The organism is Bradyrhizobium sp. USDA 4504 (genome assembly GCF_054063995.1).
In genome coordinates this window covers 1,890,158-2,114,500 of the sequence record NZ_JBSSGV010000001.1, presented here as the reverse complement: position 1 = coordinate 2,114,500, position 224,343 = coordinate 1,890,158, and the positions used below count along the sequence as shown (strand labels likewise).

Below are 224,343 nucleotides of genomic sequence, written 5' to 3'. Positions count from 1 at the left end.
AACCATGACACCATGATCGCGGCGAGCAGGAACGGGATCATCGCGCTCGAGATCGCAGCGCCCTCGCCCAGCTGCCCCGCGATGATCGCGCGCTGATACGACAGCGTCGCCATCAAATGAGTGGCGTTGACCGGGCCGCCGCGCGTCATCGCCCAGATCAGCTGGAAGTCGGTGAAGGTGAACAGCACCGAGAACGTCATCACGACGGCGATGATCGGCGTCAGCAAGGGATAGGTGATGTAGCGGAACATCTGCCAGCGCGAGGCGCCATCCAACGTCGCCGCCTCATACAGCGACGGCTGCACGGTCTGCAGGCCCGCCAGCAGCGTGATCGCCACGAACGGTACGCCGCGCCAGATATTGGCGAAGATCACGCAGATCCGGGCCCAGGTGGTGTCGCCGAGGAAATTGATGTTCTGGGTGATCAGGCCGAGATGCTTGAGCGACCAGGAGATGATCGAGAACTGGGAATCGAAGATCCACCAGAACGCCAGCGCCGACAGCACGGTCGGCACGATGAAGGGGATCAGCACCGCGGCCCGCAACAGCGCCTTGAACGGCATGCGCTCGTTGAGCAGCAGCGCCAGATAGAGTCCGACCGCGAACTTCACGGCGCTCGCGATGAAGGTGTAGAGCAGCGTGTTGAAGACCGACAGCCAGAAGATGGCATCGTCCCACAACCATTCATAGTTCTCAGTGCCGATGAAATGACCGACGCGGCCGATGCGGGTGTCGGTGAAGGACAGCCAGATGCCGAGCCCGAGCGGATAGGCCAGGAAGAAGATCAGGAACGCCATCGCCGGCAACATGAACCAGAAGCCGAGCCAGTTCTTGTTGTGGCGGAGCTGATCCCAGGTGGTCGCTTCGCGGATTTCGGTTTTCGCACGTCGCGGCGCAAGGGCGATGTCAGCCATAGGCGATGTCCCGATTGCTCAACGGATTGAGCATGACTACGCAATATTCCAATGATGGCATTCCAATGATGACGCGGGCGGCGGCTCTCCGCCGCCCGCGGCCATCACATCAGCGATAGATGCGCTTCAGCTGCCGTTCGGCTTCCGCCATCGCGGCCTTGCCGTCCTTGGCACCGGTGCAGTAGTTCGCGAACATGTCGACCACAATGAAGTCGGCGATCGCGGTCGCGGCCTTCTCGCCGGGCGTGCCGATGCCGGAGGCCGGCAGCGCGCGCTTCGAGGCCTGGCCGAACACCGCGTTCTTCGGATCGGCGGTCCACACCGGAGCCGAGTCGTAGGCATTGAGCGTGTGGGTGAGATAACCCCGCGCGCCCGACAGCCACTTCTCGAAATTCTCCTTCTCCAGCATGAAGGCGATGAACGCCTTTGCCGCGTTCGGATATTTGCAGAAGTTGAAGGCGAGGATCGGAACCGCGAGTTGCAATTCGGTCGGCTTGCCGATCGAGCCGACCGGCCACAATGCGTGGTCGATGTCCTCGGCGAGCTCCTTCTTGCTCGGATCGTCCTTGGCCGCGACGTAGATCGAGATGCCGTTCGAGGTCAGGAACAGCTCGCCGGACAGGAAGGCCTTGTTGTTGGAGGAGTCGTTCCAGGACGCGACACCCGGAATGAAGGTCTCCGACAGCGCCTTGGCATATTCCAGCGCCTTCATCGTCTCCGGCGAGTTTATGATGACCTTGTCGTCCTTGTCGACAGTCCAGGCGTTGTGGCCCCAGAGGATGTTGTGCACCCAGGCATTGGCGTCGCCGGTGGCGTGGCCGAGCGCGAAGCCGGCCGGCGTGTTGTTCTTCTTCAGCGCCTTGCACAGTTCGAGATAGGCCGGGAAATCGGACGGCACCTGCTTGAAGCCGGCCTTCTCGACCGCCGACTTGCGATAGGTCAAATAGCCGCCGATGGTCGCGACGGGAATGCCGAGCCAGTCATTGCCCTGCTTGCAGGTTTTGGCCGCGGCTTCGGTCCAGCCGCCATACTTGTTGCCGAGATAATCGGCAACGTCGTTCATCTTGAGAACCTTGGTCGGGAACAGCTGCGGCAGCGTGTGCAGGCCCCAGGCGAGGTCGAGACCCGAGCCGGTGTTGGCGGCGACCGAGGCCTTCGGCTGCACGTCCTCGAAGGACTCGCTGAACACGTTCATCTCGGTGCCGGTTGCCGACTTGAAGGCCGCGACCATGGCGTTGAATGCATCGTCTTCCGCGGGCACGAAGCGCTTCCAGCGCATCACGGTGAGCTTGGCGCCGGGCTCCGCCTTCCAGGGCGCGCTCTGCGCCCAGGCCTTGGCGAAGTCAAACAGCGCCGGCCCGGTGAGCATGCCGGTTGCAGCCAGCGCCGTGCCGCCCTGAAGTAGCGAGCGGCGAGTAAAATCGTGCATCGTCCTTCTCCCTATGATTGTGTTTTTGTTGTTTTTGATCTGGCCTGTTGGTCGGCCATTAAGATCGATCGGTCCGTCAGCTGTTCAGTCGCTTCCCCGTCGAATCGTCGAACAGATGGACCAGCGACGGATCCGGCTTGAGCCGAACCTTGTCGCCCGGGTTGAACAGATGGCGCTCGCGGAACACGGCGACGACCTGCTCGCCGCCGAGCTTGGCGAACACCTGGGTCTCCGACCCGGTCGGCTCGACCACCACGATCTCGGCCTCGGCGCCGTCATCGGCAATGGTGAAATGCTCGGGCCGCACGCCGTAGACCGCGGGCTGGCCGTCGGAATTGGTCGGCGCCGATTTCAGCGGCAGCTTGACGCCGTTCGGTCCCTCGAAATAGGCGGCGCCGTTCACCTTCACATTGCCCTTGAGGAAATTCATCGCCGGCGAACCGATGAAACCGGCCACGAACTGGTTCGCCGGCGTGTCATAGAGTTCGAGCGGCGAGCCCATCTGCTCGACGATGCCGTCATGCATCACGACGATCTTGTCGGCCATCGTCATGGCCTCGATCTGGTCGTGGGTGACGTAGACGGTCGTGGTCTTCAGCCGCTGGTGCAGTTCCTTGATCTCGGTGCGCATTGCAACACGCAGCTTGGCGTCGAGGTTCGACAGCGGCTCGTCGAACAGGAACACCTGGGGATCGCGCACGATGGCGCGGCCCATCGCGACGCGCTGGCGCTGGCCGCCCGAAAGCTGGCGGGGATAGCGCTCGAGCAGCGGCGTAAGCGCAAGGATTTCCGCGGCGCGCTTGACGCCGGTCGAGATCTCCTCGGGCTTGGCGCCGCGCAGCTTGAGCGAGAAGCCCATGTTGTCGGCGACCGTCATGTGCGGGTAGAGCGCGTAGTTCTGGAACACCATCGCAATGTCGCGCTCTTTGGGCTGGACATTGTTGACGACGCGGTCGCCGATCGAGATCGTGCCGGAGGTGATGTTCTCGAGCCCCGCCAGCATGCGCAGCAGGGTCGACTTGCCGCAGCCGGAGGGGCCGACCAGAACGACGAACTCGCCGTCCTCGATCGGGATCGACACGCCGTGCAGGACCTCAAAATTGCCGAACGATTTCCGCACGTCGCGAATCTGGACCGACGACATCCACTTCCCTCCCTCAAGTTCCCGACGACGTACGACGAGTGCCGCCACCGCTCTGTTTTGTTCCGGCCGCGCTGGGTGCGCGGCGCTGTTGGACTGACGTTATTGTCCGCAGTTTATCCGGTTTTGGCAATCGTTCGATAGCAATCGCTTGGTAGCGCTGTCAATATCAGTTTGTCTGCGACGAACGTCGTGATATGAGCGGCAAATGGCCCGAAAGCGCATCACGCCAGGCAAGATCCGGCTCGCCGAAGTCGCGAAGCTCGCCGGTGTCAGTCCGATTACAGCCTCACGGTTCTTCAGGAATCCGGAAGCACTTTCGGCCGGCAAGCGCGCGCGGGTCGATAGTGCGGCAAAAGAACTCGGTTACGTGCCCAATCTCGCGGCACGCGCGCTTGCGTCGCAGCGCACCGAGGTGATCGGTGTCCTGATCCCGTCGCTGACCAACAACGTGTTCTCCGACGTGCTGCGCGGCATCTATGACGCGCTCGACGGCAGCCGCTACAGCATTCAGCTCGCCAACACCCGCTACAGCATCCTGCAGGAAGAGCGCCTGCTGCGTCTGTTTCTGGCACAGAAGCCGGCCGGGCTGATCATTACCGGCATCAACCAGACCGCCGATTCCCGCCGCATCATGGAGACGGTCGATTGTCCGATCGTCCAGATCATGGAGGTCGGTCCCTCCCCGATCGACATGATGATCGGATTCTCGCATTTTGACGCCGCAAAAGCCGCCATCGCCCACCTGCTGGCGCAGAGCTACCGGCGGATCGGATTCCTCGGCGCGCGGATGGATCCGCGGGTGCAGCGCCGGCTCGACGGCTATCGCTCCGCGATGACCGACGCTGGGCTGTTCGATCCACAGCTTATTGTGACAACGGCGATCCCGACCTCGGTCACGCTCGGCGGCACGCTGTTTGCCGACCTGCTCGCCAAGGCGCCCGACATCGACGCCGTGTTCTGCGTCAATGACGACCTTGCGCTCGGCGCGCTGTTCGAATGCAAGCGGCGGCACATGGCAGTGCCGGAGCAGATGGCGATCGTCGGCTTCAATGACCTCGAATTCATGGCGTCGAGCGAGCCGACCTTGAGCAGCGTGCGTACCAACCGCTACGAAATGGGCAGAAACGCTGCCGTGATGGTGATCGAGACGCTGGAAGGGCGCCGGCCGACCGAACCCGTCGTCGATCTCGGCTTCAGTGTCATGGAACGGCAAAGCTCGGCGCGACGCAATTGACGTCGCCCGGCAGCTGCCTGTCATAAGGGACGCGAAAATGATAAAATGATAGCGCAACCAAGACCCTTCAACTAAGGTCCAATCCATCACACGAAACACCTGTGCGTGATCGGTCGGGTTTGTAATGCATGACGATTTGCGCAAGGTAGAAACGACCTTGAACCAGAGCCCTTGAATGGGCCCACAAGTTTGCATTGCGGGAGAAACCAATGACAAAACCCCCCACCAACGGGCACGACGCCGCAGGCGCGACCAGCAAGGGCAAGGGCCGCAGGCTCCGCTCCCAGGAATGGTTCGACAACCCGCACAATCCGGGCATGACCGCGCTCTATCTCGAGCGCTATCTCAATTACGGCCTGACGCGAGAGGAATTGCAGTCGGGTAAGCCGATCATCGGCATCGCGCAGACCGGCAACGACCTCTCGCCCTGCAATCGGCATCACCTCGAGCTCGCACACCGCGTCCGCGAGGGCATCCGCGCCGCCGGCGGCATCGCGATGGAGTTTCCGACCCATCCGATCCAGGAGACCGGCAAGCGCCCGACTGCGGCGCTCGACCGCAACCTCGCCTATCTCGGCCTGGTCGAGGTGCTGTTCGGCTATCCGCTCGACGGCGTGGTGCTGACCACCGGCTGCGACAAGACCACGCCGGCCTGCATGATGGCGGCGGCGACCGTCAACCTGCCGGCGATCGTGCTGTCGGGCGGCCCGATGCTGAACGGCTGGCACGAGGGCCAGCGCACCGGCTCCGGCACCGTGGTGTGGAAGGCGCGCGAACGGCTCGCCGCCGGCGAGATCGACTATGAGCAATTCATCGAGATCGTGGCCTCTTCGGCCCCCTCGGTCGGCCACTGCAACACGATGGGCACCGCCTCCACCATGAACTCGCTCGCGGAAGCGCTCGGCTTCTCGCTGCCGGGCTGCGCGGCGATCCCGGCGCCGTATCGCGAGCGCGGCCAGATCGCCTACGAGACCGGCAAGCGCATCGTCGACATGGTCTGGGAGGATTTGAAGCCGTCGGACTTCCTGACGCGCGAGGCGTTCGAGAACTGCATCGTGGTCAACTCCGCGATCGGCGGCTCGACCAATGCGCCGATCCATATCAATGCGTTGGCGCGCCATGTCGGCGTCGAGCTGTCGATCGACGACTGGCAGAAATACGGCCATGACGTCCCGCTGCTGGTGAACATGCAGCCGGCCGGCTTCTATCTCGGCGAGGAATATCACCGCGCCGGCGGCGTGCCCTCGGTGGTGCGCGAGCTGATCAAGCACAAGCGCATCCACGAAGGCGCCCTCACCGTCAACGGCCGCACCATGGGCGAGAATTGCAAGGAAGCACCTGCGCCCGACGGCGACGTGATCTGGGGCTACGACAAGCCGCTGGTGAAGGACGCCGGCTTCATCGTGCTGCGCGGCAATCTCTTTGATTCCGCGATCATGAAGACCAGCGTGATCTCGAAGGAATTCCGCGACCGCTATCTGTCCAACCCGAAGGACCTCAATGCCTTCGAGGGCCGCGCCATCGTGTTCGAGGGGCCGGAGGATTATCACAACCGTATCGAGGATCCCGCGCTCGACATCGATGAGCACTGCGTCCTGTTCGTCCGCGGCACCGGCCCGATCGGCTATCCCGGCGGCGCCGAGGTGGTGAACATGCAGCCGCCCGCCGCGCTGATCAAACGCGGCATCCTGTCCCTGCCCTGCATCGGCGACGGAAGGCAGTCCGGCACCTCGGGCTCGCCCTCGATCCTCAACGCCTCGCCCGAGGCCGCCGCCGATGGCGGGCTCGCAATCCTGAGGACTGGCGACAAGGTGCGCATCGACCTCAACAAGGGCAGCGCCAACATCATGATCTCGGAGGATGAGCTGCGCACCCGCCGCGCCGAGCTGAAGGCCAAGGGCGGCTTCCCGCATCCGGCCAACCAGACGCCGTGGCAGGAGCTCTACCGCAAGACCGTCGGCCAGCACGCGACCGGCGCCTGTCTCGAGCTCGCGACGCGCTACCACGACATCGCCGGCAAGGTCGGCGTGGCGCGCGACAATCATTAGGACGCAAACCGTCATTGCCGGGCGCGGCCCGGCAATCCATCGTTCTTCGAAAGATGGATGCGCGGGTCAAGCCCGCGCATGACTGCCAATCGCCAAAGAAGGAAGAAACGCATGTCAGACCGCCTGAAGGGCAAACGCGCATTCGTAACCGCAGCGGCCGTCGGCATCGGCCGCGCCTGCGCGCTGGCCTTTGCCCGCGAGGGCGCGAGCGTGTTCGCGACCGATATCGACGAAGGCAAGCTTGCGCTGCTCAGGCAGGAAGGCGCCGCCGAGGTTGCGAAGCTCGACGTGCGCGACACCGCAGCGGTCGAGGCAATCGCAAAGCGCGCCGGCAAGACCGACATCCTGCTCAATGCCGCGGGCTTCGTGCATCACGGCACGGTGCTGGAGTGTTCGGACGACGACTGGGACTTCTCCTTCGACCTCAACGTCAAGTCGATGCACCGCACCACGCGCGCTTTCCTGCCGGGCATGCTGGCGCAGGGCGGCGGTGCCATCGTCAACATCGCCTCCGCCGCCGGCGCGGTGAAGGCGGCGCCGAACCGCTACGTCTATAGCGCCACCAAGGCCGCGGTCGCGGCACTGACGCGCTCGGTCGCGGCCGACTTCATCACCAAGGGCATCCGCTGCAACTGCATCTGCCCCGGCACCATCGAGACACCTTCGATGCTTGAGCGTGCGGCGGCTGCCGGCCCGCAGGGACGCGAGATGTTCGTTGCGCGCCAGCCGATGGGCCGGCTCGGCACCGCCGAGGAAATCGCCGCGCTCGCCGTCTATCTCGCCAGCGACGAAAGCTCGTTCACCACAGGCGTCGCCCATGTCATCGACGGCGGCTGGACGCTTTAATCGGGAGGCAGCATGAACAAGATCGATCTCAACGGCCGCTGTGCCGTCGTCACCGGCGGCGCGCAGGGATTTGGCCGCGCCATCACCGAGCGCTTTGTCGCGTCGGGCGCCAAGGTCGCGATCTGGGATTTCGACCAGCCGCTGGCCGAGAAGACCGCGCGGGCGATCGGCGAGAACGTGATCGCGATCAAGACCGACGTCACCAATCCCGACGCGGTCGACGCCGCGCGCGATCAAACGCTGCGGGCGTTCGGCAAGATCGACATTCTCGTCAACAACGCCGGCATCACCGGAGCCAACAAGCCGGTATGGGAAACCGATCTCGAGGATTGGCGCCGGGTGATGCGCATCAATCTCGAGGGGCCCTTCATCTGCTGCAAGGCGATCGTGCCGACCATGATCGGCCGGAAGTACGGCCGCATCGTCAACATCGCCTCGATCGCCGGCAAGGAGGGCAATCCGAACGCCGCGCATTATTCGTCGTCGAAGGCGGGCCTGATCGCGCTCACCAAATCGCTCGGCAAGGAGCTCGCGCAGCACGACATCCTGGTCAATGCGGTGACGCCGGCCGCGGCGAAGACCGCGATCTTCGACCAGATGACCCAGCAGCACATCGATTTCATGCTGTCGAAGATCCCGAAGGCCCGCTTCGTCCAGGTCGAGGAGCTCGCCTCGATGGTGGCATGGCTGGCGTCGGAGGATTGCGCCTTCTCCACCGGCGCGGTGTTCGACATCTCCGGCGGCCGCGCGACCTATTAAACCGCCGCTCGCCTCGCCGGCTGCCGAAGCGCCGCGACGAGATGATCGGCCAGGAGTGACGCCGCGTGCGGCAGGTTTTGCGCGCGATGCAGCCGTATCTCGGCCCGCGGCAGCAGGGGCATGCCGTCGCGCGCGGTCAGCCGACGCAGCGTCGGCGGAAACGTCCCCGACTTGACCACGGTCACGGCGAGGCCCTGCGCCGCGATCGCCTCGACCGCGGACAGGCTGTGGCTGACAAAGGCGAGCCGCCACGGCCGGTTCGCCTCGTCCAGCGCCTGCATCGCCCAGCTCCGGAACAGGCAGCCCTGCGGATAGAGCGCGACGGGCAGCGGATCGAGCTCCTCGACGCGATGCGCAGCGCTCGCGGCCCACACCGCCTGCTCGGTGCGCAGCAACTCGCCCTCGCCGCGTCCCTCGGGGTGCATCGCGATCACGAGGTCATAGGCTTCGCCGAGCCGATCGGTCATCGTCGACGTCAACCCGGTCTCCATCTCGAGATGGATCAGCGGATAGCTGGCGATGAAGTCCTTGAGCAGCGGCGGGACGATCATCGTCCCATAGTCGTCCATCACGCCAAGGCGAACCCGTCCATCCGTGCCATGCTCGCGCACCCGGCCGACCGCCTCCGCGTTGAGGCTCAGGATGCGGCGGGCATAACCGAGCAATCCCTCGCCGGCTGCACTCAGGTCGACACTGGACGTGCTGCGGTGAAACAGTTCGGCCTGCAGTCGCTCTTCCAGCCGCTTCACCTGCATGCTGACGGCGGATTGGGTCCGGTTCAGCGCTGAGGCCGCGCGGGTGAAGGAGCGATGCTCCGCCACCGCGACAAAGGCCTGCAGAAGATCCGGGTCCAGGATGGGCGCGCTCATAACGATCCGTGATTTAGTCGATCAAATCTATTCCATTTCCTGATTATGTCCCCGTCCCTAGATTGCGCAAGCAAAACCAAGGGACGGACGGAATGGGCGAGATCTGGGGGGTGTTGGCGGCGGTGGCATCGAGCGCGCTCGGCGGCACCTCGATCGGGGCGACGCGGTTTCTGGTCGGCGCCATCGACCCGCTGGCGATCGGCGCGTTCCGCTTCGGTATCGGCGTCCTGCTGCTGCTGCCGCTGGCACTGCTGCAACGCCGGAACTGGCCGACGCGGCACGATTGGCTCGGCGTTGCCGGCCTCGGCCTGCTGTTCTTTGCGGGGTTTCCGGTCCTGTTCAATGCCTCATTGATCTTCACCACCGCCGCGCGCGGCGCGCTCGCGCTGTCGACGCTGCCGCTTCTGACCATGCTGGTCGGCGCGGCGCTCGGCGCCGAAGCGCTCACCGCGCGCAAGACCGCAGGCGTCCTGGTCACCATCCTCGGCGTCTCGATGGCGCTGCTCTCCGGCCTCGCCACGGCGCCGCTTGGTGCCTGGCGCGGCGACCTCTTGATGATCGCAGCCGCGCTGTGCATGGCGCTCTACAGCATCTGGTCAAAACCCTATATCCGCCGCGCCGGCCCGATCCCCTTCACCACGCTCGCGATGGCCGCCGGGGCGGTGGTGCTCATTGTCGCCTCGCTGCTGCGCGGCAGTTTTGCGCCGGTTGCCGATTTCGGCGCGCCGCAATGGTCCGGCGCGATCTATCTCGGCGCCTTCGGCGCTGCGCTCACCTTCTATCTCTGGGCCTTCGCGCTGGAGCGGACGACGCCGACCCGGGTGGCGATCTCGGTCACCGTCAATCCGATCGCGGCATCGCTGGTTGGCGCAGCGCTGCTCGGCGAGCCGCTGAGCTGGAATCTTTTGGCCGGCATCGTCACCGTGTTCGCCGGCATCTGGATCGCGACCACCCAGCCGCCTCTGGCGCACGCGGTCGCCCCCGACATGCGCTGACCTGCGGCAACGCTCGCCAGCAAGGCCTTCAGCGAATCCGTGCTAGCCTGAGGTCCGGTCCCAGCGAACCCGAGGCGGCACGCCATTGAACATCTCCCTCTATGACATCTCCGTCTGGGTATTGCCGGTCGTCATTGCGATCACGTTTCACGAAGCCGCGCACGGCTTCGTCGCTCATCGGCTCGGCGACGACACCGCCTGGCAGCTCGGCCGCGTCAGCTTCAACCCGCTGAAGCACATCGATCCGTTCGGCACGCTGATCCTGCCTGCAGTGCTGCTGTTCGCGCATTCGCCGTTCCTGTTCGGCTACGCCAAGCCGGTGCCGGTGAACTTCCGCAAGCTCAATCATCCCAAGCTCGATATGGTGTGGGTGGCGCTGGCCGGCCCGGCCACCAACATCATCCTGGCGATCGCCGCGGCGCTGGCATTCCACGCGCTGCCATTGGTGCCGGCCGATGCCGCAAAATGGACCGCGGACAATCTGAAAAACGCCTTCCTGATCAATATCGTGCTCGCGATCTTCAACATGATGCCGATCCCGCCGCTGGACGGCGGCCGGGTCGCGGTCGGGCTGTTGCCAAGGCCGCTGGCGATCCCGCTCGCCCGGCTGGAGCCCTACGGCATGCTGATCCTGATCGGGCTGTTGATCCTGCTGCCGGTGATTGGCCAGCAAGTCGGCCTAAATCTTGATGTTATTTCAACGATACTGCGAACTCTGACCGGCTATGTAATCAACGCCCTTCTCCTCATTACCGGAAACACATAGCCTTGATCTGCGCACGACCCGACCGAAAACCGGTAGCCATTTTTCCGGGTCGCGCGTTGAGGACAGGAACGCTTCGAGGCCATGGTGATCAAAGCTGCCGATATGCTGATTGCACGACGCGCCGACACCCGAGCGCGGGCCGACTTTGCGACCTGGAAGATGATGGCCAAGCTGAACGGCGCCTCCGCCTTGCCGCCTGAGGCGCAGAATTTCCTGGCCATTTACAACAAGCTGCTGGGACAGATGAGCGAAGCCGACGCCGGCGAGGCGACCATCCAGGAGATGTACCGCACCTACTATGTCGAGATGGGCGGCGCCGGCAAAGCGCCGGAGGTTCCGGCGCGCGCGCGCGAGCCGGTCGCCGACAATGGCAACGTCACGACGTTCCGCCGCCTGCCCCCCAAGAAGACGAGCACCTCCGACCCGAACGCCAAGCGTTCGATGCCGGTGGCACTGATCTTCGCCTGCCTCGTCGTGGTCTACGTCGCGATCCGGTACTACTGGAAATAGCGCCGTCCGCGCTTCACCCTATCCGCGTCTGATGATCGAACTCCGCGCACCGCGGCATCCCGTCGCGCGTCACCGGCTGCGCAATCGCCGCGGCGCGGAATATAGCGCACGATCAAACGCGCCGGCGCTCTAGGCGATGCACCCGATGCCGGGCATAATCCGGAACTCAAAAGCAAAATCATACTGGAGGGAAGATGAAGCGTTCCATTGCAGCCTCGGTCACGACGGCCTTGGTCATGGCCACGAGTCTTGCGTTCTGCGGCGGTGCGTCGGCGCAGACGATGGACAAGGTCGCCAAGGTCGGCGCGCTCGGCGATCAGTCCGGCCTCTATCAGGATATCGGCGGTCCCGGCTCGACGGTGGCGGCGCAGATGGCGATCGAGGATTCCGGGCTGCTGGCGAAGGGCTGGAAGATTGATCTGATCTCGGCCGATCACCAGAACAAGCCCGATGTCGCAGTCAACATCGGCAAGCAATGGATCGATGTCGAGAAGGTCGACGTGTTCGTCGACCTCGCGGCCTCCAATGTCGGACTCGCGATCGCCAACCTCTCGAAGGAGAAGAACGTCGTCAACCTGAACTCGGGCTCCGCCTCGTCCGACCTCACGGGCGCTCAGTGTTCGCCGAACACGGTGCACTGGGTCTATGACACCTACATGCTCGCCAACGGCACCGGCAAGGCGCTGGTCAAATCCGGCGGCGACACCTGGTTCTTCCTCACCGCGGACTATGCGTTCGGCCAGGCGCTCGAGCGCGACACCTCGGCGGTGGTCACCGCGAATGGCGGCAAGGTGCTCGGCAGCGTCAAGCATCCGCTCAACAACGCGGACTTCTCCTCCTTCCTGCTGCAAGCACAAAGCTCGAAGGCCAAGATCGTCGGGCTCGCTAACGCCGGCGGCGACACCACCAACGCGATCAAGCAGGCCGCGGAATTCGGCATCGTCTCGGGCGGCCAGCGGCTTGCCGGCATGCTGCTGTTCATCACCGACATCAACGCGCTCGGCCTCAACGTCGCGCAGGGGTTGAACTTCACCGAGACGTTCTACTGGGACATGAACGACCAGACCCGCGCCTTCTCCAAGCGCTTCATGGAGCGCTTCAAGAAGAACCCACCGACCATGGTGCAGGCCGGCGTCTATTCCTCGCTGATCCACTATTTCAAGGCGCTGGAAGCGCTCGGCGGCAATCCGCATGACGGTCGCGCCGTGGTCGCCAAGATGAAGGAGATGCCGACCGACGATCCCCTGTTCGGCAAGGGCTCGATCCGCGTCGACGGCCGCAAGATCCACCCCGCCTATCTGTTCGAGGTGAAGAAGCCGTCGGACTCGAAATATCCGTGGGACTATTACAAGCTGGTCGCCACCATCCCCGCGGACGAGGCCTTCCTCCCGCTCGAGAAGAGCGTCTGCCCGCTGGTGAAGAAGAGCTGAGGCAACGTCGTTCCGGGCCGCGTGAAACGGCGAACCAGGAATCGACCAGCGGCACATTCAATGGAGAAATGGATTCCGGGTTCGCGACTTGTCGCGCCCCGCAATGACGCCGGGTCTGATCGCAGCCAGCCGCGGCGCGCTACTTCTTCGGCTTGTTGTAATTGACGTCGAGGCTGAACGAGAACTGATCGTCGGTCAGGTCGGCCGGCGGCGCCGGGACCGGATCGGACCGGTGGACCATCGAGATCGCCGCGTCGTCAAAGGCGGCATCTCCGGACGATTCCAGCACGGCAACCGACAGCACCTTGCCCAGACGATTCAGCACCAGGGCGACCTTCACCTTGGCCTCCTTGGCCTTGCCCTTCTCTGGGAATTTCTTGTGCAGGTCGAGATAGGCGCTGATCTTCTTGCCCCACTTGGCGGTCAGCAGCAGCTTGTCCTTGCCGATGCCTGGGTTGGGTGCCTTGGTGGTTTCCGACTGACGCGCGTCCTCCAATTTGGTCGGCGCGGCCGCCTCCGAGGCCTGCTGCGCTTCCTGCGCGTTGGCCTCGACCTTGGCGACCTTGGCCTCCTCCTCCTTCTGCTTCTTGGCAGTGTCTTCCGTCACGATGCGATCGGGGTCGTCGGACTCCACCGGCTTTTCCTGAGGCAGGTCGGTGTCCTTCACCTCGGCCTTCTGCTGCGCCATTTCCTGCACAGCCTGCTGCTCGTCAGCCAGCGGTCCAGGCGGTAGGGCCTCTTCAGTCGCATCCGCGGAAGCCAGCTCGACGGCGTACTCCGCGCCGGCAGCGCCGAGCCCCTCGTCGCCGTCGTCGCCGCGCAAATTGGTCAGTGCCAGCGCGGCACCGCCCAGATGCAGCCCGACTGCCGTCACGGCGGCGATCACCCAGAGCCGCTTCGAGGTCCGCAGATCGAGATCGGGGTTGGTGGACATCGCGTTCGCCGTCAGGGTTTGGCAGGATCGGCCTGCGCCGCCGCGGGCGCTCCCGGAACGCCCTCGAGCGCGACCAGCTTCACGTGCGTGTAGCCGCCGGCGCGCAGCAGCTCCATCACGCCCATCAGCTCGCCATAGGGTACCATCCGATCGGCCCGCAGGAACACGTATTTGTCCCGGGTCATGTCGGGCACAGCATCCAGCGAATTGACCAGGTCGACGCGCTTCACCGCGTTCTCCCCGATCGCCAGCGTCAGATCCGGCTTGATGCTGAGATAGGTCGGCTTGTCCGGCTTCTTCTGCGGCGTCGCGCTGGAGGTCGGCAGATCGATCGGCAAATCGACGGTCGAGAGCGGTGCCGCCACCATGAAGATGATCAGCAGCACCAGCATGACATCGATGAACGGCGTGACGTTGATCTCGTGGGATTCCGCGAAATCGTCGTCGCCATCGTTCTCGGAGATCGAGACTGCCATCGCCTACTCCGCCGCTGCGGCGCGCGCATGCGCGTTGCGCGGAACGTCGCCATGGGTGCGATCGAGATCGCGCGACAGCAGCCGTCCGGCGGCGCCCGAGGCTCGGTTGACGAGCTCGAGATAGACCTTCGTGACGCGCGAGAAGTGGTTGTAGATGATCACGGCCGGGATCGCCGCGACGAGGCCGATCGCGGTCGCGAGCAGCGCTTCCGCAATGCCCGGCGCCACCACGGCAAGGTTGGTCGTCTGCGACTTCGAAATGCCGATGAAGCTGTTCATGATGCCCCAGACGGTGCCGAACAGGCCGACGAAGGGCGACGTCGCGCCGATGGTCGCGAGCAGGCCCATGCCGATGCGGATCTTGCGGGCTTCGGCGCGCACGATCTCGGCGAAGCTCGACGCCGCGCGCTCCTTGATGCCGCTGTCGCTCGAGATGCCCGCCGACAGGCGCCCCTCCCGCATCGCAGCAGCGATGAACGACGACAGCACGCTACCCTTGGCACCGAGCGCGAACTGCGCTTCGGCCAGCGAGCGCGATTCAGCGATCTTGGCCAGCGCGCCACGCAGCTTGCGCTGCGCCACCGTCAGCTCGACCATCTTGGCGATGAACACCGTCCACGTGACGAGCGACGCGAATGCCAGACCGAGCATCACCGCCTTCACAATGATGTCGGCGTTCAAGAACATGTTCCACGGCGACAATTCGTGCAGGCCGGTCGAGGTCGACTTCAGCGACTTGCTGTCGCCGCTCGCGGGCGCAGCCAGGGACGCCTCGTTCGCCGTCGGTGCCGGAGCCGCCGCGGCAGGGGCCGGCGCGGCCTGAGCCTGCGGCGCCGCTTGTGCCGGCTGGGCGGCCACCGGCGCGGCCTGGGCAGCCGCCGCAGGCTGGGCCGCCGCCGGCTGGGCGGGTGCGGCCTGAGGCCGGGTCACGGGTGCGGGCTGCGCTACAGGCGCCGTTTGCTGCTGCGCCGAAGACGGCGCGGCCAGCATCAGCATCGCCAGCGAGGCGATCATGGCGGATGCAGCGGGGAACTTGAATGTCATCATCAGTTACACTTCAGCCCAGTGACGGATCAGGTTGTGATAAATCCCGGTCAATTTGACCGTTTCGGGGTCATCGCGCCCCAGCCGCTCCACCAGAGCCTGGATCGCGGTATCGAGATCAAAGATCAGGCTGCGCCCGTGTGCATCCCGTATCATGCTCTGCAGCCAGAAAAAAGACGCTACCCGGGTCCCCCGCGTGACCGGCGTGACCAGATGCAAGCTGGAAGCAGGATAAACTACGAGATCGCCCGCCGGCAGCTTGATTTCATGGGATCCGTAGAGGTCTTCGATGACGAGCTCGCCGCCATCGTAGTCCTCCGGCTCCGATAAAAACAGCGTGACCGAGAGGTCGGTGCGGATCCTCATGCCCGTCAGCCTGTCGCCGCGCACCGCATTGTCGACGTGCAGGCCGAAATGGTGCCCGTCACTGGCGGCATAGCGGTTGAACAAGGGTGGAAAGATTCTAAGCGGGATCGCCGCCGAGATGAAGCGCGGGCTCGCCGACAGCGCCGACAGGATGCGGTTGCCGAGCTGCCGCGCGACCTCGCTGTCGGGCGGCAGCTGCTCGTTGCGCTTGACCATCGCGGACGCGGCGCCGGCGGTCGAGCGGCCGTCCTCCCATTCGGCTTGCGCCATGATGCGGCGGAAGTCCGCCACATCAGCCTTGCTCAATACGTTGGGAACACAGACCAGCATCTCGTGCCGCGAAGCCTCCGTCAGTAACGCGCAGAAACAACCAGATACGCGGCGCGTCCCGGCGCTTCGAGCACGAACGGCGCCGCGCTCTGGTACAGCGCATCGTAGTAGCGCTTGTCGAAGATGTTGTTGACGAACAGCTTCATGGTCCAGTGCTTGTCGATCTTAGCTTCGGCAAAGGCGTCGAAGCGCCAATAGCTCGGGATCGAGGTGCCCTGGTTGGCCGCGAGCAGCGTGCCGCCATAGACCTTCGAGCGATACACCGCCTGCCCGCCTAGCTCCCACATGTCGGTGAGCTGGTACTTGGTCAGCATGCTGAACGACTGGTGCGCGACGTTGGCGAGCGGCAGTCCGACATTGCTGGAGTACAGGATGGTGTTGGCCGGCGGCGCCAGCGACCTCGTCACTGCCGACTGCATCAGCACGAGACCGCCGAACACGCTCCATTTGTCGGTGATCTTGCCGCCGACGCCGAGATCGATGCCGCGGATGCGGTAGGCCGCGCCCGCGGTGATGCAGGAGATATTGCCGGTCGTCCCGGTCGGATAGGAGCAACCGAGCGCTGCCGCCGCGGTGGCGTTGTTCACGTTCTGCGATTCGCGCGCATTTTCCTTCTCGGTCTGGAACAGCGCCGCCGTCACCAGCAGATGACGATCGAACAATTCCCACTTGGTGCCGACTTCGATCGCCTTGTTCTTTTCCGGCCCGAAGATCTGGGTATTGCCGCCGTTCAGCACCGGAGACAGGCCGCCATACGCCGTGCTGGTGCCGTCGAATTCGGCGCCGACCGGGTTGGATGAGGTCGCATAGGCCGCATAGACGCTGCCGTTCGGCAACGGCTTCAAGGTGAGGCCGAGGTTGAAGTTCGGCATCCCGAAGTCGGCCGACTGACTGCCGAATGTGGTCCTGCCGCCCGAAGTCAGATAGCCTGACGTGTTGATCTTGTAGTCGTCGTAGCGGATGCCGCCATTGAGGATCACGAAGTCATTGTAGTTCGCGGTATCCATGATGTAGCCGCTGGTGGTGTCGATCCCGATCTTGGTCGGCAGCCCGGACAGCCCCGACGGAATCGGGAACGGAATGTTGGTGTATTGCGGATTGAACACGCTGACGCCGGAGAGCGATCCGCTTCCCGTGAATGCCGATGTGCCGGTCGTTATTTCCGAGCTCAGGCCGAGATATCTGTCGATCGACGACCGCTCGTTGTCGTATTCGACGCCGGCCGTCGTCGTGTGCTTGAAGCCGAGGCCGTCGACCGACTTGTAGGTCGCCTCGGTCTGGTTGGCGAACACGTCGGTGACCTGGTAGCGGCTTTGCGGATTGGCGCTCAACGTATACGCCGTGAACGGAGCGCCGGCGGCAAGCGTCGGCGCTTCCGGCAGCGTGCCGATGTAGTTCTGGGTCGAACGCGATTCCCGGATCTTGTTGCTGACCACGAGGTCCGGCGTGATCTGCACCTCGGCATTGATCGTGCCGATGTCCTGCCCGGTCCTGAAGAAGTCGCGGTTGACGAAGCCGTAGAAATTGTTGCGGTTGACGCCGAAATCCGGGAACGGACCGCCGGCCGTGCTCGCGGTGCTCGGCCGATAGTACGGCACGCCGAAATCCGGGAGTCCGGTCAGTTCGGTGTGGATGTAGTTGCCGGTGATCTTCACCGCATCGACCGGCTTCCATGTTCCGGCGACGAACGCGCCGTTGCGGTCGTCGGTGACGTAGCTGCGGCCGGCGACGCCGGCATCCTGGAACAGGCCGCCGGCGCGGATCGCCAGTGTCGGGCTGATCACCTGGTTGACGTCGAGCGTCACGCGCTTGGTGCGATCGGTGCCGAACGTGGTGTCCATGTTGTAGAAGCTGTTCTGCGTCGTCGCCTGCTTGGTGACGATGTTGATCGCGCCGCCGGTGGTGCCGCGGCCGGCAAAGGACGAGCCCGGGCCGCGCAGGATCTCGACCTGCTCGGTGAAGAAGTTCTCGCGGACGCTGACGCCGGAGTCGCGCACGCCGTCGATGAAGATGTCGTTGCGCGCATCGAAACCGCGGATGAAGAAGCGGTCGCCGAAGGCATTGCCGCCCTCGCCCGTGCCGAGCGTGACGCCGGCGGTCGACAGGATCGCCGACTTCAGCGATGTGGCGTTCTTGTCTTCGAGCACGTCCTTGGTCAGCACCGTGACCGATTTCGGCGTGTTCAGGATCGGCTCGGGATATTTCCCGGACGACTGCAAACGGTCGCCCTTGTACGGCGCGGCCGGATCCGCGTACGGATCGCGGTCGGCGGGAAGACCGCCGGCGTTGGGAAACGGCACCGGCGCTTGCTGTGCCTGCTGGTTGTTACGGCGCGCGGCGCGGCGCAGCGCGTTGCGGGCGCGGACCTGGTCCGCAGTGGGCCTTGACGTCACGGGCCGCGGGCGAGCGACCGGGGCATCGACATTCACCGGCGGCAGGTTGGATTGCTGCGCTTCAGCCCCCGAAAACGACGCCACCGCGATCAGGCTCGCGACTGCGGAGACCTTCGTGACGGAATAACCGGTGTCATCAGCCGAACCGATCGCTGCATCAAAGCGCAGCGATCTCGGCGCCTTCACATTGCTCATGTCTTGCTCGCCCCAGAAAAATCAGCTCGTTCGCGAAATGAAGCTGCGACGAACTGTCTCCATCGGTTATCGAGCGTGACCTTTTTTATCAATGCGACGAGCGCAACAGTCGGCTTGAATCGCCCCAATTCAAAGCGATTCTAATCTACGGTTTGAAATCGTTCTAAACTGTAGTTTTTAAGTGTTCTAATAATCGTTCTAAATCGATGCCGCCCGTCATTGGCTGCCGCGTGCGGGCGCTGTCCATGCGACCACGCGATTACTCGGCGCTTGGCGGCTTCATCAGCGAAAACAGCTCGTCGATCGTCCGCTGCGCGACCTGCCGCACGCGGTCGCTGTTCTCGAGGCCGGCGATGTTGACGCCGTTGACGACCGCTTTGATCTCGTCGCGGAAGTCGGTGAGAAAGCGCAGCGGGTCGCGCTGCTCGTTGGCGACGCGCGCGATCAATCCGGTAACCAGGATCTGGCATGCCATCATGCGCCCGTTCAACTCATCCATCGCAGCCCTCGTCCTCTCGCATCGTCGCTGCGCGATATGGACGACATCCCGCGACGATTCAACCGGCTCGCGCACGCTGCAACGGGTGAATGGATGGAGCGAAGGAATCTGCGCACGATGAGATGCGCTATTTCGCAGCGATGCGCTCCGCCTCCTCGCCGAGCGCCTTGATGCGATCCTTGACCTCGCGCAGCGTGGCGAGGCCGCTTTCGACATGCTTGTCCGAGACGTCGCGCAGCACATCGCCGGCGATCGCGTCGCGCAGGCTGTCGAGATCGTCGACGAGGCGGCGCCCGCTCCTGGTCAGGAACAGGCGATTGGCACGGCGATCCCTGGGATCGGGACGGCGTTCGAGCAGGCCATGCTCGACGAGGCGGTCGAGCAGCCGCACCAGCGAGATCGGCTGCAATTCGAGGACGTCGGCGAGATCGACCTGGGACAGTCCCTCCTGCTCGCGCAGGCGGAACAGCACGATCCATTGCGCACGCGTGGTGCCTCGCGCCTTGGCGCGATGATCGATATAATTGCGCAGCAGCCGGGAACTCTCGACGAGCTGCGCGATAAACTGGCGTTTGAGATCGAGCGACATAGGGGTCCTCGGTGCGTTTCCCAGGCGAATTGTTTCTGCTCGTTTCTGACCTAAACCTTTCCAAATGTTTAGGATTCTCAAGCCTTGGTGTGTTTACACATTAAGTGCACGCATATTATATCCGCAAGCTCTGTGAACCGTTTCGATCAGCCTTTATTGTTACGTCGAACCCAAGAGTCCGCATGTCAAAGTCACGCACCATCGGTTGGGTTTTAGTGATCGCTGCGGTCGGCGCCGCCGGTTATTTCGGCTGGCAGAAACACACTAGCAACCAGCAGGCGATCGAAGCCGCGCAGAAGCGATCCGCCCAACGCCCGGCCGTTCCGGTCAAGATCTCGCCGGTCGAGAAAGCCGACTTCCCTGTCTATCTCACCGGCCTCGGCACCGTGCAGGCGTTCAACACGGTCCAGGTCCGCACCCGGGTCGACGGTCAGATCACCAGGATCGCTTTCAAGGAAGGCCAGTTCGTCAAGGCCGGTGACACGCTGGTCGAGATCGATCCGCGGCCCTATCAGGCGACGCTCGACCAGGCCAAGGCCAAGAAGGCCCAGGACGAAGCCAATCTCGCCAACGCCAATCTCGACCTGCAGCGCACCACCAGGCTCGGCGAGTTCGCGACACGCCAGCAGCTCGACACCCAGCGCTCCACGGTGGCGCAGCTGACCGCCCAGATCTCGGCTGACGAGGCCGCCATCTTCAACGCCCAGACCCAGGTGGACTACACGACCGTCAAATCCCCGATAGACGGGATTGTCGGCCTGCGACTGGTCGATATCGGCAACATCGTCAATGCCTCGGCCCAGACCGGCATTGTCACGATCACCCAGATCGAGCCGATCACGGTGATCTTCACCGCGCCGGAAGACCAGCTGCCGGACATCAAGGCGGCGCTGGCCGTGGCGCCGCCCAAGACCATTGCCCTGACCACCGACGGCAAGCGGGTGCTATCCACGGGAACCCTGGCGCTGATCAACAATCAGGTCGACACGTCAAGCGGGACTGTCCGGCTGAAGGCGGTGTTTGATAACAAGGACCACGCGCTGTGGCCGGGCCAGTCGGTCTCGACCCGCCTTCTGGTCAGGACCTTGAAGGATGCCACCGTCGTCCCGGATGACGCGGTGCAGCATGGCACCGATGGCCTCTACGCGTATTCAGTCAATCAGGAGAACAAGGCCGAGCTTCGCAAGATCAAGGTCAGCCAGTCGATCGACGGCAAGTCGGTGATCGACGAGGGCCTGTCGCCCGGACAGCAGGTGATCACCGCGGGGCAGTACAAGGTCTCGCCGGGAACCCCGGTGACAACGGCAGTGGCGAGCTCGGATCCGTCCCAGTCGAAGGTTGCGCAGGAATGAGCGTCGGCGCCGGAATTTCCGCACCATTCATTCGTTTCCCCATCGGCACCTCGCTGCTGATGGCGGGCATCCTGTTCGTCGGTCTCGTCGCCTATCCCCTGCTGCCGGTCGCGCCGCTGCCGCAGGTCGACTTCCCCACCATCCAGATCACTGCGACCCTGCCCGGCGCCAGCCCGGAAACGATGGCGACATCGGTCGCCCAGCCGCTGGAACGCCAGTTCGCGCAGATCCCCGGCATCGCGCAGATGACCTCGACCAGCTATCTCGGCACGGCGGCGGTCACCATCCAGTTCGACCTCAACCGCAGCATCGACGGCGCCGCCAACGACGTGCAGGCCGCCATCAACGCGGCCAGCGGCCAGTTGCCGAAAACCCTTCCCTCGCCGCCGACCTACCGCAAGGTCAACCCGGCGGACTCGCCGATCATGCTGCTGTCGGCGACATCGGACACGCTGCCGCTGACGACGGTCAGCGATGCCGTCGACGCCCAGCTGGCGCAGCAGATCAGCCAGATCTCGGGCGTTGCGCAGGTCATCATCGGCGGCCAGCAGAAGCCGTCGGTTCGCGTCCAGATCGACCCCGCCAAGCTCGTCGCCAAGGGCCTGTCGCTGGAGGACGTCCGCGCTGCGATCAACATCGCCACCGTCGACAGTCCGAAGGGCAACATCGACGGCGCCACCCGCGCCTATACCATCTACGCCAACGACCAGCTGCTCACGGCGAGCCCGTGGAACGACGTCATCATCGCCTACCGCAACGGCGGGCCGCTGCGGATCCGTGATATCGGCCAGGCCGTCACCGGGCCCGAGGACGCCAAGCAGGCCGCCTGGGCCAACGGCAAGCGCGGCGTATTCCTGGTCATCTTCAAGCAGCCCGGCGCCAACGTCATCGACACCGTCGACAAGATCAAGGCGGCGCTGCCCCGACTGGTCGCCGCGATCCCGCCGGCGATCAAGATCGACGTGATCAGCGACCGCACCACCACGATCCGCGCGGCGGTCGAGGACGTCCAGTTCACCCTGCTGCTGACCATCTTCCTGGTCGTGATGGTGATCTTCGTCTTCCTGCGCAGTTTCTGGGCGACCGTGATCCCGACGGTCACGGTGCCATTGGCGCTGCTCGGCGCCTGCGCGCTGATGTGGGTGTTCGGCTACACGCTCGACAATCTGTCGCTGATGGCGCTGACGATCGCGGTCGGCTTCGTGGTCGACGACGCCATCGTGATGCTGGAGAACATCAGCCGCTACATCGAAGAGGGCGAGAAGCCGATGGCTGCCGCCTTCAAGGGCTCGCAGGAAATCGGCTTCACCATCGTTTCGATCAGCATCTCACTGGTCGCGGTGCTGATCCCGCTGCTCCTGATGGGCGGCATCATCGGCCGCCTGTTCCGCGAATTCGCGGTCGTGCTCGCGATGACCATCTTCGTCTCGATGTTCGTGTCGCTGACGCTGACCCCGATGATGGCCTCGCGCTTCCTGCGCGCCCACAATGACGAGAAGCACGGTCGGTTCTACCAGCTCAGCGAGCGCGGCTTCGACGCCATGCTGCGCGGCTATCAGAGCGTGCTCGACCTCGCATTGCGCTGGAAGTTCACGACGCTGATGATCTTCTTCGGGACGCTGGCGCTGTCAGTCTACCTGTTCGTCGTCATCCCGAAGGGCTTCTTCCCGCAGCAGGACGTCGGCCTGATCACCGCGACCTCGGAAGCCAACCAGGACATCTCCTTCGCCGACATGAAGCGGAAGCAGGAGGAACTCGGCAAGATCGTGCAGCAGGATCCCGCGGTGGCGACGGTGGCGATGGCGATCGGCGGCAGCGGCCGCGCCGGCAACAACGGCGCGATGTACATCACGCTGAAGCCGCTGAAGGATCGCGACGCCAACGCGCAGCAGGTCATCGCCCGGCTGCGGCCGAAGCTGGAGAAGGTCGAGGGTGCCCGGCTGTTCATGCAGGCGGCGCAGGACGTCCGCCTCGGCGGCCGCCCGACCCGCACCCAGTTCGAATTCACGCTGCAGGATGCCAACCTCGCCGAATTGAACGAATGGGCGCCGAAGATTCTCGGCAAGATGCAAACGCTGCCGCAGCTGCGCGACGTCGCCACCGACCAGCAGACCAACGGCACCACGCTCGAATTGAAGATCAACCGCGACACCGCCTCGCGCTATGGCATCCAGCCGCAGCTGATCGACGACACGCTCTATGACGCGTTCGGCCAGCGCCAGGTGACGCAGTACTTCACCCAGCTCAACAGCTACCACGTCATCCTCGAGGTGTTGCCGGAGCTCCAGGGCGCGATCGACACGCTGAACAAGATCTACATCAAGTCGCCGCTGACCGGCGAACAGGTGCCGATCTCGACCTTCGCGACCTGGACCAGCGTGCCGGTACGGCCGCTCTCGATCAGCCATCAGGGCCAGTTCCCGGCGATCACCATCTCGTTCAACTTGGCGCAGGGTGTTGCGCTCGGCCAGGCGACGGAAGCGGTGCAGAAGGCGATGGTCGACCTCGGCGCGCCGCCGACACTGAGCTCGAGCTTCCAAGGCACCGCGCAGGCGTTCCAGCAATCGTTGTCGACCGTGCCGCTGTTGATCCTCGCGGCGCTCGTGGTCGTCTACCTGATCCTCGGCATTCTCTACGAGAGCTACATCCACCCGATCACGATTCTGTCGACGCTGCCGTCGGCCGGCGTCGGCGCGCTCGCGATCCTGATGGCGGCCGGCTTCGACTTCTCGCTGATCGCGCTGATCGGCATCATCCTTTTGATCGGCATCGTGAAGAAGAACGGCATCATGATGGTCGACTTCGCGATCGCGGCCGAGCGCGACCAGCACATGGAGCCTGTCGCGGCGATCCGCCAAGCCGCCCTGCTCCGCTTCCGCCCGATCATGATGACGACGATGGCCGCCTTGCTCGGCGGCGTGCCGCTGATGTTAGGGACCGGCACCGGTTCGGAAATCCGCCAGCCGCTCGGCTACGCCATGGTCGGCGGCCTGATCGTCAGCCAGGCGCTGACGCTGTTCACGACGCCGGTCGTCTACCTCTATCTCGACAGGCTCTCGAATGCGTTTGCGACCTGGGGCCGCTCGCCGCGCACCGACCACGATGCTGACGACGACGAGCATGGATCGGTCAAGGAGGCCGCCGAGTGACTTGACTTTGCTGGCATCCCGGCACATCCGAAAGATGTTCATTTCGGAGCCGGTACCGTGAAGATTGTCGCCAAGTCGCTCTTCGTCCTGCTGACCGCGTTCGGCATGGCCCACTCTGGCCACGCCCAGACGGCCAAGAGCAAGAACGCGCCCGCTCCGGCAGCTGCGCCCGCGGCTCCTCAGGGTGATACAGCAGCCCCCAACAATTCCGGCTGGATTGCGCGCTGCACCAGTGCGAGCCGCGACGCTTCGCTCGAATGCGCGATGGAACAGACCGCGGTGCTCACCAAGACCGGCCAGCTCATCGTGCTGGTCAATATCCGCGTTCCCGGCGACACCCGCACGCCGGTGGCGCTGATCCAGCTTCCACTCGGATTGAACCTGCCGGTCGGCGCCAAGCTGCAGGTCGACGACGGCAAGGCCGTCGACGTGCCGATCCAGACGTGCGAGGCACGCGGCTGCTACATCAATACGCCGATCGCCGCCGATGTCCTGACCCAGCTGAAATCGGGCAAGCAGCTCAAAGTGTCGTTCCAGAATCTCGGCAAGGAAACCATCTCTATCCCGATGCCGCTTGCCGACTTCGCGACGGTCTACGACAAGATCAAATAGCGCCGCGCAGCGTAGCCGTCCGCTATCGCTCCCGCTTGTAGAGGAACGCGTTGTCCGGCTGCGGCATGCCGATGGTCTTGTAGAACCCGATCGAGTCAGGCGCCGACAACAGCAGGCACATCGATTCAGGTCCGGCGAGGCGCCGCGTTTCCGCGATCAGACGCTTGCCGATGCCATGTCCCTGGTATCCGCGATCGACCGCAAGGTCCGACAAATAGCAGCAATAGGCGAAATCGGTCAGCGCGCGCGACACGCCGACCAGCTTGCCCGCCTTCCGCGCCGTCACGATCAGATTCGCATTGGCGATCATGCGCTCCATCCGGTCGGTATCCGCCAGCGGTCGCCGCTCGCCGAGGCCCGACTGCCGCAGCACCTCGATGAACTCATCGACGCCGATCGACGCTTCGCGGGCATAGAGAATTTCGTCCATCAGCCTAAACCTCTGTTGCAACGAGCCGGACCACACGCGCGAGACCATGGTGGATTACGCCGGACCAATCCACCCTGCCGTGATGGCACACATACGACTGGTCCTCCGTCGGCAGCTGCAGCCGGCTATCTCGTCGGGATTTGAGAGGATGATCACGCCACCGAGGCGGATTGGCTGGGGAACCTGGATTCGAACCAAGACAAACAGAGTCAGAGTCTGTTGTGCTACCGTTACACCATTCCCCAAGAATCGTCCGTGGTATCAATAGCTTAGCTGGATGACTGGACATCTCGGTGCAGCGGGTTCGCCTGCCAAATCAGCGCCCGCGCGAGAGCGACCTTCTACCCGCTTGGTCCCACGCTTGGCAAGCATTGTTGGCGGAGCGGGCGCGAAAATCGCAAGTCGGGACGCCACCGACCCGACCGGTGCGAGCCACACGAGTCACATTCCGGCGAGCAATTCCAGCAGCAGTTCGGGTCAGGCCGCCAACACGGCTCCAACACCAAATCCGGCGGTGCCGAACCCAATCGCGCCGATCCAGCCGTGGCACCCAAATCCCAGCACGCCGATCACGGTTGCCATTCCAACCACCGAAACCGTCCAGGTTACCTGAACCACGACAACGAGCGTCTTGATCATTGGTCTCACGCACAATCGCTTGTTGGAGTAACCGCCCTAACAACGGCACCCGCGGCGCCTTCGCGCGGACGTCGCGACCGTTCTCTCTGGTTGGTGCGGCTCACCGGCGGGCCGTTCACACACCTCCCTCGAAGTTGATCGCCCACAGACCGCCGAACATCAGCGCCAAGCGTGGGGACGCAGGCCTTAGCGCGGGACATCGGCGCAAGGCATGTCATCTGACGTGTCATGCTTACGCATGCACCGCCCGTTCGTGGAAAAGGTCGAGCCGCGTCTCGTGAACGCCTTGCCGGCCCGACCTCAGTACAGCCCGCCCGTCCCTGACCGCATCACGGCCCGATCGGCGTCCGGCGAAATGCCCTGCTGGGTGCCGTCGATCACGTCGGTGCCGGCGACCATCCCGGGATCATTGAACGGCGGCGCCTGGCCCGGCTTGAAGGCCTCGAGCACCACGCCCCGGTTCTGGCCGGGCACAGCGCGCTGGCCAGTCTTGGCATCGACCAGGACCAGCCGGATGCCGACCGGCTGCTTGAACGGGGTGGCGGGCTTGTCGGCCAGCGCGAGCTTCAGGAAGTCGCGCGCGATCGGCGCCGCGGTATGGCCGGCCTGCGCGTTGCGGCCGAGCGAGCGCGGCTTGTCGTAGCCGACATAGAGACCGACCACGAGGTCCGGCGAAAAGCCGACGAACCAGAGATCCTTGGCCTCGTTCGAGGTGCCGGTCTTGCCGGCGAGCGGCTTGCCGACGTCCTTCAGCGCGGTGCCGGTACCGGCCTGAATCACGCCCTCCATCAGCGAGGTGATCTGGTAGGCGGACATCGCGTCAAGCACCCGCTCGCGGCGGTCGACGAGCTGCGGCTCCGGCTGGTTCTTCCAGCCCTCCGGTGCGTCGCAGCCGCGGCATTCGCGCTGATCGTGCTTGAAGATGGTGTGGCCGTAGCGGTCCTGGATGCGGTCGATCAAGGTCGGCTTCACGCGGACGCCGCCATTGGCGATCATCGAATAGGCCGTGGCCATCCGCATCACCGTGGTTTCGCCGGCGCCGAGCGCGTAGGCGAGATAGTTCGGCAACTCGTCATAGACGCCGAAGCGCTTTGCATATTCGCCGATCAGCGGCATGCCGATTTCCTGCGCCAGCCGCACGGTCACCGTGTTGAGCGAGAGCCGCAGCGCGTTGCGCAGCGTCACCTGGCCCTGATACTTGCCGGTGGAGAAGTTTTCGGGCCGCCAGATGTTGCCCTGCCCCTGGTCGATCTCGATCGGCGCGTCGATCATCATGGTCGATCCGGTGTAGCCGTTGTCGAGCGCCGACGAATAGACGATCGGCTTGAAGGTCGAGCCGGGCTGCCGATAGGCCTGCGTCGCGCGGTTGAACTGGCTCTGGTCGAACGAGAAGCCGCCGACCATCGCCAGCACGCGGCCGGTGTGCGGATCCATCGCCACCATCGCACCCGACAGCTCAGGGATCTGTCGCAGCCGGTACTGGCCTTCGACGCGCTGGCCGTCCTTGCTGAAGAGCGGGTCGGCGTAGATCACGTCGCCTGGCTGCAGCACCTGCGCCACCGATGTCGGCGTCTTGCCCTTGCTCTTGGCCCAGCGCGCGCCGTCCATCGTGATGATGCCGGTCTCGCGCTGCTTGCTGATGGCGCCGCCGAGCTCGCGGCCCGGCTGGAAGCCGATCCGTGCCGACTGGTCGTTGCTCTCCAGCACCACCGCCATTCGCCACGGCGAGATGTCGGACAGCGATTTGATCTCGGCGAGCGGCACGCCCCAGTCACTGGTCAGGTCGAGCCTTTGGATCGCACCGCGATAGCCCTGCTGCTCGTCATAGTTCACGAGCCCAGCCACCATGGCCTTGCGCGCCATCACCTGGACCTTGGGGTCGAGCGTGGTGCGCACCGACAGGCCGCCCTCATAGAGCTTCTTCTCGCCATAGCGCTCGAAGATGTCGCGGCGGACTTCTTCCGAGAAATATTCGCCGGCGAAGGTGTGCGCGCCATTGCTGCGGTTGGTGACGGTCAGCGGCTCCTTGCGCGCCTTGTCGGCGTCGGCCGCGGTGATCCAGCCGTTCTCCTGCAGGCGGTCGATCACGTAGTTGCGGCGCTCGACGGCGCGCGCGCGGTTGCGCACCGGATGCAGGCTGGCCGGCATTTTCGGCAGCGCCGCCAGATAGGCCGCTTCCGCGACCGTCAGCTCATTGACGGACTTGTCGAAATACACCAGCGAGGCCGCCGCGATGCCGTAGGCGCCAAGGCCGAGATAGATTTCGTTGAGATAGAGCTCGAGGATCTTGTCCTTGGAGTAAGCCCGCTCGATTCGCATCGCCAGCAAGGCTTCCTTGATCTTGCGGGTGAACGACACCTCGTTGGTCAAAAGGAAGTTCTTGGCGACCTGCTGGGTGATCGTCGAGGCGCCCTGCGGCCGCCGGTTGGAACCGAAGTTCTGGATGTAGGCGACACCGGCGCGCGCCATGCCGGTGTAGTCGACGCCGCCATGCTCGTAGAAATTCTTGTCCTCGGCGGCGAGGAACGCGTTGATCACGAGCTTCGGCACCGCCTGGATCGGCAGATAAAGCCTGCGCTCCTTGGCGTATTCGCCGAGCAGCGAGCCGTCGGCCGCGTGCACGCGGGTCATCACCGGCGGCTCGTAGTTCTGGAGCTGCGAATACTCGGGCAGGTCCTTGGAGAAATGCCAGAACAGCCCTGCGACCGCGGCCAGACCAGCCAGGAACAGGATGGTGCCTGCGGTGAACAGGAACCCGAAGAACCGCAACAGAAATTTCATCGACCAGATTTCCGTGGCGAATACGTCGCTCGTTCTGAGCGCGCTGCGTGCCACTTAGGCCGCCCGGTATATCGGTCGCTCCATGGACCTGCAATTCAACACCGGAGAATTAAAGCAAGCCAAGCGTCAAACTTATGCCATAGAGCCCGGCTCGCGCCCGCAGCCAAATCGGCAGACCTCGCCGACTGGCAGCGCCCGCGGAGGCTGCATCGATCTCCGCTGCAGCGCTGCGCGCTTCGCGCACCGCGCCTGATAGCGCTGCGGTCTCGATACGCTTGCGCGGAGAGCACGTTCCGAAAGAAAAGCGCGGGCCGGACGGATCGATTCCCCGATCCGGCCGACGATTTGGGTGCTGCGACATCAGAAACCGGTGGACAGCGCCGGCGCGCCAATCACATTAAGGATTTGTTAACCATAACTACCGCAAGTTGTTGGCATACACCGACTCGCGACGGGCTGATTTGGATGGCACTGCGCGGATTCAAACGGCCATTTACGGCCGACCCTAACGTTCTTGGATTTCCAAGACCACCCGCATCGGCCATGGGCACAGAAGCCTTGGACCTCGTCTATCAGGCGGCGGATTTGTTCCGCAGCATCGAGGACAGGGCCCGCGCCGGCGAAGCGCGCGCCGAGGCCGCCGAACAGGCGCAGCTCGAAATCATCGCCGCCACCGAGCGCAAATTGAGGGATGCGTCGCGGGCGCTTGAGGAAGCCCGACGGCGCATCGAGTCCCAACAGGAGCAACTCGATGCGGCCGAATTCCGCGCCCAGGCCGCCGAAGCCGAGGCGCGCGAAGCCAAGCAATCCCTGGCTCTGATCGAAGACGCGATCCGCCAGCGCTTGCTGCTGACCAGCGGGCAAAAGGACGGCAGGTCGACCGCCGTCGCCTGACCGCAGCGCGGATCAATTGGAGCGGCAGCCCGCACGAGCGGAGCGACATGCGGGAGCTCAACAAGACCCGGATATCGCTTCGCTCATCCGGGCTACGGATTGTCGCTAGCCGTCACGATCAATAGCCCGCGGCGAGCCCCGAATTGCGCCGCGGGTCGTTCGCGCCATAGAAGCGGTTGTTGCCGACCGGCTTGCCGCCCAGCGACGGCGCGCCGATGATGATCACCGCGAGGTGGTTGGCCGGATGCGGCGGGCCGAATTTGTGGCCCATGCCCTCCAGGATCTTCCGCGTATCCGGCGACAGCGTGTAGTCCTCGAGGTTGGTCACCTCGGGAAGCCACTGCTGGTGGAAGCGCGGCATGTCCACGGCCTCCTGCGCGTTCATGCCATAGTCGATCGCGTTGATCATCGTCAGCAGCACGGCGGTGATGATGCGGCTGCCGCCCGGGGTGCCCATCACGATGACCGGCTTGCCGTCCTTGGAGACGATGGTCGGACTCATTGAGGACAGCGGACGCTTGCCGGGGACGATCGCGTTGGCCTCCCCCTGCACCAGCCCATACAGGTTCGGCACGCCGACCTTGGCGGTGAAGTCGTCCATCTCGTCATTGAGCAGCACGCCGGTCCTGGCCGCCGTCACCTTGGCACCGAACCAGTCGTTCAGCGTGTAGGTGACCGACACCGCATTGCCGTCCTTGTCGGCAATCGAATAGTGCGTGGTGTTGCTGCCCTCATGCGGCGGAACGCCGGGCTTGATGTCCCTGGACACTCCGGCCTTGGCCGGGTCGATCGCGGCACGGATCTTCGCGGCGTAGGTCTTGTCGAGCAGGCGCTCGAGCGGATTCTTCACGAAGTCCGGATCGCCGAGATAGCTGTTGCGATCGACGTAAGCGTGGCGCATCGCCTCGATCTGGTAGTGCACCGCCTGCGCCGAGTGGTAGCCGAGCTCCTTCAGCCGATAGCCCTCGAGGATGTTGAGCATCTCGCAGATCACCACACCGCCCGAACTGGGCGGCGGCGCCGAGACCACGTGGTAACCGCGATAGTCACATTCGACCGGCGCCAGCTCGCGAACCCTGTAGTTGTCCAGATCCTCCTGCGTCAGCAGTCCCTTGCCGGCCTGGCTCGCGGCGACGATCGCAGCACCAACCCAGCCCTTGTAGAAGCCATCACTGCCGCGCTTGCTGATCTCGCGCAGCGTCTCGGCGAGCTCATGCTGCGTCAGCCGTTCGCCGACCTGGAACGGCTTGCCGTTGTTGAGGAAGATCGCGGCCGAGGCCGGATCGTCCTGAAAGTCCTTGGTCGAGGCCTGCAGCATGCTGACGTCGCCCTGGTCGAGCACAAAACCATCCTCCGCCAGTTGCAGCGCCGGCGCGATGACGTCAGCGCGCTTCATCGTACCGTATTTCTCGCGCGCATATTCCATGCCGGCCACCGAGCCCGGTACGCCGACGGCGAGATGCCCCTTGGTCGATAACCCGGGGATGACCTTGCCGTCCTTGTCGAGATACATGTCGGCTGTGGCGCCCTTCGGCGCGGTCTCCCGGAAATCCAGGAAGGTCTTGCGACCGTCGGCGAACTGGATGGTCATGAACCCGCCGCCACCGAGATTGCCGGCGGCGGGATAGGCCACCGCAAGCGCGTAACCAACGGCGACCGCCGCATCGACCGCATTGCCGCCCCGTTTCAACACCTCAACGCCGACCTGGGTCGCGAGATGCTGCGCGGAGACCACCATCCCGTTCTCGGCGGCGGCCGGCGCAACCGAGGCTGCGCGACCGGGAGCAGCCGACATGATGCCGATCGAGACGAGCGCGGCGACCATCCATCGCGCGCGTGCCGTTGGATTTTGCATGGAAGTCTCCCCGGAGAATGCCGGCCTGTCGCGGCTTGCGGTGCTATCTCAACGCGTACATCTAGCAGGCCGCACGCACGCGCACTATAGGCCCGCGCGGTCCCCGCCGCTCGCCCGCAGCCGGCTGTGCCGTCTGCCATAGGCCGCATAGATCACAAGCCCGATCATTAGCCACACCGCGAGCCTGATCCAGGTGTCGAGCGGCAGGCCGAACATCAGGAACAGCGAAGTTCCGGCGGCAGCCGGGGCCACCAGCCAGATCGCCGGCGCCTTGAACGGACGCGGCAATTCCGGATCGCGCACGCGCAGCACCAGCGTGCCGATCGAGACCAACGTGAACGCGAACAGCGTGCCGATCGAGACCAGTTCGCCGACCAGCCCGATCGGCAACAGCCCACCGAGAAGAGCGGCCACGGTGCCGGCGAAGATGGTCGAGACATAGGGGGTCTGGAAGCGCGGATGGATCTTGGCGGCAAAGCCCGGCAGCAATCCGTCATGCGCCATGGCGCGAAAGATCCGCGGTTGCGCCAGCAGCATGATGAGGATCACCGATGTCAATCCGAACAGGATGCCGAGCTTGATGAACGGACCGAGCCAGCCGATACCGATCGCATCGATGCCGACCGCGATCGGATCGGGCACGCTGAGTCGGTCATAGGGCACGATGCCGGTCAGCACGAATCCGACCGCGACATAGAGCGCGGCGCAGATCACGAGCGAGCCGAGAATGCCGATCGGCATGTCGCGCTCCGGCGTCTTCGCTTCCTGCGCCGCGGTCGAGATCGCGTCGAAGCCGATATAGGCGAAGAACACCACTGCCGCGCCGCGGACCACGCCGGACCAGCCGAACACGCCAGGACCGGCATTCGGCGGGATCAGCGCGCCCTCCGGGTTGCCCGCCGTTACCCAGTTCGCCAGGGTCACCGAGGAAGCCGCGGTAGCGAGGAACAGCGCGATCACAACGAGCTTGACCACGACGACGAAGCTGGTGAAGCGCGCGGACTCGCGAATGCCGACCACCAGCAGCGTGGTCACGAAGGCGATGATCGCCATCGCCGGGATGTTGATGACCGCACCGGTCGATGACCACGCGCCGGTGTTGACGTCGTAAGCGAGCGGCGCCGAGGTGAATTGCTGCGGCAGGTTGATGCCGAAATCGCGCATCAGACTGACGAAATAGCCGGACCACCCGACCGAGACCGCGATCGCGCCGACCGCGTATTCGAGGATCAGGTCCCAGCCGATGATCCAGGCGATCAGCTCGCCGAGCGTGGCGTAGGCATAGGTGTAGGCGCTGCCGCAGATCGGCACCGTCGACGACATCTCGGCGTAGCACAGGCCGGCGAAGGCGCAGGCCACCGCACCAAGCATGAAGGAGAGCGTGACCGCGGGACCGGCATTGGCGGCGGCCGCGTGGCCCGTCAGCACGAAGATGCCGGCGCCGATGATGCCGCCGATGCCGAGCGTGACCAGTTGCAACGCCGACAGCGAGCGCCTGAAGATCGGCGTCTCCGCGTCGCCATCGGCCCGCGCCGCCTCCCGCAACAGGTCCGAGGTCGACTTTCGGTCCCAGAAACCGGCCAGAGCGTCTGTCACGCCGGGTGTCCTCCGCTGCTCGGGTCCGGCGGGACCCGACACGATCGGCGGACTATAACGCGCCTAACGTCCAGTCGTTCGCGCGCCGGGCGAATGCCGGCGCCCTTATCCACCGCCAAGCGCGGCGCAGGGCCTTATCGGCAGGGATGGCGGCGGCCGTCGCGGCCAAGGAAGGTGCCGGACGCCGGATCGAATGAACGGTAACGCGCGCAGGCGGAAGATGGCTCCACCGCAGGCATGGCGGCGTAGGCGTTCGCCGGATTGCCGCGGCGCTGCACGGCCTCCTGGGCCTCACCCCATGGCGTCAGGGCGCCGCCGTTGATCGCGCTGCGCCCGGGATTTTGCGCGTCGAAATATGCCGGCTCTGACATCTGGGCCGCGACCGGCGTGAACGTCATTCCCACGAGCAGCATGGCGGCTGCGACTGCCCATGACCTGGTCATGCGGCCTCTCCTATCGATCATAAACGTGTGCCGGATGACGGCCGAGCCGCCCCCAAACGGACATAGGGACGGCAATCCTCCGGGCACAGGGGCCACGACGTCACGATGCTGCGAGCCACCCGGCCGTGCCTGCCGCTCAGTGGTTGTGCACGTCGGGCCGCGGGTCGGAGACGAAGCCGTCGCGGTTCGGCATCTTGATGGCGGCGAGCGACTTGGCGTCGAGCACCGCATTGGCCGGCACGATGCCGTTCAGACTGAGGATGTAGGCTGAAACCGCGTAGACGTCCTCATTGCTCAGCGACTGCGGCGCGTTCTGCGGCATCGCGCGGCGGATGTAGTCGAACAGCGTCGGGGCATAGGGCCAATAGCTGCCGACGGTGCGGATCGGTTTTGGGCTCGCCAGCGTGCCCTGTCCGCCGACCAGGCGATCGCCGATGCCGCCCTGCCCGCTGTCGCCATGGCACGCAGCGCATTGCTCGCTGAACACCGTGCGGCCGTGCTCGACACTGCCGCTGCCCGGCGGCAGGTTGGAGCCGTCACGGCCGATATCGATGTTCCAGCCGGCGATCTCGGCAGGCGTCGCCGCACGCCCGATGCCAAAGCGATCCTCGGCCTGCCCGGCAGTGGCGAGCATCGCGATCGCACTCACAACGAACGCCGTCTTGAGCTTACGCCTGGCCATTGCTCACCTCACCATTCGCATCGATGCGCCAGGGCCAGATCGCGTTGTTGTGGTAGAACGAGTTGAGACCGCGCACCTTGACCAATTCCGCCAGCGTCGGCTGCACGTATCCGGTCTCGTCGATGGCGCGGCTCTGGATCACGGCAGGTTTGCCGTCCCAATGCCAGGGCAAGCGAAAGCGCGTGAGCGCGCGCGTCAACACCGGCTCCTGCAATTCGGCCTGCTGCCAGCTTTTGCCCTCGTCGAGCGAGACCTCGACGCTCTTGATCTTGCCGTGACCGCTCCACGCGATGCCGGTAATCTCGTGAAAGCCCTGCGCAGTCAGCTTCTGCCCGCCGGACGGCCGTGTGATGATCGACTTGGCTTCCATGTAGAAGGTGAATTCGCGCGACGTGCCGTCAGGCATCGGGTCGGTGTATTTCGAGGTCTCCTCGCGCGAATAGGCCGGCTCGGCGACGACCTTGAGCCGGCGCAGCCACTTCACGTTCATGTTGCCCTCGAAGCCGGGCAGCAACAGGCGCAGCGGATAGCCCTGCTGCGGGCGCAGCCGCTCGCCATTCTGGCTGTAGACCAGCATGGCGTCGTCGAGGCATTTCTCGATCGGGATCGAGCGCGTCAACGCAGCGGCGTCGGCGCCTTCGGCCACGATCCATTTGGCGCCGGTCTGCGGGCCCGCTTCGTCCAACACCGTCTTGAGCGGCACGCCGGTCCATTCCGCACAGCTCAGCAGGCCGACGAGGTCGGAGGCCGTCTTGCCGTACGGCTTGGTGTAGACCGGATTGCCGGAGCACTCGAGGAAGTGGATGCGCGACTGCGACGGAAAGCGGCGGATGTCCTCCATCGTGAACACCAGCGGGCGATCGACCATGCCATGCAGCACCAGCCGGTGCTCGGCCGGGTCGATGGTCGGCACGCCGCCATGGTGGCGTTCGTAGAACAAACCGTTCGGCGTGATGATGCCGTCGAGCTCCTGCAGCGGCGTGCGGCCCGAAGCGGAGATGTATTGCGGCAGCGTCTTCGAGATGTTCTTGACGACAGCCTTCTCGTGAACCGACGGCGTGCCATAGGGCTGGCTTCCCATCGGGTCGCCGGGCGCTTTCATCCATTCCGGCACATTGGGCGGAAGATTATTCCCCTGTTCGGCAAGCGCGGTAGAACCGGCAACTCCCGATATGGCGGAGCCACCGGCCAGTGCTGCGCCGGCCTGAAGGAATCGCCTGCGAGACGCCTCTCGCACGCGCTTGTCCGTCGTGTGTTCGCTCATCGACGTTTTCCTCTGACGTTACCAGAGCATGATCCGGAAAAGTGCGAAGCGGTTTTCCGAAAAGATCATGCCAGGACAACAATCCAAAGCGCGATGGCGATTCATCGGGCTTTGGCGCAGCCTAACACCAAAGGGCTGAGGCGAGGCAATGCTCTATCGCGCAGAGCTGCATCGACAGCGCGTCGTGGCCGCTGCTTACCGGTCCTGACCTGCGTTGCCACTCACATCCGTTCGCCGGGCAATTGACTGGCTTGCTTCACCCACGCGGTGAACTGGGCTTCGTCGAGCTCGTCGTTCTCGTGAATGTCGAGATAGCGCGTGTGCTGCTGCTTGGACTCGCCCGGCGGCACCGGATGCAGCGACGCACCGCGAAAGAAAGCCACCTTGACGTAGCGCGTGAAGACATGGATGCCGAGGAACCAGCCGTCGCCTTCCATGCCGTAGAGCGGCGAGTTCCACTTCACCGCCTTGTGCACGCCGGGGACGGCACGCACGATGAGCGCGTCAAGCTTGCGCCCGACGTCGCGCTTCCACCCGGGCATCGCGGCGATATAGGCTTGCACCGGAGCATCGCCATAGCCTTTTGCGATCTGCGGATTGCCGCCCGCGAGCAGACGCGGCTTTGCAGAGCCACGCTTCGCGGCGCTCTTTTTCGCCCCCTTCGCCGACGTCTTTCGCGTCTTGCCAGCCATTGTGCCCGCTCTCACCGGTTCAAATTTCGCGCGGCGCAGCGTCCGCCGCCGCGAACCGGATCATATCGGTTGCGCGGCGGCGCTGTCGTCAGCGACCGCGGGTGTTCGCGGCGGCGTATCGACGCGCTCGGGCGGCCTTCGTGCGGCGGTCTCGCATCTAGTCGATCACGGGCGGGGTGCCGTGGGTGTGAAACGACTCGATCGTCTTCAACCCCCACGCCTGTCCCTTCCTGCGCTCTTCCTCGGTCCACACGATCGGCTTCCAGTCCGGCGCAAGGATCAGGCGTGCGCCGGCGTTGGCGACCTCGACGCGGTTGCCGCCGGGTTCATAGACATAGAGGAAGAAGGTCTGCTGGATCGCGTGCTTGTGCGGCCCGGTCTCGATATGCACCCCGTGCTCGAGAAAAATATCCGCAGCACGCAGGATCTCCTCGCGGCTGTCGAGCGCGTAGGTAACATGGTGAAACCGGCCGCGCTTGCCGTAATGGTCGCGCGTATAGGCGAAGTCGTAGCTCTTGTTCGACATCGTCATCCACATCGCGGCTTCCGTGCCGTCGTTGAGTACGATCTGCTCGGTGGTGCGGCAGCCGAGGTAGTCTTCGAAGAACAGACGGTTGGCTTTGATGTCGACCGCGAGGCAATTGAGATGGTCGAGCCGGCGGACATTGACGCCGCGCGCCGGAAAGCGCTGCGCCTGGTTTTTCAGCGCGGGCTTCAGCTCGGCCGGCGCCTCGTACCACTCGGTCTCGTAATAGAGCTCGATGACATGGCCGTCGGGATCGCGGCAGCGGAATGCCGGCCCCTGCCCCATGTCACCTGGCGACGGCAATTGCGCTCGCAGGGCATTCCATGGCCGGAATCACCTCGTGAAAGCGGTCAAGGCAGGCGTCAGGCGACCGAGACAGCCTTCTCGTGATCCGACGACAGGAGCTTGCGGATTTCAGCCGATGACACCGGCCGGCTGAACAGATAGCCCTGCATGTCGGTGCAGCCGAGGATGCGCAGCAGGTTGCGCTGCTGCTCGGTCTCGACGCCCTCCGCGGTCGTGGTCATGTCGCTGGCAGCGGCGATGTTGACGACGGCCTGGACGATCGTGGACGACGCGCCGGTCCCGGCGAGATCCTTGATGAAGGCGCGATCGATCTTGATCTTGTCGAAGGGGAAGCGCTGCAGATAGCTCAGCGAGGAATAGCCGGTGCCGAAATCGTCGAGCGCGATACGGACGCCGAGTTCGCGCAGCTGATGCAGGATATCGAGCGCAGCCTCGTCGTCGCGGATCAGCACCGCCTCGGTGATCTCGAGCTCGAGCCGCGAAGGTGCCAGACCTGTCGCGGCGAGCGCGGCGGCGACGTTGAGTGCCAGCGTCTGGCTCTTGAACTGGATCGGAGACACGTTGACCGCAACATGAACATGCTCCGGCCAGTTCATCGCCTCGCGGCACGCGGTGTTGAGCACCCAGTGACCGAGATCGTTGATCAGGCCGGTGTCCTCGGCGATCGGGATGAAATCCGCCGGCGAGATGGTGCCGCGTTCGGGATGACGCCAGCGCACCAGCGCCTCGCAGCAACTGACCTGCCCCTCCTCGAGATGGAGCAGCGGCTGATAGTGCAGCTCGAAGCTGCCGTCGGCGATCGCCTGGCGCAGCTCGAGCTCGAGGCTGCGCCGCGCCTTGGCGCGTGCATCCATGCCGGTCTCGAAGAACCGGTAGGTGCGGCGGCCGTCGCTCTTGGCCCCGTAGAGCGCGAGGTCGGCATTGCGCAGCAATTGATCGATGTCGAGGCCGTCGGCGGGCGCAACGGCGATGCCGATGCTGGCATCGGTGGTGATCAGATGCCCGCTGCAGTCGATCGGCCGGCGGATCGACTGATAGATCGCAGCGAGGAGCTGCATGGTCTCGGTCTGATCGCGGACGGTGGTCTGGATCACGGCAAACTCGTCGCCGCCGAGCCGCGCCGCGACGTCGGTGTCCCCAACGCAGCCGCGCAGGCGGTCGGCGATCGCCCTGAGCAATTCGTCGCCGATCTGATGGCCGAGCGCGTCGTTGACGGCCTTGAACTCGTCGATGTCGATATACATGACCGCGAGCTGCTGATCCGGCCGGATCGCCTTCAGCGCCCGCTCCAGGCGTTCGCGGAACAGCACGCGGTTCGGCAGGTCGGTCAGCGCATCATAATGCGCCATGTGGGCGATCTTGTTCTCGGTGCGCGCACGCTCGGTGACATCCTGGATGGTCGCCACCCAGCCGCCTTCCGGCAGCGGCTTGTTGACGATCTCGATCGCGCGCCCGCCCGGCGCCTGCGTCAGCTGACGCGTGGCGCGGCCAAGCTTCACGTTGCCGATGATGGCGTCGCAGAAGTCGTCGACATCGCCGTCGAACGAGCCCGTCTCCTGTCTATGCGCAATCAGCCGGTGCATCGTGCAGCCGGGCTTGGCGACGTCGGGCGAAAGCCCGAACATCTCGATGTAGGGGCGGTTGCAGATGATGATGCGCGCCGATGCATCGTAGAGCACGAGGCCCTGCGGAATGTTGTTCACGGCGGTCATGAGATTGCGGCGTTCGCTGGCGAGCCGCTCGTCGGAGATTTCGTGCCGCTTGAGCAACAGGAAGACGATCACGGCCATGATCGCGAATGCCGCCATCAGCAGGCCTTCGCGCTCACTCCATTGCGCGGTCGCGCTTCCGAGCAGGCTGCCGACCAACAGGCCGGCACAGAACGCCAGCCCCTTGGTCGAGCCAGCATCGGCATTTCCTGACGATGAATTGCGGTGTTCGATGCGCACGCTGATCTCTCCCAGGGCGCGGCATCGTTACGCAGCACAAATGGAAAGGTCGTTACAACTCGCAGTTAGCAATCGGTTACGCGATACCGGGCGACAGGGTATGACAAATCGCGCCCAATGCCCCGTAAACCTACGGAGCTGCCGATGCACTCCTCAGAGATGGTGAATCCCGCCTTAACGGAAAAGCCGGGAAACAAACGCGGCTGTGCCGGAAAGCGACGATTCCGCCGCCGATGCGCGCGACAGCGCGTAATCTCCCGGTACGATAGAAACAAATCGTCACCGGGAAGGTGTAGATTTAGCCGATGCGGAACCCCGGCGATTTAACGGTTTTTCCAATCCCGGGCGGGCATATTGGTCCGGACATTTAGATTTTGAGAACGAGCCAGGCTGGAACTGTGACACCCTTCGGACGTGTGATCTCTGTGCGCGGCTCGCAGGCCCGGGTTGGGCTGCTGGCGGGCGGCCAGATGCAACTTTCGGAAATGCGAGCGACCGTCGGCCGGTTCGTCAGTATCCGCTGCGCGAGTTCGGTCATTGTCGCTATGATCACCGAAGTGACGTGCGAGAACCTGCCGGCGTCCGACGAATACATGGCGACCGCCTCGGTCGACCTGCTGGGCGAGATCCTGGGCGGCGACCGCCCGAAATTCCAGCGCGGTGTCACCCACTATCCGACCATCGGCGACAGCACCGATCTGATCACGAACCAGGAGCTGCGCACGGTCTATGCGCCGAGCGGCTCGGACCAGATCAATGTCGGCACGCTGCAGCAGGATCGTTCTGTCATCGCCTATGTCGACGTCGAGGAGATGCTGTCCAAGCACTTCGCGGTGCTCGGCTCGACCGGCGTCGGCAAGTCGACCGGCGTGTCGCTGCTGCTCAACGAGATCCTGAAGTCGCGGCCGAACCTGCGCATCTTCCTGCTCGACGTGCACAACGAATATGGCCGCTGCTTCGGCGAGCGCGCCCAGGTGCTCAACCCGCGGAACCTGAAGCTGCCGTTCTGGCTGTTCAACTTCGAAGAGATCGTCGACGTGCTGTTCGGCGGCCGGCCCGGCGTGCCCGAGGAGCTCGACATTCTCGCCGAAGTGATCCCGATGGCGAAGGGCATCTACACCCAGTACCAGAACTCCGACCGGGTCGGTCTCGGGCTGAAGCGCATCGACCCCAAGCAGGTCGGCTACACCGTCGATACGCCGGTGCCCTATCGCCTCGTCGACCTGATCTCGCTGATCGACGAGCGCATGGGCAAGCTGGAGAACCGCTCTTCGCGCATCATCTATCACAAGCTGATCTCGCGCATCGACGCGGTGCGCAACGATCCGCGCTACGCCTTCATGTTCGATAATGCCAATGTCGGCGGCGATACAATGGCCGAGGTGATCAGCCATCTGTTCCGCCTGCCCGCCAACGGCAAGCCGATGACGATCATGCAGCTCGCCGGCTTCCCCGCCGAAGTCGTCGATTCCGTGGTGTCGGTGCTGTGCCGCATGGCGTTCGATTTCGGGCTGTGGAGCGACGGCGTCTCGCCGATGCTGTTCGTCTGCGAGGAAGCGCACCGCTACGCCTCGGCCGACCGCAATATCGGCTTCGGGCCGACCCGCAAGGCGGTGTCGCGCATCGCCAAGGAAGGCCGCAAATACGGCGTCTATCTCGGCCTGATCACCCAGCGTCCGGCCGAGCTCGACGCGACCATCATCTCTCAGTGCAACACGCTGTTCACGATGCGCCTCGCCAACGACCGCGACCAGGCGCTGCTACGCTCCGCGGTCTCGGATGCCGCCGCCAACCTGCTGTCCTTCGTGCCCTCGCTCGGCACCCGCGAGGTGCTGGCGTTCGGCGAAGGCGTGGCGCTGCCGACCCGGCTGCGCTTCAAGGAGGTGCCGCCGCACCAGCTGCCGCGCGGCGAGGCCACCATCGCCACGGTACCGTCGGTCACCGCCGGCCATGACATGCATTTCGTCAGCGCCGTGCTGGAGCGCTGGCGCGGCGCCACCTCGCATCGCGATAGCCCGAGCGGCGACGCCAACTTCAACTCTCCGGCGCCGGCGCGCACCATGGCGCCGGCCGAGGCGCCGATGCTGCAGCCCTCGCTCGGCCTCGATCCGGACCGCTTCTCGCTGCTGAAGAAGCCGCTGCGTTAGCCGAATTCCGCCAGGGCGCCGATGCGCCTTGCGCCCAAGGCGTCATCCACTATGGTCTCGCGTGACGCCGCATCCAGGCGGCACGCCGGAACCATCTCATGACGCAGCCGACCGCAAAACGCTTCCCGACGCCCGCTCTCGACAAGCTCCCCGAGGACATCCGCGCCCGCATCCTGGCGGTGCAGGAGAAATCCGGCTTCGTGCCGAACGTCTTCCTCACCTTGGCCTATCGCCCCGACGAGTTTCGCGCCTTCTTCGCCTATCACGACGCGCTGATGGAAAAGGACTCCGGCCTCTCGAAGGCCGAGCGCGAGATGATCGTGGTGGCGACCAGCGCCGCCAACCAGTGCCAGTATTGCGTGATCGCCCACGGCGCGATCCTGCGCATCCGCGCCAAGAATCCGGAGATCGCCGACCAGATCGCGGTCAACTACCGCAAGGCCGACATCACGCCGCGGCAGCGCGCGATGCTCGACTTCGCCATGAAGGTGAGCCGCGCCGCTGAGGAAATCTCGGAGGCGGACTTCGCCACGCTTGCGGCCCATGGCTTCAGCGACGACGACGTCTGGGACATCGCCGCGGTTGCGGCATTCTTCGCGCTGTCGAACCGGCTCGCCAACGTCACCGGCATGCGGCCGAACAGCGAGTTCTACATGCTCGGCCGGCAGCCGAAATAGAGGACGCCTTGGCGGACTGGAGCGAGATCGTCCTGCGTCTCGGCGCGGCCACCCTTGCCGGTTGCGCGATCGGGCTCGACCGTGACCTGCGCGGCAAGCCGATCGGCCTGAAGACGCTGGGTCTCGTCAGCCTTTCGACGGCCATGGTCGTGCTGTTGGCATTGCAGGCCGTCGAGCCCGGCAAATTCACCGACGCGGTGAGCCGCGTGATCCAGGGCGTGCTGACCGGCATCGGATTCCTCGGCGCCGGCGTGATCGTGCGGCAGGGCGACCGCTTCCAGGTCCGCGGCCTGACCAGCGCCGCATGCGCTTTCTTCGCCGCTTGCGTCGGCATCGTCTGCGGCGCCGGACATTGGCCGATCGTCGTCACCGCCGTCGCGCTGGCGTTCCTGCTGTTGACCTTCGGCAAGCGGACCGAGCGGTGGCTGCACCACTTGCTCGGCGGCAGGGATAATCAACACGGGCCGGCGGTCGCGGCAGATCAGTCGTCAGATGCCGGCCCGCACCAGCCGGGCAAATAGACCGCGTCCTTGCTGCGGCCGAGCGCCAGTCCCTTCTCCAGCGCCTTGGCGAAATTGTTCTCCACCGTCTTGCGCGGGATGTGGCGGCGCAGGAAATCGGCCCACAGGAATTCGCTGAACGGCGTCGTGTCCTTGGCAAAGCCGCCCGCCCGGCGCATCTCGCCGGCGAGGCTGCGGAACGGATCGTCCCTGAGGTCCTTGATCGATTTCGGAATGTCTTTGAAGTGGCGGCGCTCGCCCTTGGAATCGTAGGGATAGACCCAGCGCTTGTTGTCCATCACGCCCCAGAACACGTCACGCTCGACCATCGTGAGATCGCCGATCACCGTGACCAGGATGTCCTTGACGCCCTCGTCGTGCAGCGCCCGCGCCATGTGATGGTGATCGACCACGTAGTAGCGATCGTCGGGACCATGGACGACCGGGATCATGTGCTTGCCCAGCAGTTCGGCGCGCTTCTTGTCCGACTTGTGCTCGCGCCAGCGCTTCCGCTTCTCCGTCACCTCCTGCATGCCGACCGTCATCTGGGTCGGCCGCAGCGACAGGATCGGGACCGGTTTGACGTAAGGCTCGCGCGTGTGGGCCATGATTTATGCTCCCTTTTGACCGGCACTCCGGAACGGGTTCCACTATGTCATGAGCCCGCAGGCGGGTGAAAGAGTCCGGTGTGCCGGAATGGCTTCACGAAGCGGTGGGGGCCGATGGCCGGATGGTCCGCCCTCGGCTGTCGATGCTCCCGGGCTGTCAATGCCCGGGCTGCCAATGCCCGGGCGCGCAGCCTCAACCTCCGTGACGGCGTTGCAGCGCAAACTGTGCATGCGCGAAGGTCGAACGAGTGTGTCGACATCGGCTTGGTCATCGCAATGCCGAGCATCCCGCGCTCCGCAGCAGCCGCCTCGACGGCAAGCCAGTTCCTGGAGGTGATCGACGCATGAATACCACCTCTGCGCGCACCAAGATTTTAGGTGTGAAGTGCAGCGAACATGCTAAACATAACCGGCGACGCGACCGGACTGACAAACAGTGAAGACGCAGCGGCCAATCTCCTCGGATGCCGAGCACGTGGTGCTCAAATTCCGGCCGCGTACCTCGGCGCAGCCGCCCGGCAAGCGCGAGGAGCCGCCCCGAACGACGCGCCCGGCTTCCGTTGCCAACGATCTCTCTCGCTATGAGAAGCCGCGCGAGGAGCCCGACGATTTCCGCCAGCGCATGCTCGCCAACATCGCCGCCTTCGCCTTCACGGTGGCGCTCACCGCGATCGGCATCTGGCTTGCCATGAGCATCGCCGATTTGCGCAAGACCCAGGATTGCGTGCTGATGGGCCGCCGGGATTGCGCGAAGATTACGGTGATGCCGCGCAGCTAGGCTGGCCGGAACCCTGCCCAAAAACCGTCCTTGCGATGCCGGCCAAGCTCCATTGAACTAACGGCCCTGCTCCGATATACGGGCACACGACTCCGGCACCAGCAATCGGGCATTCCGGGGCAACGCGCCCGCCTCCTCTGAGCCGACCCGGAATTACCTTCAATATATCAAAGGCTTAATGATGTCCTCCACATTCGAGCAGATCGCCAACATTATCGCGGAGACCTGCGACATCCCGCGCGACACGATCAAGCCGGAGAGCCACGCGATCGACGATCTGGGGATCGACAGCCTCGACTTCCTCGACATCGCCTTTGCCATCGACAAGGCCTTCGGGATCAAGATGCCGCTCGAAAAGTGGACCCAGGAGGTCAACGACGGCAAGGCCACGACGGAGCAGTATTTCGTGTTGAAGAATCTCGCCGACCGCATCGACGAGCTGGTTGCAGCCAAGAACGCGGGCACGGGCACGGGCTCGTAATCGCCCATCATGCAGCTCGAGATCTTTCAGCTGATTGATCGGATCGTCGACCTCAACCTCGACGCAAGGACCATTGTCGTCGAGGCGGATGTTCCGCCCGACAGCCATTCGGTGTTCGCGGGGCACTTCCCGGGCTACCCGATCATGCCCGGCGTGCTGCTGACCGAAGCAATGGCCCAGAGCTCGGGCTGGCTGATCCTTGGTCTGACCAAGTTCGAGCGCATGCCCTTCCTCGCCATGGTCAAGGAAGCCAAGATGCGCGGCTTCGTCAGCCCCGGCTCGGTCCTGACCATCGAGGCCAAGATCGAGCACGAAGGTTCAGGCTTCGCCGTGACCTCGGCGAAGGTTCGCGTCGGCAAGGAGCTCAAGTGCAATGCCGAGCTGACCTTCCGTCACATCCCCTTCCCCAGCCCGGACTTGCGCGTGCACATGGATGCGATGGCCGCCAAGATCGGGTTTCCGCAGCAGGCACTGAGTAATGGCTGAGAAGGAAGTCTGGATCACCGGCGTAGGCCTGCTCTCCTCGCTTGGCGAGGGACTGGATGCGCATTGGGAGGCGCTCGGCGCCCGGCGCGTCAATGCCGACGAGAAGCGTCTCGCGCCATACGTCATCCATCCGATCGCTCCCGTCAGCTTCGACGCCCAGATCCCGAAGAAGGGCGATCAGCGTCAGATGGAAACCTGGCAGCGGATCGGCACCTATGCCGCCGGGCTGGCGCTCGATTCCGCCGGCGTCAAAGGCAATCAGGAAATCCTGTCGCGGATGGACATGATCATCGCAGCCGGTGGCGGCGAGCGTGACCTCACTGTCGACCTCGCGATCATGAACGCCGACGCACAGGGCAAGTTGCCGCCAGCCCTCCTCAACGAGAAGCTGATGAACGAGCTGCGCCCGACGCTGTTCCTGGCGCAGCTCTCCAACCTGCTCGCCGGCAACATCGCGATCGTTCACGGCGTGTGCGGGACCTCGCGCACCTTCATGGGCGAGGAAGCCTCAAGCATCGACGCGGCACGGATCGCGGTCGCGCGCATTGGAGCCGGCCAGAGTGACATCGCCTTGGTCGGCGCCGCTCATAACGGCGATCGCGGCGACCTCTTGATGCTCTATGCATTCGGCGATCTCGCCCTCAAGGACCAGCATAGCTCGGTCTGGGCCCGCAGGAACAACCCGGGCTTTGCCATCGGCTCCGCCGGCGCCTTCCTCGTGATGGAATCGCGCGAACATGCCGAGGCCCGCGGCGCAAAGCCGTACGCCAAGCTGACCAAGGTTGTCGCCGACCTTGCCCGACGCAAGGAGCCGGGCGCCGTGACGAAATCGCTGCAGGCGTTGTGGCCGCAGCTCGGTGTCAGCGGCGACAACGGTATCCTGATCACGGGCGCGACCGGCGCCGAGCCTGCGACCGCCGAAGAGCGCGCATTCCTCAGCCAGCATGCCGACTTTGCCGTCCGCGCCACCGGAACGACCTTCGGCCACACTATGGAGGCGCAATTCCCGCTTGGGCTCGCGCTGGCCGCGTTGTCGATCTCGCGCGGCGCGCTCTATCCGGCCAACGACCCGACCGGGCTGGAGGTTGAAAAGACCGAAGCGCCAACCCAGATTGTGGTGTTGGGGGTCGGCCACTGGCAGGGCGAAGGCATGGCACTGGTCGAGGCCGTCAGTTAGAGCATGATCCGGAAAATTGTTTCCGAACATCATGCTCGAACAAACAACTAGGGTGCGATGAAGCTCATCGCACTTTAAGTCCGGCGCAAGCACCGACGGGGAAACCATGACAGCACCACGCGATAAATTCGGCCGACCGATCGTTGTCGTGACCGGCATGGGAATCGTGACGTCGCTCGGCGGCGGCAAAACCGACAATTGGAAGCGCCTCACCGCGGGTGAGTCCGGCATCAAGACCGTGACACGCTTCCCGCTCGACAGTATGAAGACGACGATGGCCGGCGCCGTCGATTTCGTCACCGTCGACCCGTTCTCGTCGACCAGCCTGTCGCAGCGTCTGGCGGAGATCGCGACCGAAGAAGCGCTCGAGCAAGCCGGCATCGGCAGCAAGGGCGACTTTCCCGGCCCGCTGTTTCTGGCAGTCGCCCCGATCGAGACCGAGTGGCCGCAGCGGCTCGAAGTCGCGCGCGAGGTTCCGACCAAGGACTTTGGAATCATCGAATACCTGGCGACCTGTAGCGGCGGGAAGTTCGCGCACTTTCACCGGCGCTTCACCTTCGGCTCCGTCGCGCTCAACCTCGCCGAGACCTTCGGTACCAAAGGGTCCCCGATTTCGCTGTCGACGGCTTGCGCCTCCGGTGCGACCGCGATCCAGCTCGGCGTCGAGGCGATCCGCCGCGGCGAAACCGATGCGACGCTGTGCGTCGCAACCGACGGCTCGGTGAACCCGGAAGCCATGGTGCGCTTCTCGCTGCTGTCGGCTCTCTCCACCCAGAACGACCCGCCGCAGGCCGCCTCGAAACCGTTCTCGAAGAACCGCGACGGCTTCGTGATGGCCGAAGGCGCCGGCGCGCTGGTGCTCGAGAGCTACGAGGCCGCGATGGCCCGCGGCGCGCGCATCCTCGGCGTCGTCGCCGGCTGCGGCGAGCTCACCGATTCCTTCCATCGCACCCGCTCGGCCCCGGACGGCAAGCCGGCGATCGGCTGCGTGCGCAAGACACTCGCCGATGCTGGAATGGAGCCCGAGCAAATCGATCACATCAACGCGCACGGGACCTCGACGCCGGAAAACGACAAGATGGAGTATCTTGCGACGTCGGCCGTGTTTGGCGAACACACCAAAAACATTCCGGTGTCGTCGAACAAGTCGATGGTCGGCCACACCATCTCGGCCGCCGGTGCAGTCGAGGCGATCTTCTCGCTGCTCACGCTCGAGCATCAGCGGATTCCGCCGACGATCAACTACGAGGTGCCTGATCCCGCGATCCCGTTCGACGTGGTCGGCAACAAGGCGCGCGATGCCAAGGTGACCGCCGTGATGTCGAACTCGTTCGGGTTCGGCGGGCAGAACGCCTCACTGATCCTGACGCGCGAGCCGGCCTAGCGCCCTCGCCTCATCAGATGAAACGCCTGCTCCTTCGCACCAGGGCGCACCTGCGTGACGCCGCGAAGCCCGTGACCGACGCGGCGATCGGCGGGCTGACGATCGGCCTGCTGCGTACGACGCGCTACTTCGATCCCGAGAAGACCGCAAGATTCTTCGGCCGCGCCGCGCATTTCATCGGCCGCCGGCTGCGCGAGGATCGCATCGGCCGCGAGAACCTCAAGGCCGCCTTCCCGGAAAAGTCACCGGAGGAGATCGAGGAGATCCTGACGGGCGTCTGGCACAACCTCGGACGCATCGGCGCTGAATTCGCGCACATCGACCGCATCTGGGACCACGATCCCCAGAATCCCGACAAGCCGGGTCGCGTCGAATTCTCGGCGCGCAGCAAGCAGCTGTTCGATCAGTTGCGTGACGACGGCAAGCCGGCACTGTTCTTCGCCGCACATCTCGGCAACTGGGAGCTCTCTCCAATTGCCGCCGCAGCGCATGGGCTCGACGCCACCATCCTGTTTCGCCGGCCGAACATCGAAGCCGCCGACCGCGCCATCGAACGCATCCGCGCGGTCAATCTGGGCACGCTGGTGCCGGCCGGCCGTGACGCGCCGCTCAAGCTGGCGCAGGCGCTGAAGAACGGCCAGCACGTCGCGATGCTGGTCGATCAGTATTTGACCAACGGCGTTCCCGTCACCTTCTTCGGCCGCAAGACCACCGCGAATCCGCTGCTGGCGCGCCTGCGCCGGCAGATCGATTGCCCCATCCACGGCACGCGGATCATCCGCCTGCCCGACGGCCGCTTCCGCGGCGAGGTCACCGAGGAAGTCAAGCCGGTGTTCGACGCATCCGGCCAGATCGATATACAGGGCACCATGCAGGCGATCACCGACGTGGTCGAGGGCTGGGTCCGCGAATACCCGGATCAGTGGCTCTGGCTGCACCGGCGCTGGCGGTAGGCTGGCAGCCCTACCTCGTCATTGCGAGGAGCGAAGAGCCTGTCGTCGGGCGCGCGTTCGCGCGATCCGTTGGCTCGCAATGACGGATAGACCTACTTCCCGGTCTTCACCCGCGTCCACAGGCGATTGATGATCCGCTGCGTCGCCGGATCGCGCGCGGTGATCACGAACAGCTTCTTCTGCATCGCTTCGTCGGGATAGATATTCTTGTCGTTGAAGATCTTCGGGTCGATCAGCTTCTGGCTCGCCAGATTGCCATTGGCGTAGGACAGGAAGTTCGAGTTCTTCGCCGCGACCTCGGGACGGTAGAGGTAGTTGATCAGCTCATAGGCCTCAGCGACATTCTTCGCATCCGCGGGGATCGCGAGATTGTCGAAGAACATCTGCGCGCCCTCCTTCGGGATCGTGTAACCGATCTCGACGCCGGTGTTGGCTTCCGCCGCCCGGCTGCGCGCCTGCATGATGTCGCCCGACCATCCGACCACGAAGCAGATTTCGCCAGAGGCCAGCGCGCTGAGATATTCGGACGAGTGGAATTTGCGCACATAGGGCCGGATCTTGATGACGAGATCGGCGGCCTTCTCGAGGTCGGCCTGCTTGGTCGAGTTCGGATCGAGGCCGAGATAGCTCAGCGCCGCCGGCAGGATGTCGTCGGCGGAATCCAGCATGTGGATGCCGCAATCCTTGAACTTGGCGAGGTTCTCCGGCTTGAACACCATGTCCCAGCTGTCGATCTTCGCGTCGGGACCGAGAATCTTCTGCGCGATCTTGACGTTGTAGCCTATGCCGGTGGTGCCCCACATGTAGTTGGCGCCGTAGCTATTGCCGGGATCGTAAGTCGCAAGTTGGCTCGTCACCACAGGCCATGCATTGGCGAGGTTCGGCAGCTTCGACTTGTCGAGCTTGAGGAACACCTTCGCGGTGATCTGGCGCTGCAGGAAGTAGCCGGTCGGCACCACGACGTCGTAGCCCGACTTGCCGGCGAGCAGCCGCGTCTCCAGCGTCTCGTTGGCGTCGAACGTATCGTAGACCACCTTGATGCCGGTTTCCTTGGTGAAGTCCTCGAGGACTCCCGGCGCCATATAGTTCGACCAGTTGTAGAAGTTGACCGTGCGCTCCCCGGCGTCGGCGGAGGCCGAGAGCAGCAGGACCGTCGCGACCGCGCCGACGAAGCTGACGAGACGACGGTTCTGCTCTCGCATTCTGGCCTACCTCTTGCGGCGGTGAACGGCGTCCGACAACCGCTCCAGCGCGGCGTCGAGCGTTGAGTCTTTCTTGGCGAAGCAAAAACGCACGACCGACGTCACCGCATCCTGCTCGTAGAACGCCGACACCGGGATCGCCGCGACCTTGTAGTCCTGCACGATCCGCCAGCAGAACTCGGCATCGGTCTCGTTGAGCCCGAGCGGCGACAGGTCCACGGTGAGGAAGTAGGTCCCCTGCGACTTCAGCACCGGAAAGCCGATGCTCTCCAACCCCTTGGTCAGGCGGTCACGGCTCCGCGCCATGTCCTTGCGCATGTCGAGGAAATAGTCGTCGGGCTTGCCGAGGCCAAATGCCACCGCCGCTTGCAAATTGGGCGCCGTCGTGAAGGTGAGGAACTGGTGCACCTTCGCCGCGACGCGCAGCAGCGGCGGCGCGGCGCAGACGAAGCCGATCTTCCATCCGGTCAGCGAGAAGATCTTGCCGGCGCTGCCGACCTTGATGGTGCGGTCGCGCATGCCCGGGATCGTGATCAGCGGGATGTGCTCGCGGCCGTCGAACACCACGTGTTCCCAGACCTCGTCGCAGATCGCAACCGCGTCGAATTCCTGGCAGAACCGCGCCAACAGTTCGAGGTCCTCGCGCGGATAGACCACCGCCGCCGGATTGAGCGGATTGTTGAACAGCACCGCCTTGGTCTTGTGGTTGAAGACGCTGCGCAGCATCTTCTCGCTCAGCCGCCACTCCGGCGGTTCGAGCCGCAGCAGCCGCGGAATGCCGCCGGCCTGGCGGATGATCGGCAGATAGGAATCATAGACCGGCTGGAAGCACACCACCTCGTCACCGGGCTCGACCACGGAGAGGATCGAGGCGGTCAGCGCCTCGGTGCCGCCGGAGGTGACCATCACCTCGGTCATCGGATCGAGCTTGAGTCCGTGCCAGTGGCCGTAATGCGATGCGATCGCCTGACGGAGTTCCGGGATGCCCATCATCGACGGATATTGATTGTAGCCGTTGATCGAGGCGTCCGCGGCGGCGCGGCGGATGTCCTCCGGACCGGGATCGTCGGGAAAGCCCTGGCCGAGATTGATGGCGTTGTTGTCGCGCGCGGCCTGCGACATCGCCTCGAAGATGGTGACAGGAAGGTCCGCGAAGACCTTGTTCATGGAGGTCATGTCAGGGATCAGCCGCCGGTCTTGGTCGGCAGTCCCGCCGCCTTCCAGCCGATGATGCCGCCCGCCAGGTGCTTGTCGTAGGGCAGGCCCGCGGCCTGGGCGGCCAGCGAAGCCGTCACCGAGCGCTTGCCGGAGCGGCAGGCGAACACCACCTGCTTGCCCTGCGGATCGGGAATCGCCGCCGGATCGAACGTCGACAGCGGCACTACGACGCCATCGGGATAGGCCTCGACGGCGACCTCGTTGGGCTCGCGGACGTCGACCAGCAGATAGCGGCCTTCCGCTATGCCCTTCGACACCTCGTCCGGAAACAAATCTTCCACCTTGTGGTCCGCCACGGAAATATCCTCCCGATATCAGCTTGGCGAGCGTCGCGCGGCCCGCCGTTCCGGGCCGCAAAGTCGCCTCTTGCGCAGAGAAAATCAAGCGTCCGAAACGGGTTAGATGACTCGCAGGATGTGACTGGCAGGACCGCTAGATCGTGACCTGCGTGCCGACCTCGACCACCCGCCCGGTCGGGATCTGGAAATAGTCGGTGGCGTCGTTCGAGGAGCGGCTCAGCGCGATGAACAGATGGTCCTGCCAGCTCGGCATGCCCGAATGCGCCGCCGGCTTCAGCGCACGGCGGGACAGGAAGAACGAGGTCGACATGATGTCGAACTGCCAGCCGAGCTTGCGGGCGATCGCCAGCGTCTTCGGCACGTTCGGCTGTTCCATGAAGCCGAACTTCAGCGTCACCTTGGAGAAGGTCTCGCTCAGCTGCTCCATCCGCACCCGCTCGGACGGATCGATCCGCGGCGTCGGCGCCGTCTCGATGGTCAGGATGACGTTCTTCTCGTGCAGCACCTTGTAGTGCTTGAGGCTGTGCATCAGCGCGGTCGGCGCGCTGACGGGGTCGCTGGTCAGGAACACCGCGGTGCCGGTGACACGCTGCGGCGGCCGCTTCTCCAACATCGCGACGAGATCGGCGAGCGGGAATTCCAGCTTGCGCGACTTCTCGAACAACAGCCGGCTGCCGCGCCGCCAAGTGTACATCACCACGATCATGGCGCCGCCAAGCGCGAGTGGCACCCAGCCGCCCTCGAACACCTTGAGCAGGTTGGCGGCCAGGAAGGTGATGTCCAGGAACAGGAAGGGCGCGACCAGCGCGGCGGCCGCGATCGGCGACCAGCGCCAGACCTTCCAGATCACGACAAAGCCCATCATCGCCGTCACCACCATGGTGCCGGTCACCGAGATGCCGTAAGCCGACGCCAGTGCGCTCGACGAGCGGAACATCAGCACCAGCACGATGACCGCGATGAACAGGAAACGGTTGATGCGCGGCATGTAGATCTGCCCGGAATGCGCCTCCGAGGTGTGGCGGATCTCGAACCGCGGCAACAGGCCGAGCTGGATCGCCTGCCGCGTCAGCGAATACGCGCCGGTGATGACGGCCTGGCTCGCGATCACGGTCGCCATGGTCGCCAGCGCAACCATCGGGATCAAGGCCCAGTCCGGGAACATGAGGAAGAACGGGTTCTCGATGCCCTTGGGATTGCCGATCAGGAGCGCGCCCTGCCCCAGATAGTTCAGCGCCAGCGACGGCAGCACGATGAACAGCCACGCGGTCTGGATCGGGCGTTTGCCGAAATGGCCGAGGTCGGCATAGAGCGCCTCGGCGCCAGTCACCGCGAGGAAGACCGCACCGAGCGTGATGAAGCCGATCACGCCGTGATGCAGCATGAACGACACCGCGAGAATCGGATTGAGCGCGTATAGCACTTCGGGATGCCGCGCGATCTGCGGCAGCGCCGCGACCGCGATCAGGGCGAACCATACGCACATCACCGGGCCGAAGAAGGCCGCGACGCGCGCGGTGCCGCGCGACTGCACCGCGAACAGGACGACAAGGATCACCACCGTGAGCGGCACGACATAGGGATCGAATGTCGAGGTGACGAGCTTGATGCCCTCGATTGCCGACAGCACCGAGAGCGCCGGCGTGATGACGGCGTCGCCATAGAACAGCGCGCCGCTGATGATGCCGAGCAGCACGATCGCGGCGCCGCCCTTGGTCGCCGCGCGCTGCGCCAGCGCCATCAGCGCCAGCGTGCCGCCCTCGCCATTGTTGTCCGCGCGCAGCAGGATCACGACGTATTTCAGCGTGACGACGACGATCAAAGCCCAGAGGATCAGCGAGAGCACGCCGAGCACCGCATGCGCCGTCACCGCGCCCTCGCCGCCGGCGGCGGCAACGACGGCCTCGCGCAAGGCGTAAAGCGGGCTGGTGCCGATGTCGCCATAGACGACACCGATGCTGCCGAGCATCAGGGCCTTGAAGGTGGCGGTTGAATGCGCCTCACCATTGCCGTTTGCCGCCGGCGTTTCCGCCGCGGTGATCGCACTCTCGGATGACATGGGGAAGCTGTGCCTCTGTCTTCTGCCGCACCGCACAATGCCGGGTCGCAGCGCTATACTCCCGGCAGGAATGCATAGGTTAGCCCGGATTCAGGCCTCCGCCATGCACATCACGCATGGGTCACGGCCGATCAATGTCAGAATCCTGCGCCCGGTCAGATAGTTACCTGGGTACCCACTTCAACCACCCGGCCGGTCGGGATCTGGAAATAGTCGGTGGCATCATTGGCGGACCGGCTCATCGCGATGAACAGGTGGTCCTGCCATTGCGGCATGCCGGACTGGGCCGACGGCTTCAGCGAGCGGCGCGACACGAAGAACGAGGTCGACATGATGTCGAACTGCCAGCCGAGCTTGCGCGCGACCGCCAGCGCCTTGGGCACGTTCGGCGATTCCATGTAGCCGAAGCGCAGCCGCACCGCGGTGAACTTGTCGCTCACCTTCTCCATGTTGACGCGCTCGGATAGATCGACGCGCGGCGTCGGTGCGGTCTCGATGGTCAGGATCACGTTGTGCTCGTGCAGCACCTTGTTGTGCTTGAGATTGTGCAGCAACGCGGTCGGCACGAAGCTCGGATCGCTGGTCAGGAACACCGCGGTGCCCTTGACGATATGCGGCGGCCGCTTCTCCAGACTGTGGATCAGGTCGCGCAGCGGCACCTCGATGCGTCGGGTCTTGGCGACCAGGATGGCGGCGCCGCGGCGCCAGGTCCAGATCATCGTCGCCATCACGACGCCGAACAGCAGCGGCACCCACGCGCCCTCGAACAGCTTCAGGAGATTGGCGCTGAAGAAGGTCATGTCGACGATCACGAACGGCAGGATCAATGCCGCCGCCGACGCCACGCGCCAGTTCCACAGCTTCCAGATCACGATGAAGCCCATGATGCCGTCGGCGACCATCGTGGTGGAGACGGCGATGCCATAGGCCGACGCCAGCCCGCTCGAGGTGCGGAATAGCAGCACCAGCAGCAGCACGCCGATCAGCAGCAGCCGGTTGACGCGCGGCAGATAGATCTGACCGGCATGGGTCTCCGAGGTGTAGCGAACCTCGAAGCGCGGCAAGAGCCCGAGCTGCACCGCCTGGCTGATCAGCGAATAGGCGCCGGTGATGACCGCCTGGCTCGCGATCACCGTCGCGGCGGTGGCGAGCCCGACCAGGGGCAGCAGCAGCACGTCGGGCACCATGCGGTAGAACGAGTTTTCGATCGCGCTGGGATCGGACAGCACCAGCGCGCCCTGCCCGAAATAGTTCAGCAGCAGCGACGGCAGCACGAAGAACAACCAGCCGGACTGGATCGGCTTGCGGCCGAAATGCCCGAGATCGGCATACAGCGCCTCGCCGCCGGTCACCGCGAGGAATACCGCGCCCAGCGTCACCAGGCCGATGGTGCCGTGGGTCAGCATGAACTGGAGCGCGTAATAGGGATTGATCGCCGCCAGCACCGACGGGTCGTCCATGATGTGAACGAGCCCCATCACCGCCAGCGAGGCGAACCACACTACCATCACCGGACCGAAGGCGGAAGCGACGCGCGCGGTGCCAGAACTCTGCACAGAGAACAGCACGACCAGGATCAGGATCGTCAGCGGCACCACATAGTGCTCGAGATGCGGGGTGGCGAGCTTGAGGCCTTCGACCGCCGACAGCACCGAGATCGCCGGCGTGATCATGGAATCGCCGATGAACATCGAGGCGCCGACCACGCCGAGCGCGAGCAGCGGCCAGCTGCGCCGACCGATCGCGCGCTGGCCGAGCGCCATCAGCGAGAGCGTGCCGCCCTCGCCATTGTTGTCGGCGCGCAGCAGCAACAGCACGTATTTCGCGGTGACGACGGTGAACAGCGCCCACAGGATCAGGCTGAGCACGCCCAGCACCATGATGCGGGTGACCGGTTGGCCGTGCGCGGCGCCGCCGACCGCCTCACGGAATGCGTAGAGCGGCGAAGTTCCGATATCGCCGAACACCACCCCGATGCTGCCGAGTGTCAGGGCCCAGAAGCTGGAGGTCGGTTGTCCTTCCTGAGCTTCGGTAGATGAGACGCTGACAGCCATGGCGAGGTTGGAACGCCCGATCGGTTGATTTGATCCGCGCGGCTATCGACGCTTCCGCATCGCGTGTCAACCGCGCAACAATGGTAGTTGACGGTAGTATGGTAACCCAGAGCTACGGCTTCAGATCCGGCGGCAGCGGCGGATTTTCCCGCATCAACGTGATGGTCACGCGACGGTTGGCCGGCAGCGTCGGATCGTCGGGAAACAGCGGCTGGCCGTCGGCCTTGCCTGAAACCGCGAAAATATGCGACGGCGGCAGCCCTTCCCGCTCCAGGATCTGCCGCACCGCGTTGGCGCGGTCCGCGGACAGGTCGAAGCCGTCATAATCGCTGCGCGCCGGCACGAAGCCTGCGGCTGTATGCCCCACGATCGCAACCCGCAGCGGCGTCGCCTTCAGCGGCGCGGCCAGCTTCTGGATCAGCCGGCGGGTGCGGTCGTACGGCTCCCTGGAACCGTCCGCGAACATCGAGCGGCCGTCCTGGTCGACGATCTCGAGGTTGAGCCCCTCCTTGGTCTCCTCGAACATGATGTTCTTGGAGATCTCGGTCAGCTCCGGCATGTCCTGCAGCGCCTGGCGGAGCGAGGCCGAGGCGAGCGCAAATTCGCGGTCGATCTTCAGCCGCGCGCCGTTGATCTGGCTGCGCTCCTTCTCGTCCGGCGTCGGATTGGCGGAGGACTCTTCCGGCGAGATGTGCTCGACGTTCTTCAGCTTCGGCCGGGTCGGCAGGCCGTCGGATTCGACGATGCCGGAATAGCGCACATTGGTCTGCACGCCGAAGGCATCGCGCATCGAGCCGGCGACGATCTTCAGCTTGTTGTTGTCCATGGTGGAGAACGCGACGAGCATCACGAAGAAGCTCATCATCAGGCCCATCAGGTCGGCGAAGGTCACGAACCAGCCGTGACCTCCGGTATGGGCGTCGCCGCGCTTTTTCTTGGCCATCGCTGCGTTTCCCGAAAGCGCGGTCCGGTCAGGCCGGAACCGGCTCGCCTTCCTCCTGGCGATGCTTCTCCGGCAGATAGGCCAGCAGCATCTCGCGCACCAGCGCCGGGCTCTTGGAGTCGCGGATCATCAGGATGCCGTCGATGATCAGCGTGCGGTTGGTCTCCTCGTCGAGCAGCTTGCCGTGCAGCTTGTCGGCGATCGGCAGGCAGAACAAATTGGCGACCAGCGCGCCGTACAGCGTCGCGAGCAGCGCGGTCGCCATGAACGGGCCGAGCTTGGAGGGGTCGGTCATGTTGGCGAACATCTGCACCATGCCGATCAGCGTGCCGATCATGCCGAACGCCGGAGCGCAGTCGCCGATCGCGCGATAGATCTTGCTGCCCTCGTCGAGGTGCATCAGGAAGTTGTCGCGGTCGCGCTCCATGTTGTCGCGGATGAATTCGAGGTCGTAACCGTCGGCGACGTAACGGATGCCCTTGGCGAGGAACGGCTCGTCGGTCTCGACCTTTTCGAGGCCGACCGGCCCCTGCTTGCGGGCGATCTCGGCGATGCGGGCGAGCTCGTCGACGAGGTCGCGGGCCGACAGCCGGCTCATCGTGAAGGCGAATTTGGCGCCGAGCGGCAGCCCATGCAGCATCACGCCCAGCGGGAAGCGGATCATCGTCGCCGCGATCGAGCCGCCGAAGATGATGATCATGGCGTGTTCGGAGATGAACATGTGCAGGTCGCCGCCCATGAACATCATCACCGCGATGACGATGATGCCAGCCAACAGCCCGGCGCCAGTCATGATATCCATAGGAGACTCCAACGCGTACGCAACCTGCCCGTCCTGGACGGCGCGCAGCCCAAGGCGGGCCGCGTGGAAAACCCTAACGTTAACGCCATTAAGGACGCGTTACCGAATTTGGTAGGGATAACAACGGGTAAACGCCGGTCTTTTCGCGATGTCGTTGAAGATGCTGGCTTTCCGCATGCGAGCCTGCCGTCGCATGCGCAAATCCCCTCCCCGTAGAACAACGGACATGGGATAGGTTTGCCGGAAGTGTATTCGCGCGAACTGGCTACCGGCTCGCGTGAAGAAGACGCGTCAACACAAGAATCCGGGGCCCCGTTCCGATTCAATCGGAGCGGAAAAGGGTCTCGAGGAAACCAACCAATGAGCAGGACAGGATGAAGGCCGTCGTCGTCGAGCAATACGCGCCCATCGATCAGATCGGGCTGAGGGAGATCGCCACCCCCGAACCCGGCCCCGGACAGATCCGAGTCCAGGTCCACGCCGCGAGCATCGGCTTCGTCGATGGGCTGAAGGTCGAGGGCCGCTATCAGACCAAGGATGCCCTGCCCTTCACGCCGGGCGCGGAATTCGCCGGCGTGGTCGATGCGGTCGCAGGCGACGTCGCCGGCATCGCGCCGGGCATGCGGGTGATGGGCGCGGCGCGCTCGGGCGCGCTGGCCGAGCACATCGTGGTGCCACGCGACGCCGTCGAGATCATGCCCGACGGACTGTCGATGGAGGCCGCCGCGGCCTTTCGCACCAATTACCTCACCGCGCTCTATGCGCTCGGCGAGCGCGGCTCGCTCAAGGCCGGCGAGCAGTTGCTGGTGCTCGGCGCCGCCGGCGGCACCGGCATCGCCGCCATTCAAATCGGCAAGCTGCTCGGCGCGCGCGTCGTCGCCGCGGCCTCGACGGAGGAGAAGCGCAACTTCGCCGCAAGCTTCGGTGCCGACGCTGTCGTCGACTACACGAAACCCGACTGGCGCGACGCGCTGAAGGACGCGACCGGCGGCCACGGCGCCGACGTGATCTTCGATCCGGTCGGCGGCGGGGTCTCGCTGCAGGCGTTCCGCTCGATCGCCTGGAACGGCCGCCATGTCGTGGTCGGCTTCGCGGCCGGCAACATTCCCGCTTTGCCGTTCAATCTGCCGCTCCTGAAAGGCGGCTTCCTGATCGGCGTCGATGCCGCCCAGATCGCGCGGCGCGAGCCCGAGGCGCAGGCGCGCGTGATGACGCAATTGTCGGCATGGCTGAACGATGGCCGACTGACGCCTGTTGTCGGTAAGGTGTTCGGATTCGACGATTTTCGCGCGGCCTTCACCACCATGCAGACCCGTGCGGCGCTCGGCAAGATGGTGGTGCGGATCGGGTCGTGAGAGAGGCAGCGCTATCGCCTCATCCTCGCTGTCGTCCCTGCGAAAAGCAGGGACCCATACGCCGCGGCGGATGTTGTGAACAAAGCTGGTCATTCCAGCGAAGCACACCAATCAGCGCTTGTGGTTATGGGTCCCTGCTTTTCGCAGGGACGACACTGAATGTCGCAAGCCAAGCTTGCCTTGAGGGTCAGAAAAATACGCGACCCTCGCCAAGGTTCGCGAAAATTATCACAGGTTATTGTTACGCGGTTCTGTGCCGCCTTAGCGTTGCGGAGTACGGCATTCGGGGACGAAAAATGCAGGACATGCTGACGCATCTCGAAAAGCTTCGCCGCGACGCGGCGGAATGTGCGTTGATCCGAGACCTGGCGACTGACATGCGCAAGCGCGAGTTGTTCAGCAAGCTCGCCGAACATCTCACGGCCCTTGCCGCCGAGGTGGAGGAAACCATCAACGCAGCCCGCAAGGAGGACCAAGTCATTTAGCGAGGCCTACGTCGAGCGTTCGAAAGTATCGACACTTGTCGTGACGGCTCGCCACCAGTTCACGGGCTTCAGGGCCGCCGCTTCGCCCTCGCGGACCGCGACCAGCGCCTCGTCCGACATGACAATTTGCCGGATGGAACCAACGTCGCAACGGCGCATTGTCATTTCACCCATCGGTTGACAGGTAATATGCCGCCAGTATCGGTAGACGTGCCGATGCTGTAGCATTGCTGGTTCGCCGAGGAGCCTATTCGCCGCAATGTGTTGTATTTCAGGATTCTTTGTCTTGGCACTTTTTGCACATCGAGCATCGAGCATCACGTCGCGATCGCGCGGGCGGATTACCACCAAAGAGGCGCGATGAAGACCGACAAGGCCATCTGGTACGTCTCGTTCGCCATGCGAAATCCTGACGCCGGACATCACCGCTTCGCGCGCCAGACCCGTACCTTCACGACCGAGCAGGACGCCAAGGCGTTTGCGCGCACGCTGCTCGTTCAGACGCAGGACGTCAGCGCCGGAACGATCAATCCGCACGCACCGCGACGCGTGATCGCACCGGCCGCGATCACGGCCTGGGCCGGCGACAGCTGAGGCTTCGCCGCCGTTGCTTCCTACAGGAAGCGCGAGGGCGCAAACGGGGCGAGCGGAATCTCCGGCGCCTTGCCGCTCAGGAGTTGCGCGACCAGCCGGCCGGTCCGGGCCGATCCGACCAGGCCGACATGGCCGTGGCCGAAGGCGTAGACCACATCGCGCGTGGCACGGGCATAACCGATGCAGGGGCGCCCGTCCGGCATGCTCGGCCGATGGCCGAACCAGGTCTTGATCCGCGATGGCGGAATATCCGTCGGCAGCTTCGGGAACATATTGAAGAGGTGCTTGCGCAGGATTTCGGCGCGCTTCCAGTTCGGCGCGGCGTCAAGCCCCGCGATCTCCACCGTGCCGGCGGCGCGCAGGCCCTTATCGGTCCAGTTGACGACCATCTTGGCATCGGAGGCCATCATCGAATTGCGCGGGCCGGATTCCGCATTTTCGATCATGACGTGATAGCCGCGCTCGGTCTCCAGCGGCAGCGGATCGCCGATCGAGGCGGTCAATTGCCTGGAGCGCGCGCCCGCGGCGACGACGGCGGCGTCGCAGGCAATCTCGCCGCTCTCGGTGATCACAGCGACAAGCCTGTCACCGGCGAGCCTGAGGCCCGTTGCCTTGGCGGCGACGCGTTCGGCGCCGTTCGCGACGGCGTGCGCGGCAAGCGCCGCGACATAGGCGCCGGGATCGCGGCAGCGGCCCGCCTCCTCCACCACGACGCCGAATTTGTAGCGCGGATGCAGATCGGGCTCGCGCTGGCGCATCTCGTCTTCATCGAGCTCCAGCCATTCGATGCCGACGCGCTTGCGGATGCGCCAGCCGAGATCGCGGTCGAACGGCGCGCGTGAGGGAAACACATGCATCACCCCGCGCCGCTCGATCAATTCGCCCACGCCGGCTTCCTCGGCGAGTTGCCGGTGCAGCAGCGGTGCATCCTTCAGGAGATCGCGCATCGCCCGCGCGGTGGCCTCGACCTGCGCCTCGGTCCGGCTCGACAGCAGATACTTGACCAGCCACGGCAAGGCCTTCGGCAGATACGACCAGCGGATCGCCAGCGGCCCGAGCGGATCCATCAGATAGCCCGGCACCTTCTTCCAGGTGCCCGGCTCGGCCGGCGGGATCACCGAATGCGACGACAGCCAACCGGCATTGCCGTAGCTCGCCGCCTGGGTGCCGCCGGGCTCGCCCGGATCGATCAAGGTTACGCTGTGGCCCGCACGCAGCGCCTCGATGGCGCTGATGACGCCGACCGCGCCGGCCCCGATGATCGCGACGTGACGGGACTTTTGTTTGGGCATGATCTCCTCGGAAAACCGCTTCGCATTTTTCCGGATCATGCCCTAGCGCGTGGCCTGCGGCGCAAAATCCTTGCCGACCGACAGCGCACGCTGATCGACCAGGCAGTGCAGGATCGCGGGCTTGCCGGAGGCCAGCGCGCGCTCGAACGCGGGCGCGAAGTCTTCGGTGCGCTCGACCCGCTCGCCATGGCCGCCGAACGCCTTGGCGTAAAGCGCGAAGTCCGGGTTCTTGAGCTGGGTGCCGACGACGCGGCCCGGATAGTCGCGCTCCTGATGCATGCGGATGGTGCCGTATTGCGCGTTGTCGATGACGACGACGATCAGCGGCGCGTCATACTGCACGGCGGTGGCGAACTCCTGCCCGTTCATCAGGAAGCAGCCGTCGCCGGCGAACGCCACGACGACCCGGTCCGGATGATGCCGCTTGGCCATCACAGCCGCCGGCACGCCGTAGCCCATCGAGCCCGAGGTCGGCGCGAGCTGCGCGGCGAAAGCGTGGAAGCGATGGTGGCGGTGAATCCAGCCGGCATAATTGCCGGCGCCGTTGCAGACGATGGCATCCTTCGGCAGGCGATCGCGCAGCCAGGTCACGACCTCGCCATACTGGAAGCTGCCCGGCAGCTCGCGCGGCTTGTCGGTCCAGGCGAGGTAATCCGCGTGCGCCTTGGCCGCCTCGCCCTTCCAGGCCGGCACTGCCGCCGGCATCATGGTCTCGACCGCGGCGGCAAAGGCCGCAGGCGTCGCCTGGATCGCCAGCGCCGGCTGGTAGACACGGCCGAGCTCCTCGGCGCCGGGATGGACATGGATCAGTTTCTGGCTCGGCACCGGAATGTCGAGCAGCGTGTAGGACGAGGACGGCATTTCCGACATGCGGCCGCCGATCAGGAGGATGACGTCGGCGCCGGTGATGCGATCCCTGAGCTTCGGACTCGGGCCGATGCCAAGATCGCCGGCATAATGCGAGTGGTCGGCGTCGAACAGCGAGGCGCGGCGGAACGAGGTGGCAACCGGCAGGTCGAAGCGCTCGGCGAAGCGCGCAATGCCCTTGGCGGCCTCCGCGGTCCAGGCCGAGCCACCGAGCACCACGATCGGCGCCTTGGCGCCGGCGAGCATGCTGCCGAGGCGCTCGAGATCGGCCGGCGCAGGCCAGGTCGCCGCAGGCTCGACCTTCGGCGCGTCGGCGACCGCGGCGGTTTCAGTCAGCATGTTCTCCGGCAGCGAGATCACCACCGGACCGGGCCGGCCCTGCAGCGCGACGCGGAAGGCGCGCGCGACCAGTTCCGGAATGCGATCCGGACGATCGATCTCGACCGCCCATTTCGCCATCGTGCCGAACACCGCCTTGTAGTCGAGTTCCTGGAATGCCTCGCGCTCGCGCATGCCGGTGTCGACCTGGCCGACGAACAGGATCATCGGGGTGGAGTCCTGCATCGCGATGTGCACGCCATGGGCGGCATTGGTCGAGCCCGGACCGCGGGTGACAAAGCAGATGCCCGGACGTCCCGTGAGCTTGCCATAGGCCTCCGCCATCATCGCGGCCCCGCCCTCGGCGCGGCAGATCACGACGTCGATCGCGCTGTCGTGCAAGGCGTCGAGCGCCGCCAGATAGCTCTCGCCCGGCACGCAGGTGACGCGCTCCACCCCTTGCGCGACCAGCTGGTCGATCAGGATCTGGCCTCCGGTGCGGGCATTGCTTTTGGTCATGAGGGCTCCCTGCAAGTACTGGCGCGCGTTTGAGCTTCGCGCGGATCGTGGTCCCACGGGGTATGATAGACGGAAATAGGGTGCAAGGCCGAAGCTGCGTCTCCCGCGCGCAGCGGCGCCAAGCCATGCGGTAGGCAATGGGCAACGCCGTTTCGTCATCGATTTCCGCAGAGCGGACGATCGCCGGCAGGATTGAAACCGCCGGCCGGCAAGCAACGCAGGTCACGATCGTCCGGCTCGAGGGCGATCTCGTTGCGCTCGCGCGGGACCACGACGCCGGTCCGTGACCCCGATCGGGTCTCGCGCGGCATGATCAACCTGCGCGGGCTTCTTTCATGAACACCCGCATCGACGATGCGGCCGCCCTGTCATCACGAGGCGCCGATCGACTCAACAGAGCGCAGGCGAAAGAATGCTCGCACGCCGCATCGCCAAGACCGACAGCGCGTGGCCGCCGAGACGATTGCAGTCAAGAGCTCTCCGCTGCGCGCGATGGCGTGGCACAATCTGCATGAGCCACACGTTATGTGCACGATAACAATCATTAGGAGCGCACGCGTGTGCTTCCGTAAGATTACGGTGCAGCGATCGGCCGCTTCACATCTTCGTCGCCGGATCGCGCGGATTTCACGGCAAATCGCGGTGTTGTGCGACGTTTTCGGCTGCGCTCATCGCGAGCATCGCGCGTTCGACCTTGTGCGATCGCACGCGGCGCATTGCGTGCCCTTCTTGGTGGAATTCGAATCGCTTACCGTTCCACACAGTCAGAAATTGTAAATCGTGTAACGCACCTGCGTGGGGCCGGCGGTGGAAGGCATTCCGCTGCCGATCAGGTGCACCGTTTCAATTCACCAAGATCATTATCAAGGCTGGAGGCAATGCATGTTGGGGATGAAGAGCGTCGCAAGCGTGATCGGCTCGGACAGTTCGTACCGGCTGTTCGACGACATGCCGATCAGTGTCATGCTCTGCGAGCTGGACAATTTCAAAATCACCTACATCAACGAGTCGACGCGGCAGAACCTGAAGAAGATCGAGCATGTGCTGCCGGTAAAGGTCGACGCGCTGATCGGGCAATCGATCGATATATTTCACAGGAACCCGCAGCATCAGCGCCGGCTGCTGTCCGACCCGAAGAACCTGCCGCACAAGGCGCGTATCACCATCGGCGGCGAGACGCTCGATCTCACCGTGACGGCGATGACCAATTCGCGCGGCCGCTACACCGGCCCGATGCTGACCTGGGAGCTCGCGACCGAGAAGGCGCGGCTTGAAACGCAGACCGAACGGCTGTTGCAGATGCTCGACAACATGCCGATCAACATCATGATGTGCGACACCGATTTCAACATCACCTACATCAACCAGACCAGCCTCAAGACGCTCGACACCGTGAAGCACCTGCTTCCGGTGGCGCCGGACAAGATCCTCGGCAACTCGTTCGACATCTTCCACAAGAACCCGGCGCACCAGCGCCGCATCGTCGGCGATCCCAAAAACCTGCCGCATGCGGCCAAGATCAAGCTCGGTCCGGAAACGCTCGACCTGCGGGTCTCCGGGCTGACCGACAAGCGCGGCAACTACACCGGCGCGATGCTGAGCTGGTCGGTCGTGACAGGCAATGTGAAGCTGGCGGACGATTTCGAGAAGGACGTGAAGGGCCTTGCCGGGATGCTGGCGTCGGCGTCGACGCAAATGCAGGGCACTGCGCGATCGCTGACGACGACCGCCGAATTCGTCAATCAGCGCTCGGCGAGCGCGGCGTCCGCGTCCGAGGAGCTGTCGTCCTCGGTCAACGAGATCAGCCGCCAGGTGGCCGAGGCGAGCCGCATTGCCCGCATGGCGGTCGACGAAGCCGAGAAGTCCGACAAGCTGGTCGCGGGTCTCGTGACCATGGCGCAGAAGATCGGCGACGTCGTCGCCCTGATCAGCCAAATCGCCGGCCAGACCAACCTGCTTGCGCTCAACGCAACCATCGAATCCGCGCGGGCCGGTGAGGCCGGACGCGGCTTCGCCGTCGTCGCCTCCGAGGTGAAGGCGCTGGCCAACCAGACCGCCAAGGCCACGGAAGACATTTCGGCGCAGATCAACGAGATGCAGGCCGCGACCGGCAACACCGCCACGGCGCTGAAGGCGATCTCGCAGGTCATCGTCCAGATCAGCGAGATCTCGACCGTGATCGCCAGCGCGGTCGAGGAACAGGCCGCGGCCACCAAGGAGGTCACCGCAAACATCAACGGCACGACCAAGGCGATCGACGATGCCAGCAAGGCCGCCGAGAACGTGCTGGCGGCCTCCGGAGAGCTCGCCAGCAACGCCTCAGAGCTGGAAGTTCAGGTCGACAAGTTCCTCAAGAACGTACGGGCGATGTAGCGGCGCACGGCCGAAGGAGATGAGCGCGCACTCACCCCTCCGCGTCATTGGGGCGATGCGCGAGCATCGAACCCGGAATCTCAAGCCGCAACTTCGAGATTCCGGGTTCACGCTTCGCGTGCCCCGGAACGACGGCCAAAGATGCGCCCGCCTACAGCGAACGCGCGATCAGGAGCTTCATGATTTCGTTGGTGCCGCCATAGATCTTCTGGATGCGGGAATCGATGAACATGCGCGAGATCGGATATTCCTGCATGTAGCCGTAGCCGCCATGCAGCTGCAGGCATTCGTCGGCGGTCTCGACCTGCTTCTGCGAGCACCACCATTTCGCCATCGACGCCGTCACGGTGTCGAGGTCGCCGGCGACCAGGCGCTCGACGCACCAGTCGACGAACACGCGGGCGATCATCGCCTCGGTCTTGCGCTCGGCAAGCTTGAAGGCGGTGTTCTGGAATTCGAGCAGCGGCTTGCCGAACGCGGTGCGCTCCTTGGTGTATTCGGCGGTGATCCTGACCGCGCGCTCCATCGAGGCGACCGCGCCGATCGCGAGCGACAGCCGCTCCTGCGGCAATTGCTGCATCAGCTGTACGAAGCCGTTGCCCTCCTCGGCGCCGAGCAGGTTCTCCGGCGGCACCGTGACGTTATCGAAGAACAGCTCCGACGTGTCTGATGCGTGCAGCCCGATCTTGTCGAGGTTGCGCCCGCGCCGGTACCCCTCGGCGCCCGCGGTCTCAACCACGATCAGCGAGATGCCCTTGGCGCCCGGAGCCCCGGTCCGCGCCACCACGATGACGAGATCGGCGGCCTGGCCGTTGGTGATGAAAGTCTTCTGGCCGTTGATGACGTAGGAATTGCCCTGCTTCTTCGCCGTGGTCTTGACGGCCTGCAGATCCGAGCCGGTGCCGGGCTCGGTCATCGCGATGGCGCCGACCATCTCACCCGACGCCATCTTCGGCAGCCAACGTTTCTTCTGCTCCTCCGAGCCATAGTTGACGATGTAATGCGCGACGATCGCGCTGTGCACGGAGACGCCGGTGGTCAGCTCCGGCACCGTGCTCTCGAGGTCATCGAGCACGGCGGCGTCATAGGCGAAGCTGGCCCCTAAGCCGCCATAGGCCTCGGGCACGCTCGGCAGCAACGCGCCCATCTCGCCGAGCGCGCGCCAGGCCGAGCGATCGACCAGCTTCTGCTCGCGCCATTTTTCGGCGTGCGGCGCCAGATCCTTGGCGAGGAATTTGCGGAACTGGTCTCGGAAGGTGTCCAGCTCCTCGGTCATCCAGGACGATCGGTAGTGCATTCTGCCCTCGTATTAAATCAGAAGACCGCCGCCGGCGACGATCACCTGACCACTGATGTAATTCGATTCCGGAGCGCAGAACAGATAGACCGCATCGGCCGCCTCCTCCGGCGTGCCGCCGCGGCCGAGCGGGATCATGCGGCCCATCGCCTCCAGCATCTGCGGCTGGACGCCGACCTTGATGTCGCGGCCGGCGACGTCGATGGTTTTCTGCTGGGTCTCGATCGGCTGGGTCAGGCGGGTGTTGATCAGGCCGAACGCCACGCAATTGACGTTGACCTTGTAGCGGCCCCACTCCTTGCACATCGTGCGCGTCAGCCCGATCAGCGATGCTTTGGCGGACGAATAGCTCGCCTGCCCGGCATTGCCGTAGAGGCCCGCGATCGAGGAGATGTTGACGACCTTGCGGAACACCTCGCGGCCCGCCTCGGCCTCCCTCTTCGCCATCACTCGGATCGGCTCCGACACCGCGCGCATGATGCGGAACGGGGCGACCAGATGGACGTCCAGCATCGCCTGGAACTGCTCGTCGGTCATCTTCTGGATCGTCGAGTCCCAGGTGTACCCGGCATTATTGACGATGATGTCGAGACCGCCGAACCGCTCGATCGCGGCGCCGACGAAGCGATCGGCAAAGCCGGCTTCGGTCACGCTGCCATTGACCGCGATCGCCTCGCCGCCCATGGCCTTGATCTCCGCGACGACCGCATCGCCCGGCTCGGCATCGAGGTCGTTGACCACGACGCGCGCGCCCTCGTTCGCGAGCTTCAGCGCAATCGCGCGCCCGATGCCGCGGCCGGAGCCCGAGACGAGCGCGACTTTGCCTTGCAGCTTTGACATTCAAACCTCCCTCAAACAACGTGATCTTTGCGGTATGCCCGCCTCACCTCGCCCCGCTTGCGGGGAGAAGTCGGAACGCATTGTCAGATGCGTTCCGGGTGAGGGGGTACAGGTCTCACCACCTCCAGAGTGCGCGGAAGCAGCCCCTCACCCAAACCCTCTCCCCGCAAGAGCGGGGCGAGGGAGCGCACAATCCCTCGTGGCGAGACCTTTCGCACTACAGCGCGATAACCGCCTCGCCGGCGAGCTTGATCTCGCCGTTCTGATCCCTGGTGGTCAGCGCGAGTATTGCGCGCCTCTCACCGCCCTGCTCGACCAGCTCGGTCACCGTGCCCTCGCAGGTCAGCTTCGCGCCGAGCTGGGTGATCGCCGCAAAGCGGGTCGAGAACGAGCGGATGCGCGACGGCGCCACCGCGTCGGTCAGCGCCTGGCCGAGATAGCCCATCACCAGCATGCCGTGCGCGAACACGTCGGGGAAGCCGGCCGCCTTCGCGAAATCGATGTCGACATGGATCGGATTGTGATCGCCGGAGGCGCCGCTATACAGCGCGAGGCGATGGCGGGTGATCGGTGGAAACTCCTTGTGGACGATGCGGTCGCCGACAGAGGGAGAGCTGCTCATGACGGCCTCGCATTGCGTACCACGACGGTGCGCGAGACATCGGCGACATGGACACCGTTCTGGTTGGTGACCGGGGTGTCGACCACGATCAGCGTCATCGCCCCGCCCTTCTTGTCGGTCACGCCAGTGACGCGCGGGCGGAAGGTCAAGGTGTCGCCGACCACGACGGGCGCATGATAGTCGAAGCGCTGCTCGCCGTGCAGCACGCGCGCCAGATCGATGTCGAGCGCCGTGAGGAACTCGAACGGGTCCGGCGCATCCATCATCTCGAGGCAGAACAGATAGGTCGGCGGCACCGGCGCCGCCGTGAAGCCGGCCGCTTGCGCGGCCGCCTCGTCGCGATAGACGGCATTCGTCTCGCCGAGCGTATCGAGGAAGAAGCGCAGCCGCCCCGGCTCGACGCGCGCGGTCACGGGCGTAAATGTACGCCCGACAGCGGATTGATCGACCATGACGACCTCAAGCGCGTTCGTAGAGCGTCACGACGCAGGCGCCGCCGAGGCCGAGATTGTGCTGCAAGCCGATCCGCGCGCTCTCCACCTGCGTCGCCGCAGCGGTGCCGCGCAGCTGCCGCGTCAGCTCATAGCACTGCGCAAGCCCGGTGGCGCCGAGCGGATGGCCCTTCGACAGCAACCCGCCGGACGGGTTGGTGACGATCCTGCCGCCATAGGAGTTGTCGCCGTCGTCGATGAATTTCGCGGCCTCGCCCTCGCCGCACAGGCCAAGCCCCTCATAGGTGATCAGCTCGTTGTGCGCGAAGCAGTCGTGCAGCTCGACGACGTCGAGATCATCAGGCCCGATGCCGGCGGCCTCATAGACCTTGCGCGCGGCATCCCGCGCCATGTCGTAGCCGACCACCTGCATCATGTCTGACGCACCGAAGGTCGAGGGCGTGTCGGTCGTCATCGCCTGCGCCGCGATGCGGACCTGCTTGTTGAGGCCGTGCTGGTCGGCGAATTTCTCCGAGACCAGGATCGCGGCGGCGCCGCCGCAGGTCGGCGGGCACGCCATCAGCCGCGTCATCACGCCGGGCCAGATCACCTGGTCGTTCATCACGTCGTCGGCGGTGACCTCTTTGCGGAACAGCGCCAGTGGATTGTTCTTGGCATGACGGCTCGCCTTGGCGCGCACTTTTGCAAAGGCGGAGAGCGGCGTGCCGTATTTCTTCATGTGGCTGAGGCCGGCGCCGCCGAAATAGCGCAGCGCCAGCGGCACGCCGGGCGCGTCGACCAGCTTGTCGGCCGCGGCGTCGAAATCGTCGAACGCACTGGGACGGTCGGTGAACACGGCCCCGAGCGCGCCGGGCTTCATCTGCTCGAAGCCGAGCGCCATCACGCAATCGGCCGCGCCTGACTCGATCGCCTGCCGCGCCAGGAACAGCGCGGTCGAGCCGGTCGAGCAGTTGTTGTTGACGTTGACGATCGGGATGCCGGTCATCCCGACCGGATAGAGCGCGCGCTGCCCGCAGGTGGAGTCGCCATAGACGTAGCCGACATAGGCCTGCTGCACGCGGCCGTAGTCGAGCCCGGCGTCGGCGAGCGCCAGCTTCGCCGCTTCGGCGCCCATCACGTGATACGGCGCATTGGCGCCGGGCTTGACGAACGGGATCATGCCGACCCCGGCAATATAGGTGCGTGACGTCATCGCGTGTCCTCCCGGAAATTACCCACTGGACTATTTGTTACCCATGGGTAATATACGGGCGATCTTCCGGAGTCAATGCGACAACAGCCGACGCGATGGACGCCCACTCCCCCTCTTCCAGCAACGAGTCGCCATGGCTGCCATTCGAAAGCCGGCGCCGCGCCCGCGACGAGAAGCGCGAGGCAGTGCTGCGCACGGCCGTAGCCCTGTTCCTTGAACAGGGCTATCACCGTGCCACGCTGAACGACGTCGCCAAGCGGCTCAACATCACCAAGCCGGCGCTCTACAACTACTTCCGCGGCAAGGACGAGATCCTGTTCGAGTGCTGGTCGATCGGCAATGAGCTGGTCGACGAATGCATTGCCGAGACGTCGGCGGGCGGCGGCTCGGGGCTCGACAAGCTGCGCAAGCTCACCGTCCGCTATGCCGAGCTGATGACCGCGGACTACGGCAAGAGCCTGGTCCGCTTCGACATCCGCGATCTCAGCGAGGACAACCGCAAGATCGTGCAGACTGCCAAGCGGCGGATCGACCGCGCCTTCCGCGACTATATCGCACAGGGCGTCGAAGACGGTTCGGTGAAACCGTGCGACCCGAAGCTCGCGGCTTTCGCCATTGCCGGCTCGCTGAACTGGATCGGCCACTGGTTCCAGCCGGGCGGCGAGCTGAGCGGACGTGCCGTCGCTGAGGAATTCGCGATCCGCCTCACCGAAGGCATCGCCAAAACAACAACGCAAATGACATCAACGCGCAAGACAACGGCGCACGAGAAGGCGGACAAACCGCCTCGCAAGGGAAACGCATCAAGGGAGGAGACGAGTGAACATCACGCACGGACTGCGGCGCGCGCTGCAGGTCAATCCAAACGGGCTCGCGGTCGTCTGCGGTGAGCGGCGGCGCAACTGGCGCGAGGTCGGCGAACGCGTCGCCCGCCTCGCCGCCGCGATCCGCGGCCTCGGCGCCCAGGACGGCGACCGCGTCGCGATCCTGTCGCTGAACTCCGACCGCTATCTCGAGCTCTACCTCGCCGTCGGCTGGGCCGGCGCCGTGATCGTGCCGCTCAACATCCGCTGGTCTTCGATCGAGAACGAGGACGCGCTGCGCGACTGCCGCGCAACGATCCTGTTCGTCGACAGGGCGTTTGCGCCGGTCGGCACGGCGCTGGCAGGCGCCGTCCCCGGCCTGCGGCTGGTCTATGCCGACGAGGGCGACACGCCTGCCGGCATGGAGAATTACGAGACGCTCATCGCGCGCAGCGCGCCTGTTCCGGATGCGATGCGCAGCCGCGACGACCTTGCCGGCATCTTCTACACCGGCGGCACCACCGGCCGCTCCAAGGGCGTGATGCTGAGCCACGGCAATCTGATGGCCAACGCGCTCAACGCGCTCGGCGAAGGCCTATGGCCGAGCAGCACGATCTATCTGCATGCGGCGCCGATGTTCCACCTCGCCAATGGCGCGGCGATGTATTCGGTGCTGCTGTCCGGAGGATCCAACGTCGTAATCCAGGGCTTTACGCCTGACGGCGTCGCGGCCGCCGTGCAGAAGGAGCGCATCACCGACGTGCTGCTGGTGCCGACCATGATCCAGATGTTCGTCGATCACCCGACGCTCGGCAATTACGACCTGTCGTCCTTGAAGCGGATCTCCTACGGCGCCTCCGTGATCAGCGACGCCGTGCTGATGCGCGCCATGAAGGCGCTGCCGCATGTCGAGTTCACGCAAGCCTACGGCATGACCGAGCTGTCGCCGATCGCGACCCTGCTGCACTGGAAGGAGCATATCGGCGACGGCCGCGCCAAGGGACGGCACCGCGGCGCCGGCCGCGCCACGCTTGGCGCCGAGGTCAGGATCGTCGATGCGGAGGACAAGCTCGTGCCGACGGGTACCGTCGGCGAGATCGCGGTGCGCGGCGACATGGTGATGATGGGCTATTGGGAGCGGCCGGAGGAGACCGCGCGCGCCGTGATCGACGGCTGGATGCACACCGGCGACGGCGGCTACATGGACGAGGACGGCTTTGTCTACGTCGTCGACCGCGTCAAGGACATGATCATCTCCGGCGGCGAGAACGTCTATTCGGCCGAGGTCGAGAACGCGCTCGCCCAGCACGCGGCGGTGGCGCAATGCGCCGTGATCGGGATCCCGAGCGAACGCTGGGGCGAGCAGGTTCACGCCGTCGTGGTGATGAAGAGCGGCGCCAGCGCCACGCCGGAAGAGCTGATGGAGCACTGCAAGATGCTGATCGCCGGCTACAAATGCCCGCGCAGCGTCGACATCACCGCGACGCCGCTGCCGCTCTCCGGCGCCGGCAAGATCTTAAAGCGCGAGCTGCGCAAGCCGTATTGGGAGAACCGCGAACGGCGGGTGAGCTGAGGGATAGCTCTCAACGTCACCCCCGTCATTCCGGGGCGATGCGAAGCATCGAACCCGGAATCTAGAGATTCCGGGTCTGGCGCTAACGCGCCATCCCGGAATGACGATGTCTCATGACGCCATTCGACCGCGAGCGTTGACATCGGAGCGCACGGCCGATTGGATCAGCTCTAGATTCAATCCAGCGAGTTCCGATGTCCGCACCCGATACCAATGCCGACGGCAAGCCCCGCCGCCTGATGCACCGCCGCTCCGTCGAATGTCTCGGCTATCTCCGTGACGACGGATTGTGGGAAGTCGAGGCGCAGCTGGTCGACACCAAACCCTATGCCCGACAGGACAAGCATCGCGGGCTGCAGCAGCCCGACGATCCCGTGCACGACATCCGCCTGCGGCTCGCGGTCGACGACAGTTTTACGATCCGCGAGACCGGCACCACGATGGCCTCAACGCCCTACCCGTCCTGCCTCGACGTCGAGGGCATCTTGCAGCGCCTGGTCGGCGAACGCATCGGCAAGGGCTGGCGCGAACTGGTCCGTCGCAAGATTGGCAAGCTCGAAACCTGCACCCATCTCGCCGAGCTGCTGGGTCCCGCGGTGACGACGCTGTTCCAGACCGCAACCTCCGGCAAGGACCCGCAGGGCCGCGGCGCGCTCGATCACCAGCGCGATGTCACCGAGCCGCCATTCTTCGTCGGCGGCTGCTATTCATGGCGGCTGGATGGGCCTGTCGTCGCCGAGACCTTTCCGCAGTTCGCGCAGAAGCCTGTCGAGGCGAAGCCGGGTTCGTGAGCGGTGCCCCGCCGCTGGCCAAGGCGAGTGCATGGTGCGCCGCTGCTGGAGCTCAAATGCAGCTCCTCGTCGCAGCTCTATCCCATTCACGCAGATGATCGAACGCGGCACTAGCTCTCCGGCACGCCGGCCATGCGCATTCCCTCATAAAAGCGCTTACGCTTGGCGAGCCATACCGGATTGTCGGACAGGAAGACGACATTGACGTCGTATCGACGAATGCTGAAGTTGGGATCGAGCGCCAGTCCGGCTTTGGCACTGGATCGTGCTTCCTCGAGGTCTCCCATCATGGCCAACGCGCCAGCCAAGTGAAAGTGAGCGAGCGCAAAATTGGGATTAGCCTCAATGCTCCGGCGAAGCCAGTCCAGCGCCTCGAGGTCTGCATTGGTGCAGGACATCAACTTGGCCATCCCGACAACCATGATCCAGAGAAAGGCACGCGTATCGCGAGGGGACAGTCGTAACGCCTCTTGAATATGCCCCTCGACTTCCTCACCACGCCCCAGCGCATGCTTCCCGAGGCCAATAAACCCATGCGCATCGGCCAAATTCCGATCGAGCGCCAGCGCCTGGCGACATTCAGCGATACCCTTTGCAGCGCGGTGCGTCCGAATTTGAACCGCGCCGAGCAACATGTGGGCTCTGGGGTGATTGGGCGCACGCAACAACACGCCATTCAGCGCCTTCTCCGCGGCCCTGAAATATGCCGGTCCGTCATCGGCCATGGAGGAAGAACCGATCGCAAAATCGACCTGAGCCGCGGCAACCGCTGCTTCAATATTGTCGGGATCAAGCGCGAGGGCGCGCATGAAGAAATCCCTTGCTCGCGCCATAACCGCTGGCGCTATTCCTTTATTCAGGACAGCCCTGCCCTGAAAATAGAGATCCATCGCGTCCGGCTGGGGCAACCGTTCTGCCCGTCGTGCTTCGGCCTTGATAAGCTCGGCGTTCAATGTATTGGCGAGCCGGGATACGATCTCATCCTGCATGTCCAGCAAGTCGGCAGCGGGCTTGTCGAAGCGCTCGGCCCACACATGGGCTCCGGTTTCCGTGTCAGTCAACTGAACGTTCAGGCGAAAGCGATTGCCGCCGCGTTGCACCGACCCTTCCAGCGCGTAACGGACATTCAATTCGCGACCGATCTCCCTCACGTCCACCGCCTTTCCCTTGAAGGTGAACGCAGTGCCCCGGCCGATGACGAACGCGCCGGCGATGCGCGACAGGTCGGTAGTCAGACTGTGAGTCACGCCATCGACAAAATATTCCTGCTCCAGATCGCCGCCAATATTTGTGAATGGTAGAACAACAATGGACAGGTGTGGGACCGAAGATGAACCCGCTGGCCTTCCGGCGTTGTCCGGCATCGACGAGGTCGTGACACTGGCAGAAGCCGGGCGGTCGGCCTGCTCGCCATCCACGACCAGCATGTAGCCGCGGCGAGGCAAGGTTCTCAGGGCCAATCGGCCCGCCCCTCCCAAGGCCTGCCTGATGTCGCCGATGGCCTGGACAAGCGAGTCTTCCGTGACCTCGCAGTCCGACCAGACCTCATCCAATATCTCGTCCTTATGCACCAGGCGCCCGACACGTTGCGCGAGGAGCCGCAGCACCGCCCAGGCTTGAGGACGCAACGGCACGATGTCGCCGCGCCCGTCGAGCAGCAATTCGCGGGCCAGGTCCAAGGTCCGGTCGCCGATCACAATCGAAGGCTGCGATGACTTAAGCAAGAACGCCTCGTTGGGCCATTTCGGAAAATATCGGCAGAATATCGGCGAGGTTTCGGGACCTGGCGGCAATTGTACAGCATCATCTTGCGGCGCGGGATAGCAAAACCGTCCCGAGCAGCGATCCACCAAAAGCGGTCAGCGCCAGGCAGGCCTCCATGATCAGTTCTGTCATCCATACTGCGCTAAGTATTTCAGGTTTCAACCCTTCCCCGGTTGCGGGGACGGACCGGCGATGCGGCCCCGGCGTCAGCGACACCGAGATCAGGATCGGCCAATCAATGCCGCGCAGCGCGCCGCCTTCGAGCCTGAGCAGGTTTGCCCGGGAGTGCTGGACCGGCACCAACGAGCAACATGAGGGGGAATGATCGATGGCCTCTGTCCAAGCATCCGCAAGATTGCTGCACCTTATTCAGTCGCAGCGCGTGACCGCGGTCATCTACGTCGCCGCGAAGCTGGGGATCGCCGAGCTCCTGCGCGATGGATCGCGGCCCCTTGGCGAACTCGTCGAGGCAACCGGCGCGAACAAGCAGGCGCTCCGCCGCCTGCTGACCGCGCTTTCGACCATAGGCATTTGCACGGTCGCTGAAGAGCAATACGCATTGACCGAACTGGGGACTTGCCTTGACGGGGCCGCAACCCAGTCCCTCAAGAACTGGACGATCTTTGAAGGCCAGTTTCTGACCGAATCGTGGACCGGGCTACAGGACTCGATCATGACCGGCAAGACCGCCGCGCAACTGCTTGGCCATGAAAACAGCTTTGATCTCATGGCGCGCGATCCGGAGATGGTCAACATATTCAACGCAGCGATGATGGAGGGGACGCGTCTGGCGATTCCGGATATCCTGGGGGCCTACGACTTCGGTGCGTTCGCTCATCTCATGGATGTCGGCGGCGGCTCCGGCGAACTCGTTGGCGCCATAGCCGGGCAACATCCGCATATCCGAGGGACTATTTTCGACCTTCCGCGCTGCGCCGAATCCACGACTGGCCACCTGAGGCGCAGCGGGCTCAGTGATCGCGTCGAATTCATGGCTGGCGATTTCTTCCAGACGATTCCATCGATCGCGGATGCCATCGTCATGAAGAACATCATTCACGATTGGAGCGATGAGCGCAGCATGGTCATCCTCGCAAACTGTCGAAGGGCGCTCCCCGGAGGGGGCGTGCTCCTGCTTATCGAACGGATCGTGCCGGAATTCCCGAGCGTAAGCGATGCGCACAGGGAACAGACGCTGACCGATCTGCTCATGCTTCGCGGGCCTGGCGGTCTCGAAAGAACGGAAAAGCAGTACGCTTGGCTGTTTCGCGAATCCGGCTTTACTCACACCGCGACCTATCCGGCCGGGCGTCTCAGCGTCATCGAGGCAAAGGTCACCTGAGCTTTCGAGGTCAGACCATTACTCCCGCGCAATGGAGCAGCGACTGGTTCGAAGGACATCATAGGCAAAAGCATACTTTGGAAGGAACAAGAATGCATCTGCCTGCTGCAAGCAAGTCGTCGTCGCCGATATTGGAGAACCCGGCGTACAAGGCCGTGTTCGCCAAGGTCGACTGGCGCCTTATACCTTTGCTACTGATCGCCAGCATGGTCGCCTTTCTCGACCGCATCAACATCGGCTTCGCACAGCTTCAGATGAAGCAGACACTACCGTTTGATGATGCAGTCTACGGGCTCGGCGCGGGCATCTTCTTCGTCGGATATTTCCTGTTTGAGGTGCCCAGCAATCTTCTTCTGGAAAGGATCGGCGCGCGCAAGACTCTGTTGCGGATCATGGTGCTCTGGGGATTGGCGGCGACCGCCATGATGTTCGTATCGACGCCGCTCCAGTTCTATGCGGCGAGGTTCTTCCTTGGTGTCTTTGAGGCCGGCTTCGCCCCGGGCGTGCTGCTGTACTTGACATACTGGTACCCGTCGGTGAGGCGCGGGCAGGTCATCGCGATCCTCGCGTCGGCGCCCCCCATTGTAATGTTCATCGCTGGTCCGCTGTGTGGTTCGATCCTGAAGTATTTCGACGGCGTCAGCGGTCTTTACGGCTGGCAATGGCTGTTTCTGATCCAGGGGTTGCCCGCGCCAATCCTCGGCGTTCTCGTGTATTACCTGCTCAAGGACAAGCCGTTCCAGGCCGCGTGGCTCTCGAAGGGGGAGAAGGCGCTGCTGGACGATGCTTTACAGCATGACGAAGAGAACATCGTGAAGGCGACCTCGGGGACGTTCCGGCAGCTGCTGCGAGACCCGAAGGTCTACCTGTTGTCGCTGGCCTGTTTTTGTCTGCTGGGCGCCAACTACACGATGGTATTCTGGATGCCGACCCTGATCCATAGCTGGGGAGTAAAGGATCCGCTACTGGTCGGCGTCTATCACGCAGTAGCCAACGCTGCGGGTATCGTCTGCATGATCCTGATCGGTCGTCATTCGGACAAGCGGCATGAGCGCCGCTGGCACTATGCGACCTGCGTCACGATTGCCGCCGGCGGCTTGTTCTTTCTCATGTTGCTCCACGGCACTTTTGTTGGTTCGATCCTGGCTCTCTCCTTCGCCGTCATCGGGTTTGTATCAGCGCCGCCGCTCTTCTATGCATTGACCAGTGAGTATCTCTCAGCGGGCGCGGCGGCCGGCGGCCTTGCCCTCGTCACCAGCCTCGGAAATCTCGGTCCGGCGGTAAGCCCGTCGATCACCGGGTTCATCGTGCGGAACACCGGCGACAACATCTATGGCATGTACTTCGTCATGGCGCTGTACTTGCTCTCCGGCGCACTCCTGCTGCTGAGCATGCGGCCCGCAACGAATGAGTTGCTTCCGTCCAGGAGTTGACCCATTCCTGCCAAGATCAAGCCGCCGCAGCGGAATGCTCGACCACAGCCTGCGGCGGGTTGCGGAAGCCGATTGCGATGCGGTTGTAGGTGTTCATCAGGCCGATCGCGATGGTCAGGTCGACCAGTTGCTTCTCGTTGAACACCTCGCGGGCCGCCTGGTAATCGGCTTCCGGAATCGCGGTCTCCGCCACGCGGGTGACGGTTTCGGCCCAGGCCAGCGCGGCGCGCTCCTCGGCGTCGAACAGCGCCTCGGCCTCGCGCCAGACCTGCAGCACCGCAAGCTTCTCGACCTTGACGCCCATCTTCAGCAGGCTGCGGGTATGCGAGTCCAGGCAATAGGCGCAGCCGTTGATTTGCGATATCCGCAGATAGACCAGTTCGACGAGCTGCGCGGAAAGCCCGCTTTGCGTGATGTAGCCATAGACGCCGCCGAGCGCCTTGATGCCCGCTGGCGCGACCTTGTTGTAGTCGATCCGCATGCTCATTGCTTGTGTCCTTCCTTGTCGAACACAGTCAGCGCCTTGTCGTTGCTGTCGACGACGAACACCGCAAGCAGCTTCGCCGGTTCGGTCGCGCTCGCGTTGCGCCCGAGCACGTGATGCGCGCCGGGCGGCTCGAAGAAGCTGTCGCCGGCCCGATAGACATGCGCGGCCTCGCCTTCCAGCTGGCTCTCGATCGCGCCCTGGAGCACGTAGACATAGAGAAACGCCGATTTGGCGTGATGATGCGGCGCCGACGGCTCGCCGGGCGGAAAGTTGACCTCCACCGCGATCAGCGACTTGCCGGGAATGTTCGTGATCATATGCTCGAATTTCGGCGTCACCGATTGCGCCATCGCCGGAGTCGCAAGGGCCGCGCAGGCCAGCAGCGTTGTCATCAAGGTCTTCATCTCGTGCCTCCATCGCTACCGGATAGATGCGGGCACGCATGGCCAAAAAGAAGCACCAAGAATGAACCGAATTGGTGTACCACGGGCCATGCCCAACCCGCTTCCCATCGCGCTCGACCGGTCGGCCAGGACGCCGCTCTCCGAGCAGATCCGCAAGGCGATCGCGGCGGCGATCGACAAGGGCGTGCTGGTGCCGGGCGCCCGGCTGCCATCGTGGCTCGACCTTGCCGCGCAGCTCGGCGTTGCGCGCGGCACCGTGCGGGCGGCCTATGACAAGCTGTCGGACGCCCAGCACATCGTGTCGTCGAAGGCGGGCGGCACCACCGTCGCGAGGCGGCCCAGGAAGGCCGCCAAGCCCGATGCGCCGGTCGCTCCCGGATCGGTCGTGGAGATGTTTCGCGATCTGAGCGGTCAGGGACACTTCCGGATGGGCGTCCCCGCGCAGGATAGCCTCCCCGCCAAGCTGCTGGCGCGAATCCGCGCGCGCGCGCCGTCCGGGCGGAATTGAGCGCGGTGATGCGCTATGTCGATCCACGCGGCGAGCTCGAATTGAGACGCGAGATCGCGGCGCATCTCGCGATCGCGCGCGGGCTCGAATGCTCGCCCGCGCAGATCGTCATCACCTCGGGATTCAGCGGAGGACTCGGCCTCGCGATGCGCGTGCTCGGCCTCGAAGGCCGCCGCGCGTGGATGGAAGACCCGGGATTTCCATTGACGCGAAAGGGCCTCGAGCTCGGCCGGCTGGAGGTCGTCCCGATCCCCGTCGATGCCAACGGCATCGATGTCGAGCACGGTCTCAAGCACGCCCCCGACGCGGCGCTCGCGGTCGTGACCCCGGGCCAGCAGGCGCCGCTCGGCCCGCCGCTGTCGCCGCAACGTCGCGCGCAGCTGCTCGACTGGGCCGCCCAAACCGGAGCCTTCATCATCGAGGACGACTATCTCGGCGAATTGCAGCTCAATGGCCGTGCCGCGCCGGCGCTCGCCTCGCTCGCTCGATCGCGCCGGCCGGGTGATCCATCTCGGCTCCTTCAGCAAGACGATCTCGCCGACGCTGCGCCTCGGCTTCCTGGTTGCGCCAGAGCCATTGGCGGCGCAGTTCGCCGATGTCGCGACGTGCCTGGTCCCCGCTCCCGGCCCAGCGGTGCAGCTGTCCACCGCGGAGTTCATGCGCGACGGTCACTACATCCGCCATCTCAGGCGAACCAAGCGGGCCTATTGCGACAACCGCGATGCGCTAACGACGGCGCTACGGAGCTGGAGCAACGACGTGCAGGTTGCCGGCCTCGCCGTCATGCTGACGCTGCCGGACAAGACCGCCGATGTCGAGATCGTCAGGGCACTGCTCGCGCACGGGCTGGCGCCCGCCCCGCTCTCGCCCTGGTATTTCTCACCGAAGCGCGCGCAGCCGGGTCTCTTGCTCGGCATTGCAACGGTGCCGGATCGCGGCGTTCCGGCCGCATGCAAGCGCCTGTTCGAGGCGATCCGCACCCAAGGTCGCGTCCAAAGTGCGCCGGTCTCGCGCCGGATCAGGAAGCCCGCAGCCCGGTGAGCGTCAGGCTCAACGCCTTGAGCCGCTTGCGCGCCTCGGCGTCATAGGCCTGGGCATGGGCGCGCGCCTCGCGCTTGCCGTCGAAGAACAGCCCGCTCCGGCCTGCCACATCGTCGTCCTGGACCAGACGCAGGATGGCATCACCGCCCTGCTCGACGGTCGAGATCGGCGTCGCGCCGCTGGCGCGCACCATGGTGGTGTTCATGTAGGTCGCGGGGTGCAGCGAGTTGACGGTCACGCCGGAGCCTTCCAGCTCCGTGGCCAGGTCGATGGTGAACATGATCTGCGACAGCTTGCTCTGCGCATAGGCGCGCGCACCGCTGTAGTTCTTCGTGATCATCACGTCACCGAAATCGATCGGGTGCTGGCCGAGCGACGCGACATTGACGATGCGCGCCGGCGCGCTCGCCTTGAGCCGCGGCAGCAACAGATGCGCGAGCAGGAAGCCGGCGAGATAGTTGACCGCGAAGCGCAGCTCGTGGCCGTCCTTGCTGGTCTGCCGCGCCGGCCCCTCGTTTTGCGAACCGATGCCCGCGTTGCTGACGAACACATCAAGGCGTTCCTGGTCGTCGAGCACCAGCTGGGCGAACTCGCGGACCTCGGCGAGCGAGGACAGATCGGCCTGGTAGAACATCGGCTCGCGGCCGCTGAGGCGCTTGATCTCGTCGGCGAGCGTCTGCGCCCGCTTGGTATCGCGGCCGTGGATCAGGACCCGGGCGCCAGCCGACGCCAGCTTCATCGCGACGTAGCGGCCGACGCCGTCGGTGGAACCGGTGATCAGCACCGTCTTGCCTGCCATATTCATCGAAATTGCCTTTCGATCGTTCGCCCAGCGCTGCCAGCAAAGATAAAGGCGCCGCGCGGACTTTGCCATGGCATGCCACCACGCCGGCGGCGCCAAAATGGCGTCCAAGATCACCCCCCCCGGGGCTCGGGCCTTCTCCGGAACCGCATACGTACATCTTGTCGCGCGGCCGGCGGTCGCGCGGCGCCGCGTCGCGCGTCAAGGAGATCGCGTTCTGATATCCTCGACGTGAACGACAAGTCAGGATCGGTAAAGGACCGGAATGTCCTCGATCATTCCAGAAACGATGCTGCGAAAGACTCCCTCTCTGGAGCCGTTCGGCATGCTGCTGTTGTTCGGCGCGCTGACCGCGCTGCCGATCGTCCTGACGCTCCGTCTGGTTGAGCCTGCACTCGTGCTGCCCGTTCTCAGCCTGTTGTTGTTCGTCCAGGCAGCCGTTGCTGCGATTGCGGCGCGCGTGATCCACGCGCGCTCAACCGTGGCGAACCTCACGCTGTGGGATTTTGCCGGCGCGTTCACCTTCATGGGGTGCGCAGCGGCGATCCTCGGCGAACCGGATCAGGCGGCGCTGTTCTTCGAGGAAGAAGCAGCAATGCGTCCGGTGTCACGACCGTAATCCCAGGCCGGGCCCCTCTGGCAGCCACAAGCTGCGATGTCGGACTGGAACTCAGTTGGAGTGGCCCTGCTTCGACCCGCGACGCGGATAAGCGTCGCGGTGGATTTGCCGTCCGCATGACGGCAAGAGCCGGTTTCGTCGAAAGGGTCCGCTCCCCGACCTCAAGGGGAACATGACCCATGTCCGAACTATTTTCGCCCGAGTTGTTTTCACTCGACGCCCTCAGCGCATTGCTGCAGGTCGTCGTCATCGACCTCGTGCTGGCCGGTGACAACGCCGTCGTGATCGGCCTTGCCGCGGCCGGCCTGCCGGAGAAGCAGCGCGGCAAGGCGATCCTGATCGGCATCGGTGCCGCGACACTGCTGCGCATCCTGTTCGCCCTGGTCACCACGCAGCTGATGCAGATCGTCGGCCTGCTGCTGGCCGGCGGCATCCTGCTATTGTGGGTGTGCTGGAAGATGTGGCGCGAGCTGCGCGCCGACGCGCACGAGACCACGGCCGAACACGCCGATGGCGCAAAGGGCCAGCGCAAGACGCTGTGGCAGGCCACCACGCAGATCATCGTTGCCGACGTCTCGATGTCGCTCGACAACGTGCTGGCGGTCGCGGGTGCGGCGCGCGAGCAGCCGATCGTGCTGGTGTTCGGCCTCGCGCTCTCGATCGCGATGATGGGCGCGGCGGCCTCCGTCATCGCGCGGCTGCTGCAGAACCACCGCTGGATCGCCTATGTCGGACTCGCCGTGATCCTCTATGTCGCCATCGACATGACGGTTCGCGGGGCGAACGAGATCGCGAAGGTGGCTCCGGCCTGACACCGAAAGCAAAACGGCGGGCCCTCCGGCCCGCCGCTCTGCAAATCGACAACGCGTGCTGCCTCAGTGGATCTCCGCCGAACGCTTCAGCGCGTCCTTCAGCTTCTCCAGTGAGAAATCCTTGCTGCGCGCGATGTCCAGGATCGGGGTCTCGCGGCGGCCGCAGAGTTCGGCGGCCTCGGGCAGCTTCGCCGCGACCTCATAGGGGATCACGATGGCGCCGTGGCTGTCGGCGTGGATCAGATCGTCGGATCGCACCGTCATGCCGGCGACGCGGACCTCGCCGCCAAAGCTCTCGGCATGCACCCAGGCGTGCGACGGGCCGATCGAGCCGGCCAGCGCCTGGAAGCCCGGCGCCCATTGCGGGATGTCGCGGATCGAGCCGTCGGTGATGACGCCGAGGCAGCCGAGCGCCTTGTGCACGTTGCTCTGCACCTCGCCCCAGAACGCACCATAGCCGACGTCCGGGCCGTCGATGTCCTGGATGACAGAGATGCGCGGGCCGAAGCCGGTGCCGACATATTCGTAATATTCGATGCGGCGCTTCGACTGCTCCTCGGCCGAGAGGCCGGATTTCAGCACCGAGCGGATCGTCGTGGTGCGGGCGTAGCCGACCATCGGCGGCAGCGTCGGGAACGGGCAGACCAGCGGCTTCACGGTGTAGCCGATCAGACGGCGCTCCGGCGCGACGATCTCCATCGCGTTGCAGATCGTCGGCGTGTCGTAGCGCGCCAACGCTTCAAGGACGGAAGCAGGAAGCGGGGCGGAAGCGGATGTCGTCACGGCGTTTCTCTCCTGATTTTTGGCGTCAGATCATGATGCGTTTCCAGGGAAACGCATCATGATCTCATTTCTTTGTTTGAGCATGATCTTTTCGGAAAACCGGTCTCCACTTTTCCGGATCATGCTCGAGCGGGCCGTCTCAGCCTATAGCCGAGATCGCAGGCGAACCCAACCGAGGCACGCTCATGGCTGATATTTGCTGGAATGAAACCACTCTATCACCGTCACCCCCGCGCAACGGCGAAGCCGTTGTCGCTGGAGGTGGCCGCTTCTTCAGCGGCCCTCGAAGGGTCGACGGCCCCAATCTCGGAGCCGGGCCGTACATCCTTCGAGGCTCGCCCGGCGGCGCAATTGCGCCGCAAGGCTCGCACCTCAGGATGACGGTCGACTACCGAGGGCGCACTCAGTGCAGATGCGTCGGACGATCGTCGTGGTCACTCTCCGCGACCGGCGCCGTATAGGGAGCAGCGGCCTGCGCCGCCACCGGCGCGCCCGCAGCTTGCGTCTGCGCGGCAAGCTGGCGCTCCTGGTCGCGGTAGGACTTCCAGCCCCAGGGCAGGCTGATCAGATAGAGCACCGAGCCCGCCGACAGGATGTGCCAGGGATAGCCGATCAGCAGCGCGACGATGAACACCACCGACACGAACACCGGCAGCACCATTTCCGGCGGCACGCGCATCTTCACGGTCTTGCCGGAGAACACCGGCAGCCGCGACACCATCAGGAAGGCGATCAACAGCGTGTAGAACGCCGTCAGCGTCGCCGGCGGCATCGGCACGCCGAGGAAGGCGAGATAGATCGGCAGCAGCACGGTGATCGCACCGGCCGGCGCCGGCACGCCAGTGAAATAGTTGGCGGCAAACGCCGGCTTGTTCGGATCGTCGATCGAGGCATTGAAGCGCGCAAGCCGCAGGCCGCCGGAGATCGCGAACACCATCGCGGCGATCCAGCCGCCATTGTTCAATTCATGCAGCTGCCAGAAATACAGGATCAGGCCCGGCGCGACGCCGAAATTGACGAAGTCGGCGAGGCTGTCGAGCTCCGCGCCGAATTTCGACTGGCCCTTGATCATGCGCGCGACGCGGCCATCGATGCCGTCGAGGATCGCGGCGAACACGATGGCGGCGACCGCCAGCTCCATCCGCCCTTCCGTCGACAGCCGGATCGCGGTCAGCCCGGCGCAAATCGCCAGCAGCGTGATCATGTTCGGCACCAGCATCCGCACCGGGATCGGGCGGAACCGGCGGCGGCGATACTCGGTGGAATTCGGATCGAATGGCGTCATGGCCTGATGAATATAGCAAGCGCCGTCCGGCTCCGCCATTGCGGCGGGAACCGGCTGATGGGGCTGGCGAAACAGAGTTAATCGGCGCGGTAAGTCCGGCCCGGATCGGCGTTGCGGAAATCCGCCAGAATCGTCTCGCCGGCGACCGCGGTCTGCCCCTCAGAGACCAGCGCCTTGGTGCCCTCGGGCAGATAGACGTCGAGCCGCGAGCCGAAGCGGATCAGGCCGAAGCGCTCGCCGGCGCCGATCGACTGGCCCTCCTTGACGAAGCAGACGATGCGCCGCGCCACGAGGCCTGCGATCTGGACCACGCCAATGCGCCCGTTGGAGGTCGAGATCACGAGCGAATTGCGCTCATTGTCCTCGCTCGCCTTGTCGAGCTCGGCATTGATGAAGGCGCCGGGCCGGTAGGTAATGCGGTCGATGCGGCCGACCACCGGGCTGCGGTTCACATGGCAGTTGAACACGCTCATGAATACCGAGACACGCGGCAGCGGCTTGTCGCCGAGCCCGAGCTCGGCCGGCGGCAGCGCCTGCACCACCATCGAGACGCGGCCGTCGGCCGGCGATACCACGATGCCGTCGCGCAGCGGCGTCACGCGAACCGGATCGCGGAAGAACAGCGCGCACCAGACGGTCAGCAGCGTCCCGATCCAGCCCAGCGGGGTCCAGATCCAGAACAGGATCAGGCTCGCCAGAGCGAAGCCGCCGATAAAGGGATAGCCCTCGGGGTGGATCGGCGGGATCTGCGCGCGGATGGAGTTGGCGATCGACATCAGAGCTCGCTTGCGTTTCCCCGCCCCATTTGGCGGGAGAGGCCCTAAATCGACTATTCCGCGGCGGTCGGCAAGGGTTTCTCACCCGCATCAGGGCTGGAATCCTCCGACGTTTCGGTGACCGCCGGCGGCAGCCGATTCGGCGCGGTGCCGTCGTCATCGACCTGGGCGAGCCGTTCGCGGGCCTCCTCGGCCTCGCGTTGCCGGTTCCACATGCTGGCATAGAGGCCGTCGGCGGCCAAAAGCCGCGCGTGGGTGCCGCGCTCGGCGATCCGGCCCTGGTCCAGCACGATGATCTCGTCGGCGCCGACGATGGTCGACAGCCGGTGCGCGATCACCAGCGAGGTGCGGTTGCGCGAGACCCGCTCCAGCGCGCCCTGGATCTCGTGCTCGGTGTGGCTGTCGAGCGCGGAGGTCGCCTCGTCCAGCACCAGGATCGGCGGCGCCTTCAGCACCGTGCGCGCGATCGCAACGCGCTGCTTCTCGCCGCCGGAGAGTTTCAGGCCGCGCTCGCCGACCTGCGTCTCATAGCCCTGCGGCGACATCCGGATGAAGCCGTCGATCTGCGCGAGGCGCGCCGCCTCCTCCACCTCGTCGTCGCCGGCATCCCAGCGGCCATAGCGGATGTTGTAGCGGATGGTGTCGTTGAACAGCACGGTGTCCTGCGGCACCATGCCGATCGCCGAGCGCAGCGAGGCCTGCGTCACGGTCTTGATGTCCTGGCCGTCGATCAGGATGCGGCCGCTCGAGACGTCGTAGAGGCGGAACAGCAGCCGCGAGATCGTCGACTTGCCGGCGCCGGAGGGACCGACGATCGCAACCGTCTTGCCGGCCGGCACCTCGAAGCTCAGGCCCTTGAGGATCGGCCGGTCCGCCTCGTAGGAGAAGCGGACATCCTCGAACCGCACGCTGCCGGATGACACCGCGAGCGGCTTGGCCCCCGGAATGTCCCTCACCTCGGGATCGCGCGCCAGCACGTCGAACATCTTCTCGATGTCGATGATCGCCTGCTTGATCTCGCGATAGACCATGCCCATGAAATTCAGCGGCTGGTAGAGCTGGATCATCATCGAATTGATCAGCACGAAATCGCCGACAGTGTGGGTGCCGTTGCGGATGCCGAACGCGCACATCAGCATGGTCGCGGTCAGCCCGGCGGTGAAGATGATCGCCTGCCCGGTGTTGAGCACCGCGAGCGAGGTATAGGTCTTCACGCTGGCCTGCTCGTAGCGCTCCATCGAGCGGTCGTAGCGCCGCGCCTCGCGCTCCTCGGCGCCGAAATATTTCACCGTCTCGTAGTTGAGCAGCGAGTCGATCGCCTTGGTGTTCGCCTCGGTGTCGGAATCGTTCATCCTGCGGCGGATCTCGATCCGCCACTCGGTCGCGATATAGGTGAAGTACATGAACACGACGACCGTGAGCAGCACCGCGAGCACGTAGCGCCAGTCGAACTGCCAGAGCAGCACCGCCGCCAGCAGCGCGACCTCGACGATGGTCGGGATCAGCTGCAGGATCACCATCCGCACGATGGTCTCGATGCCGGAGCGGCCGCGCTCAAGGACGCGGGTCAGGCCGCCGGTCTTGCGCTCGAGATGGAAGCGCAGCGACAGCTCATGCATGTGCACGAAGGTGATATAGGCGAGCCGCCGCACCGCATGCATGGCGACGCGGGCGAAGATGCCGTCGCGCCACTGCGTCAGCACCGCCATGATGATGCGCACCGCGCCGTAGCTGATCGTCATCAGCACCGGCGAGGCGATCAGCCAGACCACCCAGTTCGAGGCCGCGACCGGCGCCGAGCCGGTGCCGTTCAGCGCATCGATCGCCCATTTGAAGGTGAACGGCACCGACAGCGTCGCGAGCTTGGCGAACAGCAGCAGCACCACCGACCAGATCACGCGCGTCTTCAAATCGGCGCGATCGCCGGGCCAGATGTAGGGCCAGAGACGAACGAGGGTGCCGAGCAGCGTCCCCTTCTCGGCGGCCGGCGGCGTGGCCGTGGGCTGTGCGGCGCCGGTCACACTCTGTTGCGGCGGCACCATCAGGCGCCCGCCCGCGCGGCCACGGCGCGGCGCTCCGCTGCGACATCTTTTCCACGGTTTGCCATTGTGCCCGTCATATAGATCGTTTGAACGCGGCGTACAGGCTTATGACGAAAATTGTTCGCGATTCGCGGGAATTTACGGGATTTTTTGGCCCTCAATCCCCATATGGGAGTCTTGACCCTGTTTACGCTGCAGTGCCACAAGGAACGTATGAACCAAATCAAGACTGTCTGTGTTTATTGCGGCTCCGGCCCCGGTAACAATCCCCGTTTCGTTGAAGCTGCCGTCGCGCTCGGCAAGAGCTTTGCCGAAAACAACGTGCGCCTGGTCTATGGCGGCGGCTCGATCGGCTTGATGGGCGCGGTCGCGAGATCGACGCTCGATCACGGTGGCTCCGTCACCGGCATCATTCCCGAATTCCTGCGCGCGCGCGAGAACGCGTTGACTTCGGTTCAGGAGATGATCGTCACGCCCGACATGCATGAGCGCAAGCGCCTGATGTTCGAGCGCTCGGATGCGTTCGTCGCGCTGCCGGGCGGCATCGGCACGCTGGAAGAGTTGGTCGAGCAATTGACCTGGCAGCAGCTCGGCCGTCACCACAAGCCGATCCTGCTCGCCAACATCGACAATTTCTGGGAGCCCCTGCTCTCGCTTTTGAACCACATGCGCATGACCGAGTTCATCCGCCCCACGCTGCCGATCAACGTGCTGATGGCCGATCGCATCGACGAGATCCTGCCGCGGCTGCGTTCGGCGGTGGCACGCACGCCCGAGGCCGCGAAGGATCTCGCGCCCGAAGTGGCGCGGCGGCTGTAACTGTTCGCCGCACTTTCGGCTCCATGACCGTCATGCTGAGGAGGCCGCAGAGCGGCCGTCTCGAAGCACGACGGCCCCGCTGGTGGCCGTGCATCCTTCGAGACGCGCTACGCGCTCCTCAGGATGACGGGTCGAGACAAGTGCTAGCCTGAAATCCTTACTACTCGCTCGGAAACGTCACGGCCTCGATGCGGTTGCCGTCGGGATCGAGGACGAAGGCCGCATAGTAGCGCACGCGGTCGTGCGGGCGCAGGCCCGGAGGACCATCGGAGAGGCCGCCGGACGCCAACGCAGCGGCGTGGAAGGCGTCGACCTCCGCGGTAGTCTTCGCGCGCAGGCAGATATGGGTGCCGCTCTCATGCGGCACCTGCGCCATCGTGGCGCGCAGATTGATCCAGAATTCTGGATAGGCCTTGCCGAAGCCGACCGTCGCCGGCCGCGTGACGAGGCGGCTCAGGCCAAGCGCGGCCAACGTCGGCTCGTAGAACCGCGCGGCCCGTTCCAGATCGCGAACGCCGACGGAGACGTGGTCGATCATGGATACTCCCTCCCCGTTGTCATTCCGGGATGGTCCGAAGGACCAGACCCGGAATCTCGAGATTCCGGGTTCGCTGCTTCGCATCGCCCCGGAATGACGGCTCAATCACTCACGCCTGCGCGCCCGACTTCACCAGCTTGTAGAACACCGAATCCATCAGCGCCTGGAACGAGGCGTCGATGATGTTGGGCGAGACGCCGACCGTGGTCCAGCTCTCGCCGGTCTCGTCCTCGCTCTCGATCAAGACGCGCGTGACCGCCTCGGTGCCACCATTGAGGATACGCACGCGGTAGTCGATCAGCTTCAGGCCATCGATATATTTCTGGTACTTGCCGAGGTCCTTGCGCAGCGCGACGTCGAGCGCGTTGACCGGGCCGTTGCCTTCGGCGGCCGAGATCAGCCGCTCGCCGTCGACATCGACCTTCACCACCGCGAGCGCCACGGTGACGCGCTGGCCGTTGGCGTTGTAGCGCTGTTCGACATTGACGTCGAACTGCTCGACCTTGAAATATTCCGGCACCTTGCCGAGCGTGCGGCGCGCCAAGAGATCGAACGACGCGTTGGCTGATTCATAGGCGAAGCCCGCGGCCTCGCGCTCCTTCAATTCCTCGACCAGCCGCGTCAGCCGCGGATCGCTCTTGTCATAGGCGATGCCGGCACGGTCGAGCTCGGCCATCACGTTGGAGCGGCCGGCCTGATCGGACACCAGCACCTTGCGGTGATTGCCGACGGAATCCGGCAGCACGTGCTCATAGGTCTGCGGATCCTTCATGACAGCCGAGGCATGGATGCCGGTCTTGGTGACGAATGCGCTTTCGCCGACATAGGCCGCATGGCGGTTGGGCGCGCGGTTCAGCATGTCGTCGAGCGTGCGCGACACCTTCATCAGCGTCGCCAGCTTCTCCGTGGTGACGCCGATCTCGAACTTGTCGGCAAACTCCTGCTTCAGCTTCAAGGTCGGGATCAGTGAGCAGAGGTTGGCGTTGCCGCAGCGCTCGCCGAGGCCGTTGAGCGTGCCCTGGATCTGCCGCGCGCCGGCCCGCACCGCGGCGAGCGAATTGGCGACCGCCTGCTCGGTGTCGTTATGGGCGTGGATGCCGAGATGGGCGCCGGGCACCTGCTTGATGACTTCGCCGACGATGGTCTCGATCTCATGCGGCATGGTGCCGCCATTGGTGTCGCACAGCACCACCCAGCGGGCGCCGGCCTGATAGGCCGCCTTGGCGCAGGCGAGCGCGTAGTCGCGGTTCTCCTTGTAGCCGTCGAAGAAATGCTCGCAGTCGACCATCACCTCGCGGCCGAGCGCCTTCGCGGCAGCGACGCTGTCGCGGATCGAGGCGAGGTTCTCCTCATTCGTGGTCTCGAGCGCGACGCGGACCTGGTAGGCGGAGGATTTCGCGACGAAGCAGATCGCGTCCGCCTTGGCCTCGAGGATGCCGGCAAGCCCGGGATCGTTCGACGCCGAGCGGCCCGGCCGCCGCGTCATGCCGAAGGCGGTGAAGCGTGCGTGGTCGAACGCAGGCTTCTTGCTGAAGAACTCGGTGTCGGTCGGATTGGCGCCGGGATAGCCGCCCTCGACATAGTCGATGCCGAGCGCGTCGAGCATGCCTGATATCACCTGCTTGTCCTGCAGGGTGAAGTCGACGCCATTGGTCTGCGCGCCGTCGCGCAGCGTGGTGTCGAACAGATAGAGGCGCTCGCGGCTCACGCGTGGCCTCCCGGGGTCGCGACACCATCGAGCTGCTTCTGCATCGTGGTGTTGGCGAGCCACTCGTCGTTGATAGTGACCGAGTTGCGCTGCTGAGCGACGTAGCCGCGCTTGCGGAAGAATTCCAGCGCGGTGTCGCTGGCATCGACCTTCAGGGTCTTGGTGCCGCGGGCACTCGCGATCTTCTCAAGCGCATCGCACAGCGCGCTGCCGACACCCTGCCCGACCGCGCTCGGATGCACATAGAGCATGTCGATGAGATCGGCGCCCTTCAGCGAGGCGAAACCGACCGGGGCGCCCTGCAAGGTCGCGATCAGCGTGAGCTGGCCGGCGAGCTTCTTGCCGAAGGCCGCCTCGTCGTCGGCGGCCATCGCCCAGGCTTCCTGCTGCGCCTCGCTGTAGTCGTCGCCGGTCAGGTCCATGATCGAGGCCGCGAAGATCGCCGCCAGCAGCGGCGCGTCGTCGGGCAGATACGGGCGCAAGGCGGGCGCGGAGCGGCTCATCGCGCGACCTCCCAGGTGGTGATCGGCTTTCCTTCGGCATCCTTTCCGTCCTTGATCGCCACGCCCATCGCGGCGAGCTGATCGCGGATCCGATCCGACTCCTTGAAGTCCTTGCGGGCCCGCGCCGCGGTGCGCTCGGTGATCAGTGCTTCCACCGCGGCGGCATCGACACCGCTCGCCTGCTGCTTGCGGGCCTCCCACGCGGCCGCGCTCTCCGACAGGAAGCCGAGCAGCCGGAGCGAGCCGGCAAACTCCCTGCGGCTCTGTTCGCTGCTCGACGCAGCACCGCGCAGGCCGTGCAGCACGGCCATCGCCTGCGCCGTATTGAGGTCGTCGTAGAGCGCCTCGACCATCGCCGGCGACGGCGCGCCGGGATCGGCGTCGGCCGCGACCGCGTACCAGTCGTCGAGTGTCTTCGCGGCCTCCTCGGTGGCCTTGGCGGTCCAGTCGAGCGGCGAACGATAATGCGTCTTCAGCATGGCAAGCCGCAGCACCTCGCCGGGCCAATCGGCCAACAGATCGCGGATCGTGAAGAAGTTGCCGAGCGACTTCGACATCTTCTCGCTTTCGATCTGCAGGAAACCGTTGTGCATCCAGACATTGGCCATGCGGTCGGAGTGGAACGCGCAGCAGGTCTGGGCTAGCTCGTTCTCATGGTGCGGGAACACCAGGTCGATGCCGCCGCCGTGAATGTCGAACTTCTCGCCGAGATGCTTCCAGGCCATTGCCGAGCACTCGATGTGCCAGCCGGGGCGGCCCTCGACCTTGATGCCTGCGGGCGACGGCCATGACGGCTCGCCCGGCTTCGACGGCTTCCACAGCACGAAATCGGTGTTGTCGCGCTTGTAGGGCGCGACATCGACGCGGGCGCCGGCGATCATCTCGTCGAGCGAACGCTTCGACAGCGCGCCGTAACGCGGCAACATCGAATTGGCCGCGTTCATCGCCTGCGGCGAGAACAGCACATGATCCTCGGCGACATAGGCAAAGCCGCCGGCAACCAGCTTCTCGATGATGGCGCGCATCTCCGGGATGTGCTCGGTCGCGCGCGGCTGCACGGTCGGCGGCAAGCAGCCGAGCGCCGTGACGTCGTCCTGATACTGCTGATAGGTCTGCTCGGTGACCTTGCGGATCGCCTCGTTCAGCGGCACGCCGGGATAATCCCGCGCGGCGCGGACGTTGATCTTGTCGTCGACGTCGGTGACGTTGCGGACATAGGTCACGTGATCGGCGCCATAGCGATGGCGCAGCACGCGAAACAGCACGTCGAAAACGATGGCAGCGCGGCCGTTGCCGATATGGGCGAAGTCGTAGACCGTCGGTCCGCAGGCATACATGCGGACGTTTTCGGCATCGAGCGGCACAAACGGCCGCTTCTCCCGGGTCAGCGTATCGTAGAGGCGCAAATCCATGGAAACCGTTCCCTTGCGGCCGGGCGGTCCAATGCTCTCATGTGTTGAGAAAAGACGGCCTCAGCCAGCGAATCGCTAGCTCATAATCTCGCGGCAAATGCTGCAGATGGCGAGGTGGCCGTTCATGGTTCCACCATGTCTCACGGCCCCATTATTGCGTCAAGGGGCTGTTTTCGGGCAGTTAGCCACCCGCTCCGCACCGAAATCACGTCAACGCCCTCATGGTTAATCATTATTAAGGATTTGGGCGTATCCGGTCGCTTGCGGTTTCCCCGCCATTTTCACTGGTGCACCATGCGGCCTGTTTCAGCATTGATTGCCTGCACGCTCTTTGTTGCTCCGTCCTTCCTTGTTTCCTCGGCCGCGCTGGCCGACAGCCGCGTCTTCATCGTCGCCAACCAGGCCGACGGCTACGGCATCGACCAGTGCCTCGCCCGCGGCGATCGCTGCGGTGCCTCCGCCGCCCGCGCCTATTGCCGGTCACGCGATTTTGCGCAGGCCACCAATTACCGCCGCGTCGATCCCGACGAGATCACCGGTGCGGTTCCGCACGCCGCGAATGAAAAATGCAACGGCAACAGCTGTGGTGAATTCGTCGCCATCACCTGCCAGCGCTGAGCCAAGCCGCTGGCCAGACGGGGTTATTGCCACACCGGCGCCCCGGAAACGACGTGACGCTGCCCCGAGAAACGGCTATTGCAGCGGCCTTGCCCGCGCGCTTTGGCGTTGATCGCCGCGCGGCGTCGTTTTAATGGCCGGATATGCCCAATAGCTCCCGTTCTCGCTTCTCCCGCTGGTTTCTGAGTTGCGCCGTGCTGGCCGGCATGTCCCTGCCCGCCACGCATGCCCTGGCGCAAGTGCCGCCCGGCCCGCCCGGTCCGGCTCCGCAAGGCGCGCCACAGCCCAATCCGCAGGCCAATCCGATGTGCGGCCGGCTCGAAGGCCAGCTGGCGGCGATCGACCGCGGCGGCGGCTCCGGCGACCCGGCCAAGGACGAGCAGATCCGCCGCTATCAGGACGCGGCAACCCGCCAGCAGGGCGAGCTCGATCGCGTGACGGCGCAGGCCCGGCGCATGGGCTGCGACAGCTCCGGATTCTTCTCGCTCTTCAACAACAATTCGGCGCAGTGCGGTCCGGTCAACACCCAGATCCAGCAGATGCGCGCCAATCTCGACCAGATCACCGCCAATCTCGAGCGGCTGCGCTCGGGCGGGCTCGGCGGCGCCGACCGCGAGAACCAGCGCCGTTCGGTCCTGACCGCTCTGGCGCAGAATAATTGCGGCCCGCAATATGCCGCGGCCGCGCGTGGCCCCGGCAACTTCCTCGAGAACCTGTTCGGCGGCGGTGGCGGCGGCAATCCCAACAATCCGCTGCCCCCGCCCGATGCGCAGTATGGCGCCCAGTCCGGGACCTTCCGCACCGTCTGCGTCCGCACCTGCGACGGCGCCTATTTCCCGATCTCGTTCGCGACCGTGCAGGCGCGCTTCGCCGCCGACGAGCAGATCTGCAAGGCGCAGTGCCCTGCCGCGGATGCCAGCCTGTTCACCTACCGAAATCCCGGCGAGGACATCAACCAGGCGGTCTCGATCAGCGGCGTGTCCTACTCGTCGCTGCCGAACGCCTTCAAGTACCGCACCGAGTTCAATCCATCCTGCTCCTGCAAGCCGGCCGGCCAGAGCTGGGCCGAGGCGCTGAAGGCGGTCGACGACAAGGCGTCCGCCGAGCAGCAGGGTGACATCATCGTCACCGAGGAGAGCGCGCGGAAGATGCAGCAGCGCGCCCAGACCAAGGCCGCCGCCGGCAAGAAGGGCGCGCCCGCAGCCGCAGCTCAACAGCAGCCCGCCGCCGCTGACGCCGCGGCACCGGCCGCGCCGGCGAGCGACGGCCAGATCCGCACCGTCGGCCCGACCTTCATTCCCAAGCGGTAAGAAGAGTTCAGCCCTCGAACGCTTCCGCCGACGCGCGCGAGGTGCGCGCCACCAGCGTCTCGTCGGGCGCCGGCAGCGCCTTGCCGAAATCGCGGAAGCGGTTGGTGATGGGATAGCGGCGGTCGCGGCCGAAGTTCTTCCGCGTCACCTTCACCCCCGGCGCCGCCTGCCGCCGCTTGTATTCGGCGATGTTGAGCAGGCGATCGACCCGGGCCACCACGTCGCGGTCGAAGCCGGCTTCGATGATGGTCGCCAGCGGCTCCTCGCGCTCCACCAGCCGCTCGAGGATCGCGTCCAGCACGTCGTAGGGCGGCAGCGAATCCTGGTCGGTCTGGTTCTCGCGCAACTCGGCGGTCGGCGGCCGGATGATGATGTTGACCGGGATCACCTCGCCTGACGGCCCGAGCGCGCCGTCCGGCTTCCAGCCATTGCGCAGGCTCGACAGGCGAAACACCTCGGTCTTGTAGATGTCCTTGATCGGATTGAAGCCGCCGTTCATGTCGCCGTACAGCGTGGCGTAGCCGACCGACATCTCCGACTTGTTGCCGGTGGTCACCACCATGGCGCCGGTCTTGTTGGAGATCGCCATCAACAGCGTGCCGCGGGCGCGCGCCTGCAAATTCTCCTCGGTGATGTCGCGCTCCAGCCCCTTGAACACCGGCGCCAGAATCGTCTCGAAGCCGTTCACGGCATCGGCGATCGGCAGGATCTCGTAGCGGATGCCGAGCGCCGCGGCGAGCTTGGCGGCATCGTCGAGCGACACCTGCGCGGTGTAGCGGAACGGCAGCATCACGCCGCGCACCTTGTCGGCGCCGAGCGCATCGACCGCGATCGCCGCGCACAGCGCCGAGTCGATGCCGCCGGAGACGCCGAGCAGCACGCCGGGAAAACCGTTCTTGCGGACATAGTCGCGCAGACCGAGCACGCAGGCCGCGTAATCGGCCTTGTCGCCCTCGAGCTGCGCCGTGATCGGCCCGTTGCAGCGCCAGCCGTCGGCGGTCTTGCGCCAGGTCAGCGTCGTGATGTTCTCCTCGAACGCCGGAAGCTGCGCCGCGACGGAAAGATCGGCATTCAGCGCGAACGAGGCGCCGTCGAAGATCAGCTCGTCCTGGCCGCCGACCTCGTTGAGATAGACCAGCGGCAGCCCGCTCTCAGTGACGCGCGCGACGACGATCGACAGCCTGAGGTCGGCCTTGTCGCGGGCATAGGGCGAGCCGTTCGGCACCACGAGAATCTCGGCGCCGGTCTCGGCGAGACATTCGATGACGTTCTCGTATTCTTCGGACTCCTCGAGCCAGATGTCCTCGCAGATCGGCACGCCGATACGCACGCCGCGCACCGTCACCGGGCCCGGCGCCGGGCCGCGCGCGAACAGCCGCTTCTCGTCGAACACGCCGTAATTCGGCAGATTGGCCTTGAAGCGCAGCGCGGCGATGCGGCCGCCGTCGAGCAGCGCGCAGGCATTGTAGAGCTTGCCGTCCTCGACCCACGGCGTGCCGATCAGCATCGCTGGGCCACCATCCCTGGTCTCGCGCGCCAGTTCCTCGATCGCGGCGCGGCAGGCCGACTGGAACGCCGGCTTGAGCACCAGATCCTCCGGCGGGTAGCCGGTGATGAACAGTTCCGACAGCACCACGAGGTCGGCGCCGTCGGCCTTGGCTTTCTCGCGCGCGGCGCGCGCCCTCGCGGCGTTGCCGGTGACGTCACCGACCGTCGGATTGAGTTGCGCCAGGGTAATCTTGATCTGTTGTTCGCTCATACGCTTAAGTTGTCCTGCACAACCGCAAACTTCAATCACCTTCCGGTCATGGTGCGATTGCAGAAATCGCGCCATGACCGGCGGGAGCTTCTTTTGAGCATGATCTGATCGGAAAACCGGTTCCCACGTTTCCGGATCATGCTCGGGAATCAGAACGCGCCCATGCGTTCGGCGAGGGCGAACAGCCAGAACAGCCCGGCCATGACGAGCGCGACGCCGACCGCGGCCGAGCCCATGTCCTTGACCCGCCCGATCTGCGGATCGTGATCCATGGTCAGGCGATCGGCGAGCTTCTCGATCGCGGTGTTGAGCAGCTCGATGACGAGCACCAGCACCACGGTCGCAACCAATTCGACCCGGCGCATCACGGTGGCGCCGACCAGCCAGGCCAGCGGCAGCGACAGCGCCAGCGCCACCACCTCCTCGCGAATCGCCTGCTCCGAGCGAATGGCGAATGCCAGCCCGTTGCGCGAGTTGATGGTGGCTCGCCAGAACCTCAGCAAGTCACGGCCCCCAAGTCCAAGTCACTGCCTGCCCAAGCCACAGCCCCAATCACAACCCCGCAGCGGCCGGCATCGGCTTGACCTTGCCGGCGCGCTCCTGCTTCAGGAGTTCGGCGATCAGGAAGGCCATGTCGATCGACTGTTCGGCATTAAGACGGGGATCGCAGACCGTGTGGTAGCGGTCGTTGAGGTCCTCATCGGTGATGGCGCGCGCGCCGCCGATGCATTCGGTGACGTCCTGTCCGGTCATCTCCAGGTGCACGCCGCCGGCATGGGTGCCTTCAGCAGCGTGGATCTGGAAGAACGACCTCACCTCCGACAGCACGCGATCGAACGGCCGCGTCTTGTAGCCCGAGGTCGAGGTGATGGTGTTGCCGTGCATCGGATCGCACGACCACACCACCTTGCGCCCTTCCCGCTGCACGGCGCGGATCAGGCCTGGCAGATGGTCGCCGACCTTGTCGGCGCCGAACCGGTTGATCAGGGTCAGGCGCCCCGGCTCATCGTCGGGATTGAGGATGTCGATCAGCTTCAACAGTTCGTCCGGCTTCAGCGACGGGCCGCATTTCAGGCCGATCGGGTTCTTGATGCCGCGGAAATATTCGACATGGCCGTGATCGAGCTGACGGGTTCGGTCGCCGATCCAGATCATGTGGCCGGAGGTCGCGTACCAGTCGCCGGTGGTGGAATCGACCCGCGTCATCGCCTGCTCGTAGCCGAGCAGCAGCGCCTCGTGGCTGGTGTAGAAATCGGTGGCGCGCAGCTCGGGATGGCTCTCGAGGTCGAGGCCGCAGGCGCGCATGAAGTTCAGCGCATCCGAGATACGGTCGGCCAGCTCCTTGTAGCGGCGTGATTGCGGCGAATCCTTCAGGAAGCCGAGCATCCACTGATGCACGCTGCCGAGATTGGCGAAACCACCGGTGGCGAACGCGCGCAGCAGGTTCAGCGTCGCGGCGGATTGCCGATAAGCCATCAGCTGGCGCTGCGGATCGGGAATGCGCGCTTCCGGGGTGAAGGCGATGTCGTTGACGATGTCGCCGCGATAGCTCGGCAGCTCGACGTCGCCCTGCTTCTCGGTCGGCGACGAGCGCGGCTTGGCGAACTGGCCGGCGATCCGGCCGACCTTCACCACCGGCAGCGCGCCGGCATAGGTCAGCACGACCGCCATCTGCAACAGGACGCGGAAGAAGTCGCGGATGTTGTTGGCGCCGTGCTCGGCAAAGCTCTCGGCGCAGTCGCCGCCCTGCAGCAGGAAGGCCTCGCCGGCGGCGACCCGCCCCAGCGCCTTCTTCAGGCTGCGCGCCTCGCCCGCGAACACCAGCGGCGGAAAAGTCGCCAGCTGGGCCTCGACATCGGCCAATGCCTTGGCATCGGGATAATCGGGCACCTGCAGCACCTTCTTGGCGCGCCAGCTATCGGGTGTCCACCGCTCGGACATGAGGTCAACTCCTGAGCAAAAACCGCAACTTAATCACGGCATGACGAAAGCCCGGCTTATACACAGGGCTCCGCTTTCCCGCTAGAAGGATTCCTGCAATCTGGTCAAGCCCTTGCAGGGAAATCCGAATTCGCATTTGGTAGAGCATAGCATGAATGCCGGGGAAATCGCCGTGGCCTCCGCCGCGCTGGACGACGTTTTTAGCGACGACATCGTCGTGCCGGCCGCGGACGGCTATCCGCTCGCCGCGACGCTGTTCCTGCCGCGCGGCACGCGGCGTCAGGCCGTGCTGATCAATTCGGCGACTGCCGTGCCCCGCAAGGTCTATCGCGGCTTCGCCGGCTACCTCGCCCGCCGCGGCGCCGCGGTACTGACCTACGACTACCGCGGCACCGGCGGTAGCCGGCCGATGGCGGACTGGGCTGCGCTCGACGCCACCGCGGCGGTGAGCTGGATGCGCGAGCGCTATCGCAGCCTCCCCTTCGCCTATGTCGGCCACTCCTTCGGCGGCCAGGCGCTCGGGCTGCTTGCCAACAATGCCGAGATCCCGCGCGCGCTCCTGATCGCATCGCAGGCTGCCTATTGGAAGCTGATGGCCTCGCCCGAGCGCTACCGCGTCGTCGCCTTCATGACCGGCGTCGGCCTGCCGCTGGCGCGCACGCTCGGTTACCTCCCCGCTTGGGCCGGCCTCGGCATGGACCTGCCGAGGGGCGCGTTCGAGCAATGGCGGAGCTGGGTGATGCGGGAGCGCTATCTGCTCGATGATGCCACGCTGACAGCGCGCGAGAATTTTCCGAAGTTCAAGGGCAAGCTCCGCGCGCTTGTCATGACCGACGACACCTGGGCAACGCGGCCGGCGGTCGAATTGCTGTGCTCCGCCTTCACGTCGATCACGCCGGAGATCATCTCGATCCGTCCCGCCGACGCCGGCGCAAAAGCGATCGGCCATCTCGGCTTCTTCCGCAGCGACCACCGCGACGCGCTGTGGCGCGGTGCCGCGGAGTGGATTGAGGCGGAGGGATAGACGCGGCACTCTCCGTCGTCGTCCCTGCTTTCGCAATGCGAAAGCAGGGACGACGACGCATTTATTGCGCTGCTGGTGAGTCATAATTTCGCATTCTCGCGACATGAATCGCGCGAGCTTTGCTCTTCAACTCGGATTCGCGGTCAAGATGATGGGTATCGCTTCGCTCCACCCATCCTGCCAGCCTCACACCACCTTCCGCGGCGCCGCCGTCGCAGCATCGCCCGTGTTCGGTGTCCCGGTCGGCTCGATCAGCAGCAGATGCACCTCTTCCCGCGCGACGGGGCGATGCTCGACGCCTTTCGGCACGATGTACATCTGGCCGGGCGTTAGCGTCACGGTGCGGTCGCGCAGCTCGATGTCGAGGATGCCTTTCAGCACGAGGAAGAAATCGTCGGTGTCGTCGTGCTTGTGCCAGACGAATTCGCCCTGCACCTTTACCACCATGACGTCGCAGGCATTGAATTGCGCCACGGTGCACGGCGACCAGTGATCGCTGAATGTCGACAGTTTCTGCGAAAGATCGATCGCGCCGCTCATGATGCCTCCGGGTCCGGGCCAGCCTGCCGGACTCGTTAGCTCAGCCGCGCGACGCACTCAATGCACGCCCCTCAGCCTCTCCGGATATGTACTCGGCCCATTGTGCCCGTTGATGTCGCAAGGCGCTTCGCCGTTGGTGGCCCGCCGCGCCAGCAGTTCCTTTTCGGCCTGATACCAGAGCTGATCCATCTTGCCCGGCGGCTCGCCGGCGTCCTTCCATAATTCGTAGGCGCGGGTCCGGATCTCCTGCTCGGTTGGGCCTCTCATGCGCGGCTCCCTCAATTTGAGACATCAAACTGTTTGAGAGTGGAACGGACAGCATAGCGCAAGGTTCCAGGGTGCGCGAGACGGCCGCGCGCCGATGGCGCATCGCCTGTGCACAAGCGCCGTTGCGCAGACCATTCGCCGGAAACCGCGTTCGATTTGAGCGCGCGAAGCGGCCCTGAGGAAAAGTCCCGGGTGGATGTGCATGTCAACAAGGGTGCCCTAATTCCCGGGCACGAAGCGCGGCCGTCGGCGCCGGTCTTGCGGAGGCGCGCTACCCCTTCCGAGGTATGAAACCTTTGCCCCGCTTCCGCAGACAAAAACTCATCAGGATTTTGCCAACCTTCCTGGGGCTAGAGACAGCGCCGTCCGCATGTATTTTAAGCGGGCGGCGTTGGGCTGTCAGGCAGGGCTCATTCCCCGTTCCCCATCGCCAGGAGAACACCAGGACGGCAGCGCCGGCCTGCGGGCTACCGCTACTCCGCCGCCTGGCGCACGTGGCGCGCGGTGGGCGTCCGCATCGTCACCAGCTCTTCGGAAGCGGTCGGATGCAGCGCGATGGTGGCGTCGAAATCGGCCTTGGTCGCCTTCATCTTGACGGCGATCGCGACGGCCTGGGTGATTTCGGCGGCGCTATCGCCGACGATGTGGCAGCCGAGCACGCGGTCGCTCGCGCCGTCGACCACGAGCTTCATCAGCACGCGGGTGTCGCGGCCGGACATCGTCGCCTTGATCGGGCGGAAATCGGTCTTGTAGATGTCGACGTGGCTGAACTGCGCCCGCGCCTCCTCTTCCGTCAGACCAACGGTGCCGACCTCCGGCTGCGAGAACACCGCGGTCGGGATCGTGGCGTGGTCGACCTCGACCGGGCGCTTGCCGAACACCGTGTCGGCGAAGGCATGGCCCTCGCGGATCGCAACCGGGGTCAGATTGGTGCGGTGGGTGACGTCGCCGACCGCATAGATGTTGTCGACCGAGGTCTTCGACCAGCCGTCGACCTGGATGCCGCCATTGGCGGGATTGATGGCGACGCCGGCGGTCTCAAGCCCGAGATTGGCGACATTGGGATGCCGGCCGATCGCGAACATCACCTGGTCGGAGGCGATGCTCGAGCCGCTCGACAGGTGCGTGGTGAAGTCACGGCCGTGCTTGTCGACCTTCGCCACCGTGCAGCCGGTGATGATGGTGATGCCGCGCTTCTCCATCTCGGCGCGGACATGCTTGCGCACGTCCTCGTCGAAGCCGCGCAGGATGTTGTCGCCGCGATAGATTACCGTGACGTCGGAGCCGAAGCCGGCGAAGATGCCGGCGAATTCCAGCGCGATGTAGCCGCCGCCCTGGATCACGATCCGCTTCGGCAGCTCCTTGAGGTGAAACGCCTCGTTGGAGGAGATCACGTGCTCGATGCCGGGCACGATCGGCCCGTGATTGGGCGCGCCGCCGGTCGCGATCAGGATGTACTTCGCCGTCACCTTCTCGCCGGTGGCGAGTCTGATGGTGTGGGCATCCTCAAGCACCGCGCGGGTCTTCGCGATCCGTGCGCCCGACTTCTCGACGTTGGTGGTGTAGGCGCCCTCGAGCCGGGCGATCTCCTTGTCCTTGTTGGCGACGAGAGTGGCCCAGTCGAACGAGACCTGCCCGATGCTCCAGCCGAAGCCGGCCGCGTCCTCGATCTCGTCGTGGACGTGGCTGCCGATCACGAACAGCTTCTTCGGCACGCAGCCGCGGATCACGCAGGTGCCGCCCATCCGGTACTCTTCGGCGACCATGACCTTCGCACCGTAACCCGCGGCGATGCGGGCGGCACGAACGCCGCCCGAACCACCACCGATGACAAACAGGTCGACGTCAAACTCGGCCATGGTAAATCTCAGCTCTAATCGCCGGAATTCGGCTTGATCAACTGCTTTCCCTCAGCTTGAGGGCATCTAGTCTTTCACCGCCGTCATTGCGAGGAGCGATAGCGACGAAGCAATCCATCTCTCCGCTTGTGGGACAATGGATTGCTTCGCTTCGCTCGCAATGACGTAGATTAGTGCGGCGCACTCAACTTGACGCCCGTCATGCTGAGGCGTCGTTTAGATATCCTTGCCGCGCTTCTTCATCTCGGCCTTGAACTGGGCGTTGACGATCACGCCAAACTGCTGCGCCCACTGCTGCATATATTGCAGCGAATCGTTGATTGCCTTGGGCTCAGAGGTCAGAAGCTTCTGACCGAGCGGCGTCTTGTAGAAGATCACGAGATCCTTCAGCTCCTGCTCGGTGAACTCGGCGGCGTAGAGCTGCGCCATGCCTTCGCCGATTTCCTTCTCACTGCCACCCAGGTTCTTGGCGATGACGAGCGCGACCTCGTTGAGGTCCTTCTGGTAGTTGAGGTATTGCTGGAGCAGACCGGTCTTGGTCTTCTCGATGATTCCAGGAACGGCGCCGGCATACATCACCTGCACGTTCTTCATCTGAAGGATTTCCTTGGCGTACCCAATCGCCGCGGGGGTCGACTGCTTGACCTGGGGCATGGGAGGCAGCTGCGGCTGCTGCGCCATCGCCGGTGCGAGCGCCAGTCCAGCCGCCAGCGCCGCAGCCGACAAAAGTCCCGAAAAACGATTCATTCCAAGTCTCCTTGCTTGCGGCCTCATGGCCGTTCAACAACCCGAATTCCCTGCACGCCGGCCAGCACGGCGACGCTGCCAAGCCCGATGAACAGGCCGTGTTCGACCACGCCCGGAATCACGCTGAGCAAACCGGCAAGACGCGGCGGATCGCCGATCCGGCCGAGATGGGCATCGACGATCCAGTGGCCGCCATCGGTGACAAAAACGTGACCGTCCTTGCCCTGACGGACCAGCATTTCGCCGGATACGCCGGCCTCTGAAAACGCCCGCGCCATCGCGGCCTGGGTCGCGGCGAGCCCGAACGGGATCACCTCGACCGGCAACGGAAAGCGGCCGAGCACGTCGACCCATTTGCTGTCGTCGGCGATCACGATCATGCGATCACTGGCGGCCGCGACGATCTTCTCGCGCAGCAGCGCCCCGCCGCCGCCCTTGATCAGGTTGAGCGCCGGATCGATCTCGTCGGCGCCGTCGATGGTGAGGTCGAGATGGTCGATCTCGTCCAGCGTGGTCAGCGGAATGCCGCAGCGGATCGCATCCGCGCGGGTCGCTTCCGAGGTCGGCACGCCGATCACCTTCATGCCCGACCGGACCTTCTCGCCGAGCAGCTCGACGAAATGCTTCGCGGTCGATCCGGTGCCGAGCCCGAGCTTCATGCCGTCGCGCACCTCTTCGAGCGCGCGCGCCGCCGCCTGGCGTTTCAGTGCGTCCATGTCCACGTGCCGATAGCCCCTCGGTTGGTCCGTTACGGGCCGCCATCGGGTGGCCCGGCGGGCGCATATCTAGCGTCGTTTTGCAGGCAGGAATAGCGGCAAGCGGACCAGTCTTTAGGCCGAAACGGCGTCCATCGCGGCCAAAATCGCCGAAAAGCGCTGTTCGACCTCGGCCCGCATCCCGGGGTGGGTGAAAATGTAGAACTGGTCGTCGCGGATCGCGGCCAGCACATGTCCTGCAACCGACGCCGGATCGAGACCGGCCTCCAGGCGTCGCGCGATCTCGGCGACGACAGCGGCCATCGGGCTTGCCGGATCGAGCTGACGGGTCGGGCCGTACTGCTCCGGGCGGTTGCGCCCGCTCTCGCCGATCCGGGTCCGCACAAAGCTCGGACAGAGCACGCTGACGCCGATCCCGAGCGGCCTGAGCTGCATGGCGAGCCCTTCGGACAGGCTGACGACGGCGAACTTGGTCGCCGAATACGGGCTCAAGCCAAGCCCGGCATTCATCCCGGCCATCGAAGCCGTATTGACGATATGGCCACCCTCGCCGTGCCCGCGGATGTGCGGCAGGAAGCTCCTGATGCCGTGCACGACGCCCATCAGATTGACGTCGATCACCCAGCGCCAGTCGTCGACCGAGATCGGGTCAATGCCGCCGCCGGCCGCGACGCCGGCATTGTTGCAGACGACATGGACCTTGCCGAAGGCGCGGAACGACGCCTCCGCCGCGCGATCGACGCTTAGGGGATCGGCAACGTCGCAGACCACGCCATGAGCATCCGCGCCGCCGGCGCGCAGCGCATCGACGGCCTTGTCCAGCGGACCGGCTTCAATGTCGGCGAGCATCACCTTCATGCCCTCGCGAGCAAAGGCGGTTGCCATCGCCAGTCCGATTCCGCTGGCCGCGCCGGTGACGAAAGCGGCTTTTCCGGCAAGTTCCCGCATCTCAGCCTCCCCTATCTCATGACGTGCCCACATCTACTCTTGCATCGCAGCGCCCGGCCCGATAGCCAAAAGCATCATGTCCGCCGCCTCTCCCCCCATCGTCGTATTCGATCTCGACGGCACGCTGGTCGACACCGCGCCCGATCTGATCGGCGCGCTGAACCATGTGCTCGACCGCGAGGGCCTGCGGCCGGTGCCGCTGGCGGCCGCGCGCAGCATGATCGGCGCCGGCGCCCGCAAGCTGCTCGAACGCGGGCTCGAGGTGGAAGGACGCGCGGTCAGCGTCGGTGACCTCGACCGCTTGACCGCGGATTTCGTCGACTATTATGCCGAGCATATCGCCGACGGCTCGCGACCGTTCGACGGGCTCGAGGCCGCGCTCGACCGGCTCGAAGCAAAGGGCCATCGCTTTGCGGTGTGCACCAACAAGCTGGAATGGCTGTCGAAGCTGCTGCTCGACCGGCTCGGCCTGACCAAGCGCTTCGCCGCGATCTGCGGCGCCGATACCTTCGGCATCGCAAAACCCGATCCGACGTTCCTGCGCGAGACGGTGGCCCGCGCCGGCGGCCGGCTGCCCGGCGCCATCATGGTCGGCGATGCTGGCCCCGATGTCGGGGTCGCAAGGCGCGCCCAGGTCCCGGTGATCGGCGTCGATTTTGGCTATACCGACGTTCCGATGACCGAGCTGAAGCCGGACCGGCTGATCAGCCATATGCGCGATCTGCCGGACGCCGTCGCCAGCCTGAGCGCGGCATAAACTTTCCGCAACACACTGATATCGCTTGGCAATATTTAGCCATGCGATTCCACCATTAACCATCCTTTAACGAGCAGGCCCCCCGCTGTTGCGCCTCTGTTCCGACGCACCTATGGTCCGCTCCGGGGATTGTGGCTGATTGCCGCAGTAGAGTGTGGATCATGCGTCGTATCATCGTGATTGCGGCCGCCGGGCTGAGCCTGGCCGGCTGCTCCTCCTTCTCATTGGATTCGTTCAAGTCGGCGCCGCCGCCGATGCCGGTTCAGCTGGATTCAAACCCGCCGGGCGCCGACGCCGTGACCTCGCTCGGACCGGGCTGCAAGACGCCCTGCACCGTGTCGATCCCGGCGCCGGAGACCAACTTCTCCGTCACCTTCAACATGCCGAAGTTCCAGCCGGCGACCGTTCCGGTCACCGTGACCCGCGTTCCCGGCGACTTCACCACGCCGGCCACCACGACGCTGGATCCCAGTCCGGTGTTCGCCGAGCTGCAGCCGGCCGGACCGCCGCCGCGCGCGGCGAAGAAGCCGATACGGAAGAAGAAGCCGAAACCGGCTGCCGCTGCGGCGCCTGCCGCCGCTCCGGACTCCGCGTTCCCCGCCCCGAGCGCGGCTGCGCCGGCGCCGGCCGCCGCGCCGTCGCGCTAGCGCGGGCGGCCGAACCGCATTTGCACTGCACAAGAGCCCGGCCCAAAGCCGGTTTTTGTATTTGGTCGAGACACATCCGCGATTGCGATCATGCATCGCGCGATCTGCCTCGCCTATCGCTTTGCATGCTGCGGATCATCCATACGATCATCCCTTGGGACGCATTGTGACAACGCGCCAACATGCATAGATTGCGGATGCCGGAGCCGATCACGGCGCGGCAGGCAGGAAACAGATTGCAAGGCCCGAACTGAATGAACGGATCCACGCAAGCACATTCCGACACGCTGTTTCGTCCGATGACCGATCCGTTCGGCCGGACCATCCGCTATTTGCGCGTCTCCGTCACTGACCGCTGCGACCTGCGCTGCTTCTACTGCATGTCGGAGGACATGACCTTCCTGCCGAAGGCCGATCTCTTGACGCTGGAAGAGCTCGACCGGCTCTGCTCGGCCTTCGTCGCCAAGGGCGTGCGCAAGATCCGCCTCACCGGCGGCGAGCCGCTGGTCCGCCGCAACGTGATGGGCCTGGTCCGCTCGCTGTCGCGCCATCTGACCACGGGCGCACTCGACGAATTGACGCTGACCACCAACGGTTCGCAGCTGGCGCGCTTCGCCCAGGAGCTGGCCGATTGCGGCGTGCGCCGCGTCAACGTCTCGCTCGACACCCTCGACCCCGTAAAATTCCGGGCCATCACCCGCTGGGGCGACATCGACAAGGTGCTGTCGGGCATCGAGGCGGCGCGGTCGGCGGGACTCGCGGTCAAGATCAACGCGGTCGCGCTGAAGAACCTGAACGAGGACGAGATACCGGCGCTGATGGAATGGGCGCACGGCAAGGGCATGGGCCTCACCTTGATCGAGGTGATGCCGATGGGCGACATCGGCGAAGGCCGGATCGATCAGTACGTGCCGCTGTCCTTGATGCGCGCGCGGCTCGAGAAACACTACACCCTGACCGATCTGCCCGACGACACCGGCGGGCCCGCCCGCTACGTCCGGGTCGCCGAGACCGGCGGCAAGCTCGGCTTCATCACGCCGATGACCCATAATTTCTGCGAATCCTGCAACCGGGTGCGGATCACCTGCACCGGCACGCTGCACACCTGCCTCGGCCACGAGGACGCCTCCGACCTGCGCCGGCCGCTGCGTGCCTCCGCCGACAACGATTTGCTGGCGGCGGCCATCGACCGCGCCATCGGACTGAAGCCGAAGGGGCACGATTTCATCATCGACCGCCGCCACAACCGTCCGAGCGTCAGCCGCCACATGAGCGTGACCGGCGGCTAGTCTTCAAGCTCCCTCCCGACGCGCGGCCTGTCCCCCGATTACCAAGGCGGGACAACAGTTTGCCGCGGCGTCAATTTGTCCATTTTCCGATTGACGGCGTTCCATGGCGCTGATTTGGTGAATCAGCTTTCACGCTAGTCTGGCCAGCATAGGCCGCTGCCCTCCGTCGGCTCTTGTCGACGATTCCCGGCAGCCAAGAACGGCTGAAGCGGATTTCGGGGGAGGACGAACGTTTGCAACTGCTCCTGAAAGTGAGCCGTGGCTCCGTGCGCATGCGCGCGGCGGCCAGATGATGCTTGAAGAGATATTCGGCGCGCGGATGGCGCGACCGTGGAGATCGTGATGCGCCCATTGTTGGCATTAAGTCAGGCCATCGACCAACTCAACGAGAAGATCGGCTACATCTGCAACCTGCTGGTGCTGATCTCGTGCCTGGTCAGCGCCGGCAACGCCATGATCCGCTACGCGTTCAGCTACTCGTCGAACGGCTGGCTCGAGGCGCAGTGGTACATGTTCGCGATCCTCGTGATGTTCGGCGCCTCCTACACCTTCAAGCGCAACGAGCATGTCCGCGTCGAGATCATGTATCTGATGCTGTCCGAACGCGGCCAGCTCTGGCTCGACCTGATCGGAACGCTGTTCTTCCTGATCCCGGCCTGCCTCCTGCTCGCCTATCTGTCATGGCCGTTCTTCTACCAGGCCTATGCAGTCGGCGAGATGAGCGGCAACGCCGGCGGCCTGCTGCGCTGGCCGATCAAGTTCGTTATCCCGTCCGGCTTCGTGATGCTTGCGCTGCAAGGCGTCTCAGAGGTGATCAAGCGGATCGCCGCGCTGCAGGGCTACGTGACCATCGACGCGAAGTATGAGAGGCCGACTCAATGATCACGCTGGAGATGATGCCGCCACTGATGTTCGGCGGCCTGATCGTAGCGATGCTGATCGGTTATCCGGTGGCGTTCACGCTCGCCGCGGTCGGCCTGTCGTTCGGGTTCCTCTCGATCTATCTCGGCTTCTTCGACCTCAACTTCCTGCAGGCGATCCCGGGCCGCATCTTCGGCAGCGTGCTGTCCAACGAGCTGCTGCTGGCGATCCCTTTCTTCACCTTCATGGGCGCGATATTGGAGAGATGCGGGCTCGCCGAGGACATGCTGGATTCGATGGGCCAGCTGTTCGGCCCGATCCGCGGCGGCCTCGGCTATTCCGTGATCATCGTCGGCTTCATCCTCGGCGCCATCACCGGCACGGTGGCAGCGCAGGTGATCGCGATGGCGCTGATCTCGATGCCGGTGATGATCCGCTACGGCTACAACATCCGCTACATCACCGGCGTGCTCGCCGCCTCCGGCACCATCACGCAACTTGTCCCTCCCTCTCTCGTCCTGATCGTGCTCGCCGACCAGCTCGGCAAGTCGGTCGGCGACATGTATCTCGGCGCCTGGGGCCCATCGGTGTTCCAGATCCTGCTGTTCGCCGGCTACACCTTCCTGCTCGGCATCTTCAAGCCGAGCCATGTGCCGGCGGTGCCGATCGAGGCGCGCACGCTGACCGGGTGGGCGCTGTGGAAGAAGTGCCTGCTCGGCATCATCCCCTCGGCGGTACTGATCTTCGTCGTGCTCGGCACCATGATGATGGGCCTTGCGACCCCGACGGAAGCCGGCGCCATGGGCGCGGTCGGCGCCATCGTGCTCGCCGCCATCCACCACAAGGATTTCAGCGCCACCGGCAACAAGGTGCTGATGGTCGGTGTGATCGCCGGCGGCATCGGCACCATCATCGCGATGCTCTACAGCGAGAACCTGCTCTTCAAGCTCGCCTTCGCGATCACCTACGCCGCGGTGGTCTGGATCTGCCTCGAGGCCGTCAAGATCCCGGACCTGCGCGACCTGATCAAGCAGGGCTACGAGACCACCATGCGGATCACCTGCATGGTCACCTTCATCCTGATCGGCTCGACCTGCTTCTCGGTCGTGTTCCTCGGCGTATCCGGCGGCACCTGGCTGGAGCACCATCTGACCTCGCTGCCCGGCGGCGTCTGGGGCTTCCTGATCTTCATCAACCTGTTCATCTTCTTCCTGGCGTTCTTCCTCGACTTCTTCGAGATCGCCTTCATCATCCTGCCGATGGTCGCGCCGATCGCGCAGAAGGTGCTGGCGCCGGTGGTCGGCCCCGACGCCGCGCTGATCTGGTTCGGCGTGATGCTCTGCGTCAACATGCAGACCTCGTTCCTGCATCCGCCATTCGGCTTCGCGCTGTTCTATCTGCGCGGCGTGGCGCCCAAGGAAGTGAAGAGCTCGGACATCTACTGGGGCGCAATGCCGTGGATCGGCTTGCAGGCGATCATGGTGGCGCTGGTGATCGCGTTCCCGGTCGTCGTCACCGGACTGCTCGACAAGCCGCTCGATGTCGACCTCAACAAGGTCAAGATCGAGGTGCCGCAGATCGACCTGCCGCCGCTCGACTTCGGACAGCCGAAACAGTAGCCCGGCATCAGCGCATTCGGCGTGCCCAGAGCATTTCGGTTCTGATTAAATCAGAACCGAAGCCCTGGATTCTCGTTTTGTCGCGTTTTCTTCACGCGAACCGGCGTCCACTTCGCTCGAAAACGCTCGCGGGCGCGAGGCACGCCGCTGTTGACGGCACCGGCGAGGCCTGTGAAGACGGGGATACGGATCGTCCTCCAACTCACAGATCGCCGCCATGCCCCAATTGCATCCCGCCCGCTCGCTCATTCGCCCGCTGATGCTGTCGCTTGGTCTGGCGCTTGCCGCGCCCGCAGCGCATGCAGCCGACATTCGCGCGCTGGCGCAACAGGAACAGCAGCCGCTGCTCGACACCCTGCGCGACCTCGTGCAGATCGAATCCGGCAGCAAGGACATCGAGGGCCTGAACCAGCTCGCCGAGCGAATCGCCGGCCAGCTCAAGCAGCTCGGCGGCACGGTCGATATCCTGCAGACCACCGATATCTACCGCCTCGACGACACGCCGGAGAAGATCGGTCCCGCCGTGCAGGCCGTCTTCAAGGGCACGGGCAGCGCGAAGATCATGCTGATCGCGCACATGGATACGGTGTATCTCAAGGGCATGCTGAAGGACCAACCCTTCCGCATCGATGGCGACAAGGCCTATGGGCTCGGCATTGCCGATGACAAGCAGGGCGTCGCCACCATCCTCCACGCCGTGGCGTTGCTGCAGAAGCTGAACTTCAAAAATTACGGCACGCTCACCGTGCTGATCAATGGCGACGAGGAGATCTCTTCGCCCGGCTGGCGCAGCACCATCACCCGCCTCGCCGCGGAACAGGATGCCGTGTTCTCGTTCGAGGGCGGCGGCACCGACGGCACGCTGCGCCTCGCCACCAGCGGCATCGGCTCGGCCTACCTCACGGTGCACGGCAAGTCGTCGCATGCCGGCGCCAGGCCCGAAGGCGGCGTGAATGCGCTCTATGAGCTGTCACACCAGGTGCTGCAGATGAAGGACCTGTCCAAGCCGGAGCAGGGCCTGAAGCTGAACTGGACGGTGTCCAAGTCCGGCACCAACCGCAACGTGATCCCCGCCGAAGCCACCGCCCAGGCCGATGCGCGCGCGCTCAAAATGGCGGATTTCGACGAGCTCGAGAAAGCCCTGCAGGACAGGATCAAGAACCGCCTGCTGCCGGACTCCGGGGTGGACGTGAAGTTCGAGGTGCGCCGCCCCCCGCTCGAAGCCAGCGACGCCTCGCGCCGCGTGGCCGGCCACGGCAAGACGATTTATCAGGAACTCGGCATGGCGCTGAACGTGGCCGAGCGGGCCACCGGCGGCGGCACCGACGCGGCATTTGCCGCCCTCAAGACCAAGGGCGCCGTGGTGGAAGGCATGGGCCTGTCGGGCTTCGGCGCGCACTCCAACGATGTGGAATACGTGCAGATCAACAGCATCGTGCCGCGCCTCTATTTGACCACGCGCATGATCATGGATCTGTCCGACGGCAAGGTGAAGTAGACCGGCAAGGCCGCGGCGCGTTCGCGGGCCGGCTCAGGACGCCGCCGGCTCCGCCTTGGCGAGGCGGAAGCGCAGCGTGAACTGGGCGCCGCCGGACGGCAGGTTCTCCACCCTCACCGTCGCATCGTGATCGTCGACGACGCCGCGCACGATCGAGAGCCCGAGCCCCGCGCCGTCGGTGCGCTGGCGATCGCTGCGCCAGAAGCGCTGGAAGATCAGGCCCTGCTCGGCGGGCGCAATTCCCGGCCCGCAGTCGCGCACCTGCACCGAACCGTTGTCGTGCACCTCGACATCGACCGAAGTCCTCTCGGCGGTGTACTTGATGGCGTTCTCCGCCAGATTGAAGATGGCCCGCTGCAGCATCTCCGCATTGCCCCTGACCTGCACCGGACTGTCGGTGCCGCGCAACGCGATATCTTTCCGCTGCGCCAGCGCGTAGGGCGCGATCGAGCCGACCACCTCGGCGCACACCGCGCGCAAATCCGCGGTCTCGCCGGGATCCAGCACCAGCGTGTCGAGCTCGGCGATCTCGAGCAGCTGGCTGACGATGCGGCTCATGCTCTCGATGTCGGCATGCAGCTCCCTGGTCCCCTTGGCCGCATCGAGCGTTTCGATTCGGGTCCTGAGGATCGCAAGCGGCGTGCGCAGCTGATGCGCGGCATCGGCCGTGAACTGGCGCTGCACGTGAAAGCCTTCCTCAAGGCGATCGAACGCCTGGTTGACGGCGGTCACCAGCGGCAGGATCTCGCTTGGAATCCCCTCCGTCGGGAGGCGGATATCGGTCCTTGCCGGCCCGATGCTTCTCGCCTCCTCCGAGGCCCGCAACAGCGGTGTCACCGCGCGGCGGAAGATCAGGATGTCGGTGGCAAGCAGGATCAGAAGGATCGGGATGGTGATCCAGCCGACCCGCCGAAAGAAATTGGAGACGATGTCGTCGATGATGACGTCGCGATGCGACAGGTCCTCGGCGACCAGGATGCGCAGCGTCTGGCCGCCGAGCAGCTTGGTGACGCTGGCACCGGAAATCCGGTTGGCGGACGCCGGCAGTCGCGGCGCCTCGCGATGCGACGAAAACAGCAGGTGACCGTCGGCATCGTAGATGTCGTAGCGGTAGCGGCCATAGGCGTCGGAATAGAGTCCCTTCAGGCTGTCCGGCAGGTTGAGTTGCACCTTGCCCGCGGCATCGACCGAGAGGTTCTGGCCGAGATCGGCGGCCTGGTCGCGCATCGCTTCGCGATGCAGCTGATTGATCTCCGAATTCAACAGCCACAGCAGCAGCAGCGGCAGGAAGATCGCCGCGACCGCGACCGCCACGATGTGCAGGAACACGATCCGCGACGTCAGCGACTTGAAGCGGAACACGCCTACTTCTCCTCCGCCATCAGATAACCGACGCCCCGAATGGTATGAATGATGACCCTGGCGCGGTGCTCGGTGAGCAGCTTGCGCAGCCGCGACACGTAGACCTCGACCGCGTTCGAGGCGACCTCGCCGGACAGGCCGAAGATGTGGTCCTCGACATTCTTCTTCGGCACCACCCGCCCCTGCCGTCGCAACAGGATCTCCAGCACCGACGTCTCGCGCGCCGAGAACACGTGCGGAGCGCCGTCGACGAACACCTGCTTGCTCTCGGTGTCGTAGACCAGATTGGCGAGCTTCAGCGAGGAGCCGAGCAGCTGGCCGGGCCGGCGCAGGATGGCTTCGAGCCGCGCCACCAGCTCCTCCAGCGCGAACGGCTTCGCCAGATAGTCGTCCGCGCCGCTGCGCAGGCCGCTGACCCGATCCTGCAGGCCGCCCCGCGCGGTCAGCACCAGGACCGGCAGCGGATCGGTCTTGCGGCGAAGCTCCGACAACACCGACAAGCCATCGCCGTCGGGCAGACCGAGATCGAGGATCATGGCGGCATAACTGACGCTGCGCAGCGCATCGCGCGCCTCGGCAACGCTGTTGACGACATCGGACTCATATCCCGCCGCCATCAGCCCGCTGGCGAGCAGCCGCGAGAGCTCGACATTGTCCTCGACGATCAGAAGGCGCATCGCAGCAATCCTGACTTCATTCAATCGATCTTCTGCTTGCTGTCGTCAAAACAAGACGCATGCGAAGGTGACGTCTCGATGGCGACACAAGCGCATGTTGCTCCAGCTCGTGTTACTGCCCTGAAAACAGATACCGCCTCCCCGCTGCAATCAAAATCTACGCCAGGCGCCTGTGATTGCGCCCGTGTAAGGCTGACGTCAGCTAGCCATGATAACATAACGGATTGCGCGTTCGCGCCCGGAGATCGAGAACTGGCAGCTGCCGCCACGGCCAGCGACCGGCGGTCATGCGTCTTCGCAAGCCGCGTCGCGCCGGGCCGCGATCGCGGCATGGAAAAAGCCCCGGCGCTTTCGCTCCGAGGCTGATTTCCTGTCCAGCTCGCAGCAATCACGCCTGCGAATGGCGCGCCATGAAATTGTCGTAGCCGACCTCGGCGACCTGGAACCATTGATAGCCGTTGTTGGAGAACGAGGTCAGCGAGTCATAGACCTTCTTGAAGTTGGCGTTGGTCGCGGAAACCTCGGCATGCAGCTCCTTGGCGGCCTTGAAGGAAGCTTCCATCACCGCAGGCGGGAACGGACGCAGCTTGGTGCCGACCGCGAGCAGCTTCTTCAGTGCGATCGGATTGGCCTGGTCGTAGCGCGCCATCATCCAGTTGTTGGCGAGATGGCCGGCCTGCTCGAGCACGAACTGATAATGCTTCGGCAGCGCGTTCCACTTGTCGAGATTGATCATCGCCACCAGCATGGGGCCGCCTTCCCACCAGCCGGGGAAGTAATAGTTCGGCGCGACCTTGTAGAAGCCGAGCTTCTCGTCGTCGTAGGGACCAACCCACTCGGCCGCATCGATGGTGCCCTTCTCGAGCGCCGGATAGATGTCGCCGCCGGCGAGCTGCTGCGGCACCGCGCCGAGCTTCTGCATCACCTTGCCGGCAAAGCCGCCGATGCGGAATTTGAGGCCCTTGAGATCGTCGACGCTGTTGATCTCCTTGCGGAACCAGCCACCCATCTGGCAGCCGGTGTTGCCGGCGAGCAGCGAGGTGACGTTGTAGCTCTTGTAGAACTCGTTGAGCAGGTCCTTGCCGCCGCCCAGCATGAACCAGGCCTGGTTGAGGCGCATGTTGGGCCCGAACGGCACCGCCGAGCCGAAGGTGAAGGTCGGGTCCTTGCCGAAATAATAATAGGGCGCGGTGTGCCCCATCTCGACGGTGCCGTTCTGCACGGCGTCGAGCACCTGCAGGCCCGGCACGATCTCGCCCGCGGCAAAGGTCTGGATCTGGAATTTGTTGTCGGTGGCTTCACCGACCGCCTTCGCCATCAGCTCGGCGCCGCCGTGCAGCGTGTCGAGCGACTTCGGCCAGCTCGTCGTCAAGCGCCACTTGAGCTCCGGCATCGACTGCGCGATCGCGGGAGCTGCGACCGTGGCGGCGCCGGCGACGCCCAGACCCGTGACCTTGATGAAATCTCTTCGCTTCATTTGAATCCTGCCCTGTTCGATTGTGTTGTCCGAGCGTCGACTGCTTTCGATCGTCGCGCCGCTTTTCTTTTTGCCGTCATGACCGGTGACCGATCACACGCCGCCTTCGTGCCGAGGCTTCGGATGCGAGCATGGAGCATCCCCTTCACGAATGCCAGACGCAAAAAACCCGGCCTCCTTGCGGAGGCCGGGCAATGCGTTCGCGTCGCGCGAACGCTCGTCCAAAAGGCTAGACGCCGATCAGCCGCGGGTGCGCGAGCGGATCATGAAGCTGTCGAAGGTGTATTCGGCGACCTGCCACCACAGATACTGGTCGGAGCGGTACGCCTGCATGGCCTCGATCGATTTCTTGAAGTCGGCATTCTTGGCCGAGATTTCACCCCACAGCTCGTTGGTCGCCTTGAGGCAGGCCTCGAGCACCTCGTTGGTGAACGGACGCAGCTGCGTGCCGCCGGCAACCAGCCGCTTCAGCGCGGAGGGGTTCTGCATGTCGTAGCGCGCGGCCATCCAGCTGTTGGCGTTGGCGGCGCCGTTGGCCAGGATCGCCTGGTAGTTCTTCGGCAGCGCGTTCCACTTCTCCAGGTTGACGAAGGAGTGCACGGTCGGACCGCCTTCCCAGAAGCCCGGATAGTAGTAGTACTTGGCGACCTTCTGGAAGCCGAGTTTCTCGTCGTCATAGGGACCGACCCACTCGGCCGCGTCGATGGTGCCCTTTTCGAGCGCCGGATAGATGTCGCCGCCGGCGAGCTGCTGCGGCACCACGCCGACCTTCTGCAGCACCTGGCCGGCAATGCCGCCGATGCGCATCTTCAGGCCCGACATGTCGGCGACGGTCTTGATCTCCTTGCGGAACCAGCCGCCCATCTGGGTGCCGGTGTTGCCGGTCGGGAAACCGATCACGCCGAACTTCTTGAAGAACTCGTTGCCGAGCTCCTGGCCACCGCCCTGATACCACCAGGAGTTCTGCATGCGGGCATTGAGACCGAACGGCACCGACGCGTAGATCGCGAAGGTCGGGTCCTTGCCGACATAGTAGTAGGCGACGGTGTGCGACATCTCGACCGTGCCGTTGGAGGTCGCGTCCAGCGCCTGCAGGCCGGGGACGACTTCGCCCGCCGCGAACACCTGGATCTGGAACTTGTTGTCGGTCATTTCGGCGACGTACTTCGACAGCTCGACGGCACCGCCATAGATGGTGTCCAGCGACTTCGGGAAGCTCGAGGTCAGGCGCCACTTGATTTCAGGCGAGGACTGCGCGATCGCCGGCGCGGCAACCGCCGTCGCGGCAGCACCGGCCGCAGAAACTTTCAAAAAATCACGACGCTTCATCGTAAGACTTCTCCTTCAGGGGCGTTTCCCAGTGACCGCAAGCAGTTCTCCGGCAGCCGCGTGAAAGGCTTGCCGAGGCGCTCTGGGTCGGCCCTTTAACACGGAAGGCGGCGTCACGGAAACGCGACAATGGCATGACCGCGCCAATTAAACGAAAGTCTGATGAGGCTGGAAATCAGCCGGAAAATGCGCCTTCAGGCAGCGACGATGACGCCTGGCAGGTGGCCGCGGAGCTGCCGCCGACCGCGCGGTAAATCGCCGCGTGCGGACCGTCCGGCCCGCTCTCAACCGTCGGGTTACCGGAGCTATCAGCGCCGCGTCGTCGCCCGCGCCTTCTTGGCTTGATCAGCCAAATACCGCCCGCGCCGGATCCAGCTTTGCGCGGTTGTCTTGCTGACACCATACGTCTTGGCGATCACCTCGGCGGCCTCGCCGATCGAGTCGGATTTCTTGGCCATGTTGAATGCCAGCCGGGAGGCCTCTGCGCGCTTCTCCCGCGTCAGATGTTTGCGGTGCTGTTTGTTTGCTTCGCGTGATGCTGCCATGTCGATGGTCGCCTCACGGCCCCTTCCCGCAGTTTGGTTTCACCCGTGGCCGCCTTCCGCTGATCGAAGGGTGGTACGATTCGGCCACTCCTGCATAAACATACAGGCCGGAACCGATTCAGCAATCGTCCAAACGCCACGGGCCTGTGAAGAAAGCCCGCCGGGCTCCCGACGCTTCGCGACCAATCGGCCCAGCAGCGCAGGCTCAGGCAGCCGCGATGACGCCTTGCAGCTGCTCACGGACCTTGCCGCCGATCGCGCGGTAGATCGCCGCGTGCGGGCCGTCCGGTTCGCTCTCGACCACCGGGTTGCCGGCATCGGAGGCGGTGCGGATCGCGATGTGCAGGGGAATCTCGCCGAGGAACGGCACCCCCAGCTTCTCGGCTTCGTGGCGGGCGCCGCCATGGCCGAAGATATCCGAGCGGGTGCCGCAATGCGGGCACTGGAAATAGCTCATGTTCTCGACGATGCCGAGCACCGGCACGCTGACCTTCTTGAACATCGCAAGCCCGCGCCGGGCGTCGATCAGCGAGAGGTCCTGCGGGGTCGAGACGATGACGGCGCCCTTGAGCGGAACGTTCTGCGCCAGCGTGAGCTGGGCATCGCCGGTGCCGGGCGGCATGTCGACCACGAGCACGTCGAGCGTGCCCCAGGCGACGTCGCGCAGCATCTGGGTGATCGCCGACATCACCATCGGCCCGCGCCAGATCATCGCGGTGTCCTCCTCGACCAGGAAGCCGATCGACATGATCGACAGGCCGAAGCGCTGCAGCGGGACCATCTTCTTGTCGTCATTGAGCTGCGGCTTCTCGCGGATGCCGGTCAGCCGCGGCACCGACGGGCCGTAGATGTCGGCGTCGAGCAGCCCGACGCGCAGGCCGAGGTCGCGCAGGCCGAGCGCGAGGTTGAGCGCCGTGGTCGACTTGCCGACGCCGCCCTTGCCGGAGGCGACGGCGATGACGGCGGAGATGCCGGGGATCTCGGCCTGCCGGGCCATCGGCGATTGCCCGCCGGGCGGATGCGGATGGCGATGGGCGGACGCCGGCGGGACGCCGCCGGCCGGCCGCGGCGCCGGTGCCGCAGCGCCCGCCTTGCGCTCGGCGGTCAGCGCGATCATCGCGACGCTGACGCCGGGAATGGCGCGCACGGCATTCTCGGCCTGCGCACGCACGCTCTCCCAGGCGCGGGCCTCCGCGGCGTCGACATTGATCGAGAAGAACACCTTGCCGTCGGTGACCGTGATCGCCGACAGCACATTGGCGTTGGTCAAGGCTGTGCCGCGTGGCGACATCACCTTGGCAAGGCAATCGAGGACCTGTTGCTGCGTCACGCTCACCGCGCATCTCCTGGAAAGTTCAAGAGACCGACCCATAGAGCGTTGCAGCGCAAAAGGCTACCTCGCTCCGACGTCGTCCCGCCGCTCGGCCGGCGCGGCGGAGCCGCCTTCCTTGGCGGCCTCGTAGTTCAGCTCGATCATGACCCCGTTGGGGTCGTTGACGAAGATCTGCCAGAGATCGCCGCCGGGAACCTGGCGCGAGTCGAATTCCATGCCCTTGGACTGAAGCCGCTGCCGCATCCCATCGAAGCCCTGGCTGGCAAAGGCGACGTGATGGACGACGCCCGAGTCAGGCTTTTGTGCCTCGTCGGTCGCCGAAATATCGACCAGATGCACGACCGCCTTGCCCTCGCTGTACATCCACGCACCGGGGAACGCGAAGTTCGGCCGCGCGCCCTTTTCCAGGCCCAGGATGTCCTCATAGAACCGCACCGTGGCGGAGAGATTCCGGGTCCGGATATTGAAATGATCGAGCACACCGACGCTCATGCCCATGCGATACACTCCCTTTTTTGTGAAGTTCGTTGGTGGCCCAATCCTAGCACAAAACCGCCTTCTGCCATCCCACCAAGGCCGTTGCCCTCCGCTGCACAGGGGGTATGGTGCGGCTCCTTCCATGGACGGAATGCCCTGCCCGCCGCGACGTTTTCCGGCGGTCTCAAGGGGCGATCACCACGGCAAATCACAAGGTAACAGATATGGCTAAAGTCGCTTTCCTCGGTCTCGGCGTGATGGGTTTCCCGATGGCGGGACACCTCGTGAAAAAAGGCGGCCATGAGGTCACCGTGTACAACCGGACCGCGGCGAAGGCGAAGGAATGGGCCGACAAGTTCGGCGGCAAGACGGCGCCGACCCCGAAGGCCGCCGCCGAAGGCCAGGATTTCGTGATGTGCTGCGTCGGCAACGACAACGACCTGCGCGCGGTCACGATCGGCCCCGACGGCGCCTTCGCCGGGATCAGGAAGGGCGCGACCTTCGTCGATCACACCACCGCCTCCGCCGAGGTCGCCCGCGAGCTCGATGCCGCCGCGACCAAGGCCGGCTTCAAATTCGTCGACGCGCCGGTGTCGGGCGGCCAGGCCGGCGCCGAGAACGGCGTGCTGACTGTGATGTGCGGCGGCAGCGAAGACGCCTATGCGGGCGCCGAGCCGATCATCACCGGCGCTTACGCGCGGATGTGCAAATTGCTCGGGCCGGCGGGCGCCGGCCAGCTCACCAAGATGGTCAACCAGATCTGCATCGCCGGTCTGGTTCAGGGCCTGTCGGAGGGCATCCACTTTGCCAAGAAGAGCGGCCTCGACGTCGCCGCCGTGATCGAGACCATCTCCAAGGGCGCGGCGCAGTCCTGGCAGATGGAGAACCGCTACAAGACCATGAACGAGGGCAAGTACGATTTCGGCTTCGCGGTCGAGTGGATGCGCAAGGACCTCTCGATTGCGCTGGCGGAGGCCCGCCGCAACGGCGCCACCCTGCCCGCCACCGCGCTGGTCGACCAGTTCTATGCCGAGGTCGAGAAGATGGGCGGCAAGCGTTGGGACACGTCGAGCCTGCTGGCGCGGCTGCAGCGGTAACACTTCCCACCATTTCGTCATGCCCGGGCTTGTCCCGGGCATCCACGTCTTTGGATCCACGAAAAGCAAGACGTGGATGGCCGGGACAAGCCCGGCCATGACAACATGGAATTGTCAGACCCGGCGTGCGCGTGTGCGCCCGCCATCGCACAACAGCGGGACCCCCGCGCAAAAGTTAATTTAACTCCCCGTTTACGCTTTTCCTTAGCTCTTTAAGGCAACGCTTAATGATTTAGCGTCACAGATAGACAATGCAAAAAGCCCGCGCGGTTCGTGGGCAGGATTTGTGTTGTTGATGAGTAATCCCGCAGAAAAGCCTGAAGTTGTAGCGCTTCCGGCAGGACCTCAGGTGACGGTGCCGGTGAACAGCCGGCGCGTCGCCGCGCAGCGGGTGCGCGAGGCGCGGGATCGGTTAACGTCAACCAGTGGAACCCGCCCGGCGTTCGACGCCGAACTGCTCCGTCAATACGCCCAGACCCGGATCTCGGCGTCCTACGTCGTGATGCTGCTCGTGGTGGCAACCGGCGTGCTGTTTGGCCTCTGGATGAAGCCGATCGTGGCCGGCGCCTGGACAGTCGGCATCCTCTGCGTCCATCTCGCGATCATCCGCAGTTGTTCCCGCTTCCTCGCCGAACCAACCTCGGTCGCGGTCACCCGCAAATGGCGGACCCGCTTCGTGCTGCTCGACCTGCTCTACGGCCTGTGCTGGACCGCGATCCTGATCCACCCCGCCGGGCGCGATCTCGCCTCCAACACGCTGATGATGTTTTTGATGCTGCTGGTGATCGCGGTCTCCAGCATGCTGGCCGCGAGCCTGCCGATCGCGGCCCTTGCGGCAACGGTTCCGGTGACGGTCGGGATCGCGCTCGACCTCGTGCTCAATGGCGCGTTCGACAATTACGTGCTGGCGCTGCTGGCGCTTGCGGCCGAAGGCTATTTCGCCTTGCTCGCGCACCGCCTGCATTCGACCACGCTGGCGACGCTGGAGGCCCGCGCCGAAAAGGATGCGCTGATCGGCGAGTTGGAACAGGCCAAGGCGATCTCGGACGAGGCGCGGCACCGCGCCGAGTCCGCCAACGTCGCCAAGTCGCGCTTCCTCGCCCAGATGAGCCACGAACTGCGCACGCCGCTCAATGCGATCCTCGGCTTCTCCGAGGTGATGAAGAGCGAGATTTTCGGCGCGCACACCGTGCCGGTCTACAAGGAATATTCCGCCGACATCCATAATTCCGGCGTGCATCTGCTCAATCTCATCAACGAGATCCTCGACCTGTCGCGCATCGAAGCCGGCCGCTACGAGCTGAACGAGGAGGCCGTGGCGCTGGTGCATGTCGTCGCCGATTGCCACCATCTCCTGAAGCTGCGCGCCTCCAGCCGCGGCATCACCATCCACGAGGTGTTCGAGCACGGCATGCCGAGGATCTGGGGCGACGAGCGCGCCATCCGCCAGGTCGTGCTCAACCTGCTCTCCAACTCGATCAAGTTCACCCCGCAGGGCGGCGAAATCTGGCTGAAGGTCGGCTGGACCGCGTCGGGCGGGCAATATCTGAGCGTCAAGGACACCGGAAGTGGCATCGCCGAGGACGAGATCCCGGTCGTGCTGGCCTCCTTCGGCCAGGGCTCCAACTCGATCAAGTCGGCGGAACAGGGCGCGGGCCTTGGCCTGCCGATCGCGAAAAGCCTGATCGACATGCATGGCGGCACCTTCACGCTGAAGTCGAAGCTGCGCATCGGCACCGAGGTGATCGTCACCTTGCCGCCGGAACGGGTGATGAGCGCGCTGGCGCCGATGGCGGAAGAAGCGCCGCCGATGCAGCCGCCGGAGCCCGTCGAGCCCGCGATGGGCGCCGACCGGAAGCGCGTGCGCCGCAAGTCGATCATGAGTGCCGGCACCGGATTGTAGAGCATGTCGCGGAAGATCGTGACGCAGTTATCGATAGAGCCCTTTCCGTTCCGATCGATTCGGAACGGGGCTCCAGATCTTGGTTCTGACGCGCTCTCTCTACGCGAACCGGTATCCACTTCGCTCGAAAACGCTTTGGCAACAAACCCAAGGCGTTCGCGCCAGGACCATGCTCGCGACAAAATGCCGAGGCGTGATGCAGCATCCCATGTCAACCGGCTTGCACCGGCCGCCGAAACCGTTCAACACTTGAACAATGAGCTCAGAGACGCCGTGTATCGCAGTCTGCATGATGGACCCCAGGACGAAGCTCTGCTTCGGCTGTGGCCGCACGCTTCCGGAGATCGCGCGCTGGCACAAGATGGACCGCGCGGAGCGGCTATCGGTGATGGCGACGTTGCCGGCGCGCATGGCCGAGGCTGGGCTCGAGCGCATGGAGCCGCGTCCGAAGCGCGCGTGATCGGCGTTGCGGCGGGAGTGGCGCCGTGACCCGTATCCTCCTCGTCATCGTGCTGCTGATGGCAACCGCCGGCGCCGTCGTTGCCTATGGCGACCCCGAGCAGATCGCCCGCGCCAGGGAGAATCTGACCCAGATCTTCGGCCGCAGCATCACCGCCTCAGCCTCGACCTCCAGCTCCGCCCCCGCCGTGCAGATCGCGCGCGGCCAGGGTGGCGAGTTCGCGTTCCGCGCCAAGATCAACGGCGTCAGCGCCCCGATGGTGATCGACACCGGCGCGACCTCGGTCGTGCTGACCTGGGAAACCGCGAAAGCGATCGGGCTGCCGATCGATATGCTCGAATACAATGTCGACCTCGAGACCGCCGGCGGTCACACCAAGGCGGCGCGGCTGACGCTCGACCGGCTCGCGGTCGGCAAGCTGGTCGAGAAATCGGTGCCGGCGCTGGTGGTGCAGCGCGGGCAGATGAAGACCAACCTGCTCGGCATGAGCTTCCTCGACCGGCTCGAGAGCTGGGGCGTTCGCGCCGACACGCTGAGCCTGACCGGCTACCCCGATGTCACCGGCAGCATCAACACCTCAAGCCGCCACCGGCGCGCGCGCACGGCCGTCGACTAGCGCGACGGCGCCTACTCCACCACTACCGGTCGTCGTCGTGGATCGACGACGGGTGCCGGCACAGCGGCGTGACCTGGATCTCCATGAACGGAAACAGCGGCAGGCTGGACAGGATGTCGTGCAATTCCTGCGCGCCGGAGACGTCGAAGATGCTGACATTGGCGTAGCGCCCGGCCACCCGCCACAGATGGCGCCAGGCCCCGGTACGCTGCAGCTCCATGGCACGGACGCGTTCCGCCGCCTTCAGCGCGTCGACCTTCTCGACCGGGAGATCGTGCGAAACCCGCACATCCATTTCGACGTGGAACAGCATGACAAGTGAACCCCTTCTGCAACAAGATGGAACAGCGTGGAGCCGCCACGCAACTTGTGGCGGCTCCATTGATCCGTCTAACAAATCGTCAGCCCTGCACCAGACCGCGGCTGACGAGGTTGATGTCGTCGGGGTTGACGAGGTCCTTCGCCGTCCAACCGGAGACGTCGTAGTCGCTCATGCAATTGCGCACGAAATCCTGCATGGCGCCGAGGTCGCCGGTGGCGCTCGCGGCCATCAGCGTCTCGACGCGCAGGTTCTCGTAATTGCCCGCATAGTTGCGCTCGTAGAGCTCATGCCGGCCGCCGAACTCGGAGCCGACCGCGTCCCAGAGCAGCTTCAGCAGCTTGATCCGGTCGATCGCGGCATAGCCGTTGGAGCCGCGCACGAAGCGGTCGAGATAGGGCCGGATCGCCTCGCTCTCCAGATCGGCCGAGCTCGACGGCAGATAGATCAGGCCGCTCGCCACATGACGCTCGATCAATTCCTTGATCCGCGGATAGGCCATCGGTGCGAACACGCGATAGGCCAGCCCGTAGTTCAGATTCGGCAGATTGTAGCCATCGGTCCCCTGCCAGGCGATCGGCGATTTCACCATCGCATCGGCAATGCCGTGGAACAGATTGCGCCAGGCGATCACCTCGCCCACCGCCGTCTGCACGCCGCGAAAATCCTTCGACCCGGTCGCCTCGACGGCCATCGAGAACAGGCCGGCGATGAAGTCGAGCTTGACGGCAAGCCGTGTCACGCCGTGCAGCGTGAACCGCGGGATGAAGCCCGAGGCCGGGAAGAACTGGTTGATCTTGTCGGCGTCGCCATAGATGAAGACATTCTCCCAGGGCACCAGCACCTTGTCGAACACGAGAATCGAGTCGTTCTCGTCGAAGCGGCTGGACAGAGGATAGTCGAACGGCGAGCCGGTCGCCGCCGCGGTGAATTCGTAGGACGAGCGGGCAATCAGCTTGATGCCCTTGGCATCCATCGGCGCCGTGAAGATCAGCGCGAACGACTTGTCCTTGATCGGAATGCCGTAGTGGGCGATGAAATTGTAGTGCGTCAGCGCCGAGCCGGTCGCGACCACCTTCGCGCCCGAAACGATCAGGCCGGCGTCGGTCTCCTTCTCGACATGCATGAAGACGTCACGCACCTCCTCGATGGCGCGGTCGCGATCGATCGGCGGATTGACGATGGCATGATTCCAGAAGTCGAGACGCTCCTGGGTCCGGGCATACCACTTTTTCGCATTGCCGGCGTAATCGCCATAGAAGCTTGAATTCGCCCCCAGCGTGCCGAGGAACGACGCCTTGTAGTCCGGCGAGCGGCCCATCCAGCCGAACGCAACCTTCTGCAATTCGGCAATCGCATCGCGGCCCTTGACGAGGTCGTCGGCCGTCTTCGAGCCGAGGAAGAACGGATGGGTCAGCTGTCCCGAGCCGGTGTCGGTCAGGACGCCGATCTGATCCTTCTTCTCATGGAAACGGTCGTACCAGCGCGCCACCATCCGCGCCGAATTGCGGAAGGCTGGATGCTGGGTGACGTTCTTGACGCGCTCGCCGTAGATGTAGATTTCCCGGCCATCCTGGATGCTGTCCAGGAATTCCGCACCGGTATAGACGCTGGTGGTCGACGCTGGCACGTCGGCCCGCAGGGCTGCTGCTGTAGTCATGGGTTTCTCCTCCGCTTGTGTCGCTGGACCGGCGGCGTTGCCACACCGGCCTTAAGACCATCTCGTCACGCTCTTGGACGGCGTGACATCGGAGGAAACGCTACGCGCTCACCCGAAGCGGGCGAAAGGTATCACACCATACCGCGCAGACCGGCCTGGCTCGGGCTATGACTCGATGGCACGGACCGGACGGCAGGGATCGTTCGGCCGGCGCAAGCCGCAGCTGATGCAGCACGGCAAGGGAGCGAACCATGGGCAAGGGTTTTGACAGCAGCGCTGTCGCTTTCCATCGCGATGGGAAATTGGCCCTCGACGCCTGCGTCGTGACCATCGGCGCATTTGACGGCGTCCACCGCGGCCATCAGGAGCTGCTGCGGCAGACCATCGCGGCAGCGCGGCGCCGCGGCATTGCAGCCGTGGTCTACACCTTCGATCCGCCGCCAAAAGTGTATTTCGGCCAGGCCAAGCCGCTGATTTCGCTTCGCGAAAAACTCGAGCGCATCGCAACATTCGCGCCTGACCACGTCGTCGTCGCCGATTTCAACCAGATCTACGTCCGGCGCACCGCGCTCGATTTCCTCGCCGAATTGCAGCTTCTGCGACCACGCGAAGTCATCGTCGGCGAGGATTTCCGCTTCGGGTCCTGCAAGGGCGGCACCGCGCTGCTGTTGCGGCAGCACTTCAACACGCGCATCCTGCCGCCGGTGCGCTGCGGCAATGGCGAGATCGTCTCCAGCAGCCGGATTCGCGCCTTGCGACGATCCGGCCTTGCCGCCACCGCGGCGACGCTGGAAAACTGGCGGGATATCGTGACCGCGCCACCGGCCAACCGATCCGGTTTGGCCCAACTCGAGGTCGCAAGCCAATGACCGCCATCGATCCGCGAGAGTTGCGCTATGCCTGTGGCCAGTTCGGCACCGGCGTCACCATCATCACGACACATTGCGAGGGCCGCGATCACGGCATGACGGCCAACGCCTTCATGTCGGTCTCGCTCGATCCGCCGCTGGTCGCGATCTCGATCGCGAAGAGCGCGAAGATGCTGTGCAACATCCAGAACACCGGCCGCTTTGCGGTCAGCATCCTCGCCGAGGGCATGGAGGATCTCGCCTGGCATTTCGCCGGCAAGCCCAAGCTCGACCTCTGTGACGTGTTCGAGCGCCGCAACGAGTTGCCCGTCATCGCCAACGCGGCAGCGTATTTCGTGACCGATCTCGCCGATGAGATCGTCGCGGGCGACCACACCATCTTCCTCGGCCATGTTCGCGAGATGGCGCTGGAGCCCGGCAAGAAGCCGCTGCTGTTCTGCCGCGGCCGCTTCGGCGGCCTTGCCGATCCGCACCCTGCACCCGCGACGCTGGAGAATGCCGCTTACGAATTTGTCTGGTGAGACCAGCAACCGATATTCCCGAGAACGGGAATGCAAGTTTGAGGAAACTGCAAAAAAAAGGAGGAACGACCATGCTGAACGTCAACAAGGACACCATCACCGACCACGTGATCGCCGCGCTCTCCAAGGACATTCCGGATCGCAACCGGCAGATCATGATGAGCCTGATCCGCCACATGCACGACTTCTGCAAGGAGGTCGACCTGACCTTCGCCGAGTGGTTCGCCGCATGCGAATTCCTGCGCCGCGCCGGCGACATCTCGGACGAGAAGCGCAACGAGTTCATCCTGATCGCCGACATCCTCGGCGTCGAGGTGCTGGTCGACATGCTCGATCATCGGGTCACCGACGGCGAGAGCGAGTCGACCGTGCTCGGACCGTTCTACCGGGAAAACCCGCCGGTGCTGCCCAAGGGCGCCTCCATCATCAAGAAGACGTTCGACAACGCGCAGACCGTCAAGGTCTCAGGGCGCATCAGCGACACCGCGGGGCGGCCGATCGAGGGCGTCACGATCGACGTCTGGGAAGACGCGCCGAACGGCCTCTACGACCTGCAGGATCCGGAACAGCCGGCCTACAATCTGCGCGGACGCTTCACGACCGAGGCCAACGGCGAGTATGCCTTCAGGGCGCTCCGCCCCGAGCCCTATCCGATCCCCTATGACGGCGCCGGCGGCGAGCTGCTGAAATATATGGGCCACCATCCCTGGCGTCCTGGCCACATCCATTTCATGCTTTCGAAGGACGGCTATCAATCGCTGATCTCGCAGATCTACGATTCCGAGACCAAGTATCTCGACAACGACTCGGTGTTCGCCGTGAAGCAGAGCCTGATCGGCAAGTTCGCCAAGGCCCCCGCCGGCGCCGACACCGATCTGGTTCTCAACTTCGACTTCAAGCTCAAGAAAGCCGCCGTCGAACGGCTCGTCGCGGCCGAGTAAGACCCGTTACGTCCTGCCAGGCCCATCAGCCTGGCAGGGCTCACTCTGAACTGACCTGCGAGGACATATGAGTCGTGCCGTGATCGAAATCGCCGAGCCCGTAGAGCGCGTGCAGGCTCACGCGAAGGACACTGCGATCCGCAGCATCCGCGCGACCATCGTGGAGGCACCGACCCGCCGCCGGCACAAGCTCTCGAACACGGAAGTCACGCATCAGGGTTACGTGCTGGTGCGCGTCCTGCTCGATAACGGCGTGACGGGCATCGGCGAAGCCTCGACGCTCGGCGGGCCGCGCTGGGCCGAGGAGAGCGTGGAGTCGATCAACGCCGCGGTCACGAATTATCTGGCGCCGGCGCTGCTCGGACAGCCTGCGCTCGCCTTCGAAGCCAATGCCTTGCGCATGAGCAAGGCCGCCACCCGCAATTTCGCCGCCAAGGGTGCCATCGAGTCCGCCCTGCTCGACGCCACCGGCAAGACGCTGGGCCTGCCCGCCAGCGTGCTGCTCGGCGGCGCCGTGCGCGAACGCATGGAGGTGATCTGGGCGCTGGCCTCGGGTGACAGCAGCCAGGAGGTGGAAGAAGCGAAAGAGAAGCTGCGGCGCCGCGAACACCGCCAGTTCAAGATCAAGTTCGGCTTCAACCGCCCGCAGGTCGATCTGAAGCGGTTGCAGGCGCTGCGCGCCGGTCTCGGCGATGAGGTGCGCCTGATCGTCGACGTCAACCAGGGCTGGACCGAGGCCGAATGCATCCGTTTCATGCCCGCGCTGGAGGAGCTGGATGTTGCCCTGATCGAACAACCGGTGTCGGCGCTACAACTGGAAGCGATGGCGCGGGTCGCGGCCCGCACTTCGATCCCGTTGCTGGTGGACGAAGCGGCTTTCACCAAGGAGGAAATCGCGCGCGCGGGCGCGATGGGCTGCGGCAGCGTCTACTCGCTGAAGCTCGTCAAGAGCGGCGGCCTGTTCGAGATGAAGCGCGCCGCGGCGGTCGCCAGCGCGCACGGCCTCGAGCTCTATGGCGGCTGCCTGCTGGAGAGCAGCATCGGCGCGGCGGCGCATCTCGCCGCCTTCGCCACCATGCCCAGGCTCGAATGGGGCACCGAACATTTTGGTCCGCGAATCCTGGTGGAGGATCTGGTCGTCAAGCCGATCAGATTCGACGAGTTCGAAATCTGCGCCCCTGACGGCCCCGGTCTCGGCGTAGAGGTCGACGAGGACAAGATCCGCGCCTTCGCCCGGAAGGACTAGCCGGATGGCGTCGTTCCCGCGGACAATCGTTCCCGCGGACAATTGACAATCCACGGGCCCACGCCCAGTCTTCGCGTCGCAACCGTCGTCTCGATCGTGAGCACATGACCACGCGATATCGAACCCGGCAGGATTTTTCCGCCGCTTCCGCGGAAGCGCGCGAGCAAGCGTTCGGCTAGCCGTGCCCGATCGCGACGATGTCATGGATCTCAGGCGGCTGGTCTATTTCGTCGCCGTCGCCGAAGAACTGCATTTCGGCCGTGCCGCATCGCGGCTCGCGATCGCGCAGCCGCCGCTCAGCCGGCAGATTGCGCAACTCGAGAGCGATCTCGGCGTCATGCTGATCGACCGGAGCCGCAGCCAGATCCGGCTGACCCAGGCCGGCAGCGTTCTTCTGGAACGTGCGCGCGACGTGCTGGAGCGGCTCGACCGCACGCACCGCGAGATCAAGCGGATCGGCGAAGGCTTTTCCGGGCACCTGCGCGTCGCCTTCGTCGGATCGGCGACCTATGGCGTGCTGCCAAGCGTGATCCAGGCGTTTCGTTCGGCCTATCCTGACGTCGAGCTCGCGCTTTCGGCGATGAACAACGCCGAGCAGAAGCGCGCGGTGATCCAGCGCGAGATCGATATCGCCATCGCCCGCCCCTCGCTCGACGACGAGGAGCTGAAGTCCGAGCCGCTGCTGCAGGAGCCGCTGATCCTCGCGCTCTCTGACACTTCGCCCCTGCTCGAGCAAAAGGTCCCGCGGCTGGCGGCGCTGAAGGCCGAGACGTTCGTCCTCTACCCGCGCAAGCCGCGCCCGAGCTTCGCCGACCACATCCTCAATATCTGCCTCGAAGAAGGCTTCATTCCAAAATCGCAGGTGCTGGCCCAGGACTATCAGACCGCGATCAGCCTGGTGTCGGTCGGCGTCGGCATCGCGCTGGTGCCGAAATCGGTCTCGGAGGCAGAGCGACCCGGCGTCGCCTACCGCGCCTATGAGGGACACAATCCGGGCACTGCGCTGTCGCTGAACTACCGGCGCGACAACCGGATGCCGCATCTGTTCAATTTCCTGAAGGTCGCACAAGACGTCACGCGGCGTCAGCGCAAGCCATAACGATCGCCCTCAGGCCGCGACCGCCGCCGGCGTGCGATCGTCGACGCATGCGATCGCCTCGCGCAGCACATCGATGTCAGCCCCCGGCCGAACGCCGTTCTCCGCGAGGTGCCTGCGGAACGCACGCGCGCCCGGGACGCCATGGAAGGCGCCGACGAAATGCCGCGTGATCGAATGCAGTCGCGTGCCTTCGGCAAGCCGCCGCTCGATATAGGGCAGCATCGCCGCGAACACGTCCTTCATCGTCACGTGCGGCGCAGTCTCGCCGAACAGCTCGGAATCGACGGTGAGCAGCCGCCACGGCTCCTGATAGGCCGCCCGCCCCAGCATCACGCCATCGACATGCGCCAGATGCTGCTTCGCTTCGGCGAGGCTCGTGATGCCGCCGTTGATGATGATTGGCACATCCGGCAACGCCGCCTTGAGGCGATAGACCCGATCGTAGTCGAGCGGCGGGATGTCGCGGTTCTCCTTCGGCGACAATCCGTTGAGCCAGGCCTTGCGCGCGTGCACGACGAGCGCGGCCGCGCCCGCGGCAATCACGGCGCGCGCCAGCGTATCGAGCGCGACTTCCGGATCCTGGTCGTCGATGCCGATCCGGCATTTCACTGTGACGGGAATCCGCACCGCGCGCTTCATCGCCGCAACGCCTTCGGCGACCAGCGCGGGCTCGGCCATCAGGCAGGCGCCGAAGCGGCCATCCTTCACCCGATCGGAGGGACAGCCGACATTGAGATTGATCTCGTCGTAACCGAACTGCTCGCCGATCCCTGCGGCGGTCGCCAGATCGCGCGGGTCGGAACCGCCGAGCTGCAACGCCACCGGATGCTCGCTGGCATCGAAGCCGAGCAGCCGTGCCCGGTCGCCGTGGATAATGGCGCCGGTCGTCAGCATCTCCGTATAGAGCCGCGCCCGCCGCGACATCAGCCGATGGAAGACCCGGCAATGCCGGTCGGTCCAGTCCATCATGGGTGCCACAGAAAAGAGATAGTCTTGCGATTCCAATGATTTACCTTAAGCTCTCAATGGGATGTAACAAGAACGAGTACCCGCCAAATTTGCTGAATTTGCACACGTTTGTACCCGTTTTGACCTCTCGACGCACACGTATCGCACACCGTTTGGGAAAAGCACACGACCATGGCCACCTTCACTCAGTTGCCGTCAGGGAACTGGCGGGTCCAAGTTCGCCGCAAGAACCGTTATGTGGCAGAGACCTTTCGCCGCCGCAAGGACGGCGAGGAATGGGCGCTCGACGTGGAGCGCAATATTGATCGTAGCGGGTCACCCAAACCGCGCGCTGCCGTAAAAGCGAAGACCTTCGGCGACATCATTGATCTGCACATTCAAGACATGCGCGAGTCGGCCGCCCCCCTCGCCGATCCAAAGCGGCCGTACTGAAGGCGCTCAAGATTGCAAACAGCGCGCCCGCAATGCCGCCAGCCGCGGCGATAGCCCCGCCCTCCTCAAATATCTCGGGCTCATAGGCGAACCACCATTCGAACAATCGCCAGGGCAGGTAGACCGGATAGCCGCTAATGGCGAACACGGCGCGCCAAGCCGCGCCTGAAATCCGAGCGCCGCCGCCGTCCATTGCGTCGCTCCCCATGTCGACGCGATGACGATGCCGAAGACAACGGTGATCTGACCGACGTAGATTTTTGCCGGAAACATTGTCCGCCCCACTCGACGCTCGCAACGAGCGCGGCTGAAAAGCGGGATGACGGCTCGCATTCAACCTGAATAAAAATCGCCGTCGGCAACGAGATCCGGCTCGATCAAACCCATCGAAGCAAGATCATTGTCGCGGCAGTCTCGGCGTGGGTGAGGAAGCTCCTCAATTGAAGGTGAATGGCATGATCAAACTGGATCACTGGTTCGGCCTTGCCCAGGATTGGTGATCGCGCATGCGCACACCGGCGAATGAACGAATCGAACGAGGGCCGCTTGTGCCTTCAACGTCGATGGTCGCATCGACCGTCAGCCTGAAAAAGGGCGCACGGTGACGAAAGCACTATCGCCGCGCGACGGGCTGCGCGATGGCAGCGATCTCGTACACGGATCAATTATACTACTATAATACCTCTGTTGTGGTTTGTCAAAGTTGACAAAGTTGCATTCGATACCGATATTGAAGGCGGAGTTCAGCTCATGTCCAAGGCACAGTCAAAGCCCTCCGGTACCGAGGATCTGTCCGTCCACGAGGACGGTGTGATGATGGTACTTAAGCAGAAACCCGCGGCCCTGAAGAGCCTCGCGCTTCCTGCCGACGCGCAGGTCGCCATCGTTTCCAAAAGCGTGACCGCACTGCAGAAGGTGCGTGAGCAGAACAAGCAACTAACGGGGCAAGCATTCCGGTTCTTCTCCGAGGCGGCGAAGAAAACCGCTGTCGTCAACAAGGACGCATTCGCGCCCAATGCCCGCGCGCTCGCCGTTCTCGAGGGCGTCCGCATTGCGCAGGAGGATCTTCGGCGATCCGGCGGTGCGTATGATCTGGACCAGGTCAGAACGCTCCTGCGGGGCATCTCCCGGCAGGCCGTCGACAAGCGCGTGCAGGAAGGCAGCCTCCTTGCGGTACCGGGTCCCAGCAACCACCGAAGCTTTCCGACGCTTCAGTTCAACGTCGACGGCACCGTCGTCGAAGGTCTCAAGTCCGTCCAGGAGGCGCTGCCGACCAACAACCCCTGGACGGTTCTGAACTTCCTCGCCCAGCCTGACGACCGGTTGGGTGGCCGCAAGCCGATCGACCTCCTGAGGGAAGGCAAGGTTGAACTTGTGGTCGAGGCCGCCCGGCGCATGGCTCAGCAAGGCGCGTGAGCGCTCCGCTGCCGCCGGACGATCTCGATCGTCGCCGTCCCCGCCAGGTCCGGCTGCGGGCGGGTACGGTCGTTCACCGGTTCTACACCGCCGGGTACGATCCAATCTTCTTCGATACATCGCGTCTCGGCCGGCTGAATGCGCCCGACGGGAGCTATGGCGTTCTCTATGCCGCCCGAGAGCCTTTTGGCGCCTTCGCGGAGACGTTCCTCCGCGTGCCGGGACGGACGCTGCTCGACCCCAGCCTGCTCCGTCGCAAGGCCTATGCTCGCCTCAAGATCACGGCAGATCTTTCGCTGGTCAGACTGGCCGGCCCCTCCCTCGCCATTCTCGGCGCGACCGCCGAGCTGGTGCATGGCGGACTGCCTTACGACGTGCCGCAGGCCTGGTCGAAGGCGCTTTTCAGCCATCCGCTCAATCCCGATGGCATCGCCTATTACGCCCGCCACGACGACGAAGGTCTCTGCTATGCGCTGTTCGATCGCGCACTCAGCTCAGTCAGAGAAATCGATCGACAGACCAACCTCGATCAGGACTGGTTCTGGCGCCTTGCGCAGCGATACAGGGTCGGACTTGCACCCGGCTAGCCGCGTCGAAGTCGGAGAGGCTCTGGACTAGCGTCCGATGCCGCGCTTCATTCCGATCGACCAGGAAATGCCCTCTCCGCCGACGCTGCCGCTGACGAGTTGGCCACGCGCGCGCTCCAGAACCGGCCGCCAGGGCACCAGGACGAATTCGCGCGACTGCTCGATCAGCGCGTACCGTCCGCTACTGAGCGTGAGCATTCGCTTGTAGACGCCGCTGAGGCTGTCGCCGGCCCTGACGTTGCGATATTCGCGCCCCGTAAGCTTGCCCACACATGCAAACCGTCCGGTACCAATTCTGCAAGCCACGCCCGAAGCGCTGTCCGTACTGCTGACGCGCGCGCAGCCATTGGCGAGCGGCGCCGTTTTGGTCCCCTTTCCTCAATTCGCCAGGGGACTCCACCGCTTTGAGGACTATCTCGCCGAATTTCCGCTGCGCGCGCTCTCGAACGAGACGATTGACGGCTTGGGCTTCTACGGGCCCGAGAAATGGGTTCGGTCGCTGACCGGCAATTTGAAGCTCTTGCGCTGAAGATAACGCCCCGTCGTGAACCTGAGGACTGACCTCATCATGAGCATGGTCGTGTACCCTTACGCCATGGCGCCATCCCCGCTCAAGCATAGCTGCGAGGTGCTCTCGTTGGGATATTAAGACTTCCAGCCCTCGTGAGCCACGTTTCAAGCTCACCGGGAAGCCCTCGCGTGCGAGCGTCCGGCTACCTCAAGGGGAGCCGTGTGACATTAGAGCTTCTGTATTTCGGCTGGTGGTCGGCCGGCCCGCAGGCCTTCCCGAGCCGAAGCTGTCCTCATCACGGTGGAAAAGCTTTTGCGCTCGTCAGCCAGGCCTTCGGCCAACGGACGGTCGAGAGCTGACCGGGTAAGGCGCTTGGCAAAGGCCAGGCCTTCGGCACTTCGGCCCGATAGCTCAGCGCCGATCTCAAGGGAACGCGCGAGCGGATCGGCGACGACCTCATGCACAATTCCGATTTCGTGCGCGCGCTGTCCCGTCACTGTCAGGCCACGAAGGATCATCTCGAGCGCCCTGGCCTCTCCAACGATCCTGGGCAAACGCTGTGTACCGCCACCACCCGGAAAGATGCCGATGCGCGTTTCCGGAAGCCCAATCGCCGTAACACTGCTCCCGGCGATGCGCAGGTCGCAGGCCAGCGAAAGCTCGAAGCCTCCTCCCATGCACAGGCCATTGATAGCCGCAATGACCGGCTTGTCGACCGCTGCAATCGCATCCGTCAGCGCGTGGAAACCGGGTGGTCGAGGACCAGGCGACGGCGGGGCGCGAGGCGCTCCGCGCTCAATCGCGTCTGCGGCCTCAGAGAGTTCCCCAACGTCGTAGTGACGGATGAAGATGCCAGGTAGGCCCCCTGTAATGACAATGACCCGGACCGATAGGGCCATCCCTGCAGCGGCTACCGCATCGAACATCTCAGCCGCCCCGACGGCCGTCATGGTGCCGAATGGGGCGTTAGCATAGGTGATGACACGGATCGCGTCGTGATCCTGGATGGAAACAAGGCGCATAGCCTACTCTCACTGCAACCGCTCGCCGGACAATCACGCGTTGGCGCTGCACCGCTCAGAATGCGCCCGGCTCCCGCACCGATCAAGCCTCGGCGCGCTAAGATTGCCATTGCAGCCGCGCGGTTCATTCTTAAAATCCTGCCTCTCCGGCATACGTTTCGGACGGGCCTGTACAGCGGAGTAGACGTTATGCCCAAACCGGAAAGCTTCCCAATCGAGAAGATCTACGTTCCCGTGAAAAGAAGGAAGGCAATCAAGCCTCAAGTCGTCGAGGAGATCGCTGGAAGCATTCTGGAAATCGGACAACAAACCCCCATTCTCGTCAGGCCCGACGAAGACCGCTTCGTTCTGGTCGAGGGACTACAGCGGCTCGAAGCTTGCAAGGCGCTTGGAGAGACGACGATTGTGGGAATCGTGGTCTCGGCGGAGGATGCTCAGCAAAGGACGCTCTTGTCCGAGGGACCCGAAGCAGATGCAGAACGCGACAAGATGGCGCGATTGAAAAAGCTGCGTCTTGAGAAGGAAGCTGCAGAAAGTTCGAGTGCTGCCTTGAACCGGACGGATAAGCAGCGAGCCCGCTCGGCAAGGGGCGCGGGCGAGAACCCGAGAACAACGCCAAGCCGGACCTCAGCGCCGACGCCGAAAAAGACGTTGTCAGATTGGATCGCCCAGCAGAAGCGCGACGGTGGCCGTTATTGATTGCCCGCCTTCGGTCCTGCATCCAACGTCATCTAGCTGGCGATGGATTTTTCTTGATCTCTCGCTGCTCAAGCGATCTTCTAAGCCACAGCAATACTTGAACTTTCGCCCCATCCATCCTGCGCTCGTTTGAGCCAGCTTAAGCCAAGAGAAATAACGTCGACACACCGGGTCCGGCTCGTCTGCGTCTGGATTATTCTTGCCAATCCACAAAACTTGTTAGCCGGTCGAGTGACCGTCCACCCGGTCAGCGCCTTGCTTCAGCCGCCATTGCAGCAACGAAAAGGATGGATCGGACTCCGGGTGATGTTCGAAGACTCCTCCAACCTCAGTTCCGATGACCACGGTCTGGCGCGGATCGCCCAGCAGATTACCCACCATGCGCACGCCACCGGCGTGTGGTAGCTCGACGAGCAGCGCGAGATACGGGCCGTGCTGCTTTAGCGCCGGGTATGACGGATGCCACACGCGTTCCCAACTGTAGATGCGGCCGGTCGGCTCGACGTCCGTCCACCTAAGGTCAAAGGAATGACAATTGTGGCAAATCCATTCAGGCCCGAACTGCCAGGAACGGCAGCGGACGCAGCGTTGCACCAGCAGGCGGTTTTCCCGCAGGCCCATCCAATACGGCGCCGAAAGCCCATCTGGGTCACTGACCGGAATGGGCAACCCGGCAGGGAGATAGTGCGCACGTGAAGACCCACTCATAGCGTCGCCTCTGAACCCAGAATGAGGTTGCTGGCCGGCGTCACCATCGGGCCGCCGATCACCAGCGCCACATCATTTCGTCGAGCCTGGCTCGCCGACGCGCCACGCACCTGACGAACCGCTTCCAACACCAGCTCAAAGCCGTGCATGTAGCATTCGGCAAGGTTGCCGCCACTGGTGTTGAGCGGGAGCCTCCCGGATGGAGCGATCAAATTGTCGAAGGTCAGGAAGTCGTTGGCCTTCTCGGGCCTGAAGAAGCCGTGCTCCGCCAGCGCCATCACGACACCGCCGGTGAAGTTCTCGTACGCCTGGACCACACCGACATCTGACGGCCCTACCCCGGCCATGCGGTACAGATCGGATGCAACGGTGCCGAAGTTCGCGGTGGCGTAGAGCGGCGCATTGTGCGCCGTTGCCGCCGCACGATGTCCGGATCCGAAGGCCGCACCGAGCAGATAGGCCGGCTTGTGCCGGAAGTCGCTGGCGCGCTCTGCCGATACCAGCACCAATGCCGCTGCGCCGTCATTTTCCATGCAGCAATCGTAAAGATGGAAGGGCTCCACGATCCAGCGCGAGGCATCGTACTTCTCGATATCCAGCGGCTTGCCTCGCATCACCGCGCGCGGGTTGGCCTGGGCATGATGATAGGAGGCGAGCGCAATCGCGCGCAAAGCCTCCTGTCGCACGCCATGCTCGTGCATGTAGCGTTGCACCCGCATGGCAAAGCGCTGCGGGGGAGCCAGCACCCCATAGGGCATCAGATAGGACCGTTCGCCCGAAACGGTGTGAATCCCGGCTGCCTGTCCGAAACGGCCATATTGGGCCTGCGCCAATGAGCGGAACACCACGACACAATCGGCAAGGCCCGCGACGATCGAGGCGGCCGCATTGGCAACCGCCGCGCTGCAACCGCCGCCGCCTCCGCCCCATTGCATGGTCGCGGAGCGCAGTCGATGCGTACCCAGCGCCGCAGCCAGCCGTGACGCCTCGCTGCGATCGTCGCTGTAAGACGAGAAGCCATCGATCTCGCGGGGATCGAGCCCGGCATCCTCGCAAGCCGCCAGGATCGCCTTCAACGCGAGCTTGAATTCCGGATCGGGAGAAGCGCCATGACGATAATATTCGGTTTCACCGATCCCGATCACGGCCACACGGCCCCGCAGCGTCCGCTCGTCTCGCGCGCGCCCGGTCACGGTTTGGCATCCTGTCGCGAAGCCTCGCTGCCGAAGGCTCCGCCTCCGGCAAGGCGCGCGATCTCCGTCTTGTCGTAGCCGAGCAACTCAAGCAGCACGTTCTCGGTGTGCTGCCCAACTGCCGGTGCCGCAACGGGATCCACGATCGGTGTCCGCGAATACCGGATCGGCAGGTTCACGTTCGGCACCCACCCCACCGTCTCATGCGGGATCCGGGTGACGATCCCGCGCTCCCTCGCCTCGGGCGAACGGATCGCCTCGCCGACGGTGCGCAGCTGGCCGCAGGGCACGCCGGCCGCCCGCATCCGCGGCTGCCAGTGCGACCAGGGCTGCCGGGCAAAGGCATCGCCGAGGATCGCGAACAACTCCTCGCGCCGGCGGATTCGATCGGGGCCGGTTGCATAGATTTCGGCCCCCGCGAGATCCTCGCGCTCGAGAACCTGCGCCGTCAGGCGCTGGAAGATCTTGTCGTTGCCGCAGTTGATATAGAAGGAGCAATCGCTGGCCTGGAACACACCCGACGGACACGTGTCCGGGCTGGTGTTGCCGCTTCGCCTCGGATCGGCACCGCTAAAGAGCGACTGCGTGGTCGCGTAGCCGGTCATCAGGACGGCGTTCTCGAACAATGACACCTCGACGGCCTGGCCGTGTCCGCTGCGCTCGCGCGCCAACAGGGCGCCAAGGATCGCATTGCTGGCCATCATCGCAGTGCTGATGTCCATCACCGGCGACAAAGCCCGCACGCCTTCGCGGTCGGCATAGCCGTTCATCGACACGAAGCCGCTCTCGACCTGCGCGATCGGATCAAAGCCAAGCCGGTCCGAAAATGCCCCGTCGCGGCCATAGGCCGACACCGAGCAGTAGATGATCTCGGGTTTGATCTTGCGGCAGCTCTCGTAGTCGAGCCCCAGCCGTGCCATCACGCTCGCGGAAAAATTCTCGACAAGGACGTCCGCCGTCGCGATCAGCTCGCGCGCGATCTTCAAGCCCTCCAGGGATTTGAGATCGAGGGCGACGCTGCGCTTGTTCCGGTTGGTCCACAGGAACGGCGCGCCGTGCCTGAGATCGGGATGCACCGGGGGATAACGGCGCAGATCGTCGCCGCGGCCCGGCGCTTCGATCTTGATCACCTCGGCCCCCATGTCGGCGAGGATCATGGTGGCAAACGGCCCCGCGATGAAATGCGAGAAATCGATCACCCGGATCCCCTCAAGCGCTCTTGGCGCGCCGGCGGGACGAGGCGTGTGCTCGGGGAAGTCGGCTTCAAGCTGATCCAGCATCGGGATATCCGTCAATTTGAGCAGTGTTGATCCAAGGATCGCGGCCGTCGTCGTCAATTGCTCTTCGGCGGGTCGACGAGCGAGCAACCGCCCTGGTCGAGCGGCCGGAAGGCTTCCGGCCCGGACAGCGCGCCGACCTGCTCCAGCAGGTCCCACTTGCTCTTCGAGGCACTCGGGCTCTTCACCTTGAAGATGTACATGTTGTGGATGGCGCGGCCGTCGGCGCGCACCACGACTGGCCCGAACAAGGCGTCATCGATCGGCTTCTCCTTCAGCTTCTGGATCACGGCCGGCGCGTCATTGGTTCCCGCCGCCAGCGCCGCGTTCAGATAGGCCAGCACGGAGGAATAGACGCCGGCGTGGAAGGCGGTCGGCGACTGCCCATGCTGCCGCTCGCCGAATTTGGTCGACCAGGCGCGGCTGGCATCGTCGAGGTCCCAGTAGAACGGCTGCGTGATGATCAGCCCCTCCCCGACCGCAAGCCCGCTAGACTCGACATCGTTGGTGGTGGTCAATAGCGCGGCGAAGGTGCGCCCGCTCTGCTTCAGCCCGAACTCGGCGGATTGCTTGATCAGGCTGACGGTGTCGCCACCGGCGGTCGCGAACGCGATCACGTCGGCGCCCGAGCCTTCGGCCTGCAAGATGAACGAGGCATAGTCCGCATTGTTGATCGGTACATTGACCGATCCGAGAACGGTCCCGCCGCCGGCACCGATCACCGCCGTTCCGTCGCGCACCATCGATTTGCCGAGCGCATTGTCGGTGGCGATGAAGTACCATTTCTTGCCGCCGTGATGCACGAGATAGGCGCCGATGGTGTGAGAGGCCGCCCAGGTATCGAAGGTCCACTGAATCGTATTGGGTGAGCAGTATTTCCCGGTCAGGTCGGACGACGCCGCGCTCGATGCGATCAGCGCCGCTTTGGTGCCGCGCATGACCCCGTTGACCGCCAGCCCAACGGCCGAGTTCGGCACGTCGGCGACCGCATCGACCTTCTCCTGATCGATCCAGCGGCGCGCGATGGCGGCGCCGACATCAGCCTTGTTCTGGTGATCCGCCGAGACGATCTCGACCTTGAAATCCGGATGAAGCCGCATGAAGTCCTCGGCCGCCATTTTGGCCGCTGTCACAGAACCTTCGCCGGCATTGTCCGAGTAAGGGCCGGACGCGTCGTTGAGCACGCCGATCTTCAGAGACCGCGCGGCGACCGCCGTCGCCGGCGAACCGGCACAAAAGGCCAGGAGAGCTATTCCGGCTATCTGCGAAAGATACTTCATTGTTTCCACCCGCCGTATGTTGTTGTGTTAGAGATCGAGCACAAGCGTCCGGGACTTGGCGCCCGAGCAGCAGATCATGACGCTCTTGTTCGCCGCCTGCTCTTCGTTGCTCAGGAACTGGTCGCGATGGTCGGGTATGCCCTCGAGCACGCGCGTCTCGCAGGTGCCGCAGACACCTTCGGTACAGGCATAGTTCGCGGCGATCCCGGCCTCCAGCAGCGCATCGAGGATCGTCTTGCCGGGCTCGACTGCAATCGTGCGGTTGCTTCGCGCCAGCTTGACGTCGAAGCCACCTTCGGTGGCTGGAGCTTCCCGGGCCTTGAAATATTCGACATGTACGTGATCGGCCGGGCGATCGGCCGTCGTCGCCTCGAGCGCCTCGAGCATGGGCACCGGACCGCAACAGTAGAGATGCGCGCGAGGCGGAGCGTTCCTGACGAGCGCCGGGAGATCGAACACCCGTCCCGATCGCTCGTCGTCGAAATCGAGATGTACCCTCGATCGATACGTGCCGAGTTCGTCGAGGAATGCGGCAGCGGCGCGCGTCCTCGCGGCATAGAACAGCTCCCAGTGACGTCCAAGCGCCTCAAGCCGTCGGATCATCGACAGCAGCGGCGTGATGCCGATGCCCCCGGCGATCAGGACAGAATGGTCGGCCTCCTCGCGGAGCGCGAAGTTATTCCGCGGCTCGGAGATCCTTATGATGTTCCCGACCCTGACGGTGTCGTGGACAAAGCTGGACCCACCCCGGCTCTCGCCATCCCTGTTCACCGCGATGACATACCGGTGCCGCTCGCATTGGTCGTTTACCAGCGAATAGCTGCGGATCATGCCGTTCGGCAGATGCAGGTCGATGTGGCTCCCGGCCGTGAACGGCGTCAGTTCGCCGCCCGTCGGGGCAATCAGCTCATACGAATTGATCCGCTCGGCCTCATATCCGATACGCTTGACCAGCACCTCCAGCGTACCAGCCGTGTGTTCGAATGCGCTCACAGCTCGTACCCGAAATCGGCGCCAAGCTTCGCACGCATGAACGGCGCGCCGACGTCAACCCACAAATCCTCCGGCGGCAACCGCAGCGAGACCGCTCGCACCATGAACACGTCCGGGTCCAAGACTCCTTTGGGCTTGATCGCGTGATCGCGATAGGCGCCAAGCGCTTCAAGAATGAAACGTCGCGTCATCGCGATGCCGGTATCACTTGAGCAGAGCGTCTCCTTGGTGCGATCAAAGATCGGCGAGACGCCGCTTTGGCAGGCGCCGTCCTGCACCCAGAGCCCCGGCAGGCCCGAGAACCAGGTGGTCCGCTGCGCCTCGTAGTCGAACTGAAAGCCGTTCTGCGGATTGTATTTCGTCCAGTAGCCTGCGTATGGGACCGTCACCGGGTGCTGGACGAGCGCGTGGCGGCTGGCATGACCACTCTCGCGGCCCTTGTGTCCTTCGGCGAAGACCTGCCGGGTTTTCTCCAGCAGCGGCTCCGATGGATGATAGGAGAACATGATGCAGAGCGTGTTCTCGTCATCGATCGGGACCCAGGCGTGCCCGCTCAAATCCGGGAACGGAGACAGCGGAGGCACCAGCGTATAGAACGGCAGCAGGAACTGGTTGACCCGCCAGTACAGCGTGTTGGCATCGTAATTGCGCCGCGCGGCGATGCTCATGCCGAAATCCTGCTTAATGCATTCGAAGGTCGGGCGCAGGTCGCGCTTCTGGATCCAGGCGCTCGTCGTGCCCTGCGCATCCAGTCGTCCATGAAGCAGCGGCGCGTGCGCTGAATCGATCTCACCCTCGACCGCCTGCAGCCAATTGCACTCCTGGACGCGAACCGAGATGTGCACCTGCTCGGCAGGCACCAGATTCCATTCGAGATTCGGCAGCGGCGGAAGCTCAGCCTGGTCGGGACCCATATAGGTCCAGATCATCCCGTTGCGCTCCTTGCAGGGATAGGCCTTGATCCGCACCCGCTCCTTGAGGCGACTGCGCACTGGCTCTGCCGGCATGTCAGTCACGGCGCCGGTGACGTCGAATTTCCAGCCGTGATAGACGCAGCGCAGCCCGCAATCCTCATTTCGTGCAAAGACCAGCGGCGCTCCGCGATGCGGGCAGGCCTGGTCGACCAGCCCGATGCGCCCCTCGGAATCGCGAAAGGCGACGAGATCCTCGCCCAGCAGCCGGATGCGCTTCGGCTGCCCGTCCGCGGCGAGATCAGCCGACGGCAGGAAAGGAATCCAGTACAGGCGGAAAAGTTCGCCGAGTGGCGTTCCCTTGCCGACCCTCACCAGCCGTTCATTGTCTTCGCGCGAGAGCATGGGGTCGCCTCCTTCAATTGCGTGTGGCCGGGCCTGCCGCGCCGCCGAGAAGCGCGGCGACACGGTCAGACAGTCCGAGATCCTGGGCGGTCCAGAGCGGATCGGATGCGGTGAGCGGCTGGCGTGGAATGGGAGGTTGCTTGCCCTGCTCCACCAGGCCGACAATCAATTCGATGCGCCGCCGCTCGAGCTCGCGCAGAGCGTCCTCGACGACGGCGGCTTCAGCCGTGCACCCCGGCAGCTCCGGATAGGCAAGGCGAACCCGCCACTTCCCCGGCTCGGTTTCGACTGCCTCCGCCTCAAGCAAATAGGGAATCGACAGCAGCTCACGCAGGTCCAAGTTTCAACCTCCCTGAACGACGTCTTCGCATCGCATTTGATACGTATACGTACTACATTATCGGAAGGCTGGCAAGAGCCGAGGCCGACCCTGTCTCCCTCAGAAAGAGGCTGGTGACGTGGTTCGCCACAGGGTTGAGGACGATCAGCCAAGCTGCTAACGGCTAGGACGCAATTCGCAGAACGCAGCTGGGATCCAGACAACGGCATGGCAGCCGATAAAGGCAAGCAGACAACCTCGGCGGCAGACGTTGCACGCGACTGGCAGCTCGAGGGTGGTGTCGGATTCCTGTTGCGTCTGCTGGAGGCCCGCTACGATGGGCTTTATCAAAGCATGACGCGCCAGAGCGATATCACGCCGCGGCAGTTCGGTGTGCTGATGGCGCTGTATCAGTTAGGTCCTCTAACCCCCTCCGTGTTGGCCGAACGGATCAGCTGCGACCGCAACACGCTCAGCGAAATGCTGAAGCGCATGGTCGCGCGCAGACTGGTCTCGAAGAAAGACAATCCGGACGACCGCCGCTCGCTCCAGGTGCAGATCACGGCTAAAGGCGAGGAAGCGCTTCTCGCCGTCATTCCGGCCGCCACCGAGCTGCAAAACATCATGCTGGCCCCCCTTCGCAAGGAGGACCGCGCGCATTTCCTGAAATGCCTGTTGGCGATCGCGAAGGCTCCGCCGCCGGACAGTCCGGCCGATACGTGAAATCGCCGGCGTCCAGCGGCCCTACGCCTGCACCTTCCCGAACGTGCCCGCAGCGGCGAGCGTCGCGATTGCGTCCGGCGACAGGCCCAGGATCCGCGACAGCACATCGTCCCGCTGCGCGCCGATCCCGGGAACTCGACGTCCCATCGGCGTATCGGCCCCGGACATCTGCCATGGCGCATTGACGCCGATGAAGTCACCTGCCCCGTCCGAGACGGTCCCAAACACCCCACGTTGGCGCAAATGGGCATCGGTCAGCGCCGCGCCCGGCGTCCGGTACTCGGCGCAGGGAACACCGGCGCGATCCAGCGCCGCGATGCATTCAGCAACGGTGTGGCGTTCGGTCCATTTCTCGATCACCTGCATCATGGCGGTCCAATTGGCGCCGCGCGCTGGAATGGTCGAAAAGCGCGGATCGTTCACCAACTCTTCCTGCCCGGTCACCTCGCACAGCGCCGCGAAATTACGCGGCGTGACCGGGGCGATCAGAATATCGCCATCGCGCGCGCGGACCGGCCCATAGGTCGGGCGCGGCGAACGGATCGGGAATTGCGCCTCCTGAAGCTCATAGACCAGCAGATTCATCATGCAGTCCATCAAGGCTACATCGACGCGCTGTCCTTTCCCGGTGCGCGTTCGCTGGACCATCGCGGTCTGGATCGCGGAATAGCCGAAGATGCCGCCGAGGATATCGGCGACAAAGATCGCGCCCGGCGCGGGACGCTCCCGGTCACCGGCATAACGCATCAAGGAGTGATCGAATCCGCTCTCGGCATGGACGATCATCGCATAAGCCGCGCGCTCGGCTGCTGGGCCTGACTGGCCATAACCCGAGATCGAGCAATAGATGAGGCGCGGGTTGATCTCGCAGAGCGTCTCGTAGCCAAGACCAAGGCGGTCCATCACGCCAGGGCGGAAATTCTCGACGAGAATGTCCGCCTCCGCGACCATGCGATGTACGAGCCTGATGGCGTCGGCATTCTTCAGGTCCAGCGCCAGGCTACGCTTGCCGGCATTGAGCTGGCCGAAATAGGTGCTGTGGCCTTCGCGCAGCGGCGTTCGCAACCGCATGTCATCGCCTTCCGGAGGCTCGATCTTGATGACCTCGGCGCCGACGTCGGCGAGCAGCCGCGCGCAATACGGCCCTGCCACCATGATCGAGAAATCGAGCACGCGCACGCCGGTGAGCGGCGCCCTGTCGCCATCCTTCTGCATCCGATCTCTCCTATCTCGGCAGCCCGAGCGCGCGTTGCGCGATCAGACTGCGCTGAATCTCGTTGGTCCCGATGCTGATGACCCACATCAGCGAATGCCGCAGGCTTTGCTCGAAGCGACCGTTGTCGATCGCGCCCGGCATCTGCTCGGACAGCGCGGCACGCATGCCAAGGATGTCGAGCGCAGCCTCGCCGAATCGCTCCATCAGCTCACCGGAGAACACCTTGCTGATCGCGCCATATTCCGGCGGCGTCACGCCGTCGGCGGCAAGTTCGGCGCAACGCATCATCAAGAGACGGCCGATCTCGATCTCTGACGCCAAGGTCACCATCCTGTCGCGGATGATTGGATCATCGGCGAGAGACCGATCACCTTGCTTCGCCATCACTTGCGAACGCAGTTGCTCGAAGGCGTGCGCGACCTTCAGGACGATCCCGCCACCAACCAGCCCGCGCTCGAAGGCCAGCGCGCCGGTCAACACTTTCCAACCGCCATTGACCTCGCCGACCAGGTTCTCGGCGGGGATGCGGACGTTGTCGTAAAAGATGTTGGCAAACGTGCCATCATACATGGTTGCTGATGGACTGATCGTGATGCCCGGCGCATCCATCGGCACGATGAACATGCTGATGCCCGCGTGTGGCGGCTTCGCGTCCTTGTCGGTCCGCGCGGCGAGGAACATGTATTTGCCCCACCAGGTGGTGGTCCAGATCTTCTGGCCGTTGATCACCCAGTGATCGCCGTCCCTGGCCGCACTGGTGCGCAGCGCGGCAAGGTCCGACCCTGCCTGCGGCTCGCTGTAGCCCATGCCATGCATCGCTTCGCCACGCAGGATTTCCGGAAGGTATTTCTGCTGCTGCGCTGCCGTGCCGAACATCATCAGCGCATTGGCCTGGATCGCCGCGCCGATCCGCGGCGCCTCGCCCCGCTCCATGGTCTCCATGAAGGCGATCTGCTCCAGGGGCGAGCGCGCCTGGCCGCCGAATTGCTCTGGCCATCCGAGCCCGATCCATCCGGTCTCACCGATGTCGCGGGCGAAGCCGGCATCGAACTCACGCTTGGCGAAGGGCCTTCCGTCGAATGCTTGCTTCGTATCTCCAGTCCAGTGTTGCTCGAGCCAGAGCCGGATCTGCTCGCGAAACGCATTTCCAGCGGCCCCGAGGTCATATTGCGGCAGCCCGACGCCGCCCGCATCCAACAGCCGCGCTGCCAGCCTGCTCTTGGCATCCGAGACGCCGCCAAGCGCGATCGTATCGAGATGCACGCGCTTGAAGTGGATTGGCGCCTCGTGCTCTTCGGCATAACCGATCGCACCGAACGTATGCTGGACCTCCAGCGACACCTGCCGTAGCGCATGACCGGAGAACGCCGATGCGCAATCGGCGAAGTAGCGCCAGCCGCCCTCGCCGCCGTCATGCAGTCTGGCGGCATGGTCGAGGATCAACCTGACGCCTTCGAGCGCAATCAGGCAGTCGGCCAGCTTGTGCTGGATGGCCTGGAACCTGCCGATCGGCTGCCCGAACTGGTGCCGTTCCTTGGCATAGTCCACGGCGAGCTCAAAGGCACGCCGCGCCGCGCCATAGGCACGCGCGGTCAACATCGCTCTGCCCTTGATGCGGAGATGGTCGAGATCGACTGTATCTATGGGAATGCGCGTGAGCGGCGCTTCGTTCAGCCGGACCTCGTAGAGCCCCCACGCTCCCATCGCGCGGGTTGCGACGCACTCGACACCGGGACCGTCAAGATTGATCAGCCCAAGCTGGGCCTGGTCAAGAACGACCAGAAGGTGCGTCGCGCCTCCGGCAGCCTCGACAAAACGAAGCACGCCCTTTGCCTTGAGGTCCGTGACCTCAACCGCTCCTGTGCCGGCGTCCGGATCCAGCGCACCAAATGAGAAGGCGACGGTCGCCTCCCCGGACTGCAGCCGCTCCAGCAGATCCACCGCGACGTCGACCTGCGATCCGGAGATCGCAAGATTGGCGAGCGCCGCAGACCACATCGGCGCCGTGCAGCCGGCCCGGCCGAGTTCCGCCATGACGACGAGGATTTCGGCGAGCCCGCCTTCGCTGCTCTCCGCACCAAGCGCGGCGACGCCCTGCCCAACGAGCTTGCGCCAGATCGCCGACACCTCGTCCGGCGAGGACGATGCGGCTAAACCGAGTGGAAACCAATGCTCGTCCAGGAAACCGCGCAAGGAATCGCGCAGCATTCCTGCGACATCGTCATTCGAGGCTTCGATCGCCGCCATGGTGAGGCCCGCGCTATGCCTGGCCGAATCTGGGCTTCCGCTTCTCCTTGAACGACATAGTCGCTTCCTTGTGGTCGGCAGTCTCGAACGTCACCTGCTCCAGCGCCATCGACGCCTCCAGCAGCATGTTGACGCGCTCCTTGACGATCTGGTTGATCGACAGCTTGGTCCAGCGAATGGCCCAGGTCGGACCGTTGGCGAGCTCGACCGCGATCGCGCGGGCCTTGGCCAACACCTCCGCGCGCGGCGCGACATGATTGACCAGCCCGATCCGCTCCGCCTCATTTCCCTTCAGGAGCGTGCCGCGGATCAGGAATTCCTTGGCCTTGTTGATGCCGACCAGCAGCGGCCAGATCACTGTGCCGCCGTCGCCGGCGACGAGGCCGACACGCGAGACGTGGGTGTCGCCGATCCGTGCGTCTTCCGCCATCACCGTGATGTCGCAAAGCAGCGCATGGGTCGCCGCAAGGCCGATGGCATCGCCATTGATCGCCGCGATGATGGGCTTGTCGAGCTCGAGCTGGCGGGTGACTCCGCGGCGGCTGATCATGGGATCGTGTACCTCGCCCTCTTCGAGCACGTCGCCGCCGGGCCGCTCGGACATCGCCTTGACGTCGCCACCGACGCTGAAGAAGTCGCCCGCCCCGGTCAGCACCACGGCATTAACGGCGTGATCGTCGGCGAGGTCGTCCCAGATCGTGCGCAACTCGCGGATCAGCTTCTGATTGATGGCATTGCGCGCCTGCGGGCGGTTCAAGGTCACGGTCGCGACCTTGTCCGCGACCTCGACCGTCAGGCATTCATATTTGGCGTAATTGGACACGTTTGCCTCCATTGTTTCGCTGTTTGAGTTGTTTGATTATTGGCAACGCGGGCGCGCGCTAGCGGCGCATCCCGGGCTGCACATCCGCCAATGCGACGTGAAGCGACATGGCGCCCGGATCCTGCTCGAGCATGCGCTGCACGGATTCCAGATGCGATCGCAGCAATCGGCTTGCCAGATCGACGTTCCGTTCGCTGAGGGCCGCCAGGAACTGTCGCCGCTTCTCGGCCAGCCGTGCCATCGCGACCCCGCTGGAAGCGACCTTGGCATAGACGAAGCGCATGTGGATCTCGGTGACCGAGTCCACGATCATCGCAATCACCTTGTTGCCGGTCGAGGCCGCCAGCAGCTTGTAGAACTCGCGCGAACATTCGACCCGGTCGAGCAGCCGCCCCTCCTTGGTCGCAAGCTCCGTCCGCTCGATATTGGCTTCCAATGCATCGAGATCGGCCCGGCGGGCATTGGCACAAGCCAACTGCACCACGAGGTCGAGGACGTGGACCCGCGCCTCCGACAATTCCCGTACCGAAATCGTGCCGAGGCTCAGCATGTCGCGCATGACCTCGTTCATGCGGCGGGTGTCGCCCTGCTGGATGAAGGCGCCGCCCTTGACGCCCTTCTGCAGCCGGAGCACGCCGGCCATTTCGAGGCTGCGCAATGCTTCCCGCAGCACATTCCGACTGACGCCGAGCTGCTGAGCCAGCTCGCGCTCGGCCGGCAGCTTGTCGCCGGGCTTCAGCACGCCGAGCGCGAGTTGCTCGCGAATGCGCTCGCAGATCTCCTCGAACGTCCGCCTGGTGTGAATCGGCTTGAATGTCGGCGCGGCCGGCGAGCCGGCCGCACGATGATCGGTGGCCCGCTCCCGGCGGCTCGGCGAGGCGGCACGGGACCGCCGCGGCGCGCGAGGGCTTGACTTGGTGCTCATGCGATGAATTATTAAATGGATCACCCATTCAATGGAAGCCCTTTTTTGCTTCCGGCAAAGAAAACGAAACGGGAGTTCGCATGAGTTTTTCCGAGGAGCAGGTCGCGTTCCGTGACAACGTGCGCAGAATGGTCGCCAGGCACGTGGCGCCGATCGCCGCCGAGATCGACGAAACCGACCGCTTCCCGCTCGAACTGGTCAAGCTGTTCGGCGAGATGGGACTGATGCAGCTCTGGGTGCCGGAGCGCTATGGCGGCCCGAATGGCAACCTGACCATGGCCTGCATCGCGCGCGAGGAGATCTCCAAGGTCTCCCCTGCCTGTGCGTCGATCGCCGCGCTCAACACCATGTTCATCATGCCGCTGCTGCATTTCGGCTCTGAGGAGCAGCGCAAGAAGTATCTGCCGATCATCGCCGAGGGTGGCGTGGTCACGGCAATCGCGATCTCGGAGCCGCAGGCCGGCTCCGACGTCGCCGCGCTCAACACCCGCGCCCACAAGGACGGCGATAGTTATGTCCTGAACGGCCGCAAGCAGTGGTGCAGCTATGGTGTCGCGGCCGACTACATCGTGGTCATGGCGCGAACCAGTGACGGCGCCGGTGCAGACGGCATCAGCGCCTTCATCGTCGAGCCGAAGAGAATGCCGGGCATCACGTTCGGCCGCCACGAGCGCAAGATGGGCTTTCGCGGCGCGCCCAACACGCCGATCTTCTTCGACAATGTCCGCGTTCCCGCGGAAAATCTCGTCGGTGAGGAAGGCAAGGGCTTTCGCGCGTCGATGCGCGCGCTCGACCTCAACCGGCCGACCATCGGCGCGCAATCCGTCGGCCTCGCACAAGGCGCACTGGATGCCTGCGTCGCCTACGCCAAGGAGCGCAAGCAATTCAAGAAACCGATCGCCGAGTTCCAGGGCGTGCAGTTCATGCTCGCCGACATGGCCATGCAGATCGAGGCGGCCCGCGCGCTGGTCTACGAATGTGCCCACGCCGGCGATGCCGGCGACTGGAAGCGGCTCAACGTGCTTGCCAGCATGGCCAAATGCGTCGGCAGCGACATGGCGATGAAGGTGACGACCGACGCGGTCCAGATCTTCGGCGGCTACGGCTACACGATGGACTATCCGGTCGAACGCATGATGCGCGATGCCAAGCTGACCCAGATTTTTGAGGGCACCAACCAGATCCAGCGCGTGGTGATCGCCCGCGAGCTGCTGCGCTAGCGCGGATCGATTTCAAGAAGAAGCAATTGCAGGGAGGAACGAACTTGAACCACATCATCAACCGGGCGCTGATGGCCGGCGCGGTGTCAGTACTGCTGGCGGTACCTGCCTATGCTCAGAAAGCCTACGGTCCCGGTGCCAGCGATACCGAGATCAAGCTCGGCCAATCGACGCCGCTGAGTGGTCCCGCATCCGCGTTCGGCGCGGGCGCCGGGCGGGCGGTGGTCGGCTACTTCGAGATGCTGAATGCCAAAGGCGGCATCAACGGCCGCAAGATCAACTTCACGCAGCTCGACAATGCCTACAGCGCGCCGAAGGCGGTCGAACAATCGCGCAAGCTGATCGAGGACGTCGGCATATTGGCCGAGGTCGGCACGATCGGCACCGCGCCCAACGTCGCGATCCAGAAATACCTGAACGCCAAGCAGGTGCCGCAGCTGTTCATCACCGCCGGCGGACGCCGCTTCAACGATCCCAAGGCCTTTCCCTGGACGATCCCGCTCTATCCCGACTTCGAAACCGAAGGCCGCGTCGTCGCCAAATACATCCTCACCGTAAAGCCGGACGCCAGAATCGGCGTGCTTTATCAGAATGACGACTATGGCAAGGACTACCTGAAGGGCCTCCGCGCCGGCCTCGGTCCGAAGGCCGAGCTGATCGTCGCCCAGGCCTCCTACGAGCTCGCCGATCCGACGATCGACTCGCAGATCGTGCAGCTGAAGGCCGCCGGCGTCGACACCCTGATCGAGCAGTCGTCGTCGAAGGCCGCCGCGCAATCGATCCGCAAGGTTTACGAGCTCGGCTGGAAACCCCTGCACGTGATCGGGGGCTCGACCGCATCGGTCGAAACTATCCTGAAGCCCGCGGGCCTCGAAGCATCGAAAGGGCTGGTTACAACGCAATTCCTCAAGCAACCGGGCGACCCGGCGTGGGCCAACGATGAGGAGGTCAAGGCCTACAAGCAGTTCTTGAAGGCATACGCACCTTCAGCCAACCCGGACGACTATTCTGTGCTCGTGGCCTATATGAACGTGCACGCCGTGGAGTTAGCGTTGCGCAAATGCGGCGACGACCTGACCCGCGAGAACCTCATGAAGCAGGCTACCTCGCTGAATGGCGAACGATTGCCGATGATGCTCCCAGGCGTCGCGATCGGCACCCGGCCCGGAGACTACACACCCTTCAGAGCTCTGCGGATTGCGACATTTGATGGAGAAAGCTGGTCCTTGACCGGCGCTCCTCTATCGGCCGACTAGACCAGACTAGACTGCGGGCGGAGAGCCACCAAGGCTCTCGCTAAGCTCGGGTAGGTCTGCTCGAACAAGCAGCTGCGTCCCATCATGTCGCGGCGAATCCTCACACGTTCGGTGACCATTGCGCCTGCCTATCTCTTCTCCGATGCCACCTCCTACTTGAGGGACGGTCGCTTTGGAACGGCTGCCAATCCCCGCCGTTCACCGCTCACATTCAACTTTCGGGATATGCACGATGTCCAAGACCGTTGGCGATTTCGTAGTGCGGCGCCTCCAGGATTGGGACGTGCGGCATCTCTTCGGTTATCCCGGCGATGGCATCAATGGCGTGTTCGGTGCGCTCAATCGCGCCGAAGGCAAGATCGATTTCATCCAGGCGCGCCACGAGGAGATGGCGGCGTTCATGGCGTGTGCCTATGCCAAATTTTCCGGCCGCCTCGGCGTCTGCATCGCGACGTCGGGCCCCGGTGCCTCACACCTGATCACCGGTCTGTATGATGCCCTCCTCGACCATCAGCCGGTGCTCGCCATCGTGGGCCAGCAGGCGCGGAACGCGCTGGGCGGGCAGTATCAGCAGGAGCTCGACCTGGTCTCGATGTTCAAGGACGTCGCCAGCGCGTATGTCGCGCAGGCTTCCTCGCCCGCTCAGGTCCGTCATCTGATCGACCGCGCCGCGCGCATTGCGCTCGCCCGGCGCACCGTGACCGCGCTGATCCTGCCGAATGATCTGCAGGAAGAGGATTACGAGGATCCGCCGCGCGCACACGGCACGCTGCGGTCCGGCGTCGGATACACTCCGCCGAGGATCGTTCCGGCAGAGGCCGACCTCGAGCGCGCCGCCGACATTCTCAACGCCGGCAAGAAGGTCGCCATGCTCGTCGGCGCCGGCGCGCTTGGCGCGACCAACGAGGTCACCTCTGTCGCCGACCGGCTGTCGGCCGGATGCGCCAAGGCGTTGCTCGGCAAGGCCGTGGTGCCCGACGACCTGCCATGGGTGACGGGCTCGATCGGCTTGCTCGGCACCGAGCCGAGCTACGACCTGATGATGGAGTGCGACACGCTCTTGATGATCGGCTCGGCGTTTCCCTATTCCGAGTTCCTGCCCAAGGAGGGCCAGGCCCGCGGCGTCCAGGTCGACATCGACGCCGGCATGCTCTCGATCCGCTTTCCGATGGAGATGGGCCTCGTGGGCGACGCCGGGGAGACGCTGCGCGCGCTGCTTCCGCGCCTGAAGCAGAAGAGCGACGGCAGCTGGCGAAAGACGATCGAGCACAACGTCCGGACCTGGTGGAAGACATTGCAGGATCGCGCGCACCAGCCGGCCAAGCCGGTCAATCCTCAGCGCGTGACATGGGAGCTGTCGCCGCGTATTCCCGATCGCGCGATCATCACCAGCGATTCCGGCTCCTGCGCCAACTGGTTTGCCCGTGATCTGAAGATGCGTCCCGGCCTTATCGCCTCGCTGTCAGGCGGCCTGGCATCGATGGGCGCGGCAGTTCCCTACGCAATCGCCGCCAAATATGCAGCGCCCGATCGTCCCGTCATTGCGCTGGTTGGCGACGGCGCCATGCAGATGAACAACATGGCCGAGCTTATCACGGTCGCCAAATACTGGCGCGACTGGAGCGATCACCGCTGGATCGTCTGCGTATTCAACAATGAAGACCTCAACCAGGTGACATGGGAACAGCGCATCATCAATGCCGATCCCAAGTTCGAGGCATCGCAACGCATCCCCAACGTTTCCTATTCGCGTTTCGCCGACCTGATCGGACTGCGGGGGATTTATGTCGACGACCCCGCACAGCTCGGCTCGGCCTGGGATCAGGCGCTCGCGAGCGACATCCCCGTGGTGCTGGAAGTCAAGACCGATCCGGAAGTGCCCCCGCTACCGCCGCATATTACGCTCGAGCAAGCCAAGAACTTCTCGATCGCGCTCGCCAAGGGCGACCCGAACGAAGTCGGCGTCATCCGCGGCGCAGCGCGCCAGCTGCTCGAGACCGTGTTGCCCGGCAGGGAGAAGTGAAGGCCAGAAGCGATGCATCGCCAAATGATGCTTGCCGTCTATTTGGTCTGCGCAGCGCTGGCGCCGGCGCGCGCCGAGTTGACCGGGTCCGATCTCGCCGGGGTCGAGGCATCCCCCCGGCTCGGCGCCGTGCTACCGCTGAGCGTCCGCCTGCGCGACGAAAACGGCGTCGCACGGCCGATCCGGGAATGGCTCACCGGCGAGCCTGGCGTGTGGGTCCTCGCAGATTTTACCTGCGATACGTTGTGCGGCCCGGTAGTCAGCACCGTCTCCGATGCGCTCCGGCAGTCCGGCCTGCGTCCCGGTCAGGACTTCGATCTGCACGTCGTGAGCTTCGACCCGCAGGATACCCCGGAGAACGCGAAGGATATGAAGCAGGCGCAAGTCGGCCTCGAAGCGCTGGGCGACGCCGCCCACGTCTCGCGCGGCGATGCCGGCGATATCGCGGCACTGACACGAGCATTCGGATTTGAAGCGGTCTACGACCGCGACCACGGCCGCTACGCGCATCCCGCGGCCGCGTTTGTCGTGACGGCAGACGGTCGCATTGCGCGCGTCCTGCCCGGTCTCGGGCTCCATCCCGCCAGTCTGCGCCTCGCGTTGGTCGAAGCCGGTCAAGGCCGCAAGCACGGGGGTCCGCACGACCGCCACACTCGGAGATCCGGCACCTTTGAAGAAGCAAAGGCCCAGCGCCCCGGGGAGAGCACTGAGGCCGATCATTGTCTCACTCGCCACGATCGCCGACGTCAGATAGGCGACAGACTGCGACCAGCCCGCGGCGATTCCGCTTCCGAACGAGCGCGCTTTCGGGATCGAATTAGCACCAGTTGATTGCTGCCGACCAGGCCCTAACTCCGACCGGCACCGCAACTCGGCCGACGATCGACGCGCTTGCGGCCGGGGCCGCTCCAAACTGATCGATGTGCCCCGGGTCTTCGGGGGCAAGAGCCGGGGCACCTTCATTCGTCCAATGCCGCTCTGCCGAGGAGCGACGCATTGCTAACGACGCTTCGAAGGTGCCGTTCCTAACGACTTTTTCACCGCCGACCCGAGCCGGCGCTCAACTCTCTTGCGGCTATTGCCCACCTTCTTGACGGACTTCTTCACCGACGCTGCCGAAGTCCTGGTTTTCTTCGCCTCATAGCTCACCTTTGATCCTAGCCGCGCGGCGACGCGCGCACCTTCGCCTCCAGTGTACAGTTTTGTACATACTTCCAAATCAAACCGCCGGCGCTCAGGTGAATAGGATGAGGTACCTTTCCGCCACTCGATGTTTTGAGACGGCCGCTGACCGGTGCGCCTAGCTCAAATTTGGTGAAAGCATTGGCGAGCCAAAGGTCTCTTAGGAACGACCACAACTGCCCAGGGTTGGGCTCCATCATGAGGAGGATCGCATGGCTTACGAAGAACGGGAGACTGGAAATCTGATCGGCAGCGATAAGGTCGAAGGGACCGCCGTTTATGGTGCCGACAATGAACGCATTGGTTCGATCGAACGGGTGATGATCGACAAGATTGGTGGCAAGGTCTCCTACGCAGTGCTGGGATTCGGCGGCTTCCTCGGCATCGGAGACGATCATTATCCCCTTCCGTGGCAGTCGCTCAAATACGACACCAACCTCGGCGGCTACATTACGGGACTTAACGACAGCCAGTTGCGCGGAGCGCCAAGGTACAGCAACGAGAGCAGTTGGAACTGGTCAGACCCCTCGGTCGCCCGATCGGTCGACGACTACTACGGCCGCATTCCAGCTCCGTGAGCCCGACAACCAACGATCGCCCGACGTGTCCGGTGTGCAAGCACCAAATGGCTCTAGCGCGCGTCTCGGCCGGCAAGCGTGGATTCGAGGAGCGCATGTTCGAGTGCGCCACCTGTGGGCGGACCGTAAAGGTCTCAGTTGCCGTTGATCCCACGGAGACGGATCGGGTTGGTTGGCTCGCCCGTTCGCTGGAGCCCCCGAGTTGAGGAGCTGGCCCGCGCAGCTTCTCTTCAAGGCCGCGACCCACGGCACGCAAGCAAATACTCTGGCCCCTAGCCGACGTACGAACGCTGTTCCACCCACTGCCTCAACCCGATTGAGCGCAGTTGCTCTCATTCGCAGAATTCGGGTACAAACCTACGAATTCGCCTTTGCCTTCTTCGCCACGATCTGTTGCAGGGCCCAGCGCGCGTTCTTTCTGACATCTGGATCCGGGTCATCGGCAATGACCGCCAGGAACACTTCGCCATCCGGATGAGCGATCTCGCCCAACGCGGCGGCGGCGGCGACCAACCCACCATTGACATTGAGCCCCAGCGTCTCGGCCGCCATCTCGCGCACCATCCAGTCGTCGTCCTTGAGCGCACGCATGATCGTTTCCGCCGCCGAGAAGCGTTAGTACTGTCTCGATCTGGGCGATCAGCGCCTCGATTTCCTCCCGCTCGTTCGGTCCGGGATCACGCTGTAGTCGCTGCAGGAGCGCCTGCTTCCGTGCAAGAAGCTTTGCGACGGTCGACATGGGGCCCTCCTCCGTTGCCAGGCAAGCAGGTGCAAGAAGGACTTGGTGCACCGGCTCCTGACGCAATGCCAATTCCCCTTCAGATGGACCTGTCCCTAGCGATAAGGAATGCTAACGCGGATGCGCCCGCACCTGGACGCGCAGACCCGGGTCCAGCCGTTCGTATGTGATTTCGCCCTCGAGCTGCTGAGTGAGCAGGTGCACGATGCGGGAGCCCAGTCCGCCCGGCTCTGCTCCCTCCCGCAGGCCAATGCCATTATCGGACGCCGACAGCTCGATGCCGTCTCCTTTCGACAAAGAAACAACGACGTTTCCTGGCCTGTCGCCAGGAAAAGCATACTTCAGCGAGTTCGTGACCAATTCGTTCGTGATCATGCCGAGCGCAAGCGCGTGGTTGTTCGGCAGGAGAATGTCCTCGCAGACCACCTGGAAGGCAACCGGCCCAGATGGAGCCAAGGACTGGAAGACCTTCTCAACCACGTCATTTAGGAAGTAGCGCATGTTGACCGAGCGCGAGTCCTCCTTGAGCGCAAGATGGTCGTAGACCTCCGCCATCACCTGCACCCTGCGGGCGGTGGCTTCCAGCGCAGCCGCGACCTCCGGCCCGCCGTGCCTTGCCTCCAGCCGGATCATGCCGCCAAGGATTGCGAGATTGTTTTTCGTCCGGTGCGCCATCTCCTGCAGCAGCAAGGTCTTGGTCTTGTCCGCCTGCATGACGCGTCGGAGTTCCGCGCGCTGAAATTCGGCGACGATGGCTGTCCCGGCGGCGGTGATCGCGAACAGTGCATTCGTCGCGAGGAAATCGATGCCGAAGCCACCTGCGTAGCTGAGGTAGGCGCCCACGCCGATAGCGATGAAGGCCGCGAATATTCCAGAGCCGCGATCGAAGATCAGGCCCGAGAGAAAAACGCCGGGCAAAAGCAGGAAATATCCAGGCGCCCCGGTCTGAGTCTGCAGCGCCGTCTGCAGCACGGCGCACACCACCATGATGCAGGCGGAGATGCCGTACCGTACCGGACCGGGCTTGGAAGCCGGTGCTCCAGAACCAGGGGGTAAAGCCTGTTCATTGGATCCCAACCGCGGGCTTGCCGTTCAGTTGCTCATGCACAGTGTTCCCACCGTCGCTGCATCATCGCAAGCCGAATCGGACCTTGCGGATCTTCAGATTTTCTGGCTGTTCAGGCCTTAGATGTCTCGCTGCCGCCTCGCGGGCCAATCGTTCCGCCTTCAGGCACTCCCGGTTCGCATGGAACGCCTGCTGGGCGCGTTCATACTCGACACCGCCACTTTGGCATCCGCGTCACTAAAGACCTTTCGAGCTTCTCCTTCGGTCGGGGTCGGCATTCTCCGCTCCGATATGCGATTGCTCATTGCTCATTGCCCCTCCTCCGAGGGTCCTCGCCCAATAATGTGCATCAGGACCGCCAACCCTGATGGGCAGGCTTTCTCCCGGCGAAGCCTTAGGGGGAGTGCGCCGGGTGGGAAGTGATTCGACGCGCGGTAAGCCCGTTCGTTCCATGGGGCCCGTGACACAGGCAGACTTCCCCTGCGGCCTGGCCGTCGGCTTTTCACTGGGGCCTCATTCGCGGCCTTCTTGCCTTGATCGGCATCAGCATTTTCTTCTGCCCGCTTGATGCCTTGCGCGGCTTCTTGGCGAGGTTGGGCCCCGATCGCCAGTGCCCTCACGGCATAGCCACCATCTGCGGGCTCGACCGAAGGATCGGAAGCTCACAATGATCCCGGTTCAACCCGGCGAGAGGCCGGTATCGAGTAGCTGCGAGACGGCCGCAGCCAATTGCGCGGGCGTAAAGGGCTTCTCGATTAGGACGCTGCCATCGACACTCTGCGATTTCCAGTCTGGCGCGCTGGCGCTCGTCATGTAGATGACAGGAAAGCCAGGCGTGATTTCCCTGATCTGCCGCGCCAGCTCCCATCCGCTGATGCCGCTACCCAGGTTGACGTCCGTCAGCAACGCCCGACACCCCTCTCGCCCATCGCGAAAGGTGGATAGGGCCACCTCCCCCGAATGGACCGAGCAAGCCTCGAAACCGCCGTCGCACAAGGCGTCCTCGATGAAGCTGCAGATCAGAGCTTCATCGTCCACGACCAGAACGCGAATTGCAGCACTCACTTTTAAGTCTCCATCGGGACCAAGGCGGAAAGGCGGGTGGGTCTCGCGTAACGGCAGGGTCGTGGCCCCGAGTGCCGCCTCAAGCCACCGGCACACCGTAATAGGCATTCACCGCCCGCGTGGTCGCGGGGTCACTCCAGTTCCAACTGCTCTCATCGGCATATTTGGGAGCGCCGCGGAGCTGGTCGTGGGTGATGCCGGTGACGTAGCCGCCAAGGTTGGTGTCGTATTTCAGTGCCTGCCACGGCAGCGGATAGTGATCATCACCGATGCCGAGCAGACCGCCGAAGCTCAGCACCGCGTAGGATACCTTGCCGCTTATCTTGTCGATCATGACGCGTTCGATGTAGCCGGCCTTTTCGCCGTCGGCCCCGTACACGTTGGAGCCCTCGACCTTGTCACTTCCGATCAAGCTGAACGTCTCGCGATCTTCCATGGCCATGTTGACCTCCTGAAGTTTGTCTTCAGAAGTCAACCGGACGACCATGGCTCCGTTCCTTGGCTGAAGCCTCGGTGCCGTCGTTCTCGCCCTCCGGCAGCATTCGGCCGGGACGCGACCGCAACGCCTACCCCCGGGTCTAGGATTCCTGCCGCAGCGGAACGACGCACGGCGCGCCGCTCCCACCTTGCGATTGTGGGCCGGTGCGCAGCACGGTGATGAAAGTCTTCGAATTCCCCGAAGCGCCGCCAGTACGGCGGCCCGTGGCGGAGTCAGAAAGCCTTCGCCCGCGCCCGCTCCCGGACGGGTCGACGCCGCTGACGCCGTTGGGTCTAGCCCTCGCGGGTTGAGCCAGGAAGCGGAGATCTGGGCGCTGCAGGCGAAGACTCGGCCCGGGGTCCCTCGCTTCGCAGCTCTACGTCGGAAGGCCGGGCGGCTTCCATGAGCTCCAGCCCCGCGCGGCCCTTCTCTGTGATGCGCCAACCGCCGTTCAGGCGCTCCACCAGTCCTTGCGAGAAGATGTCGAGATCCGGCATGCGTGCGGCCGAGCGCTTGGTCCGCTCGCCCCAGTCCCGTCCGCTCGTCGCAAGGATCGCCAGGTCGCGCTTGAGGTCCGGCATGACGGCGAATCCGTCGGGATAGCTCACCAGGATCTTCAGCACCGTGACCTGGAAGTTCAGGCCACCCGCTCCCGCCCGCTATCGCCACATCGTCGGCGCGCCGTGAAGAGCCTCGCGGCCGACCTGCCTCAGCCGCTCGGGCGAGGTGTCGCCATTCGTCGCGGCTTCCAAAATACTTAAAGCTACGTGGGTGCGTGCGCCGGTCTCATAGCGCGACACGTCTTCGCAGACCTCGTCGAGGACGATACACAGAAGCGCGGTCATTGCCGGATCGAACATGAGGCCCCCAAAGGAAAAAGATTGTAACGCAATCACAATCACATGGGCGCCAAATTCAAAAGTGTTTAGCGCCCCAATATCCAGCCAAGTCTACACTCGAGATCCGGCTCGGCCAGCTCAGAAAGTGGCCGCACCGCAGTGCGGATTGAACCTGCCTTCGGTCAAGCTGTTGCGCGGGCCCCGGCGCCGAGGCATTGCGGACAACCAGCAACCAATGCCTGGTTTTCCCGTTGTCGAGCCGGGAAAGAAACGAGAAAGGAATGATCCGATGAGGAAGTTTGCAATGGTGGGGCGACCGGAGGCGTGATCGCCGGCGCGGTCATCGAAGGGCTTGCCTCCTCGGCGTATGCCTGGGGACCGGGTCCGGGCTACTACGACTACGGTCCAAGGTACAATGGCGCCGGGTACTAAGGCGGGCCATACGCCTACGACGACGCATACGATGCTCCGTAATCACGTGCCGAGATCTTTGGTTTCGGCGATGACCCACACACCGCCCTCGGGCCCATTCGCACTTTTGACGATACGGCCAATGTCGTTCGCGCCGATCTCGAGCTGCGCCGTGGCGCGTGCCCTATCCGATGGGTTCTTTGACAAGCAGATCGATGGGCGGATCGATGATCCCGCAGCGGGCTGGAAGGCTGTTCGGCTGGCTTCCGGCAACCGCACACCGTTTCATATCGAGGCTATCGACGCGCCACATCCGGGAGCGACGGACGCCACACTATCGAGCCCCCTGGTGGTCCAGTTCCAGCTTCGTCCGGACGCGCTGGCCCACTAATCCGCTGGTGACGTGCACACGCCCGAGTTCGCGTACTGTCACTTTTCAAGGTATCGAATGAAGGCAGCCGCAGAATCATTTTCCCAAGGTGCAGTTTTCTCATACGAGACCTTATCCCCGAGGCGGAAGGCTGTGACCCACTGCCGCGCCTCGAACCGGTTCAAGGGGACCTCGTTGCAACGCAGCTCGCCTTTCGACGATGGCATGGTTCAACAGTTCAAGCACCAGGCCAAAGGCTGCCAGCTCTTCTTCTTCGATGGCGGCATCATCGTAACTTTCGAGCGTTTCCGCGATGATTGCGTCAGCCTCGCGTTGCAGGGCCAGCAGTTCCTGGTTGGTTTCCGCGGTCCGCGCGCTGGAAACCATGGCCAGGAGCCTGTTGCGATGGCTGGTGTTTTCCTCCCTTTCGTCCCGATTCAAATAGCGACGCAACCAGGCGCCGGCCGAACCGATCGCGGAGAGGAGCAGGAGAGCGAACCAGAAGTAGTCGCCGTATCTGTCAAGAAAGCTGCGTTCGTTACCTTCGATGACGGCCGCCGCTCCCCGGTGCACGGGCAGCTCGGCATCTTTCTCGGTGTCAGGCTTGGTAATGTGTGCAGCCCCCGGCACTTGTCTGGCAATCGCCTGACGGACAGCGAATAATTGCCGGAAAAAGGCCGCCACCGTCGCTTCAGACAATGTCTTTCGCGCCACGATCAGATGGCTGACGCTGACCGTCTCAACCTTGTCATCAGGCCAAGCCGGATCGGCATTGAAGACGCCGGGCGGAATTTCCTCGGATTCATACCGCGGGTGCTTCAGGGCGATGGCTTCCGATGTCTCGATCGCGAGAAACTTCGGCGCGCCTCGCACGCGGGTCGTTGCAGCGATGGCGTCGGAGGTGATTTTGCTATCGAGCGGACCGAGCGCCATGAATGCATCGAGGGTCGGGTCGCGTGCCAGCTCCTCGATGTGGTCCGTCCCAAAGTGCATAATCGCGACCTTGTCCGCCTGCACGCCGGAGGCGCTAAGGATAACCCGCAGGAAAGCAGCATTCGCCGGGGTCCGCCCGATTACGCCGACACGATGCCCTGCGAGATCGGCGATCTCCTTGATTTTCGGCGCGTGCTTTCTTTTGGAGGCCTTGCCCGCAAGTCCGGAAGGCGCCCACAGCACAACGAAGTTCTTACGCAGCGTGGCGACGGTCTGCGCGTCGGCGGGCATATCCAGGTCGCCGCGACCGACCGCAAGGTCGGCCTTCCCAGCACGAAGCAACGCGAGGGATTCGACCGCCCCGTCGGCTTTGATCGGGGACAGCCTGACAGTTCTGCTTTCGCTGGCGAAGGCATCGGCCATCGCCTCAACTACTTTGTGATCATCGCTTCCGGGAGGTCCAACTGCGATCCGGAGAACTTCCGGCCGCAGCGCATAATACAGTGCGCCCGCTGCGGCGCCAAAGACTAGAAATCCAACGGCCAGGACAAGCAGCAATGAATTGCTCCTTCTTCGCCGTCGGCGGGCAGCGTCATTGGTTTTATCTGTAACGCTTGGCGAGGACATGTGCCGCTGCCAGCCAGAGATCAAAGCGCGTCCTGCTTCCTAGGATATCTGCCGCGAGCGCTTGGTGGAAGAGCGAGTGATGAACAACAACCACGACACGCGCCGTCTTTCTTCGCCTGCAGCGGCGGACTCCTGGGTGCCGAGCAACTTCAGCGCAGTCTCGATCTTGGCGAGGAGCGAGCGCCTGGATTTCGGCTCGCTCGTTCGGGCCGAGACCGGCTTCGAGCCGCGCCGGTAATTGCTCTTTCTGTCCCAGGAGCTTCGCAATAGCAGACATCTCATCACCGCGAAAACGTAATCGACGGCGAAAGGGCCGCTCAGAGAGCGGCCCCATTTCTAGTTCACCAGCTCCGGGTGCCGAAGCTGAAACCGATGCTTGGGCCACCGCCGTAGTAGCCGTAGCCGCGATCGTAGTAGCCTGGACCATTGTAATAGCCGTAGCTGCGGCGAACCACGTAGCCGTCGTCTCCGCCGTAGTAGCGTTGGACATAGCGGGGACCGCGGGTCCGGTAGCAGCGGCCATACTCGTTACAGACAAGACGGACTTGCTCGATGCCCGCAGCCTCAGTCGACGCGATGGCTGCAGGTGCAAGAGGTGCCGCACTCGCAGACGACGCCATCAAGGTCGCGGCGAGAGCTCCAAGCGCGATGTTCTTCATGGATATTCTCCTTCCTTGGCGAGATCAGTCGATCTCTTCGATGATGCGACGTTCATGGGGTTCGACGATGTAGGTCCGGCTGTCCCGGTTGATGTACCGGTACTCGCGAAGGCTCGGAGCATCCCGATTGACCTCTTCGGGAAACGCTTCGATCTCCACGCCTTCCGGCACGCGCTCTCCGGTGCGGATCTCGGTACGAACCGAGCTGCCGGTGGTGGTGCGACGCTCGCGCTCGACCGGCCGCGCTTTGGCGTGCTTGCGGATGACCTCGCGGTCCTTGTCGCTGAAGGTCGTCTTGCGCTGTTCGGTGCGCGCCGGCGCGGCCGCCGTGGAGCGGCCCGAGTACGGCAGGACCGCGACGATCTTGTAGCTGGAGGGCTCCACGATCACGATCTCGTCCCTCACCAGCACGAAGTTGTAGCCCCGGTACTGGGGTACGATCTCGACGACCTCCGCAGGCAGCGGCTGCAGATGTACATCGCGCGGCACGGCCGTGCCGATCGACAACGAGAAATTCACGTTGTTGAGCGGTTGCACATCCAGGTGTGAAATCGACGTGCTGATCCGGGTCTGCTGCTGATCGTTGATGTTCACGGACGCGTTCACGTTCGTGCTCGACGAGCGATTGGCCGTGTTCTGGTGGCTGCTCGGCTGCCGGGCCGTGGTGGTCGGATTGCTACCCGTCGGAGACTGAGCCTGATTGGTGCCCGAAGCCGGTGGGTTCGCGCTCTGTGTCTGATTGTTCGCAGGCGGATTGGTCTGCGCCTGGTTCGAAGGCGGATTAGTCTGGTTGGAGGGCTGGCTCGTCTGCGCCTGGTTGGTAGAGTTGTTCGACGTGGGCGCCTGCGTGGTGTTGGTGCCCGTACCGGAGTTGGACGTTTGGCCTGCAGCGCTCTGGCCGGTCGCTGGCGGAGGCTGCGTCTGGGCCGCATTCGTCGAAGGGTTGGTCTGCGCGGATCCCGGAGCGGAGTTGGACGACGGTGTCGACGTCGAAGAGGACGGCGGCGTCGACGTGGAATCCTGTTGACGCTGCGTAGCCGACGGATTGGAGCTCGACGTGCTCGGAGAAGATTGTGCGAGAGCCGAAGTCGCGAGCGCAACTGCGGCGGTCGTAGCCAACAATAAACGCTTGTTCATCTGAAATCCTCCTAATTGGTCGCCGAACAACACCGGACGAAGGGCCAGGTTCCAGAACGGGAAGTTTCGGCAAATCGGCTGAGACGGCGCCGGTGGAAATTCTTGTCGCCGCGAGAAATCAGTCTCGCGACATGAGCGGTGTGCCTTCCGACTGCCGGGAAGAAACGGAACTTCGCGCCCGCCTGCCCGTTGGCAGTGACTACTTAGAAGCCATTGGAGGAGTCAATGAAGAAGCTGATCGTGTGCGGCGGCCTCGCCGCCTTCGCCCTCGGCACCCAGGCCGCCAGCGCCGCCGAGTTCTACATCGTTCGTGATGCAACGACCAAAAAGTGCACCGTTGTCGACACCAAGCCGACGACGACCACGACGACGGTCGTGGGCGACGGCGTCTACAAGACCAAGACGGAAGCCGAGTCCGCCGTGAAGACCACCAAGGTCTGCACCGAACAGTAAACGGCCATCGCATTGCCGAGCCGGCCTCGCGAAAACGTTCTGAAGGCCATTGGAGGAGAAAATGCTTGTACTGACTTTATGGGCCGTTCCCCGGTGCTCGTTGTTGGCGGCGTCGGCTATTGGATAGTTCACATGCACTGAGCGAACAGTCCGCATGAAAGGCTCGCCCGCAAACCGGGCGATTTTTTTGGACCATTGGGCCCGGCAGAAAAAAGGGCCCAGCGGGGGCCCTTTTTCCGTGAGTTCTCGCCGCACTAATTGTAGTCCGAGTATTTGAACTGCGGGAGCGCCTTCAATTGCTCCTTGTTGCCGCTCATGACCGCGTGGTCCGGGACCCAATCGTTCGCGTTGCGGTTCGTCGTATTCGTCGAAGCCGCGCCGGTGGTGGTGTCGCGCGAGTTGGTCGACGTGCTGCTCGAGCTGGTCCGGACCGGCTCTTCGACGAACTTCAGCTTGTCCATCGAGACGGCGATGTCGTGCTCGCCCATGCCCAGAAAGCCGCCGATACCGATCACCACCGCGTTGATCTTGCCGCTCTTGTCGACGAGCAGCTCGTTGATGTCTCCGAGCTTCTCGTTGGCCTCGTTGTAGACGTTCAGGCCTATCAGCTTCGAAGCGCGCCAATTTCCCTTGAGCGCCATCTTCGCATCGGCCGGCTGGGCCGTGACCGCCGGCGCGGCGCGATCGGCGGGCTGGGTGGATTGCGCGAACGCGCCGCCGCCGATCACGGCAGTGCCAAGCAGAGCGACGGCAAGAAAGCTTTTCATCGATTATCTCCTCCAACGTGAGCCGCACCCGTTCAAGATGCCGGGCCCCAACGCCCGCGATTGCCACTTGTTCCTGATCGCTCCTTTCAGTCGAAACGGGGCGCAAAGGATTCTACCCATGCTTGATGGGGGTCAGGATCCGGTCCACTAACGATGTTCGGTGCTCACGAGCCGGACGACAATTCCTTTGCCTTGGGAGTGAAGGCAAAGCTGCCAAACCTCATTCGAACAGTCTTCCGCTTGCCTTGCGGAGTCGCCGGCCTGCTGGACCTCCGGCTGTGGAGGAGGCACTTCGTCCGCAAGGGCGGCCGTCGCGAGAAGAACAAAAGCCGCCGTGGAAAGAATGGTTTTCATGCGAGCCTCCTGATCGGCGACTCAACGAAGAGACTCTGAAGCCGTGCCGACTTCCGGGCGCGATATGGTTGACCCCGTCTCGAATCCTTCGCGTCCTCCGCGGCCGAGCAGCTCGCGATATCGGCGTTCGTACTCCTTCACCATCCGACTTGCGGCGAAGCGCTCCTCGAACCGGGCGCGGACCACTCTTCTGTCCAGCCGGCCCAGTTCGTTCACTGCCCTGATCGCCTGGTCCTCGTTATCCACGATAAAGCCGGTGACGCCGTCTTCCACCACTTCGGGCACCGAGCCGGCTCGGTAGGCAATCACAGGTGTCCCGCACGCCATCGCTTCGATCATGACGAGCCCGAACGGCTCCGGCCACGCGATCGGAAACAGCAACGCGGCGGCCCCGGCGAGGAACGGCTGCTTCCCGATTTCGTCCACTTCGCCGACAAGTTGGATCTCCCCGCCATCGATGTTCGGCTCGAGCTTCTTCTTGAAGTAGGCCGTCTCCGAGCGCGGTATCTTGGCCGCTATCCGCAGCGGCGTCCGCGCGGCGCGTGCGATGCGTATGGCGGCCTCCGGTCCCTTGTCCGCCGTCAGCCGCCCGAGGAAGGCCAGGTACGAACCACGTTCGCAGGACGGCCTAAACAGATCATTGGGCAGCCCATGCTGGATCGTCGCGATCCAGTTCGCATCCGGAAGTGGTCGACGCTGGTCGTCGGAAATCGCGACGAAGGCCGCGTCTGGGAAAGCCCCGATCACATCGGACAGCCCGGGAAGGTCGAGCCGGCCGTGCATTGTCGTCAGGAACGGCACGCCGGTCCGGCTTAGCACCGGAAGAGGCAACCAGTCGACGTGGGAGTGGATCACGTCGAAATCGCCCGCGCGATCGGCGATGGCTTCGATCAGCAGCGCGCATGCGGCGTTCGGATCCGTTCCCCTTCGCCCCAGGCGCAGCGCACGCGGCCAGACAGGATGGAGCTTTCCCTTTGTCTTCGAATCCCCGCTCGCGAACAGGGTGACGTCGTGTCCGAGCTCGACCAGTTCGTCGACAAGCCAGGCGATCACGCGCTCCGTGCCGCCATAGAGCTTCGGCGGAACGCTCTCGGCCAATGGAGCAAGCTGGGCGATCCGCATGCTAGGCCCCGACCACGGACTGCATGGCAATCACAACGACCGCGGAACTGAGGTATGAAATCGCTAGCAGCGTCCAACTGGGCTTTGTGCTTTCGCAGACCATCCGCGCGACGAACATCTTCACGCCCGTCAACCTTCGTCTTCGGGAGGCTGGTGCAAGTAGGCTATCCCGAAGCTGGCGAGATCTTCGGCATCGCTCTCTCGCTCTTCCCGTCTCCTGTGCAAATAGCGCTCGAGCAGGCAGCGGCGGCTGTGGTGAACGTCAACGTCAGGGTGCGCCGCCCGGTACACGATCCAGGCCGTCTCTGCCGCCCTTCTCACCGTGACTTCGTCGACCATCCTCACGCTCCAAGCGACCGCATCCAGTCGCTGCCAACTCAGCGCGATGGCAAAAGTTTCCAATTTTCTCCGAATCTTCGACCTTTGGTGGAGAAGCGCTCGAAAGGCCGATCAGAAAGCTTTCGCCCGCGCGTGATCGCGGATCCGATTCAGCGCAATGATCTGGCCATCACGGCCCCTAAGGACGGCTCCGCAAAAGCCGGTCGACGGCGCGAACAGTGTCATAGACGGTGGATTTCTTGTGACGAAGGCACGCAGCTAGCGCGTCGATTCTCCGCCGCAGGTGATCAACCAGCCGCTTCGCACCGACAGTCATGCAGCCCCCAAGGCACTTGGACACTTCGAGTTGAGAATAGAGGCGCCGTCAATTGCGTCCCTCGTGTTCGGCGGAGTAAAACGCCGCGGAGACCTCGAGCGGTGCCAGAAGATATGGCGCCGTCAAAACTCCTGCGTAAAAAGTAGCGCGAGACGATCGGCTTAATCAGCTTGACGGTCGCTCGGGTCGCCGGACGGCATTGACCGTCGGCGGGTTGATCATCGCGACCATACGAACATTGTTTCCGGTGGCCATCCGTCAGCGAGCGGCTTCGAACGCCACCATGGCGCCCTTGCATTTGCCGCCCAAAAGGAAAGGACCGCTGGCTTGCCGCTCCAGGATAAGCGGAAGGCGAACCAAGGAGCTGGCGCGCGCCCGGGCGGTGACCACGATCCATGCCACCCGAGCGGCCGAGAAGCGCGCCGCAGGCGAGGCGCTAAGCTGACGTTGAAGCCGACGTGCCGACCAGCACCAGGCAGGCCGGCGCCACTGGCATGGTCCTGACTCGACGAAAACCAAAAGCATCGCATACCAGGCGAGGGTCGTGCCGATCAGGAGCCGCGCCGAGGCGGACGCTGTCGATTCGCGGCTGCCGCATGCGACTTATGGCGGGTTTCATCAGCCGGCCGGCAGCCGCGCCGGCGGCGGCGCCCGCATGTTGCCGGTTTTTCCCGCCTCCAGGAACGAACCGGTTTCTGCAACGTTCACCGTCCGAGGCAAACACGGAGTGGCTGAGATGGGCGCTGGCGACCAGGTCGCATCCATGTCGGTGGTGGCATTTTTCTCGCTTGCACTGATCGTGATATCGAACCAGTTCGTCCAATCGAGGGCGACAAAGAATCTGGCGATGCCTGCCGCGGCAACAGTTGCCGCTCCGTCTAGCGCAGGCAATAGCCCTCATCCCGTTTCAGAGCCGGCAGCCATCGTGTGGTTTGAGAAAGCAGCCGGTTGACTTGTTTGATCAACATTCCCTACCGCGCCAAACGCACGGTCGGCGCACTTTCCCGTTCGCCGCGACCCGGCACAATGATTGGCTCCGGCGCAGCGGGGAACCGCGCCGGAGCCTTTGGGGAAGTTGATTGCGTACGTTTAAGCAGGTTATCAACCGCCACCGAGGCAAATCGTTCCCAGCCATTTGCATATTTTTCCCGACATAAGGGACGGCAGCAAAACCGGGATGTTGGCGCAGCGGCAAAGGTTCCGACCTGAGGAGGTATGAGATGAGACCGCTCGGCGAGACGGCCGCGGGCGCCATCCTGGCGCTGGCCTCCTGACCGCGTCCGCGATCAGCGCATCGGCGGCGATCGCGTGCGCTGGGCGGGTGTGCTGGCACACCCATGAGACCTATGCTTATCCGCGTGAATTCCGCGTCGTGGTTCCGAGGACAATTGGCGCTGGGGGCCGCGAGGGATTCACCTTCCGCGAGCACGAAGGGCGCGGCTATTGGCGCGGCCGCAACTGGGTGACCTGGTGAGCGTACCGACGACGTGATGAGGCCGCCCGCGGGCGGCTGTTTCAGCGCATGCGATCGGCGAGGAACGTTTGCCATTTTCTCCCGTTGATCGGCGCCGGTGCCGATATGCGGTCCGGGATTGCGGTGAAGGTTGTTGATGCCTCTGGTCCGGTACTTTCTGTTCACAGGCGCGACGCTGCTCGGCCTGCTGCTTCTCACCGACTGGTATTTTTCAGCCCCGGCGCCAGTCACCGTCGCTCGCAACGACATCGATCGCACGATCATCCGCATTCGCTCGCAGCACAAATGGCCGGAGGCGATACGCATGGACACCAGCACCCCGCTCCCTGCCGCCGCGCCTGCCCCCACAGCTTCGGCGGCTGTCGCGGCGCCGGTCCCCGCTGCGCCGCCCGCGACGGTTGCGCAGGTTGATGCGTCGCGGGCAGCTCCGCCGGCGCGCCCCGAGCGCAGCGCGCGACACGCAAAGCCCACCCGGCAGGCGCAGCGCGAGAGACGCCAGCGACTTGCACAGCGCGGTCAGCGCTTCGCGAGCTATCGCGAGCCGGAATGGCAGGGCTGGTCGTTCCCGAACTGGTGAGCCGTGAAGCTCTTGCTTGAAGATTGCCGCTACCGGTGCGTTCGTCGCTTCGATTTGGCCTGATGAATGCCGCCTGGTGTACGGCAATGAAGAATTGTCCGCGTCACTGCACGCGACCAGTTCAATTTATGCAAGGATCAGCCAAGTTCCATTTCGACGGCGATCCGTACCAGGTCTGAGTGGTTCTTCGCGCCGAGCTTCTGCTTGAGCAGCGACGTGGCATTGGCGACAGTCTTGTAGGAGATGCCTAGCGCTGATGCGACTTCGACGATCTTGTCGCCGCGGCCGAGCAACCGCAAGATCTCCAGCTCCCGCGCCGACATCTGCGAGGCGGGGCTGGCCTTGATCGCGGCGCCGGCGAACGCGATCGCCTCCGCGAGATGCGGCGAAATGAACCGCTCGCCTGCCGCGACCTTGCGCACCGCCTTGACGAACAGGCGCGGATCGTCGCTCTTGGAGACATAGCCTTGCGCCCCCATCTCCACCGCTCGCACCACGAAAGCGGGATCGTCGTTCATGCTGAACATGATGATCCGGGCGACCGGGTCGTCTTTCCGGATCCTGCGCAGCAGCTCGAATCCGGAGACATCGGGAAGCTTGATGTCGATCACGGTCACGTCCGGCCGCTTCTGGGTAAAGGCGCGCAAGCCGGCCTTGGCATCGGCGGCCTCCTCGATTTTCACCGCCTTGTCGGAAGCAAACAGGGACCGGCAGCCCGACACCACCACCGGGTGGTCGTCGACGATCAATACTCTCATGGACGATTTGGAGGTATCGTGCATCATTCTCTCCCCTGCCTTTGATAGAACTTCGCGCGGAAATTGAAAGAGAAGAATCGCTGAACGGAGCCCGACGTGACAAGACTCTGGAACAGATTCTGGAACCACCTCTCACTTCGTGCCCGGCTGTTGCTGCCGATGGCCGCGATGGTGGTCGGCGCCTTGCTGCTCGGCGGCCTCGCCCTGCAGATCGTCTCCCCCGAGCAGTTCGAGAATGAGAACGCCCAGGCCGCGCGCTCCGCCGAGCTGGTGGCCAATGCGCTGAATGCCGCGCTCGCAGTCGCCGGCAATCCGCCGCAAACCCTCGACGCATTCGCGGACAAGCTCGGGAGGTCCGAGACCATCGCATTCGTGCCGCCTGGAACGCGGCCGCAGCGCAGCGCGGCGGACCGCCACCGCGGCAACATTCCCGCGTGGTTCACTGCCCTGCTCGAGGTTCCGGAGCTCGGCTCCACGCATCCGATCAGGATCGGAGCGTCGCATGTCGGGGACATCGTCTTCAGTCCCGATCTGTCGCCGGACATCGAGGAGAAATGGGCGGGCTTCGTTGCGATCGTCTCGTCGAGCTCGGCGCTGATGCTGCTCGCCGCGCTGAGCGCCTATTTCACGACCGGCGCGGCGCTTCGGCCGCTGGCTCAACTCGGCGCCGGATTGACCCGGATGCGAAACGGCGATTACGTCGCCGCCATTCCGCTGGCCGGCCCTCCGGAGATCCGCGAGAGCTGTGCGGAAGCCAATCAGCTTGCAGTGACGCTGAGGCGGCTTAGCCAAGACAATCGGAACCTGCTGCGCAAGATCGTCGCCGTGCAGGACGAGGAGCGCCGCGAGCTCGCCCGGGAGCTACATGACGAGATGGGCCCGCTTCTGTTCGCGATCCGCGCCAACGCTACCGCGCTGTCGGATCCCGAGACGGAGGGCCCGCCCGAGCCGGGTTCGCCGGCGCATGGCATCCTCAGCGCAGCCGAAGCCTTGCAACAGGCGAATAGGCGCGTCCTCGAGGGACTGAGCCCGCTTTATGTTGCGGATCTTGGATTAGCCGCAAGCGTACAGACGTTGCTGCGAAACGCCCGATCCCAGGCGCCCGGCCTCCGCGTGACATCCCGGCTCGACGATCGTCTGGATGAGCTCGATGCCCTGCTCTCGCAAACCGCGTACCGCGTTATCCAGGAGGGAGTGACCAATGCGCTCCGGCACGCTCACGCGACCACGATGGGCGTCGCCGCGATCGTCGACGGCGATCAAATTCAGCTCGAGATTTCGGACGACGGCATTGGCCTGCCGCCGGACCTGACCTTTGGGAGAGGCCTGACCGGCATGCACGAACGGGTGCGCGCGCTCGACGGAACGCTGCAGCTGGTCCGCGAGCAAGGCCAGACCATCGTGCGTTGCCGAATTCCACTCCAGAACCATGTTGCGCGATAAGGACGCGTCATCACCGCGAGGAAGGGGCGCACCGCATATGCGAAATCTTACCAAGGGTATCGAATACAAAGATGATCCGAACCCCTTGCCTTCATAGCTCAGATAATCCAGCACCCCGTCGTCCTGCGGCGTGATCTCTTCGAGCCCGAAGGCATCCGCGGCCACCGGGACGATAAGCAAACCAAACGAACACGGCGACAAATTGAGGCCGGCTTCAGTTGGCGACCTCTTCGCAAAAACGGCCCCAGCGCAGTCCGAGCGCGTCGAGGCCGAGTTGGACCTTCGCATCCAGCGCGGCGCTAGCTGATCAGCAAGTTGGCGACCAATCCGACAAGGAAAGACCTGTTTGCCAAGCTGGCGGCACACCACCGGAGCTAGCTGATGAGGTCGAGCGGACCATGAAGGCCTCGGCCTAGGAAGTCCGCTAACCAGCGACGCGGGAGATTAAGGCCACCTCCGCAAGTGGCCTTGCATGGCTCCATTCCTACACCGGGACAATTTCCCGTAGCATTCCGGTACAAGGACCGCACATCGATTTGCTATCCTCTGCGTATGCCAAGCACCTTCACCCACAGGGGCGTCACCTTCGACGTAAAACGCCTATATGATGATCAGTTCGAGATCATCATTGAGATCGGCGGAGAAACGACCCGCCATACCGTGCGCACACGATTGGCAGAACTGGCAAAGCGCCGGGCCGAGATGCTGATCGATCGTAAGCTGAAAACAAAAATTAGGCCTGTGTAGGCCGCCCCAGTTGGCGGCCTCTAACAGAAAACGGCCCCAGCACCTTTGGGGACCTTGAGACTGGTGCCGGGGCCAGTCGTCCTTTGATGAATCGGGACGTGACCCGAGGCTTTAAAACTAACACTGGTGTCAGAAATTGCTACTCCTTCCCGATGCGATTGGGTGTCTTAGTTTGTCGTTTGTCGCGGCAGTGCCCTATCTAGACGGCGTGATAAGAAAGGGCCCCAGCAGTGAAGCTGGGGCCAGTGTGCAGCTGGGCGTCTCAGTGCCTGTAGCGGTGCGGCACCGAACAGGGCGACAAATGCCAATGCTTGCGCTTCGTTCCTACTCATAAAAGAAACCCCAGCATCCGGATCATGCTGGGGCCAAGCTGGGTCGCCGAGCCGCTGTCCGCCAGGAAGCAACGGTCGTCGTTCTAGGGCTGAAAAAATACGAAATGAAAATTACCTGCCCTGTTGGTCGGATCATCCCAACGACGCTCCGGTCCGGAAATAAACCATGTGAATCCTGGCGAGACAATTTCCGCTTTTTCCCGAGACTTGACGCCACCTTCGATGGGGGTTTGAATTCACTTCTCGGCTCTCTCCAAGCCGAGAACCCTACCGCACAAGGCGAGGCCCCGGACGCGCCACGCCGGGGCCTCTGCTGCGGATTGGCAACAAGGGGCGAGCCCGCTCCCTTGTTGCGTGGAGTTGCGTCATGCGTCGGTCCCAGCTAGGCACCCTCGATCGTTTCATCGACGGATCAGACCATCTACCTGGTCGCCGACGATTTCGGGGCGATCGGCCGCGCGCGGCGCGAGGCCGACATCGTGGCGACCGACCTCGATTCGGCTGATCGGCTTCAACACCGCCGAGCGCTGGTCGGAAGACGTATCCGAAGACGTCGCCCGCGAAATCCAGCGCCGTTGCGATCTGCACAGACCAACGTGCCGACGGCCCTGCGGGGCTTTGTCGTTCGACATCTCGACGATCGGCTGCAACTGCCCCTGCGGCTTGTTTGACGCCTCAGAAATCGCGCAGAGCTGGCTGTTAGAGAACCGAAATAAAAAGTCAGGCTAAGCAGACATCTATTCGTAGGCGGCGCCTCTAGAAACGCTCTAATCTCACCTCTTTAGGCATGTAGGTGAGGAATATGTCCTTTGACCCGATGGCCGCGGCGGTTGATTGGCTTGATGCTTACCGCGCTGGCGACATTGAAGATATCGTTGGCATGTTTGCCGATGATGCGGTGATCCATTGCGATTGTGGAGGCCAGAAGACGCTGACTGGCCGGGAAGCGCTCCGGGCTTATTGGGTCGACAGGCTCAAGCGTTATCCCGCCTTCGGGTTGAACGACATGCAGCCAAACCGCGATTACGTCGCGGTCTCTTACATCACGACCAGTGGCTTAGTTAGCGCGCTTCTGATCTTCAATGCAGCTGGACAGATCAAATCGGTTAGCTGTGGTCCCGGCGCCGCCCGAGATTAGGCTCGAGCATCACAACGGCTTTCCGCTCACTTTTTGCGTGGCCTTAAGATCGCTTTTGATCTCGGCACCGAGGCCATTTGTCAGCGCGGATCGAATCTGTCGGGCGTGCGTGATGGCGCCTCAGCGGCAACCACGCGTTTGGACTGCAATGCATGGCACTATAGTTGTCGTGACAACTCCGTTCCCGCGCCTGGGGCCTATGCCCTTATTCCTGTCGTGCGTTCCGCGGCCGAGCAGGCTTGTCAGAGTTTCAGACAGTTAACGGGTGTTATGGAATCCCAGCTTCCGCGGGGTCATTGTCAGTTCATCACCGCACGGCTCTCGGCAACTATCGGTGACGAGAACGCCGCCACCGCGCTCCCGCCCCACACAAACAGGAGCAGCTTTATGACTAGCAAGCGGCGTCGTTTCAAACAAACCCGATCACTGGGAGAACGTCTGACTGACGAGGCCATGCGCCTGCGCTCGAAGGCCAAGGCGGTGCCTCGATTAGCCAATCCTGCTGAGGGGGGCCGGCAAGACGAAGCGGTGGCTCATCTGACCGAGTGGCTGATGTCCCCAAGCTCTGCAGGCGCCAATATAGGCCGCCCATGATCAACCAGCCTCACTTCGACCCCTATTCAAAGGCAGCGCGCATCTGTCTTGGCGTTGCGATATTTAGCGCGACAATGCTTGCTGCGCTGCTGACGAGCATTTTCGCCTAATCAGGCCGCCTCAGTTGGCCGGATAACGGCCCCAGCGCTTCCTCGGCCCGGAGGCTAGTGCCGAGGCAGTTGCCGCGCAACCGTTCCCGCCCCGCGCTGATTCGTAGCACCGCCATCCACTATCTATCTCTCAACGAGTCCCACGGGGCCAAGCCGATGGAAATCGAGGTATACACGGGCCGCTACGAACGCGAACATGGCCACCCGCCGTCCGGACGCCGGGTCCGGCAATTCACCCTGTCTCCGAGACCGGAGCCCTGCTTTACGAAGTCAAGCTCAACGAGCAGATGATCTAGGCGGCGCTGGAGCGAGCCCATGCGACCGCCTAACAGGAAAAGGCATTCCGGATCATGGTGGAACCCTAGGGGCTGCACAGCCATTTCGAGGCGAATTCCACTTTGCGCCGATCGAGAATGTGCCCCGGGTCTTCGGGGGCGAGAGGGGGGCACCTTCATTGCCACTTCCGGTCTGCCGAGGAGCGGCGATTGCTAACGACGCTTCGAAGGTGTCGTTCCCAACGACTTCTTCATGGCGAACCGAGCCGGCGCTCAACTCGCTTGCGGCTGTTGCCGACCTTCTTGACGGCTTCTTCACAGACCCTGCCGACTTCCGGGTTTTCTTCGCCTCGTAGCGCACCTCGTAATCCTGCCCGCCGACGACGCGCGCTCGGTCCTGCTTGCGACCCCGCGCGGTCTGCTTCTTCGCTTTCCTTGCCATTCTGGCCCCCCTGTTGGAAGACGCCAACGCAGGCTAAGATCAGCGGTTCCAATAGCGGACCCCGCGCGCGGAACGATTGCCAAGTCCTCAAATTTGAATCAGGTCGCTGTTATTGGATGGCGTTGTGGCGTTTCAACGGAGGAAGCCCGAAGCGATCGGGACCAAGGCGCTCTTTCCCGGCTTCATCGCGCCGGCCCTGGCATCGCCGATCGATAAAGTCCCGCGCGGCGCACGCTGGATTCACGAGATCAAGTTCGACGGCTACCGGGTCCAGACTCACATCGCCTATGACGAGGCGAAGATCTACACCCGGCGCGGCAACGACTGGACCAGGCGCTTCAAGAAGGTGGCCCAAGACGCCTGGCCGATTTCAGCAACATCAGCCATCATCGACGGCGAGATTTCCCTCGGCAGGCGGCACGACCGACTTCTCTGTGCTGCAGAACGAGCTGCGCGGTAAGTCGACCAGGATCGTGATGGTGGCCTTCGATCCGCTCCATTTCAACGGCCGCGATCTTCGGAAGGTGCCGCTGGTCGAGCGCAAGGCCGTGCTGAAGAAGCTGATTGCCGGCACCGCCATCAGTTCAGCCAGAGCTTCGAGGTCGACGGCCCGAAGATGTTCACCCATGCCTGCAAGCTCGGCTACGAGGGCGTGGTGTCGAAGGTGGCCGACAATGTCTATCCGACCCGGCGCCCGCAGCCGCGACTGGGTGAAGAAGACCTGCGCCCAGCACGAGACGCTGACATCGCGGGCTTTGCGCTCGACGGCGATGAATGGGACGGCATCTATGTCGGCCGACGCAAGGGCGACGAGCTGATCTACGCTCGCAAAGGTCGACCACGGCTTCGACAAGGCCTCGCCCGCCGATCTCCGCAAACGCTTGGCACCGCTGATCCGCAAGAAGCAGCCCTATACCAAGCGCATTGCACACAAGGCGATCTGGGTTGAACCGAAAGTACTGGCCGAGATCGAGTACCGCTCCAAATCCGCCGAGGGCAAGGTACGGCATCCGTTCTTTCGCGGCGTGCGGGAGGACCTATGACCCTACCGCGCTGCAACTGCTGCGATGACACGCGCTGGGATCATTTTGAACGAGCGCAGGCATATTCGAAAGCGAGCGCTGCCCTTGGATCAGCGAAATCCGAACTGAGCCTTGTCGAACAACGGAAGCGGCCTGTCGCCGAGCCCCCCTTGCCGACAATTAAGCGAGGCCTCTGTCTCCGGAATTGCCATCTGTTCCAAAAAAATGGCTTCAGCCGAAGGCGCTGAAGCCAAGTCTCCGCTTTTTTGGTCGTCGCCGGCGACCGTAGCGTTCGACGCCGGCAGAGTAAAACCGCCGTTTCATCCTGCCGTTCCTATTGCAACTTATTCCCACCATGGCCTGCCGAAAAATCCTGCAGCGCAAGGTCGAATTCAAGGAACGGCTAGCTCTTGGAAATGGTTAAGCTCACACGGCTGTAACTGCACGGGTGCGATGGACTAAGATGCACAAAGACTCGATCATGGACGAGTTGCGGCAGATTGAACTTGATGTTGTGGAGGGAGAAAAACGACTCGCGGAGCAGGAGGCGTTGCTGATCGAGTTAAAGAGGTCAAACGAAAGCACCATCAAGGCTCAAGCTCAGTTCGAGATGATGCGAAAAGATCAACTTGACCGCGAGCAACGTCGACAACGTCTGCTTTCTGTTTTGCATCCGTGATCTAGGCAATTTGCTGCATCTCGCGGAACGGTTACAACCTAAAGAAAATCAGCAGCTCCGCCAACGATCCAGAGCGGCGAAAATCCGAGTAACATGAAAATCCGAGTAACATTGACGTCCAGAACCGCAGTTCGCGTTTGAGCCGGCCGCGAAGGACGACACAGGCATTTCGGAGCCGTTCAACCTGGGTTCGGCTAATGAAGCATGGCGCTGAGCCGCAATACTGAGAAATCCGACGATCAGTGTTCAGTCTCGGCGCTCTTCTGTCATAGCTTGCCTTCACGAAAGCGAACTGCCCAATGCCCCGGGAGAGCACTGAGACCGATGCCCGTCCCACCTCCCGAGAGCAACCTCCCTTGCAACTCCACAAATTGCCACTTGTTCCTGAAAGTAAAACGGTCTCAGCGCGGTAGGAATCGCTGAGGCCGGGCTTTGCTTACATACTGCGGCGTCAGACGTTGTGGGGCGGGATCAGCGCCTGGCTTCAGAGTAACCCAACTTCGTCAGGCCCGCTCCTATGAAAAGGACGGCCAGAAGGCTTTGGGCGCAATCGGCCTGTGCTGGGAGCGCGTCCTGTTAGGCAGCAGCACAAAAAAGATGGCCCCAGCATCCGGATCATGCTGGGGCCAGGCCAGATCGAGGACCGCTGTCCGCCGAGAAGCAGCGAGCCTGTTTCCAAGGCTGAAACAATACGAAATGAAAGTTATCTACCCTATTGTTCGGATGCCGCTACTTTTCTGGCTCCACTAGCTAAACGCATATGCGGTCAGGCTAGCGACGAGAACCAAGACACTCAGCGCAGTAACAGACGCAAATGTCCGCTCCACTCCATTCATGCGTTCCATGGTTTTAAGCTCGCTCGTAGGAAGCCTATCGTCGCAGTGTGCAGCAGCGGAGTCATTAACCTTCGTGAATCGCACGCGGTAATTTGGCTTTGGCGATTGGCTTTCTTGAGAGATGATCCCCTTCCAATTGCTTGACCATCGCTATTGGCCATCGACCTTCATGTCCCGCAATTGCAATGCGGAGCCCATGGACGTCATCTACAAATACGTGCTCAATTGTGCCGGCTTTCCCATCGGACAAGACGACCCCCTTGCCCACCAACTCTTTTTCGGAAGCATGAAGTTCGGAGAGGATGTTTAAAGCGCGTTTGCTGCAGTCAAAAAACTCGTTCATGGGTACGCAACTATCCTAAATGTAATCTGAAGCTGCGATCGATTTACGCTGGGGTCGAGCGGTAGCCCACGCCATATGAGCGCCACGCTCGAAGACGAGTTTTCTATCATGCGGGCACCGCGTCATTAGCACATGTGAAACGCGCTTATGGGGCCTGCTGCTTTCTGGCGGGGCGTCTTCGTTCCCCAATTTTCATCACGAATGGAATGAGGAACCTAGAACGCCCATCGCCGATGCATTGATCTTGCAAAGTGGCGGGTACGCCTGGCGCCTATAGGGAATAGCTCGCGCTCGAAGACCAATTGATGGGGGCGATGCAAGGACATCGCCATGAGCACCGATCATCTCGCAGCAATTGCGATTGTACCGCTGGTGCGGATTGGCCGCCTCCATTCCGTCAGCTACGACCGCCACCGGCGGCGCGAATAGCGGCATACGTGAATGCTTTCGTGCCTCAGTCCGGCGGCTAAACACCCTCCGAGGTACCCACCGCCCTGCCGCGCCGCAGCATATCCGCAGCGTTCATCGAGCTCGTATCACTTTCGCCCGGCCGTCCTAGTTGACGGCCGGGCTTTTGCGTTAAACCGAGCTGCTAGGTCACGGGTTCCGATTTCCAGATAAATTGCGACAAAGGCTCAGGCTCGCCGCCGCGACCTGCCTGTTAATTTTGCATTCGGTGCAAAAGAGAACCGCCAATCCGGGTACGGTCGGGCTTGGCGGCTCCGTCCTCTTAGTGGACCGCGAGATCACACCGCGAGGCCGAGCTGGCTTAGATCGGTGGCGACGATAGTCGAGACCGGACGGCTACGGGTTTCCGCGACAATTGCTCAGCGCTGGGGCATGACAGGGCGCGCCTTGTCGTAGTAGTAGACACTAGCGGAGCGCATTTGGCTCCCCGGATCAGGTAACCCAATCGTTCTATCGGTTGCTATTTTCCCCGGTACTATGCGGCGGCTGCGGCCCGCTCGGACCAGCCGTGTGGCTTGCACAAAACCTAGAGCACACTCGGCTAAATAAGAAAGTGAGATAGACGCCTCTAGTTCGACGACGAGTTGCCGGCTACGCTCCTCATTTCGAATGACCGTCCGTTTGATGATCCCGATGGCGAGGAACTGCTGAACGACGAGATGGCCTGGCAGAAGGCCGTGACGACGGTTCGCGATATCGGGTCCAATCTGGACCTCGACAAATCCAATCGTTGGTCGATCGCGGTCAAGGGAGGAACAAAACGCAATCTTTCAGATCGACGTCACCGCCAAGCGCATCGTCTCCCCTTCGAGCTAGCCAGTCGGCTGCAAGTGAAGATAGGCCGGATCGAATCCGGCCAATTCCTCCAATTTATCGTGGTCCAGAATGCGGTAGTGTGGCCGCTCGACTTGCATGATACCTTCTTGCCGCAGTTCCTGCAGCGTGCGGTTGACGTGGACCGTCGAAAGTCCGAGACAATCTCCAAGATCGGATTGCGTAATAGGGAAGTCGAAATCACCGTCGCTCGTTCGACCGACAGCCCTCAATCGACGATGAATTTCGGCGAAAAGGTGGGCCATACGCTCGTCCGCGGACCTGCGGCCGACATTGACGATCCATTCCCTAAAAATCGCCGCGTCAATGAGCGTTTCGCGCCAAAGCGCACCTGTCACATTCGGGCGCTGCTTACACAAGGCCTTGATCGCTTCATGAGGGATGAAGCCAAGCGTGCAGGATGTCAGCGTCGTGAAATCGTGGTCCATGACGTTGAGGTAGAGGCTCTGCAGATCCGGTATTTCGCCGGGAATGTGCAACGAGAGGACTTGCCGCTTGCCGTCCTGCGTGATTTTTGCACGGTACGCAAATCCTTCGGCGAGAAGGCAACATTCCTTTGGCCGGCTGCCATCGGCGACAATAATGTGCTGGGCCGGGACTTGGCGTTCCTGGATCGGCAGCTGCTCAAGTGCCTGAATGTCATCGCTGTCGAGCCGGTTGGAGGCAGTTAACTTTGTGATCAGGCTAGTCGCGGTGCTTGAAGCCATCGGCGTTCTCCCCGCATTGGAGGAAATGAGCGTAGCGCCGGCGGTGAAATGCCTGCTTCGCCAGCGAATGATCGGGAGCACGACACTCTCAGCCACCGGCGCCCAATTGATAGTTGCCGATGATGCTTAGATAACAATTGGGGGGACCGCGATGTTCCTCGATAACCTGGCTGAAGCCCGGCAGTCTCAAGGTACGGCCCGATGGAGAAGCCATACTCTAGATTGATCGACCAGCGGCTCGAGCAACTCCAAGCGCACCGCACCAACATCCGCCATTATCGGTGGCTTCTGAAAACGCAGCTTTCCGACTTGGAGCGTCAGTTCATCGAAAGGCGCATCGGCGAGGAACTGGAGGCCACGCAAGGCGTGGCCTCTGACGCTCCGCCTCTGGGCATATGCCGGCTGTGTCATCCAGCCGCCGGGAGATCGGGAGAAAAACATCCATGATCGAACTTTAAAAGCTACTCATTCGCGTTAGCGAGAAGATCGTCGGTGACTACCACTATCTCATCGATACCGCGACCTCGGAACGGGAGCGCGAGCGCTTTCGCCAGCGCATCGATGAAGAGCAGCAGCTGCTGGATACCCTTCGGCAGCCAGCGCAGATCTCTCGTGCGACGTGACATGGGGATGCACTACCGTAGGATCAAACCAGCTGATGAGTGAGTTGGAGAGCTTGCCCTTGGGCGAGGCTATCCGACTTCGCTGGGTCTTGCGGGACATCAGAGCTAGGCGCTTCATCGTCAGTCCGCTGGATCGGCTGACGTTCAGAATCTCACCAGATGGGCTACGTCGAAACCATGACATGCTTCCCGTTCTGACGGCGGCGGGCATGGGTGAGATTTGAAATCCGAAAGATGACCTCAGCGATCAGGGCACCGCCGCGATAAAAAGCTAAACAGGCGAGGATAGCCGGCGATCGCGAACCAGGGTTCACCCAGCCGTTGCTGAAAGCCGAGGGCTGCCGCGGTCCATTGCGTCGCTCCTCAGGTCGACGCGACGACGATGCCGAACACGATCGTGATCTGACCGATGTAGATCTTTGCTGGAAACATTCGCCGCCCCATCCGCCCACGCACGTGAGCGGCACGATGAGAACGGCGAAATTCGGCGAGCCTTCAATCGAAATAAAAAGTCGCGCCATCAGCGAGCGCGATTTCGATCAAGCCCGATCAAGTGCCGAAGTTGCGGATCAAGATCAGCACAGCATCATCGAATGCTTCAACAGCGCGTGAACACCTGGCGCAGATTGCATCTCGTTGCCATGTCGCGCTCAGCCACCGGGCGATCGGTTACTCAACAGCGAAGAGATATTGCCTCTGTCGGCAGGCGGTGCGTGGTCGCGCCTCGATTCTGCATGACCAAGCTGCTTCTCATTGTGCGCGGGCTTCGGAGTGCCGGATGGATCAGCGATGAGCATGTCGTTCGAGAAATGCCCCGCAAGGCGTGCACATGCCGACCAGGCTCAGGCTTGTTGGTTCCGGCGCGCAGGGAGCAGCTTGTTTGATGACGTCGACATGATCGGCATGTCGATCTTCGTCGGCAGAGCATGCCTGGCCGAGCTTCTTGCGCCCGGCTTGTGTGCCGCTGCTGCTGGTCGAGGCTGCGTTGCGGCCGCGTCGGTGTCGAGCCTGCGGTCCGCGGATCACTGTGGACGAGAGGTTGGCGTGTCGGTTGACTTGTCTGCGAGATCGTAGGCGGCGCGATCGGAGCCGAGCTCGGATACACCCTTCCCTAGTTCGGTCCGGAGCAACGTCTGGAAGCTGTCATCATAGGTCGCGATGCTGGTGCGGATCGCCGCTCTCCACTGATCGCCGCGATCCCATGCCTCCGTATAGGCGGCCGCAAGGTCCGACTGCTGCCTGTTGGCGATCATCGCTTCGATGATCGATCGAGCCTGCAGCCGATCCTTTGCGCTTTTTGCGGTCGCATCGCGGTCCTCCTTGCGGCGGGAGCCGACGATCAGCTTGTGGATGGCGTAGCGTTCGGGCGATGGAATGAGGACCGGCACGCCCGGACCGTGCAACAGCACCGCGCGGATCGGCTGGAAGATCAGGTAGTCGAGGAAACGGAGCGGCAGTGCCGCTGCCCCGCCGAGGGCCGGCATCGGGACCGGCTTGCCTGCCTGGTCGTCCGACCACTGGTTCGGCGTCAGGAATTCAACCTTGAAGTTGCCCCTCGACGTGAATTGGGTGGAGACCCTGCCGTCGGCCTGGCTCGGGACCTCGCGGAAGGTCGGATCGACCTGGCGCAGCACCTCCAGGATGGGAGGCATGGAATCCTTGACCGCCACCGAGATTTCGTGGAATTGCGCAAAGTCGGCGTCGCCGGTCTGCATGGCGGCCGCATCAAGGCGTCGACCGAGCACGGCGGCGTAGCACTGATAAGCGACAGTGCCGACGAGCACGCCCCTCATGCGGAAGAAGCCCGCCTTCGCCAATTCTTCCACCACCTGGCCAGCCATCGGCAGAGGACGCGGCAGATAGGCCTCGCGCGTCAATGTGGAAACGAGACGGCGACGTCCCTTCAGATCGGCCTTCAGATCCTTGAATGCTTCGACCCGCTTGGTGATCTCTGGATCGTCGACGGGACCGACATAGCGGCGGTGTTGGCCCGCGCCTTCGGGCTTCGGCGTGTCGAAGTACCAGTATTTTTTGCCCTTCACCTCGACCGCTACGAAGCGGCCGCTCATGGAAAATTCGGAGGTGAAGCTCTCGTCCAGGCTTCGCTGGACAAGCTCCGAATAGAGCGTCTGGTAGCTGATATCGAGGGCTTGGTTCGACGGCATCTCGGAACCTCGCTATACTATTTTCGCGAGAATAGTATAACCACCGGTATTCTGGAACATTTCAGCTATACTATTCTCGCAAAAATAGTATAATACTCATTAATTTCAATTCCTTGGACACACAAAAGATGAATTCCACGAACGCTCCTGGATGGAACACGAACGCTCCTGGACGGAAACTGACTGACTTTCCGAGCATCCGGCCACTAGCGTCCAATTCCGCGCTTGATGCCGATCGACCAGGAAATGCCCTCCCCGCCGACCTGACCGGTGACCAATTGCCCGCGCGCCCGCTCCAGCACCGGCCGCCAGGGCACCAGCGCGAACTCATGCGATCGCTCGATCAAGGCGAACCGCCCACTGTGCAGCGTGAGCACGCGCCGGTAGACGCCCTCAACCTTGTCGCCGGCCTTGACGTCGACATGCTCAAGCCCGGTGCGCGCGGATATGTCGGCCGCAGTCCTTGCCAGCTCACGGGCCTCGAGCGTCTCGAGCATGTTCAGCGCGTACCGCGCTTGCCCCCCTTGCTCTCGCGCCAGCCCCTGCTCGATCAGCCATTGCCGCCTGGTTCGCAATGCGGTCTCGACTTCCGCCCCGAAGCCAGCCGACACGAACCCATCGGGCTCCTTGCCAATCAGCTTGCGATCAAGCCACGTTGCTCCCAGCGCCTGCGGCAGATCTTCGAGTCTCTGCCATGACAACACCGCGACGCGTACCGGATTGCGCGAGCGCTGCAGCTTCTCGTATCGGAGCGCCCGGTCGAGATAGTCGTCGCCGACATTCCAGCTCCCGTCGGCAAGACGGCTTACCATTGCCTCACGCCGCATCGCCTCCAGACGCCGTACGTGCGATCCGACATATTCGCTCGATGCCTGCGGGTCGAACTCCCGGTGCAGGCGGTCGCTAGCGAACCGGAATCAAACCGGATCGAAGTAGTGCATCTCCAGGAGCAGACAGCCGCCGACGGATTTGAACGGACCGTGCGGCGCGTGCGGAGGCCGGCAGGCGTAAGTGTTCGGCGGGAAGCTCACGCCGCCCTCGCCCTTGTCATCGTTGCCGACGATCAGGTCGCCCGAGACGAGATAGACCTCTTCCCAATACTCGTGCGAGAACGGCGCCGTCGTATAGACGTCGGGCGCAAAACGGAGCAGCCGGGTTCTCGTACCGTGCCGATTCTCCTCATCTCGGCCGCCGGCGATGATCTTCTGCTGGATGCCGGCCGGATAGCCCGCGGGCGTTTCCCACCCGGTGGTCTTAACGAGCGTGTAGAATTCGTCGTGCTTCTTGTTGACGGGCATGTGTTTGCTCCCTGATTCAGGCGGCTTTGCTGGAGGTCGAGACGCCGTTGAGGTCGTAGGAATCGAGCATCGTCTGCACCAACCGATCGGCGCCGGTCCAGTCGTAGGTGCGATAGGAATGGCCCTTGGTAACGAAAGTCGCGCCGGCGTAGAACATCTCGTATTGCTGATGGTGCGACCCGAACTCGGAGCCGACGGCGTCCCAAGCGAGCTTGTAGAATTTCACGCGGTCGTGCGAATTGGCCTTCGGCGACTGCTGCGTCTGGTCGATCAGGGCAGCAATCTCCGGGTTGCCGAAGTCCGCCACCGACGAAGGCAGCATGATCATGCCGCCGCCGGCGAGCTCGCGCAGCGTATTGATGATGTGGGCGTAGAGCTGCTGCGTCAGGACCTGTGCGGAATAGAGCGTGTGCCGATCCGGGATGAAGTAGGGACCGACCTGCGTGCCCTTTGCCTCCATCGCAGCCACCAGCGCATCGACCATGCCGGTCTCGGCTGCGAGCTGACCGAGCATTTCGCGAACCTGCGGGAATTGCGTGACGCCGTTCATTTCGGCGATCCGATGCGCAAGGCCAGTCAGGAACGTGAGCTTCACGCTGAGAGGGACCATCGCCTGGTAGTTTTGGTAGACGTGACAAGGCATGGCGTGGAACTGCTTCTGGCACATCTCGACGTTGCCCTCGATGAAGACGCGATCCCAAGGCACCTTCACGTCGTCGAAGCAGAGAACTGAGTCATCCTCGTCGAAGCGGCTCGACAGGGGATTGTCGAACACCGCGCTCGCAATGCCATGATTTGGCGAGGAGATTGACCGCGTGAACGATGCACTCCTGACGGCGTCGAAACCCGAACTGCTCGACAAGGAAGGAGACCGCACGCTTCGCGGCCTGCTCTACGATTATTTCGCGTTCGGACGCAGTCTTGAGGCCTGCCGCGAAATATTCGCGGGCTTCGTCGACCTGTCGCCCACCCAATATCTGATATTGATTGCGATCAAGAATTCGACTGCGGAAGAACCGATGGGCGTGAATCAGGTCGCCGAGCGGCTATATCTGAGCGGCGCCTTCGTCACTAACGAGATCAACAAGCTGGTTTCCGACGGCCTGCTCGAGAAAAGCTCCCCCCCGAAGACGGACGACGGGTGCAACTTGCGCTCACCCAACGCGGAATGAGCCTACTAATCCGCCTTGCCGCTTTGCAGCGCCCGGTCAACGACGCCTTGTTTAGCATGCTGACGCGTGAGGAGTTCAAAGTGCTGTCCCAGTTGCTGTCACGGCTCGCTTCGAACGCCGACAACGCGTTGAAACTCGCCGAACACGCCAGAGCGACGCTCAAACTGCAGGAGGATCAGAACGCCTCCCGAGCCAAGGCACCTAAGCTTCGTCAGAAGCGGCCAGCAGCACGTCATGGCCCGCTGTAATTCCCGTTCTGCGCCGTGACGGAGCAAATCGTGGCCAATGGTAGCGCGAGTCCGCTACATGAGCAGGCTAGCTGACCTAGTCAGGTCAAGGCCAATTCTTAGGTCCGACCAGATCGCGCCAGACCTCTCGCTGTCGCGACGATACCATATTCAGAAGGTCGGGGTCGATGACGCCTGGACGATCAACCTATCCCATGCGCCAGGCACACCACCGCGATCGCATCGACAATGCGCTGGTCGAGACTGGCGTAAGCGCCCAGATCGGTCTGTGCAGGCACCGACCGGACGATCTCAGGGCTCGCCGACGCCGCGACGAAGGTCGTCTGGCGGATAGCCCTAGCGCCTTCTGTTTGTCGCGAACGGATGGAGCTGATTCGGCGGCTGGCCGCTCGTGCTCGGCGACGTGATTGCATGACGCGATGCCTACCGTGCTCGCCAGCCTGCGTCGCTCTGCTTTTGCTTCGGCCGGGCCATATAGCTTCCCGTAGCGTCCCTGCGCCTGTTGAACGTCAAAAAAAGCAAAATGGCTCCTTGCGGAGCCCCGAAATCTCGCCGAACGTTTCGCTCCAATTCAAATCGTGCGTCTTGCCATTTCACGCCAATCTTGTGGAATAATTCAGCTATCGATCGCGCAAGTCATATGCGATGGGACGCGTGCCGACGTTTACCAGCAAGTTGCTGCCGCCTGTAGACAACGGGCTGGACTTTCATCAAACGCGCGAAAGTGCGGCTGAAACTACTTGCACTGGAATAGCCGAGGAATTTTGCGACGTCGGACAGGGGCTTACTCGAGTCTACGAGCAGCCGGCAAGCCAAATTCAAGCGAACCTCCGCAAGCATTGCGCGGTAGCTTGTGCCCATACGGCCGAGATGACGCTGCAACGTCCGCGAGCTGATCTTGCATGCGCGAGCTGTGCCATTTATGGTTGCGTCACCATGTCGCAGCGACGCGACAATGGCCGCGCGGATCGCTTCGGACGAAGGCAAACGGACGGCTCTCATCTGTTGGTGTGAGGCACGAAGTCTATGCTCCGTCTAGAGAATACCAGATGCTTCGACGCCATGGGCATTCCGGGCCTCCTTCCGGCCGACTGTCCGGAAAAACTGGGGCACCTTTCGATCACCCAGTGGCTCTCGTTCAACCATTGTCGAGCGCACGTAATGCTGCGAGGGTACGGAGAGAGAATTCATCGAAACGCAGCACGAAGGGCTCAGCTTTCCTCCATTCCGGTCGTAGTTTTGATCTCAAGTAAGCCTATGCAGCGAATTGTTGGCCGTCTGGCCATAAGCCGCCAAAAAAGCCGGCAAGACCCGCATCGAAGGAGTGGCTCGCAGCCGATCGCTGGGGTGCAGAGAAAGGTGCATGCCGGGAGGGGGCAGCGAACTCTTCCATTTTTGCCGGCCGCGCCAACGCCCGGTCCCAGCGAAACTCCCGCCGACAGGCAGCATCCATTTTACAATCGAGGGGCGGCCCGGTGGCAAATATTCATTTGACGCGCTGCCAGTTCCTCATTCCTTTCGCTGATATCCTTAGCGAAATCGGCGCGTCGACGGGTTCGTTTCTGGCAAAATTTCATCTTCCGACATCATTGGAAGAAAAGGCCAATCACTACGTTCCGATTCTGCGAGCAATCGACTTCGCGGAAATCGCCCGGAGATCACAAGGTATTCCGGATTTTGGATTCCTCGCCTCCCAACGTCTGCACTATTGTCACCTGAGCGAGAAAACCCGGACTCTGATCGGCCATGCCCCAACGCTGTTGGTCGCGCTGCAACAGGCTTGCAAATGGGCATCGATCGAGGACTCGAACTTGAAGAATTGGATCGAGCGCCACGACGGTCACGTGAAGTTTTGCAGCAGTCTCACTGGAACAAAAGGACTCCTGCATCTCGAGCATTCACAATGGCTTCAGAATATTTTCCCCATATACATTGTCCGGCAATTCGCCGGACCGGATTGGGCTCCTGCTACAATCGCGTTTGAAGCCCGGTATACGCCGAGCCCCGCGTGTCAATCATTCTGGCCAAACACGCGTTTCCTGTCGGGACAAGACGCATCGTGGATCGACGTGCCGATCTCGCTCCTCAGCCTTCCCAATCGCGCAAAGGAGCAAGTGCTCTCCTTGCAAGACGATCAGGCTGGCCCGTCAGGTCATGACATCATCGCAACGCTCAAGTTGATGTTGCCGTCCTACCTCGACCAGGGACTTCCGGCTCTCGCTCAGGTTGCGGAGATGGCTGGCGCGAGCGCGAGGAGCTTGCAACGTAAGCTGGCGTACGCCGGCATGACATACTCGGATCTGCTCGACACCATCCGGTTCGAGAATGCCAGCAAGCTCTTGCGCGACACGGATTCCAAGATCATCGAAATCGCATTCTCCTCCGGCTATACGGATCCAGCGCACTTTACGCGCGCCTTCCGCCGCATTACCGGCGTTACGCCGCGGCAGTTTCGTGCGCAATCGCGGCCGGGACAAGCGCCTGCCTTGGGCGCCATGCTGCCCGAATGATTGAAGGCATCCCTTGATTCGACACGACATCAACGTCGATCGATCGGACCCGGCTTCGCTGGATGGGAGCGCCACGACTTCGGATGGGATAGATCCCTCCTCCTTTGCGCCGAGGAGCTGAAGCGCCGGTCTCCATCAACAGAACGCCGCCGACGGTCAGGTCGGTGCGGTGCGTGTGCCGCGAACGCGCGGGGCCCTCATGCTCGAACGCACATCAGGCAAACCTAAAAGTCCGGACCAAATACGTCATCGTTGAACTGGGCCGAAGCGTCATCGTTTTCCATGCTGTTGATCAGGTTCTCTTCGGGATTCGTAAAGCCGCCTGCCGAGAGCGTAGTTGCCGGCAATGCACCATAACTGGCGCGATATTTGTCCATAGCGGCCACGCTGCCGACATACGCACAGGTACATCCGGAGGGATCCGCGTAAACGTAGTAGGAACGTCCGCTCCTCTGCCGCAGCTGAAATTGATTGGACGGGAACAACATCAGCCGATTCAACAGCTCCGGCGTGGTCGCAGCGACAGGGCTGAATCCCGATGAGATCAACAATTGACCAGTTGATTGCTGGGCGTAACCGCGAGCACCCGAGCACAACTGGACAAGAAGAGTGACCGAAACGAGGGCTGCAATACTGCCTGCAGATCGAAGACCCATTTTTTCTCCGGAGATATCTGGATGAGCTACCAATTGGAGCCGAGAGTGAAATGGAAGGCGGCTATAAATATGCCGTATACGAACCGATCCAGACCAGGATCGACATCAACAGGCCGATGACGCCGGCGTTGTCCGCGAACACGGTGGCGGTGCCCGGCATTCCGAGCCGGAGTTGGCTACGGTCGATGGTCTTCGGGATCGAAATAGCAGCCGGATAAGCCTTCGCGCCTCCGATCGAGCCGACCCGCGCCAGCGTACCTGAGACCGCGATCTGGCCCTGCTCCACGCCTTGGGGGATAGCCATGACCGTCGCTTCGTGGATGCGGCCAGGGTCGTCGTCGAAGACGAGCTTGACCCGCGCGCCGGGCTTGATGGTCCGGAATCCGTTCGGCGGGAACATGCCGGTGATGACGATATCGTTTGCGACGATGAACGACATCACCGAGCGCGCCGGCATGGCGCGGTCGCCGACCGACAGCGCCATGATCGTAACGACACCGTCGCCGATGGCGCGGATCGTCGTCTGCTCGAGCTCCCACTTCGCATGGTCGAGCTGGGCCTGGATCTGTGCGACGGTTGTGTTGACGCCGCCGATTTCCGACTCCATCGCCAATTGTGCGCTCAGCTGTGCGGCCTTGGCCGCCTGAAGCTGAAACTCGACCGTGTCGTATTGCACCTGGACGTCCTGCAGACGAAACGCGGTCTGCGCCTCCTCGCTGACGAGCTTGCGGTAATCGGAAAGCCGCTGGGTGTGAAAGGCGAGCTGCTTGGTCAGTCCATCGACATTCGCCGTCGCCTGCTCGTAACTGGCCTTCAGTTGCTTGACCTGCTGGCGTGCCTGGGCGAGCGATGCCTCGAGCTGGTTGACCTTGTACTGGAACGGTGCCGGATCAATGCGAAACAGCACCGCGCCGGCCTTCACCGGTTCGTTTGGCTTGACCGGGATTTCGATCACCTCGCCGGAGACATTGGGCGCGACCTCCATGACGCGGGAAATCACGACTAAGCTTCCCGACGGGGTCAGGTAGTTGAACATCGCGAGGAATACCGCGAGGATGAACGCGCCAAGCAGCACGGTGACGGTGCCGGACGCCCAGCCCCATCGGACCAGCTTGAGCCTCGAGAAGACGAGCCAGACCAGGACCAAATAGAGCGTCAGGATGATGAGCACGATGATCTCCTGCATCTGTCGTGCACCGGGATTGAACACTCACAAGGGCGGTGCCATGCCCGTGCCGGCCGGATGCGTGCAATTGCGACTCTGTCGCCGCGCATCCGGCCGATAAAAATTCGATCTCTAGGACGCGCGCTTGAAGCCGGGAGGCTTCCACGTCCCTTCACCAGCTGGCAGAATCGATGGCGGCGTGGTTTTCGGCCAGTACAGTCGCATCACCACATAGATCGGGCCATCCGGCGCCGGCAGCCAGTTTGCCTCCTTGTCGGCTCCCGGAGACTTGTTCTGGACGTAGATCGTCAGCGAGCCGTCGGAACCGCACTTCATGTGCGGCAGCATCGGCGAGTTGATCAGGTAGCGGTTGATCGGGTTCTTCACCAAAAGCTGCGTCTTGCCGTCATACATCGTCACCGACCAGAAGGCGTTGACCGGCGGCAGCTGCTCCGCCGGGAAGGTAAGCGTGTAGCTCGACTTCGAGCAGTCGAGTTCTTTGCCATCGACATCCACTTTGCCCAAAGGATACATGGCCTCCACCGCGTCGTTGCCATAGATGCCGGCCTTCGCGGCTGCCGCGCGCATAAGCCAGTCGCCATGGAAGAATGCGGCATCGCCGAACGGCGCGCCGACGCGCCAGCCGTTGATGTCCTTGCCGAGGGTCGCAACGGCCTCGCTGACCTTGCGCTCGCCCTCCTTCATGCCAAGCAGGATCTCCGCCTTGTCTTCCAGCGACAGGCTGCGGAAATCGAAGCTCTTCCCTGGCCCCACGCCGATCCGCGCCAGCTGCTCGCGGATCCAGCGATCTTCCGGCAGCGCCGGCGCGAATTGAAGCGCGAAATCAAGGTATTCGAAGAACTCGGTGCGGACGAGGTCCTTCTCGAATTTGGGGAAAGAAGGCGCCGGCGCCGGCGAAGGCGCCGGCTGATTCAGGAAGCTGGAAAGCGGCTGCGCCTTGTAGCCGGCCTGAATCTTCTTGACGGCCTCGATATCGGCCGGGTCGAACAGCTGCGTGCGTAAGAGCCCCAGGCAAAAATCGGTGGTCGACCGGAATACCTTCTTGATGCCGGCCGGTGTCACGCCGGTCCATCGCGGGCCGACGATCATATAGCTTCCGGCATCGCTGCCGGTGGCGCGCGTCCCGACATAGCCGAAATTATACGTGTTGAGGTCGTTCAACTGCAGCGAATAGTAGCGCTTGGGGTCGATCGCCGGCACCGAAAAGACAAGCGGTTCGGCCCGCAGGTCCAGCCAAGCGAACGAATACGGCGTGTCGCTGTTGGGGGTGATCACGGCGGTATCTTCGTATGTGAAGACGCGCGCCTCGTTGAACAGTGTATTGAACGGCGCCTTGTACTGGCCCGACGACTTGTCGACAGCGTACTCGTTCATGACGCCGTAGGCCATCACCATCGGCAGGCCATAGATGAAGCCGGCCTCTGCGATGTCCTTGGCCTTGAAGAATCCCGGACGTTCCGACCACTGGGCCCAAGCTTGGCTTGATTGGGCGCCAGCAGCGGCGACGCCTGCCAGCGCGGCAGATCTCAGCAAATCGCGCTTCGTCAGCATGTTCGGGCTCGATCGCTTTTGCATCAACCTACTCCGTTTCCGTGGTGGACGGGCCTGACACGCCAAGCGTCTTTTCGTCCGCTCGCCAACCTAACGAAAAAGCGGCCACCCACTATGCAAATTCGGCAATCTCCAGCCCCGCGCGAAGCAATGGTCTGAAATCGCGCTCAGTTATTGCCAGCGCGGGGTCTTCGACTTCGGCATGCGCCCGCTCGGATCCCCGGCTCGCCAAGCGATTGGTCGGATGGGCCCCCGATCAAGGTCAGAAACTGCATAGCCGATGCTGGGAAGTACGGGCTAGCCTGCCTTGCGCGGCACGAGATGGAGCGCCGCAACGCTGCCAAAAAGCCGCCTTGAACGAAACCAATCCCAGGAAACAACGATGGACATCACCCGCCGTTTTGCGCTGAAGACCGGACTTGCCGCCGCTTCCACTGCACTGACCCCGTCGATCCTCCGAGCGCACGAAGGCCCAGTATTTGATATCGTTGAAGGGGCGGAAGATTTTTGGCTCGCCACCGACGCCTATGTGTTCGGTTATCCACTTGTCACAATCGAGATGACCCGCCGGGTCTTCACCAACGTCGTCAAAGCGGAGGGCACGCGTGCCCCCATGGGTCAAATCATCAAGCTGCGTCAGTATCCGGATGCCTCGTTTCGCGATGTGACAGCACCGAACGCCGATACGCTCTACACCACTGCATTTTTCGACGTCGGCAAGGAGCCATGGGTGTTGAGCGTTCCCGACATGAAGGACCGGTATTTCCTGCTGCCGATGCTCGACGGATGGACCAATGTGTTCGCCGTGCCCGGAAAACGCACAACCGGCACCGGGGCGCAGACCTATGCAATCACGGGTCCCGGCTGGAGCGGCACGCTTCCGTCCGGCGTCAAGGAATTGAAGGCCCCAACCAACATAGTCTGGTTGCTCGGCCGGATCTACTGCACGGGCACTCCGGAAGACTACGCAGCCGTCCACGCCTTGCAGGACCAGTTCAAGCTGGTGCCGCTGAGTTCCTACGGAAAGGACTACACGCCGCCCTCGGGCAAGGTCGATCCGTCCATCGACATGAAGACGGCCGTGCGCGAACAGGTCAACCGCATGGATGCGGCTGAATACTTCAGCCTGCTCGCCCAGCTGATGAAAGTGAACCCTCCCTCTGCTGCTGACGCGCCCGAACTCGCGCGGTTCGCCAAGATCGGTCTTGTCCCGGGCCAGGACTTCGATGCCAGCAAGCTGGACGCGGATTTCGTCAAGCGCATTCCCCGCGCCGCTTTCGATCGCATCATGCTCCAGCTCAAGGTCAACGACGCCATCAAGAAGGTCAACGGATGGATCTACGACACCAAGACCGGCGTCTACGGGACCGACTATCTCAACCGTGCGCTGGTCACCGCGATCGGGCTCGGCGCGAACCGCAACAGAGACGCGGTTTATCCGCTTTCGCTAAAGGATGCGGACGGTAGCGACTATCACGGCTCGAACAAATACGTCATGCGTTTTCCAAAGGGCCAATTGCCGCCGGTGAGCGGCTTCTGGTCCGTTACCATGTACGATGCCAACTACTTTTTCGTCTCCAACCCGATCAATCGGTACTCGATCAGCCCGCGACAGAACCTCAAGGTCAATCCGGACGGCTCAACGGACCTGTACATCCAGAATCAATCCCCGGGGGCCGACAAGGAGTCGAACTGGTTGCCTGCACCGACCGGCAAGTTCATCCTGATGCTGCGCATGTATTGGCCGAACGAGGACGACCCGTCGATCCTCGACGGCACTTGGTCGATCCCGGCGGCCAAAAAAGCGACGTAAGTTTAAGCGACGGGCAAGGGGACGCTTCGCGGCGCCCCCTTGCCCGTCACGCTACGCAGCGATTATCTTGAGCAAACGATCTCACATCGTTGTAAAAAGCTCCCCGTGACCAACGATGCGCTAAGCTTTCGTTGCGAGCGCTCGCCCTGACTCCAATGTAGGCGGCGGCGCAGGTACCGGTCGCGGAGAAAAGTAGCCATGCTGATCGACACACCGACCGCCGCGCACCTGTCGCAGGTCATTTCGCAAGTAGCGGCGCCCGCATTTCTCCTTGGCGCAGTTGCGGCCTTCGTGTCGCTTTTGATAGGGCGCATGAATCGCGTCGTCGACAGGCTACAGGCATTGCACGCTACGGCCGACGACGACCGTTCCGGAACGCACCCTGATATCCCACACCTCAGGCGTCGCGCTGTGCTTCTGAACAAGGCAATCGTTCTCGCGACGGTCAGCGCAATCGTCACCTCGCTGCTGGTGATCCTGGCGTTCGTGTGTACCTTCTTTCGATTCCAGCATGAGTACGGCGTTGCACTGCTCTTTGTTGTCGCTCTCAGCTTCTTCACGCTCTCGCTTGTAGATCTGGTGCGCGAGGCCCGCCTTTCACTGCATGACCTCAGTCATCACAAGCCCAATCCGTAGCAAGCGGCCGGCTCAGCCGGGCTCTTTCGCGTTGTAGCGCCAAGACTCGAGATCGGCTCGTTTCTGGACGGGCCGGCGCTTCCTCGAGTCGAGAGAATCATCGTCCAGTGCCGGCTGGACGCAAATGGTACACAAGGCGCATCAGCCAGAGGCTGGCCCGGCGCAAGGACGCCAGGCCAAACTCCGCGCGGTCCCGCTAGTAGCACGGGGGATAGGGATAGTATCCGCAAACCGGCGGCCGATAGTAATACGGGTGGTACGCGTAGGCAGCCGCAGCGCCAGCCGCCGCAGCGGCTCCGGCATAATACGCACCTCGATAGGCCGTGCGTCGCGCAACGCCCGCGAATGAAAGCGGCGTAAACGGAAGGCCGATGATGTCGATGAAGACAGAGGCAGGACCGTCGGCGCCCTTGATGTCACCTTCGAGAATATCGACATCGAAGGCAAGGTTATCACCTTCGAGCTTGGGATTCTTCAGTGTGACAACGACATCGCGCACGGTGCTGCCGTCCTTCTGGAATACGGACACTGTGGCGTTGGGCGGATTCTTTGCAAAATTGTCGCTGCCGGTTCCCCAGTCTTCGACGATATGGCTGGTCAGATCGTGACCGGCCGAGCGAACCGGCCGATCCGCAAATATGATCGCATTTGGCGCGACGCCGGTGAGGACCAGCTTGCCGGGCTGCACGTTCGCGCCCCTGGAGTTGAAGACGATCAGTGATGGAACGACTTGGGGTTTGTTGGCCCCGATCGTCTTCAGCGGCGCATGGGACGCCGTGTCTTGCGCCAAGACCATGTTTGTTGCCGCCAAAGCACCGAGAAAAGCAATCGCACGCATCGTATTCGACAGCATGATCAACTCCGGAATAGTGGATTACCTGGACCCAGGCATGATGAAACAAGAATGGAGGCCGGCCGAATTGGACGACCTCCTTTCTTCACTAGTAACCGAACTTATAGTTGAGGCGGAGCGCCAGCAGACTCGCGTCCGTCTTGGTGTTGGCGGTGATCGACGTGATGCGCCCGAGTGACGGCGTCAGGAACGTGTTGCTCTCGTTTACCCGCCACAGATAGTCGTACTCGATGCCGGCCGTCCAATTCGGAGAGAAGCCATACTCGAAGCCGACACCCACGACGCCACCCCAGCGGGTCCGGTTCGCGAAGGCGAGGCCCGTGCCGCTCACATTGTCGATGATGGCAAAGTCCTGGCTGCCAACCGCGCCGCCGCCCTTGACGTAGAACAAGGCCTCGTTGGCCGCGTAGCCCAGTTGAGCCGTGAAGAGGCCCAGGCCGGCGAGGGTCGACTTGTAAGTACGTGTCGGGTCCTGCGCACTGATGCGCGTGTTGCGGATGTTGGCCCAGTCGCCCTGCGCTTCCAGACCGTACACCAATTGTCCGGCCTGCCAACGATAGCCAAGCTGGCCACCGATGATGCCGCCGCCCTTGCTATTGCAGCCTTCCGCGAAGACGCCGCCAATTCCATTGATTGCGGTGATATCGATGCACTGGTTGCTCCAGCCATATCCACCGTTGATACCGAGATAGAAGCCGGACCAGTTGTACATCATGGGCGCGGCGATCGGCGCCGCCTTGTACGCCGGCCGCTGCGGAAGATCGGCGGCCTTTGCAATACCCGTGAACGCAACGGACATCACCGCCGCTGCGGTAAGTAAACTGATTTTCTTCATCGCCTGCAAGCCTCATTGAACGTGGAAAACACATGAGCCACTTGCCATCGACCTTGTCTCAGTCGGTATGCAGAAACTGTCACCGCCGACCAATTCTTAGCGGTGTTGCACCAAAACCCCACTTCGAGGTCACGGCACGTTGCCAGACCTCAATGCGCGAGACCGGCGATATGTCTCGGATGGCAACTCGCCGAACAGCGACCGGTAGTGGCCGGCAAATCTGCCGAACTCGGTGACGCCGTGTGCCGACAGGATATCGACGACTCCGACCGATGCACCGTTGTCGCGACTGATCTCGTGATAAACCAGGTTTAGCTGCCGAAGCCTCAGATAGAGCTTTGGCGAGAAGCCGAGATAGCGCTCGAAAGCACGCAGCAAGGTGCGGTATTCCACCTTGGTCGCTTTCACGATGTCCTTGATATGGACGATGCTTTCCGACCTGGTCCCAACGAACTCAAGCGCCTCCAGAACGATTCGCTCGTACGAGAGGGTGTACTTGTTGGGCAGGAAGCTTTGGCTCAGGCGATTATCCCGGATGCAAGCCAGCTGATCCATCAGGGCGTCCTCTGCCTCCCGCGCCATCATAGGCCGGTCAGCGAAGGCAGAATCGGAGAAGGAACGCAGAGCCTGCCTCGACACCTCGATCAGCTTCGATTTGATCGGCTCTGGCAACCGGACGAGATGCTTGGCGGTCTTCGGCGAAGCCTGAGTTGTGGCCGCAGGGAGCATGTTCCTCGCGATGCTCTCCTCATTGGGCAGCGACCACGCCACCCATTCGACATGACCGGAACGGACAAAGGTGAAGTGACAGTTCGGAGGGAAAATGACCAGGTCAGAGGCCTGGCATGGCACACCATCGAGCACGACGCGATCGTCGAAGTTGGAGGACTGGACGATCAACGTCGTAAAATTCGGGTCGGTGACGCCATGCGCAATCCCGGGGCCGCCGTCGGTGCCAAACTGAAGGATCGTGCGATTCAATGCGAGAGACTTCACGCCCCAATCGTGAGAGGACGGAGCGGATTTCAGAAATGTCACCCTCGCGCCTCTAACGGCGTCGGTGTATTGCCCGAAATCATTCAATTCAAAATATCCCGCCCGTCTGAGCGGCAATTCAAGAGAAAAATAGAACAGGCGATGCCGCTCTTAGTAACACTGCGCACAGCGGATCGGTCGGCAACGTGCGACCGATCCGCCCTCTGACAATCTACTTCATCTGGATTCCCATCATCTCCCGCTCCGCCTTGAACACGACGGCAATAGCGTCGATGATGAGCTTTTCGGGATGTGCCTTGCAGTAGACGATGACTTCGTGCTCCACGAGCTTGCCCTTGCGCAGGTCGAGGAAATGCTTCTTGGCAAGGCCGTTGTACCAGCCGCTGTACCAGGCCGTCAGCGCATCGGCGTCCTCCTGGTAGGTCCCGGCGAGTTGCGCGCAGGTCAGCTTCTGAACATCGATGAATCCATTCGCGTCGACATAGGCCGACAGCGGGGTCTGGGCCCTGGCAGACACCATTGTGGCAACCAGCAGAGCTACGGAAAGCAGCAGTCTCGAACGCATTGGGGATCCCATTGTGATGAATCGGATGTAGAAAGATCTCAGACGACTTTCAGAGGCCGGGCGCCTTCGCGCGCGACTGGCATCCGAGCTGAAAAGCATCGGCTCGGATGCACGATCAGGATCAAGACAGTCCTATCGGACGTTCGAGGCGGCGCATCGTCCGTCGAACGGGACCGAATATGTGATCGATGTCCCTTGTTCAGAACCGGTAGTTGATGCCGCCACGCACGACATTCAATTCATCCGTGCTGACTCCGGTGCCGACGACTTTCGTGTAGAGATACTCGGCCTTCACGGACCAGTTCGGTGTAAAGCCGTATTCCACGCCGAAACCCGCGGAGATGCCCGGACGCCAGGACGAGGCTGGGCAATCCGGCAAGACGCCAACCGTGCCGCAGGGCACGCCGGCGATGGTTGATGCGCTGGCGGTCGACTTGACGAAGGCTCCGCCGCCGGTGGCGTAGATCAGGACGTTGTTCATGGCGATACCGACCCGGGCCCTCACCGTCGCCAGCGCGCTGATGTTTGACGAGGTGTTCAGCGTGACGCCCTGTCCGATGCCGAGAATGCTCGGCGTTACGACGGAGGACCCGCTGATGTTGGCCCAGTCGATGTCACCTTCCAGGCCGAGCACGACGTATCCCTGCTGAATCTGCCCACCAAACGTGCCGCCGATCATGCCGCCACTGATGTCAAAACCGGCTCGATCGAACCTGTTGGCGAACAGCACCATCGGGTCCTGGTTGCCCCAGCCGTACCCGCCGTTGCCGCCGACATAGAATCCCGTCCAGTTGTAGACGGCGGCAACCGGAGCCTGCGCCTTGTAGGCGGGCGCCGTCGGCAAATCCGCCGCGGCCGCATAACCACCCATCATCAGCGAGGCCGCGATCGCAACCCCAAACTTTCCAATCTTATTCATTGCCGCACCTGATTGATTGAAGAAATCGTGTAGCGGTGATCGCATCGAATGCGCGCAACCCACTATGCAGAATCTGACGCGCGCGTTCTGTTTTCCCGACTGTGGCCAAGTTGCCGCAGCGAAAGCATCGGCGCGCAGTCGGTGTTGAGCGCCAATGGTCTCTCGGTGTCAGGCGAGCAGGCTGACGAATATGCAAATTCTGACAATCCGGTGGTGTCGAGCGATGACCGGGCGCTCCTGGCCTGGTTCAACCTTGCCGAAACTCCGTCATGCTGACCCGGAAGCCCTAGTTGCGTGCGAAATAGAGCGGCGTCCTGAGCGTGATCTGGTAAGCAGGCTTTGGTACCCACATGATCTGCGCGGTCACGCCAAACAGTCGGTTGTCATTGTCGTCCATCCGGTCAAGGTCCAGTCGCACGATCGGCTGGGTAAAGGAGGAGACCGACGCGCGGCCCAAGAGCTCGGCGCCGCCGAAAACCTGCACGCCCGCGCGGCTCGTAAGCTTCCAATTGTTCGGCCATTGGTAGTAACCGCCGACATAGCCCATGATATCGGAATGGATGGTCGCGAGTTGACTGCCGATGACAACCCGTGTGTCCTGCACACCCGCGAGCAACCCACGAGTCTCGTCCTGGTCGAACGCATAGTCGAACTCGAAAACATTTGTAAAACTCGTGGTAGCAAACGGTCCATTCGGAATCGCCTGGGTAATGGTCGATTGCCAACTCAGGGTCGGAATCGAGCCGCCGTTCTGATTGTAGAGATCGGCCTGAAATCCAAGATTCCAGCTCGTAATCGCCACGGACGACCAGCCGGTCATCGGAGTGCTGGTCGAGCTGGCTGATACGCCGGCATAGAGCGAGACATTATCGTTCACGTCGATCGTCATGGGAAGATCGACCACGACGCTCTGGGCGCCCGGCATCGCCGCACCGCCCGCAATCGCAGCCAGGCTGCCGGCGTTCGAGATGGCAGCGGATTGCAACGCCGCGAGCAAGGACGAATTGCCGAAGCCGACCGCCAGCGCACCGGCGGGCACCCTCGCGTAGGTGGTTCTCATGTCCAGGTAGACGTTCGGCGCGCTCGACACCCCGTTCGCAGAATCATCGTCTTCATCTCCAGCACGGGCAATTCCGCTGGAGAGGCAAATCAAGACGGCCAGCACCAATCCCGGGAAACCAACGCAATTGCGCGCGTTCAGCGCTCCAACCCTCCCCGCAACCTGCAAAACACTCTCCTCGAACGGGGTCCTTATCGGCGATGTCTGACAGCAGTGATGCGGCCAAGCTGATCGATCGAGGGAGCGACAGGCACTATCTCGGTCATCGCCCACTATGCGCCATCCGGTGAACCCGGCACATTCCGGGAAAAGATCGTTGAAACGATATCGGCAATTCGTCGGAACGGTCTATGCAAATTCTGCCAATGCACGGGCGCACCGTATCGCGGCAGGCTCCTACGGCAGATCCGGCTCCTTGGTGTCCTCGAATAAGGCCGGTTCGCCCAACGGCGGTTCGGACGTTTCCGCAAGCCAATGGTGAATGACCGCCGAAGGTATCGCCCGTCGCGGTGTGCAGGGGTTGATGGTGCCCGCGGTCACGATGTATCCTTGCTCGAACTTCTGGCGGGCAAACCTCTGGGCGTCGAGTTCTGTCGGAAAGCTCTCACTCTGTCTCGGCTGTCGTTGCGTGGATGTCTTGCGCATCCTTTTCGGCACCTCGAACGAAACATACCAGGCCTTCGTCAGGTCAATCGACACGGCGCCCTTCCGGTTGGTTTTCCCTGCGGGTTCGCCTCGTCTCGGCTAGCCCGCTGTAGCTATACGCTTTCGACATCACGATCTTGAGTCGCGTCCATCACGCCCGCGCTGAAAGCCCTCGACAAAGGATTCTGGTAATCGATCCTGGCGTTGCGCAGTCCAGCTCTGCCACCGTGCGACATATCGCTGTCCCGGCCCGCCGCTCGAAGCGTCTGCGAAGGGCTCTCGCCGAACAGCTTGCGATACTCAACCGAAAACCGTCCAAGCTCGAAAAAGCCGAAGCAGATCGCAATTTCCGTCACCTTTGCTGTCTCGCCGTCCACCGCGAGAAGTGCCTGCCTCGCCTGATTCAGTCGGAGCACACGAATTCGACGGCACGGCGACTGGCCGTAAACGCTCCTGAACGCTTTTCGTAGAGTACGCTGGCTCACTGAGAGCCGGTGGCATATCGCGGGGATGCGAGGCATTTCTTCAACGTTCCCCGCAGCGATGGCCTCGGCCCGCGCGACAAGAACGCGATATCGATCGCTGGCACCGCCAATCATTGGTCGGTGCCTTTCGATTGCATCCAAAAAGCCGATGAAGTGAGGAAGCTACCCCGAATATGGGCACGCAACTCGTTTGCATGGCCCCCTGACTGACCGCTTCGCGCGGATGTGCAGATCAGATCGGCAATGGCAATAGGAGCGGCGCAGTACATAATAATTGACCTCAACGTCTGGCTTTACATCTGCATCTCGCGTCTTTCAGCGCGAAGCGTCTTGCCATTTCGCGCCAATCATTGATGCATGGTCTTCCGGGTCGCCTTACCTCCGAAAAAACACAGCTCGAATACTGGTAATATGCTAGCGCGACGCTCGTTCGCGGGGCGATGCGGGGCCGCTACCTGCGTCGCGGCCTTGCGTTTTCGCGCCTTCCGCGTCCACTCAGTGCAAGCCGCCCATGCGCTAACTTTTGCTGGCGCGGGCCTTGCCATTCCCTTTGGCGGCCTGCTGCTGCCGATATGCAATCGGCGGCATTTTCATCAAACGCGCAAAGCTTCGGCTGAAACTGCTCGCTCCGGTGTAGCCAAGACGTAAGGCGATGTCCGAAATGCGCTCGTTGGACTCCGCAAGGAGGCGGCAGGCCGTATCGAGGCGGACTTCGGTGACCAACTCGCTGTAACTTGTCCCCATACCAGCGAGGTGTCGCTGCAATGAGCGCACGCTCACGCCCAGTTGGCGCGCAGTGCACTGCACAGATGCGTCATCCTGACGCAGCAACACCGAAATCGCCGCGCGGACAGAGTGTCGGGATGGCGAACAGACGGGTTTCATGTGCACGTCATGAAAGATTGCAAGCGTGATCTCCTTACTCAAACCGCTGCTTACGATCTTCTTATAATGTGATCGAATTGGTAGGCCCGTCTGGCCATGAGCCGCCTAAATTGCAATTCTGGAATTAAGATCAATTGCACACGTCCCAGCCTCGCATGCACCGCTGCGACGCGACACCCAATGCACCCGGCGAGCAAATTTCGAGATCGCTCCTCATAGTGCCGCGACGACAAAGTACGACCGTTAAAATGAACGCCGCAGGCAGGAGACGAGCAACATGAGCGGAATTCCCCTAACCCGCTGCCAATTCGTGATTCCGTTTGCAGACATTCATAACGAGCTGGGAGCTCCCACTGCGACGCTCCTGTCGAAATTTAGTCTCCCGACAGCGCTGCAAGAAAAAGCCGATCATTATGTTCCGATATTGCCTGCCATATTGTTTGCACAAGCCGCGCAGAGATCGCAGGGCATCACGGATATTGGCTTTCCCGCTTCGCGGCGGCTGCAGTTCTGCCACCGGAGCGATAAGCTGCGAACCATCATCAGCTACTCTCCGACGCTGTACGTCGCCCTGCAGCAAGTGTGCAAATGGGCATCGCTCGAAGACACGAACCTGTACATGTGGCTGGAGCGCCGCGATGATCGTGTAAGAATTTTCAGCAAGCTGGGCGGGACTGCCGGCATGCTCCATCTTGAACACTCACAATGGCTGCAGAACCTCTTTGTCGTCCACATCGTTCGACAGTTAGCCGGATCGGAATGGACTCCCTCAACGATGGCCTTCGAGGCAAATTATGCGCCAGGCTCGGAGGCTCAGGCATTCTGGCCGAATACGCGCTTTCTGTCTTGCCAGGAAGCCTCCTGGATTGATGTGCCCGTGGCGCATCTCGACCTACCCAGCCTGACACGCGATACGGCGCTGAATTTCTCCGAGGACGAGCCCCAGCCGTTCGACGACGAGCTTGTCCGTGCACTGATGTTGCCTTCTTACCTGGATGAGGGAATCCCGGCGGTCGCGAAAATCGCCGAGATGGCCGGCGCAAGCGTCAGGAGTTTTCAACGCAAACTCTCGAACGCTGGCCTGACATATTAAGCTTGCTCGAATTGATCCGTTCTGAGAATACCGCCAAGCTGCTATGTGAGACGGACGCCAAGATCATCGAAATCGCGTTTTCTTCCGGCTATGCCGATCCGACGCATTTTCCGCGTGCATTTCGCCGTATTTCCGGCGCTGCGCCACGCGAATTTCGGGAGAAATGAAGACCGCCGTAGGCGCAGGCGCAAGCTCGCTATGAAAAGTGCCTCACGCGTGCTCGTCAATGTCGAGCAATTCGGGTCTGCACGAGCGGCGGTCGGACGGCGGCGCGTCAATAGATCGGACGCAGTTGGAGCCCGGAAAGGCCGAGGGTCACATTGACGGCTACCGAGCCCTCTACCGAAACGGGCTGCAACGCAAATGACCGCCCCGAGCCACCGACAAGAACGTTGACGCCGGCGCCTAAACCGAGGCCGATGTCGCCTGACGCCCCGACATATTCGCCGGCGAGGGCACCGGGCGGAGGGCCTGCCGTCGGGGCAAGGACCGCCCAGGCGAGTGCGCCGCCGGCTGAAACGCCGATATCGATTCCGACGGTATTGAGGGCGCCTTCATAGAGTTGAGTCGGCAATGGCGGGTTCTGTGTAAAGCGACATGACATCGATTGATGGCCAAATATGACAAACCCGACGCTAGGGTCGAGCTTGCAAGCCAGCATGCCGATCTGGGTCCACGATGCCTGTTGGGCGCCTGCGGAGGACACAGAGCCGGACCATGCGCAGAGAACGCAGAGGACGGCCAGAATTGGTGCACGCATTCGCTTCCCGATCATCTCGCAAAGACTAGTTAATCGCGGGCCGGCGCTTGGTCCTGACCGCGTTCTGTTTTCGTAGAGGAGCATGTGAGAGCCGACGAGGCTATGCAAAATCGGACAGCCGAACCCGTCGTCAGGCCTTTCTGTCGCGTTGATCCGACGCGGTTTGCGACATCAGAAGCTTGGACCTCAGTTACTTTTTGAAGACGGCGTTACTTGCGAAACCGCGCGAAAGCTATCTGCAAGAACATCCCAACACCTGACGCATGTCGGGCCGTCAGCTCAATGCGCGCCGGGCCATGCTGAAAACGTCGTAACTGGACCGCCCTCCATTTCTGCCGATTTTGCACAGGCGGCCAGTTTTGCGCTGTCTAGGGTCCGCACCGACCAACCTGCCGGACGCTTCCGGCCGATCGTAAGGAGAACGAGATGCGTAACAAGAAGGCCTGCAGATTTGCATGGCATTGCTGGCGGCGACATTGGTGCTCGACACCGGGACCGCGTGCTACGCACGGAGACCTGAAGACGATCGGCACGCCTTCTGCTGCACAAGCCCAAATTGCGCCATCGCTCATCGTTCTCAATTCGCGGGGCGCAACGTTGCAGGGCGATAGCCTTGTCCTCACAGGGATCACGCCGAACTCGATCATATTCGCTGACCGACCTGTGCGCGCCGCGGGCCATCAGCTCACGGCTGATATCATTGCGGACTGGGGCGCGGGCAAGGACAGCTTTGCCAGCGATCCTCCGCACGCGACCGTTTCGCTTTCAACAGCAAGGACGGCTCCGTCAAGGACGCTGTCGTCGTCCTGAAGAATCCGAAGCTGGACGGGGACAAGCTGATCTTCACCGTTCAGACACTCGAGCGCGATCTCACCGGCGCGGACGGCGCAGCCTCGATCTTCATCGATATCATCGGCCGCCCTTTACACCGCTTTCCTTTGCGGGCGTCACGCGGCGCACGGCATACCGGGGCGCAATGTATGCCGGTGCTGCTGCTATCGGAGCTGCCGCCGTCGGAGCCGCCTACGCCCGGCCCTATTGCGGCTATCATCCCTATCCTCCTTGTTACTGAACAGGTCTCGCGCCGGGCGGCGCCTAGCGGCCGCCCGTGCAAGGACCAGCGATCACTCTGCGTGTCAGCAGCCGCCCCTTTTGGCCTTCACATTGGCACAGTTCGCGGAACCGCGTCGTTGACGCGTCCCTCTTAGCTAGTGTCCCGAATCCAAAGTTCGCATCATTTGCCGCACCTTCGGAGCGAACTTCGGATTCGATAAGGACACTAGCAAACCTATGATTCTATGTGCTTTATGAGTGCGAAGTTCGTGAAAGCAGTTGCCGCGAATACCCTGCAGCACAACCGACGACTGATAGGGTTTTGTATGAAAGCTTATCAGTGAAAGATCGCCCATTAGTCAGGAAAGCCAAATTACCTTTCAAATGCCCGTCACTCTTTTCTAGCTTTCAATCAATCACCGCCGAAACAATCGCGTCCGATAGCTCTTTACGGAAGCTACCGAAGCGGTGTCAAGCGAGAGCCCTAACGGGCTCAAGGAGCGTTGCTCTCCGAAGGTAAAGGTCACACGTTCGAATCGTGTCGGGTGCGCCAACTATCCTTATCGTCCAAAATGATGCGCGGGTTCTATCTCGATCTACAGCGGGCACGGGATTGTCTGAGTAAGCAACCTGATCAAAATCGCCGCTGCTAGGCGACGCCGATCGGGCCGAACTGCGAGTCGTCTGGTGCACGCCCTGATCGGAGTATGGACAGGCTGTCTGTTCTCCCGTCACAAGCCAACTTCAGCCGACTAGGCCAAGTCCCCTCCACGTCTAGGTCTAGGCATCTGAGCAGGCGACGCCAGTGTTCCGTAAGGGCAACAAGCTGACCATGCGGGGCAGCAAACAACGGGCGCAGCGCCAGTGGCGTACTTGGGTTGCATCTAGATCACTTTGCGGGCACGAGCGCCGGGGCGCCCTTGTCCTTGATCAGGAGCACCAGGAATTTCGCCGGCTGAGTGGCGCTCGCGTTCCGGTCGACGACATGAACGTCGGCAGGGCCTTCATAGAAGGACTGTCCCGGCGTCAGTGTCACCTCTTGTCCGCCCTTCAGCTGCATCACGACGGAGCCTTCCAGCACGTAAACAAACGCATGTGCATTGTGCCGATGGATGGCGCTCGAGCCGCCGGGTGCATGCTCGACCGAGATCATCAGAGCTTCGCGGCCGGGACTCTCCGCAAGGTCCTTGGACATCAGTGGCGTGACCTTCGGCTGCTGAGCCACCGCCGTGCCGGCCGTGAGGCACAGAAGAATCAATGCCGCGAGTTTGATCGTCATGGTCGCCTCCTTAGTTCGCCCGGGATCCGCCCCTGAGAGACCGGGCGTACCTCCCGTGGAGATCAGGCCGCTGCCTTTGAGCGGCGGATCCATTCGTCCAAACCGATGCGGCCGAGGCGCGCCTCGCCGAGCGGCACGAGCGAGTGCTCGCTGACCCGGCCGCCCCAGTATCGGGCCTCGGGATCGCTCACGACCTCGCGCGGATCGCCAACCGCCTTGAGATAGCGGGCGATGATTTCGTTGAACGGGGCGCGTTCCGGCCCTGCGATCTCGACGAAGCCGCCACGCGGCGGCGCAAGTGCCACATCGGCAACGATGGCGGCAACGTCGTCCGACGCGATCGGCTGGAACAGGATGGGCGGGAGCCTGACTTTGTTGCCGTCCACGCTTGAATCGGCGATGCCGCCGAGGAACTCCATGAACTGCGTTGCGCGGACGATGGTGTACGGGATGCTGGAGGTCTCGATCAGTTTCTCCTGGGCGACCTTGGCGCGGAAATAGCCGTTGTCGGTCCGGTCGGTCGCGACGATCGACAGGGCGACATGGTGCCGGACGTTCGCTGCGGCCTCGGCCGCGAGAAGGTTGCGGCCGGAGGTCTCGAAGAATTCCAGCACCGCCTTGTCTTCGAATGAGGGCGAGTTGGCGAGGTCGATCACCACCTGCGTGCCCGCCATGGCCTCCTTGAGTCCTTCGCCGGTGATGGTGTTGATACCGCTTCGGGGCGAGGCGGCCACGACCTCGTGCCCGCCTTGGCGCAGATTGGCGACGGTCTTCGAACCGATCAGGCCGATACCGCCGATCACAACGATCTTCATGGTGATCCTCCGTTGTCGTTAGACGTGCTCAGGTTCTAGCTTCAAGGGATCATGAGCGCATCGCTCTACGGTCGTTCGAGCGATGTTGGGGCGGGCGAGAAGCGAGATAAACTCACCCGGCCGCATTCAACGATACCATACGCGAGGCTTTGCCGGCGGTCCGTGATCGGTCAACAGGGTTGATCGATCTGCAGCCGCCCGAACGACTCATTTGCGCGTTGAGAGGGAGCGTGTGCCCCAGGCTGCCGGGTTCAGGTCTTGTTGGGGACGCATGTCGGCGGCGGCCGACGCCGGGCGGTAGCGCCGGATCGCGCCGATGATCACGACCACGAAGGATACCAGCACGATGCCTTGGACGATGGCGAACGGCGGCTCGGCCGGCGGCACGCTTGGGGCCAGCGCATGCAATGCCGGCACTTTCAGGAAGGACTGAATCACCAGCACGAAGACGTTGAGATACAGCGAGAGGAGCGCAGTGAGCACGTAGATCCAGCGCCAAGATCCGGCGAGCCTCCGGCCGTAAAGCCCAAAACAGGCGATCCCCAGCAGAACCAGCGAGAGGATGGAAATCATGTGGGACGGCAACAACTTATCGATCAGCAGCGGGGGAATCAGAAGCCCCGAAGCGCTGGTCAGGATGGTGGATGCAAGGAAAACGGCGGTGAGGTTCGGCATCCGCTTCGAGCCGAGCATCCCGAAGATCACGACCAGGCCCGCCCCGATTGCAACCAGGCTGATGATCACGTGGACTATCGTGAACGTCGCCAAGCTCATACCCAGCATCATGATGCGCCTCCGAATTCGATCCAAGCCATTGTCGCCTCCATCTGTTTCGTAGCCCCACCGTTTAACGGATCGAGCGTACGCGTGCCCCAGAGGGATTGAGGCGGTTGTAGAGATATTGCTGCTTAGTGGACGCCCTCGACAATTTCCGGGAGTTATGCAGTACGCGAGGGTCCGCAGCGGACGCTGCAAGTGACCGGGTGCGATCGAATCCGGGCAGCCAGGCCGGGGCCGCTAACCGGTGCAGCCGATAGGCGGACGCGCAAGAAAGGCAGCAATCGCTCTACAGCCAGGGCAATCGCTCTGGCGCGGCGGCACCATCGGTCCGCTAAATCATCTCCGTGCCCATATTGACGCACGGATGAAAGATGATCCGAAAAGCATCATCGTACCCCGCAAGCCGCGCCACAGACGCGGTAACGGCCGGCCCGGGTAGCACTACCCGCCCGCGTGAGCGGCCCGAACCTAGCTTCAGGTCGAAACTGCCGTGACCAAGCGTTCAGCAAAACGACCGACAGGTTTTACGGAGGGCCGATGCGTCCGCGGGACGTATATTCCCTCGGATCGGGCGGCGGAGATCACCAGATCGCTGAGCTTAACCGGCCCATCGCGCGTGCTGGCGCAATTCTCCGCGGACGATGGCTTTCCCGGCACGGCGGCTGCCGAGAGCGGAGTGCTGCGGCACTTTGCTTTCAGGCTCGGAGACGTTGACGGGTGTTCCGACATTCTCACGCAGAGCGCCCCGATACACGATGCGAGAATGCCCGAACATATGCTGCCTTTCGTAAACACGCGCATCTCCAATGGCGGGCCGGGCGCGAAGAGCAACGCTTTAACCTCCGCCAATCGTGAAAAGCCGCGTCAAGCGAACTTTCCCACCGCCGGGGGCCAGCGAGGGAGCTTTGCCCGCACCACCTTCTCACGCGTTTCCTGCGACGAATGTCAGAGGCGAAACACGGTTCATCAAATTCAAGGTCGAGCCGGTCGGCGGGGAGGTCATGCTGTCCGAGGACGAAGCTAGGACAAAGTCCGCCGACGTCTGGAACGATGACCTCGAGCTGCGGATCGCGGCACGCGATGTCCGCTTTAGCGTGATGGCGGTGCTCGATTGTCCCGGCGACCCGATCATGGACGTCACAATCCGCTGGCCGGACGAGGACAAGCGCGAAGCGGTGCGGCTGGGCACGATCGTCATCACCGGTTTGGAGACGAATGAGGTGTGGAACGGGCTGGCCTTCGATCCGGCAAATCTTGCCGAAGGCATCGGGCATCCGCCGGACGAGGTATTTGCGGCCCGCTGCGCCGCCTACGCCGCATCACGGACCCGGGGGGCGCTGACCTGACTTTCTCATGCTTCTGCTTCCGTCGAACCCAGTTTTTCGCGGCGCCACGTGCCGGGACTCACACCGACGGCGGACGAAAACACCCGCGTGAAATGACTTCGATTGGCGAAGCCGGCGGATATCGCGATTTCCGATAGCGGCAACTCGCGAATGGCCATCAACTGCTTGGCCACCTTGACGCGCTGCCGAAGCAGCCACCGGTGTGGCGGCAGACCGGTGGAGACACGGAACGCGCGGGAGAAATAGCTGACCGAGAGGTCGAACTCGGCCGCGATCTGCTGCAGCGAAACCGTTCCTGCGAGATTGGCTTCGAGCCTTTCGCAAGCTCGCCGGACCTGCCACGGAGCAAGGGCGCCGCGTGCGGGCTTGCTGACATGCAGGCCACCATAGGCCTCGGCGACGTGCGCCGTGAGCGCAAGCATCATGTGATCGACGAAAAGCTGGTTCGCTTCGGATGGCCGGCGCAATGCCTGCATGAGCGAAGCCCCGATATTGCGAACGATTTCGTCGCGGAAGCCGGTGCCGAACTGGCAGTCGAGTTGGCCCACGCGCCGCGCGCCGGCCTCTTGCGCGAGCGCCAGCGCCGGCAGGTAGAAGTGAAGGGAGTGGAACGGCCTTTCGATCACGAAGCGCGGATTGTACTTCAGGTCGTAAAGGTACGTCGTGCCCGCCTTCACGTCGGGCCCGCCTTCACGTCGGGCCTGACCACGCACTTGCCCCGCTCCCAATATTCGCAGTTGGGATAGTCGCGAAGTTTCAAGCTGACGATGTACGCGTCTTCGAGGGGAATTTCGCCGCAGAGACCGTGAACGGGATTGTCGTCCCGAGTTTCGGTGACGGCGACGTTGACACCTCGGATGGACCGAGTGGTCAGCGATGACGGTGCCTCTCGAAGGCGAAGAAATTCGCTGTACTTCTGACCGTGGAAGCCGCTCTGCGCCAGGGCCGGTCCTGCTGACCGTGCCGGGCGGCGGATGTCGTCATCCCCGCACGGTGCGTGGACTATCGGACGCCAGAAAGCGGTCGTCCAGCTTTCGTCGAAGCTTCACTGCCCTCTCCGACACGCAAGAACGTCAGTGGTGCTGACCATCTCATGTGCGGCGCCTCGTGCACGGACCATGGCCCGGTGCGGCAACGGAATGCGATTTCGGGCGCCTGCCAGCACATCGGCGGTTCAGCATTGGACAATCCGGGGCGAATTTGGGCAAGACGCCGCATCGGACTGCGGCTAGAACGGATAGCTCGAAAGCTCGATCCGGGTGCGCCTCAACGACGAGGACGGTCCATGAGCAGTCCACGCTTGAAAGATACTTCGCACAATCAGCGGGACGCGACTCCGGCACCGCCGCGCGATTTTCCGATCGGCGAGCAGCGCCCGCACGCCGACGAGGAAATGACGCGCGTGCTGAAGATGGCGCCGCTGCAGATGGCATCGGATCCGTCCAGCGGCGTGATCACCTTCTGGAGGCATGATCCCCTGCACGACGTGGTCAAGCCGATGGTCGATCATGTGATCATGGCTTTTCCCGCCGAGCCGGTTCGATTCGAACGCCGCGACGGAAAAGCGTTTTTGAACGGAATGACGCGTCCCGGGACCGTAACGGTCATTCCGGCGGGTTCATCCTCGCGCTGGGATATCTACCAGCCCTTGAGCGTCGTCCACCTCTACCTTCCGCAGACAACGCTAGAACGCGTTGCCCACGAAGCCGGAACGGCCGCTCCCGGCGACCTTGTGGAACGAACGGCGCATCCCGACCCCATTACAGCCCGATTGCTGCTGAGCGCGGCGGACGCCCTGGAAGGCTGCGCCGCGCTGGATTCGTTGTTCAGGCACCAACTGAGCGATCTTCTGGCCACGCGATTGCTCGCCGCGCACGCCGGCTCGCCGGCAACGTTCCAGCCGGTCATCGGCGGGCTGTCGCCCAAGGTACTCAGTCGCGCCATCGAACGTCTGCGTTCGGATAGCGATGCGGACGTCTCGCTTGCGGCGCTTGCTGCCGACGCCGGCTTGTCGCGCTTCCACTTCTGCCGCGCCTTCAAAGAAAGCACCGGGCTCTCGCCGCATGCCTGGCTGCGGCAGCGCCGGCTCGAGCAAGCCATGAACATGCTGCGCGATACCGACGTGTCGGTCGTCTCGGTCGCAGCCGCGCTCGGTTATTCCACCCAGACCGCCTTCGCCGCAGCGTTCAGGAAACTGACCGGCGAAACCCCCAGCGATTGGCGGAGACGCATATCGTGATGGTTTCGGCGACCGTGGTTTAACGTTTCAAGTACAGCGTCGAAAGGAGAGAGGCAATGAAGACATTTCTTAGCATCGGCGCGGGCCCGGGGATGGGTTTCGCGACCGCCGAACGGTTCGCCAAAGAAGGTTTCCAGGTGGTTTTGGCCGCCCGCAGTCTCGCCAGGACCAAAGAGCTGGCCGAGAGATTGACAAGAAAAGGATACAAGGCGGACGCACGACGGATAGACTCAAGCGATCCGAATGGCATCGCGGAGCTGGTCGCTGAAGTTCAGAAACAGCGCGGCTCGATCGACGTCCTGCACTACAACGCCGCATCCGCGCGCAGGGCGGCTCTGTCTGAACAGCCTCGCGATAGCTTCAACGAGGATCTCGCCGTGAACATCGGAGGAGCGCTCGTGGCAGCGCAGGCTGTCGCTCCGATGATGGAAGAGCAAGGATCGGGTGCGATCCTGTTGACGGGAGGCGGCTTCGCACTCGCTCCCAGCGCGGACTTTCTTTCGATCAGCATCGGCAAGGCCGGCATTCGCGCCCTGGCCCACGCACTTTTCGAGCCGCTCCGGGACAAGGGAATTCACGTCGCGACGGTGACCGTCTGCACCCTCGTGTCTCCGGAATCGAAGGAGGCCTCGGCGGTGGCCGAGCAGTTCTGGCATCTCTACAGCCAGCCCAAGGACTCCTGGACCGTCGAAACCAGCTACGCCCCTGCGGCACATGAAAATGCTGCGTGATACGGACGAGACGTCCTCCTAACGCAGCCGCACTGGGGCCGTTCCTCGCCGGCCACATTCGTCACAGGAGGTGACCGCAATCCCGAGCGATTGCCGCACCCGCATGAGTTGGCAGCAATCGCTCTACAGGTAGGGCAATCGCTCTGGGGCGACCGCAGCTCAGATACGCTAGATCATCGCAATGCCCACATCCAACCGGATGGAGAAGAAAGATGATCCGCAAGAGCACCGTCGATTCCCGTGCGATCGCACTGCATTTTTCGAACTGGTCCACAATTTCCGTCTTCGCCAGCAAGACGGCCGAGACCGTATCCGACTTCGCCGTCGTGGTGCGCAACCTGGTCATGGACATTCGCGACAGCTACCGGCCCGAGCTGCACTACATGCGCGGCCCCGGCCCCAAGTGGCGCGCCAAACATCAGCCCTGGCTGGCGTTCGACGCTGTCCCGAGCGACCGGCGCAAACGCGTTCACTAGCAGCAATCGCGCGACAGGTACGGCCATCCCTCTGGGGCAGCGCTACGCGGGGCGGACTAGACCATCACCGTCCAACGAACGCCATTGGAGATCGACGATGATCCGGAAAACCTTCGTCAACCAGCTTGCAATCACATCGCGCCGGCGCGGCCTTGCCAAAGCGGTCGTGTACGGACTTTCGCTGTCCGTGCGCTTCACCTCGGCAACCGGCGAAGAGGTGGAGATCCCGGTGCAATCCCTGCAGAGAACCTATACCGCGATCTCCATCACGACTCGGGACCGCCCTTGGCTGCCCTACCAGGATTGGGTTCTGGGCTCGGCTCAGCCCGTCGTTCTTCGACAAGGCTGGTCGCTGAAGTCTCCGATGTCCGCGCGCTCGCCGGAGTGCCTCCCCCCATAACGGGCTGACGCCCTCGTTTAACGCCTTCGCGTCGTCGTCGATCGCCGCCCTTGGTGAAGGGTGGCGGCGGTAGCGCGCGGACTTTCGGAAGTCCAAACCAAGGAGCAAAGACATGAGATTAGTCATCATCGGCGCCGGCTTCGCCGGCATGTACGCCGCCCTCTCCGCCGCCCGCCTGCGCGACATCCGGGGCGTTTCGCCGGAAGAGCTCGAGATCGCGCTGGTTTCGCCGGAACCGACGCTCGTCGTGCGCCCCCGGCTGTACGAGCCGAAGCCCGAGACCCTGACGGCGCCGCTGCTCGATGTCCTCAACGCCATCGACGTCAACTACGTGCAGGGCAGCGCCGAGACGATCGACACCAAGTCCCGCTCGGTGCAGATCGCAACTGGCAAAGGACCCCGGAAGACGCTGTCCTACGACCGCTTGGTCGTAGCCACCGGCAGCAAACTGTTCCGTCCGAAGATTCCGGGCCTCGCCGAGCACGGGTTTGCCGTCGACTCGCTCGATGACGCGGTGGCGCTCGACAAGCACCTGAAAGGCCTCGCCAAGCGGCGGGCTGTGAACGGCCGCGACACCGTCGTCGTGGCCGGCGGCGGTTTCACAGGCATCGAGGCCGCAACCGAAATGCCGGCGCGGCTGCGCGAGATCTTCGGCAAAGGGGCCAAGCCGCGCGTCATCATCGTCGACCGCAATCCTGCGATCGCCCCCGACATGGGCGAAGGGCCCCGCCCCGTCATCGAGGACGCCTTGCGCAAGCTCGGCGTGGAAACCCGGCTCGGCGCCGGAGTCGCCTCGCTCGATGAGTCCGGCGTCACGCTCTCCAGCGGCGAGCACATCGAAAGCGAGACCGTGATCTGGGCAGCCGGTATTCGCGCCGCGCCCTTGACCCAGCAGATCCCCGCCGAACGCGACAATTTCGGCCGGCTGCTGGTCGACCGCGATCTGCGCGTGCCGGGAGTGAACGGCGTCTTCGCCACCGGCGACGCCGCGCGCGCCGCCTGCGACGGCGACGGCAATTACGCGCTGATGTCCTGCCAGCACGCCACGCGGATGGGCGCGTTCGCAGGCAACAACGCTGCCGCGGAGCTGCTGGGGGTACCGACCAAACGCTACCACCAGGAGGGTTACGTGACCTGCCTGGACCTTGGCGAGGCCGGTGCGCTCTTCACGACTGGCTGGGAACGCAAGGTGGCCATGGTTGGCGACGTAGCCAAGAAGACCAAGCAGGAGATCAACACCGTTTGGATTTATCCGCCGAAGGCCCAGCGCGCCGCCGCGCTCGCCTCGGCGGATCCGGAGCGTGTGACCGACGTGACTGGCTTCCTCTAGACCCCTTCACGCGAAACGGGTCGCGCTCCGTGCTGGCTGCGCGGCCTGCTCCAGTGAAACCAGCCAGCAGCCATACATGAAACGGGAGACGAACATGAACCTGCACATGACTTCACCCTCCGCTGGACCAAAGGTCGACGAGTTGGTCCCGTCGCGCTACGCGCTGACGATCGGCAACATCGAGGTGATGGTGGTCAGCGACGGCGTGCTGCTATTGCCGGGTGCGATGCTGGCCCACAAACGCCGAACCGGCGGTGCGAGCGGCCTGGCTGAAGGAGAATTTCCTGCCGCCGGACGCGTTCGATTGGGCGCTGAACGTGGTCGTGGTGAAGAGTGGCGGCCGGACCATCCTCGTCGACGCCGGGATGGGGACGGAGTTTCCGGACCTGGAGAAGGCCGGGCACGTGATCCCTCGGCTCGAGGCAGCCGGTGTCGAGCTCACGTCCGTGACCGATGTGGTGCTGACGCACATGCACATGGACCACATCGGCGGACTACTCATGGACTGTGTGAAGGAGGCGCTGCGTCCTGACCTTCGCATCCACGTGGCGGCTGCCGAGGTCAAGTTCTGGGAGGATCCCGATTTCTCCAAGGTCGCCATGCCGGACGGATTTCCGGACGCGCTTCGCAAGACGGCCAAGAAGTTCGCGGCTGAGTATCGCGACCAGTTGCGGACGTTCGAGGATGAGTGCGAGGTCGCCCCTGGCGTGCTCGTCACGCGTACAGGCGGCCACACGCCGGGGCACAGCATCGTTCGCGTGACGTCCGGCGGCGAGCAACTGACATTCGCCGGCGACCTTGTCTTCACGGTCGGGTTCGAGCACCCCGACTGGTTCAACGGCTTCGAGCACGACCCCGAGGAAGCGGTTCGCGTTCGTATCAAGCTGTTGCGGGAAGTGGCTGAAACCGGCGGTCTGCTGGTGGCCACGCACATGCCGTTCCCATCCATCGGACATGTGGCGGTTGCGCGCAATGCTTTCCGCTGGGTGCCGGCCGTCTGGGACTACTGACCGCTATCGGGCCGCGCTTCGACGGCGGGGCGCGGCCCTTTCACCTGGATCAATCTGGAGCTCGACGACGATGAAACTTGAGACCGTGCGCGCGAGCGCGTTCGCCATGCCGCTGACGAACCCGGCCTTTCCGCCCGGCCCCTACCGGTTCGTCAACCGCGAATACTTCATCATCCAATACCGCACCGATCCGGAGGCATTGCGCCGCATCGTGCCCGAGCCGCTGGAAGTGACCGAGCCGGTGGTGAACTACGAATTCATCCGGATGCCCGACTCCACCGGGTTCGGCGACTACACCGAAAGCGGCCAGGTCATCCCCGTGTCGTTTCGCGGCCAGGCAGGCGGCTTCGTCCACCAGATGTTCCTCAACGATCATCCACCGATCGCCGGCGGGCGCGAGTTGTGGGGTTTTCCCAAGAAGCTGGCGCAGCCGAAGCTCGCCGTCGAGATCGACACGCTGGTCGGCACGCTGAACTACGGCTCGGTGCGCATCGCCACCGGCACCATGGGCTACAAGCATCGCGCCCTCGATATCGAGGCCGAAGCGAAGAAACTCGCTGCGCCGAATTTCCTGCTCAAGATCATCCCGCATGTCGACGGCACCGCGCGCATCTGCGAGCTGGTCCGCTATCACTGCGAGGATATCGCCGTGAAGGGCGCGTGGACGGGGCCGGCTGCGCTCGACCTCTACTCGCATGCGCTTGCGCCCGTCGCCGAGCTGCCGGTGCTGCAGGTGCTGTCGGCCAAGCACGTCGTTGCCGATCTTACGCTCGGGCTCGGCACCGTGGTCCACGACTATCTGCCGGCCGTGCGGCGACGCGGAGCGACTCCCGAAGCCCCCATCGAAGCCAGAGCCGATTGAACCGTCATCACCATCCAAGGAGCCCTGCAATGTTGAACGTGATGCGCGAACAGACCCATCCGGTAGCGCAGCAGACCCGGTCGCTGCCCTACGACGTCGTGGCGTTGGTCCTGCAGGGCGGCGGCGCGCTCGGCGCCTATCAGGCCGGCGTCTATGAGGGCTTGCATGAGGCCGGGATCCGGCCGAACTGGCTGGCCGGCATTTCGATCGGCGCACTCAACGCTGCCATCATCGCCGGCGCCCCGGAAGAAGAGCGCGTGGAACGGCTGCGCGAGTTTTGGGAGATCATCTGCGCCCAGTCGATCGAATGGCCGGCGGGAGAAGGACTGGCCAATGCCCTGCCTTTTGCCTTCGACATACACTCGATCCGCAATGCGCTGGCGGCGATGCGGGCCCTGGTTCAGGGTCAGCCCGGCTTCTTCCGGCCGCGCTTCCCTTCCCCGCTTTTCTCGCCGTTCTCGGGCGATGCGGCGACCAGCTTCTACGACACCGCGCCCCTGCACCGGACGCTGGAGAGGCTCGTCGATTTCGACCGGCTGAATTCCGGCGAGGTGCGCGTCAGCGTCGGCGCGGTCAACGTCCGCACCGGCAACCTGACGTATTTCGACACCGCCGAACGCCGGCTCTGCCCGAAACACTTCATGGCCTCGGGCGCCCTGCCGCCTGGGTTTCCTGCCGTCGAGATCGAAGGCGAGCACTACTGGGATGGCGGGGTGGTCTCCAACACACCCTTGTCACGCGTGCTGTCCGGCGAGCCGCGCGACACTCTGACCTTCCAGATCGACCTTTGGTCGGCCAGAGGCCGCGTTCCCTACGACATGATGGAGGTGTCGAGCCGTCAGAAGGACATTCAATATTCGAGCTCGCACGCGCGCCGTCACCGACCAGGCGCTGCGCATGCAGAAAATGCGTCAGACCCTGCAGCGGGTGATCGAGCGACTGCCCGAGGCCGCAAAGAGGGATCCGGAAATCCGCGCGATCGCGGATATGGCCCGCCATCGCTCCCACAACATCATCCACCTGATCTACCAGACCAAGCTCCACGAAGGTCATTCGAGGGACTACGAATTCGGACTGAGCGCGATGCGCGCCCACTGGCAGAGCGGGTTGGAAGACATCCGCCGCACGCTTGCGAACGGACGGCGCCTCGATCCGCCCCCGCCCGAGCTCGGCATCGTCACCCACGACATCCATCGCCGCGATTGATCGTCGCCCTTTGATCAGGAGAACACCATGCCGACCCTCTCCGACGCTCCCGAGCAGAACGTCACGACGGAGCTTCGTCTACCGCCGGGGCGATCTGCGCCGGCACGTTCCGGCGCCGCCTCATGGACGATCATCCTGGTGCTCGTCCTGCTCCTGGTGGCCACCGATTTCGTCGCCTACGTCAGCTGGACGCTTGCTGACGGGATCGAGGTTTCGGCAGCCGGCTACGTCGCCATGGCTGCCGGCGTGCTGTTCTCGCTCGTCGTCGGATGCGGGCTCACGGCCCTCATCTTCTGCAGCAGTCGGAACGGGTACGACAAACCTCCCGTGCTGATCAGCTCGGACGCGACTCAGAAGCGAACGAATCGACCGACGATTGAATTGCAGGCCATTCGGACGGACCGCAAGCGTCCACCGCAAGATCGACGTTGAAAGGAGGCCGCCATGTTGAAGGGCAAAGTAGCCGTCGTCACCGGATCGACCAGTGGCATCGGACTTGGAATCGCCAGGGAGCTCGCCAGGCTCGGTGCCGACATCGTGCTCAACGGTTTCGGCGACGCGGATGAGATCGAAAACATCCGCAGCGGCATGGAGCGCGATCACGGCGTCCGCTGCATCTACGATGGCGCCGACATGTCGAAGGGCGAGGCCGTGCGCGGATTGATCCACGCGACGGTCGAAAAATTCGGACGTCTCGACATCCTCGTCAACAATGCCGGCATCCAGTTTACCGCACCGGTTGATGAATTCCCGGCCGCCAAGTGGCAGGCCATCCTTGATATCAATCTGTCGGCGGCATTCCATGGCATCTCGGCCGCCGTGCCGCAGATGAAGCAGCAGCGTTGGGGGCGTGTCGTCAACATCGCCTCTGCGCACGGCCTCGTCGCCTCGACCCACAAAGCTGCCTACGTGGCCGCCAAGCACGGCCTCGTCGGCCTCACCAAGGTGGTCGGCCTCGAGACCGCCGGAAGCGGCGTGACCTGCAACACGGTCTGCCCCGGCTGGGTGCGAACGCCCCTGGTCGAGAAGCAGATCAGCGACATCGCCACGCAGCGGGGCATCAGTCAGAAGCAAGCCACCGAGGAGCTTCTCGCGGAGAAGCAACCGTCCCTTGATTTCGCATCTCCCGAGCAACTCGGCGGCACTGTCGCCTTCCTGTGCTCGGCCGCAGCAGACCAGATCACCGGCACGGCGATTTCCGTCGATGGAGGTTGGACCGCGCGATAGGCGCGAGTGAACCGGCACGGGCTTCAAACATAGCGGGACCTGCCCACGCAGCAGCATTCCAGCGTGAAGATGCGCTTCGCGCTTCTCTCCCGACAATAGCCCTTTTTTGGAAACTCATGATGAACGTGGATCCATCAAGATGTTGATAACCATCCTCGCAATGGTCAGCACAAGTATCTTCGCGGCGCATGCTATCGACGCCTTGCAAACAAGCCACCCCGCGGAGGAACCCGACTTCTCGAAAGCGGACTTGCCGCGGCGCTAACAGACGCCAGTTGGCTCACACGGCTTGACGTTAGCCACGACATGAGGCGCGCCTCACCTCACGGCCGAGTCTGAAGAAACGGCAACCCGAGCGCATCCGCTCGGGGCCATTGGCGGCGCGAGCATCTTGGCTGGGATGATCATTCGGGCAACCCCGCTTGCCGCAGCCCTTCTTCATATCGCGCGACGTCCTTGGCGCGTCGATAAGGGCCAAGGACGTCTTTGAGATTGGAAAGACGTAGCGTTGGACTGAGTTCTCGCAGCCGAGCCACTGCCTTGCGTGCCTGCTCTTGGCGGCCGGCCAATGCGTTGCTGGCGGCGGTGATACGTAATCCCGGTCGGTAGTCCGGGCTGCACTGCAATGCCATTTCCGCCCACGATGCCGCTTCGTCATAACGGTCCGAAAAAAAATGTGCGTACGCGGTCCCGGCCCGCATGCCCATCAGCCACGGATCGAGTGGGCTCAGACGAATGGCGCGTGCGAAGCGCTCGATCGCCGCTTCCGGCTCGCCGAGCCAGATTTTTATCCATCCGCCGAAATTCCATCCTTCGCCCAGGTTGGAATTGAGCGCCAGCGCGCGGTCGACCAAGCCGGCACCTACTCCGAGCTCCCCAACGACAAACGCCAACGCATTCCCGCCGGCGGAGAGCGCAATGGGGTCATTCTTGCCCAACTCGACGGCCCGCTGAGTGAGCGTCTTTACTTCTGCAATTGCATTCGCCGTGTCCGTGATCCAGCCGTTGATTTTGGCGATGAGGTAGCAAGAGGCTGCACGACCGTAGGCGGTCGCAAATTCCGGGTCGAGCTCGATTGCCCGTTTGAAAAGACGCAATGCCTCCTCGTTCGCTTGCCGGTTGCCAAACTGATGGAGACCGGCCAGACCGCGCAAATAGATGGCGTAGGCATCGAGACTGGCGATCGGCTTGCGTTTGGCGCGCTCGATCTCAGCCTTTTCCACCGCGGGCGCGATCGCCCCGACAACGCTCTCGGTCACCCGGTCCTGCAACTCGAAGATGTCGCCGAGCTCGCCATCGAACCGATCGGCCCAAATATGCGCTCCAGTGGCGGCATCGACGAGTTGTCCCGTGATGCGCACCCGGTTTGCCACCTTGCGAACGCTCCCTTCCAACACGTAACGCACCCCGAGCTCTCGCCCCACCTGCTTAACGTCGACGGCGCGGGCCTTGTAGGTGAAGCTGGAGTTCCGGGCGATGACGAATGGCTCCTTGAAACGGGACAGCGCCGTGATGATGTCTTCGGCCATTCCATCGGCAAAGTATTCCTGTTCGACATCGCCCGACATGTTCTGAAACGGAAGCACCGCAATGGAAGGCTTGTCCGGCAGCGGAGGCGGGCTCTCTGCCGCGGCAGCAAAAAATGGCGCAGCCTCTCGCGCTCCAGTAGGCGCATCGACCTCAAAGGCCCTGATTGTCTCCTGGATGTTCTCTACACGTGGGACGCCAACGTCCGCACCCGGGTCCATGACCGAGGCTCGCGCCGACAATTCTTCCTCAGTGATCTGACCAACAAACCGGAGGCCTCTGCGAGAAACCGTCCGGATCAGACGTTGCTCTTTGCCGGTGTCCCCAACTGCCTTGCGCACGGCATTGACGTGGCTGGTCAGCGTGGATTCGGACACGATCCGTCCGTCCCACACCGCCTTCAAAAGATCGTCCCTTGTCACGACCTGTTCGCGGTTTTCAACCAGGAAGAGCAGCAGGTCGAACACCTTCGGTCCAACGGGGACGAGTTCGGAGCCTCGCCTGAGCTCGCGCCGCCCGGCATCCAGGCGATAATCTTCAAACAGAAACGGCACTTGTGATCCTTCTTGGACAAGAAGCCAAGGAAAACTCAATCGCAATTCGGGCCGGCTACAAGGTCTTTTCCGCTGAAAACTGTACACATTTTCATATCCTTCGGGAACAAGGGTTCTGCCCGCCCTGCACCCGACGCGCACTGACGTGCGCATCCCCCCTACGAACCCAGCCAGGCCAGGTCACGGCCACAACCTGCATTCCCGCTGAGGCGAGCATACGTTCATGAACAAGCACATCTCGCGCGATGCCTTGGAGGACGCGTCAGGTGCGCCTGAGGCGTGCCAAGTCACTCCGGCCCATGTCGAGCGACCTCACCCTAGTGCAGAAATGGCGCGGGTGGTCGGGACCACCCCACTTCACATGGCTTTGGATTCCTGCGGCGCCGGCATCGCCCATTGGAAGCATGACCCGCTGCACGACGTCGTCGCGCCCATGAGCCATCACGTGATCATGGCGTACAACGGCACGGTGCAGCGCATAGTGCGGCGGACGGGAAGCGCGGTCGCTATCGGTACGCTTCGCCCCGGAGCCGTGATCATCATTCCCGAAGGATCGAGCTCTCGGTGGGACATTCCGAAGCCTGTCGACGTCGTCCAACTCTATCTTCCGCACACCACGCTCGAGCGGGTTGCAGGTGAGCTCGACAGCACCACCTCAACCGATCTCCTGGAGCGGACGGCACAGCCCGATCCCATTACATCTCGATTGCTCCTGACAGCGGCCGGTGCCATGGACGGCAACGGCCTGGATACCCTTTTCAGGCATCAGCTGATGGACCTCGTGACCACGCGCCTGCTGGCTGCGCATGTCGGTGTGCCGACCACGTTCCAGCCGACGCTGGGCGGCCTCTCACCGATAGTGTTGCGCCGCGCCATCGAGCGCCTGCGTTCGGATAACGATGCGGACGTATCGCTCGCGGCGCTCGCTTCTGATGCCGGTCTTTCGCGATTTCACTTCTGCCGCGCCTTCAAGGAAAGCACCGGGCTCTCCCCGCATGCTTGGCGACGCCAGCAACGGCTGGAGGAAGCTAAAAATATGCTACGCGACACCGACGCGTCGGTGCTCTCAATCGCGGTCGCGCTCGGCTATTCTTCCCAAACCGCGTTCGCCGCGGCGTTCAGGAAGCTAACGGGCGATACCCCGAGCAATTGGCGACGGCGTGCGCGTTAGCGCGCCGCCTATGGCACCTGCAGGCCTGAATGTCAGGTGCTTTCCGGTCCGCAGCGCCACCTTCGTGCGCCCACCCCGCAGACTCACGAGGTAGGAATGCAAGAGCATGCCTGCTGGCGCTGAGAAGGCGCGGATGACTTGCGTAGTTGACACCCGGCGGCGTGCGCAAGTCTGGCCGCGAACTCGGTTGCAAATTAGGAGAAAGCCGCTGGCGGGAATGTAGCTTCATTCTCAGTCGTCATCCTCGTGTTTTCAGCAACTCCTGACAAAACAGCGGCAACCGAAGAAAAGCCACTGTCCGATGCATCGGTATCCTGAGCGCTCCGAGAAAGGACCCGTGCTGACAGCCTTTTGGCCGAACGCGGCTTGCTCAACATTCGAGGACGCGCCATGCCTGCCAAAACCGTTGCTGACCAATTCGTTGAGACGCTGGCGGCGGCCGGCATTAAGCGCATCTACGGCGTGGTTGGGGACAGTCTCAACGGCTTGACGGATGCGATCCGGCGTCATGGCGGGATCGACTGGGTCCACGTTCGTCACGAGGAGGTCGCCGCTTTCGCCGCGGGCGCCGAGGCCCATCTGACGGGCGAGCTCGCAGTCTGCGCCGGAAGCTGCGGGCCGGGTAATCTGCACCTCATTAATGGTCTGTTCGATTGTCATCGATCCCGCGTTCCTGTACTCGCAATCGCTGCGCATATTCCCTCCGCCGAGATCGGCAGCGGCTATTTTCAGGAAACCCACCCGGAGAACCTGTTCAAGGAATGCAGCCACTATTGCGAGCTCGTGTCAGGAGCAGATCAGATGCCGCGAGCGTTGCAGGTCGCGATCAAGGAAGCAGTCGGCAAGCGAGGCGCGTCGGTGCTTGTCATTCCTGGCAACGTCGCGCTGCAGGCGGCTATGACTGCACCAGCCCCAAAAGCCGATAGCTTGCTGCCGCCGATGCCGGTCGTAACGCCGGCAACCGACGACCTCGAAAAGCTTGCTAGACTGCTCAATGGCACGAGCCGCGTGACCGTCCTCTGCGGCTCCGGCTGCGCGGGAGCGCATGACGAACTTCTAGCCCTGGGCGAACGGCTCCAGGCGCCCATGGTGCACGCCCTGCGGGGGAAGGAACATGTCGAATGGGAAAACCCATACGACGTGGGCATGACGGGTTTGATCGGCTTTTCCTCCGGCTATTACGCCATGCGCGACTGCGACCTCTTGCTCATGCTCGGGACCGATTTTCCCTATCGGCAATTCTATCCGGACAACCGCGATGCCCGTATCGTGCAGGTCGATTTGAGGCCGGAGAATATCGGCCGCCGTGCCACTGTCGATCTCGGTGTGGTGGGTGATGTCCGGGCGACGCTTGCGGCATTGCTTCCCTTGCTCAAGACAAAAGCCGACGGCACACATCTGGCACAGGCGCAGCGCCACTACACCAAGGCGCGCAAGGCGCTGGACGAGCTTGCCGTGGCCATGCCGGGCAAGGCACTGATTCATCCACAACAGGTCGCAAAGACGATCAACGACCAGGCTGCAGATGACGCGGTGTTCACCTGCGACGTCGGCCTGCCAACGGTTTGGGCTGCCCGCTACCTGGCGATGAACGGAAAGCGCCGTCTGCTCGGCTCGTTCTGGCACGGCTCCATGGCCAATGCCATGGCGCAGGCCGTGGGGGCGCAGGCCGCCTATCCCGGCCGCCAGGTAATCTCGCTCTCGGGTGATGGCGGCTTCACCATGCTGATGGGCGATCTTCTCACCCTTGCCCAACAAAGGCTGCCCGTAAAGGTCGTCGTGTTCAACAATGGTGCCCTGGGCTTCATCGAGCTGGAGCAGAAGTCGACGGGAATTCTCAACTACGGCACCGAGCTCAAGAATCCGAATTTCGCAGCGATGGCCGAAGCCGCGGGCATACGCGGCATCCGCCTCGAGCATTCATCCGACGTCACGGAAGGAATTGCTGCGGCGCTCGCGCACGACGGTCCAGTGCTGATCGATGCGGTCGTGAACCGGAGCGAACTCGCCATGCCGCCCTCGGTCACACTGGAAATGGCCAAGGGTTTCACCATGTACATGATCAAGGCCGTGATCAGCGGCCGCGGCGACGAGTTGATCGACCTGGCCAAAACGAACCTCTGGAGATGAGGAGGCCAGCATCTTCAGCTCAAGCAACGGTCATGTACATTACTGGCGAACGGATGCCGGCGCGCACATATCCTCCTCGCATGCGGCCTACGACCTGCTGCTTGCAAGTTTCTCGAAGTATTTAGAAACTGGGTGGTGTGGATTGGCAGAGAGTAACGGTTCCTTTAGACGGCGCTTCCTGCGTTTATTCGTTCCGGCCGAGACAAAGGGTCCTGCACCTGTCATGGCGCATTTCAACGGTTTGGACGGACTGAAGGAGTTTCTTTTTCTCTTGGGCTTTCCAAACGCTCTTGCCAGGCGCGGGGTCTCGGCGTTGGTGGTTGATAAACCGGGAGTTGGCGAACCGTTGCGCAAACATGGCTTGCATATTTTTGCCGAAGTCGAGGTGCCTGCAAGCGCGTGTATCGATTTATCTCGAAACGTGCCCGGAAGGTCCAATCACTCATAAAAACTGAATCATCAAATACCAGGTCACAATGCCGACCGCGCTGACCCGGCCGCCTCGCGCCCGCGATCACGCCAGAATCGGAAGAGCCCGACTGATATCGTCCACCGACGGGTCGCGTTCCCACGATCCAAGCCCCCGACGATACTGGCCGGGCGCCAGACCGGTCGCCTGCCGGAACGCGCGTGAAAAATTGGCTTGGCTGGAAAAGCCGAGTGCCAGTGCAATCTCGACCAAGGGGAGATCACCTTCGATCAGCAGGAGTTTCGCGCGCTCGAGGCGCTTGGTACTCACATAGCGATGGGGAGATTGTCCGACGGCCTGCTTGAAGGCGCGGGCAAAGTGGTAGCGGCTCAGAGCCGCCGTTGATGCCATGCGATCAAGAGTGAGATCGCCTTCGAGGTTTGCTTCGATATAATCCAGCACGCGGAAGAGCCTGCGGCGATCGAGCCCTTCTCTCGCTAAGCGGGTAACAAAGGAGGCAGTTGGCGTACAGATGTGTTTTTGAATCAGCCTGGCGGCCATGCTGCTTGCCAGTGACTCGACCAGCAGCGTGCCTGCAGAGGTTTCGGCCTGCAGTTCCGACGCGATGGCCCGCGCCATCTCGCCTAGTAGCGGATCTTCGAAGGCGCTCTGATATCTCCGGAAGCCGAGCACCGACTCATCGACGTCGATACCGAGCTTGCTCGGGGAGAACTGGCTCGAGGGAAGATGGATATGCATGATTTCCGGCAGATCGTTGGCGATGTCGACGGAGCCGTCCCGCCAACCCGCTGGAGTTAGCCAAACGGTGCCGGCGCGGGTGACCTTTTTATCCACGATCCCGGAAGCACGCCGCGTGATGAGCGACCCATTACCACGGATATCGATACAAATCTCGGTATCGGATTGCGTGCCTTGCCAGGGAATTACGCTTTTGCCATGAGTGCGCACCTCGGCCGACAGGCCAGACCAGCCTCGATTCATCGAAGACAACAATAACTTCGTCGGACCGCGACTCTGCCAACGGTCGCCGTGAGGCTGTGGTTCTACGCTCGCGCCGGCTGGCTGCTCTCGTCGAATCTCCATGATGCCCTCCCGAGGGTTGGACGTTGCTATCTTCTGAACCAGGCTTTTCGAAATTTGCCGCGATGCGACGAAACTCGAGAGGATCCTCCCAGATCATCGAAGGGCGTTCGGTGGATCGTCCCGAACCGAAGTCGCCGTCACGCGGTGATCAGGCGTCGGCGCACCGCTCATGCCCGAGGGATCGTCGCGATATAGGAAGGACGCTTGGCGAAGCCCGCATGCCAAGCTGCCAGGCCGGGATGGGTCTCGCGCCAGTCCCAGTCGGCGAAGCGCGAGTCCAGATAGCCGAGGGCGCAAGCGGCGCTGATTGTGCCGATGGTTACAGGCCCCTCGAGCTCCGCCGCCTCCGCCTCCATACGGTCGAGCGCATTCCGGATCTTGGTCGTCTGGCGCTCGATCCAGGCTTCGCTGCGTCCAGACTCCTGGCGCAGGTTCAGCTCGTAGCGGATCAGGAGCGCGGCATCCAACAGTCCATCGGCCAGGGCTTGCCAGCGCAGCGCGCGCCAGCGGGCCTCGCCCGCGGCGGGCAGCAGGTTCGGTCCGTCATGCCGCGAGTCGAGATACTCGCAGATTACAGGGCTGTCGTAGAGCGGGCCGAAATCGGCCTCCAGCACCGGGATCTTGCGCACCGGGTTGTACGCCGACAGACCGTTTGCCGGGTCCTCGGTGTTAATGAGGACCAGCTCGATCCGGTCCTGCTGGCCGGTCTCGATGGCGACGATCCGGGCCTTGCGGGAGAAGGGCGAGAACGGATTGTAAAACATTTTCATAGTCGTCTCCAGGTTGAGGAAATCAATCAGGACCAGTCCCGGAGAGATCATTCATTCGTGGTGCATTCGGTAGGTGATTGTGCCTACTATCATCCATAAGCAGCCCTTTGAGATCGGTGGCGATGGATCGTTTCATCACGATGGCAACCTTTGTGCGGGTGGCGGAGCTCGGCAGCCTGTCGGCGGCAGCGCGAGAGCTGGGGCTGACCCAGCCTGCGGTCAGCCAGCAGGTGGCAGCGCTGGAGCGGCGGCTGGGCGTGCGCCTCCTGAACCGCAGCACCCGCCGCCTTGCGCTGACCGAGGCCGGTGAGCGCTACCACATCCAGGCCCGCCGAATCCTCGAGGCGGTGACCGAGGTCGAGGACGGGGTGACCGAGGCGGCGGGCACGCTGAGCGGCATCCTGCGGGTGCATGCGCCGGTCGGGTTCGGCCAGGCGCATGTGGCGCCGATCTTGATCGGCTTCCAGCGGCTTCACCCGAAGCTGGCGGTCGAGCTGATCACCGACGACCGATACGCCGATCTCATCGGCGAGGCTGTCGACGTGGCCATCCGTCTCGGCACGCTCGCTTCCCCCGGGCTGGTGGCGCGGCGTCTGGCGATGCTACGGCGGATTTTGGTAGCTTCTCCGGAGTACGTCGCCGTCGAGGGATGCCCGCAAACGCCGGAAGATCTGGCGCGCCACCCGCATGTGCGCTTCAGCTGGTCGGCGGCGGGGGACGTCCTGTCGCTGAATGGCCCGGACGGGCCGCTGGAGGTGCGCGTGCGATCGCGCTTCCTCGCCAACTGCTGATTCCGCTCGATGTCGCCCACCATTCCGGAATGATCTCGCCCACCGTTCCGATTTGATGTCGCCCACCATTCCGAGATGATCTCGCCCACCATTCCGGGATGATGTCGCCCCGGGGTGACGAGGCCTCTTCTGGCTCCGATACGGTCCCGCCTTTCGGCTTTGCGAAGGGGGACCTGGATGCCGACGGAGAGGTTTGCGATGCGCCATGTGCGCGATGTGATCAGATTGAAGTCGGCCGGGATGCCGACCCGCGAGATTGCGCGGCGGGTGGGGACAGCCCCTTCGACGGTGCGGTTGACGATCCACCGGTTCGAGGCAGCGGGGCTGACCTGGCCATTGCCCGACGACATCACCGACGCTGCGCTGGAAGCCCGGCTGTTCGCCAGCGCGGGAGCCGGTCCCGGCACCCGGCGGGGCCATCGCCGGCAGGCCGAGCCGGACTGGGCGGCGGTACACCGCGAACTCCGGCGCAAGCATGTGACGCTGTCGATCCTGTGGGACGAGTACATCGCGGGCGAACCCGGCGGGTATCGTTATTCGCGGTTCTGCGAGCTCTACCGCGCCTGGGAAGGCCGCCTGTCGGTGACGATGCGCCAGTCGCATACGGCCGGCGACAAGCTGTTCGTCGACTATGCCGGCGACGGCGTGCCGGTGGTAATCGACCGGTTCACCGGCGAGCGACGCGCCGCGCAGATCTTCGTCGCGGTGCTCGGCGCATCGAGCTTCACCTACGCGCAGGCGACTTGGACGCAGGGGCTCGCCGACTGGATCAGCGGCCACGTCGGCGCCTTCGAGGCGATCGGCGGCGTGCCGGCGCTGCTGGTGCCGGACAATACCAAGGTCGCAGTGATCAAGGCCTGCCTCTACGACCCGCAGATCAACCGCAGCTACGCCGACATGGCGGCGCATTACGGCACCGCCATTCTGCCGGCCAGGCCGCGACGGCCACGGGACAAGGCGAAGGTCGAACAGGCGGTCCTCATGGTCGAGCGCTGGCTGCTCGGGCGGCTGCGCCACCGCACCTTCCACAGCCTCGCCGAGGTCAACGCAGCGATCACCGAGCTAATGACCCGGCTCAACGAGGAGCGGCCGATCCGGCGGCTCGGCGTGACCCGCCGCAAGCTATTGGAGGAGATCGACCGGCCGGCGCTCAAGGACTTGCCGGAGAGCCCCTACGTGTTCGCCGAGTGGCGGATCTGCCGGGTCAGCATCGACTATCACGTCGAGGTCGAGGCGCATTACTACAGCGTCCCGCATCGCTTCGTCCGCGCCGAGGTCGAGGTGCGCTTCACCGCCCGCACCGTCGAGATTTTCCACAAG

219 protein-coding genes, 1 tRNA gene and 8 pseudogenes (2 of these 228 only partly in view) are annotated in these 224,343 nt (G+C 63.5%); 99 read left to right on the top strand and 129 right to left on the bottom strand.

Going from position 1 to position 224,343, the window contains the following annotated elements; genetic code table 11:
• The 3 genes from ACVMB1_RS09310 to ACVMB1_RS09300 all read right to left on the bottom strand — a co-directional run.
• Positions 1-914: the 5' portion of a carbohydrate ABC transporter permease gene (locus ACVMB1_RS09310; protein WP_057019734.1), read on the bottom strand. The gene continues 46 nt to the left of window position 1, outside the view; 914 of the gene's 960 nt are visible here — the first part of the coding sequence; it begins with the start codon at positions 912-914; its stop codon lies off the left edge, out of view.
• A gap of 109 nt (positions 915-1,023) precedes the next feature.
• Complete coding sequence (locus tag ACVMB1_RS09305; protein WP_057019733.1) at positions 1,024-2,343, bottom strand: ABC transporter substrate-binding protein; 1,320 nt, start codon at positions 2,341-2,343, stop codon at positions 1,024-1,026.
• 76 nt (positions 2,344-2,419) lie between these two features.
• Positions 2,420-3,487: an ABC transporter ATP-binding protein gene (locus ACVMB1_RS09300; RefSeq protein ID WP_456848507.1), complete on the bottom strand. Its 1,068-nt coding sequence runs from the start codon at positions 3,485-3,487 to the stop codon at positions 2,420-2,422.
• Between the two features lie 205 nt (positions 3,488-3,692).
• Here ACVMB1_RS09300 and gntR point away from each other — a divergent pair, with 205 nt between their 5' ends.
• The 4 genes from gntR (at position 3,693) to ACVMB1_RS09280 (ending at position 8,374) form a co-directional block, all read left to right on the top strand.
• Complete coding sequence (gene gntR, locus ACVMB1_RS09295; protein WP_076826532.1) at positions 3,693-4,721, top strand: HTH-type transcriptional regulator GntR; 1,029 nt, start codon at positions 3,693-3,695, stop codon at positions 4,719-4,721.
• Positions 4,722-4,930: 209 nt separating this feature from the next.
• Positions 4,931-6,769, top strand: a complete 1,839-nt coding sequence (locus ACVMB1_RS09290) for an IlvD/Edd family dehydratase (RefSeq protein ID WP_141339954.1) — start codon at positions 4,931-4,933, stop codon at positions 6,767-6,769.
• A 111-nt stretch (positions 6,770-6,880) separates the two neighbouring features.
• Positions 6,881-7,615 (top strand): SDR family oxidoreductase, encoded by a 735-nt coding sequence (locus ACVMB1_RS09285; RefSeq protein ID WP_076826529.1) that lies wholly within the window; start codon positions 6,881-6,883, stop codon positions 7,613-7,615.
• Between the two features lie 12 nt (positions 7,616-7,627).
• Positions 7,628-8,374: an SDR family NAD(P)-dependent oxidoreductase gene (locus tag ACVMB1_RS09280; RefSeq protein ID WP_076826527.1), complete on the top strand. Its 747-nt coding sequence runs from the start codon at positions 7,628-7,630 to the stop codon at positions 8,372-8,374.
• On the opposite strand, the gene ACVMB1_RS09275 is transcribed toward ACVMB1_RS09280, so the two are convergent.
• Entirely contained in the window at positions 8,371-9,243 is an 873-nt protein-coding gene (locus tag ACVMB1_RS09275; RefSeq protein ID WP_076826525.1) for a LysR substrate-binding domain-containing protein, read from the bottom strand. The two genes, ACVMB1_RS09280 and ACVMB1_RS09275, sit on opposite strands and share 4 nt — an antisense overlap.
• A 92-nt stretch (positions 9,244-9,335) precedes the next feature.
• On the opposite strand from ACVMB1_RS09275, the gene ACVMB1_RS09270 reads away from it, so the two are divergent.
• From ACVMB1_RS09270 to ACVMB1_RS09255, 4 genes are all read left to right on the top strand, one after another.
• A complete protein-coding gene (locus tag ACVMB1_RS09270; RefSeq protein WP_076826523.1) occupies positions 9,336-10,238 on the top strand; it encodes a DMT family transporter in 903 nt (300 codons plus the stop codon).
• An 85-nt stretch (positions 10,239-10,323) separates the two neighbouring features.
• Positions 10,324-11,004, top strand: coding sequence for a site-2 protease family protein (locus ACVMB1_RS09265; protein ID WP_038384092.1), 681 nt, complete (start codon positions 10,324-10,326; stop codon positions 11,002-11,004).
• Between the two features lie 102 nt (positions 11,005-11,106).
• Positions 11,107-11,514, top strand: coding sequence for a hypothetical protein (locus ACVMB1_RS09260; protein ID WP_057020029.1), 408 nt, complete (start codon positions 11,107-11,109; stop codon positions 11,512-11,514).
• 236 nt (positions 11,515-11,750) lie between these two features.
• Positions 11,751-12,944, top strand: coding sequence for an ABC transporter substrate-binding protein (locus ACVMB1_RS09255; RefSeq protein WP_371852120.1), 1,194 nt, complete (start codon positions 11,751-11,753; stop codon positions 12,942-12,944).
• A 139-nt stretch (positions 12,945-13,083) separates the two neighbouring features.
• Here ACVMB1_RS09255 and ACVMB1_RS09250 read toward each other — a convergent pair whose 3' ends face one another.
• From ACVMB1_RS09250 to ACVMB1_RS09220, 7 genes are all read right to left on the bottom strand, one after another.
• Entirely contained in the window at positions 13,084-13,878 is a 795-nt protein-coding gene (locus ACVMB1_RS09250; RefSeq protein ID WP_076826520.1) for a TonB family protein, read from the bottom strand.
• A gap of 11 nt (positions 13,879-13,889) precedes the next feature.
• Entirely contained in the window at positions 13,890-14,354 is a 465-nt protein-coding gene (gene exbD / locus ACVMB1_RS09245) for a TonB system transport protein ExbD (protein WP_076826519.1), read from the bottom strand.
• Between the two features lie 3 nt (positions 14,355-14,357).
• Positions 14,358-15,401 (bottom strand): tonB-system energizer ExbB, encoded by a 1,044-nt coding sequence (gene exbB / locus ACVMB1_RS09240; RefSeq protein WP_143270793.1) that lies wholly within the window; start codon positions 15,399-15,401, stop codon positions 14,358-14,360.
• Between the two features lie 3 nt (positions 15,402-15,404).
• Positions 15,405-16,094, bottom strand: a complete 690-nt coding sequence (locus tag ACVMB1_RS09235) for a Fe2+-dependent dioxygenase (protein ID WP_076826517.1) — start codon at positions 16,092-16,094, stop codon at positions 15,405-15,407.
• Positions 16,095-16,114: 20 nt separating this feature from the next.
• On the bottom strand, positions 16,115-18,682 hold the full coding sequence (locus ACVMB1_RS09230; protein WP_316394955.1) for a TonB-dependent receptor: 2,568 nt from the start codon (positions 18,680-18,682) through the stop codon (positions 16,115-16,117).
• A 259-nt stretch (positions 18,683-18,941) separates the two neighbouring features.
• Positions 18,942-19,181 (bottom strand): hypothetical protein, encoded by a 240-nt coding sequence (locus ACVMB1_RS09225; protein ID WP_028344615.1) that lies wholly within the window; start codon positions 19,179-19,181, stop codon positions 18,942-18,944.
• A gap of 127 nt (positions 19,182-19,308) precedes the next feature.
• Entirely contained in the window at positions 19,309-19,770 is a 462-nt protein-coding gene (locus ACVMB1_RS09220) for a MarR family winged helix-turn-helix transcriptional regulator (RefSeq protein ID WP_016841339.1), read from the bottom strand.
• Between the two features lie 182 nt (positions 19,771-19,952).
• Between ACVMB1_RS09220 and ACVMB1_RS09215 the strand changes: the two genes are divergently transcribed.
• From ACVMB1_RS09215 to ACVMB1_RS09205, 3 genes are all read left to right on the top strand, one after another.
• A complete protein-coding gene (locus ACVMB1_RS09215) occupies positions 19,953-21,122 on the top strand; it encodes an efflux RND transporter periplasmic adaptor subunit (RefSeq protein WP_076826513.1) in 1,170 nt (389 codons plus the stop codon).
• Positions 21,119-24,271 (top strand): efflux RND transporter permease subunit, encoded by a 3,153-nt coding sequence (locus ACVMB1_RS09210; protein WP_076826511.1) that lies wholly within the window; start codon positions 21,119-21,121, stop codon positions 24,269-24,271. Before ACVMB1_RS09215 ends, ACVMB1_RS09210 begins: the two co-directional genes overlap by 4 nt.
• A gap of 105 nt (positions 24,272-24,376) precedes the next feature.
• The gene (locus ACVMB1_RS09205) at positions 24,377-24,883 is read left to right on the top strand and encodes an invasion associated locus B family protein (protein ID WP_076826741.1); all 507 of its coding nucleotides are present in this window, start codon (positions 24,377-24,379) and stop codon (positions 24,881-24,883) included.
• 22 nt (positions 24,884-24,905) lie between these two features.
• Here ACVMB1_RS09205 and ACVMB1_RS09200 read toward each other — a convergent pair whose 3' ends face one another.
• The 4 genes from ACVMB1_RS09200 to ACVMB1_RS09185 all read right to left on the bottom strand — a co-directional run bounded on the left by ACVMB1_RS09200 (position 24,906) and on the right by ACVMB1_RS09185 (position 28,733).
• Positions 24,906-25,313 carry a GNAT family N-acetyltransferase gene (locus tag ACVMB1_RS09200; protein ID WP_018271115.1) on the bottom strand — a complete coding sequence of 136 codons (408 nt, stop codon included), beginning with the start codon at positions 25,311-25,313 and terminating at the stop codon, positions 24,906-24,908.
• A 171-nt stretch (positions 25,314-25,484) separates the two neighbouring features.
• A tRNA-Gln gene (locus tag ACVMB1_RS09195) sits at positions 25,485-25,558 on the bottom strand.
• A gap of 232 nt (positions 25,559-25,790) precedes the next feature.
• On the bottom strand, positions 25,791-25,952 hold the full coding sequence (locus tag ACVMB1_RS09190; protein ID WP_158074173.1) for a hypothetical protein: 162 nt from the start codon (positions 25,950-25,952) through the stop codon (positions 25,791-25,793).
• A gap of 300 nt (positions 25,953-26,252) precedes the next feature.
• Positions 26,253-28,733: a penicillin-binding protein 1A gene (locus ACVMB1_RS09185; RefSeq protein WP_076826508.1), complete on the bottom strand. Its 2,481-nt coding sequence runs from the start codon at positions 28,731-28,733 to the stop codon at positions 26,253-26,255.
• 558 nt (positions 28,734-29,291) lie between these two features.
• On the opposite strand from ACVMB1_RS09185, the gene ACVMB1_RS09180 reads away from it, so the two are divergent.
• Entirely contained in the window at positions 29,292-29,627 is a 336-nt protein-coding gene (locus ACVMB1_RS09180; RefSeq protein WP_253640092.1) for a hypothetical protein, read from the top strand.
• Positions 29,628-29,745: 118 nt separating this feature from the next.
• Here the strand turns inward: ACVMB1_RS09180 and ggt are convergent, their stop codons facing one another.
• The 8 genes and pseudogenes from ggt to ACVMB1_RS09140 form a co-directional block, all read right to left on the bottom strand.
• Complete coding sequence (gene ggt / locus ACVMB1_RS09175; RefSeq protein ID WP_141340574.1) at positions 29,746-31,482, bottom strand: gamma-glutamyltransferase; 1,737 nt, start codon at positions 31,480-31,482, stop codon at positions 29,746-29,748.
• Between the two features lie 84 nt (positions 31,483-31,566).
• The gene (locus tag ACVMB1_RS09170; RefSeq protein ID WP_200844434.1) at positions 31,567-33,066 is read right to left on the bottom strand and encodes an amino acid permease; all 1,500 of its coding nucleotides are present in this window, start codon (positions 33,064-33,066) and stop codon (positions 31,567-31,569) included.
• 146 nt (positions 33,067-33,212) lie between these two features.
• Positions 33,213-33,521 (bottom strand): BA14K family protein, encoded by a 309-nt coding sequence (locus ACVMB1_RS09165; RefSeq protein ID WP_141340573.1) that lies wholly within the window; start codon positions 33,519-33,521, stop codon positions 33,213-33,215.
• A gap of 136 nt (positions 33,522-33,657) precedes the next feature.
• Entirely contained in the window at positions 33,658-34,155 is a 498-nt protein-coding gene (locus ACVMB1_RS09160) for a c-type cytochrome (RefSeq protein WP_057020025.1), read from the bottom strand.
• 34 nt (positions 34,156-34,189) lie between these two features.
• Complete coding sequence (soxC, locus tag ACVMB1_RS09155; protein WP_141340571.1) at positions 34,190-35,467, bottom strand: sulfite dehydrogenase; 1,278 nt, start codon at positions 35,465-35,467, stop codon at positions 34,190-34,192.
• Between the two features lie 221 nt (positions 35,468-35,688).
• On the bottom strand, positions 35,689-36,159 hold the full coding sequence (locus tag ACVMB1_RS09150) for a DUF1801 domain-containing protein (RefSeq protein ID WP_141340570.1): 471 nt from the start codon (positions 36,157-36,159) through the stop codon (positions 35,689-35,691).
• A 157-nt stretch (positions 36,160-36,316) separates the two neighbouring features.
• A pseudogene (locus ACVMB1_RS09145) lies at positions 36,317-36,976 on the bottom strand (VOC family protein); the annotation flags it as partial.
• 71 nt (positions 36,977-37,047) lie between these two features.
• A pseudogene (locus ACVMB1_RS09140) lies at positions 37,048-38,838 on the bottom strand (putative bifunctional diguanylate cyclase/phosphodiesterase); the annotation flags it as partial.
• Positions 38,839-39,338: 500 nt separating this feature from the next.
• Here ACVMB1_RS09140 and ACVMB1_RS09135 point away from each other — a divergent pair.
• From ACVMB1_RS09135 to ACVMB1_RS09125, 3 genes are all read left to right on the top strand, one after another.
• Positions 39,339-41,087 (top strand): ATP-binding protein, encoded by a 1,749-nt coding sequence (locus tag ACVMB1_RS09135; protein WP_137479616.1) that lies wholly within the window; start codon positions 39,339-39,341, stop codon positions 41,085-41,087.
• A gap of 98 nt (positions 41,088-41,185) precedes the next feature.
• On the top strand, positions 41,186-41,764 hold the full coding sequence (locus ACVMB1_RS09130; protein ID WP_141340569.1) for a peroxidase-related enzyme: 579 nt from the start codon (positions 41,186-41,188) through the stop codon (positions 41,762-41,764).
• 8 nt (positions 41,765-41,772) lie between these two features.
• Entirely contained in the window at positions 41,773-42,285 is a 513-nt protein-coding gene (locus ACVMB1_RS09125; RefSeq protein WP_141340568.1) for an MgtC/SapB family protein, read from the top strand.
• Here the strand turns inward: ACVMB1_RS09125 and ACVMB1_RS09120 are convergent.
• Positions 42,246-42,872, bottom strand: coding sequence for a ParB-like protein (locus tag ACVMB1_RS09120; protein ID WP_057019711.1), 627 nt, complete (start codon positions 42,870-42,872; stop codon positions 42,246-42,248). The genes ACVMB1_RS09125 and ACVMB1_RS09120 overlap by 40 nt on opposite strands.
• Positions 42,873-43,308: 436 nt before the next feature.
• Between ACVMB1_RS09120 and ACVMB1_RS09115 the strand changes: the two genes are divergently transcribed.
• The 6 genes from ACVMB1_RS09115 (at position 43,309) to ACVMB1_RS09090 (ending at position 48,131) form a co-directional block, all read left to right on the top strand.
• The gene (locus tag ACVMB1_RS09115) at positions 43,309-43,650 is read left to right on the top strand and encodes a hypothetical protein (RefSeq protein WP_141340567.1); all 342 of its coding nucleotides are present in this window, start codon (positions 43,309-43,311) and stop codon (positions 43,648-43,650) included.
• A gap of 181 nt (positions 43,651-43,831) precedes the next feature.
• Positions 43,832-44,131: an acyl carrier protein gene (locus tag ACVMB1_RS09110; RefSeq protein ID WP_024582229.1), complete on the top strand. Its 300-nt coding sequence runs from the start codon at positions 43,832-43,834 to the stop codon at positions 44,129-44,131.
• A 9-nt stretch (positions 44,132-44,140) separates the two neighbouring features.
• Positions 44,141-44,617 carry a 3-hydroxyacyl-ACP dehydratase FabZ family protein gene (locus ACVMB1_RS09105; protein WP_141340566.1) on the top strand — a complete coding sequence of 159 codons (477 nt, stop codon included), beginning with the start codon at positions 44,141-44,143 and terminating at the stop codon, positions 44,615-44,617.
• Positions 44,610-45,794 (top strand): beta-ketoacyl-ACP synthase, encoded by a 1,185-nt coding sequence (locus ACVMB1_RS09100; RefSeq protein ID WP_141340565.1) that lies wholly within the window; start codon positions 44,610-44,612, stop codon positions 45,792-45,794. The genes ACVMB1_RS09105 and ACVMB1_RS09100 overlap by 8 nt, the downstream gene beginning before the upstream one ends.
• A gap of 106 nt (positions 45,795-45,900) precedes the next feature.
• Positions 45,901-47,178: a beta-ketoacyl-ACP synthase gene (locus tag ACVMB1_RS09095; protein WP_028344597.1), complete on the top strand. Its 1,278-nt coding sequence runs from the start codon at positions 45,901-45,903 to the stop codon at positions 47,176-47,178.
• A gap of 17 nt (positions 47,179-47,195) precedes the next feature.
• Positions 47,196-48,131: a lipid A biosynthesis lauroyl acyltransferase gene (locus ACVMB1_RS09090; RefSeq protein ID WP_057019707.1), complete on the top strand. Its 936-nt coding sequence runs from the start codon at positions 47,196-47,198 to the stop codon at positions 48,129-48,131.
• 92 nt (positions 48,132-48,223) lie between these two features.
• Here the strand turns inward: ACVMB1_RS09090 and ACVMB1_RS09085 are convergent, their stop codons facing one another.
• The 7 genes from ACVMB1_RS09085 to ACVMB1_RS09055 all read right to left on the bottom strand — a co-directional run bounded on the left by ACVMB1_RS09085 (position 48,224) and on the right by ACVMB1_RS09055 (position 56,708).
• Positions 48,224-49,333, bottom strand: a complete 1,110-nt coding sequence (locus tag ACVMB1_RS09085) for a polyamine ABC transporter substrate-binding protein (RefSeq protein WP_141340564.1) — start codon at positions 49,331-49,333, stop codon at positions 48,224-48,226.
• Between the two features lie 6 nt (positions 49,334-49,339).
• A complete protein-coding gene (locus ACVMB1_RS09080) occupies positions 49,340-50,509 on the bottom strand; it encodes an aminotransferase (RefSeq protein ID WP_200844431.1) in 1,170 nt (389 codons plus the stop codon).
• An 8-nt stretch (positions 50,510-50,517) separates the two neighbouring features.
• Entirely contained in the window at positions 50,518-50,847 is a 330-nt protein-coding gene (locus ACVMB1_RS09075; protein ID WP_016848419.1) for a rhodanese-like domain-containing protein, read from the bottom strand.
• 136 nt (positions 50,848-50,983) lie between these two features.
• On the bottom strand, positions 50,984-52,909 hold the full coding sequence (locus ACVMB1_RS09070) for a potassium transporter Kup (protein ID WP_057019704.1): 1,926 nt from the start codon (positions 52,907-52,909) through the stop codon (positions 50,984-50,986).
• Between the two features lie 155 nt (positions 52,910-53,064).
• Positions 53,065-54,963 carry a potassium transporter Kup gene (locus ACVMB1_RS09065; protein ID WP_038376908.1) on the bottom strand — a complete coding sequence of 633 codons (1,899 nt, stop codon included), beginning with the start codon at positions 54,961-54,963 and terminating at the stop codon, positions 53,065-53,067.
• 112 nt (positions 54,964-55,075) lie between these two features.
• Positions 55,076-55,906, bottom strand: a complete 831-nt coding sequence (locus tag ACVMB1_RS09060; RefSeq protein ID WP_028334286.1) for an OmpA/MotB family protein — start codon at positions 55,904-55,906, stop codon at positions 55,076-55,078.
• A gap of 28 nt (positions 55,907-55,934) precedes the next feature.
• Positions 55,935-56,708 (bottom strand): motility protein A, encoded by a 774-nt coding sequence (locus tag ACVMB1_RS09055; protein ID WP_016848416.1) that lies wholly within the window; start codon positions 56,706-56,708, stop codon positions 55,935-55,937.
• Between the two features lie 374 nt (positions 56,709-57,082).
• On the opposite strand from ACVMB1_RS09055, the gene ACVMB1_RS09050 reads away from it, so the two are divergent.
• On the top strand, positions 57,083-58,063 hold the full coding sequence (locus ACVMB1_RS09050; protein WP_456848504.1) for an NADPH:quinone oxidoreductase family protein: 981 nt from the start codon (positions 57,083-57,085) through the stop codon (positions 58,061-58,063).
• A 296-nt stretch (positions 58,064-58,359) separates the two neighbouring features.
• Complete coding sequence (locus ACVMB1_RS09045; protein WP_016848414.1) at positions 58,360-58,548, top strand: hypothetical protein; 189 nt, start codon at positions 58,360-58,362, stop codon at positions 58,546-58,548.
• Positions 58,549-58,554: 6 nt separating this feature from the next.
• Here ACVMB1_RS09045 and ACVMB1_RS09040 read toward each other — a convergent pair whose 3' ends face one another.
• Positions 58,555-58,866 carry a hypothetical protein gene (locus ACVMB1_RS09040; RefSeq protein ID WP_246786574.1) on the bottom strand — a complete coding sequence of 104 codons (312 nt, stop codon included), beginning with the start codon at positions 58,864-58,866 and terminating at the stop codon, positions 58,555-58,557.
• Positions 58,867-58,908: 42 nt separating this feature from the next.
• On the opposite strand from ACVMB1_RS09040, the gene ACVMB1_RS09035 reads away from it, so the two are divergent.
• Positions 58,909-59,142, top strand: a complete 234-nt coding sequence (locus ACVMB1_RS09035) for a hypothetical protein (protein WP_057019701.1) — start codon at positions 58,909-58,911, stop codon at positions 59,140-59,142.
• Between the two features lie 20 nt (positions 59,143-59,162).
• Here ACVMB1_RS09035 and ACVMB1_RS09030 read toward each other — a convergent pair whose 3' ends face one another.
• Complete coding sequence (locus ACVMB1_RS09030) at positions 59,163-60,434, bottom strand: NAD(P)/FAD-dependent oxidoreductase (RefSeq protein WP_076826735.1); 1,272 nt, start codon at positions 60,432-60,434, stop codon at positions 59,163-59,165.
• A gap of 42 nt (positions 60,435-60,476) precedes the next feature.
• On the bottom strand, positions 60,477-62,138 hold the full coding sequence (locus tag ACVMB1_RS09025) for a thiamine pyrophosphate-binding protein (protein WP_076826490.1): 1,662 nt from the start codon (positions 62,136-62,138) through the stop codon (positions 60,477-60,479).
• A 137-nt stretch (positions 62,139-62,275) separates the two neighbouring features.
• Between ACVMB1_RS09025 and ACVMB1_RS09020 the strand changes: the two genes are divergently transcribed.
• Together ACVMB1_RS09020 and ACVMB1_RS09015 are read left to right on the top strand one after the other, a co-directional pair.
• Positions 62,276-62,425, top strand: a complete 150-nt coding sequence (locus tag ACVMB1_RS09020; RefSeq protein WP_159109436.1) for a hypothetical protein — start codon at positions 62,276-62,278, stop codon at positions 62,423-62,425.
• 595 nt (positions 62,426-63,020) lie between these two features.
• Entirely contained in the window at positions 63,021-64,511 is a 1,491-nt protein-coding gene (locus ACVMB1_RS09015; RefSeq protein WP_063790157.1) for a methyl-accepting chemotaxis protein, read from the top strand.
• Between the two features lie 151 nt (positions 64,512-64,662).
• Here the strand turns inward: ACVMB1_RS09015 and ACVMB1_RS09010 are convergent, their stop codons facing one another.
• From ACVMB1_RS09010 to ACVMB1_RS08990, 5 genes are all read right to left on the bottom strand, one after another.
• Entirely contained in the window at positions 64,663-65,808 is a 1,146-nt protein-coding gene (locus ACVMB1_RS09010; protein ID WP_057019698.1) for an acyl-CoA dehydrogenase family protein, read from the bottom strand.
• A 12-nt stretch (positions 65,809-65,820) separates the two neighbouring features.
• Positions 65,821-66,648 carry an SDR family NAD(P)-dependent oxidoreductase gene (locus tag ACVMB1_RS09005; protein WP_076826488.1) on the bottom strand — a complete coding sequence of 276 codons (828 nt, stop codon included), beginning with the start codon at positions 66,646-66,648 and terminating at the stop codon, positions 65,821-65,823.
• A gap of 217 nt (positions 66,649-66,865) precedes the next feature.
• Complete coding sequence (locus tag ACVMB1_RS09000) at positions 66,866-67,270, bottom strand: MaoC family dehydratase (protein WP_141340560.1); 405 nt, start codon at positions 67,268-67,270, stop codon at positions 66,866-66,868.
• Positions 67,267-67,722: a MaoC family dehydratase N-terminal domain-containing protein gene (locus tag ACVMB1_RS08995; RefSeq protein WP_076826485.1), complete on the bottom strand. Its 456-nt coding sequence runs from the start codon at positions 67,720-67,722 to the stop codon at positions 67,267-67,269. The genes ACVMB1_RS09000 and ACVMB1_RS08995 overlap by 4 nt, the downstream gene beginning before the upstream one ends.
• A 7-nt stretch (positions 67,723-67,729) precedes the next feature.
• Positions 67,730-68,914, bottom strand: coding sequence for a lipid-transfer protein (locus ACVMB1_RS08990; RefSeq protein WP_141340559.1), 1,185 nt, complete (start codon positions 68,912-68,914; stop codon positions 67,730-67,732).
• A 95-nt stretch (positions 68,915-69,009) separates the two neighbouring features.
• Here ACVMB1_RS08990 and ACVMB1_RS08985 point away from each other — a divergent pair, with 95 nt between their 5' ends.
• From ACVMB1_RS08985 to ACVMB1_RS08975, 3 genes are all read left to right on the top strand, one after another.
• Positions 69,010-69,804, top strand: a complete 795-nt coding sequence (locus ACVMB1_RS08985) for a TetR/AcrR family transcriptional regulator (RefSeq protein WP_141340558.1) — start codon at positions 69,010-69,012, stop codon at positions 69,802-69,804.
• Positions 69,734-71,290 (top strand): acyl-CoA synthetase, encoded by a 1,557-nt coding sequence (locus ACVMB1_RS08980; protein WP_141340557.1) that lies wholly within the window; start codon positions 69,734-69,736, stop codon positions 71,288-71,290. The genes ACVMB1_RS08985 and ACVMB1_RS08980 overlap by 71 nt, the downstream gene beginning before the upstream one ends.
• 194 nt (positions 71,291-71,484) lie before the next feature.
• Positions 71,485-72,081 (top strand): DUF2889 domain-containing protein, encoded by a 597-nt coding sequence (locus ACVMB1_RS08975; RefSeq protein WP_057019693.1) that lies wholly within the window; start codon positions 71,485-71,487, stop codon positions 72,079-72,081.
• A gap of 110 nt (positions 72,082-72,191) precedes the next feature.
• On the opposite strand, the gene ACVMB1_RS08970 is transcribed toward ACVMB1_RS08975, so the two are convergent.
• Both ACVMB1_RS08970 and ACVMB1_RS08965 read right to left on the bottom strand, forming a co-directional pair.
• Entirely contained in the window at positions 72,192-73,805 is a 1,614-nt protein-coding gene (locus tag ACVMB1_RS08970; RefSeq protein ID WP_246786572.1) for a winged helix-turn-helix domain-containing tetratricopeptide repeat protein, read from the bottom strand.
• Positions 73,806-73,884: 79 nt separating this feature from the next.
• Complete coding sequence (locus ACVMB1_RS08965) at positions 73,885-74,148, bottom strand: hypothetical protein (RefSeq protein ID WP_141340556.1); 264 nt, start codon at positions 74,146-74,148, stop codon at positions 73,885-73,887.
• A gap of 25 nt (positions 74,149-74,173) precedes the next feature.
• Between ACVMB1_RS08965 and ACVMB1_RS08960 the strand changes: the two genes are divergently transcribed.
• Both ACVMB1_RS08960 and ACVMB1_RS08955 read left to right on the top strand, forming a co-directional pair.
• Complete coding sequence (locus ACVMB1_RS08960; protein WP_141340555.1) at positions 74,174-75,187, top strand: methyltransferase; 1,014 nt, start codon at positions 74,174-74,176, stop codon at positions 75,185-75,187.
• Between the two features lie 92 nt (positions 75,188-75,279).
• Positions 75,280-76,620, top strand: a complete 1,341-nt coding sequence (locus ACVMB1_RS08955) for an MFS transporter (protein WP_141340554.1) — start codon at positions 75,280-75,282, stop codon at positions 76,618-76,620.
• Between the two features lie 16 nt (positions 76,621-76,636).
• Here the strand turns inward: ACVMB1_RS08955 and ACVMB1_RS08950 are convergent, their stop codons facing one another.
• A complete protein-coding gene (locus ACVMB1_RS08950; RefSeq protein WP_141340553.1) occupies positions 76,637-77,107 on the bottom strand; it encodes a carboxymuconolactone decarboxylase family protein in 471 nt (156 codons plus the stop codon).
• The gene (locus ACVMB1_RS08945; RefSeq protein ID WP_141340552.1) at positions 77,104-77,511 is read right to left on the bottom strand and encodes a cupin domain-containing protein; all 408 of its coding nucleotides are present in this window, start codon (positions 77,509-77,511) and stop codon (positions 77,104-77,106) included. The genes ACVMB1_RS08950 and ACVMB1_RS08945 overlap by 4 nt, the downstream gene beginning before the upstream one ends.
• 88 nt (positions 77,512-77,599) lie before the next feature.
• On the opposite strand from ACVMB1_RS08945, the pseudogene pdxR reads away from it, so the two are divergent.
• Positions 77,600-79,060, top strand: a pseudogene (pdxR, locus tag ACVMB1_RS08940) (MocR-like pyridoxine biosynthesis transcription factor PdxR).
• On the opposite strand, the gene ACVMB1_RS08935 reads toward pdxR, so the two are convergent.
• On the bottom strand, positions 79,038-79,865 hold the full coding sequence (locus ACVMB1_RS08935) for an SDR family NAD(P)-dependent oxidoreductase (protein ID WP_057017274.1): 828 nt from the start codon (positions 79,863-79,865) through the stop codon (positions 79,038-79,040). The pseudogene pdxR and the gene ACVMB1_RS08935 sit on opposite strands and share 23 nt — an antisense overlap.
• 262 nt (positions 79,866-80,127) lie before the next feature.
• On the opposite strand from ACVMB1_RS08935, the gene ACVMB1_RS08930 reads away from it, so the two are divergent.
• Complete coding sequence (locus ACVMB1_RS08930; RefSeq protein ID WP_141340550.1) at positions 80,128-80,481, top strand: hypothetical protein; 354 nt, start codon at positions 80,128-80,130, stop codon at positions 80,479-80,481.
• Positions 80,482-80,660: 179 nt separating this feature from the next.
• On the top strand, positions 80,661-81,293 hold the full coding sequence (locus tag ACVMB1_RS08925; protein WP_141340549.1) for a TerC family protein: 633 nt from the start codon (positions 80,661-80,663) through the stop codon (positions 81,291-81,293).
• A 63-nt stretch (positions 81,294-81,356) separates the two neighbouring features.
• Here the strand turns inward: ACVMB1_RS08925 and ACVMB1_RS08920 are convergent, their stop codons facing one another.
• From ACVMB1_RS08920 to ACVMB1_RS08905, 4 genes are all read right to left on the bottom strand, one after another.
• The gene (locus tag ACVMB1_RS08920; protein ID WP_028344569.1) at positions 81,357-82,076 is read right to left on the bottom strand and encodes an RraA family protein; all 720 of its coding nucleotides are present in this window, start codon (positions 82,074-82,076) and stop codon (positions 81,357-81,359) included.
• 403 nt (positions 82,077-82,479) lie between these two features.
• On the bottom strand, positions 82,480-83,361 hold the full coding sequence (gene pssA, locus ACVMB1_RS08915) for a CDP-diacylglycerol--serine O-phosphatidyltransferase (protein ID WP_057017306.1): 882 nt from the start codon (positions 83,359-83,361) through the stop codon (positions 82,480-82,482).
• A 77-nt stretch (positions 83,362-83,438) separates the two neighbouring features.
• Positions 83,439-84,137, bottom strand: a complete 699-nt coding sequence (locus ACVMB1_RS08910) for a phosphatidylserine decarboxylase (protein WP_141340548.1) — start codon at positions 84,135-84,137, stop codon at positions 83,439-83,441.
• Between the two features lie 53 nt (positions 84,138-84,190).
• A complete protein-coding gene (locus ACVMB1_RS08905) occupies positions 84,191-86,179 on the bottom strand; it encodes an ABCB family ABC transporter ATP-binding protein/permease (protein WP_246786570.1) in 1,989 nt (662 codons plus the stop codon).
• A 213-nt stretch (positions 86,180-86,392) separates the two neighbouring features.
• On the opposite strand from ACVMB1_RS08905, the gene ACVMB1_RS08900 reads away from it, so the two are divergent.
• The gene (locus tag ACVMB1_RS08900; protein ID WP_141340547.1) at positions 86,393-86,998 is read left to right on the top strand and encodes an LOG family protein; all 606 of its coding nucleotides are present in this window, start codon (positions 86,393-86,395) and stop codon (positions 86,996-86,998) included.
• Between the two features lie 160 nt (positions 86,999-87,158).
• On the opposite strand, the gene ACVMB1_RS08895 is transcribed toward ACVMB1_RS08900, so the two are convergent.
• The 4 genes from ACVMB1_RS08895 to cysS all read right to left on the bottom strand — a co-directional run bounded on the left by ACVMB1_RS08895 (position 87,159) and on the right by cysS (position 91,159).
• The gene (locus tag ACVMB1_RS08895) at positions 87,159-87,536 is read right to left on the bottom strand and encodes a VOC family protein (protein WP_057017270.1); all 378 of its coding nucleotides are present in this window, start codon (positions 87,534-87,536) and stop codon (positions 87,159-87,161) included.
• Between the two features lie 109 nt (positions 87,537-87,645).
• A complete protein-coding gene (gene cimA, locus ACVMB1_RS08890; protein WP_141340546.1) occupies positions 87,646-89,244 on the bottom strand; it encodes a citramalate synthase in 1,599 nt (532 codons plus the stop codon).
• Positions 89,241-89,747 (bottom strand): GNAT family N-acetyltransferase, encoded by a 507-nt coding sequence (locus ACVMB1_RS08885; RefSeq protein WP_141340545.1) that lies wholly within the window; start codon positions 89,745-89,747, stop codon positions 89,241-89,243. Before ACVMB1_RS08885 ends, cimA begins: the two co-directional genes overlap by 4 nt.
• On the bottom strand, positions 89,744-91,159 hold the full coding sequence (gene cysS, locus ACVMB1_RS08880) for a cysteine--tRNA ligase (RefSeq protein ID WP_141340544.1): 1,416 nt from the start codon (positions 91,157-91,159) through the stop codon (positions 89,744-89,746). Before cysS ends, ACVMB1_RS08885 begins: the two co-directional genes overlap by 4 nt.
• A 294-nt stretch (positions 91,160-91,453) precedes the next feature.
• Here cysS and ACVMB1_RS08875 point away from each other — a divergent pair, with 294 nt between their 5' ends.
• Both ACVMB1_RS08875 and ACVMB1_RS08870 read left to right on the top strand, forming a co-directional pair.
• The gene (locus ACVMB1_RS08875; protein WP_057017266.1) at positions 91,454-91,777 is read left to right on the top strand and encodes a hypothetical protein; all 324 of its coding nucleotides are present in this window, start codon (positions 91,454-91,456) and stop codon (positions 91,775-91,777) included.
• A gap of 143 nt (positions 91,778-91,920) precedes the next feature.
• The gene (locus ACVMB1_RS08870; RefSeq protein ID WP_076826456.1) at positions 91,921-93,087 is read left to right on the top strand and encodes a DUF2865 domain-containing protein; all 1,167 of its coding nucleotides are present in this window, start codon (positions 91,921-91,923) and stop codon (positions 93,085-93,087) included.
• A 7-nt stretch (positions 93,088-93,094) separates the two neighbouring features.
• Here the strand turns inward: ACVMB1_RS08870 and ACVMB1_RS08865 are convergent, their stop codons facing one another.
• The 3 genes from ACVMB1_RS08865 to ACVMB1_RS08855 all read right to left on the bottom strand — a co-directional run bounded on the left by ACVMB1_RS08865 (position 93,095) and on the right by ACVMB1_RS08855 (position 96,787).
• The gene (locus ACVMB1_RS08865) at positions 93,095-94,846 is read right to left on the bottom strand and encodes an NAD+ synthase (protein WP_456848502.1); all 1,752 of its coding nucleotides are present in this window, start codon (positions 94,844-94,846) and stop codon (positions 93,095-93,097) included.
• Positions 94,847-94,995: 149 nt separating this feature from the next.
• On the bottom strand, positions 94,996-95,349 hold the full coding sequence (locus tag ACVMB1_RS08860; protein ID WP_028334253.1) for a diacylglycerol kinase: 354 nt from the start codon (positions 95,347-95,349) through the stop codon (positions 94,996-94,998).
• A gap of 49 nt (positions 95,350-95,398) precedes the next feature.
• The gene (locus ACVMB1_RS08855) at positions 95,399-96,787 is read right to left on the bottom strand and encodes a class II 3-deoxy-7-phosphoheptulonate synthase (RefSeq protein WP_028334252.1); all 1,389 of its coding nucleotides are present in this window, start codon (positions 96,785-96,787) and stop codon (positions 95,399-95,401) included.
• Between the two features lie 151 nt (positions 96,788-96,938).
• Between ACVMB1_RS08855 and ACVMB1_RS08850 the strand changes: the two genes are divergently transcribed.
• Positions 96,939-97,811, top strand: a complete 873-nt coding sequence (locus ACVMB1_RS08850; protein ID WP_456848500.1) for an alpha/beta hydrolase family protein — start codon at positions 96,939-96,941, stop codon at positions 97,809-97,811.
• A gap of 186 nt (positions 97,812-97,997) precedes the next feature.
• On the opposite strand, the gene ACVMB1_RS08845 is transcribed toward ACVMB1_RS08850, so the two are convergent.
• The 6 genes from ACVMB1_RS08845 to ACVMB1_RS08820 all read right to left on the bottom strand — a co-directional run bounded on the left by ACVMB1_RS08845 (position 97,998) and on the right by ACVMB1_RS08820 (position 102,888).
• Complete coding sequence (locus tag ACVMB1_RS08845) at positions 97,998-98,351, bottom strand: cupin domain-containing protein (RefSeq protein WP_076826452.1); 354 nt, start codon at positions 98,349-98,351, stop codon at positions 97,998-98,000.
• 57 nt (positions 98,352-98,408) lie between these two features.
• Positions 98,409-98,618, bottom strand: a complete 210-nt coding sequence (locus ACVMB1_RS08840; RefSeq protein WP_057017262.1) for a DUF2934 domain-containing protein — start codon at positions 98,616-98,618, stop codon at positions 98,409-98,411.
• 473 nt (positions 98,619-99,091) lie between these two features.
• The gene (gene gor / locus ACVMB1_RS08835; protein ID WP_456848498.1) at positions 99,092-100,477 is read right to left on the bottom strand and encodes a glutathione-disulfide reductase; all 1,386 of its coding nucleotides are present in this window, start codon (positions 100,475-100,477) and stop codon (positions 99,092-99,094) included.
• 216 nt (positions 100,478-100,693) lie between these two features.
• The gene (locus ACVMB1_RS08830) at positions 100,694-101,224 is read right to left on the bottom strand and encodes a DUF2059 domain-containing protein (RefSeq protein WP_057017260.1); all 531 of its coding nucleotides are present in this window, start codon (positions 101,222-101,224) and stop codon (positions 100,694-100,696) included.
• Between the two features lie 23 nt (positions 101,225-101,247).
• Complete coding sequence (gene rpiA / locus ACVMB1_RS08825; protein WP_141340543.1) at positions 101,248-101,946, bottom strand: ribose-5-phosphate isomerase RpiA; 699 nt, start codon at positions 101,944-101,946, stop codon at positions 101,248-101,250.
• Positions 101,947-102,054: 108 nt separating this feature from the next.
• On the bottom strand, positions 102,055-102,888 hold the full coding sequence (locus ACVMB1_RS08820; RefSeq protein WP_057017258.1) for an SDR family NAD(P)-dependent oxidoreductase: 834 nt from the start codon (positions 102,886-102,888) through the stop codon (positions 102,055-102,057).
• 76 nt (positions 102,889-102,964) lie between these two features.
• Between ACVMB1_RS08820 and ACVMB1_RS08815 the strand changes: the two genes are divergently transcribed.
• From ACVMB1_RS08815 to ACVMB1_RS08790, 6 genes are all read left to right on the top strand, one after another.
• Positions 102,965-103,645 (top strand): HAD hydrolase-like protein, encoded by a 681-nt coding sequence (locus ACVMB1_RS08815; RefSeq protein ID WP_076826449.1) that lies wholly within the window; start codon positions 102,965-102,967, stop codon positions 103,643-103,645.
• A 161-nt stretch (positions 103,646-103,806) separates the two neighbouring features.
• Positions 103,807-104,292 (top strand): PEGA domain-containing protein, encoded by a 486-nt coding sequence (locus tag ACVMB1_RS08810; protein WP_076826447.1) that lies wholly within the window; start codon positions 103,807-103,809, stop codon positions 104,290-104,292.
• 254 nt (positions 104,293-104,546) lie between these two features.
• Complete coding sequence (gene moaA / locus ACVMB1_RS08805; RefSeq protein ID WP_168858324.1) at positions 104,547-105,581, top strand: GTP 3',8-cyclase MoaA; 1,035 nt, start codon at positions 104,547-104,549, stop codon at positions 105,579-105,581.
• 342 nt (positions 105,582-105,923) lie between these two features.
• Complete coding sequence (locus ACVMB1_RS08800) at positions 105,924-106,463, top strand: TRAP transporter small permease subunit (RefSeq protein ID WP_028334243.1); 540 nt, start codon at positions 105,924-105,926, stop codon at positions 106,461-106,463.
• The gene (locus tag ACVMB1_RS08795; protein ID WP_057017254.1) at positions 106,460-108,061 is read left to right on the top strand and encodes a TRAP transporter large permease; all 1,602 of its coding nucleotides are present in this window, start codon (positions 106,460-106,462) and stop codon (positions 108,059-108,061) included. Before ACVMB1_RS08800 ends, ACVMB1_RS08795 begins: the two co-directional genes overlap by 4 nt.
• 217 nt (positions 108,062-108,278) lie before the next feature.
• Positions 108,279-109,559: a M20/M25/M40 family metallo-hydrolase gene (locus tag ACVMB1_RS08790; RefSeq protein ID WP_076826444.1), complete on the top strand. Its 1,281-nt coding sequence runs from the start codon at positions 108,279-108,281 to the stop codon at positions 109,557-109,559.
• Positions 109,560-109,592: 33 nt separating this feature from the next.
• Here ACVMB1_RS08790 and ACVMB1_RS08785 read toward each other — a convergent pair whose 3' ends face one another.
• The 7 genes from ACVMB1_RS08785 to ACVMB1_RS08755 form a co-directional block, all read right to left on the bottom strand.
• Positions 109,593-110,921: a sensor histidine kinase gene (locus ACVMB1_RS08785; RefSeq protein ID WP_141343149.1), complete on the bottom strand. Its 1,329-nt coding sequence runs from the start codon at positions 110,919-110,921 to the stop codon at positions 109,593-109,595.
• A gap of 2 nt (positions 110,922-110,923) precedes the next feature.
• Positions 110,924-111,598: a response regulator transcription factor gene (locus ACVMB1_RS08780; protein WP_028344544.1), complete on the bottom strand. Its 675-nt coding sequence runs from the start codon at positions 111,596-111,598 to the stop codon at positions 110,924-110,926.
• A 388-nt stretch (positions 111,599-111,986) separates the two neighbouring features.
• On the bottom strand, positions 111,987-113,075 hold the full coding sequence (locus ACVMB1_RS08775) for a TRAP transporter substrate-binding protein (protein ID WP_028334238.1): 1,089 nt from the start codon (positions 113,073-113,075) through the stop codon (positions 111,987-111,989).
• A gap of 240 nt (positions 113,076-113,315) precedes the next feature.
• Positions 113,316-114,404: a TRAP transporter substrate-binding protein gene (locus ACVMB1_RS08770; RefSeq protein ID WP_092084399.1), complete on the bottom strand. Its 1,089-nt coding sequence runs from the start codon at positions 114,402-114,404 to the stop codon at positions 113,316-113,318.
• A gap of 308 nt (positions 114,405-114,712) precedes the next feature.
• On the bottom strand, positions 114,713-114,949 hold the full coding sequence (locus tag ACVMB1_RS08765; protein WP_076826437.1) for a hypothetical protein: 237 nt from the start codon (positions 114,947-114,949) through the stop codon (positions 114,713-114,715).
• Between the two features lie 205 nt (positions 114,950-115,154).
• Positions 115,155-116,285, bottom strand: a complete 1,131-nt coding sequence (locus ACVMB1_RS08760) for an Mrp/NBP35 family ATP-binding protein (RefSeq protein WP_057017247.1) — start codon at positions 116,283-116,285, stop codon at positions 115,155-115,157.
• Positions 116,286-116,342: 57 nt separating this feature from the next.
• On the bottom strand, positions 116,343-116,780 hold the full coding sequence (locus ACVMB1_RS08755; RefSeq protein WP_016843272.1) for a VOC family protein: 438 nt from the start codon (positions 116,778-116,780) through the stop codon (positions 116,343-116,345).
• Positions 116,781-116,983: 203 nt separating this feature from the next.
• On the opposite strand from ACVMB1_RS08755, the gene ACVMB1_RS08750 reads away from it, so the two are divergent.
• From ACVMB1_RS08750 to ACVMB1_RS08735, 4 genes are all read left to right on the top strand, one after another.
• The gene (locus ACVMB1_RS08750) at positions 116,984-117,856 is read left to right on the top strand and encodes an NAD(P)-dependent oxidoreductase (protein ID WP_076826435.1); all 873 of its coding nucleotides are present in this window, start codon (positions 116,984-116,986) and stop codon (positions 117,854-117,856) included.
• Between the two features lie 295 nt (positions 117,857-118,151).
• Positions 118,152-119,759, top strand: a complete 1,608-nt coding sequence (locus tag ACVMB1_RS08745) for a sensor histidine kinase (RefSeq protein WP_057017245.1) — start codon at positions 118,152-118,154, stop codon at positions 119,757-119,759.
• Positions 119,760-120,015: 256 nt separating this feature from the next.
• Positions 120,016-120,219 carry a DUF1289 domain-containing protein gene (locus ACVMB1_RS08740; protein WP_028334232.1) on the top strand — a complete coding sequence of 68 codons (204 nt, stop codon included), beginning with the start codon at positions 120,016-120,018 and terminating at the stop codon, positions 120,217-120,219.
• A gap of 25 nt (positions 120,220-120,244) precedes the next feature.
• Positions 120,245-120,835 carry a TIGR02281 family clan AA aspartic protease gene (locus ACVMB1_RS08735; protein ID WP_076826434.1) on the top strand — a complete coding sequence of 197 codons (591 nt, stop codon included), beginning with the start codon at positions 120,245-120,247 and terminating at the stop codon, positions 120,833-120,835.
• A gap of 22 nt (positions 120,836-120,857) precedes the next feature.
• On the opposite strand, the gene catC is transcribed toward ACVMB1_RS08735, so the two are convergent.
• Positions 120,858-121,148, bottom strand: coding sequence for a muconolactone Delta-isomerase (gene catC / locus ACVMB1_RS08730; protein WP_141342335.1), 291 nt, complete (start codon positions 121,146-121,148; stop codon positions 120,858-120,860).
• Positions 121,149-121,236: 88 nt separating this feature from the next.
• Positions 121,237-122,814 (bottom strand): 4-hydroxyphenylacetate 3-hydroxylase N-terminal domain-containing protein, encoded by a 1,578-nt coding sequence (locus ACVMB1_RS08725; protein WP_141342334.1) that lies wholly within the window; start codon positions 122,812-122,814, stop codon positions 121,237-121,239.
• A 251-nt stretch (positions 122,815-123,065) separates the two neighbouring features.
• On the opposite strand from ACVMB1_RS08725, the gene ACVMB1_RS08720 reads away from it, so the two are divergent.
• The 5 genes from ACVMB1_RS08720 to ACVMB1_RS08700 all read left to right on the top strand — a co-directional run bounded on the left by ACVMB1_RS08720 (position 123,066) and on the right by ACVMB1_RS08700 (position 127,490).
• A complete protein-coding gene (locus ACVMB1_RS08720; protein ID WP_246786706.1) occupies positions 123,066-123,683 on the top strand; it encodes an FAD synthetase in 618 nt (205 codons plus the stop codon).
• A complete protein-coding gene (locus ACVMB1_RS08715) occupies positions 123,680-124,204 on the top strand; it encodes a flavin reductase family protein (protein ID WP_141342333.1) in 525 nt (174 codons plus the stop codon). The genes ACVMB1_RS08720 and ACVMB1_RS08715 overlap by 4 nt, the downstream gene beginning before the upstream one ends.
• Positions 124,205-124,275: 71 nt before the next feature.
• The gene (locus ACVMB1_RS08710) at positions 124,276-125,145 is read left to right on the top strand and encodes an intradiol ring-cleavage dioxygenase (RefSeq protein ID WP_456848496.1); all 870 of its coding nucleotides are present in this window, start codon (positions 124,276-124,278) and stop codon (positions 125,143-125,145) included.
• A gap of 67 nt (positions 125,146-125,212) precedes the next feature.
• Positions 125,213-126,391: a muconate/chloromuconate family cycloisomerase gene (locus ACVMB1_RS08705; protein ID WP_141342331.1), complete on the top strand. Its 1,179-nt coding sequence runs from the start codon at positions 125,213-125,215 to the stop codon at positions 126,389-126,391.
• 202 nt (positions 126,392-126,593) lie between these two features.
• A complete protein-coding gene (locus tag ACVMB1_RS08700) occupies positions 126,594-127,490 on the top strand; it encodes a LysR family transcriptional regulator (protein WP_076826426.1) in 897 nt (298 codons plus the stop codon).
• Positions 127,491-127,499: 9 nt separating this feature from the next.
• Here ACVMB1_RS08700 and dusA read toward each other — a convergent pair whose 3' ends face one another.
• Positions 127,500-128,495, bottom strand: coding sequence for a tRNA dihydrouridine(20/20a) synthase DusA (gene dusA / locus ACVMB1_RS08695; RefSeq protein ID WP_256520561.1), 996 nt, complete (start codon positions 128,493-128,495; stop codon positions 127,500-127,502).
• 135 nt (positions 128,496-128,630) lie between these two features.
• Here dusA and ACVMB1_RS08690 point away from each other — a divergent pair, with 135 nt between their 5' ends.
• From ACVMB1_RS08690 to ACVMB1_RS08680, 3 genes are all read left to right on the top strand, one after another.
• Positions 128,631-128,891, top strand: a complete 261-nt coding sequence (locus tag ACVMB1_RS08690) for a hypothetical protein (RefSeq protein WP_233475717.1) — start codon at positions 128,631-128,633, stop codon at positions 128,889-128,891.
• Between the two features lie 750 nt (positions 128,892-129,641).
• The gene (locus tag ACVMB1_RS08685; RefSeq protein WP_076826722.1) at positions 129,642-130,307 is read left to right on the top strand and encodes a hypothetical protein; all 666 of its coding nucleotides are present in this window, start codon (positions 129,642-129,644) and stop codon (positions 130,305-130,307) included.
• The gene (locus ACVMB1_RS08680) at positions 130,304-130,894 is read left to right on the top strand and encodes an RES family NAD+ phosphorylase (protein ID WP_076826425.1); all 591 of its coding nucleotides are present in this window, start codon (positions 130,304-130,306) and stop codon (positions 130,892-130,894) included. The genes ACVMB1_RS08685 and ACVMB1_RS08680 overlap by 4 nt, the downstream gene beginning before the upstream one ends.
• A gap of 27 nt (positions 130,895-130,921) precedes the next feature.
• Here ACVMB1_RS08680 and ACVMB1_RS08675 read toward each other — a convergent pair whose 3' ends face one another.
• Complete coding sequence (locus ACVMB1_RS08675) at positions 130,922-131,164, bottom strand: DUF3363 domain-containing protein (RefSeq protein ID WP_244558751.1); 243 nt, start codon at positions 131,162-131,164, stop codon at positions 130,922-130,924.
• Here ACVMB1_RS08675 and ACVMB1_RS08670 point away from each other — a divergent pair.
• Positions 131,133-131,423, top strand: a complete 291-nt coding sequence (locus ACVMB1_RS08670; protein ID WP_307720385.1) for a DUF2000 family protein — start codon at positions 131,133-131,135, stop codon at positions 131,421-131,423. The two genes, ACVMB1_RS08675 and ACVMB1_RS08670, sit on opposite strands and share 32 nt — an antisense overlap.
• Positions 131,424-131,632: 209 nt before the next feature.
• Here the strand turns inward: ACVMB1_RS08670 and ACVMB1_RS08665 are convergent, their stop codons facing one another.
• Positions 131,633-132,427 carry an enoyl-CoA hydratase/isomerase family protein gene (locus ACVMB1_RS08665; protein ID WP_141342328.1) on the bottom strand — a complete coding sequence of 265 codons (795 nt, stop codon included), beginning with the start codon at positions 132,425-132,427 and terminating at the stop codon, positions 131,633-131,635.
• A gap of 189 nt (positions 132,428-132,616) precedes the next feature.
• Between ACVMB1_RS08665 and ACVMB1_RS08660 the strand changes: the two genes are divergently transcribed.
• Positions 132,617-133,126 carry a ParB N-terminal domain-containing protein gene (locus ACVMB1_RS08660; RefSeq protein WP_141342327.1) on the top strand — a complete coding sequence of 170 codons (510 nt, stop codon included), beginning with the start codon at positions 132,617-132,619 and terminating at the stop codon, positions 133,124-133,126.
• Positions 133,127-133,345: 219 nt separating this feature from the next.
• On the opposite strand, the gene ACVMB1_RS08655 is transcribed toward ACVMB1_RS08660, so the two are convergent.
• From ACVMB1_RS08655 to ACVMB1_RS08625, 7 genes are all read right to left on the bottom strand, one after another.
• The gene (locus ACVMB1_RS08655) at positions 133,346-133,747 is read right to left on the bottom strand and encodes a Zn-ribbon domain-containing OB-fold protein (RefSeq protein WP_141342326.1); all 402 of its coding nucleotides are present in this window, start codon (positions 133,745-133,747) and stop codon (positions 133,346-133,348) included.
• An 83-nt stretch (positions 133,748-133,830) separates the two neighbouring features.
• Positions 133,831-135,027 (bottom strand): thiolase C-terminal domain-containing protein, encoded by a 1,197-nt coding sequence (locus tag ACVMB1_RS08650; protein ID WP_253640098.1) that lies wholly within the window; start codon positions 135,025-135,027, stop codon positions 133,831-133,833.
• Complete coding sequence (locus tag ACVMB1_RS08645; protein WP_141342324.1) at positions 135,024-136,307, bottom strand: CaiB/BaiF CoA transferase family protein; 1,284 nt, start codon at positions 136,305-136,307, stop codon at positions 135,024-135,026. The genes ACVMB1_RS08650 and ACVMB1_RS08645 overlap by 4 nt, the downstream gene beginning before the upstream one ends.
• Before the next feature lie 53 nt (positions 136,308-136,360).
• The gene (locus ACVMB1_RS08640) at positions 136,361-137,584 is read right to left on the bottom strand and encodes an ABC transporter substrate-binding protein (protein ID WP_141342323.1); all 1,224 of its coding nucleotides are present in this window, start codon (positions 137,582-137,584) and stop codon (positions 136,361-136,363) included.
• Between the two features lie 27 nt (positions 137,585-137,611).
• Entirely contained in the window at positions 137,612-138,577 is a 966-nt protein-coding gene (locus tag ACVMB1_RS08635; protein WP_141342322.1) for a PDR/VanB family oxidoreductase, read from the bottom strand.
• Positions 138,574-139,893, bottom strand: a complete 1,320-nt coding sequence (locus tag ACVMB1_RS08630) for a Rieske 2Fe-2S domain-containing protein (RefSeq protein ID WP_141342321.1) — start codon at positions 139,891-139,893, stop codon at positions 138,574-138,576. Before ACVMB1_RS08630 ends, ACVMB1_RS08635 begins: the two co-directional genes overlap by 4 nt.
• A gap of 13 nt (positions 139,894-139,906) precedes the next feature.
• Positions 139,907-140,233 (bottom strand): hypothetical protein, encoded by a 327-nt coding sequence (locus ACVMB1_RS08625; RefSeq protein WP_141342320.1) that lies wholly within the window; start codon positions 140,231-140,233, stop codon positions 139,907-139,909.
• A gap of 207 nt (positions 140,234-140,440) precedes the next feature.
• Between ACVMB1_RS08625 and ACVMB1_RS08620 the strand changes: the two genes are divergently transcribed.
• Positions 140,441-140,935: a MarR family winged helix-turn-helix transcriptional regulator gene (locus tag ACVMB1_RS08620; RefSeq protein ID WP_253587174.1), complete on the top strand. Its 495-nt coding sequence runs from the start codon at positions 140,441-140,443 to the stop codon at positions 140,933-140,935.
• A gap of 21 nt (positions 140,936-140,956) precedes the next feature.
• Here ACVMB1_RS08620 and ACVMB1_RS08615 read toward each other — a convergent pair whose 3' ends face one another.
• The 4 genes from ACVMB1_RS08615 to ACVMB1_RS08600 are packed head-to-tail and all read right to left on the bottom strand — an operon-like array spanning position 140,957 to position 146,146.
• Positions 140,957-142,150: a CaiB/BaiF CoA transferase family protein gene (locus ACVMB1_RS08615; protein WP_141342319.1), complete on the bottom strand. Its 1,194-nt coding sequence runs from the start codon at positions 142,148-142,150 to the stop codon at positions 140,957-140,959.
• A gap of 10 nt (positions 142,151-142,160) precedes the next feature.
• On the bottom strand, positions 142,161-144,398 hold the full coding sequence (locus ACVMB1_RS08610; RefSeq protein WP_456848493.1) for an acyl-CoA dehydrogenase: 2,238 nt from the start codon (positions 144,396-144,398) through the stop codon (positions 142,161-142,163).
• A gap of 13 nt (positions 144,399-144,411) precedes the next feature.
• Positions 144,412-145,221, bottom strand: a complete 810-nt coding sequence (locus ACVMB1_RS08605) for an enoyl-CoA hydratase/isomerase family protein (RefSeq protein ID WP_225648237.1) — start codon at positions 145,219-145,221, stop codon at positions 144,412-144,414.
• A 58-nt stretch (positions 145,222-145,279) separates the two neighbouring features.
• A complete protein-coding gene (locus ACVMB1_RS08600) occupies positions 145,280-146,146 on the bottom strand; it encodes a FadR/GntR family transcriptional regulator (RefSeq protein ID WP_083714940.1) in 867 nt (288 codons plus the stop codon).
• A gap of 80 nt (positions 146,147-146,226) precedes the next feature.
• Between ACVMB1_RS08600 and ACVMB1_RS08595 the strand changes: the two genes are divergently transcribed.
• The 4 genes from ACVMB1_RS08595 to ACVMB1_RS08580 all read left to right on the top strand — a co-directional run bounded on the left by ACVMB1_RS08595 (position 146,227) and on the right by ACVMB1_RS08580 (position 151,476).
• Positions 146,227-147,366, top strand: a complete 1,140-nt coding sequence (locus ACVMB1_RS08595; protein ID WP_456848491.1) for an acyl-CoA dehydrogenase family protein — start codon at positions 146,227-146,229, stop codon at positions 147,364-147,366.
• Between the two features lie 71 nt (positions 147,367-147,437).
• The gene (locus ACVMB1_RS08590) at positions 147,438-148,622 is read left to right on the top strand and encodes an ABC transporter substrate-binding protein (RefSeq protein ID WP_244558760.1); all 1,185 of its coding nucleotides are present in this window, start codon (positions 147,438-147,440) and stop codon (positions 148,620-148,622) included.
• Between the two features lie 232 nt (positions 148,623-148,854).
• Positions 148,855-150,645, top strand: coding sequence for a thiamine pyrophosphate-requiring protein (locus ACVMB1_RS08585; RefSeq protein WP_253640100.1), 1,791 nt, complete (start codon positions 148,855-148,857; stop codon positions 150,643-150,645).
• 24 nt (positions 150,646-150,669) lie between these two features.
• Complete coding sequence (locus ACVMB1_RS08580) at positions 150,670-151,476, top strand: SCO family protein (protein ID WP_456848489.1); 807 nt, start codon at positions 150,670-150,672, stop codon at positions 151,474-151,476.
• Between the two features lie 168 nt (positions 151,477-151,644).
• Here ACVMB1_RS08580 and ACVMB1_RS08575 read toward each other — a convergent pair whose 3' ends face one another.
• The gene (locus tag ACVMB1_RS08575) at positions 151,645-151,863 is read right to left on the bottom strand and encodes a DUF3606 domain-containing protein (protein ID WP_141342315.1); all 219 of its coding nucleotides are present in this window, start codon (positions 151,861-151,863) and stop codon (positions 151,645-151,647) included.
• Between the two features lie 176 nt (positions 151,864-152,039).
• Here ACVMB1_RS08575 and ACVMB1_RS08570 point away from each other — a divergent pair, with 176 nt between their 5' ends.
• The gene (locus ACVMB1_RS08570) at positions 152,040-152,405 is read left to right on the top strand and encodes a PRC-barrel domain-containing protein (protein WP_076826400.1); all 366 of its coding nucleotides are present in this window, start codon (positions 152,040-152,042) and stop codon (positions 152,403-152,405) included.
• A gap of 357 nt (positions 152,406-152,762) precedes the next feature.
• Here the strand turns inward: ACVMB1_RS08570 and ACVMB1_RS08565 are convergent.
• The 6 genes and pseudogenes from ACVMB1_RS08565 to ACVMB1_RS08540 all read right to left on the bottom strand — a co-directional run.
• Positions 152,763-153,011: pseudogene (locus tag ACVMB1_RS08565) on the bottom strand (HEAT repeat domain-containing protein); the annotation flags it as partial.
• A gap of 244 nt (positions 153,012-153,255) precedes the next feature.
• Positions 153,256-154,116 (bottom strand): sensor histidine kinase, encoded by an 861-nt coding sequence (locus tag ACVMB1_RS08560; RefSeq protein ID WP_456848487.1) that lies wholly within the window; start codon positions 154,114-154,116, stop codon positions 153,256-153,258.
• Positions 154,117-154,888: 772 nt separating this feature from the next.
• A complete protein-coding gene (locus tag ACVMB1_RS08555) occupies positions 154,889-155,275 on the bottom strand; it encodes a response regulator (RefSeq protein ID WP_076826395.1) in 387 nt (128 codons plus the stop codon).
• Positions 155,276-155,354: 79 nt separating this feature from the next.
• Positions 155,355-155,717 carry a PRC-barrel domain-containing protein gene (locus tag ACVMB1_RS08550; protein WP_253640101.1) on the bottom strand — a complete coding sequence of 121 codons (363 nt, stop codon included), beginning with the start codon at positions 155,715-155,717 and terminating at the stop codon, positions 155,355-155,357.
• A gap of 329 nt (positions 155,718-156,046) precedes the next feature.
• Positions 156,047-156,376: a hypothetical protein gene (locus ACVMB1_RS08545; protein ID WP_375162615.1), complete on the bottom strand. Its 330-nt coding sequence runs from the start codon at positions 156,374-156,376 to the stop codon at positions 156,047-156,049.
• 36 nt (positions 156,377-156,412) lie between these two features.
• The gene (locus ACVMB1_RS08540) at positions 156,413-156,613 is read right to left on the bottom strand and encodes a hypothetical protein (RefSeq protein ID WP_141343189.1); all 201 of its coding nucleotides are present in this window, start codon (positions 156,611-156,613) and stop codon (positions 156,413-156,415) included.
• Between the two features lie 532 nt (positions 156,614-157,145).
• Here ACVMB1_RS08540 and ACVMB1_RS08535 point away from each other — a divergent pair.
• On the top strand, positions 157,146-157,394 hold the full coding sequence (locus ACVMB1_RS08535; protein WP_456848485.1) for a hypothetical protein: 249 nt from the start codon (positions 157,146-157,148) through the stop codon (positions 157,392-157,394).
• Positions 157,395-157,505: 111 nt separating this feature from the next.
• Here ACVMB1_RS08535 and ACVMB1_RS08530 read toward each other — a convergent pair whose 3' ends face one another.
• Positions 157,506-158,933 (bottom strand): TAXI family TRAP transporter solute-binding subunit, encoded by a 1,428-nt coding sequence (locus ACVMB1_RS08530; RefSeq protein ID WP_456848483.1) that lies wholly within the window; start codon positions 158,931-158,933, stop codon positions 157,506-157,508.
• A gap of 79 nt (positions 158,934-159,012) precedes the next feature.
• Here ACVMB1_RS08530 and ACVMB1_RS08525 point away from each other — a divergent pair, with 79 nt between their 5' ends.
• A complete protein-coding gene (locus ACVMB1_RS08525) occupies positions 159,013-159,171 on the top strand; it encodes a hypothetical protein (protein WP_159109475.1) in 159 nt (52 codons plus the stop codon).
• Between the two features lie 103 nt (positions 159,172-159,274).
• Here the strand turns inward: ACVMB1_RS08525 and ACVMB1_RS08520 are convergent, their stop codons facing one another.
• Together ACVMB1_RS08520 and ACVMB1_RS08515 are read right to left on the bottom strand one after the other, a co-directional pair.
• Positions 159,275-159,592, bottom strand: a complete 318-nt coding sequence (locus ACVMB1_RS08520; RefSeq protein WP_057017199.1) for a hypothetical protein — start codon at positions 159,590-159,592, stop codon at positions 159,275-159,277.
• A 24-nt stretch (positions 159,593-159,616) separates the two neighbouring features.
• Positions 159,617-160,729, bottom strand: coding sequence for a DUF1236 domain-containing protein (locus ACVMB1_RS08515; protein ID WP_141343185.1), 1,113 nt, complete (start codon positions 160,727-160,729; stop codon positions 159,617-159,619).
• Between the two features lie 225 nt (positions 160,730-160,954).
• Here ACVMB1_RS08515 and ACVMB1_RS08510 point away from each other — a divergent pair, with 225 nt between their 5' ends.
• Positions 160,955-161,182 carry a hypothetical protein gene (locus ACVMB1_RS08510; protein WP_057017197.1) on the top strand — a complete coding sequence of 76 codons (228 nt, stop codon included), beginning with the start codon at positions 160,955-160,957 and terminating at the stop codon, positions 161,180-161,182.
• Between the two features lie 254 nt (positions 161,183-161,436).
• On the opposite strand, the gene ACVMB1_RS08505 is transcribed toward ACVMB1_RS08510, so the two are convergent.
• From ACVMB1_RS08505 to ACVMB1_RS08490, 4 genes are all read right to left on the bottom strand, one after another.
• Positions 161,437-161,949, bottom strand: coding sequence for a PRC-barrel domain-containing protein (locus ACVMB1_RS08505; protein WP_057017196.1), 513 nt, complete (start codon positions 161,947-161,949; stop codon positions 161,437-161,439).
• 147 nt (positions 161,950-162,096) lie between these two features.
• Complete coding sequence (locus tag ACVMB1_RS08500) at positions 162,097-162,303, bottom strand: hypothetical protein (protein WP_141343184.1); 207 nt, start codon at positions 162,301-162,303, stop codon at positions 162,097-162,099.
• 21 nt (positions 162,304-162,324) lie between these two features.
• On the bottom strand, positions 162,325-163,425 hold the full coding sequence (locus tag ACVMB1_RS08495) for a glycosyltransferase family 4 protein (protein ID WP_141343183.1): 1,101 nt from the start codon (positions 163,423-163,425) through the stop codon (positions 162,325-162,327).
• Between the two features lie 129 nt (positions 163,426-163,554).
• Positions 163,555-163,764, bottom strand: a complete 210-nt coding sequence (locus ACVMB1_RS08490) for a hypothetical protein (protein ID WP_141343182.1) — start codon at positions 163,762-163,764, stop codon at positions 163,555-163,557.
• Positions 163,765-164,624: 860 nt separating this feature from the next.
• Between ACVMB1_RS08490 and ACVMB1_RS08485 the strand changes: the two genes are divergently transcribed.
• Together ACVMB1_RS08485 and ACVMB1_RS08480 are read left to right on the top strand one after the other, a co-directional pair.
• On the top strand, positions 164,625-165,032 hold the full coding sequence (locus ACVMB1_RS08485) for a hypothetical protein (protein ID WP_159109474.1): 408 nt from the start codon (positions 164,625-164,627) through the stop codon (positions 165,030-165,032).
• Between the two features lie 658 nt (positions 165,033-165,690).
• Complete coding sequence (locus tag ACVMB1_RS08480) at positions 165,691-166,131, top strand: hypothetical protein (RefSeq protein WP_253587184.1); 441 nt, start codon at positions 165,691-165,693, stop codon at positions 166,129-166,131.
• 137 nt (positions 166,132-166,268) lie between these two features.
• On the opposite strand, the gene ACVMB1_RS08475 is transcribed toward ACVMB1_RS08480, so the two are convergent.
• Positions 166,269-166,913 carry a response regulator transcription factor gene (locus ACVMB1_RS08475; RefSeq protein WP_253587185.1) on the bottom strand — a complete coding sequence of 215 codons (645 nt, stop codon included), beginning with the start codon at positions 166,911-166,913 and terminating at the stop codon, positions 166,269-166,271.
• Positions 166,914-166,985: 72 nt separating this feature from the next.
• Between ACVMB1_RS08475 and ACVMB1_RS08470 the strand changes: the two genes are divergently transcribed.
• Positions 166,986-168,332, top strand: coding sequence for an ATP-binding protein (locus ACVMB1_RS08470; RefSeq protein ID WP_309143531.1), 1,347 nt, complete (start codon positions 166,986-166,988; stop codon positions 168,330-168,332).
• Between the two features lie 552 nt (positions 168,333-168,884).
• Positions 168,885-169,079, top strand: coding sequence for a hypothetical protein (locus ACVMB1_RS08465; RefSeq protein ID WP_057017191.1), 195 nt, complete (start codon positions 168,885-168,887; stop codon positions 169,077-169,079).
• Positions 169,080-169,812: 733 nt separating this feature from the next.
• Here the strand turns inward: ACVMB1_RS08465 and ACVMB1_RS08460 are convergent.
• Positions 169,813-170,061: a hypothetical protein gene (locus tag ACVMB1_RS08460; protein ID WP_057017190.1), complete on the bottom strand. Its 249-nt coding sequence runs from the start codon at positions 170,059-170,061 to the stop codon at positions 169,813-169,815.
• A 152-nt stretch (positions 170,062-170,213) separates the two neighbouring features.
• On the opposite strand from ACVMB1_RS08460, the gene ACVMB1_RS08455 reads away from it, so the two are divergent.
• A complete protein-coding gene (locus ACVMB1_RS08455) occupies positions 170,214-170,549 on the top strand; it encodes a nuclear transport factor 2 family protein (protein ID WP_057017189.1) in 336 nt (111 codons plus the stop codon).
• A 1,230-nt stretch (positions 170,550-171,779) separates the two neighbouring features.
• Here the strand turns inward: ACVMB1_RS08455 and ACVMB1_RS08450 are convergent.
• Positions 171,780-171,970 (bottom strand): annotated as a pseudogene (locus ACVMB1_RS08450) (DUF3606 domain-containing protein).
• 124 nt (positions 171,971-172,094) lie between these two features.
• Between ACVMB1_RS08450 and ligD the strand changes: the two are divergent.
• A pseudogene (gene ligD / locus ACVMB1_RS08445) lies at positions 172,095-173,013 on the top strand (non-homologous end-joining DNA ligase).
• A 442-nt stretch (positions 173,014-173,455) separates the two neighbouring features.
• Positions 173,456-173,671: a hypothetical protein gene (locus ACVMB1_RS08440; protein WP_057017188.1), complete on the top strand. Its 216-nt coding sequence runs from the start codon at positions 173,456-173,458 to the stop codon at positions 173,669-173,671.
• 900 nt (positions 173,672-174,571) lie between these two features.
• Here the strand turns inward: ACVMB1_RS08440 and ACVMB1_RS08435 are convergent.
• The 3 genes from ACVMB1_RS08435 to ACVMB1_RS08425 form a co-directional block, all read right to left on the bottom strand.
• A complete protein-coding gene (locus ACVMB1_RS08435; protein WP_141340136.1) occupies positions 174,572-174,850 on the bottom strand; it encodes a PRC-barrel domain containing protein in 279 nt (92 codons plus the stop codon).
• 1,280 nt (positions 174,851-176,130) lie between these two features.
• Positions 176,131-176,859, bottom strand: a complete 729-nt coding sequence (locus ACVMB1_RS08430) for a Crp/Fnr family transcriptional regulator (protein WP_057017186.1) — start codon at positions 176,857-176,859, stop codon at positions 176,131-176,133.
• Positions 176,860-177,320: 461 nt separating this feature from the next.
• The gene (locus ACVMB1_RS08425) at positions 177,321-177,485 is read right to left on the bottom strand and encodes a hypothetical protein (RefSeq protein WP_456848481.1); all 165 of its coding nucleotides are present in this window, start codon (positions 177,483-177,485) and stop codon (positions 177,321-177,323) included.
• 318 nt (positions 177,486-177,803) lie between these two features.
• On the opposite strand from ACVMB1_RS08425, the gene ACVMB1_RS08420 reads away from it, so the two are divergent.
• Entirely contained in the window at positions 177,804-178,094 is a 291-nt protein-coding gene (locus ACVMB1_RS08420) for a hypothetical protein (RefSeq protein ID WP_456848479.1), read from the top strand.
• A gap of 410 nt (positions 178,095-178,504) precedes the next feature.
• On the opposite strand, the gene ACVMB1_RS08415 is transcribed toward ACVMB1_RS08420, so the two are convergent.
• From ACVMB1_RS08415 to ACVMB1_RS08400, 4 genes are all read right to left on the bottom strand, one after another.
• Complete coding sequence (locus ACVMB1_RS08415) at positions 178,505-179,647, bottom strand: nucleotidyltransferase family protein (protein WP_456848477.1); 1,143 nt, start codon at positions 179,645-179,647, stop codon at positions 178,505-178,507.
• A gap of 206 nt (positions 179,648-179,853) precedes the next feature.
• Positions 179,854-180,543, bottom strand: a complete 690-nt coding sequence (locus ACVMB1_RS08410; RefSeq protein WP_253590458.1) for a DUF3363 domain-containing protein — start codon at positions 180,541-180,543, stop codon at positions 179,854-179,856.
• Positions 180,544-180,564: 21 nt separating this feature from the next.
• Positions 180,565-180,945: a hypothetical protein gene (locus ACVMB1_RS08405; RefSeq protein ID WP_057017180.1), complete on the bottom strand. Its 381-nt coding sequence runs from the start codon at positions 180,943-180,945 to the stop codon at positions 180,565-180,567.
• A 16-nt stretch (positions 180,946-180,961) separates the two neighbouring features.
• On the bottom strand, positions 180,962-181,720 hold the full coding sequence (locus ACVMB1_RS08400) for a 4-hydroxyphenylacetate 3-hydroxylase family protein (RefSeq protein WP_253587192.1): 759 nt from the start codon (positions 181,718-181,720) through the stop codon (positions 180,962-180,964).
• Between the two features lie 40 nt (positions 181,721-181,760).
• On the opposite strand from ACVMB1_RS08400, the gene ACVMB1_RS08395 reads away from it, so the two are divergent.
• Together ACVMB1_RS08395 and ACVMB1_RS08390 are read left to right on the top strand one after the other, a co-directional pair.
• A complete protein-coding gene (locus ACVMB1_RS08395) occupies positions 181,761-182,117 on the top strand; it encodes a MarR family transcriptional regulator (protein ID WP_456848475.1) in 357 nt (118 codons plus the stop codon).
• Complete coding sequence (locus ACVMB1_RS08390) at positions 182,114-182,365, top strand: hypothetical protein (protein WP_456848473.1); 252 nt, start codon at positions 182,114-182,116, stop codon at positions 182,363-182,365. Before ACVMB1_RS08395 ends, ACVMB1_RS08390 begins: the two co-directional genes overlap by 4 nt.
• Before the next feature lie 636 nt (positions 182,366-183,001).
• On the opposite strand, the gene ACVMB1_RS08385 is transcribed toward ACVMB1_RS08390, so the two are convergent.
• Positions 183,002-183,367, bottom strand: coding sequence for a helix-turn-helix transcriptional regulator (locus ACVMB1_RS08385; RefSeq protein ID WP_082653779.1), 366 nt, complete (start codon positions 183,365-183,367; stop codon positions 183,002-183,004).
• 473 nt (positions 183,368-183,840) lie between these two features.
• On the opposite strand from ACVMB1_RS08385, the gene ACVMB1_RS08380 reads away from it, so the two are divergent.
• Complete coding sequence (locus ACVMB1_RS08380; protein ID WP_246786823.1) at positions 183,841-184,875, top strand: helix-turn-helix transcriptional regulator; 1,035 nt, start codon at positions 183,841-183,843, stop codon at positions 184,873-184,875.
• 224 nt (positions 184,876-185,099) lie between these two features.
• Here the strand turns inward: ACVMB1_RS08380 and ACVMB1_RS08375 are convergent, their stop codons facing one another.
• The 3 genes from ACVMB1_RS08375 to ACVMB1_RS08365 all read right to left on the bottom strand — a co-directional run bounded on the left by ACVMB1_RS08375 (position 185,100) and on the right by ACVMB1_RS08365 (position 188,268).
• On the bottom strand, positions 185,100-185,531 hold the full coding sequence (locus tag ACVMB1_RS08375; RefSeq protein ID WP_168857393.1) for a hypothetical protein: 432 nt from the start codon (positions 185,529-185,531) through the stop codon (positions 185,100-185,102).
• A gap of 61 nt (positions 185,532-185,592) precedes the next feature.
• Positions 185,593-186,717, bottom strand: coding sequence for an HlyD family secretion protein (locus tag ACVMB1_RS08370; RefSeq protein ID WP_456848471.1), 1,125 nt, complete (start codon positions 186,715-186,717; stop codon positions 185,593-185,595).
• Between the two features lie 111 nt (positions 186,718-186,828).
• Positions 186,829-188,268, bottom strand: coding sequence for a DUF1254 domain-containing protein (locus ACVMB1_RS08365; protein WP_253625998.1), 1,440 nt, complete (start codon positions 188,266-188,268; stop codon positions 186,829-186,831).
• Positions 188,269-188,650: 382 nt separating this feature from the next.
• Between ACVMB1_RS08365 and ACVMB1_RS08360 the strand changes: the two genes are divergently transcribed.
• The gene (locus ACVMB1_RS08360) at positions 188,651-190,081 is read left to right on the top strand and encodes a DUF1254 domain-containing protein (RefSeq protein ID WP_316398795.1); all 1,431 of its coding nucleotides are present in this window, start codon (positions 188,651-188,653) and stop codon (positions 190,079-190,081) included.
• A gap of 198 nt (positions 190,082-190,279) precedes the next feature.
• A complete protein-coding gene (locus ACVMB1_RS08355; protein WP_076826362.1) occupies positions 190,280-190,717 on the top strand; it encodes a DUF2721 domain-containing protein in 438 nt (145 codons plus the stop codon).
• Between the two features lie 196 nt (positions 190,718-190,913).
• Here the strand turns inward: ACVMB1_RS08355 and ACVMB1_RS08350 are convergent, their stop codons facing one another.
• The 5 genes from ACVMB1_RS08350 to ACVMB1_RS08330 all read right to left on the bottom strand — a co-directional run bounded on the left by ACVMB1_RS08350 (position 190,914) and on the right by ACVMB1_RS08330 (position 194,885).
• Positions 190,914-191,570 (bottom strand): hypothetical protein, encoded by a 657-nt coding sequence (locus ACVMB1_RS08350; RefSeq protein ID WP_194295334.1) that lies wholly within the window; start codon positions 191,568-191,570, stop codon positions 190,914-190,916.
• 88 nt (positions 191,571-191,658) lie between these two features.
• Positions 191,659-192,405, bottom strand: coding sequence for an outer membrane protein (locus ACVMB1_RS08345; protein ID WP_076826360.1), 747 nt, complete (start codon positions 192,403-192,405; stop codon positions 191,659-191,661).
• A gap of 129 nt (positions 192,406-192,534) precedes the next feature.
• A complete protein-coding gene (locus ACVMB1_RS08340; RefSeq protein ID WP_310884826.1) occupies positions 192,535-193,401 on the bottom strand; it encodes a helix-turn-helix domain-containing protein in 867 nt (288 codons plus the stop codon).
• A gap of 211 nt (positions 193,402-193,612) precedes the next feature.
• Positions 193,613-193,966 carry an HdeA/HdeB family chaperone gene (locus tag ACVMB1_RS08335; protein WP_076826357.1) on the bottom strand — a complete coding sequence of 118 codons (354 nt, stop codon included), beginning with the start codon at positions 193,964-193,966 and terminating at the stop codon, positions 193,613-193,615.
• Between the two features lie 199 nt (positions 193,967-194,165).
• Entirely contained in the window at positions 194,166-194,885 is a 720-nt protein-coding gene (locus tag ACVMB1_RS08330; protein ID WP_456848468.1) for an outer membrane protein, read from the bottom strand.
• Between the two features lie 48 nt (positions 194,886-194,933).
• Here ACVMB1_RS08330 and ACVMB1_RS08325 point away from each other — a divergent pair, with 48 nt between their 5' ends.
• On the top strand, positions 194,934-195,161 hold the full coding sequence (locus ACVMB1_RS08325; protein ID WP_141340145.1) for a hypothetical protein: 228 nt from the start codon (positions 194,934-194,936) through the stop codon (positions 195,159-195,161).
• 10 nt (positions 195,162-195,171) lie between these two features.
• Here the strand turns inward: ACVMB1_RS08325 and ACVMB1_RS08320 are convergent, their stop codons facing one another.
• From ACVMB1_RS08320 to ACVMB1_RS08305, 4 genes are all read right to left on the bottom strand, one after another.
• On the bottom strand, positions 195,172-196,113 hold the full coding sequence (locus tag ACVMB1_RS08320; protein ID WP_456827410.1) for a hypothetical protein: 942 nt from the start codon (positions 196,111-196,113) through the stop codon (positions 195,172-195,174).
• A gap of 228 nt (positions 196,114-196,341) precedes the next feature.
• Complete coding sequence (locus ACVMB1_RS08315; RefSeq protein WP_063790084.1) at positions 196,342-196,644, bottom strand: hypothetical protein; 303 nt, start codon at positions 196,642-196,644, stop codon at positions 196,342-196,344.
• A gap of 59 nt (positions 196,645-196,703) precedes the next feature.
• Complete coding sequence (locus ACVMB1_RS08310; RefSeq protein ID WP_057017169.1) at positions 196,704-197,189, bottom strand: helix-turn-helix domain-containing protein; 486 nt, start codon at positions 197,187-197,189, stop codon at positions 196,704-196,706.
• Between the two features lie 402 nt (positions 197,190-197,591).
• Positions 197,592-198,002 carry a helix-turn-helix domain-containing protein gene (locus ACVMB1_RS08305; RefSeq protein WP_456827409.1) on the bottom strand — a complete coding sequence of 137 codons (411 nt, stop codon included), beginning with the start codon at positions 198,000-198,002 and terminating at the stop codon, positions 197,592-197,594.
• 235 nt (positions 198,003-198,237) lie between these two features.
• Between ACVMB1_RS08305 and ACVMB1_RS08300 the strand changes: the two genes are divergently transcribed.
• Both ACVMB1_RS08300 and ACVMB1_RS08295 read left to right on the top strand, forming a co-directional pair.
• A complete protein-coding gene (locus tag ACVMB1_RS08300) occupies positions 198,238-199,053 on the top strand; it encodes an AraC family transcriptional regulator (protein ID WP_456848466.1) in 816 nt (271 codons plus the stop codon).
• A 2-nt stretch (positions 199,054-199,055) separates the two neighbouring features.
• The gene (locus ACVMB1_RS08295) at positions 199,056-199,220 is read left to right on the top strand and encodes a helix-turn-helix domain-containing protein (protein WP_456848464.1); all 165 of its coding nucleotides are present in this window, start codon (positions 199,056-199,058) and stop codon (positions 199,218-199,220) included.
• Positions 199,221-199,327: 107 nt separating this feature from the next.
• Here ACVMB1_RS08295 and ACVMB1_RS08290 read toward each other — a convergent pair whose 3' ends face one another.
• Positions 199,328-199,813 carry a DUF992 domain-containing protein gene (locus tag ACVMB1_RS08290; RefSeq protein ID WP_256527889.1) on the bottom strand — a complete coding sequence of 162 codons (486 nt, stop codon included), beginning with the start codon at positions 199,811-199,813 and terminating at the stop codon, positions 199,328-199,330.
• A gap of 426 nt (positions 199,814-200,239) precedes the next feature.
• Between ACVMB1_RS08290 and ACVMB1_RS08285 the strand changes: the two genes are divergently transcribed.
• Positions 200,240-200,623: a hypothetical protein gene (locus tag ACVMB1_RS08285; RefSeq protein ID WP_456848462.1), complete on the top strand. Its 384-nt coding sequence runs from the start codon at positions 200,240-200,242 to the stop codon at positions 200,621-200,623.
• 1,132 nt (positions 200,624-201,755) lie between these two features.
• On the opposite strand, the gene ACVMB1_RS08280 is transcribed toward ACVMB1_RS08285, so the two are convergent.
• The 3 genes from ACVMB1_RS08280 to ACVMB1_RS08270 form a co-directional block, all read right to left on the bottom strand.
• Positions 201,756-202,145 (bottom strand): cupin domain-containing protein, encoded by a 390-nt coding sequence (locus ACVMB1_RS08280; protein ID WP_316398787.1) that lies wholly within the window; start codon positions 202,143-202,145, stop codon positions 201,756-201,758.
• Positions 202,146-202,207: 62 nt separating this feature from the next.
• On the bottom strand, positions 202,208-202,960 hold the full coding sequence (locus ACVMB1_RS08275; RefSeq protein WP_456848460.1) for an SDR family oxidoreductase: 753 nt from the start codon (positions 202,958-202,960) through the stop codon (positions 202,208-202,210).
• Between the two features lie 207 nt (positions 202,961-203,167).
• Positions 203,168-203,746, bottom strand: a complete 579-nt coding sequence (locus tag ACVMB1_RS08270; RefSeq protein ID WP_456848458.1) for a hypothetical protein — start codon at positions 203,744-203,746, stop codon at positions 203,168-203,170.
• An 845-nt stretch (positions 203,747-204,591) separates the two neighbouring features.
• Here ACVMB1_RS08270 and ACVMB1_RS08265 point away from each other — a divergent pair.
• Entirely contained in the window at positions 204,592-205,086 is a 495-nt protein-coding gene (locus tag ACVMB1_RS08265; RefSeq protein WP_456848456.1) for a catalase, read from the top strand.
• A 5-nt stretch (positions 205,087-205,091) separates the two neighbouring features.
• Here ACVMB1_RS08265 and ACVMB1_RS08260 read toward each other — a convergent pair whose 3' ends face one another.
• A complete protein-coding gene (locus ACVMB1_RS08260; protein ID WP_456848454.1) occupies positions 205,092-205,799 on the bottom strand; it encodes a helix-turn-helix domain-containing protein in 708 nt (235 codons plus the stop codon).
• A gap of 572 nt (positions 205,800-206,371) precedes the next feature.
• On the opposite strand from ACVMB1_RS08260, the gene ACVMB1_RS08255 reads away from it, so the two are divergent.
• From ACVMB1_RS08255 to ACVMB1_RS08210, 10 genes and pseudogenes are all read left to right on the top strand, one after another.
• On the top strand, positions 206,372-207,325 hold the full coding sequence (locus tag ACVMB1_RS08255; protein WP_456848452.1) for a helix-turn-helix transcriptional regulator: 954 nt from the start codon (positions 206,372-206,374) through the stop codon (positions 207,323-207,325).
• Between the two features lie 56 nt (positions 207,326-207,381).
• Positions 207,382-208,056, top strand: coding sequence for an SDR family NAD(P)-dependent oxidoreductase (locus ACVMB1_RS08250; protein WP_456848451.1), 675 nt, complete (start codon positions 207,382-207,384; stop codon positions 208,054-208,056).
• A 212-nt stretch (positions 208,057-208,268) separates the two neighbouring features.
• Positions 208,269-208,532, top strand: coding sequence for a hypothetical protein (locus tag ACVMB1_RS08245; protein ID WP_316398780.1), 264 nt, complete (start codon positions 208,269-208,271; stop codon positions 208,530-208,532).
• Positions 208,533-208,629: 97 nt separating this feature from the next.
• On the top strand, positions 208,630-208,932 hold the full coding sequence (locus ACVMB1_RS08240; protein ID WP_456848448.1) for a hypothetical protein: 303 nt from the start codon (positions 208,630-208,632) through the stop codon (positions 208,930-208,932).
• Between the two features lie 112 nt (positions 208,933-209,044).
• Positions 209,045-210,262 (top strand): NAD(P)/FAD-dependent oxidoreductase, encoded by a 1,218-nt coding sequence (locus tag ACVMB1_RS08235; protein WP_456848447.1) that lies wholly within the window; start codon positions 209,045-209,047, stop codon positions 210,260-210,262.
• A 76-nt stretch (positions 210,263-210,338) separates the two neighbouring features.
• A pseudogene (locus tag ACVMB1_RS08230) lies at positions 210,339-211,272 on the top strand (MBL fold metallo-hydrolase).
• 70 nt (positions 211,273-211,342) lie between these two features.
• Positions 211,343-212,134 (top strand): acetoacetate decarboxylase, encoded by a 792-nt coding sequence (locus ACVMB1_RS08225; RefSeq protein ID WP_456848445.1) that lies wholly within the window; start codon positions 211,343-211,345, stop codon positions 212,132-212,134.
• A 29-nt stretch (positions 212,135-212,163) separates the two neighbouring features.
• Positions 212,164-213,340 (top strand): annotated as a pseudogene (locus tag ACVMB1_RS08220) (DUF3734 domain-containing protein).
• A gap of 27 nt (positions 213,341-213,367) precedes the next feature.
• Positions 213,368-213,772 carry a hypothetical protein gene (locus ACVMB1_RS08215; protein WP_456848443.1) on the top strand — a complete coding sequence of 135 codons (405 nt, stop codon included), beginning with the start codon at positions 213,368-213,370 and terminating at the stop codon, positions 213,770-213,772.
• 12 nt (positions 213,773-213,784) lie between these two features.
• Complete coding sequence (locus tag ACVMB1_RS08210) at positions 213,785-214,567, top strand: 3-hydroxybutyrate dehydrogenase (protein ID WP_456848441.1); 783 nt, start codon at positions 213,785-213,787, stop codon at positions 214,565-214,567.
• Between the two features lie 404 nt (positions 214,568-214,971).
• Here ACVMB1_RS08210 and ACVMB1_RS08205 read toward each other — a convergent pair whose 3' ends face one another.
• Positions 214,972-216,648: a winged helix-turn-helix domain-containing tetratricopeptide repeat protein gene (locus ACVMB1_RS08205; RefSeq protein ID WP_456848439.1), complete on the bottom strand. Its 1,677-nt coding sequence runs from the start codon at positions 216,646-216,648 to the stop codon at positions 214,972-214,974.
• Positions 216,649-216,871: 223 nt separating this feature from the next.
• Here ACVMB1_RS08205 and ACVMB1_RS08200 point away from each other — a divergent pair, with 223 nt between their 5' ends.
• Positions 216,872-217,819 carry a helix-turn-helix domain-containing protein gene (locus tag ACVMB1_RS08200; RefSeq protein WP_456848437.1) on the top strand — a complete coding sequence of 316 codons (948 nt, stop codon included), beginning with the start codon at positions 216,872-216,874 and terminating at the stop codon, positions 217,817-217,819.
• A gap of 390 nt (positions 217,820-218,209) precedes the next feature.
• Positions 218,210-219,949, top strand: a complete 1,740-nt coding sequence (poxB, locus tag ACVMB1_RS08195) for a ubiquinone-dependent pyruvate dehydrogenase (RefSeq protein WP_456848435.1) — start codon at positions 218,210-218,212, stop codon at positions 219,947-219,949.
• 514 nt (positions 219,950-220,463) lie between these two features.
• On the opposite strand, the gene ACVMB1_RS08190 is transcribed toward poxB, so the two are convergent.
• A complete protein-coding gene (locus ACVMB1_RS08190; protein ID WP_456848433.1) occupies positions 220,464-221,462 on the bottom strand; it encodes a helix-turn-helix domain-containing protein in 999 nt (332 codons plus the stop codon).
• Between the two features lie 167 nt (positions 221,463-221,629).
• Positions 221,630-222,232, bottom strand: coding sequence for a glutathione S-transferase (locus tag ACVMB1_RS08185; protein ID WP_456848431.1), 603 nt, complete (start codon positions 222,230-222,232; stop codon positions 221,630-221,632).
• Between the two features lie 122 nt (positions 222,233-222,354).
• Between ACVMB1_RS08185 and ACVMB1_RS08180 the strand changes: the two genes are divergently transcribed.
• Together ACVMB1_RS08180 and istA are read left to right on the top strand one after the other, a co-directional pair.
• On the top strand, positions 222,355-223,023 hold the full coding sequence (locus ACVMB1_RS08180; protein ID WP_456848429.1) for a LysR family transcriptional regulator: 669 nt from the start codon (positions 222,355-222,357) through the stop codon (positions 223,021-223,023).
• 198 nt (positions 223,024-223,221) lie between these two features.
• On the top strand, positions 223,222-224,343 hold the 5' portion of the coding sequence (istA, locus tag ACVMB1_RS08175) for an IS21 family transposase (RefSeq protein ID WP_083715045.1). The gene runs 417 nt beyond the window's last position; 1,122 of the gene's 1,539 nt are visible here — the first part of the coding sequence; it begins with the start codon at positions 223,222-223,224; its stop codon lies beyond the right edge, outside the window.

What these genes read in the sequence shown, in the direction of transcription:
- ACVMB1_RS08200 (WP_456848437.1), top strand. Translation starts at nt 216,872, where the DNA reads ATGAACAAGCACATCTCGCGCGATGCCTTGGAGGACGCGTCAGGTGCG.
- ACVMB1_RS08430 (WP_057017186.1), bottom strand. Translation starts at nt 176,859, where the DNA reads ATGGCTTCAAGCACCGCGACTAGCCTGATCACAAAGTTAACTGCCTCC.
- ACVMB1_RS09105 (WP_141340566.1), top strand. Translation starts at nt 44,141, where the DNA reads ATGCAGCTCGAGATCTTTCAGCTGATTGATCGGATCGTCGACCTCAAC.
- ACVMB1_RS08630 (WP_141342321.1), bottom strand. Translation starts at nt 139,893, where the DNA reads ATGCTCTCGCGCGAAGACAATGAACGGCTGGTGAGGGTCGGCAAGGGA.
- pssA (WP_057017306.1), bottom strand. Translation starts at nt 83,361, where the DNA reads ATGACGCCATTCGATCCGAATTCCACCGAGTATCGCCGCCGCCGGTTC.
- ACVMB1_RS09045 (WP_016848414.1), top strand. Translation starts at nt 58,360, where the DNA reads ATGCAGGACATGCTGACGCATCTCGAAAAGCTTCGCCGCGACGCGGCG.
- ACVMB1_RS08790 (WP_076826444.1), top strand. Translation starts at nt 108,279, where the DNA reads ATGCCCCAATTGCATCCCGCCCGCTCGCTCATTCGCCCGCTGATGCTG.
- ACVMB1_RS08185 (WP_456848431.1), bottom strand. Translation starts at nt 222,232, where the DNA reads ATGAAAATGTTTTACAATCCGTTCTCGCCCTTCTCCCGCAAGGCCCGG.
- ACVMB1_RS08495 (WP_141343183.1), bottom strand. Translation starts at nt 163,425, where the DNA reads ATGCGGATCGCCCAGCTTGCTCCATTGGCCGAGAGCGTTCCGCCGAAG.
- ACVMB1_RS08345 (WP_076826360.1), bottom strand. Translation starts at nt 192,405, where the DNA reads ATGAAGAAAATCAGTTTACTTACCGCAGCGGCGGTGATGTCCGTTGCG.
- ACVMB1_RS08715 (WP_141342333.1), top strand. Translation starts at nt 123,680, where the DNA reads ATGACCGCCATCGATCCGCGAGAGTTGCGCTATGCCTGTGGCCAGTTC.
- ACVMB1_RS08475 (WP_253587185.1), bottom strand. Translation starts at nt 166,913, where the DNA reads ATGCACGATACCTCCAAATCGTCCATGAGAGTATTGATCGTCGACGAC.
- ACVMB1_RS08800 (WP_028334243.1), top strand. Translation starts at nt 105,924, where the DNA reads ATGCGCCCATTGTTGGCATTAAGTCAGGCCATCGACCAACTCAACGAG.
- ACVMB1_RS08525 (WP_159109475.1), top strand. Translation starts at nt 159,013, where the DNA reads ATGAACAACAACCACGACACGCGCCGTCTTTCTTCGCCTGCAGCGGCG.
- ACVMB1_RS08390 (WP_456848473.1), top strand. Translation starts at nt 182,114, where the DNA reads ATGAGCCTACTAATCCGCCTTGCCGCTTTGCAGCGCCCGGTCAACGAC.
- ACVMB1_RS09005 (WP_076826488.1), bottom strand. Translation starts at nt 66,648, where the DNA reads ATGTCAAAGCTGCAAGGCAAAGTCGCGCTCGTCTCGGGCTCCGGCCGC.
- ACVMB1_RS08325 (WP_141340145.1), top strand. Translation starts at nt 194,934, where the DNA reads ATGCGCGCAACCCACTATGCAGAATCTGACGCGCGCGTTCTGTTTTCC.
- ACVMB1_RS09035 (WP_057019701.1), top strand. Translation starts at nt 58,909, where the DNA reads ATGAAGACCGACAAGGCCATCTGGTACGTCTCGTTCGCCATGCGAAAT.
- ACVMB1_RS08425 (WP_456848481.1), bottom strand. Translation starts at nt 177,485, where the DNA reads ATGTCACGTCGCACGAGAGATCTGCGCTGGCTGCCGAAGGGTATCCAG.
- ACVMB1_RS09080 (WP_200844431.1), bottom strand. Translation starts at nt 50,509, where the DNA reads ATGACCTCCATGAACAAGGTCTTCGCGGACCTTCCTGTCACCATCTTC.
- ACVMB1_RS08770 (WP_092084399.1), bottom strand. Translation starts at nt 114,404, where the DNA reads ATGAAGCGTCGTGATTTTTTGAAAGTTTCTGCGGCCGGTGCTGCCGCG.
- ACVMB1_RS08190 (WP_456848433.1), bottom strand. Translation starts at nt 221,462, where the DNA reads ATGGAGATTCGACGAGAGCAGCCAGCCGGCGCGAGCGTAGAACCACAG.
- ACVMB1_RS09065 (WP_038376908.1), bottom strand. Translation starts at nt 54,963, where the DNA reads ATGGCTGTCAGCGTCTCATCTACCGAAGCTCAGGAAGGACAACCGACC.
- ACVMB1_RS08900 (WP_141340547.1), top strand. Translation starts at nt 86,393, where the DNA reads ATGAACCAAATCAAGACTGTCTGTGTTTATTGCGGCTCCGGCCCCGGT.
- ACVMB1_RS09110 (WP_024582229.1), top strand. Translation starts at nt 43,832, where the DNA reads ATGTCCTCCACATTCGAGCAGATCGCCAACATTATCGCGGAGACCTGC.
- ACVMB1_RS08930 (WP_141340550.1), top strand. Translation starts at nt 80,128, where the DNA reads ATGTCCTCGATCATTCCAGAAACGATGCTGCGAAAGACTCCCTCTCTG.
- ACVMB1_RS09130 (WP_141340569.1), top strand. Translation starts at nt 41,186, where the DNA reads ATGACGCAGCCGACCGCAAAACGCTTCCCGACGCCCGCTCTCGACAAG.
- ACVMB1_RS09235 (WP_076826517.1), bottom strand. Translation starts at nt 16,094, where the DNA reads ATGCTGGTCTGTGTTCCCAACGTATTGAGCAAGGCTGATGTGGCGGAC.
- ACVMB1_RS08500 (WP_141343184.1), bottom strand. Translation starts at nt 162,303, where the DNA reads ATGAAAACCATTCTTTCCACGGCGGCTTTTGTTCTTCTCGCGACGGCC.
- ACVMB1_RS08685 (WP_076826722.1), top strand. Translation starts at nt 129,642, where the DNA reads ATGTCCAAGGCACAGTCAAAGCCCTCCGGTACCGAGGATCTGTCCGTC.
- ACVMB1_RS08820 (WP_057017258.1), bottom strand. Translation starts at nt 102,888, where the DNA reads ATGCGGGAACTTGCCGGAAAAGCCGCTTTCGTCACCGGCGCGGCCAGC.
- soxC (WP_141340571.1), bottom strand. Translation starts at nt 35,467, where the DNA reads ATGAGCGAACACACGACGGACAAGCGCGTGCGAGAGGCGTCTCGCAGG.
- ACVMB1_RS09185 (WP_076826508.1), bottom strand. Translation starts at nt 28,733, where the DNA reads ATGAAATTTCTGTTGCGGTTCTTCGGGTTCCTGTTCACCGCAGGCACC.
- ACVMB1_RS08925 (WP_141340549.1), top strand. Translation starts at nt 80,661, where the DNA reads ATGTCCGAACTATTTTCGCCCGAGTTGTTTTCACTCGACGCCCTCAGC.
- ACVMB1_RS09150 (WP_141340570.1), bottom strand. Translation starts at nt 36,159, where the DNA reads ATGGCTGGCAAGACGCGAAAGACGTCGGCGAAGGGGGCGAAAAAGAGC.
- ACVMB1_RS09000 (WP_141340560.1), bottom strand. Translation starts at nt 67,270, where the DNA reads ATGAGCAGCTCTCCCTCTGTCGGCGACCGCATCGTCCACAAGGAGTTT.
- ACVMB1_RS08700 (WP_076826426.1), top strand. Translation starts at nt 126,594, where the DNA reads ATGGATCTCAGGCGGCTGGTCTATTTCGTCGCCGTCGCCGAAGAACTG.
- ACVMB1_RS09085 (WP_141340564.1), bottom strand. Translation starts at nt 49,333, where the DNA reads ATGCGAGAGCAGAACCGTCGTCTCGTCAGCTTCGTCGGCGCGGTCGCG.
- ACVMB1_RS08280 (WP_316398787.1), bottom strand. Translation starts at nt 202,145, where the DNA reads ATGACGATCAAACTCGCGGCATTGATTCTTCTGTGCCTCACGGCCGGC.
- ACVMB1_RS08580 (WP_456848489.1), top strand. Translation starts at nt 150,670, where the DNA reads ATGATGCTTGCCGTCTATTTGGTCTGCGCAGCGCTGGCGCCGGCGCGC.
- poxB (WP_456848435.1), top strand. Translation starts at nt 218,210, where the DNA reads ATGCCTGCCAAAACCGTTGCTGACCAATTCGTTGAGACGCTGGCGGCG.
- gor (WP_456848498.1), bottom strand. Translation starts at nt 100,477, where the DNA reads ATGGCCGAGTTTGACGTCGACCTGTTTGTCATCGGTGGTGGTTCGGGC.
- gntR (WP_076826532.1), top strand. Translation starts at nt 3,693, where the DNA reads ATGGCCCGAAAGCGCATCACGCCAGGCAAGATCCGGCTCGCCGAAGTC.
- ACVMB1_RS09190 (WP_158074173.1), bottom strand. Translation starts at nt 25,952, where the DNA reads ATGATCAAGACGCTCGTTGTCGTGGTTCAGGTAACCTGGACGGTTTCG.
- ACVMB1_RS08335 (WP_076826357.1), bottom strand. Translation starts at nt 193,966, where the DNA reads ATGCGTTCGAGACTGCTGCTTTCCGTAGCTCTGCTGGTTGCCACAATG.
- ACVMB1_RS08905 (WP_246786570.1), bottom strand. Translation starts at nt 86,179, where the DNA reads ATGGTGCCGCCGCAACAGAGTGTGACCGGCGCCGCACAGCCCACGGCC.
- ACVMB1_RS09205 (WP_076826741.1), top strand. Translation starts at nt 24,377, where the DNA reads ATGGCCCACTCTGGCCACGCCCAGACGGCCAAGAGCAAGAACGCGCCC.
- ACVMB1_RS08910 (WP_141340548.1), bottom strand. Translation starts at nt 84,137, where the DNA reads ATGTCGATCGCCAACTCCATCCGCGCGCAGATCCCGCCGATCCACCCC.
- ACVMB1_RS08285 (WP_456848462.1), top strand. Translation starts at nt 200,240, where the DNA reads ATGCGTAACAAGAAGGCCTGCAGATTTGCATGGCATTGCTGGCGGCGA.
- ACVMB1_RS08710 (WP_456848496.1), top strand. Translation starts at nt 124,276, where the DNA reads ATGCTGAACGTCAACAAGGACACCATCACCGACCACGTGATCGCCGCG.
- ACVMB1_RS08365 (WP_253625998.1), bottom strand. Translation starts at nt 188,268, where the DNA reads ATGCTGACGAAGCGCGATTTGCTGAGATCTGCCGCGCTGGCAGGCGTC.
- ACVMB1_RS08945 (WP_141340552.1), bottom strand. Translation starts at nt 77,511, where the DNA reads ATGAAGACCTTGATGACAACGCTGCTGGCCTGCGCGGCCCTTGCGACT.
- ACVMB1_RS08290 (WP_256527889.1), bottom strand. Translation starts at nt 199,813, where the DNA reads ATGCGTGCACCAATTCTGGCCGTCCTCTGCGTTCTCTGCGCATGGTCC.
- ACVMB1_RS08245 (WP_316398780.1), top strand. Translation starts at nt 208,269, where the DNA reads ATGATCCGCAAGAGCACCGTCGATTCCCGTGCGATCGCACTGCATTTT.
- ACVMB1_RS08520 (WP_057017199.1), bottom strand. Translation starts at nt 159,592, where the DNA reads ATGAAGAACATCGCGCTTGGAGCTCTCGCCGCGACCTTGATGGCGTCG.
- ACVMB1_RS09100 (WP_141340565.1), top strand. Translation starts at nt 44,610, where the DNA reads ATGGCTGAGAAGGAAGTCTGGATCACCGGCGTAGGCCTGCTCTCCTCG.
- ACVMB1_RS08665 (WP_141342328.1), bottom strand. Translation starts at nt 132,427, where the DNA reads ATGCGCCTTGTTTCCATCCAGGATCACGACGCGATCCGTGTCATCACC.
- ACVMB1_RS09015 (WP_063790157.1), top strand. Translation starts at nt 63,021, where the DNA reads ATGTTGGGGATGAAGAGCGTCGCAAGCGTGATCGGCTCGGACAGTTCG.
- ACVMB1_RS08610 (WP_456848493.1), bottom strand. Translation starts at nt 144,398, where the DNA reads ATGGCGGCGATCGAAGCCTCGAATGACGATGTCGCAGGAATGCTGCGC.
- ACVMB1_RS08645 (WP_141342324.1), bottom strand. Translation starts at nt 136,307, where the DNA reads ATGCTGGATCAGCTTGAAGCCGACTTCCCCGAGCACACGCCTCGTCCC.
- ACVMB1_RS08330 (WP_456848468.1), bottom strand. Translation starts at nt 194,885, where the DNA reads ATGAATAAGATTGGAAAGTTTGGGGTTGCGATCGCGGCCTCGCTGATG.
- ACVMB1_RS09305 (WP_057019733.1), bottom strand. Translation starts at nt 2,343, where the DNA reads ATGCACGATTTTACTCGCCGCTCGCTACTTCAGGGCGGCACGGCGCTG.
- ACVMB1_RS09090 (WP_057019707.1), top strand. Translation starts at nt 47,196, where the DNA reads ATGAAACGCCTGCTCCTTCGCACCAGGGCGCACCTGCGTGACGCCGCG.
- ACVMB1_RS08985 (WP_141340558.1), top strand. Translation starts at nt 69,010, where the DNA reads ATGGACGCCCACTCCCCCTCTTCCAGCAACGAGTCGCCATGGCTGCCA.
- ACVMB1_RS08995 (WP_076826485.1), bottom strand. Translation starts at nt 67,722, where the DNA reads ATGGTCGATCAATCCGCTGTCGGGCGTACATTTACGCCCGTGACCGCG.
- ACVMB1_RS08350 (WP_194295334.1), bottom strand. Translation starts at nt 191,570, where the DNA reads ATGCTGTCGAATACGATGCGTGCGATTGCTTTTCTCGGTGCTTTGGCG.
- ACVMB1_RS08855 (WP_028334252.1), bottom strand. Translation starts at nt 96,787, where the DNA reads ATGTCCGAGCGGTGGACACCCGATAGCTGGCGCGCCAAGAAGGTGCTG.
- ACVMB1_RS09095 (WP_028344597.1), top strand. Translation starts at nt 45,901, where the DNA reads ATGACAGCACCACGCGATAAATTCGGCCGACCGATCGTTGTCGTGACC.
- ACVMB1_RS08540 (WP_141343189.1), bottom strand. Translation starts at nt 156,613, where the DNA reads ATGTTCGATCCGGCAATGACCGCGCTTCTGTGTATCGTCCTCGACGAG.
- ACVMB1_RS08530 (WP_456848483.1), bottom strand. Translation starts at nt 158,933, where the DNA reads ATGTCCTCGCCAAGCGTTACAGATAAAACCAATGACGCTGCCCGCCGA.
- ACVMB1_RS08455 (WP_057017189.1), top strand. Translation starts at nt 170,214, where the DNA reads ATGTCCTTTGACCCGATGGCCGCGGCGGTTGATTGGCTTGATGCTTAC.
- ACVMB1_RS08775 (WP_028334238.1), bottom strand. Translation starts at nt 113,075, where the DNA reads ATGAAGCGAAGAGATTTCATCAAGGTCACGGGTCTGGGCGTCGCCGGC.
- ACVMB1_RS09200 (WP_018271115.1), bottom strand. Translation starts at nt 25,313, where the DNA reads ATGGACGAAATTCTCTATGCCCGCGAAGCGTCGATCGGCGTCGATGAG.
- ACVMB1_RS08830 (WP_057017260.1), bottom strand. Translation starts at nt 101,224, where the DNA reads ATGAATCGTTTTTCGGGACTTTTGTCGGCTGCGGCGCTGGCGGCTGGA.
- ACVMB1_RS08850 (WP_456848500.1), top strand. Translation starts at nt 96,939, where the DNA reads ATGAATGCCGGGGAAATCGCCGTGGCCTCCGCCGCGCTGGACGACGTT.
- ACVMB1_RS08415 (WP_456848477.1), bottom strand. Translation starts at nt 179,647, where the DNA reads ATGCCGTCGAACCAAGCCCTCGATATCAGCTACCAGACGCTCTATTCG.
- ACVMB1_RS08990 (WP_141340559.1), bottom strand. Translation starts at nt 68,914, where the DNA reads ATGACGTCACGCACCTATATTGCCGGGGTCGGCATGATCCCGTTCGTC.
- ACVMB1_RS08815 (WP_076826449.1), top strand. Translation starts at nt 102,965, where the DNA reads ATGTCCGCCGCCTCTCCCCCCATCGTCGTATTCGATCTCGACGGCACG.
- ACVMB1_RS09290 (WP_141339954.1), top strand. Translation starts at nt 4,931, where the DNA reads ATGACAAAACCCCCCACCAACGGGCACGACGCCGCAGGCGCGACCAGC.
- ACVMB1_RS08895 (WP_057017270.1), bottom strand. Translation starts at nt 87,536, where the DNA reads ATGATCGACCACGTCTCCGTCGGCGTTCGCGATCTGGAACGGGCCGCG.
- ACVMB1_RS08550 (WP_253640101.1), bottom strand. Translation starts at nt 155,717, where the DNA reads ATGGCCATGGAAGATCGCGAGACGTTCAGCTTGATCGGAAGTGACAAG.
- ACVMB1_RS08225 (WP_456848445.1), top strand. Translation starts at nt 211,343, where the DNA reads ATGAAACTTGAGACCGTGCGCGCGAGCGCGTTCGCCATGCCGCTGACG.
- ACVMB1_RS09255 (WP_371852120.1), top strand. Translation starts at nt 11,751, where the DNA reads ATGGCCACGAGTCTTGCGTTCTGCGGCGGTGCGTCGGCGCAGACGATG.
- ACVMB1_RS09120 (WP_057019711.1), bottom strand. Translation starts at nt 42,872, where the DNA reads ATGGCCCACACGCGCGAGCCTTACGTCAAACCGGTCCCGATCCTGTCG.
- ACVMB1_RS09070 (WP_057019704.1), bottom strand. Translation starts at nt 52,909, where the DNA reads ATGTCATCCGAGAGTGCGATCACCGCGGCGGAAACGCCGGCGGCAAAC.
- ACVMB1_RS09165 (WP_141340573.1), bottom strand. Translation starts at nt 33,521, where the DNA reads ATGACCAGGTCATGGGCAGTCGCAGCCGCCATGCTGCTCGTGGGAATG.
- ACVMB1_RS09230 (WP_316394955.1), bottom strand. Translation starts at nt 18,682, where the DNA reads ATGAGCAATGTGAAGGCGCCGAGATCGCTGCGCTTTGATGCAGCGATC.
- ACVMB1_RS08595 (WP_456848491.1), top strand. Translation starts at nt 146,227, where the DNA reads ATGAGTTTTTCCGAGGAGCAGGTCGCGTTCCGTGACAACGTGCGCAGA.
- ACVMB1_RS08875 (WP_057017266.1), top strand. Translation starts at nt 91,454, where the DNA reads ATGCGGCCTGTTTCAGCATTGATTGCCTGCACGCTCTTTGTTGCTCCG.
- ACVMB1_RS09025 (WP_076826490.1), bottom strand. Translation starts at nt 62,138, where the DNA reads ATGACCAAAAGCAATGCCCGCACCGGAGGCCAGATCCTGATCGACCAG.
- ACVMB1_RS08870 (WP_076826456.1), top strand. Translation starts at nt 91,921, where the DNA reads ATGCCCAATAGCTCCCGTTCTCGCTTCTCCCGCTGGTTTCTGAGTTGC.
- ACVMB1_RS08535 (WP_456848485.1), top strand. Translation starts at nt 157,146, where the DNA reads ATGTCGTTCGCGCCGATCTCGAGCTGCGCCGTGGCGCGTGCCCTATCC.
- ACVMB1_RS08780 (WP_028344544.1), bottom strand. Translation starts at nt 111,598, where the DNA reads ATGCGCCTTCTGATCGTCGAGGACAATGTCGAGCTCTCGCGGCTGCTC.
- ACVMB1_RS08355 (WP_076826362.1), top strand. Translation starts at nt 190,280, where the DNA reads ATGCTGATCGACACACCGACCGCCGCGCACCTGTCGCAGGTCATTTCG.
- ACVMB1_RS08465 (WP_057017191.1), top strand. Translation starts at nt 168,885, where the DNA reads ATGCCAAGCACCTTCACCCACAGGGGCGTCACCTTCGACGTAAAACGC.
- ACVMB1_RS09275 (WP_076826525.1), bottom strand. Translation starts at nt 9,243, where the DNA reads ATGAGCGCGCCCATCCTGGACCCGGATCTTCTGCAGGCCTTTGTCGCG.
- ACVMB1_RS08975 (WP_057019693.1), top strand. Translation starts at nt 71,485, where the DNA reads ATGTCCGCACCCGATACCAATGCCGACGGCAAGCCCCGCCGCCTGATG.
- ACVMB1_RS08215 (WP_456848443.1), top strand. Translation starts at nt 213,368, where the DNA reads ATGCCGACCCTCTCCGACGCTCCCGAGCAGAACGTCACGACGGAGCTT.
- ACVMB1_RS08255 (WP_456848452.1), top strand. Translation starts at nt 206,372, where the DNA reads ATGAGCAGTCCACGCTTGAAAGATACTTCGCACAATCAGCGGGACGCG.
- ACVMB1_RS09060 (WP_028334286.1), bottom strand. Translation starts at nt 55,906, where the DNA reads ATGGCCAAGAAAAAGCGCGGCGACGCCCATACCGGAGGTCACGGCTGG.
- ACVMB1_RS08590 (WP_244558760.1), top strand. Translation starts at nt 147,438, where the DNA reads ATGGCCGGCGCGGTGTCAGTACTGCTGGCGGTACCTGCCTATGCTCAG.
- ACVMB1_RS09225 (WP_028344615.1), bottom strand. Translation starts at nt 19,181, where the DNA reads ATGGATGAGTTGAACGGGCGCATGATGGCATGCCAGATCCTGGTTACC.
- ACVMB1_RS08765 (WP_076826437.1), bottom strand. Translation starts at nt 114,949, where the DNA reads ATGGCAGCATCACGCGAAGCAAACAAACAGCACCGCAAACATCTGACG.
- ACVMB1_RS08640 (WP_141342323.1), bottom strand. Translation starts at nt 137,584, where the DNA reads ATGAAGTATCTTTCGCAGATAGCCGGAATAGCTCTCCTGGCCTTTTGT.
- ACVMB1_RS09055 (WP_016848416.1), bottom strand. Translation starts at nt 56,708, where the DNA reads ATGGATATCATGACTGGCGCCGGGCTGTTGGCTGGCATCATCGTCATC.
- ACVMB1_RS08935 (WP_057017274.1), bottom strand. Translation starts at nt 79,865, where the DNA reads ATGAATATGGCAGGCAAGACGGTGCTGATCACCGGTTCCACCGACGGC.
- ACVMB1_RS08490 (WP_141343182.1), bottom strand. Translation starts at nt 163,764, where the DNA reads ATGGTCGACGAAGTCACGGTGAGAAGGGCGGCAGAGACGGCCTGGATC.
- ACVMB1_RS08385 (WP_082653779.1), bottom strand. Translation starts at nt 183,367, where the DNA reads ATGAGAGCCGTCCGTTTGCCTTCGTCCGAAGCGATCCGCGCGGCCATT.
- ACVMB1_RS09250 (WP_076826520.1), bottom strand. Translation starts at nt 13,878, where the DNA reads ATGTCCACCAACCCCGATCTCGATCTGCGGACCTCGAAGCGGCTCTGG.
- ACVMB1_RS08755 (WP_016843272.1), bottom strand. Translation starts at nt 116,780, where the DNA reads ATGGGCATGAGCGTCGGTGTGCTCGATCATTTCAATATCCGGACCCGG.
- exbD (WP_076826519.1), bottom strand. Translation starts at nt 14,354, where the DNA reads ATGGCAGTCTCGATCTCCGAGAACGATGGCGACGACGATTTCGCGGAA.
- ACVMB1_RS08750 (WP_076826435.1), top strand. Translation starts at nt 116,984, where the DNA reads ATGGCTAAAGTCGCTTTCCTCGGTCTCGGCGTGATGGGTTTCCCGATG.
- ACVMB1_RS08660 (WP_141342327.1), top strand. Translation starts at nt 132,617, where the DNA reads ATGCCCAAACCGGAAAGCTTCCCAATCGAGAAGATCTACGTTCCCGTG.
- ACVMB1_RS08270 (WP_456848458.1), bottom strand. Translation starts at nt 203,746, where the DNA reads ATGATGCTGGGTATGAGCTTGGCGACGTTCACGATAGTCCACGTGATC.
- ACVMB1_RS08950 (WP_141340553.1), bottom strand. Translation starts at nt 77,107, where the DNA reads ATGAGCATGCGGATCGACTACAACAAGGTCGCGCCAGCGGGCATCAAG.
- moaA (WP_168858324.1), top strand. Translation starts at nt 104,547, where the DNA reads ATGAACGGATCCACGCAAGCACATTCCGACACGCTGTTTCGTCCGATG.
- ACVMB1_RS09280 (WP_076826527.1), top strand. Translation starts at nt 7,628, where the DNA reads ATGAACAAGATCGATCTCAACGGCCGCTGTGCCGTCGTCACCGGCGGC.
- ACVMB1_RS09260 (WP_057020029.1), top strand. Translation starts at nt 11,107, where the DNA reads ATGCTGATTGCACGACGCGCCGACACCCGAGCGCGGGCCGACTTTGCG.
- ACVMB1_RS08840 (WP_057017262.1), bottom strand. Translation starts at nt 98,618, where the DNA reads ATGAGAGGCCCAACCGAGCAGGAGATCCGGACCCGCGCCTACGAATTA.
- ACVMB1_RS09020 (WP_159109436.1), top strand. Translation starts at nt 62,276, where the DNA reads ATGGGCAACGCCGTTTCGTCATCGATTTCCGCAGAGCGGACGATCGCC.
- ACVMB1_RS09210 (WP_076826511.1), top strand. Translation starts at nt 21,119, where the DNA reads ATGAGCGTCGGCGCCGGAATTTCCGCACCATTCATTCGTTTCCCCATC.
- ACVMB1_RS08510 (WP_057017197.1), top strand. Translation starts at nt 160,955, where the DNA reads ATGAAGAAGCTGATCGTGTGCGGCGGCCTCGCCGCCTTCGCCCTCGGC.
- ACVMB1_RS08180 (WP_456848429.1), top strand. Translation starts at nt 222,355, where the DNA reads ATGGATCGTTTCATCACGATGGCAACCTTTGTGCGGGTGGCGGAGCTC.
- ACVMB1_RS08955 (WP_141340554.1), top strand. Translation starts at nt 75,280, where the DNA reads ATGCATCTGCCTGCTGCAAGCAAGTCGTCGTCGCCGATATTGGAGAAC.
- ACVMB1_RS08615 (WP_141342319.1), bottom strand. Translation starts at nt 142,150, where the DNA reads ATGCAGAAGGATGGCGACAGGGCGCCGCTCACCGGCGTGCGCGTGCTC.
- ACVMB1_RS08960 (WP_141340555.1), top strand. Translation starts at nt 74,174, where the DNA reads ATGGCCTCTGTCCAAGCATCCGCAAGATTGCTGCACCTTATTCAGTCG.
- ACVMB1_RS08740 (WP_028334232.1), top strand. Translation starts at nt 120,016, where the DNA reads ATGAGCTCAGAGACGCCGTGTATCGCAGTCTGCATGATGGACCCCAGG.
- ACVMB1_RS08375 (WP_168857393.1), bottom strand. Translation starts at nt 185,531, where the DNA reads ATGGGTCTTCGATCTGCAGGCAGTATTGCAGCCCTCGTTTCGGTCACT.
- ACVMB1_RS08210 (WP_456848441.1), top strand. Translation starts at nt 213,785, where the DNA reads ATGTTGAAGGGCAAAGTAGCCGTCGTCACCGGATCGACCAGTGGCATC.
- ACVMB1_RS08405 (WP_057017180.1), bottom strand. Translation starts at nt 180,945, where the DNA reads ATGCCCGTCAACAAGAAGCACGACGAATTCTACACGCTCGTTAAGACC.
- ACVMB1_RS08310 (WP_057017169.1), bottom strand. Translation starts at nt 197,189, where the DNA reads ATGATTGGCGGTGCCAGCGATCGATATCGCGTTCTTGTCGCGCGGGCC.
- ACVMB1_RS08505 (WP_057017196.1), bottom strand. Translation starts at nt 161,949, where the DNA reads ATGAAAAGCTTTCTTGCCGTCGCTCTGCTTGGCACTGCCGTGATCGGC.
- ACVMB1_RS08745 (WP_057017245.1), top strand. Translation starts at nt 118,152, where the DNA reads ATGAGTAATCCCGCAGAAAAGCCTGAAGTTGTAGCGCTTCCGGCAGGA.
- ACVMB1_RS08435 (WP_141340136.1), bottom strand. Translation starts at nt 174,850, where the DNA reads ATGAACGAGTTTTTTGACTGCAGCAAACGCGCTTTAAACATCCTCTCC.
- ACVMB1_RS08570 (WP_076826400.1), top strand. Translation starts at nt 152,040, where the DNA reads ATGGCTTACGAAGAACGGGAGACTGGAAATCTGATCGGCAGCGATAAG.
- cysS (WP_141340544.1), bottom strand. Translation starts at nt 91,159, where the DNA reads ATGGATTTGCGCCTCTACGATACGCTGACCCGGGAGAAGCGGCCGTTT.
- ACVMB1_RS08275 (WP_456848460.1), bottom strand. Translation starts at nt 202,960, where the DNA reads ATGAAGATCGTTGTGATCGGCGGTATCGGCCTGATCGGTTCGAAGACC.
- ACVMB1_RS08480 (WP_253587184.1), top strand. Translation starts at nt 165,691, where the DNA reads ATGCCTCTGGTCCGGTACTTTCTGTTCACAGGCGCGACGCTGCTCGGC.
- ACVMB1_RS08810 (WP_076826447.1), top strand. Translation starts at nt 103,807, where the DNA reads ATGCGTCGTATCATCGTGATTGCGGCCGCCGGGCTGAGCCTGGCCGGC.
- ACVMB1_RS09300 (WP_456848507.1), bottom strand. Translation starts at nt 3,487, where the DNA reads ATGTCGTCGGTCCAGATTCGCGACGTGCGGAAATCGTTCGGCAATTTT.
- ACVMB1_RS08885 (WP_141340545.1), bottom strand. Translation starts at nt 89,747, where the DNA reads ATGAGCCGCTCCGCGCCCGCCTTGCGCCCGTATCTGCCCGACGACGCG.
- ACVMB1_RS09030 (WP_076826735.1), bottom strand. Translation starts at nt 60,434, where the DNA reads ATGCCCAAACAAAAGTCCCGTCACGTCGCGATCATCGGGGCCGGCGCG.
- ACVMB1_RS09050 (WP_456848504.1), top strand. Translation starts at nt 57,083, where the DNA reads ATGAAGGCCGTCGTCGTCGAGCAATACGCGCCCATCGATCAGATCGGG.
- ACVMB1_RS08865 (WP_456848502.1), bottom strand. Translation starts at nt 94,846, where the DNA reads ATGAGCGAACAACAGATCAAGATTACCCTGGCGCAACTCAATCCGACG.
- ACVMB1_RS08585 (WP_253640100.1), top strand. Translation starts at nt 148,855, where the DNA reads ATGTCCAAGACCGTTGGCGATTTCGTAGTGCGGCGCCTCCAGGATTGG.
- ACVMB1_RS08620 (WP_253587174.1), top strand. Translation starts at nt 140,441, where the DNA reads ATGGCAGCCGATAAAGGCAAGCAGACAACCTCGGCGGCAGACGTTGCA.
- ACVMB1_RS08235 (WP_456848447.1), top strand. Translation starts at nt 209,045, where the DNA reads ATGAGATTAGTCATCATCGGCGCCGGCTTCGCCGGCATGTACGCCGCC.
- exbB (WP_143270793.1), bottom strand. Translation starts at nt 15,401, where the DNA reads ATGATGACATTCAAGTTCCCCGCTGCATCCGCCATGATCGCCTCGCTG.
- ACVMB1_RS08690 (WP_233475717.1), top strand. Translation starts at nt 128,631, where the DNA reads ATGGCCACCTTCACTCAGTTGCCGTCAGGGAACTGGCGGGTCCAAGTT.
- ACVMB1_RS08440 (WP_057017188.1), top strand. Translation starts at nt 173,456, where the DNA reads ATGCACAAAGACTCGATCATGGACGAGTTGCGGCAGATTGAACTTGAT.
- ACVMB1_RS08655 (WP_141342326.1), bottom strand. Translation starts at nt 133,747, where the DNA reads ATGGGCCTGCGGGAAAACCGCCTGCTGGTGCAACGCTGCGTCCGCTGC.
- ACVMB1_RS09220 (WP_016841339.1), bottom strand. Translation starts at nt 19,770, where the DNA reads ATGTCGCTCGATCTCAAACGCCAGTTTATCGCGCAGCTCGTCGAGAGT.
- ACVMB1_RS08240 (WP_456848448.1), top strand. Translation starts at nt 208,630, where the DNA reads ATGATCCGGAAAACCTTCGTCAACCAGCTTGCAATCACATCGCGCCGG.
- ACVMB1_RS09285 (WP_076826529.1), top strand. Translation starts at nt 6,881, where the DNA reads ATGTCAGACCGCCTGAAGGGCAAACGCGCATTCGTAACCGCAGCGGCC.
- ACVMB1_RS08360 (WP_316398795.1), top strand. Translation starts at nt 188,651, where the DNA reads ATGGACATCACCCGCCGTTTTGCGCTGAAGACCGGACTTGCCGCCGCT.
- ACVMB1_RS08795 (WP_057017254.1), top strand. Translation starts at nt 106,460, where the DNA reads ATGATCACGCTGGAGATGATGCCGCCACTGATGTTCGGCGGCCTGATC.
- ACVMB1_RS09010 (WP_057019698.1), bottom strand. Translation starts at nt 65,808, where the DNA reads ATGCACTACCGATCGTCCTGGATGACCGAGGAGCTGGACACCTTCCGA.
- catC (WP_141342335.1), bottom strand. Translation starts at nt 121,148, where the DNA reads ATGCTGTTCCACGTCGAAATGGATGTGCGGGTTTCGCACGATCTCCCG.
- ACVMB1_RS08515 (WP_141343185.1), bottom strand. Translation starts at nt 160,729, where the DNA reads ATGAACAAGCGTTTATTGTTGGCTACGACCGCCGCAGTTGCGCTCGCG.
- ACVMB1_RS09270 (WP_076826523.1), top strand. Translation starts at nt 9,336, where the DNA reads ATGGGCGAGATCTGGGGGGTGTTGGCGGCGGTGGCATCGAGCGCGCTC.
- ACVMB1_RS08600 (WP_083714940.1), bottom strand. Translation starts at nt 146,146, where the DNA reads ATGAGCACCAAGTCAAGCCCTCGCGCGCCGCGGCGGTCCCGTGCCGCC.
- ggt (WP_141340574.1), bottom strand. Translation starts at nt 31,482, where the DNA reads ATGCAAAATCCAACGGCACGCGCGCGATGGATGGTCGCCGCGCTCGTC.
- ACVMB1_RS08250 (WP_456848451.1), top strand. Translation starts at nt 207,382, where the DNA reads ATGAAGACATTTCTTAGCATCGGCGCGGGCCCGGGGATGGGTTTCGCG.
- ACVMB1_RS08720 (WP_246786706.1), top strand. Translation starts at nt 123,066, where the DNA reads ATGGGCAAGGGTTTTGACAGCAGCGCTGTCGCTTTCCATCGCGATGGG.
- ACVMB1_RS08705 (WP_141342331.1), top strand. Translation starts at nt 125,213, where the DNA reads ATGAGTCGTGCCGTGATCGAAATCGCCGAGCCCGTAGAGCGCGTGCAG.
- ACVMB1_RS08300 (WP_456848466.1), top strand. Translation starts at nt 198,238, where the DNA reads ATGAGCGGAATTCCCCTAACCCGCTGCCAATTCGTGATTCCGTTTGCA.
- ACVMB1_RS08370 (WP_456848471.1), bottom strand. Translation starts at nt 186,717, where the DNA reads ATGCAGGAGATCATCGTGCTCATCATCCTGACGCTCTATTTGGTCCTG.
- ACVMB1_RS09215 (WP_076826513.1), top strand. Translation starts at nt 19,953, where the DNA reads ATGTCAAAGTCACGCACCATCGGTTGGGTTTTAGTGATCGCTGCGGTC.
- ACVMB1_RS09040 (WP_246786574.1), bottom strand. Translation starts at nt 58,866, where the DNA reads ATGCTCGATGCTCGATGTGCAAAAAGTGCCAAGACAAAGAATCCTGAA.
- ACVMB1_RS08725 (WP_141342334.1), bottom strand. Translation starts at nt 122,814, where the DNA reads ATGACTACAGCAGCAGCCCTGCGGGCCGACGTGCCAGCGTCGACCACC.
- ACVMB1_RS09160 (WP_057020025.1), bottom strand. Translation starts at nt 34,155, where the DNA reads ATGCTCGCCACTGCCGGGCAGGCCGAGGATCGCTTTGGCATCGGGCGT.
- ACVMB1_RS08845 (WP_076826452.1), bottom strand. Translation starts at nt 98,351, where the DNA reads ATGAGCGGCGCGATCGATCTTTCGCAGAAACTGTCGACATTCAGCGAT.